179 protein-coding genes, 1 pseudogene and 1 riboswitch are annotated in these 187,967 nt (G+C 63.0%); of the genes and pseudogenes, 106 read left to right on the top strand and 74 right to left on the bottom strand.

Going from position 1 to position 187,967, the window contains the following annotated elements:
* From P3T21_RS23545 to P3T21_RS23505, 9 genes are all read left to right on the top strand, one after another.
* The coding region (locus P3T21_RS23545) for an amidase family protein (protein WP_429258358.1) at positions 1–132 on the top strand (132 nt) is incomplete at its 5' end.
* Positions 133–1,226: 1,094 nt separating this feature from the next.
* Positions 1,227–2,189, top strand: coding sequence for a glycosyltransferase family 2 protein (locus tag P3T21_RS23540; protein WP_429258352.1), 963 nt, complete (start codon positions 1,227–1,229; stop codon positions 2,187–2,189).
* A 50-nt stretch (positions 2,190–2,239) separates the two neighbouring features.
* Positions 2,240–2,926 carry a glycosyltransferase family 2 protein gene (locus P3T21_RS23535; RefSeq protein ID WP_429258351.1) on the top strand — a complete coding sequence of 229 codons (687 nt, stop codon included), beginning with the start codon at positions 2,240–2,242 and terminating at the stop codon, positions 2,924–2,926.
* An 85-nt stretch (positions 2,927–3,011) separates the two neighbouring features.
* Positions 3,012–5,171 (top strand): tetratricopeptide repeat protein, encoded by a 2,160-nt coding sequence (locus P3T21_RS23530; RefSeq protein ID WP_429258350.1) that lies wholly within the window; start codon positions 3,012–3,014, stop codon positions 5,169–5,171.
* Positions 5,168–7,018 carry a tetratricopeptide repeat protein gene (locus P3T21_RS23525; RefSeq protein WP_429258349.1) on the top strand — a complete coding sequence of 617 codons (1,851 nt, stop codon included), beginning with the start codon at positions 5,168–5,170 and terminating at the stop codon, positions 7,016–7,018. Before P3T21_RS23530 ends, P3T21_RS23525 begins: the two co-directional genes overlap by 4 nt.
* Entirely contained in the window at positions 7,015–7,956 is a 942-nt protein-coding gene (locus tag P3T21_RS23520) for a UDP-glucuronic acid decarboxylase family protein (protein WP_429258348.1), read from the top strand. The genes P3T21_RS23525 and P3T21_RS23520 overlap by 4 nt, the downstream gene beginning before the upstream one ends.
* Positions 7,953–9,167, top strand: a complete 1,215-nt coding sequence (locus P3T21_RS23515) for a class I SAM-dependent methyltransferase (protein ID WP_429258347.1) — start codon at positions 7,953–7,955, stop codon at positions 9,165–9,167. Before P3T21_RS23520 ends, P3T21_RS23515 begins: the two co-directional genes overlap by 4 nt.
* Positions 9,168–9,224: 57 nt before the next feature.
* On the top strand, positions 9,225–11,693 hold the full coding sequence (locus P3T21_RS23510; protein ID WP_429258346.1) for a tetratricopeptide repeat protein: 2,469 nt from the start codon (positions 9,225–9,227) through the stop codon (positions 11,691–11,693).
* Positions 11,694–11,699: 6 nt separating this feature from the next.
* Positions 11,700–14,186: a tetratricopeptide repeat protein gene (locus P3T21_RS23505; protein WP_429258345.1), complete on the top strand. Its 2,487-nt coding sequence runs from the start codon at positions 11,700–11,702 to the stop codon at positions 14,184–14,186.
* A 146-nt stretch (positions 14,187–14,332) separates the two neighbouring features.
* Here P3T21_RS23505 and fliT read toward each other — a convergent pair whose 3' ends face one another.
* The 3 genes from fliT to P3T21_RS23490 form a co-directional block, all read right to left on the bottom strand.
* A complete protein-coding gene (gene fliT / locus P3T21_RS23500) occupies positions 14,333–14,629 on the bottom strand; it encodes a flagellar protein FliT (RefSeq protein ID WP_429258344.1) in 297 nt (98 codons plus the stop codon).
* Between the two features lie 36 nt (positions 14,630–14,665).
* Entirely contained in the window at positions 14,666–16,093 is a 1,428-nt protein-coding gene (gene fliD, locus P3T21_RS23495) for a flagellar filament capping protein FliD (protein WP_429258343.1), read from the bottom strand.
* 173 nt (positions 16,094–16,266) lie between these two features.
* Complete coding sequence (locus tag P3T21_RS23490; RefSeq protein WP_429258342.1) at positions 16,267–17,085, bottom strand: flagellin domain-containing protein; 819 nt, start codon at positions 17,083–17,085, stop codon at positions 16,267–16,269.
* A 253-nt stretch (positions 17,086–17,338) separates the two neighbouring features.
* Here P3T21_RS23490 and P3T21_RS23485 point away from each other — a divergent pair, with 253 nt between their 5' ends.
* Complete coding sequence (locus P3T21_RS23485) at positions 17,339–18,283, top strand: aldo/keto reductase (RefSeq protein ID WP_429258341.1); 945 nt, start codon at positions 17,339–17,341, stop codon at positions 18,281–18,283.
* Between the two features lie 329 nt (positions 18,284–18,612).
* Positions 18,613–18,825 carry a 30S ribosomal protein S21 gene (rpsU, locus tag P3T21_RS23480; protein WP_074262890.1) on the top strand — a complete coding sequence of 71 codons (213 nt, stop codon included), beginning with the start codon at positions 18,613–18,615 and terminating at the stop codon, positions 18,823–18,825.
* Positions 18,826–19,005: 180 nt separating this feature from the next.
* On the opposite strand, the gene P3T21_RS23475 is transcribed toward rpsU, so the two are convergent.
* Entirely contained in the window at positions 19,006–19,431 is a 426-nt protein-coding gene (locus tag P3T21_RS23475; protein ID WP_429258340.1) for a hypothetical protein, read from the bottom strand.
* A gap of 295 nt (positions 19,432–19,726) precedes the next feature.
* The gene (locus P3T21_RS23470; RefSeq protein WP_429258339.1) at positions 19,727–20,323 is read right to left on the bottom strand and encodes a DNA-3-methyladenine glycosylase I; all 597 of its coding nucleotides are present in this window, start codon (positions 20,321–20,323) and stop codon (positions 19,727–19,729) included.
* Positions 20,324–20,481: 158 nt separating this feature from the next.
* Between P3T21_RS23470 and P3T21_RS23465 the strand changes: the two genes are divergently transcribed.
* Positions 20,482–21,402: a BadF/BadG/BcrA/BcrD ATPase family protein gene (locus P3T21_RS23465; protein WP_429258338.1), complete on the top strand. Its 921-nt coding sequence runs from the start codon at positions 20,482–20,484 to the stop codon at positions 21,400–21,402.
* A gap of 35 nt (positions 21,403–21,437) precedes the next feature.
* Complete coding sequence (locus P3T21_RS23460; protein ID WP_429258337.1) at positions 21,438–22,259, top strand: Cof-type HAD-IIB family hydrolase; 822 nt, start codon at positions 21,438–21,440, stop codon at positions 22,257–22,259.
* A gap of 249 nt (positions 22,260–22,508) precedes the next feature.
* Here the strand turns inward: P3T21_RS23460 and P3T21_RS23455 are convergent, their stop codons facing one another.
* Both P3T21_RS23455 and aqpZ read right to left on the bottom strand, forming a co-directional pair.
* Positions 22,509–22,847: a PXPV repeat protein gene (locus tag P3T21_RS23455; protein WP_429258336.1), complete on the bottom strand. Its 339-nt coding sequence runs from the start codon at positions 22,845–22,847 to the stop codon at positions 22,509–22,511.
* A 350-nt stretch (positions 22,848–23,197) separates the two neighbouring features.
* A complete protein-coding gene (aqpZ, locus tag P3T21_RS23450; protein ID WP_429258335.1) occupies positions 23,198–23,938 on the bottom strand; it encodes an aquaporin Z in 741 nt (246 codons plus the stop codon).
* 288 nt (positions 23,939–24,226) lie between these two features.
* Here aqpZ and P3T21_RS23445 point away from each other — a divergent pair, with 288 nt between their 5' ends.
* Positions 24,227–24,526 carry an H-NS histone family protein gene (locus tag P3T21_RS23445; RefSeq protein WP_429258334.1) on the top strand — a complete coding sequence of 100 codons (300 nt, stop codon included), beginning with the start codon at positions 24,227–24,229 and terminating at the stop codon, positions 24,524–24,526.
* A 204-nt stretch (positions 24,527–24,730) separates the two neighbouring features.
* On the opposite strand, the gene P3T21_RS23440 is transcribed toward P3T21_RS23445, so the two are convergent.
* Positions 24,731–25,795, bottom strand: coding sequence for a glycosyltransferase family 4 protein (locus tag P3T21_RS23440; RefSeq protein WP_429258333.1), 1,065 nt, complete (start codon positions 25,793–25,795; stop codon positions 24,731–24,733).
* Positions 25,796–26,423: 628 nt separating this feature from the next.
* On the opposite strand from P3T21_RS23440, the gene flhD reads away from it, so the two are divergent.
* The 34 genes from flhD to P3T21_RS23270 all read left to right on the top strand — a co-directional run bounded on the left by flhD (position 26,424) and on the right by P3T21_RS23270 (position 61,063).
* Positions 26,424–26,744, top strand: coding sequence for a flagellar transcriptional regulator FlhD (gene flhD, locus P3T21_RS23435; protein WP_429258332.1), 321 nt, complete (start codon positions 26,424–26,426; stop codon positions 26,742–26,744).
* A gap of 97 nt (positions 26,745–26,841) precedes the next feature.
* A complete protein-coding gene (gene flhC / locus P3T21_RS23430) occupies positions 26,842–27,405 on the top strand; it encodes a flagellar transcriptional regulator FlhC (RefSeq protein WP_429258331.1) in 564 nt (187 codons plus the stop codon).
* 159 nt (positions 27,406–27,564) lie between these two features.
* Positions 27,565–28,425, top strand: a complete 861-nt coding sequence (gene motA, locus P3T21_RS23425) for a flagellar motor stator protein MotA (protein WP_429258330.1) — start codon at positions 27,565–27,567, stop codon at positions 28,423–28,425.
* Positions 28,426–28,437: 12 nt separating this feature from the next.
* On the top strand, positions 28,438–29,451 hold the full coding sequence (gene motB / locus P3T21_RS23420) for a flagellar motor protein MotB (RefSeq protein WP_429258329.1): 1,014 nt from the start codon (positions 28,438–28,440) through the stop codon (positions 29,449–29,451).
* Positions 29,452–29,537: 86 nt separating this feature from the next.
* On the top strand, positions 29,538–29,915 hold the full coding sequence (locus P3T21_RS23415; RefSeq protein ID WP_429258328.1) for a response regulator: 378 nt from the start codon (positions 29,538–29,540) through the stop codon (positions 29,913–29,915).
* Between the two features lie 67 nt (positions 29,916–29,982).
* Positions 29,983–32,253, top strand: coding sequence for a chemotaxis protein CheA (cheA, locus tag P3T21_RS23410; RefSeq protein ID WP_429258327.1), 2,271 nt, complete (start codon positions 29,983–29,985; stop codon positions 32,251–32,253).
* Between the two features lie 33 nt (positions 32,254–32,286).
* Positions 32,287–32,814 carry a chemotaxis protein CheW gene (locus tag P3T21_RS23405; RefSeq protein WP_429258326.1) on the top strand — a complete coding sequence of 176 codons (528 nt, stop codon included), beginning with the start codon at positions 32,287–32,289 and terminating at the stop codon, positions 32,812–32,814.
* Between the two features lie 45 nt (positions 32,815–32,859).
* Complete coding sequence (locus tag P3T21_RS23400; protein ID WP_429258325.1) at positions 32,860–34,740, top strand: methyl-accepting chemotaxis protein; 1,881 nt, start codon at positions 32,860–32,862, stop codon at positions 34,738–34,740.
* A 16-nt stretch (positions 34,741–34,756) separates the two neighbouring features.
* Positions 34,757–35,710 carry a CheR family methyltransferase gene (locus P3T21_RS23395; RefSeq protein WP_429258324.1) on the top strand — a complete coding sequence of 318 codons (954 nt, stop codon included), beginning with the start codon at positions 34,757–34,759 and terminating at the stop codon, positions 35,708–35,710.
* Entirely contained in the window at positions 35,707–36,504 is a 798-nt protein-coding gene (gene cheD / locus P3T21_RS23390) for a chemoreceptor glutamine deamidase CheD (protein ID WP_429258323.1), read from the top strand. The genes P3T21_RS23395 and cheD overlap by 4 nt, the downstream gene beginning before the upstream one ends.
* Positions 36,505–36,509: 5 nt before the next feature.
* Positions 36,510–37,595 carry a protein-glutamate methylesterase/protein-glutamine glutaminase gene (locus P3T21_RS23385; RefSeq protein ID WP_429258322.1) on the top strand — a complete coding sequence of 362 codons (1,086 nt, stop codon included), beginning with the start codon at positions 36,510–36,512 and terminating at the stop codon, positions 37,593–37,595.
* A 70-nt stretch (positions 37,596–37,665) separates the two neighbouring features.
* Positions 37,666–38,061, top strand: coding sequence for a chemotaxis response regulator CheY (gene cheY, locus P3T21_RS23380; RefSeq protein ID WP_429258321.1), 396 nt, complete (start codon positions 37,666–37,668; stop codon positions 38,059–38,061).
* A gap of 2 nt (positions 38,062–38,063) precedes the next feature.
* A complete protein-coding gene (gene cheZ, locus P3T21_RS23375; RefSeq protein WP_429258320.1) occupies positions 38,064–38,780 on the top strand; it encodes a protein phosphatase CheZ in 717 nt (238 codons plus the stop codon).
* A gap of 220 nt (positions 38,781–39,000) precedes the next feature.
* Positions 39,001–39,549 (top strand): DUF2844 domain-containing protein, encoded by a 549-nt coding sequence (locus P3T21_RS23370; protein ID WP_429258319.1) that lies wholly within the window; start codon positions 39,001–39,003, stop codon positions 39,547–39,549.
* Between the two features lie 25 nt (positions 39,550–39,574).
* Positions 39,575–40,849 carry a DUF3443 domain-containing protein gene (locus P3T21_RS23365; RefSeq protein WP_429258318.1) on the top strand — a complete coding sequence of 425 codons (1,275 nt, stop codon included), beginning with the start codon at positions 39,575–39,577 and terminating at the stop codon, positions 40,847–40,849.
* 260 nt (positions 40,850–41,109) lie between these two features.
* On the top strand, positions 41,110–42,105 hold the full coding sequence (pseB, locus tag P3T21_RS23360; RefSeq protein WP_429258317.1) for a UDP-N-acetylglucosamine 4,6-dehydratase (inverting): 996 nt from the start codon (positions 41,110–41,112) through the stop codon (positions 42,103–42,105).
* Positions 42,102–43,268, top strand: a complete 1,167-nt coding sequence (pseC, locus tag P3T21_RS23355; protein ID WP_429258316.1) for a UDP-4-amino-4,6-dideoxy-N-acetyl-beta-L-altrosamine transaminase — start codon at positions 42,102–42,104, stop codon at positions 43,266–43,268. The genes pseB and pseC overlap by 4 nt, the downstream gene beginning before the upstream one ends.
* A complete protein-coding gene (locus P3T21_RS23350; RefSeq protein ID WP_429258315.1) occupies positions 43,265–44,338 on the top strand; it encodes an N-acetylneuraminate synthase family protein in 1,074 nt (357 codons plus the stop codon). Before pseC ends, P3T21_RS23350 begins: the two co-directional genes overlap by 4 nt.
* Positions 44,331–45,020: a cytidylyltransferase domain-containing protein gene (locus P3T21_RS23345; RefSeq protein ID WP_429258314.1), complete on the top strand. Its 690-nt coding sequence runs from the start codon at positions 44,331–44,333 to the stop codon at positions 45,018–45,020. Before P3T21_RS23350 ends, P3T21_RS23345 begins: the two co-directional genes overlap by 8 nt.
* Positions 45,020–46,063, top strand: coding sequence for a UDP-2,4-diacetamido-2,4,6-trideoxy-beta-L-altropyranose hydrolase (pseG, locus tag P3T21_RS23340; RefSeq protein WP_429258313.1), 1,044 nt, complete (start codon positions 45,020–45,022; stop codon positions 46,061–46,063). The genes P3T21_RS23345 and pseG overlap by 1 nt, the downstream gene beginning before the upstream one ends.
* A gap of 1 nt (position 46,064) precedes the next feature.
* A complete protein-coding gene (locus tag P3T21_RS23335) occupies positions 46,065–47,153 on the top strand; it encodes an N-acetylneuraminate synthase family protein (RefSeq protein ID WP_429258312.1) in 1,089 nt (362 codons plus the stop codon).
* Positions 47,140–47,622, top strand: coding sequence for an acyltransferase (locus P3T21_RS23330; protein ID WP_429258311.1), 483 nt, complete (start codon positions 47,140–47,142; stop codon positions 47,620–47,622). The genes P3T21_RS23335 and P3T21_RS23330 overlap by 14 nt, the downstream gene beginning before the upstream one ends.
* A complete protein-coding gene (locus tag P3T21_RS23325) occupies positions 47,622–48,323 on the top strand; it encodes a WbqC family protein (RefSeq protein WP_429258357.1) in 702 nt (233 codons plus the stop codon). Before P3T21_RS23330 ends, P3T21_RS23325 begins: the two co-directional genes overlap by 1 nt.
* A 77-nt stretch (positions 48,324–48,400) precedes the next feature.
* On the top strand, positions 48,401–48,982 hold the full coding sequence (locus P3T21_RS23320; protein ID WP_429258310.1) for a class I SAM-dependent methyltransferase: 582 nt from the start codon (positions 48,401–48,403) through the stop codon (positions 48,980–48,982).
* 7 nt (positions 48,983–48,989) lie between these two features.
* Positions 48,990–49,679 (top strand): PIG-L deacetylase family protein, encoded by a 690-nt coding sequence (locus tag P3T21_RS23315; RefSeq protein WP_429258309.1) that lies wholly within the window; start codon positions 48,990–48,992, stop codon positions 49,677–49,679.
* A 12-nt stretch (positions 49,680–49,691) separates the two neighbouring features.
* Complete coding sequence (locus P3T21_RS23310) at positions 49,692–50,948, top strand: class I SAM-dependent methyltransferase (protein WP_429258308.1); 1,257 nt, start codon at positions 49,692–49,694, stop codon at positions 50,946–50,948.
* Positions 50,945–52,966, top strand: a complete 2,022-nt coding sequence (locus tag P3T21_RS23305; RefSeq protein ID WP_429258307.1) for a class I SAM-dependent methyltransferase — start codon at positions 50,945–50,947, stop codon at positions 52,964–52,966. The genes P3T21_RS23310 and P3T21_RS23305 overlap by 4 nt, the downstream gene beginning before the upstream one ends.
* Before the next feature lie 209 nt (positions 52,967–53,175).
* On the top strand, positions 53,176–54,384 hold the full coding sequence (gene flhB, locus P3T21_RS23300; RefSeq protein WP_429258306.1) for a flagellar biosynthesis protein FlhB: 1,209 nt from the start codon (positions 53,176–53,178) through the stop codon (positions 54,382–54,384).
* Positions 54,381–56,483 carry a flagellar biosynthesis protein FlhA gene (flhA, locus tag P3T21_RS23295; protein ID WP_429258305.1) on the top strand — a complete coding sequence of 701 codons (2,103 nt, stop codon included), beginning with the start codon at positions 54,381–54,383 and terminating at the stop codon, positions 56,481–56,483. The genes flhB and flhA overlap by 4 nt, the downstream gene beginning before the upstream one ends.
* A gap of 144 nt (positions 56,484–56,627) precedes the next feature.
* Positions 56,628–58,706, top strand: a complete 2,079-nt coding sequence (gene flhF / locus P3T21_RS23290; RefSeq protein ID WP_429258304.1) for a flagellar biosynthesis protein FlhF — start codon at positions 56,628–56,630, stop codon at positions 58,704–58,706.
* Positions 58,699–59,568: a MinD/ParA family protein gene (locus P3T21_RS23285; RefSeq protein WP_429258303.1), complete on the top strand. Its 870-nt coding sequence runs from the start codon at positions 58,699–58,701 to the stop codon at positions 59,566–59,568. The genes flhF and P3T21_RS23285 overlap by 8 nt, the downstream gene beginning before the upstream one ends.
* Before the next feature lie 30 nt (positions 59,569–59,598).
* Positions 59,599–60,333: an RNA polymerase sigma factor FliA gene (locus P3T21_RS23280; RefSeq protein WP_429258302.1), complete on the top strand. Its 735-nt coding sequence runs from the start codon at positions 59,599–59,601 to the stop codon at positions 60,331–60,333.
* Positions 60,334–60,426: 93 nt separating this feature from the next.
* A complete protein-coding gene (locus P3T21_RS23275; protein WP_429258301.1) occupies positions 60,427–60,675 on the top strand; it encodes a DUF4160 domain-containing protein in 249 nt (82 codons plus the stop codon).
* On the top strand, positions 60,662–61,063 hold the full coding sequence (locus P3T21_RS23270; protein WP_429258300.1) for a DUF2442 domain-containing protein: 402 nt from the start codon (positions 60,662–60,664) through the stop codon (positions 61,061–61,063). Before P3T21_RS23275 ends, P3T21_RS23270 begins: the two co-directional genes overlap by 14 nt.
* A gap of 91 nt (positions 61,064–61,154) precedes the next feature.
* Here the strand turns inward: P3T21_RS23270 and P3T21_RS23265 are convergent, their stop codons facing one another.
* The 5 genes from P3T21_RS23265 to flgA all read right to left on the bottom strand — a co-directional run bounded on the left by P3T21_RS23265 (position 61,155) and on the right by flgA (position 64,627).
* Positions 61,155–61,385 (bottom strand): type II toxin-antitoxin system RelE/ParE family toxin, encoded by a 231-nt coding sequence (locus tag P3T21_RS23265; RefSeq protein ID WP_429258299.1) that lies wholly within the window; start codon positions 61,383–61,385, stop codon positions 61,155–61,157.
* Positions 61,382–61,858 carry a hypothetical protein gene (locus P3T21_RS23260; protein WP_429258298.1) on the bottom strand — a complete coding sequence of 159 codons (477 nt, stop codon included), beginning with the start codon at positions 61,856–61,858 and terminating at the stop codon, positions 61,382–61,384. The genes P3T21_RS23265 and P3T21_RS23260 overlap by 4 nt, the downstream gene beginning before the upstream one ends.
* A gap of 361 nt (positions 61,859–62,219) precedes the next feature.
* Complete coding sequence (locus P3T21_RS23255; protein WP_429258297.1) at positions 62,220–62,669, bottom strand: flagella synthesis protein FlgN; 450 nt, start codon at positions 62,667–62,669, stop codon at positions 62,220–62,222.
* 95 nt (positions 62,670–62,764) lie between these two features.
* Positions 62,765–63,124, bottom strand: coding sequence for a flagellar biosynthesis anti-sigma factor FlgM (gene flgM / locus P3T21_RS23250; RefSeq protein ID WP_429258296.1), 360 nt, complete (start codon positions 63,122–63,124; stop codon positions 62,765–62,767).
* 132 nt (positions 63,125–63,256) lie between these two features.
* Positions 63,257–64,627, bottom strand: coding sequence for a flagellar basal body P-ring formation chaperone FlgA (flgA, locus tag P3T21_RS23245; protein WP_429258295.1), 1,371 nt, complete (start codon positions 64,625–64,627; stop codon positions 63,257–63,259).
* A 236-nt stretch (positions 64,628–64,863) separates the two neighbouring features.
* On the opposite strand from flgA, the gene flgB reads away from it, so the two are divergent.
* From flgB to flgL, 12 genes are all read left to right on the top strand, one after another.
* Positions 64,864–65,355, top strand: a complete 492-nt coding sequence (gene flgB, locus P3T21_RS23240) for a flagellar basal body rod protein FlgB (protein WP_429258294.1) — start codon at positions 64,864–64,866, stop codon at positions 65,353–65,355.
* A gap of 139 nt (positions 65,356–65,494) precedes the next feature.
* Positions 65,495–65,923: a flagellar basal body rod protein FlgC gene (flgC, locus tag P3T21_RS23235; RefSeq protein WP_429258293.1), complete on the top strand. Its 429-nt coding sequence runs from the start codon at positions 65,495–65,497 to the stop codon at positions 65,921–65,923.
* Positions 65,924–65,934: 11 nt separating this feature from the next.
* A complete protein-coding gene (gene flgD / locus P3T21_RS23230; protein ID WP_429258292.1) occupies positions 65,935–66,645 on the top strand; it encodes a flagellar hook assembly protein FlgD in 711 nt (236 codons plus the stop codon).
* A gap of 33 nt (positions 66,646–66,678) precedes the next feature.
* Positions 66,679–68,184: a flagellar hook protein FlgE gene (locus P3T21_RS23225; RefSeq protein ID WP_429258291.1), complete on the top strand. Its 1,506-nt coding sequence runs from the start codon at positions 66,679–66,681 to the stop codon at positions 68,182–68,184.
* Between the two features lie 23 nt (positions 68,185–68,207).
* Complete coding sequence (flgF, locus tag P3T21_RS23220; RefSeq protein WP_429258290.1) at positions 68,208–68,966, top strand: flagellar basal-body rod protein FlgF; 759 nt, start codon at positions 68,208–68,210, stop codon at positions 68,964–68,966.
* A gap of 42 nt (positions 68,967–69,008) precedes the next feature.
* Positions 69,009–69,797 (top strand): flagellar basal-body rod protein FlgG, encoded by a 789-nt coding sequence (gene flgG, locus P3T21_RS23215; protein ID WP_429258289.1) that lies wholly within the window; start codon positions 69,009–69,011, stop codon positions 69,795–69,797.
* A gap of 41 nt (positions 69,798–69,838) precedes the next feature.
* Complete coding sequence (gene flgH / locus P3T21_RS23210) at positions 69,839–70,549, top strand: flagellar basal body L-ring protein FlgH (protein WP_429258356.1); 711 nt, start codon at positions 69,839–69,841, stop codon at positions 70,547–70,549.
* 2 nt (positions 70,550–70,551) lie between these two features.
* Positions 70,552–71,754 (top strand): flagellar basal body P-ring protein FlgI, encoded by a 1,203-nt coding sequence (locus P3T21_RS23205; RefSeq protein WP_429258288.1) that lies wholly within the window; start codon positions 70,552–70,554, stop codon positions 71,752–71,754.
* 9 nt (positions 71,755–71,763) lie between these two features.
* On the top strand, positions 71,764–72,693 hold the full coding sequence (gene flgJ / locus P3T21_RS23200) for a flagellar assembly peptidoglycan hydrolase FlgJ (protein ID WP_429258287.1): 930 nt from the start codon (positions 71,764–71,766) through the stop codon (positions 72,691–72,693).
* Positions 72,694–72,968: 275 nt separating this feature from the next.
* Positions 72,969–73,730, top strand: a complete 762-nt coding sequence (locus tag P3T21_RS23195; protein WP_429258286.1) for a flagellar brake protein — start codon at positions 72,969–72,971, stop codon at positions 73,728–73,730.
* A gap of 135 nt (positions 73,731–73,865) precedes the next feature.
* Positions 73,866–75,863: a flagellar hook-associated protein FlgK gene (gene flgK, locus P3T21_RS23190; RefSeq protein WP_429258285.1), complete on the top strand. Its 1,998-nt coding sequence runs from the start codon at positions 73,866–73,868 to the stop codon at positions 75,861–75,863.
* Between the two features lie 14 nt (positions 75,864–75,877).
* Positions 75,878–77,092, top strand: a complete 1,215-nt coding sequence (flgL, locus tag P3T21_RS23185; protein ID WP_429258284.1) for a flagellar hook-associated protein FlgL — start codon at positions 75,878–75,880, stop codon at positions 77,090–77,092.
* A gap of 86 nt (positions 77,093–77,178) precedes the next feature.
* On the opposite strand, the gene P3T21_RS23180 is transcribed toward flgL, so the two are convergent.
* Positions 77,179–77,856, bottom strand: a complete 678-nt coding sequence (locus P3T21_RS23180; RefSeq protein ID WP_429258283.1) for a DUF1120 domain-containing protein — start codon at positions 77,854–77,856, stop codon at positions 77,179–77,181.
* 270 nt (positions 77,857–78,126) lie between these two features.
* Between P3T21_RS23180 and P3T21_RS23175 the strand changes: the two genes are divergently transcribed.
* Positions 78,127–78,450, top strand: coding sequence for a hypothetical protein (locus P3T21_RS23175; RefSeq protein WP_429258282.1), 324 nt, complete (start codon positions 78,127–78,129; stop codon positions 78,448–78,450).
* 124 nt (positions 78,451–78,574) lie between these two features.
* On the opposite strand, the gene P3T21_RS23170 is transcribed toward P3T21_RS23175, so the two are convergent.
* The 4 genes from P3T21_RS23170 to P3T21_RS23155 all read right to left on the bottom strand — a co-directional run bounded on the left by P3T21_RS23170 (position 78,575) and on the right by P3T21_RS23155 (position 82,444).
* A complete protein-coding gene (locus P3T21_RS23170) occupies positions 78,575–79,237 on the bottom strand; it encodes a DUF1120 domain-containing protein (RefSeq protein ID WP_429258281.1) in 663 nt (220 codons plus the stop codon).
* A 324-nt stretch (positions 79,238–79,561) separates the two neighbouring features.
* On the bottom strand, positions 79,562–80,209 hold the full coding sequence (locus P3T21_RS23165) for a DUF1120 domain-containing protein (protein WP_429258280.1): 648 nt from the start codon (positions 80,207–80,209) through the stop codon (positions 79,562–79,564).
* Positions 80,210–80,819: 610 nt separating this feature from the next.
* The gene (locus P3T21_RS23160) at positions 80,820–81,482 is read right to left on the bottom strand and encodes a DUF1120 domain-containing protein (protein ID WP_429258279.1); all 663 of its coding nucleotides are present in this window, start codon (positions 81,480–81,482) and stop codon (positions 80,820–80,822) included.
* Between the two features lie 284 nt (positions 81,483–81,766).
* Complete coding sequence (locus P3T21_RS23155; protein ID WP_429258278.1) at positions 81,767–82,444, bottom strand: DUF1120 domain-containing protein; 678 nt, start codon at positions 82,442–82,444, stop codon at positions 81,767–81,769.
* Positions 82,445–82,739: 295 nt separating this feature from the next.
* Here P3T21_RS23155 and P3T21_RS23150 point away from each other — a divergent pair, with 295 nt between their 5' ends.
* The gene (locus tag P3T21_RS23150; RefSeq protein ID WP_429258277.1) at positions 82,740–84,659 is read left to right on the top strand and encodes an autotransporter outer membrane beta-barrel domain-containing protein; all 1,920 of its coding nucleotides are present in this window, start codon (positions 82,740–82,742) and stop codon (positions 84,657–84,659) included.
* On the top strand, positions 84,656–85,471 hold the full coding sequence (locus P3T21_RS23145) for an alpha/beta hydrolase (RefSeq protein ID WP_429258276.1): 816 nt from the start codon (positions 84,656–84,658) through the stop codon (positions 85,469–85,471). The genes P3T21_RS23150 and P3T21_RS23145 overlap by 4 nt, the downstream gene beginning before the upstream one ends.
* An 89-nt stretch (positions 85,472–85,560) precedes the next feature.
* Here P3T21_RS23145 and fliR read toward each other — a convergent pair whose 3' ends face one another.
* From fliR to fliF, 14 genes are all read right to left on the bottom strand, one after another.
* On the bottom strand, positions 85,561–86,343 hold the full coding sequence (gene fliR, locus P3T21_RS23140; protein WP_429258275.1) for a flagellar biosynthetic protein FliR: 783 nt from the start codon (positions 86,341–86,343) through the stop codon (positions 85,561–85,563).
* Between the two features lie 24 nt (positions 86,344–86,367).
* Positions 86,368–86,637, bottom strand: a complete 270-nt coding sequence (fliQ, locus tag P3T21_RS23135; RefSeq protein ID WP_429258274.1) for a flagellar biosynthesis protein FliQ — start codon at positions 86,635–86,637, stop codon at positions 86,368–86,370.
* A 25-nt stretch (positions 86,638–86,662) separates the two neighbouring features.
* Positions 86,663–87,496, bottom strand: a complete 834-nt coding sequence (fliP, locus tag P3T21_RS23130) for a flagellar type III secretion system pore protein FliP (RefSeq protein ID WP_429258273.1) — start codon at positions 87,494–87,496, stop codon at positions 86,663–86,665.
* Positions 87,497–88,114: a flagellar biosynthetic protein FliO gene (gene fliO / locus P3T21_RS23125; RefSeq protein WP_429258272.1), complete on the bottom strand. Its 618-nt coding sequence runs from the start codon at positions 88,112–88,114 to the stop codon at positions 87,497–87,499.
* Positions 88,111–88,593 carry a flagellar motor switch protein FliN gene (fliN, locus tag P3T21_RS23120; RefSeq protein ID WP_429258271.1) on the bottom strand — a complete coding sequence of 161 codons (483 nt, stop codon included), beginning with the start codon at positions 88,591–88,593 and terminating at the stop codon, positions 88,111–88,113. Before fliN ends, fliO begins: the two co-directional genes overlap by 4 nt.
* A complete protein-coding gene (gene fliM / locus P3T21_RS23115) occupies positions 88,586–89,584 on the bottom strand; it encodes a flagellar motor switch protein FliM (RefSeq protein WP_429258270.1) in 999 nt (332 codons plus the stop codon). Before fliM ends, fliN begins: the two co-directional genes overlap by 8 nt.
* 54 nt (positions 89,585–89,638) lie before the next feature.
* Positions 89,639–90,142 carry a flagellar basal body-associated protein FliL gene (gene fliL, locus P3T21_RS23110; protein ID WP_429258269.1) on the bottom strand — a complete coding sequence of 168 codons (504 nt, stop codon included), beginning with the start codon at positions 90,140–90,142 and terminating at the stop codon, positions 89,639–89,641.
* Positions 90,143–90,641: 499 nt separating this feature from the next.
* Positions 90,642–90,776 carry a hypothetical protein gene (locus P3T21_RS23105; RefSeq protein WP_429258268.1) on the bottom strand — a complete coding sequence of 45 codons (135 nt, stop codon included), beginning with the start codon at positions 90,774–90,776 and terminating at the stop codon, positions 90,642–90,644.
* Between the two features lie 326 nt (positions 90,777–91,102).
* Positions 91,103–92,707, bottom strand: a complete 1,605-nt coding sequence (locus P3T21_RS23100; protein ID WP_429258267.1) for a flagellar hook-length control protein FliK — start codon at positions 92,705–92,707, stop codon at positions 91,103–91,105.
* 40 nt (positions 92,708–92,747) lie between these two features.
* Entirely contained in the window at positions 92,748–93,197 is a 450-nt protein-coding gene (gene fliJ / locus P3T21_RS23095; RefSeq protein ID WP_429258266.1) for a flagellar export protein FliJ, read from the bottom strand.
* A gap of 11 nt (positions 93,198–93,208) precedes the next feature.
* On the bottom strand, positions 93,209–94,762 hold the full coding sequence (gene fliI, locus P3T21_RS23090; protein WP_429258265.1) for a flagellar protein export ATPase FliI: 1,554 nt from the start codon (positions 94,760–94,762) through the stop codon (positions 93,209–93,211).
* Positions 94,756–95,430, bottom strand: a complete 675-nt coding sequence (gene fliH, locus P3T21_RS23085; protein WP_429258264.1) for a flagellar assembly protein FliH — start codon at positions 95,428–95,430, stop codon at positions 94,756–94,758. Before fliH ends, fliI begins: the two co-directional genes overlap by 7 nt.
* Positions 95,417–96,412, bottom strand: coding sequence for a flagellar motor switch protein FliG (gene fliG, locus P3T21_RS23080; protein ID WP_429258263.1), 996 nt, complete (start codon positions 96,410–96,412; stop codon positions 95,417–95,419). The genes fliH and fliG overlap by 14 nt, the downstream gene beginning before the upstream one ends.
* Positions 96,402–98,183 (bottom strand): flagellar basal-body MS-ring/collar protein FliF, encoded by a 1,782-nt coding sequence (gene fliF / locus P3T21_RS23075; RefSeq protein WP_429258262.1) that lies wholly within the window; start codon positions 98,181–98,183, stop codon positions 96,402–96,404. Before fliF ends, fliG begins: the two co-directional genes overlap by 11 nt.
* A 236-nt stretch (positions 98,184–98,419) precedes the next feature.
* Between fliF and fliE the strand changes: the two genes are divergently transcribed.
* The 5 genes from fliE (at position 98,420) to P3T21_RS23050 (ending at position 101,570) form a co-directional block, all read left to right on the top strand.
* Entirely contained in the window at positions 98,420–98,755 is a 336-nt protein-coding gene (gene fliE / locus P3T21_RS23070; RefSeq protein ID WP_429258261.1) for a flagellar hook-basal body complex protein FliE, read from the top strand.
* Positions 98,756–98,895: 140 nt separating this feature from the next.
* Positions 98,896–99,330: a flagellar export chaperone FliS gene (fliS, locus tag P3T21_RS23065; protein WP_429258260.1), complete on the top strand. Its 435-nt coding sequence runs from the start codon at positions 98,896–98,898 to the stop codon at positions 99,328–99,330.
* A complete protein-coding gene (locus P3T21_RS23060; RefSeq protein WP_429258259.1) occupies positions 99,327–99,656 on the top strand; it encodes a flagellar protein FliT in 330 nt (109 codons plus the stop codon). Before fliS ends, P3T21_RS23060 begins: the two co-directional genes overlap by 4 nt.
* An 82-nt stretch (positions 99,657–99,738) precedes the next feature.
* On the top strand, positions 99,739–101,214 hold the full coding sequence (locus P3T21_RS23055; RefSeq protein WP_429258258.1) for a flagellar hook-length control protein FliK: 1,476 nt from the start codon (positions 99,739–99,741) through the stop codon (positions 101,212–101,214).
* Entirely contained in the window at positions 101,211–101,570 is a 360-nt protein-coding gene (locus tag P3T21_RS23050; RefSeq protein WP_429258257.1) for an EscU/YscU/HrcU family type III secretion system export apparatus switch protein, read from the top strand. The genes P3T21_RS23055 and P3T21_RS23050 overlap by 4 nt, the downstream gene beginning before the upstream one ends.
* On the opposite strand, the gene P3T21_RS23045 is transcribed toward P3T21_RS23050, so the two are convergent.
* Positions 101,567–102,985, bottom strand: a complete 1,419-nt coding sequence (locus tag P3T21_RS23045; RefSeq protein ID WP_429258256.1) for a coniferyl aldehyde dehydrogenase — start codon at positions 102,983–102,985, stop codon at positions 101,567–101,569. The genes P3T21_RS23050 and P3T21_RS23045 overlap by 4 nt on opposite strands.
* A 78-nt stretch (positions 102,986–103,063) precedes the next feature.
* A complete protein-coding gene (locus tag P3T21_RS23040) occupies positions 103,064–104,743 on the bottom strand; it encodes an isovaleryl-CoA dehydrogenase (protein ID WP_429258255.1) in 1,680 nt (559 codons plus the stop codon).
* A 306-nt stretch (positions 104,744–105,049) separates the two neighbouring features.
* On the opposite strand from P3T21_RS23040, the gene P3T21_RS23035 reads away from it, so the two are divergent.
* Positions 105,050–106,672, top strand: a complete 1,623-nt coding sequence (locus P3T21_RS23035; RefSeq protein WP_429258254.1) for a GMC family oxidoreductase — start codon at positions 105,050–105,052, stop codon at positions 106,670–106,672.
* A 27-nt stretch (positions 106,673–106,699) separates the two neighbouring features.
* On the opposite strand, the gene P3T21_RS23030 is transcribed toward P3T21_RS23035, so the two are convergent.
* Positions 106,700–107,644 carry a LysR substrate-binding domain-containing protein gene (locus P3T21_RS23030; RefSeq protein ID WP_429258253.1) on the bottom strand — a complete coding sequence of 315 codons (945 nt, stop codon included), beginning with the start codon at positions 107,642–107,644 and terminating at the stop codon, positions 106,700–106,702.
* A 113-nt stretch (positions 107,645–107,757) separates the two neighbouring features.
* Between P3T21_RS23030 and P3T21_RS23025 the strand changes: the two genes are divergently transcribed.
* The 11 genes from P3T21_RS23025 to P3T21_RS22975 all read left to right on the top strand — a co-directional run bounded on the left by P3T21_RS23025 (position 107,758) and on the right by P3T21_RS22975 (position 119,414).
* Positions 107,758–108,207: a CidA/LrgA family protein gene (locus P3T21_RS23025; RefSeq protein WP_429258252.1), complete on the top strand. Its 450-nt coding sequence runs from the start codon at positions 107,758–107,760 to the stop codon at positions 108,205–108,207.
* A 75-nt stretch (positions 108,208–108,282) separates the two neighbouring features.
* Complete coding sequence (locus tag P3T21_RS23020) at positions 108,283–109,005, top strand: LrgB family protein (RefSeq protein WP_429258251.1); 723 nt, start codon at positions 108,283–108,285, stop codon at positions 109,003–109,005.
* 151 nt (positions 109,006–109,156) lie between these two features.
* Positions 109,157–109,290: riboswitch (S-adenosyl-L-homocysteine riboswitch) on the top strand.
* A 32-nt stretch (positions 109,291–109,322) separates the two neighbouring features.
* A complete protein-coding gene (ahcY, locus tag P3T21_RS23015) occupies positions 109,323–110,744 on the top strand; it encodes an adenosylhomocysteinase (RefSeq protein WP_429258250.1) in 1,422 nt (473 codons plus the stop codon).
* A gap of 158 nt (positions 110,745–110,902) precedes the next feature.
* Entirely contained in the window at positions 110,903–111,256 is a 354-nt protein-coding gene (locus P3T21_RS23010) for a phage holin family protein (RefSeq protein WP_201649006.1), read from the top strand.
* Between the two features lie 47 nt (positions 111,257–111,303).
* The gene (gene metF / locus P3T21_RS23005) at positions 111,304–112,137 is read left to right on the top strand and encodes a methylenetetrahydrofolate reductase [NAD(P)H] (RefSeq protein WP_429258249.1); all 834 of its coding nucleotides are present in this window, start codon (positions 111,304–111,306) and stop codon (positions 112,135–112,137) included.
* Positions 112,138–112,466: 329 nt separating this feature from the next.
* Positions 112,467–114,098 (top strand): ABC transporter substrate-binding protein, encoded by a 1,632-nt coding sequence (locus P3T21_RS23000; protein ID WP_429258248.1) that lies wholly within the window; start codon positions 112,467–112,469, stop codon positions 114,096–114,098.
* Positions 114,099–114,236: 138 nt separating this feature from the next.
* Positions 114,237–115,247: an ABC transporter permease subunit gene (locus tag P3T21_RS22995; protein WP_429258247.1), complete on the top strand. Its 1,011-nt coding sequence runs from the start codon at positions 114,237–114,239 to the stop codon at positions 115,245–115,247.
* Positions 115,248–115,255: 8 nt separating this feature from the next.
* Entirely contained in the window at positions 115,256–116,173 is a 918-nt protein-coding gene (locus P3T21_RS22990) for an ABC transporter permease subunit (protein WP_429258246.1), read from the top strand.
* Position 116,174: 1 nt separating this feature from the next.
* Entirely contained in the window at positions 116,175–117,179 is a 1,005-nt protein-coding gene (locus P3T21_RS22985; protein WP_429258245.1) for an ABC transporter ATP-binding protein, read from the top strand.
* Complete coding sequence (locus tag P3T21_RS22980; RefSeq protein ID WP_429258244.1) at positions 117,176–118,201, top strand: peptide ABC transporter ATP-binding protein; 1,026 nt, start codon at positions 117,176–117,178, stop codon at positions 118,199–118,201. The genes P3T21_RS22985 and P3T21_RS22980 overlap by 4 nt, the downstream gene beginning before the upstream one ends.
* On the top strand, positions 118,194–119,414 hold the full coding sequence (locus P3T21_RS22975; protein WP_429258243.1) for a TraB/GumN family protein: 1,221 nt from the start codon (positions 118,194–118,196) through the stop codon (positions 119,412–119,414). Before P3T21_RS22980 ends, P3T21_RS22975 begins: the two co-directional genes overlap by 8 nt.
* A gap of 74 nt (positions 119,415–119,488) precedes the next feature.
* On the opposite strand, the gene P3T21_RS22970 is transcribed toward P3T21_RS22975, so the two are convergent.
* The 5 genes from P3T21_RS22970 to pxpB all read right to left on the bottom strand — a co-directional run bounded on the left by P3T21_RS22970 (position 119,489) and on the right by pxpB (position 124,006).
* The gene (locus P3T21_RS22970; protein WP_429258242.1) at positions 119,489–120,442 is read right to left on the bottom strand and encodes a DUF979 domain-containing protein; all 954 of its coding nucleotides are present in this window, start codon (positions 120,440–120,442) and stop codon (positions 119,489–119,491) included.
* Positions 120,439–121,194, bottom strand: a complete 756-nt coding sequence (locus P3T21_RS22965) for a DUF969 domain-containing protein (protein WP_429258241.1) — start codon at positions 121,192–121,194, stop codon at positions 120,439–120,441. Before P3T21_RS22965 ends, P3T21_RS22970 begins: the two co-directional genes overlap by 4 nt.
* A gap of 337 nt (positions 121,195–121,531) precedes the next feature.
* Positions 121,532–122,284 (bottom strand): 5-oxoprolinase subunit PxpA, encoded by a 753-nt coding sequence (gene pxpA, locus P3T21_RS22960; RefSeq protein WP_429258240.1) that lies wholly within the window; start codon positions 122,282–122,284, stop codon positions 121,532–121,534.
* A 10-nt stretch (positions 122,285–122,294) separates the two neighbouring features.
* Complete coding sequence (locus P3T21_RS22955) at positions 122,295–123,356, bottom strand: biotin-dependent carboxyltransferase family protein (RefSeq protein WP_429258239.1); 1,062 nt, start codon at positions 123,354–123,356, stop codon at positions 122,295–122,297.
* Positions 123,353–124,006 (bottom strand): 5-oxoprolinase subunit PxpB, encoded by a 654-nt coding sequence (gene pxpB, locus P3T21_RS22950; protein ID WP_429258238.1) that lies wholly within the window; start codon positions 124,004–124,006, stop codon positions 123,353–123,355. Before pxpB ends, P3T21_RS22955 begins: the two co-directional genes overlap by 4 nt.
* Positions 124,007–124,215: 209 nt before the next feature.
* On the opposite strand from pxpB, the gene P3T21_RS22945 reads away from it, so the two are divergent.
* Positions 124,216–124,728, top strand: coding sequence for a winged helix DNA-binding protein (locus P3T21_RS22945; RefSeq protein WP_429258237.1), 513 nt, complete (start codon positions 124,216–124,218; stop codon positions 124,726–124,728).
* A 13-nt stretch (positions 124,729–124,741) separates the two neighbouring features.
* Here P3T21_RS22945 and P3T21_RS22940 read toward each other — a convergent pair whose 3' ends face one another.
* Positions 124,742–125,341 (bottom strand): 5-formyltetrahydrofolate cyclo-ligase, encoded by a 600-nt coding sequence (locus P3T21_RS22940; RefSeq protein ID WP_429258236.1) that lies wholly within the window; start codon positions 125,339–125,341, stop codon positions 124,742–124,744.
* A 20-nt stretch (positions 125,342–125,361) separates the two neighbouring features.
* Here P3T21_RS22940 and P3T21_RS22935 point away from each other — a divergent pair, with 20 nt between their 5' ends.
* The 4 genes from P3T21_RS22935 (at position 125,362) to P3T21_RS22920 (ending at position 130,279) form a co-directional block, all read left to right on the top strand.
* Positions 125,362–127,329 carry a transglycosylase SLT domain-containing protein gene (locus P3T21_RS22935; protein WP_429258235.1) on the top strand — a complete coding sequence of 656 codons (1,968 nt, stop codon included), beginning with the start codon at positions 125,362–125,364 and terminating at the stop codon, positions 127,327–127,329.
* 84 nt (positions 127,330–127,413) lie between these two features.
* A complete protein-coding gene (locus P3T21_RS22930) occupies positions 127,414–128,367 on the top strand; it encodes a complex I NDUFA9 subunit family protein (RefSeq protein ID WP_429258234.1) in 954 nt (317 codons plus the stop codon).
* A gap of 26 nt (positions 128,368–128,393) precedes the next feature.
* A complete protein-coding gene (locus P3T21_RS22925; protein ID WP_429258233.1) occupies positions 128,394–129,041 on the top strand; it encodes a glutathione S-transferase family protein in 648 nt (215 codons plus the stop codon).
* Positions 129,038–130,279 (top strand): multifunctional CCA addition/repair protein, encoded by a 1,242-nt coding sequence (locus tag P3T21_RS22920; protein ID WP_429258232.1) that lies wholly within the window; start codon positions 129,038–129,040, stop codon positions 130,277–130,279. The genes P3T21_RS22925 and P3T21_RS22920 overlap by 4 nt, the downstream gene beginning before the upstream one ends.
* Positions 130,280–131,205: 926 nt before the next feature.
* Here the strand turns inward: P3T21_RS22920 and P3T21_RS22915 are convergent.
* Positions 131,206–131,400, bottom strand: a complete 195-nt coding sequence (locus P3T21_RS22915) for a DUF2905 domain-containing protein (protein ID WP_429258231.1) — start codon at positions 131,398–131,400, stop codon at positions 131,206–131,208.
* Positions 131,401–131,410: 10 nt separating this feature from the next.
* Positions 131,411–132,598 (bottom strand): class I SAM-dependent methyltransferase, encoded by a 1,188-nt coding sequence (locus P3T21_RS22910; RefSeq protein WP_429258230.1) that lies wholly within the window; start codon positions 132,596–132,598, stop codon positions 131,411–131,413.
* Between the two features lie 13 nt (positions 132,599–132,611).
* Here P3T21_RS22910 and P3T21_RS22905 point away from each other — a divergent pair, with 13 nt between their 5' ends.
* Positions 132,612–133,436, top strand: a complete 825-nt coding sequence (locus tag P3T21_RS22905) for an SDR family oxidoreductase (RefSeq protein WP_429258229.1) — start codon at positions 132,612–132,614, stop codon at positions 133,434–133,436.
* Positions 133,437–133,517: 81 nt separating this feature from the next.
* Complete coding sequence (locus P3T21_RS22900) at positions 133,518–133,913, top strand: dihydroneopterin aldolase (RefSeq protein WP_429258228.1); 396 nt, start codon at positions 133,518–133,520, stop codon at positions 133,911–133,913.
* On the opposite strand, the gene ttcA is transcribed toward P3T21_RS22900, so the two are convergent.
* Positions 133,910–134,848 (bottom strand): tRNA 2-thiocytidine(32) synthetase TtcA, encoded by a 939-nt coding sequence (gene ttcA / locus P3T21_RS22895; RefSeq protein ID WP_429258227.1) that lies wholly within the window; start codon positions 134,846–134,848, stop codon positions 133,910–133,912. The genes P3T21_RS22900 and ttcA overlap by 4 nt on opposite strands.
* A gap of 218 nt (positions 134,849–135,066) precedes the next feature.
* On the opposite strand from ttcA, the gene glmU reads away from it, so the two are divergent.
* Both glmU and glmS read left to right on the top strand, forming a co-directional pair.
* Complete coding sequence (gene glmU / locus P3T21_RS22890; protein ID WP_429258226.1) at positions 135,067–136,428, top strand: bifunctional UDP-N-acetylglucosamine diphosphorylase/glucosamine-1-phosphate N-acetyltransferase GlmU; 1,362 nt, start codon at positions 135,067–135,069, stop codon at positions 136,426–136,428.
* 71 nt (positions 136,429–136,499) lie between these two features.
* A complete protein-coding gene (gene glmS / locus P3T21_RS22885; protein ID WP_429258225.1) occupies positions 136,500–138,317 on the top strand; it encodes a glutamine--fructose-6-phosphate transaminase (isomerizing) in 1,818 nt (605 codons plus the stop codon).
* 112 nt (positions 138,318–138,429) lie between these two features.
* On the opposite strand, the gene P3T21_RS22880 is transcribed toward glmS, so the two are convergent.
* From P3T21_RS22880 to P3T21_RS22870, 3 genes are all read right to left on the bottom strand, one after another.
* Positions 138,430–138,702, bottom strand: coding sequence for a hypothetical protein (locus P3T21_RS22880; protein ID WP_429258224.1), 273 nt, complete (start codon positions 138,700–138,702; stop codon positions 138,430–138,432).
* 172 nt (positions 138,703–138,874) lie between these two features.
* The gene (locus P3T21_RS22875; protein ID WP_429258223.1) at positions 138,875–139,573 is read right to left on the bottom strand and encodes a glycine zipper 2TM domain-containing protein; all 699 of its coding nucleotides are present in this window, start codon (positions 139,571–139,573) and stop codon (positions 138,875–138,877) included.
* 128 nt (positions 139,574–139,701) lie between these two features.
* The gene (locus tag P3T21_RS22870; RefSeq protein WP_429258222.1) at positions 139,702–140,949 is read right to left on the bottom strand and encodes an MFS transporter; all 1,248 of its coding nucleotides are present in this window, start codon (positions 140,947–140,949) and stop codon (positions 139,702–139,704) included.
* A gap of 452 nt (positions 140,950–141,401) precedes the next feature.
* Between P3T21_RS22870 and P3T21_RS22865 the strand changes: the two genes are divergently transcribed.
* Complete coding sequence (locus P3T21_RS22865; protein ID WP_429258221.1) at positions 141,402–141,686, top strand: hypothetical protein; 285 nt, start codon at positions 141,402–141,404, stop codon at positions 141,684–141,686.
* 972 nt (positions 141,687–142,658) lie between these two features.
* Positions 142,659–142,910 (top strand): hypothetical protein, encoded by a 252-nt coding sequence (locus tag P3T21_RS22860; protein ID WP_429258220.1) that lies wholly within the window; start codon positions 142,659–142,661, stop codon positions 142,908–142,910.
* A 126-nt stretch (positions 142,911–143,036) separates the two neighbouring features.
* On the opposite strand, the gene P3T21_RS22855 is transcribed toward P3T21_RS22860, so the two are convergent.
* From P3T21_RS22855 to P3T21_RS22835, 5 genes are all read right to left on the bottom strand, one after another.
* Positions 143,037–144,749, bottom strand: a complete 1,713-nt coding sequence (locus tag P3T21_RS22855; RefSeq protein WP_429258219.1) for a tetratricopeptide repeat protein — start codon at positions 144,747–144,749, stop codon at positions 143,037–143,039.
* A 281-nt stretch (positions 144,750–145,030) separates the two neighbouring features.
* The gene (copC, locus tag P3T21_RS22850; protein WP_429258218.1) at positions 145,031–145,396 is read right to left on the bottom strand and encodes a copper homeostasis periplasmic binding protein CopC; all 366 of its coding nucleotides are present in this window, start codon (positions 145,394–145,396) and stop codon (positions 145,031–145,033) included.
* Positions 145,393–146,316 carry a hypothetical protein gene (locus tag P3T21_RS22845; RefSeq protein ID WP_429258217.1) on the bottom strand — a complete coding sequence of 308 codons (924 nt, stop codon included), beginning with the start codon at positions 146,314–146,316 and terminating at the stop codon, positions 145,393–145,395. Before P3T21_RS22845 ends, copC begins: the two co-directional genes overlap by 4 nt.
* Before the next feature lie 105 nt (positions 146,317–146,421).
* A complete protein-coding gene (locus P3T21_RS22840; protein ID WP_429258216.1) occupies positions 146,422–146,811 on the bottom strand; it encodes a DUF2946 domain-containing protein in 390 nt (129 codons plus the stop codon).
* A gap of 138 nt (positions 146,812–146,949) precedes the next feature.
* Positions 146,950–148,473: a DUF1254 domain-containing protein gene (locus P3T21_RS22835; protein WP_429258215.1), complete on the bottom strand. Its 1,524-nt coding sequence runs from the start codon at positions 148,471–148,473 to the stop codon at positions 146,950–146,952.
* 253 nt (positions 148,474–148,726) lie between these two features.
* Here P3T21_RS22835 and P3T21_RS22830 point away from each other — a divergent pair, with 253 nt between their 5' ends.
* Positions 148,727–149,407 (top strand): DUF2242 domain-containing protein, encoded by a 681-nt coding sequence (locus tag P3T21_RS22830; RefSeq protein WP_429258214.1) that lies wholly within the window; start codon positions 148,727–148,729, stop codon positions 149,405–149,407.
* A gap of 53 nt (positions 149,408–149,460) precedes the next feature.
* On the opposite strand, the gene P3T21_RS22825 is transcribed toward P3T21_RS22830, so the two are convergent.
* Positions 149,461–150,723 (bottom strand): NYN domain-containing protein, encoded by a 1,263-nt coding sequence (locus P3T21_RS22825; RefSeq protein WP_429258213.1) that lies wholly within the window; start codon positions 150,721–150,723, stop codon positions 149,461–149,463.
* A 378-nt stretch (positions 150,724–151,101) separates the two neighbouring features.
* On the opposite strand from P3T21_RS22825, the gene P3T21_RS22820 reads away from it, so the two are divergent.
* Entirely contained in the window at positions 151,102–152,799 is a 1,698-nt protein-coding gene (locus tag P3T21_RS22820) for a M30 family zinc metallopeptidase (RefSeq protein ID WP_429258212.1), read from the top strand.
* An 89-nt stretch (positions 152,800–152,888) separates the two neighbouring features.
* Complete coding sequence (locus P3T21_RS22815; protein ID WP_429258211.1) at positions 152,889–153,266, top strand: hypothetical protein; 378 nt, start codon at positions 152,889–152,891, stop codon at positions 153,264–153,266.
* A gap of 83 nt (positions 153,267–153,349) precedes the next feature.
* On the opposite strand, the gene P3T21_RS22810 is transcribed toward P3T21_RS22815, so the two are convergent.
* Positions 153,350–154,288, bottom strand: coding sequence for a DMT family transporter (locus P3T21_RS22810; RefSeq protein WP_429258355.1), 939 nt, complete (start codon positions 154,286–154,288; stop codon positions 153,350–153,352).
* Positions 154,289–154,683: 395 nt separating this feature from the next.
* On the opposite strand from P3T21_RS22810, the gene P3T21_RS22805 reads away from it, so the two are divergent.
* Entirely contained in the window at positions 154,684–154,890 is a 207-nt protein-coding gene (locus tag P3T21_RS22805; RefSeq protein WP_429258210.1) for a hypothetical protein, read from the top strand.
* Positions 154,891–155,034: 144 nt separating this feature from the next.
* On the opposite strand, the gene P3T21_RS22800 is transcribed toward P3T21_RS22805, so the two are convergent.
* Together P3T21_RS22800 and P3T21_RS22795 are read right to left on the bottom strand one after the other, a co-directional pair.
* Positions 155,035–155,319, bottom strand: coding sequence for a hypothetical protein (locus P3T21_RS22800; RefSeq protein ID WP_429258209.1), 285 nt, complete (start codon positions 155,317–155,319; stop codon positions 155,035–155,037).
* A gap of 114 nt (positions 155,320–155,433) precedes the next feature.
* On the bottom strand, positions 155,434–156,222 hold the full coding sequence (locus tag P3T21_RS22795; protein ID WP_429258208.1) for a Mut7-C RNAse domain-containing protein: 789 nt from the start codon (positions 156,220–156,222) through the stop codon (positions 155,434–155,436).
* Between the two features lie 56 nt (positions 156,223–156,278).
* Between P3T21_RS22795 and P3T21_RS22790 the strand changes: the two genes are divergently transcribed.
* The 3 genes from P3T21_RS22790 to P3T21_RS22780 all read left to right on the top strand — a co-directional run bounded on the left by P3T21_RS22790 (position 156,279) and on the right by P3T21_RS22780 (position 158,656).
* Positions 156,279–157,187: an NAD(P)-dependent oxidoreductase gene (locus P3T21_RS22790; RefSeq protein ID WP_429258354.1), complete on the top strand. Its 909-nt coding sequence runs from the start codon at positions 156,279–156,281 to the stop codon at positions 157,185–157,187.
* A 152-nt stretch (positions 157,188–157,339) separates the two neighbouring features.
* Positions 157,340–157,981, top strand: coding sequence for a LysE family translocator (locus tag P3T21_RS22785; protein ID WP_429258207.1), 642 nt, complete (start codon positions 157,340–157,342; stop codon positions 157,979–157,981).
* A gap of 309 nt (positions 157,982–158,290) precedes the next feature.
* On the top strand, positions 158,291–158,656 hold the full coding sequence (locus P3T21_RS22780; RefSeq protein WP_429258206.1) for a response regulator: 366 nt from the start codon (positions 158,291–158,293) through the stop codon (positions 158,654–158,656).
* 219 nt (positions 158,657–158,875) lie between these two features.
* Here P3T21_RS22780 and P3T21_RS22775 read toward each other — a convergent pair whose 3' ends face one another.
* The 6 genes from P3T21_RS22775 to P3T21_RS22750 form a co-directional block, all read right to left on the bottom strand.
* Positions 158,876–159,700: an OmpW/AlkL family protein gene (locus tag P3T21_RS22775; protein ID WP_429258205.1), complete on the bottom strand. Its 825-nt coding sequence runs from the start codon at positions 159,698–159,700 to the stop codon at positions 158,876–158,878.
* A gap of 164 nt (positions 159,701–159,864) precedes the next feature.
* The gene (locus tag P3T21_RS22770; RefSeq protein WP_429258204.1) at positions 159,865–161,112 is read right to left on the bottom strand and encodes a DUF2957 domain-containing protein; all 1,248 of its coding nucleotides are present in this window, start codon (positions 161,110–161,112) and stop codon (positions 159,865–159,867) included.
* A gap of 99 nt (positions 161,113–161,211) precedes the next feature.
* Positions 161,212–162,663, bottom strand: coding sequence for a DUF2957 domain-containing protein (locus P3T21_RS22765; protein ID WP_429258203.1), 1,452 nt, complete (start codon positions 162,661–162,663; stop codon positions 161,212–161,214).
* A gap of 493 nt (positions 162,664–163,156) precedes the next feature.
* The gene (gene argC / locus P3T21_RS22760; protein WP_429258202.1) at positions 163,157–164,104 is read right to left on the bottom strand and encodes an N-acetyl-gamma-glutamyl-phosphate reductase; all 948 of its coding nucleotides are present in this window, start codon (positions 164,102–164,104) and stop codon (positions 163,157–163,159) included.
* A gap of 292 nt (positions 164,105–164,396) precedes the next feature.
* Positions 164,397–164,972 carry a flavodoxin family protein gene (locus tag P3T21_RS22755; RefSeq protein WP_429258201.1) on the bottom strand — a complete coding sequence of 192 codons (576 nt, stop codon included), beginning with the start codon at positions 164,970–164,972 and terminating at the stop codon, positions 164,397–164,399.
* Positions 164,973–165,093: 121 nt separating this feature from the next.
* On the bottom strand, positions 165,094–165,696 hold the full coding sequence (locus P3T21_RS22750; RefSeq protein WP_429258200.1) for a YbhB/YbcL family Raf kinase inhibitor-like protein: 603 nt from the start codon (positions 165,694–165,696) through the stop codon (positions 165,094–165,096).
* A gap of 256 nt (positions 165,697–165,952) precedes the next feature.
* Here P3T21_RS22750 and P3T21_RS22745 point away from each other — a divergent pair, with 256 nt between their 5' ends.
* A complete protein-coding gene (locus P3T21_RS22745) occupies positions 165,953–166,633 on the top strand; it encodes a response regulator (RefSeq protein ID WP_429258199.1) in 681 nt (226 codons plus the stop codon).
* A 133-nt stretch (positions 166,634–166,766) separates the two neighbouring features.
* On the opposite strand, the gene P3T21_RS22740 is transcribed toward P3T21_RS22745, so the two are convergent.
* Complete coding sequence (locus P3T21_RS22740) at positions 166,767–167,453, bottom strand: orotate phosphoribosyltransferase (RefSeq protein ID WP_429258198.1); 687 nt, start codon at positions 167,451–167,453, stop codon at positions 166,767–166,769.
* A 340-nt stretch (positions 167,454–167,793) separates the two neighbouring features.
* Between P3T21_RS22740 and P3T21_RS22735 the strand changes: the two genes are divergently transcribed.
* Both P3T21_RS22735 and P3T21_RS22730 read left to right on the top strand, forming a co-directional pair.
* Positions 167,794–169,038 (top strand): MFS transporter, encoded by a 1,245-nt coding sequence (locus P3T21_RS22735; protein WP_429258197.1) that lies wholly within the window; start codon positions 167,794–167,796, stop codon positions 169,036–169,038.
* Positions 169,039–169,328: 290 nt separating this feature from the next.
* Positions 169,329–171,608: an NADP-dependent malic enzyme gene (locus P3T21_RS22730; protein WP_429258196.1), complete on the top strand. Its 2,280-nt coding sequence runs from the start codon at positions 169,329–169,331 to the stop codon at positions 171,606–171,608.
* 126 nt (positions 171,609–171,734) lie between these two features.
* Here P3T21_RS22730 and P3T21_RS22725 read toward each other — a convergent pair whose 3' ends face one another.
* Positions 171,735–175,361, bottom strand: a complete 3,627-nt coding sequence (locus P3T21_RS22725) for an indolepyruvate ferredoxin oxidoreductase family protein (RefSeq protein WP_429258195.1) — start codon at positions 175,359–175,361, stop codon at positions 171,735–171,737.
* A 354-nt stretch (positions 175,362–175,715) separates the two neighbouring features.
* On the opposite strand from P3T21_RS22725, the gene P3T21_RS22720 reads away from it, so the two are divergent.
* Positions 175,716–175,910, top strand: a complete 195-nt coding sequence (locus P3T21_RS22720) for a hypothetical protein (RefSeq protein ID WP_429258194.1) — start codon at positions 175,716–175,718, stop codon at positions 175,908–175,910.
* 146 nt (positions 175,911–176,056) lie between these two features.
* Here P3T21_RS22720 and hppD read toward each other — a convergent pair whose 3' ends face one another.
* Positions 176,057–177,154: a 4-hydroxyphenylpyruvate dioxygenase gene (gene hppD / locus P3T21_RS22715; protein WP_429258193.1), complete on the bottom strand. Its 1,098-nt coding sequence runs from the start codon at positions 177,152–177,154 to the stop codon at positions 176,057–176,059.
* Positions 177,155–177,305: 151 nt separating this feature from the next.
* On the opposite strand from hppD, the gene P3T21_RS22710 reads away from it, so the two are divergent.
* Positions 177,306–177,827 carry an Lrp/AsnC family transcriptional regulator gene (locus P3T21_RS22710; protein ID WP_429258192.1) on the top strand — a complete coding sequence of 174 codons (522 nt, stop codon included), beginning with the start codon at positions 177,306–177,308 and terminating at the stop codon, positions 177,825–177,827.
* A gap of 94 nt (positions 177,828–177,921) precedes the next feature.
* Here P3T21_RS22710 and P3T21_RS22705 read toward each other — a convergent pair whose 3' ends face one another.
* From P3T21_RS22705 to paaA, 8 genes and pseudogenes are all read right to left on the bottom strand, one after another.
* A complete protein-coding gene (locus tag P3T21_RS22705) occupies positions 177,922–178,590 on the bottom strand; it encodes a GNAT family N-acetyltransferase (RefSeq protein WP_429258191.1) in 669 nt (222 codons plus the stop codon).
* Positions 178,591–178,822: 232 nt separating this feature from the next.
* Complete coding sequence (locus P3T21_RS22700; protein WP_429258190.1) at positions 178,823–179,428, bottom strand: TetR/AcrR family transcriptional regulator; 606 nt, start codon at positions 179,426–179,428, stop codon at positions 178,823–178,825.
* 20 nt (positions 179,429–179,448) lie between these two features.
* Positions 179,449–179,745: pseudogene (locus P3T21_RS22695) on the bottom strand (DUF3658 domain-containing protein); the annotation flags it as partial.
* Positions 179,746–179,943: 198 nt separating this feature from the next.
* Entirely contained in the window at positions 179,944–181,032 is a 1,089-nt protein-coding gene (gene paaE / locus P3T21_RS22690) for a 1,2-phenylacetyl-CoA epoxidase subunit PaaE (RefSeq protein WP_429258189.1), read from the bottom strand.
* A 1-nt stretch (position 181,033) separates the two neighbouring features.
* A complete protein-coding gene (gene paaD, locus P3T21_RS22685) occupies positions 181,034–181,579 on the bottom strand; it encodes a 1,2-phenylacetyl-CoA epoxidase subunit PaaD (RefSeq protein WP_429258188.1) in 546 nt (181 codons plus the stop codon).
* Positions 181,580–181,607: 28 nt separating this feature from the next.
* A complete protein-coding gene (gene paaC / locus P3T21_RS22680; protein WP_429258187.1) occupies positions 181,608–182,411 on the bottom strand; it encodes a 1,2-phenylacetyl-CoA epoxidase subunit PaaC in 804 nt (267 codons plus the stop codon).
* An 8-nt stretch (positions 182,412–182,419) separates the two neighbouring features.
* Positions 182,420–182,704 (bottom strand): 1,2-phenylacetyl-CoA epoxidase subunit PaaB, encoded by a 285-nt coding sequence (paaB, locus tag P3T21_RS22675; RefSeq protein ID WP_429258353.1) that lies wholly within the window; start codon positions 182,702–182,704, stop codon positions 182,420–182,422.
* Between the two features lie 68 nt (positions 182,705–182,772).
* Positions 182,773–183,771 carry a 1,2-phenylacetyl-CoA epoxidase subunit PaaA gene (gene paaA / locus P3T21_RS22670; protein ID WP_429258186.1) on the bottom strand — a complete coding sequence of 333 codons (999 nt, stop codon included), beginning with the start codon at positions 183,769–183,771 and terminating at the stop codon, positions 182,773–182,775.
* 345 nt (positions 183,772–184,116) lie between these two features.
* Here paaA and P3T21_RS22665 point away from each other — a divergent pair, with 345 nt between their 5' ends.
* The 3 genes from P3T21_RS22665 (at position 184,117) to P3T21_RS22655 (ending at position 187,711) form a co-directional block, all read left to right on the top strand.
* Positions 184,117–184,413, top strand: coding sequence for a DUF2628 domain-containing protein (locus tag P3T21_RS22665; protein WP_429258185.1), 297 nt, complete (start codon positions 184,117–184,119; stop codon positions 184,411–184,413).
* Positions 184,414–184,557: 144 nt separating this feature from the next.
* A complete protein-coding gene (locus tag P3T21_RS22660) occupies positions 184,558–186,180 on the top strand; it encodes an NAD(P)/FAD-dependent oxidoreductase (RefSeq protein ID WP_429258184.1) in 1,623 nt (540 codons plus the stop codon).
* A 262-nt stretch (positions 186,181–186,442) separates the two neighbouring features.
* Positions 186,443–187,711 (top strand): SGNH/GDSL hydrolase family protein, encoded by a 1,269-nt coding sequence (locus P3T21_RS22655; RefSeq protein WP_429258183.1) that lies wholly within the window; start codon positions 186,443–186,445, stop codon positions 187,709–187,711.
* A gap of 53 nt (positions 187,712–187,764) precedes the next feature.
* Here the strand turns inward: P3T21_RS22655 and P3T21_RS22650 are convergent.
* The coding region (locus P3T21_RS22650; protein WP_429258182.1) for a hypothetical protein at positions 187,765–187,967 on the bottom strand (203 nt) is incomplete at its 5' end.

Genomic DNA, 187,967 nt, shown 5'->3' with positions numbered 1-187,967 from the left:
AACAATCCATGGGATCTCGAGCGTACACCGGGTGGTTCAAGCGGCGGTGAGTCGGCAGCGATTGCAGCCGGTATGTCACCGCTCGGGCTGGGTACGGCTGTATCCAAGCCAACGGACAACTTGTTGAGTTGATTGAAGGCGTCGAGCCAAACGGCTCCGTCTTCGCTCCCCAGTGCTTCAATTATTCCAAGCTCGTTCCCAGGGACCCTCAACTTTCTGGCGCCCTCGGTTGCTGCCGTCAACAATTGTTCCAACGTCGGGGAATCGGGCTGATTCTCGGGAAGTGACCCGTACCGCTCTGCCGCCAACGTTTCTGACAATAAAATGGGCTTGCAGATTCGGATTGCCTACCTTATGAGTAAGGGCGATCCGATCCTGCAACTCAAGTTCTAGCTTAGGCGGTCGCAGCAAACGCCACAGAAGCGGTCCAACAGAAAAAGCCAGCGCCACGAGCGCAACCGCGAAACTCCAAAATGTCCAGTTGAGGTAAAAAGGGCCTGCGGAAACTGCACTGGCAATCGTGGCAGATGCGGGCATTTTCCCTCCCGGAAGTGTGTTTGGTCTTTGTCCTCGCAGCAGCACTGTATCGCACCGGGACCGAATTTTGTCATAGTAATCGGTGACCCCTGCGCTGCCGCGCTCGCGCCCGGATTCCCCACATGCGGCCCTCCGAGATCGTTCGTTGAAGTCACCTGCACGATTGCAGTGAGCCTTGTGCTTGTCGTGTGCAGCTAAATTGCAGCTTGAGTGCCCCGGATCGACCTTAATTGACCTTGTCTAACCTTGGTTTTGCAGTTTGCGAGTTGCGCAAGGCATTGATCTATAAGGGATCGTGGTGCGCCGGCAAAACCCGAAGGCAGGGGTTGCCGGTTCGATCCCAGCCGGGCGCGCCGAAATTCTGCAGTATCGATCAAGGGCTCAGGCGGCGGCGTTTCCGCCTCGGCCCTTTTTTGTCGTCTGGCGCGAGCCGCCTTTCCCCGCGCGACCCGCCCGCCGCGACCCATGCGCCGCCCCCGCCGCCCCCAGCCAGAAAATAGCCCCTAAACCCGCCCTTGTTCCCCTGATTGAAGCGCCTCCCCAGGCGCTACGATCCAGCCATCGAAAGTCCGCGTTGCGCACGAAGCCGCGACGCCCACGACCACACGCGCCACTCCGGATATTCGCCGACAGCGCCGAATACGGAAGGCGCGTCAGCGGCTGGTCAATCACAGAAAGGATTCGCTTTAATGGCTACCGTCAGCATTCTGATCCCGGCGAAGCACGCCCAGTACCTTGCGCGCGCGCTGATCAGCGCGCAGCAGCAAACCTTCGAGGACGTCGAAATCCTCGTCGGCGACAGCACGCCCGGCGGCAGCCTGGAAGCGCTGGTCAACCGCATCGGCGATGCCCGGGTTCGGTATTTCCATCACGCCTTTCAGAACGATTCGGACAACGCCCGGCAACTGTGGCAACGCGCAAGCGGCAAATATGTGAAGTGGCTCTTTGACGACGACGTTTTGATGCCGGCCTCCGTCGAGGTGCTGCTCGCCGCGTTGCGCGAGCATCCGGAATCGGCGCTGGCGTTTCATGGCCGCGTGACCATCGATAGCAACGATCAGGTGATCCACGTCCCGCCCGCGCTGATCAATGACGGCGAGCGCGTGCTCCTCGACCGCGCCTTTCTCGCTGAACAGATGATCGCCCGTCAGCACAACTTCGTCGGCGAGCCGAGCAACATCATGCTGAACCGCGAACGCGTCGATATGACCGGGCTGTTCGACTATCGCTCGGTCGAGTTGCATTTTCTCGCCAACGTCGCGATGTACCTGAATCTGGCCGAACGCGCGCCGGTCGTGGCTGTCGGCGGCTATCTAAGCGCCTTCCGTCAACACGCCGCGCCGGCCTTCGGCCTGCCCGTCCCGAACGTCAACGCCGCCATCGTCGAATGGGAAATGCTGGTGCGTGGAGAGGCCGCGTCTGGCCATCTGACAGGCGATGCACTCGAAACAGCAAAGCAGCATCTGCAGGCGCTCTACGCCGGCCACGCGGGCACTGCGCCTGCGATCGGCGCGCTGCTCGGCAATCTGGGCGAACTGACCGAACGCCCGGCGCATGAACTCTTCGACTCTCCGCGCTTCCAGTCCGATCTCGCAGGCGCCCGCACGGCGTTTCTGTCCGCGACAGGAACGGCGCCCGCGTTCGCGTTCTGACCGCCCGCCGCGATGCGTTGCCTCAATACCAGAACAGATCCCGATATTTCATGAAGCCCATCCGACTCGTCTGCGCCACACGGCATTCGCGCGAGCAGTTCGCCACGGAGTCGGCCCTCGGTCGCTCACTGTCGATCTATCGACACGCGACCCCGCCCGAGTTCCTGCTCTACGAGAAAAACTCGTACGGCCTCTCGACCGTTTACAACTCCGCGATCGACCACGCGAAAGACAACCCGGCAATCCTCGTCTTCATTCACGACGACATTTCGCTGGTCGACTTCTACTGGGTCGAGCGCATTTACGAAGCCGCGGCGAAATTCGACATCGCCGGCCTCGCGGGCAATACGCGCCGCGTGCCGTACCAACCGGCGTGGGCGTTCGTCAACGCGCAGTTCCAGTGGGATGACCGGCAGTACCTGAGCGGCGTCGTCGGCCACGGGAAGGGTTTTCCGTGCGAGAACATCAGCGTATTCGGCCCGTCGGAACGCGAATGCAAGCTGCTCGACGGACTGATGCTGATCGCAGACAGCGAGCGGCTCCATGCCACCGGCGTGCGCTTCGACGAGCAGTTCATGTTCCATTTCTACGACATGGATTTCTGCCGTCAGGCGGAACTGAAGGGACTGACGATGGGGACGTATCCCATCAGCGTGGTCCACGAGAGTGGCGGCGCGTACGGCACACCGACGTGGCGCGAGGGTTACCAGCGCTATCTGCAGAAGTACCAGGACTAAGGCAGCGACACAGGTGGCCGGCGCATCCCCGATGACCGGTCCTTAAAGCGTGTCGATGCATCACGGCAATCAGTTTGAAAGCGCAATGAAAATAGCCGACGACGATCAGCGTGCCGACGATAACCGCGACCGGGATGCGCAGCACGCGCGTCACCCGGCGGCTGTCATCGCCGATGCGCCTTCAGCCGTTTCCGTCGATGCCATGTTGCAGGCGGCGTTGGCTCACCACAGCGCGGGACGCGCCGCTGAGGCGTCGGCGCTTTATCAGCGGATCCTGACGGCCAGGCCGGATCATGCCGATGCGCTGCATTTCGCCGGGCTCCTCGTCTGCGAGACAGGCGACATCACCGCTGGCATCGAACTGGTGAAGCAGTCGATCCGCCTGCATCCCAACGCGATCTACTACAACAACTTCGGCAACATGCTGACCCGACAGCGCAGATACGCCGACGCGATCGCGGCCTATCGCGAGGCGCTCGCGCTGAAGCCGGACTACGCCGAAGCCCACAACAATCTGGGCAACGCACTGCGCGAAGCGGGCGAGTACGCCGCCGCCGTCGACAGCTGCGCGAACGCGCTCGCACTCGCGCCCGACTACGTGGAAGCGTGGAACAACCTCGGCAACGCATTCAAGGATGACGGCAACGAAGACGCCGCGCTGAAGAGCTACACGAAGGCGCTCAGTCTTCGACCGGACTACGCCGAAGCACACAACAACCTTGGCAACGTCTACGAGAAGCAGAACCGGCTGGCTGAGGCGACGGCCTGCTATCGCAAGGCGCTCGCGCTGAAGCCCGATATCGCGACGATCCACAATAACCTGGGTAGCGTACTGCGGGACCAGTGCTATCTCGATGCCGCAGCAGACAGCTTTCGTCGCGCGTTCGCGCTCGATCCCGACCTGCATGCGGCGCGCAGCAATCTGTTGCTGCAACTCAATTTCACGTTGCAGGTGCCGATCGAGGCGCAGATCGATGAGGCGCGCCGTTTTGGCGAGCGCCTGACCGCACGCGCACGGCCGTTCACGCACCGCGCACCGTCAGCGATCGAAAACGGGCGGCGTCTGAGGGTCGGTTTTGTTTCCGGCGACCTCAAAACCCATCCGGTCGGCTTTTTCCTCGAAAGCGTCGTCGCGCAACTCGACGCGACGCAACTCGAACTCGTCGCCTACGCGACCGCGCGGGAAGAAGACGCGGTGACGGCCCGGCTCAAGCCTTATTTCAGCGCGTGGCATTCACTCGCGGATCTCACGGATGAAGCCTGCGCGCGCAGGATCCACGCGGATGGCATCGATATTCTGATCGACTTTTCGGGGCATACGACCCGCAACAGGCTGCCGGTGTTTGCGTGGAAACCTGCGCCCATTCAGGTGAGCTGGCTGGGCTACTTCGCGACGACGGGTCTGGCCGCGATCGACTATGTTCTCGGCGACCGGTACGTGTTGCCGGAGCGCGAGGCGTCGCATTTCGTCGAGCGTCCGTGGCGGCTTCCGGACAGCTTTCTCTGCTACACGCCACCGCGGGAAGTCGCGCTCGGCCCGCTGCCGATGACGACGAATGGCGTCGTGACATTCGGCAGCTTCAACCATCTCGTCAAGATCAATGATGACGTCGTCGCCCTGTGGGCGCGTGTGCTGCACGCGGTGCCGGGTTCGCGCCTGCTGATGAAGACGAAGCAGCTGGGTGATCCGTCCGTCCAGCACGCCACGTGTGCGCGGTTTGCCGCGCACGGCATCGACCCCGCACGGTTGACGCTGCAAAGCCAGTCGGCACACACCGACTATCTGGCCGTGTACAACAGCGTCGACATCGCGTTGAGTCCGTACCCCTATCCGGGCGGCACCACAACAGCTGAAGCGTTATGGATGGGCGTCCCGGTGCTCTGTCGCCGCGGTGACCGATTCCTTCCGCATATCGTCGAAAGCATTTTGCACACCGTCGGCATGCCGGACTGGATCGCTGCCGACGATGACGATTACGTCGCGAAAGCCGTCGCCTTTGCCGCCGCTCATGATCAGTTGAAGCACCTGAAAGCCGGTCTGCGCCCGCAACTTCTCGCCTCGCCGCTATGCGATGCGCCGCGTTTCGCGCGGAACCTCGAAGCAGCGTTCCGCGGCATGTGGTGCCAGTACATCGCCGACGCGCAGGCGCATTCGCTCGCCGCAGCAGGCACACCGTCCGCCGTCAATCCACATCGAAATTCACTTGAGAACGTCCCGAATCACGCGGGACGCATTGCCCCATGAACGACTCCGGTAATCAGGGCATGTCTGTGTCCGAAAGCGCACGCGCTTCAGGGCAACTCACGCCGACACCGCAGACGCTCGAACTCACACTCGCCGAGGCGCTCGCGCATTACCACGCGGATCGTCTGGCCGAAGCGGAGACACTCTATCGCCGGGTGCTCGCGCTCGATCCGGAGCACACCGACGCGATGCATCTGCTCGGCCTCGTCGCGAATCGTCAGGGTCAGTACGAGACGGCGTCCGAGCTGATCATGGCGGCGATCACACGCAAGCCGCTGGCGCTGTACTACTTCAACCTCGGCAACGTGATGCAGGGGAACAACCGGCCGGCTGCCGCAGCCGAGTGCTTTCGCCAGGCCATCGCGATGCAGCCGGATTACATCGAAGCGCACAACAATCTCGGCAACGCATTGCGAGCGCTGAAGAAACACGAAGCGGCGGTGCAGTCGTTCTGTCACGCGATCAATCTGGAGCCGGAGCACGCGCAGGCCTACAACAATCTCGCGAACACGCTGATGGAACTCGGCGAACTCGACGCGGCCATCGAAGCGTATCGCAGCGCAATCGCGCTGCGCCCGGATTTCGCCGGGCCGCGCAGCAACCTGCTGTTCGCGCTGAACTACCTTCCGGGCACGACGTCGCAGCAATACCTCGACGAAGCCCTTCGTTTCGCCGGGCAGATCTGCACGCAGGCAAAATCGTGGAAAGACTGGCTCGTCGAGCACGCGCCGCGCACGGCAAGTCCGCTGCGCGTCGGCATCGTGTCGGGCGATCTGAAGAAGCATCCGGTCGGCTACTTCCTGGAGAGTGTCGTGGCCGAACTCGATCCGTCGCGGATCGAGCTCATCGCGTATCCCACGCGCGCGCTGGAAGACGAACTGACCGCGCGTATCAAGCCGCGTTTCAGCGCGTGGACGAATCTTGCCGGCATGAGCGACGAAGCCGCCGCACAGCGCATCCGTAACGATCGCATCGACGTCCTCCTCGACGGGTCTGGTCATACGATCTACAACCGCCTGTCGCTGTTCGCGTGGAAGCCTGCGCCGGTGCAGGTGAGCTGGCCGGGCTTTTTTGCGAGTACGGGGCTGCAGACGATCGATTACGTCCTGGGCGACCGTCACGTGTTGCCGGTCGAAGAAGAATCGCATTTCGTCGAAAAGCCGTGGCGCCTGCCGGACAGCTATCTATGCTTCACGCCGCCGCAAGATGACGCGAAGGTCGGCCCACTGCCGATGCTGGCGAACGGCTACGTTACCTATGGCTGTTTTGGCCAGTTGACGAAAATCACCGACCACGTTGTTGCGCTGTGGGCGCGCCTGCTGCATGCGGTGCCCCATTCGCGGCTGTTCCTCAAGGCCGAGCAGCTCGACACCGCGCGCGTGCACGAGACCACGTTACTTCGTTTCGCTGCGCATCGCATCGATGCTTCGCGTCTGATCCTCGAAGGTCGGTCGCCGCGCGCCGGGTATCTGGCCGCCTATAACCGCGTCGATATTGCACTCAGCCCGTTCCCGTATCCCGGCGGCACGACGACCGCCGAAGCGCTGTGGATGGGCGTGCCGGTGCTGTGCCGTCGCGGAGACCGTTTCCTGTCGCACATCTGCGAGAGCTTCTTGCATTCGGCCGGTCTCGAAACATGGATTGCCGCCGGCGACGAAGATTATCTCGCGCGCGGCATCGCCTTTGCGGCTGACCCCGAAAGCCTCGGCGCGCTGCGTGCGGGCCTGCGTGAACAGTCCGTTGCGTCGCCCCTGTGCGATGCGCCGCGTTTTGCCCGGAATCTCGAGGCCGCCTTGCATGGCATGTGGGCGCAACACCTAACCGCTGTCATGGAGGTCGCAGAATGAATAACCAGTCCGCCCTGATTACAGGCGGCGCCGGCTTCGTCGGCTCGCATCTGTGCGATCGCCTGGTCGCGTCGGGCTATGACGTGATGTGCGTCGATAACTTTCACACGGGCAGCAAGCAGAACATCCAGCATCTGATCGGTCGCGTGAACTTCGAGCTGATCCGTCACGACGTATGGCTGCCGCTCTATGTGGAAGCGGACCGCGTGTTCAACATGGCGTGTCCGGCGAGCCCGGTGCACTACCAGAGCGATCCGGTCTCGACCGTGAAGACGGCCGTACTCGGCGCGATCAACATGCTCGGGCTCGCGAAGCGCTGCAACGCGCGCATCCTGCAGGCCTCGACAAGCGAAGTCTACGGCGACGCGCAGCAGCATCCGCAGCAGGAGAGCTACTGGGGCAACGTGAACCCGACCGGCCCGCGCGCCTGTTACGACGAAGGCAAGCGCTGCGCCGAAACGCTCTTTTTCGATTACCACCGCCAGCACGGCGTCGATATCCGCGTCGTGCGGATTTTCAACACGTATGGCCCGCGTATGCGTCCCGATGACGGAAGGGTTGTGTCGAACTTCATCATGCAGGCGCTGCGCGGCGACCCGATCACGCTGTACGGCGACGGCAGCCAGACGCGCTCGTTCTGCTATGTCGACGATCTCGTCGAAGGTCTGCTCCGGATGATGGATCAGGACGAGGAAGCGGGTCCGATCAATATCGGCAACCCGTCTGAAATCACGATCCGGGATCTCGCGGAAACGGTGCTGCGGCTGACCGGTTCGAAGAGCCGCATCGAGTATCGTCCGCTGCCGCAGGACGATCCCATTCAACGACGGCCCGACATCACGAAGGCACGCCAGCATCTCGACTGGCAACCTGGCGTCGGGCTGGAAGACGGTCTGAAAGAAACGATCGCGTACTTTAAAAACCTGGTGAAATCATGAGTCTTGATCTTGTGGGGACGACCTGTCCCGTTTGCGCCCACTCGGTCGCGGCGCGCTTCTTTCCGGCAGGCGATCAGACACTGGCGACGCTCGCGTGGCCCGCATCGGCCGAGGCCGCACGCGCCCTGCCGCGTCACGCGCAGGATTTCGTGCAATGCCCGTCGTGCTCGCATGTCTGGAACCACAAGTTCCACTACGACGCGATTCCGTATGAAAGCAACCCGAACCGCATGTTCAACAGCGGCGGCATCTGGAAGGGCCACCTCGCCGATACGCGCGACGTGCTGCTGGATCATCTGCCGGCGGCGCCGCTCGTCGTCGAGATCGGTTGTGGCGAAGGACACTTCGTGCGCGGTCTCGCGCAGGCGCGCGAAGCGGGTCGCTTTATCGGCTTCGATCCGAACGCAAGCCCGGAGACGGGGAAGGGCGTCGAGTTTCACGCGCGTCTGTTCGATCCGCTCGTCGACATGAACGCGTTCGCGCCGGATGCGGTCGTGATCCGTCACGTCCTGGAACATCTCACCGAACCGGCGAAGCTGATCGAGCAGCTCGCGTGGGGTGCGGCCACGCAAGGCGCGGAAGGCAAGGATTGCTGGCTGTTCGCCGAAGTGCCATGCATCGATCGAGTCTTCGAAACGAACCGTCTCGCCGATTTCTTCTACGAACATGTGTCGCATTTCACGACGGAATCGTTCCGCACGCTGATGTCGCGCGCGGGTGAGATCGTCGTGCTTGAACACGGCTACGACGGCGAAGTCGTCTACGCGCTCGTGAAGCTTGGCGTGCCGGCGCACGCGCGCGAGCGAGCCGAAGCCGCGACGCGCTTTGCCGCGCGCACGGTCGAGAGCCGCGAGACGATCGCACAGCAACTGTCTGGCCTCGCGGCATCGGGCAAGCGCGTCGCGATCTGGGGTGGCACAGGCAAGGCCGCGGCCTTCATTCACCAGTTCGGCGCGGATGCAGCGCGCTTTCCGCTTGTCGTGGATTCCGATCCGCACAAGGCGGGCACCTACGTGCCCGGCACCGGCCAGAAGATCGAGTTCCGCGATGTGCTGAAGACGGGCGGTGTCGACGTCATCGTGATCCCGACGCAATGGCGCGCGCGCGACATCATCGCGGAAATGTCGCGTGAAGGCATTGCGGCGCAGAGCGTGATGATCGAGCACAACGGCGCGCTGGTCGACTTCGGCGCGGAAGCGCATCCGTATTGATTGAACCTGGCGGCGCATGACCGCGTCGCCCTTCTCTGCTGTGACTGGCCCGGAATCATGCAAAACAATCCCTCACTTCTCGCGACAGCGCTTGCGCATCACCAGGCGGGCCAGCTGGGCGAGGCCCGGGCGCTCTATGCGCAGATTTTGCAGACCGAGCCGGGTAATCCGGACGCGCTGCACTTCCTGGGGTTGCTCGCATGCCAGCTCAGCCAGCATGACGCGGGCCTTGCGCTGATCGAACAGTCGATCGCGGCCCATCCGAACGCGATCTACTACAACAACTTCGGCAATATGCTGCGTGAGAAAGGTCGGCTTGCCGAAGCGATCCACGGTTATCGTCAGGCGGTTGCGCTCCAGCCGGACTACCCGGAGGCGCACAACAACCTGGGCAACGCGCTGCGCGAGGCGAAGCAGCCGGACGCTTCGATGCACAGCTGCACGCAGGCGATCGCACTGCGTCCCGGTTACGCCGAGGCGTACAACAACCTTGGCAACGCACTGCAGGACATGAGTGAACTCGACGCGGCCGCGGCAAGCTACAGCAAGGCCATCGAATTCCGCGCCGACTATGCTGAAGCCCATAACAATCTCGCCAACGTGCTGCGCGCGCAGGACAAACCGGATGAAGCGATCGCGAGCTATCGCACGGCGGTGGCGCTCAAGCCGGATCTGCGGATCGCGCATCACAGCCTGGGTCTGCTGCTGAAAGCGCGTGGCGAACCGGAGGAAGCGATCAGGAGCCTGCGCCACGCGCTGGATCCAACCGACGCAGACGCGCACAACAGCATCGGCACCGTATTGCGCGATATCGGCGATCTGGACGCTGCGCTCACGCACTTCGACACGGCGATCGCGCTGAAGCCCGACTTCGCGGAAGCGCATTGCAACCGCGGCAGCGTGCTGCGGCGCCAGAGCCGGTTCGAGGAATCGGCGAAAAGCTGCATTCGCGCGATCGAACTCGCGCCGACGCTCGCCGAGGCCTACAACAGTCTCGGCATCGCGTACTACGGTCTCGACAGGCTCGAAGCGGCGACGCTGAGCCACCAGCACGCGATCGAGCTCGACCCGAACAACGCGGACGCGTATCACAACCTCGGCGTCGTTCTTCTGAAGCACGACAAGCCTTACGAAGCGCTGGAATGCTGCCACAAGGCGCTTCAACTCGCCGAGGTCTCGGCGCCGATGTACATCAGTCTCGGCGACATCCTGCGGGCGCTTGGCGATCTCGACGGCGCTATCGATGCGTACCTGAAGGCGCTGCCGCTCGACCCCGATCCGGTCCAGACATACAACCGCCTGCTGTTCAGTCTGGCGGGCTCCGCGAAGTTCGACGCTGACGCGTACCTGAAGCACGCGCGCCGCTTCGGCGAACTGATGTCGATGGGCGTGAAGCCTTATCCGCACACACCGTCGCACGACGGCTCGCGACTGCGCGTCGGCATCGTGTCGGGCGACCTGCGCGCGCATCCGGCGGGCATTTTCCTTGAAAGCGTGTTCAGGTACGTGAACCCGGCGCGTGTGGACCTGATCGCTTACGCGACCTACACGCTCGAGGACGAAGTCACCGCGCGTCTCAAGCCGCACTTCAGCACATGGCGTGTGCTCGACGGACTGAAGACGGAAGAAGCGGCGCGCGTGATTCGCGACGATCGCATCGACGTGCTGGTCGACCTGTCGGGCCACACGGCTTACACAGGATTGCCGATTTTCGCGTGGAAGCCGGCGCCGGTTCAGGTGAGCTACCTCGGGTTTTTCGCGTCGACGGGGAGCGAATCGATCGACTACTTCCTCGGTGACCGCTACGTTCTCCCGCCAGGCGAAGAATCGCAATTCGTCGAGAAACCGTGGCGCCTGCCCGACAGCTATCTGTGCTTCACGCCGCCCGTCGATGACGTGAAGGTCGGCCCGCTGCCGATGCTGTCGAATGGCGGCGCCGTGACGTTCGGCTGCTTCGGCAAGCTGATGAAGGTCAGCGACGAAGTGGTCGCGCTGTGGTCGCGTCTGCTGCATGCGGTGCCGCAGTCGCGTCTCTTCCTGAAGTCGCACGGGCTCGATGCAAAGGGTGCGCAGATCACCACGCTCAAGCGGTTCGCGAAGCACGGTATCGATTCATCGCGGCTGATTCTTGAAGGCGCTTCCGCGCGCGCGGAATATCTGGCGACTTACAACCGCGTCGATATCGTGTTGAGTCCGTTTCCCTATCCAGGCGGCACGACAACCGCCGAGGGTTTGTGGATGGGCGTGCCGGTGCTTTGCATGAAGGGTGACCGGTTTCTCACGCACATCTGCGAAAGCCTGCTGCAGACAGCGGATCTTGCCGACTGGATCGCCGTCGACGAGGAAGACTATCTCGCCAAAGCCATCGCCTTCGCATCCGACCCGTCGAAGCTGGCCGCCATGCGCGCGAGCCTTCGCGAGCACGTGCTGGCGTCGCCCCTGTGTGACGCGCCGCGCTTCGCGAAGAATCTCGAAGACGCCTTTCACGGTATGTGGGCGCGCTATGTTGCAAGCGTCGGGGTATGACACGCCATGTTGATTGATCCTCTTATGCAGAACAATGCCTCATTACTCGCGACGGCGCTTGCGCATCACCAGGCGGGGGAACTGGCCGAAGCCCGGGCGCTCTATGCGCAGATTCTGCAGACCGAGCCGGCTAATCCGGACGCGCTGCATTTTCTGGGACTCCTCGCGTGCCAGCTAGGCCAGCACGACGCAGGCCTCGCGCTGATCGAGCAGTCGATCACGGCGCATCCGAATTCGATTTACTACAACAATTTCGGCAACATGCTGCGTGAGAAAGGTCGCGTTGCCGAAGCGATCGGCGGATACCAGCAGGCCGTCGCGCTATCGCCCGCATACGCCGAGGCCTGGAACAACCTGGGCAACGCGCTGCGTGAAGCAAAGCAGCCGGACGCGTCGATGCAAAGCTGCGCGCAGGCAATCGCGCTGCGTCCCGGTTACGCCGAGGCGTATAACAACCTCGGCAATGCGCTGCTCGACATGGGCGATCTCGACGCGGCCGCGGCGAGCTACAGCAAGGCGATCGGATTCCGCCCGGATTACGCCGAGGCGCACAACAACCTCGGCAACGTGCTGCGCGAGCAGGATAAACCCGATGAGGCGATCGCCAGTTTTCGCACGGCGGTAGCGCTCAAGCCTGATCTGCGGATGGCACATCAGAGTCTGGGTCTGATGCTCAGAGCGCGCGGCGAAATGGACGAGGCGGTCGCGAGCCTGCGCTGCGCGCTGGACCCACATGACGCATCGGCTCAAAACAGCTTCGGCGTTGTGCTGCACAACATCGGCAATCTGGATGCCGCACTGGTGCACTTCGACGCAGCGATTGCGCTGAAGCCCGACTTCGCAGAAGCACACTGCAATCGGGGCGACGTGTTGCGACGCCAGAACCGGTTCGAGGAATCGGTGGAGAGCTGCGTCCGGGCGATTGAACTTGAGCCGACGTTTGCCGGCGCGTACAACATTCTTGGCACGGCGTACTTCGGTCTGAAGAAGTTCGAGGCGGCAATACTGAGCCACCAGCACGCGACCGAAATTGACCCGAAGAACGCCGACGCGTTTCACAATCTCGCGTGGGCGCATTTCGCCTATGGACAACACGCCGAAGCGCTGGTGAACTCTCGCAAGGCGCTGTCGTTCGTGGACAACGACGCCCGGATGTTCCTCACGCTCGGCGATATCCTGCGGGCATTGAGCGATCTCGATGGTGGGCTCGCCGCCTATCGCAAGGCGCTCGAACTCGATCCCGATGTGGAGAGCACCTATCACGGGCTGATTTTCAGCGCATCAAGCTCCGGAGGTTGTTCCGCGGAGAAGCTCCTTGAGGATGCACGCCAGTACGGCCAGTGGGCGTCTGCGCGGGCGAAGCCTTATCGTCATTCCGTGCGGCGTGCGCATGGTCCGTTGCGCGTCGGGTTCGTTTCCGGTGATCTGATGGCTCACCCGGTCGCCGCTTTTCTCGAAAGCATCGTTGCGCAGGTCGACCCCGCGCGCGTCGAGTTGCTGGCGTACGCGACGCAACCGGCCGAGGACGACATGACGGCGCGCATGAAGCCGTACTTCGTCGCCTGGTGCGACGTGACAGGCATGACGGACGCGGCGATGGCGCAGCGGGTCCACGCGGACGGTGTCCATATCCTGCTCGACCTGTCCGGCCATACGTCGCACAACCGGCTCTCCGTCTTCGCGTGGAAACCTGCGCCGGTGCAGGCGACCTGGCTCGGTTTCTTCGCGACGACGGGCATCGAAGCCATCGACTACATTCTCGGCGACCGTTACGTGCTGCCCGTAGACGAGGAAAATCACTTTGTCGAAAAGCCCTGGCGGCTGCCGGACAGTTACCTCTGCCTCACGCCGCCGCAACCGGAGATCGCGATCGGTCCGCTCCCGATGGTCGCGAACGGTGCTGTGACGTTCGGCTGCCTGAACAACATCGGGAAGATCGGCGATCACGTGGTCGCGCTCTGGTCACGCGTGCTGCACGCGGTGCCCGATTCGCGTCTGTTGCTGAAGGCGCCGCAACTCGATCAGATGATTTTGCGCACCGGAATGACGGCGCGTTTCGCAAACCACGGCATTGCGGCCGAGCGTCTGATTCTGGTGGGACGCACGACACGCGACGCACATCTCGACACGTTCAATCTCGTCGATATCGCGCTCGATCCTTTCCCGTATCCGGGCGGAACGACGAGCGCCGAAGGGTTGTGGATGGGTGTGCCGGTGCTGACGCGGCGCGGCGACCGGTTTCTGTCCCATGTCGGGGAAAGCATTGTGAACGCGGCAGGTCTGCCGGATTGGGTTGCGAACGACGATGACGAATACGTGGCGAAGGCAACTGCGTTTGCCTCTGACCGCGAACGCTTAGGCGCATTGCGCGCCAGCCTGCGCGAGCGGGTTTTGGCATCGCCGCTGTGCGATGCACCGCGTTTCGCGCGCCATCTTGAAGATGCGTTCGAGGCAATGTGGGATACGTACGCCGCTAACGCGTCGGCTGCCTGACTGAAACCGGCACAGTCACGACGAAAAAAAAGCCGCATCGCTGCGGCTTTTTGAAACAACTCAAAGATCCCACATTTGTCATGTGATGTTGGTTGTATTCCCCCCGTTTTTATTCTTCGCGCCGTCCGGTCACGGCGGTTCCTGCTTTAAAGCATGCCGGTCGCGTGATACAGGCTGACCGATTCAATGCGCTGGATTGCCTCGCTGTGTTGCGTTGCGAGCCGGTCCCGTCCTGCTTTCGCCTGCTCGGTGACCGCGACGTCGATGCGCTGGATCGTACGGATCGTTTCCAGCGCCTGCGGCGTCTGCGTCGGGCTCAACGACATCAGGAGCGGAGAGCGTTCTTCAGCGAGCGCCGCCGCCCGCAACCAGTCACCCTCGGCGGCAGCGGCTTCGATTGCCTGGCTCAGGCCCAGTGCGCGGTCCAGCGAGTCGTCTGTCATACGGTCCATTCCTGATGTCAGCGCAGTTGCGCCGCCTTACTTGTTGCTCGCGAGCGTACCTGCGCTGCTCGAACCGCCGAAGAGCTGCGTGAGGTACTGCGTGTTGCTCTGCATTTGCGTCATCAGCGTGTTGAGCGCCGTGAACTGTGCGTTGTACTGGCTCGTCAGTGTGTTCTGATAATCCGTCAGCGCCGTCGCCTGGTCCGCCAGATTCTTCAGGTCGGAGTTCAGGCTTGCCGTGCGCTGATCGAGCGTGCCGCTCGACTGGACATACGTGTTGACGAAGGTATTCAGCGTCTGGCCGATGCCGTTCGTGGTGTTGAACAATGCTGCCACGGTGCTGCTGTTGCTTGTCAGCGCGGTCTGAAGCTTTGTCGAGTCGGCTACCAGCGTGCCGTCCGGCTGCAGATCAATACCGATCGCCGACAGGCTGTACGTGCTGCCACCCGTTGTCACGCCACTGCTGATCAGGGTACCCAGACCGTTGTTGATCTGGTTGAGCATTGCATCGCCGAGCAGCGGGCCAGCCTGGGACCCCGAAGCGGCGGTGGAATCGTATGACGAATAGCTCTTGGCCGTCGCGATGTAGTTGTTGTAGGCGCTAACGAAATTGGTGATCGCCGTCGTGGTCGATGCCGTATCGGCCGCGATCGTCACCGTTTGCGGCGTGCCGATGGCCGCGGCGGTCAGGTTCAGCGTGACGCCAGTCAGCGCGCCCGTGACGGTGTTGCTTGCGCTGGTAATGTTGTTTCCGTCGATGCTGAACTGTGCGTCCTGTCCAGCCGTCACCTGCGTGTAGCCCGTCGAATTCAGCTTTGAATTGAGGCTGCCGCCGGCGGTCACCGAGACGGTGTTGGCCGCGCCCGTTTGTGTCGACGACACGACCAGATGCTGGCCGTCCGCCGCCGTGATGACCGATGCGGTCACGCCCGGATTGGTGGCCGACGTGTTGATCGACGAAGCGATGTCTGAGAGCGACTGGCCCGACGTCACGTTCACCGACATCGTGCCGGTGCTGCCGAGTCCGATGGTCAGGGTGCCAGCGCCAATGGTGTCGCTGCTCGTGAAGGCCTGTGACGAAATCTTGTTGGCCGTCGCGATTTTCGTCACGTTGACCGTGTAGTTGCCCGCGGCTGCGCCGGTTGTCGTGGTCGCGGTGATCGCGCTGCTGCTGACGGTCGCGGTGAGCTTTGACAATGCGGTGCCGTCTGAAAGACCGCTCAGCGCGGTTTGCAGTGACGCAAGTGCGGATTTGATCGCGCCGACCGCGGACAGTTCGAGATTGTCGGTCGCCTTTTTGTTCGTGATCGTTACATTTTGACCTGCCGTTTTCGCGGTCACGAGAGCCGAGACAAGCGTGCTGACATCGAGTGTCGATTTGGTCGAGCCGCTGATGATGGACTGTGCCGCCGAAGCAAGCAGACTGCTTACGTCGGTTGAAGATGAGGACGCCGTCGTGGTCATGCGGATGCTCCGTTCGTCGATACGAAGAAAGTCAGGTCAAAAATGCTGCTATGTAGAAATGCGTTGTGGGAGGCATGCCTCCCACCGGTCCTGCCAGTATTCCTTGCGGGAGTCACGTACGGCTGCAACTCCCGCAATGCGGCGCCGTGTGGCACGCCGCGCTTCAATCAGTCTTACTGGAGAAGCTTGAGAACTTGCTGCGGCATCGAGTTCGCTTGAGCCAGCACCGAGATGCCTGCTTGTTGCAGCACTTGAGCCTTCGACAGGTTCGCCGTTTCCTCAGCGAAGTTCGCGTCGGTGATCTGCGAACGTGCAGCGGTCATGTTCGTCGCTTGCGTGTCCGTCGTCGTGATGGCGGCCGTCATCGTGTTTTGCGTTGCACCGAGCGTTGCCTGGAAGGTATTCACGCTTGCCAGTGCCGTGTCGATCAGGCCCATTGCCGTCTGTGCCAGCGCTGCCGTCGAAACGCTCAGGGCGCTCACGCCGAGACCCGTTGCGTTCCACACCGTGGCGCCGAACGACGCGGTGATCTGCTGACCAGCGAAAGCGCCGATCTGGAACGTCACATTGCCTGCGTTCGAGAGAACTGCCGTGCCGTTGAACGTCGTCTGGGTTGCGACGCGCGTGATTTCAGCGAGACGTGCCTGCACTTCCGAGTCCAGGTTGCTCAGTGCCTTCGAGTCCAGCGAGCCGTCGCCTGCTTCCACTGCCAGCTGGCGGATACGTTGCAGGTTGTTGACTGTCGATTGCAGCGCGCCGTTGGTGGTTTGCACCATCGACACCGCGTTGTTCGCGTTTGCTGCACCCTGGGTCAGCGCGTTGATCGACGCCGTTTGCGACGTTGCAATCGCGTTGCCCGCTGCATCGTCAGCAGCCGTGTTGATGCGCTTGCCCGACGACAGACGATTGATGGCTTGCGACAGAGCGCTTTGCGAGCCCGTCAGATTGTTCTGTGCCGTCAGCGAAAAAATGTTGGTGTTGATATTCAGCATTTGCTTCCTCGTTTGGAAAACGCCATGTGTTATTAGGCTGGTTCGGGTTCGGCGTAGCGCGTTTGACGAGTGGCGCTGCCCGCCTTTCCTGGTTGTCGGCGGCCCGGGAACAAAACTTTAGGGGGCTGGAGAGAAAAGAGGGAGGGAACGGAGCGGTTTACGGCCGCCCGAAAACTCGGAGAGTGGCTCCCTGTGCGGATCCGCGAGGCGGCGTATGCTTGTTGATCCAGATGCACTTGCCTACGGAGAAGTCATGCAAAAACGCCATATTGGGACGTCGCAGCTACAGGTGGTGCCGCTCGTTTTCGGCGGAAACGTGTTCGGCTGGTCCGCCGATGAGGCCACTTCGTTCTCGATTCTCGATGCTTTCGTCGACGCCGGGCTCGACTTCATCGATACCGCCGACGTCTACTCGGCCTGGGTCCCTGGGCACCGCGGCGGTGAGTCTGAGACCATCATTGGCAAGTGGCTGAAACAGGGCGGACGGCGCGACAAGGTCGTGCTCGCGACCAAGGTGGGCATGCTGGGCACGCGAAAAGGCCTGTCAGGCGGCAACATCCAGGCGGCAGTCGAAGATTCGCTGCGCCGCCTTCAAACTGATTACATCGACGTTTATTTTTCGCATCTTGACGACGCGGAGACGCCGCTCGCCGAGACGCTCGGCGCCTATCAACGGCTGATCGAGGCGGGCAAGGTGAGGGTGATCGGCGCGTCAAACTACAGTGGCGCACGCGTCGAGGAAGCGCTGACCATCGCGCAGCAGAACGGTTTGCCGAAGTATCAGCTGCTCCAGCCCGAGTACAACCTGTATGATCGCGCACCGTACGAAAGCGAAATCGAGCCGGTTGCGCTGGCGCACCGGCTGGGCGTCGTGACGTATTACAGCCTCGCGAGTGGCTTTCTGTCGGGCAAATACCGTTCGAAGGCGGATCTCGGGAAAAGCAGCGCCCGCGGCAGCCGGGTCGAAAAATACCTGGACGAACGCGGCCTGGGGATACTGAAGGCGCTCGACGAAGTCGCTGGCCGGCACGACAGCACGCCGGCTACGGTAGCGCTGGCGTGGCTGATTGCGCGTCCGGGCGTGACGGCGCCGATCGCGAGCGCAACATCGGTCGAACAGCTGAAAAGCCTTGTTGCGGCAGTCCGTTTGACGCTCAGCGACGCCGATATTCGTCGGCTGAACGACGCAAGTGCCTGAGCCGACTCGCTAAAGTGGTGGTGGGCACGAGTTTTTCCTGATATCATCGGGAGTGAATTGAGATCTTTGCCTGTTTCGTGGTCGATTTGTGGTTGAACGTCGGCGGTGAACCGGGCATCAGGCGCGGCGCTGCATGGTCCGTCTGCCCGCGTTCTCGCGGTGAACTCCCCACCTCTCTTTTCCGGCCTCCGTGGCCGCTTTGCCTCTCGTTTTCGTCCATGGTTTCGTTTGCCTGTTATTGGCCATGAATCGAAACGACCGGAGTGCCGGCGCGTGAGCGGGTTGCCGCTACGCAATTAACCGTATCAAGCGATTTAGTTAGGAATTACATGACGACGATTCTTCTGAAAGAAAACGAGCCGTTCGAAGTGGCGATCCGCCGCTTTCGTCGCGCAATCGAAAAGAATGGCCTGATCGCCGAGCTGCGTGAACGCCAATCGTACGAAAAGCCGACGACGGCACGTAAGCGCAAGAAGGCCGCTGCTGTGAAGCGCCTGCACAAGCGCCTGCGTAGCCAGCAACTGCCGAAAAAGCTGCACTAAGCACGCTTTTGCGCACGGCCAGACGGCGGCGTAGCTTCGAAAGAAGCGACGCCGCCGTTTTCATTTGGGCGGTGTGGGCTGGACAGGTGAAGCAGCAATCGGATGACCGCAGCGCGCGGATGTGCGCAGCGCGCGCGATAAACCCTGTTCCGGTCCGGTCTGATCCGCGGCGGCCTGACCTTATGCCGCGGTTTTGACGCGTTCGGCGGACAGCCCGAACTGCCTCGCAATCGAGACCAGACGCTCCTGCCATTCCCACGTGCCAAATACGTCATGCACGTTTTGCAGGCAGCTGAGCAATTCGACCGTGGTCGCGTCATAGATGTTGAGGCGCGCGCGCAGCAATGCCTTCTTGAGCGCGGAGACGCCTACGTCCATGTAGGCTGGCACGTCGCGTGGGTTCTTGCCGATGTAGCGGACAGGAACACCTTCCATCGCCGTCATATAGTCGCGCGGCTTGATGAAGTTGCCGACGGGACATCCGCCGCAGTTACCCCGATACGCGCCGCCGCCGTGTGGCAGTAGCGCCGCACGCCCCTGGCCGAACAGATGGCCGACGGCCTGGTCGAATATCTCCTGATGTGTCAGGAAGTTCAGGCTTTTCATGTGAATCTCCTCTGTGCAGCGCACAGCGGTCGTTTGTTATTTGAAGGTGTTACTGGTCCTGCACTTAAATATAACGACTGAAATCGGTAAAAATGTAGCGGATTGGTGCGGTAGCGCGCAATTTTGACATATCGCTTCGCTGCGCGCAGTGAAGCCGGGCGCTGCCCATGCTTCGCGGAACATGGTGAGTCGGCCTCCGTCGCGGGCGGTGGCGGGCGCGCGGAGTGCTCGTGCCCCAGTCGCAGAGAGCGTTGTGGGAACGCTGATAGCGCTTCCCGGGCGGGAAGCCCGCCTTCTATCCCGCCTTCCGGTTGCGCCCCTTTTTGCCAAGCGCGGCGCAGGTCGCCCGGCATTCGCATGTTCGCTCGTGGTCGTTCACCATGCCGACCGCCTGCATGAACGCATAGCAGATCGTCGTGCCGACGAACTTGCAGCCATACGCCTTGAGCCCCTTGCTGAGGGCGTCGGAAATATCCGTCGAAGCCGGTGCTTCCTTATACGTCGCCCAGTTGTTCTGGATCGGTGTCTGGTCGACGAATGACCACACGAAGTTTGCCAGCGAGCCATGCTCCGCCTGGATCTGCTGGACGGCACGCGCATTGGTGACCACGGACTCGAGCTTGCCCCGATGGCGGACGATGCTGGCGTCGAGCAGCAACGCCTCAATGTGTTTCGGCGTGAAGCGAGCCACCGCGTCGACGTCGAAATCCGCGAACGCGCGACGATATCCCGCCCGCTTGTTGAGGATTGTCGACCAGGAAAGGCCGGCCTGTGCGCCTTCCAGGACGAGCAGCTCGAACAGATGCCGGTCGTCACGCGACGGCACGCCCCATTCCGCGTCGTGATATTGCGCTAGTGCTTCCGTCGCTGCCCAGTTGCATCGTTGTGTCACTTTCTCACTCCCGCCTGTTTGAGTTGCCTGTCTTGCCCTTATGCCGCCCGGCAAGAATAGCTGAACGGGCGCGCGCCGCCACCTGGCCGAACGGCAGATTGCCGGATCGGATTGAACCCGATAGGCTCTGCACCATCCTTCTCATTCGACTGTATTCGATGACTCCAGCCCTTTTCCTGATCGGTATCGACGGCGGCGGTTCCGGCACCCGTCTTGTACTCGGCGATTTTCATGGTGTAGAACTCGCGCAGGCTGCAGCGGGCCCTTCTGGCCTTGGCCTTGGCGTCGCGCGCGCCTGGCAGGCTATCGAGGCGGGTTGTCGCGACGCATTCGCCAAGGCCGGCCTCGAACTTGACTGGTCACGGTGCGTTCTGGGATGCGGTCTGGCCGGCGTGAATAATCGCGACTGGCTCGCGGCGTTTCACGAGCACGCGCCACAACTGGCGGGACTTTCTGTTGAAAGCGATGCCTACACGACGCTCCTCGGCGCGCACGGTGGCGCGCATGGTGTCGTTGTCGCGCTCGGAACAGGCAGCGTGGCTGCTGCGGCCGACGGCGACGGACCGTGGCGCATTGCGAGCGGCTACGGCTTTCCATCCGGCGACGAGGCGAGCGGCGCCTGGCTTGGCTTGCATGCGATCGTCTACGCCCAGCAGGCGCTCGATGGGCGGGTGCCACATGATGGATTCGCGCAGGCGCTGCTCGCCCGGGTTGATGCGCAGGAGCGCGACAGTCTGATCGTCTGGCTTTGCGCGGCCAATCAGACTGCCTACGCGAGTCTTGCCCCAGTGGTGCTCCAGCATCGCGAGCATCCGTTTGCCGCGCGCCTGCTTGCCGAGGCCGGCACGGAGATCGCGAAGATGATCGACGCGCTCGATCCCAGCAGTGCATTGCCCGTTGCGCTGTGCGGCGGGTTGGGCGAGCCGTTGCAGCCGTACGTGCCTGCCTCGCATCGCGAGCGCCTTCGCACTCCCCTTGCCGATTCGGCGCACGGCGCATTGCAGCTCGCCCAGATCGAAGCTCGGCGGATTACCGCCGAAACGGGTGACGAGTCGAGTCGCGGGCCTTCAGGGCGCTAAAATACGAGCTTTGAAGCTGCGGCCCTGCCCACGACATGTACAAAGTCATTGCCACCGATCTCGACGGAACCCTGCTCAACAGCGATCACCAGGTTGACCCGTTCACTGTTTCCACGGTGCGCGCGCTCGAAGCGCAGGGGCTTCACTTCGTCATCGCGACGGGCCGTCATTATTCCGACGTGGCCGGTATTCGCGATGTGCTCGGCATCAAGCCCTATCTGGTGACATCGAACGGCGCGCGGGTGCATGCTCCGGACAACACACTGATGTACGCGCGCGATCTTTCGCCCGATATTGTCCGGCGCCTCATCGAGCCGCAGATTGTCGGCGAGCATGGGCGGGTGATCGTCAATCTGTTTGCCGATCAGGAATGGCTGATCGACCGCGATGCGCCTCATCTGCTGCGCTTTCATCAGGATTCAGGGTTTTCGTACGAGGTGATGGATCTGCGAGAGCACGACGGCAACGACATTGCGAAGGTGCTCTATATCGGCGATCCGGCCGATCTCGCGCAGGTCTCGGCGAATCTCGAACGCGAATTCGGCGAGGCGCTGTATTTCACCTACTCTCTGCCTGACTGTCTCGAGGTGATGGCTTCGAACGTATCGAAAGGCACGGCGCTGCGTGTGGTGCTGGAGTGCCTTGGAGTCGACCCGGCGCGCTGTGTCGCGTTCGGCGACAACATGAACGACATCGACCTGCTGGAAACAGCCGGCTATCCGTTCATGATGAACAACGCCAATCCGGACCTCATCACGCGCCTGCCGAATGTGCCACGCATCGGGAATAACTTCGAGGCGGGTGTCGCGCATCATCTGCGCAAACTTTTTGCGATCGACGATGAACTGACGTCATAAAAGACGATGCGGCGTTGCGAAGATCAACCCACCTCGCGAGTGGCCGGCTTCGTTAGCCGCATGAAGGCGATGGACTGGCGATCAACGTGCCGCACGCCACCTGCCTCGCGGCACCGAACACGGAATATCAGCTGAAGAGGTGACGCGCGAAATAACAACGCGTCACGTTCACCTGCCCGATGACCAACGACCGAAGTCCGCGGTCCGCACGAACTTCACGCACTTCGGTCACGGGCTTGCTGCGATCCATCAACCATGCCAGCCGTAGCCGCGGTCACCACGGGCGTCCCAGCCGCCACGATCGCCGTGGCCATGGTCGTCGTGGTCCCAGCGCTGCGGCCCGCGATCGCGGTCACGTTCGTGCCAGCCGCCGCGATCCCAGCCCGGACGGTCATACCCCGGACGGTCATACCCCGGACTGTCATACACTGGTTGAGGCGCGGCGTAGACCGGTGCCGGGCGCACATACACTGGAGCCGGGACGCCGAGCGAAAGTCCGATGCTCAGATCCGTGTGCGCCTGGGCGACGCCGCAGGTCCCGGCCGCAAGGCCCGCAGCAACAAGCAGATGAGTAACGATGCGCTTCATGTTGTTCTCCTGTCTCGCGACATGTTTGTCGCACGGGTTCAATCTACGCATCGCAGGACGATCGTGCTGCGACCAGATGTTACCGAGTGAAAGCATCGATTCAGCTGCGCGCGCGGGGCTTCAGCGCCGGTTCGCCGCATGAAAATCGCCCTGTGAAACCCGGCCGCAACGCCACAACCGGTGTGCGATGCGGCCATGCAGCGGTCGCGTCGGCTGGGCTGATCGAAAAATGCGGAAGCGTCGCGAGTGGCAGTAAGCCGTTCTTACACTTGTGGCATTCGTTAATATTTCGCGCCACCAGCCACGCCCCACCATCCCCGACCGCCATCGCCCACCGGCCAGTCTCTCGTCTAGCTCAACGCTTCCACATTCCGCGCCGCCTCACGCTCACGCGCGATGACCGGATAAACCAGACCGGCAATCACGGCACCCAGAACCGGTGCGATCCAGAAGAGCCACAACTGGTCGACCGCGCCGCCGCCCACGAACAGCGCCGGGCCCGTCGATCGTGCCGGATTGACTGACGTGTTCGTGACCGGAATCGAGATCAGATGGATAAGCGTCAGGCACAGGCCAATGGCGATCGGTGCGAAACCCGCCGGTGCACGCCTGTCGGTCGCGCCGAGAATCACAAACAGGAAGAAGTCGGTCATCACCACTTCGCAGATAAACGCCGCGAGCATCGAATAGTGGCCCGGCGAACGCGCGTCGTATCCGTTGCTGGCGAAGCCTCCCGCGACAAGATCGAAGCCCGGTTTGCCTGACGCAATCAGCGACAGCACGAACGCGCCGAGCACCGCCCCGATCACCTGCGCCACGATATACGGCACGAGATCGCGGGCCGGGAAACGGCCGGCGACCGTGAGGCCGATGCTCACGGCCGGGTTCAGATGGCATCCGGAAATATGGCCAATCGCATAGGCCATCGTCAGAACCGTGAGCCCGAAGGCGAGCGAAACGCCCACGTAGCCAATACCGAGACCCTGCTCGGGACCTGCGAGACTCGCGGCCAGGACGGCACTGCCGCACCCTCCGAGCACGAGCCAGAACGTGCCGAAGGTCTCGGCAGCGATGCGTCGCGACAAATGCATATGCGTATTCCTTTAAAGTTCGACAGCCATTGCGGCATCGCGAAATACGCAATGCGCGCTCAAGTGGCGGATTTTAGGCAAACGCACCAGACGCCGTTGTCAAGAATTGTCAATTCCGACGAAATGCCCGCGATTATTTCGCGATAAAGATCCACGCAATTTAACTTCGCTTGAGACTTAATAATTATCAGATGATTTCTCGATAAGCAGGTCTATTGCGCATTGCGAATTTCGTTATTTACAGCTAATCTCCGACCAAATGATTGCCGCGATAAGGGAGAGACCAGAATGTCATCACAATACGCAGACCTCAAGGTTCAGATAGCGCGGCTTCAGGCGCAGGCCGAAGAGGCGCGCCGCACGGAACTCGTCAACGTGATCGCCGAGATCCGTCACAAGATCGTCGAATATGGGCTTACCGCACAGGATCTGGGATTCGCCGCCGCCGCCCGGCGCGGCCGGCCGCCCAAAAAGGCGCCGCTGCCGCCGCGCTATCAGGATCCAAAAACAGGCAGTACCTGGAGTGGGCGCGGCAAGCCGCCAAAATGGATCGCGGGAAAGAACCGTGAGCGCTTTCTGATCGGGTAGTAATCGCCGCATCACATCGAAAGCTTTTTGAAGGAAATCGCGCTCACTAAACCATTGGTTGATACGTCTGTTCACGCCAATAAAAAAGCCGCCTTGAAAGGCGGCTTTTTGTCGATGCGGAAATGAACCGCCTGATTCGCGCTCTTCGCAAACGATTCACATAGACGATTCATCCCACATTAGCGTATCGACCGCTGATGCCGGTCAGCCAGCCGCCACCCTGCGCAGCATCGGCCGGCGCGTCGCTTCCAGAAGCGTCGTATATCCGTCGACATAATTCTGCGCCATCGTCTCAGCGCTGAAGCGGCGTTCGAACTGCGCGCGGATTTCGCTGCGCGACAACTCATCGATGCGTTGAAGCGCGGCGACTGCACCCTGCACGTCCTCGCAGACGTAGCCGGTCACGCCGTGGTCGATCACCTCGGGCACCGAGCCGCGGTTGAACGCGATCACCGGCGTGCCACACGCCATCGCCTCGATCATCACGAGACCAAACGGCTCCGACCAGTCGATCGGGAACAGCAGCGCCTTCGCACCCGAGAGGAACTCGGGCTTCTGCGCCTCGTTGATCTCACCGACGAATTCGACGTGCGCCTGCGACAGCAGCGGCTCGATCTCCGTCTTGAAGTATTCCTCGTCGGCCTTGTCCACCTTGGCGGCGATCTTCAGCGGCAGACCGCTTTGGGCAGCGATCCTGATGGCTGTATCGACGCGCTTCTCCGGGCAGATACGGCCGAGGAACGCCAGATATTCAGGCTTCTTGTGCGCCTGCGGTGTCAGCAGCTGCGCCGGCAGGCCGTGATAGATGGTGTTGAGCCAGTTCGCCTGCGGCAACGGCTGACGCTGCGAATCCGAGATCGAAACGACCGGCGCGTCCGAAAAGGCGTCGAACACCGGCTGAAGCTCCGGCAGATCGAGGCGGCCGTGCAGCGTCGTGACGAACGGTGTATCCATCGTCGAGAATAGCGGGAACGGCAGGTAGTCCAGGTGGAAGTGCAGCACGTCGAACTCGTCAGCGACGCGGCTTACCTGTTCCATCATGAGCATGTGCGGCGCCATCGCGTCGCGCACGGTCGGATCGAGGCGCAGCGCGCGCGGCCAGCATGCTTCGAGATTTGCCGAGGTGACCGAATCGCCGCTCGCGAACAACGTGACGTCGTGGCCAAGGTCCACCAGCGCCTCGGTGAGGTAAGAGACAACACGCTCGGTGCCACCGTAGAATTTCGGCGGGACAGCTTCGTAAAGCGGAGCGATTTGTGCGATTCGCATGCGGTTCTCCTTGTTCAGACGGCTTCGCACAACAGCGCTCGGGTGAGCGGGGCGAATGCCGGGTCGGACGGACTGCGTGGCGTCTTTGTGGCCGCCGCGCGAGGGCTGCCCGAGCCGATCGGGTTATCCCTAAGGGCCATTATCGGGATCGGCCACAGCAATTCGAGCTATTTTTCAAACGCTTAATGTTGTTACAGCGCGATACAAGCGCTGTTACGGTTTCCCCTGGGGTGCGGGAAACCCAATGCCGACAATGACTTCGGCAAGATGGAAAGTCATGTCGCAGGGCAGCAGAACAGGCCGCATACGATGCATGACGCACTGCATAACGCGCGGTAAATCAGCCTGTCATCGCGCCCAGTCCTTCCCGCGCGCCATTCGTTGCGCCAGAAAATTCCCGCCGCGCCCGCCAGAACCCTGATTGATACAGAGCGTGTAGGAAAAATTCCTACAGAAATAATGGACGTTTCTGTCACAACAACGGGCGGTCTGTCCGATTTCAGAACGCTTGTGCTTTCGCCACAATGATGTCAATGACCATAAACGGGCCGGTCGTGCGTTGTAGGCGCGCGCGATCGAGCAAACGTTTCCGCAACGGCCTGACCAGCCAGATCGAACCGGGGGAATCATGAGCGCCACTAGCGAAATGCTCAGTGAGATCAGAGAAGTAAACCTGTCCTACCTGCTGCTGGCCCAACGTCTTCTCCGCGAGGACAAACCCATGGGCATGTTCCGCATGGGCATCTCGGACCAGCTCGCCGACGTCCTCGCCAACCTGTCGCTTGCACAGACCGTCAAGCTGGCCGCTTCGAACCAGGTGCTTTGCCGCTTCCGGTTCGACGACCACGCAATTCTTTCGTCCCTCGCCGAAAAGGGCAAACAGGGCGTTGTCGCCCAGGCCCATTCTGCCATCCTGATGGCGAGCCAGCCGACCGAGCAGATCGGTTGACGCGTGCGTCGCTGTTATCAGAGGCCGGCCTTCAAGGCGCCGGCCTTCCCGGGGATCCGGCCGTCCCGGGCCGGCAAGGACGACAGAACGAGGGCGGATGGCAACTAAAAGCGTGATGACCGAAGTCAGGGAGATCACCCTGGCGATCGAACTGATCGAACTCGGTGCGCGGCTGCAGCTCCTCGAGGCGGAAACCAGCCTCTCGCGCGACCGGCTCATCAGGCTCTACAAGGAGCTCAAGGGCGCGTCGCCGCCCAAGGGCATGCTGCCTTTCTCGACCGACTGGTTCATGACCTGGCAGCCCAATATCCACTCATCGCTGTTCTTCAATATCTACCGGTTCATCAATCTGCAGGGCGGTTGCGACACGATCCAGTCGATCGTGAAAAGCTACCGGCTCTACATGGAGCACGTCCAGTTGCAGCAGGAGGAGGCCGTGCTGAGCCTCACGCGCGCGTGGACGCTGGTGCGTTTCTTCGACTCCGGCATGCTGCAGATGACGCCGTGTTCGCGCTGCCGCGGGCATTTTGTCGCACACGCGCACGATCCGCAGCACGGGTTCGTCTGCGGGCTGTGCCAGCCGCCGTCGCGGGCGGGCAAGACCAGAAAGGCCGCGGAGGCGAAAGCCCGTCCGGCCGACCCTTCGATTCTCGCCGCCTGAAGCGTCGTTGACGTGTCGCCGGCGCGTCACCGGCGCACATCCCCGAGCCCATCTGGTTTACACCGGGCGCGCGGGACCCTTTTCCCCCAAAGTTTTCTGTCTGCGTGCCGTAAACCAGTTTAACGACGGTCTCCGTCGCTTCTTTGTGAGGGCTCGGCAGTGTTGATTTTCGTGGGAACACTCGTAACGCTGTTGTCCGTCTTCGGCGGCTATGCGCTGGAAGGTGGCCATCTTGGCGCGCTGTTGCAGCCCGTCGAAGTGCTGATGATCGCGGGAGCGGGGCTTGGTGCGTTCATTCTCGGCAACGGGGTGAAGACGATCAAGGCCACGATTCGCGTGATACCGACGCTCTTCAAAGGCGCCAAATACAACAAGGACGTCTACATGGAGCTGATGGCGCTCCTGTACGTGCTGCTCGCGAAAGCGCGCAAGGAAGGCACGCTGACGCTCGAAGCCGATATCGACGATCCGCAGAAAAGCCCGATCTTCACACAGTACCCCAAGATCCTGGCGGATCCCCATATCGTCGAATTCCTCACCGACTACCTGCGTCTGATGGTGGGCGGCAACATGAACGCCTTCGAAATCGAAAGCCTCATGGACGAGGAAATCGAAACGCACCATCACGAAGGCGAGGCTCCGGCCCACGCGCTGATGAAGGTCGGCGATGCGATGCCGGCGTTCGGGATTGTCGCGGCGGTGATGGGCGTGGTGCACACGATGGCGTCCGCGGACAAGCCGCCAGCGATTCTCGGCGAGATGATCGCCCAGGCGCTGGTCGGCACCTTCCTCGGCATTCTGCTTTCGTACGGGCTCATCGGGCCGCTCGCGAGTCTCGCTGAACAGCGCGTGACCGAGTCGACCAAGATGTTCCAGTGCATCAAGGTGACGATTCTCGCCAGCCTGAATGGATATGCGCCGGCAATCGCCGTCGAGTTTGGCCGCAAGGTGCTCTTCTCGACCGAACGCCCGTCGTTCGTCGAACTGGAAGAACACGTGCGTCGCGTGAAGGCGAAGTAAGGCGACCCGGACATGGCCAACAAGGACAAGGACCGCGCTATCGTCGTCAAGCGCGCGGCGCCCAGGAAGACCGGCCATCACGGCGGCGCCTGGAAGCTCGCGTACGCCGACTTCATGACCGCGATGATGGCGTTCTTCCTGTTGATGTGGCTCTTGAGCTCCGCATCGACGGTGCAGCTGCGCGGGATCGCCGAGTACTTCAACCAGCCGCTCAGGGTGTCGCTGCTGGGCGGCGATCGCAGCGCAGAAGACTCGAGCATCCTGAAAGGCGGCGGCCGCGACATCTCCACCGACCAGCAGGGCATCACGCGCCAGAGCGACGGTTCAACGGCGCGCGCCGAGAAAACGGCCGCGCATAACGACGAAGAGTCGGTCAAGGAGATGCAGGGTTCGCTGGAACGTCGCGAGCAGGTTCGTCTGCACGACCTGCAGGTGAAACTGATGGCCGCGATTGAAGCCAATCCGGTGCTGCGCCAGTTCAAGCAGCAGATCCGCATCGATTCGACGCTGACGGGCCTGCGCATCGAGATCGTCGATTCGCAGAAGCGGCCGATGTTCGCCACCGCCCGGGACATTGTCGAGCCCTACATGCGCGACATCCTGCGCGAAATCGGCAAGACGCTGAACGACGTGCCGAACCGCATCGTCGTGCAGGGTCACACCGACGCCGTGCAGTACGCCGGCGGCGAGAAGGGCTACAGCAACTGGGAGCTGTCGGCGGACCGCGCGAATGCGTCGCGTCGCGAACTGATCTCAGGCGGCATGGATGAAGCAAAGGTGCTGCGCGTGCTCGGTCTCGCGTCGACGCAGAACCTGAACAAGGCCGATCCGCTCGACCCGGAAAACCGCCGGATCAGCATCATCGTGCTGAACAAGAAGTCAGAAGAAGCGTTGATGCGCGACGACACGACCACCACGACGCTTTCGTCGGATGCGGCGGGCTCCTCGAAGCAGCCGCTCTTGCAGAAGATTGCGCAGCCGGTGACGGTTGCACCCAGGACGGCGCCGGCAGCGGCGACGCAGTAACGAAGTAAAGGCGGTTGTCTGGCCCGCTTTCGCGCCGGGGCGGCGCGGCAGGCCGGACAGCCCACAAGAAGCGCAACGAGGTTTTCATGATCAGGCACATTCTGGCAATCGACGATTCGGCAGCGATGCGGGAGATTCTCTCCGCAACGCTGACGGCGGCCGGCTATCAGGTGACGCTCGCGGCCGACGGCGAAGCGGGGTTCGAGAACGCGCTGGCCATGCCGTTCGACCTCGTGCTGACGGACCAGCATATGCCGGGCCGTAGCGGCCTCGATCTGATTGCAGCGCTGCGCGGCAACCCGGCGTATCAGACAACGCCGATCCTTGTGCTGACGACCGAATCGGGCGATGCATTCAAGGCGGCGGCGCGCGACGCAGGCGCGACCGGCTGGATCGAAAAGCCGCTCGACCCCGACATGCTGACCGAGCTGGTCGCGGCGCTCGCCGTACCCAGCAACGTCTGAGCGGCGACGGACAAAGCGAAACAAGACACAGCCCAGCCCAGACAGGATCTCTCGCGGTGACCCAGGCATGACACTCGACATCACTCAGTTCTATCAGACGTTCTTCGACGAAGCGGACGAACTGCTCGCGCAGATGGAGCAGTTGCTGCTCAATCTCGACATCGGCCATCCGGATCCTGAAGACCTCGCGGCGATTTTCCGCGCGGCGCACTCGATCAAGGGCGGCGCGGCGACCTTCGGCTTTACCGCGCTCACCGAAACGACCCACATTCTCGAATCGCTGCTCGACCGCGCACGCAATAACGAACTCGTGCTGCGCAAGGACATGATCGACACGTTCCTCGAAACGAAGGACGTGCTGTCGGGCCAGCTCGCGGACTACCGCGCAAGCGCCGAGCCGGACGCGGCGATCGCGAAGGCGATCTGCGCGCGTCTCGAATACCTCTATAACGAAAGCCGCGGCGTGCTGCCGGCAGGCGCGACGCCGCCGGCCGCAGCGCCAGCAGCGGCTCCGGTCGAGGCGCCGGCGCCGGCACCGGTTGAAGCGCCGCAGGGCATGCGGCCGCCTGAGCATGTGGTCGACCAGGCCGTGCAGGAAGTGGGAGAAAAGACGGATAGCGCAGCAGCTGCTGCACCGGCCGCCGGCAATGCGGGCGGCCCGCATCTGAAGATTACGCTACGGGGCGTAGGTGAGAAGGACCAGGAACTGCTGACGGAAGAACTCGGCAACCTGGGGCATATCGTCGGACAGGTGAAGACAGGCGGCGACTTGACGCTGTGGCTCGAATCCGATGTGTCGTCCGACGACATCGTCGCTGTGTGCTGTTTCGTGATTGACGACAGTCAGATCGAAATCGGCCGCGGCGCAGCGCCGGTGGACGAGTCGCAGCAGGGCGAACCTGGAGCGCCCACGGCTGCAGCTCCGAATCCGGTGGACGCAGAAAGCACGGCAGACGGAGGCGCGGGGGCGCCGGCCGCCGCCGTGTCGAACGCGGCAGATGACGCGGAGCCGGCGGCAGCGGCGCCCGCGTTTGTGGCGCCCGCAGCAGCCGCCGTTGCACCGGCTGTTGCTGCGGCGCCGGCGCCGGCAGGCGGTACCGAAGCAGAACGCAAGGCAGCCGCCCGTCCGGCGGCGGCCAATGCCGCGGAAGGCAGTTCGATCCGCGTCGGCGTCGAAAAAGTAGACCAGCTGATCAACCTCGTCGGTGAACTGGTGATCACGCAGGCCATGCTGGCAGAGACCACCAGCACCTTCGATCCGGCGTTGCACGACCGTCTCTTCAACGGCATGGCGCAGCTCGAGCGCAACGCGCGCGATCTGCAGGAAGCGGTGATGTCGATCCGCATGATGCCGATGGATTACGTCTTCAGCCGCTTCCCGCGCCTCGTGCGCGATCTCGCGGCGAAGCTCGGCAAGGAAGTGGAACTCGTCACCTTCGGTCAGGCGACCGAACTCGACAAGAGCCTCATCGAACGCATCATCGATCCGCTGACCCACCTCGTGCGCAACAGTCTCGATCACGGTATCGAGACGGTGGAAGCGCGTCGTGCGGCGGGCAAGGATTCGACCGGTCAGCTGGTGCTGTCGGCTGCGCATCACGGCGGCAACATCGTGATCGAAGTCAGTGACGACGGCGCCGGCCTGCGTCGCGACAAGATCCTCGCGAAGGCCGCGAAGCAGGGCATGCAGGTCAGCGAAACCATGACCGACGAAGAGGTCTGGAACCTGATCTTCCTGCCGGGCTTCTCGACCGCCGAGCAGGTCACCGACGTCTCCGGCCGCGGCGTCGGCATGGATGTGGTGAAGCGGAACATCCAGTCGATGGGCGGTCACGTCGAGATCACGTCGCACGCGGGTAAAGGCAGCACGACACGGATTGTGTTGCCGCTCACGCTGGCGATTCTCGACGGCATGTCAGTGAAGGTGGGCAGCGAGATTTTCATCCTGCCGCTCAACTTCGTGATGGAGTCGCTCCAGCCGAAGGCCGAAGACATCTACAGCGTCGCCGCGGGCGAACGCGTGGTGCGCGTGCGTGGCGAATATTTGCCGCTCGTCGCGCTTCACGAAATATTTTCCGTCGACGAAGCGAAGGTCGACCCGACGCAGGGCATCGTCACGATCATGCAGACTGAAGGACGGCGCTTTGCGATGCTGATCGACGAACTGGTCGGCCAGCAGCAGGTCGTGGTGAAGAACCTCGAAACGAATTACCGCAAGGTGCACGGCATTTCCGCCGCGACCATTCTCGGCGACGGCAGTGTCGCGCTGATCGTGGACGTCGCGGCGCTGAACCGCGAAAACCGTGCAGCGCACGGTGCCCTGAACACCCTTTCTTAACCTATCAACTCACCCAACCGTTTGGGGGCTAACGTGGCAGAAGTCCAATCCATCAATTCGACCGTGAGCGGCGCGAACGGCCGCCGCGATGCAGGGCAGGCCGACGCCGGCGGGCAGGAATTCCTGGTCTTCACGCTCGGCGCGGAAGAATACGGCATCGACATCCTGAAAGTGCAGGAAATCCGCGGCTACGACAACGTCACGCGCATCGCGAACGCGCCCGAGTTCATCAAGGGCGTGATCAACCTGCGCGGCATCATCGTGCCGATCGTCGACATGCGCATCAAGTTTCACCTTGGCCGCGTCGAGTATGACCATCAGACCGTCGTGATCATCCTGAACGTCGCGCATCGCGTGGTCGGGATGGTGGTCGATGGCGTGTCGGACGTGCTGACGCTTGCGACCGACCAGATCATGCCCGCACCGGAATTCGGCGCGACGCTGACCACGGAGTATCTGACCGGCCTCGGCACGGTCGACGGCCGCATGCTGATCCTGATGGACATCGAAAAGCTGATGACCAGCCGGGAAATGGCACTGATCGAAGCGCTCGGCAAATAAGCGCTGCGGCGCTGATATGAAGACAGGTAAACGGGAGAAATGACGATGCTGGGCAAGTGGTCGATCCGCACCTCGCTGACAGCGGTGGGCGTCGTTCTGGTTGCGCTGACCGTGGTGGTCGGCGGACTTGGACTGGCGGCGCTGAACCGCGCGAGCCAGTCGCTTGACTCGATCGCGCGTGGCGATCTGGTCGCGATTCACGCGCTCGACGACGCGTCGGCGTTCATGTTGCGCTCGCGCATTACGCTTAACCGCTTCGACGCGGTGACGGCAGCCGGTAATACGGACGACGCGAAGAAGATCTTCGAGCGCGCGCAGGAACTGCTCAACAAGTCGAACGACGCGTGGCAGGCGTATCTCGCCGCACCGAAGAACGGCGTCGACGCAGCCCTGCTCGACGACCTGCTCGCCCGTCGCGCGGCCGTGATGCGCGACGGCGTGGATCCGGAATTCGCCGCGCTGCGCGCCGGCGACCTCGCCGGTTATCACGCCATTGCGGACATGAAGATCAGCCCGATGTTCGTCGCGTATGACAACGCGGCCGTGCCGGTCCTGAAGGCGCTGCAGCAGAGCGCCGTCGACGGCCAGGAAGCGTCGCAGGCGAACATCTCGACGATGACGGCGCTCATCATCGGCGTCACGGTGCTGGCGCTCGTGATGGTTGTGCTGATCCGCTTCGCACTGCGCGGCCTGATCGTGCAGCCGCTCAACGACGCGGTCGTTGCGTTCGAGCGCATTGCTTCGGGCGACCTGACGCAGCCGATCGAGGTGTTCAGCACCAATGAAATCGGCCGTCTCTTCAGCGCGATCAGGAACATGCAGGACAGCCTCGCGACGATGGTCAAGTCCGTGCACAGCAGCACCGGTTCGATCGACACCGGCGCGCGTGAAATCGCGATGGGCAACACCGATCTGTCGCAACGCACCGAGCAGCAGGCGGCTTCGCTGCAACAGACCGCATCGAGCATGGAGCAGCTGACCGGCACCGTGCGCCAGAACGCCGAGAACGCACGCCAGGCGAGCCAGCTGGCCGTCAACGCGTCGGATATCGCGACGCGCGGCGGCGACGTGGTGAGCCAGGTCGTCAGCACGATGCAGGACATCGCGACGAGTTCCAACAAGGTCGTCGACATCATCGGCGTGATCGAAGGCATCGCGTTCCAGACCAACATCCTCGCGCTGAACGCCGCCGTTGAAGCGGCCCGCGCCGGCGAGCAGGGCCGCGGCTTCGCGGTCGTCGCAGGTGAAGTGCGCAGCCTCGCGCAACGCAGCGCGAGCGCGGCGAAGGAAATCAAGGAGCTGATCGGCACGTCGGCCGACAAGGTTCAGAGCGGCTCGGTGCTGGTGGGCCGTGCCGGCACGACGATGGACGAGATCGTGCAGGCCGTGCGCCGCGTGACCGACATCATGGGCGAGATCAGTGCGGCTTCGGAAGAGCAGTCGACCGGCATCGAGCAGGTCAACCGCGCCGTCGTGCAGATGGACGAAGTGACGCAGCAGAACGCGGCGCTTGTCGAAGAAGCGGCAGCGGCGGCTGCATCGCTCGAAGAGCAGACGCGCCAGTTGCAGACCGTGGTCGGCGGCTGGCGGGTGACAGGCGGCATGCACGAACAGCAGCGCAGCAGCGTGACGCGACCGCAGCGCGCACGCGCGCCGGTGATGCCGTCGGCCGCGAAGCCTGCAACGCATGTGTCACCGGCGGCGGCCGTCGCGTCGGCCGCTCCGGCAGCCCGCGCAGCCAAAGCGCAGGCCCATGTCACCACGGCACCCGCAGCAGCACCGGCTGCGAAGCCGGAATCCGCGGCGCTACGTACCGAACCCGCAGTGAAGAAGAAATCCTCAGCAGGCGCGGTTGAACCGGCAGCGCGTCCGGCAGCGGCCGCGTCCAGTACAGCCGGCTCCGACGCCGACTGGGAAACGTTCTAGGAAATGGCGGTCAGGCATGATGGCAACGCGCGCAGAGCAGCGGTCCGAACGGGCCGACGCGGGTCGCTCCGGCGACCAGGCACGTGACTTCGAGTTCACGTCGGCGGATTTCGCCCGCATCCGCGAGCTGATCCACCGCAGCGCGGGCATTTCGCTGTCGGACCACAAGCGCGACATGGCGTACAGCCGCCTCGCGCGGCGCCTGCGCGCCCGCGGGCTCGAAAGCTTCAAGTCATATCTCGACATGCTCGAATCGGCAAACGATCCGGCCGAGTGGGAAGCGTTCACGAACGCGCTGACCACGAACCTCACGGCGTTCTTCCGTGAAGCGCATCACTTTCCGATCCTCGCCGACTTCGTGAAGAAGCGCAGTTCGCCGGTGTCGGTGTGGTGCTCGGCGGCTTCGACGGGTGAAGAGCCGTATTCGATCGCCATGACGCTGATCGAGGCGCTTGGCGACAGCGCGGCGCGTAGTGCCACTGTCCACGCCACCGACATCGACACGCAGGTGCTCGCGAAGGCCGAAGCCGGCATGTACCAGTTCGATCAGGTGAAGCACCTGTCGCCGGAACGGCTGAAGCGCTTCTTCCTGAGAGGCACCGGCGCGCATGCCGGCATGGTGAAGGTGCGTCCGGAAGTGCGCGCAATGGTCCGCTTCGAGCAGCTGAACCTGACCGACCGCGACTACGCATTGCGCTCGCCGTTCGACGCGATCTTCTGCCGCAACGTGATGATCTATTTTGACAAACCGACGCAGTCGCACGTGCTGTCGCGCTTCGAGCCGCTTGTGAAACCGGGCGGGCTGCTGTTTGCCGGCCACTCGGAAAACTTCACGTACGTGACGCAGGCATTCAGGCTGCGCGGCCAGACGGTCTACGAACTCACGCGCGATGTCAGTGGCGCGCGCGGCACCTCGCGTGCAGCGACGTCGCATGTTTCGACTTCGGCGATGGGTGAGGTAAGCGTATGAGCAGCACCCTGCCGATCGCGACCAATCACTACTTCGACAATCACTTCCAGCGTCCAGGCGTCAAGCTGCTGCCGAACGAGTTCTACACGACCGGCGACGACATGGTGCTCGTCACCGTGCTCGGCTCGTGCGTGGCGGCGTGCATCCAGGATCGCACAGCGGGCATCGGCGGCATGAACCACTTCATGCTCCCCGATGACGGCGCCGACGTCGTCCAGGCCGGGTCGGATTCGATGCGCTACGGCGCCTACGCGATGGAAGTGCTGATCAACGAACTCATCAAGGCCGGCGGCCGGCGCGAGCGCTTCGAAGCGAAGGTGTTCGGCGGCGCGGCTGTGCTCGCCGGCATGACGACGATGAACATCGGCGATCGCAACTCGGAATTCGTGCGTCGCTATCTGGCGCTGGAAAAAATCCGCATCACCGCCGAGGACCTGCAGGGCGGGCATCCGCGCAAGGTCGCGTTCATGCCGCGCACGGGCCAGGTGATGGTGAAGAAGCTGCGTCTGCAGCAGGATCAGGGGGTCACCGAGCGCGAGCAGGCGCTCGCCCGGCAGACCGCCGAAGCGCGCGCCGAACGGCTCGCGCGGGCCCGCGAGCGGGTCGAACTCTTTGCGTCGCCGGCTGGCAGGCCGCGCATCGAGCTGTTCGGCGCCAGTCCGGCAGCAAGCGCGACAGCAGGCGTGTCGACTGCCGCCGCGAGAGCCGCCGCGCCAACGAAGCCGCGCATCGAACTGTCTGGCGCGACGCGCCTGACTAACCAGAACAACGCCAGGACCGTAGAGGAGGCGTGACAGCCGTGCAGAAAATCAAGGTATTGTGTGTCGACGATTCAGCGCTGATCCGTAGCCTGATGACCGAAATTATCAACGCGCAGCCGGACATGACGGTCGTCGCGACCGCGCCGGATCCGCTCGTCGCGCGTGATCTCATCAAGCAGCACAACCCGGACGTCCTGACGCTCGACGTCGAAATGCCGCGCATGGATGGCCTCGACTTCCTCGAAAAGCTGATGCGCCTGCGGCCGATGCCCGTTGTGATGGTGTCGTCGCTGACGGAACGCGGCAACGAAATCACGCTGCGCGCGCTCGAACTCGGCGCAGTCGACTTCGTCACGAAGCCGAAGGTCGGCATTCGCGACGGCATGCTCGACTACGCCGAAAAGCTTGCCGACAAGGTTCGCGCCGCCGCCCGCGCCCGTGTGCGCCAGGCTGCGCCCGCGCCGCAACCGGGTGCGCATGCGCACGCACCGGCCGCGCCGGCGCCGCTCTTCAACAATCCGCTGCTGTCGACGGAAAAGCTGATCATCGTCGGCGCGTCGACGGGCGGCACCGAAGCGATCCGCGAAGTGCTCGTGCCGCTGCCGCCGGACGCACCCGCTGTGTTGATCGCGCAACACATGCCGCCGGGATTTACAAAATCTTTTGCGCAACGCCTCAATGGTTTATGTCGTATTACCGTTAAAGAAGCTGAGCACGGTGAACGTGTGCTGCCTGGCCACGCGTATATCGCGCCTGGCCACGCTCACCTCTTGCTGGCAAGGAGCGGTGCGAACTATATTGCGCATCTGTCTGACGAGCCGCCGGTGAACCGTCACCGGCCATCGGTCGATGTGTTGTTCCGCTCGGCGGCGCAGCATGCAGGCAAGAACGCCGTCGGCGTGATCCTGACCGGCATGGGGCGTGACGGCGCAGCGGGGTTGCTGGATATGAAAAAGGCGGGCGCTTACACGCTCGCGCAGGATGAGGCGAGCTGTATCGTGTTCGGGATGCCGCGCGAAGCCATCGCGATGGGCGCAGCGGACGAGATTGCATCGCTTTCCGAGATGAGCCGGCGCGTGATGGCCCGTCTTGCGTCGATGGGCGACCGCGTACAGCGGGTATGATGCCCGCCTGGAACTGAACGAACAGGCGGACGCTCGCCGCACCTTCTAAGACAAGGGAAAGGGAATTGAAATGGATAAGGGAATGAAAATTCTGGTGGTGGACGACTTTCCGACGATGCGCCGGATCGTTCGCAACCTGCTGAAGGAGCTGGGCTACTCGAACGTCGACGAGGCGGAAGATGGCGCAGTCGGCCTCTCGCGTCTGCGCAGCGGCCGTTACGACTTCGTGATTTCCGACTGGAACATGCCGAACCTCGACGGCCTCGCGATGCTGAAGGAAATTCGCGCCGACGCGAACCTGACGCACCTGCCGGTGCTGATGGTGACGGCGGAATCGAAGAAGGAAAACATCATCGCGGCGGCGCAGGCCGGTGCGAGCGGCTATGTGGTCAAGCCGTTCACGGCGGTGACGCTCGACGAGAAACTCAACAAGATTCTCGAGAAGATGGCGAAGACGGGGAACTGATTGTGAATGAGCCGACCGACGCGCAAGGCGCCGATACGCGGGACGACGGAAGCGACCTCGCAACCGACCGGATTCTCGCCCGCATCGGGCAACTGACGCGCAACCTGCGCGACTCGATGCGCGAGCTGGGGCTCGACAAGCATGTCGAGCGCGCGGCGGAAGCCGTGCCGGACGCGCGCGACCGTCTGAAGTACGTCGTGACGATGACGGAGCAGGCCGCCGAACGCGTCCTGACCGCCATCGAGATCGCGAAGCCGGTGCAGGAGCAGCTGCAGCGCGACGCGGGTGTCCTCGAGGCGCGCTGGGACGAGTGGTACGCCGCTCCCATAGAGCGCGAGGAAGTGCGCGCGCTGATGGGCGACACGCGCACGTTCCTGAAGAATCTGCCCGATTCGACCACGGCGACCAGCTCGCAGCTGCTCGAAATCATGCTCGCGCAGGATTTCCAGGATCTGACGGGCCAGGTCATCAAGAAGATCATGGACGTCGTGTACCTGATCGAGCAGCAGTTGCTCGGTGTGCTGGTCGAGAACATCGCACCGGAGCGGCGCGAACAGTTCGCGGCGACAGCCGCGGCGCTGGTGGCCTCCGAAGCCATGTCGCCGACCGGCAGCCCGGAAGGTCTGCTGAACGGGCCGCAGATCAACCCGGAAGGCAAGGCCGACGTCGTGCAGGATCAGGCGCAGGTCGACGATCTGCTGGCAAGCCTCGGGTTTTGATGCGAGCGCCGTCGCGCGGCATTCCGGCGGTCCCGGAATGCGCGCGGTTGATGTGGCGCTTCATTCCCTTCTGCCAGAACTGACTCTTTGAAAGGTTCCGCAGGCATACTACGACGACATGATGCCGGCGCGCGGTTCGCTGCGCGAACGGCTGGCCAGATCCAGAGCTGCCGGTTCGCGCCTTTGCGGACCACGCGGCCACTGTCAGGGAGAGCCTGAAATGTCGAAATCGAGTCGCCTCTCGCGCGCCGTTGCACTGGCGTCGCTCGGATTGTGCTGTACGTTGATCGTTGTCCGGTCCGCCCATGCGGGTCTCGGCGCCAGCCCGATGACGCCGCCCGCGGACGCTTCCACCTCTTCCCGCGTCGTGCAGGGCTCATCGGTCGTTGCGCGCTCTGCTTCTTCGGCCGCCTCTTCGGCGGCATCTTCCCCAGCTGCTTCGTCTCCGTCAGCCTCCTACACCGTCGTTGATACGACGTTCGGCAGCGGCACGGTCGTGCACGAGTACGTCTCGTCGGCGGGGACGGTGTTCGGTATCGCGTGGCAGGGGCCGCAGATGCCCGATCTCTCCGTGCTGCTCGGCAGCTATTTCCCGCAATACGTCGACGCCGTGAAGGCCGCGCGCGCAACCCTCGGCCGGCGCGGCGTGGCGTCGGTCAATCAGGACACGCTGGTCGTGCGCTCCGGGGGCCATATGGGCGCCTTCGCGGGTGTCGCCTGGCTGCCGAAGGCGCTGCCGGCAGGCGTCAGCGGCCAGGACATCCAGTGATCACTTGATGACCAGGAGACGAAGCGTGCAAATCACATCGAAGCTCAAGGGATGGATGCAGGTCGCAGCCGTGGCCATCGGGGTGTCGCTCGTGGCGGCATGCGGCGGGGGCGGCGGCGACAACGGCGGCAACTCGAGCAACGGCGGCATCAATTCGTTGCCGGCCGGCCCGACGCAGCAGCCGATCGCGGCGGGTGCGGCGAACACCGTCGCCATTACCGTCGATAAGGGCCTCAAGAACGTCATCAACATCGCCACTGTCAGCGTGAAGGTCTGCGCGCCGGGGAGCACGGCCAACTGCCAGGTCATCGATCACGTGCAGCTCGACACGGCCTCGTTCGGGCTGCGGATCGTGAGTTCGGTGCTCAATCCATCGCTGACGGCGGTGGGGGGCTTGCCGATAACAACCGTCAACGGCTCGCAGCAACTGGCCGAATGTAGGCACTTCGCCGATGGCTTCACGTGGGGCACCGTGCGTACTGCCGATGTCACCATCGGGCAGAAGCAGGCGTCCGGTCTGCCGATCCAGATCATTGGCGATTTGCCGGCTGCGGTGCCGTCGACCTGCAATGGCGTGCCCGAGAACACGGTCGACGATCTTCGCGTGAACGGCATCCTTGGCGTAGGCGTGATGCAGATCGACTGCGGCACCAACTGTTCCGACACGACGAAGGCGCCCGCTCCCGGCAATTACTACGGTTGCACCGGCAACACGTGCGCCCCAACCGTGGCGTTGAGCACGCAGCAGGTGACCAATCCGGTGCCGAAATTCAACGGCGACAACAACGGCGTGATCGTGCAGCTGCCGCCGGTGCCGAATACCGGTGCGGCTTCGGCACGGGGCACGCTTGTGTTCGGCATCAACACGCAGTCGAACAACTCACTGGGGGCGGCGCAAACCTTCCTCTCTGACGATGCTGGCGACCTGATTAGCAGCACGTTCAACGGTCAGCCGGCGAAAGCGCTGTTCGATACGGGTTCAAACGGCTACTTCTTCGACGACACGACGCTACAGGCCTGCGGCAGCAACCAGCCAGGCTTCTACTGCCCGCCGACCGCGCAGACGCGCCCGTTCACCGTGAAGGGCGCCGGCAGCGCGACGGCGAACATCAACATGAACGTCGTCAGCGCGGCGACGCTGGTCTCGAGCGGCAGTAACTTTGCCTTCAACGACGTGGCAGGTCAGGGCATCGGGGCAGGCGTGGTCGATCTCGGCCTTCCGTTCTTCTTCGGCCGCTACGTGTTCTACGGCATGGATCTGCGTTCAACCACCGGCCAGGCGCCGTTCATCGCGTTCTGATCCGGCGGGAAAAGGGGCGGCTCAGGCGGCGCGAGAGTCCGCGCACGCCCACCCGGAGCCGTCCCTTTCCCGCTGTCGTTGGTTAGAACGGAACCTTCCAGCGCCCGTGCCACAGCGCGCCCGTGCAGGTGGCTATCCCGCGAAATACCCCCCTTTCCCTAGCTTTATCCGTCGATCGTCGCTCGACGTCCGCGGGAATAATAGGTCCCATTGGGCAATACGCCCGCCAGGCAAATGCGGTAAGTCGAAGGGACCGAACAATGTTTGATAACAAGTCGATCTTCATTACGGGTGGAACGGGCTCGTTCGGCCAGAAATTCATCAGATCCCTGCTGGAGAACTACCGGCCGGCCCGGATCGTGGTGTTTTCACGCGACGAGCTGAAGCAGTTCGAAATGCAGCAGGTGTTCAACGCCCCCTGCATGCGTTACTTCCTGGGTGACGTGCGCGACGCGGCACGCATGAGTCAGGCGATGCGCGGCATCGACTATGTGATCCACGCAGCGGCCCTGAAGCAGGTTCCGGCCGCGGAATACAACCCGACGGAATGCATCCGCACAAACGTCAACGGCGCGGAAAACGTCATTAACGCGGCGATCGAGAACGGCGTCGAAAAGGTGATCGCGCTGTCGACAGACAAGGCCGCCAGCCCGATCAATCTGTACGGCGCGACCAAATTGCTGTCGGACAAGCTGTTCGTCGCGGCGAACAACCTGGTCGGCGGACATTGCACGCGTTTTGCTGTGGTGCGTTACGGCAACGTTGTTGGTTCGCGTGGCTCGGTTGTGCCGTTCTTCCGCAAACTGATCGCCGAGGGCGCGGACAGCCTCCCGATCACCGACCCGAGAATGACGCGGTTCTGGATCCCGTTGCACCATGGCGCCGACTTCGTCATGAAGAGTTTCGCGCGCATTCAGGGCGGCGAGTTGCTGGTGCCGAAGATTCCGTCGGTCCGGATCGTCGATCTGGCAACCTCGATGGCGCCGCTGCTGCCGCAGCGCATGGTCGGTATCCGTCCCGGCGAGAAGCTTCACGAGATGATGATCGCCCGTGACGACAGCATCAATACGCTGGAATTCGATGATCACTACGTGATCAAGCCGTCCATTCAGTTTGTCGTACAGACCGACTACGCGGTGAACGGCCTCGGCGAGAAAGGCAAGCCGGTTGCGGAAGGTTTCAAGTACACGTCCGACAACAACACGCGGTTCCTCGATGTCGACGAACTGATGAAACTCGATCGCCAGACGGCATGAGCGCAGCCATTCCCTACGGCCGTCAATCCATCGACGACGACGACATTGCCGCGGTCAACGTGGTGCTGCGCTCGGACTGGTTGACGCAAGGTCCCGCCATCGAGCACTTCGAAGCGCGCGTCGCGCAATATTGCGGCGCACGTTACGCGGTCGCGGTGTCGAACGCGACGGCGGCGCTTCACGTCGCCTGCCTCGCGCTCGATCTCGGGCCGGGTGATCTGCTGTGGACCTCACCGAACACGTTTGTGGCATCGGCGAACTGCGCGCTCTACTGCGGCGCGGACATCGATTTCGTCGATATCGATCCACGCACGCTGAATCTGTCCGTCGAGCATCTGGCGCACAAGCTCGAAGAAGCGCAACGCGCGGGCCGCCTGCCGAAAGTCGTGGTGCCGGTGCACTTTGCCGGGCAATCATGCTACATGGCCGCGCTGCACGAACTTTCGCAGCGCTACGGCTTCGCGCTCGTCGAAGACGCGTCGCACGCGATCGGCGGCCAGTACCGCGACAAGCCGGTGGGAAGCTGCACATATTCCGACGTCACCGTGTTCAGCTTCCATCCGGTCAAGATCGTCACCACCGCCGAAGGCGGGATGGTGCTGACTAACCGCGAGGATCTGTATCAGGCGTTGCTGCGCTTCCGCTCACACGGCATCACGCGCGACCCGGCGCAACTGCAGGGCGAAGTGGATGGCCCATGGAGCTACCAGCAGCTTGATCTCGGCTTCAACTATCGGATGACCGACATTCAGGCCGCGCTCGGCGCCAGCCAGATGAACCGGCTCGACGGGTTCGTCGCGCGCCGGCGCGAACTGGTGGGGCGCTATCGCGAGGCGCTTGCCGGATTGCCGCTCAGCCTGCCCGAAGACGCACCGGACGCCCGTCCGGCGTGGCATCTGCAGGTCGTCACACTGGACGACGCCAGCTGGCGCAAACCGGCCTTCAACGCGCTGCGCGCCCGAGGCGTGCAGGTCAACGTTCACTATCAGCCCGTATATCTGCAGCCGTTTTACCGTGCGCGGGGGTTCCAGCCTGGCTACTGCAGGAACGCCGAACATTACTACTACCGTGCGTTGACTTTGCCGCTGTTCCCCGCGATGCGGGATCAGGATTTTGAGAGGGTTGTCGACGCAGTCACCACGACATTGAGCGAGATTTCATGATGACCGTACACTTTGGAGAGCGCGTCGTCGGCGACGGCCAGCCTTGCTTCATCACCTACGAAGCTGGTCCGACGCACGACAGCCTCGCGTCGGCGAAGCGCCTCGTCAAACTGGCAGCGGACGCTGGTGCCGACGCTGTCAAATTCCAGATCTTCGATCCGGACCGCCTCGTCGCCGACAAGGCGATGACCTTCAGCTACGAAGTGCTGGTCGACCGCGCAACCGGAAAGACGGAGCCGGTCGAAGAATCGCTGTACGAGATTCTTCGGCGCCGGTGTCTGGCCGAGTCGGAATGGCGCGAGCTGAAGGCGTACAGCGATTCGCTGGGCCTCGCATTCTTCTCGACCGTTTCGTTCGAAGAAGACGTGCGCCTGCTCGAGAGCCTCGGCTGCGATTCGATCAAGATCGCGTCGGCCGACGTCAATCATTTCCCGCTGCTGCGTCAGGCGGCGGGCACGGGCATGTGTCTTCAGCTGGACACGGGCAACGCGAGTGTCGGCGAAGTGGAAGCCGCGATTGACGTGATCCGCGCCGAAGGCAACGAAAACATCATCATTCACCAGTGCCCGTCCGGCTATCCGGCGCGCCTGTCGAGCATCAACCTGAACGTCATTCCGACGCTCAAGCGCATGTTCCCGTACCCGGTCGCGTTTTCTGATCACACGCCGGGCTGGGACATGGACGTCGCCGCGCTTGCGCTCGGCGCGAACCTGCTCGAAAAGACGATCACCGAAGACCGCATGACGCGTAGCGTCGAGCACGTCTTCTCGCTCGAACCGCAGGACATGCGCGGCTTCGTGCAGGCGATCCGCGATGTCGAAATGGCGCTCGGCACGAACCGGCGCGTGATGCACGCGGAAGAACTCCAGAAGCGCAAGCGCATTCGCCGCAGCGTTCACCTTCAGGGTTCGGCGCAGGCAGGCCAGAAGCTGGGCGACATTGCAGTCGAGTTCCGCCGTCCTGGATTCGGCATCGGTCCTGACCGTTATGAAGAACTGCTCGAAACGACGCTGGTGCGCGACCTGCCCGCCGGCCACGTCTTGAGCCTCGACGACCTGAGCCATGGCTAGGCTTGCCCTGATCCCCGCGCGCGGCGGCTCGAAACGGCTGCCACGCAAGAACGTGCTGCCCTTCTTGGGCCGGCCGATAATTGCGTGGACGATTGAGGCGGCACAGCAGGCGGGCCTGTTCGACGACATCGTCGTGTCGACCGACGACGACGAGATCGCCGAAGTCGCACTGGCTTGCGGCGCGAAGCTGGACCGTCGCCGCGTCGATCTGGCCGGCGACGACGCGACGATCGTGCAGGTTGCACGCGACCTGCTGGCACGTCGCCGCGAAGCGGGTCACGACGACACGCAGATGTGCTGCCTGTATGCGACTGCGCCGCTGCGTAACGCGGCCGACATCCGCGCGACGATGGCGTTGCTTGCCGAACCCGATTGCAATTTCGCAATTGCGGCGACGGGCTTTACGCACTACCCGCATCAGGCGCTGAAACTCGCCGCCGACGGCCGCGTCGATCCGATGTGGCCAGCGTTGTGCAACCTGCGCAGCAGTGACGTGGGCACGCTGGTCGCGGGGAATGGCAGCACGTATGCCGTCGACGTCGCCGCGTTTCTCGCCCACGGCGAGTTCTACGGACCGGGCATGCGCGCGCATCTGATGCCGTTCACGCGCTCGGTCGACATCGATACGGCCGACGACTTCATGGTTGCGCAACGCCTCGCGCGCGAAATGAGTGGCATGTAATGCGTCGCGTACTTTTCCGTTGCGATAGCGGCGCGGCAACCGGCATGGGACACCTGATGCGGTCGCTTGCGCTGGCGCGCCAGTTCGCCGCCCGGGGCGCCGCGATCGCGTTTGTGTGTCGCGATCTTCCGGGCGCGCTGTTGACGCTACCGGAACAAACCGGCTACGCGCTTCACGTACTGGCGGGCGATGACGACGACGCTGAAGCCGACGCAGAGGAAACACGGGAGTTTGCAAGACGCTGGCAGGCGGATCTGGTTGTCGTCGATCACTACGGACTCGACGCCCGCTGGGAAGTCGCATTGCGACAAACAGTCGGCCGGCTGCTGGCAATCGACGATCTGGCCGACCGTCCACATGCATGCGACTGGTTGCTCGACCAGAACGATTGTTCGCCTTCGGCGCAGCGCTATGAGCGCTGGGTGCCGGAGGCGTGCCAGTTGCTGCTCGGACCGCGCTTCGCGCTCGTGCAGCCGGAATTTCGCGCGGCCCGCACGCGGTGTGCGCCGCGCGACGGCCAGTTGCGGCGCGTCGTGATGTTTTTCAGCGGCAGCGACGAAGGCAATGAAACGGCGAAGGCATTGCAGGGACTCGCGACCTTGGAAAACACTGGCTGGGAGGTCGACGTCGTAATCGGTGCGGCACACCCGGATCCGTCCGGAATCGAAGTGGCGTGCCAAAGCCTCGGCTGGGGGTTCCATCAGCAAACTCCGTACATGGCGGATCTGTTGTCGGTTGCCGATCTGAGTGTCGGCAGCGCGGGCAGCGCAAGCTGGGAGCGCTGCCTGCTGGGCGTGCCCGCGCTCGTGGTCGAGCTTGCCGACAACCAGCGCGAGGTGATTGCTGCACTGACGGAGCGCGGTTGCGCGCGCTCGCTCGGGAAGGCGCGAGACGTAACTGCAGACACCTACGCAGAAGGATTGCGCGCGCTCGATGCGGACGCACTGCGTTCGATGTCGCGGGCGGCATGGGGATGCGTCGATGGAAGAGGCGCAGCGCGCGTCGTCGACGCTGTCAATGAAACGATGGACAGGTGCGCATAACATGCAACGAGACATTGAGCTGTGCGGTCGCCTGATCGGCGTGGGATGTGAGCCGTTCACCATTGCTGAAGTGGGCATCAACCACAACGGTGAGCTCGAACGTGCGTTCCGGATGATTGAGGCCGCGAAGGCCGCCGGTGCGGACGCGGTCAAGTTCCAGACCTTCAAGGCTGTCGATTTTTGCGGTGATCCGAAGCAAACGTTCACGTATCAGTCGCAGGGCGTAGCGGTGACGGAATCGATGCTGTCGATGTTCCAACGCTACGAGTTCAGCCGCGAAAACTGGTTCAAGCTGAAAGCGCATTGCGACAAGGCTGGCATCACGTTCCTGTCGACGCCACAGAATCCTGCCGATCTCGATCTGTTGCTCGAGATCGGTGTACCGGCCGTCAAGATCGGCTCCGACGATTTCACCAATCTGCCGCTGATCCGCCGTTACGCGCAGACCGGTTTGCCGCTGATCCTGTCGTGTGGAATGAGCGACATCGGCGAAGTGCATCAGGCGCTCGAAGCGGCCGGCTGGTACGACGGCTATCCCGTCGTGCTGCTGCTGTGCACGTCGCAATATCCGACGCCGCCCGCCGACGTCAACATCCGCAAGCTCGCCACATTGCGCCAGGCTTTCGGCGGTCTGCAGGTCGGCTTTTCCGACCACACACAGGGGCCGCTTGCAGCATCGCTCGCGACCGCGCTCGGCGCGTGCGTCTTCGAAAAGCACTTCACGCTGGCGCAGGACCTGCCCGGTCCCGACCACTGGTTCTCCGAAGAACCCGCGGGGCTTGAACAATGGATCAACGGCATTCGCACCGCGCATGCGATGCTCGGCAGCCCGCTGGTGCGTCCGACACCCGCGGAACTCGACATGCGCGTGCTCGCACGCCGCAGTCTCGTCGTGTTGCGCGATGTCGCCGCGGGCGAAACGCTGACGGCGGACAACATCGGCGCGCGCCGGCCCGGCGGCGGCCTTGCGCCCGACATGCTGGCGCAGGTGGTGGGCATGACTGCACATCGGCCGCTGGCAGCCGGCCGCCGGCTCGAACTCGGCGACATGCAGCGCGAGATCAGGGAGACGGTCGATGAGCGCACCTGATTCCATACGCGTCGAAGCACTGCAGCAGCAGTTCACTGAGCTGACGACATTCAAGCCGAACCGGTTTCACCCGCTCGTGTGGATCAATGGCGAGCCGCGGATCGGCGAGGGCACGTTCATCGGTGCGATGTCGGAAGTCAACGCGAAGGGCGCGAATGTCGTCATCGGTCACGACTGCGATATCGCGTCGTTCGTTGCGATCAACTGCGCGGATTCACATCGCCGCTGTCTTGGGCTGTCAGACGAAATCGACCGCCGCGACATCCATATCGGCAATCACGTGTTTATCGGCTCGCACAGTGTCATCAAGGGCGGCGCGCGGCTGGGCGACTACTGCGTCGTGGCGGCCGGCACGGTTGTCGATGCCGGCGACATCCCGTCGTTCTCCCTTGTCACCGGCAACCCGATGCAAGTACGTGCGGGGTATTACCGCGCGCAGGTCGAAGCCACCGGCGGAGCGGAGGCGTGATGACGTGCAGCCTGTCCGCGCATCAGCCGGCGTATCTGCCGTGGCTGGGCTACTTCGCGAAGATCGCGCGCGCGGATATCTTCGTCTACCTGGACACGGTGCAGTTCGAGAAGAACAGCTTTACCAATCGCAATCGCATCAAGGGGCCGAACGGTCCGTTCTGGCTGACGGTGCCGGTGCGTCAGAAAGGTCATCTTGAAGGCACGCTGCAGACGCTGGAAATCGACGACAGCCTGGCGTGGCGCAAGAAGCATCTGAAGGCGATCGCGCTCAGCTATGCGAAGGCGCCTGGATTCGCGGAAAAGTTCGCGCGGCTGGAAGCGCTCTATGGCGGCGCACATGCATCGCTTGCGGACTTCTGCTGGTGGCAGCTGCAATTCTGGATTCAGGAGCTCGGACTCGGCGCCACGCAGCTGGTTCGCTCGAGCGAACTGCCCGTGTTATCGAAGAAATCGGATCTGGTTCTCGATCTGTGCCGGCATTTTGGCGCGAATCGCTATCTTTCGGGCAAGCTCGGACGCGACTATCTGAATGAATCCGCCTTTGCTTCACACGACATCGAAGTGATTTACCAGGACTACAGGTGCGAGCCGTATTCGCAGCTGCATGGCGAATTTGTGCCGGCACTCGGCATCGTCGATGTGTGGATGAATAGTCCGGTTCCATTGCTGGATTTTTTTCACGGAGTACACCCGCTGTGAGCTTTTCCTCTGCTTGGGAACGTGCGTTCAGTGAAGGCGGTCATGACAGCCGCTGGCCCTGGTCCGATCTCGTCAGCATGACTCGCCGTCACGCAAAGCATCTGAACAGCGCGAGCCGCATTCTCGAAGTGGGATGCGGCGTGGGCGCGAACATTCCGTTTCTGCTGTCGACAGGCGCACAGTACTTCGCGGTGGAAGGCAGCGAGACTGCGGCACACACAGTGCGTGAGCGGTTCCCGCAAATGGCGTCGCAGATCACGACCGGCGACTTCATCGCGAACATTCCTTTCGACGGGGCGTTCGACCTGATCGTCGACCGCGCGGCCATGACGCATAACGATGAAGCGTCGATCCGTCGTGGCATCGGCCGGCTCGCGTCGAAGCTGAAGCCGGGTGGCCTGTATATCGGCATCGACTGGTTTTCCACGTCACACACAGGGTTTCAGTCAGGTGTGCCGGCGGGTGACCGGTGGACGCGCGATCACATCGAATCGGGGCCTTTCGCGGGCGTCGGGCGCGTGCATTTCAGCGACGAGACGCATCTGCGTGAATTGTTTGAAGGCTGGGATTGGGTCGCGCTGGAAGAAAAGGTCGTGCGCGTGCTGCTGCCGCAACCGGGCGTGATCGCGTCATGGCATTGCGTGTTGAAAAAGCGGTGAGAGAGCGATGAAAAAACAGTCGATCCTCGTGGTGGCTGCTCATCCCGACGATGAAATCCTCGGCTGCGGCGGCACGATGGCCGCCCATGCCGCGCGCGGCGACGACGTGCACATTGCGATTCTCGCGCAGGGGCTGACGAGCCGCGGTCCGGCCGACGACGCGGCGTTCGCACGCCTGCACGACGCGGCCTCGGAGGCGCAGTCGATCGTCGGCGCAAAGACGCTGACGCTGTTCGATTTTCCGGATAACCGGCTCGACTGCGTCGCATTGCTGGACCTGGTGAAAGTGGTGGAAGAGCTGGTCGAGCGTTATCGGCCGTCGACGGTCTACACGCATTTCGCTGGCGATCTGAACATCGATCACCGGCGCACGCATGAGGCCGTGATGACGGCTTGTCGTCCGCTGCCGGGCCATTGTGTCGACCAGGTGCTGTGTTTCGAGGTGTCGTCGGCGACGGAATGGATGCCCGCGGGTGCGGCAGTGCCGTTCGTACCGAACGTGTTCGTCGGCATCGGACGAACCCTGGATGCAAAGCTGGCTGCGCTGAATGCGTATGCCGGAGAGATGAGGCCGTTCCCGCACGCACGCTCGCTGGAAGCTGTGCGGCACCTGGCCGGATGGCGCGGCGCTTCGGCCGGATTCGCGGCAGCCGAAGCGTTTGTGCTGGCCCGGCAGCGCGTTTCGATTGAATTCTGAATAAGGACAGTGATGAGCAACTCTGAGCAGGATCTGATCGCGTGGAAGACGGACGCGTGGAAAGACCCGGGCATGGTGGCGTGGTATTCGGACCGCATGATGGAGAATACGGGCACCAACCGGCTGAAGAACAAGGTTGAAGTGGCGCTGTGCGAGCACTATGTGAAAGGTGTGGACGTGCTGGATGTCGGCATCGGCACCGGGCGCGCTTCCCTGCCGCTTCTCTCGAAAGGGTTTCGGCTCGCCGGCACCGACAGCTCGCAGGCGATGCTCGACGAGTGTCGCCGGCTCGCGGGCGGTCAGCCGGTCGAACTGGTGCCGGGTGACGTGACGGCGCTACCGTTCGAAAGCGGCCGCTTCGACAGCCTTATTTCGCTGAACGTGATGACGCATTTTCCGCACGTGGAAAACGTGCTGAAAGAGTGGCAGCGTGTGGTGAAACCCGGCGGCCGGCTGATTTTCGACATCTACTCGTTGGACCATCTGAGCTTTTCGCGTGGTCAGAACGTGACGGTGGAATCGCTGATGAAGCAGGACGCCTCGGCGTTCAACATGCACTGGTCGAGCGACGAAGTGGTGGCGTCGGCGAATCGCCTCGGCATGCGAGTCGTTGCACTGGTGCCGTACGGCAGCGTGTTTAGTGGGGAATATCGTCATTGGCATTTTCCCAAGCCATTGCAGTCGACCAACTGGTGGCATCGCCAGCTGTCGTGGATCGGATCCGACGACGCGCTGCTGGATATGACGCTGTTTCTCGAGCAGGAATGGTTTGCGTGTCTGAACAACTTCACGACCGGCCGCTACATGGTCGTGCTGGAAAACGAGCGTGACGACGCGGCCAACCAGCGCTGGCAGGCGAACGACCTGATGTTGACCCGCTATCTCGCCAGCTCGCCGGTAAGGCTCGACGACCTCGCGTCGCGACTCAACCTGCCTGTCGACGTGTGGCGCGAGCGGTTCGACGCGCACCTTGACCGTCTGCGCAATCGCAAGGTCGCGTACTTCCTGCTGACGACGTTCCTTGGCCGCACCGATGCGATCAGCTGGGCCGATCTCGCGCCGCGCAACGGCCCCACGCTCCAGCGCTGGGTCGACGCGGAACAGCTCGATCGACAACTGCAGGGCTTCGTGCAGTCGTGGCATCAGAACCCGGCGCTCGCCAGACTGTGCGAGAGAGATTGCACCGGTCTTGGCGCCGGACTTGAATATCAACTGCAACGAAAGGTCGTGTCCCGGTTCGTGCAGGCAACAGGTGGACGTAGCGAATGAAAAAGACCGCCCTCATTTATTCCCTCTGGGAAAAGAACCTGTCGGTTCTCGAGCATTATCTGCAGGACCGCCCACGCGCGGTGATCGTGCCGGACTATCTGGCGAGCGCTGCGCTGCGCGACATCGTTGAGAAACGCGGTTCGACACTGCATCTACTGCCTACGGACAGCGCATCGGCCCGCACCGGTATGGCGGTCGCGCTCGTAAAGCGGTTCGCCGAAGGCCCCGCGAGTGTCGGTCTTGCGGAAGACCCCGTGTCGCGCGATGTGCTGCGGGACGTTGAAGAAGTGGTCGCCGTCGAACTGCCGGTGATCGAGGGCTGGCTTAATGTGCTGACCGTCCTCTCGCACGACTACGACATCGAAATCACCGTGCTCAACGAAGATGTCATGCGCGACGGCAAGACGCTGGCGTTGTGGTCGCGGGCGCACGAGATTCCAGTGCTGCAGGTGGCGCACGGCACGGGCATGGGCCGCGATTACATCGGCGAGCCGTGCCTCTCGGACCACATGGCGGTCGCCGGCCCGCGCAGTGCGCAGTACTTCGAGGATATCGGCATTCCCGCAGATCACATTCACGTCGTCGGCAATTCGCACTGGGAAATGCTACCGGTGCTGGTGGCCAACCGCGGCGAACTGCGCGCGCAACTCGCCGCGGCCTACAGCCTGCCGCTCGCTGCGCACTGGGTCGTCTGGGGCTCAACGTGGAACGCGCGGCTGAGCGCGCTCGACAACCGCGATGCCGCGACCCAGATGCACGAGGCCTGCAGTGCGCTCGCCGCGCTGCGCAAGTCGGCGACGACGGACGTCGTGCTTGTCTTCAAGGAGCGCGGCAACGGTGCGTCGGGAGATCGGGCAGGCGAGCAGTTCATGCAGATCGCCACGAGTTACGGCGTGGCCGACCACGTTCGCTATTCGGTCGATGAAGCGCGTTACTGGGCCGCAGCCGCTGACGTCGTCGTGTCGTACGAATCGAATTTCGCGATCGAAGCCCTGCTGTCGGACGTACCGGCGATCAACGTCGAGACCGACTTCGGCGCGGTGGCCGGCGGCAGCTTCGGCGCCCGCGACGGTGTGCTGTGCGTCGAGGCCGCGCAAGTGGCGCCGCTCGTTCAGCAACTGATGGGCGATGCGACGTTCCGTGCGGTCACGGCCAGCTTGGCCGCGCGGCGCAAGTCCTGGTATCACGAAGTGACAGCTGTCAGCGCTGCAGCACGAACAGCCGAACTGATCAGCCGCTGTGCTCGCAAGATCGCCAGCACGCAGCGCTACGTGTGGCAGGAATTTCTCGATGTCGAGCACGGCGACGTGGCCGCGGCCTACCACATGGGAGGTCGCGAGGACCTGGTCGCGCTGTACACGAACAACCCGTCTGTTGCGCTCGATATCGGCTGCGCGGGTGGGTCGACGGCCGCGCTGATCAAGCAGCGGTTTCCCCAAAGCCGGGTCTGGGGCGTCGAGGTGAACCGTGCCGCGGCGAACTTCGCCAAAGGCAAGATCGATCGGGTCCTTGTAGGCAAGTTCGAGGACTTCGACCTCGAAGCGGAAGGGATTGCGAAGGGCACGCTGGACGCCGTGCTGCTCGCGGATGTGCTGGAGCACATGTACAACCCGTGGGACGTGATGGTCACGCTGCGGCCCTACATGTCGCCTACCGGGCAGCTCGTGCTAAGCATCCCGAACGTGCGCAACCTGATGCTCATCGACGATCTGAGTAAGGGCAACTGGACGTACTCCGGTGCGGGCCTGCTGGACATCACGCATATCCGCTTCTTCACGCAGAACGAAGTGCTGAGATTCTGCACCGAGACTGGATACCGGGTCGTCACGTTCCGCAACGCCATTGACCGGCGCCTGGAAGGGTTCTGGAACACCCACGCAGCGTCGACGCCGACGTCGATCGAAACCGATCGTCTGACGCTGAAGAACGTCACGCGCGACGAGCTGCTCGAATTGTGCACGTTGCAGTTCTATGTCGTGCTGGAAAAAGATCCGGCGTGGGACAACGCCCGCCGGTAATGCATCGACAGGCTGGGCGGCGGCGTCCTCGCGGGCGCGGCCGCCGTCATGATTCCGGTGCGGCACGGGCGAAAGCCCTGCCGCCGCGTACCCATCCCGCGAAATACCGCCCTTTCCCCGGCCTTATCCGTCGATCGTCGCTCGACTTCTGCAGGAATAATCGCTCTCACTGAAAAAGGGCATGGTGCCCCGATCATCTGGAGAGCGCGTTGGCAGAGGATAGCGACCTCGAAAAAACCGAATCAGCCACTCCCCGGCGCATCGAAAAGGCGCGGGAAGAGGGGCAGGTTGCGCGTTCCCGGGAGCTTTCCACCTTTGCGCTGCTGTCGGCGGGTTTTTTCGGCACGTGGGCGATGTCCGGCTCGATCGGCGAGCGTATGCAGAACATGCTGCGGGCGGCCTTCACTTTCGACCACGCGACCGTTTTCGAAACACGCCGCATGCTGATCAGTGCGGGCGTCGCAGGTCGCGAAGGCCTGTCGGTGCTGTTCCCGATCCTCGCGCTGACGGGCGCCGCCGCATTGCTCTCGCCGCTCGCGCTCGGTGGCTGGCTGATCTCGACGAAATCCTGGGAGCCGAAGTTCAGCCGGCTCAACCCGATCACCGGTCTGGGCCGCATGTTTTCGATCAACGGCCCGATCCAGCTTGGCCTGTCGTTCGCGAAGACGCTGGTGGTCGGCGTCATCGGCGCAACGGCGATCATGAGTCATCGCGACGAAATCCTCGCGCTCGGGATGCAGCCGATGCACGAAGCGTTCGCCAACGCCGTTCATCTGATCGCCGTCTGCTGCGGGATGACCGTGGCCGGCATGGCGCTCGTCGCCGCCCTCGACGTGCCGTATCAGCTCTGGACGTACCACAAGAAGTTGCGCATGACGAAGGACGAAGTGAAACGCGAACACCGCGAAAACGAAGGCGATCCGCACGTGAAGGGCCGCATCCGCCAGCAGCAGCGCGCGATTGCGCGTCGCCGGATGATGTCGGAAGTGCCGAAGGCGGACGTCGTCGTGACCAACCCGACCCACTTCGCCGTCGCGCTGCAGTACACGGATGGCGAGATGCGCGCGCCGAAGGTCGTTGCGAAGGGCGTGAACCTCGTGGCCGCGCGCATCCGCGAGCTGGCCACCGAGAACAACGTGCCGCTGCTCGAAGCGCCGCCGCTCGCGCGGGCGCTGTACCACAACGTCGAACTGAATCGCGAAATTCCGGGCCCGCTGTACGGCGCGGTCGCAGAAGTGCTGGCGTGGGTCTACCAGCTCAAACGTTTCAAGGACGAAGGCGGCGAGGCGCCGGTCGCACCGACCGGGTTCGATGTGCCCGCCGACCTCGACAAGGGCGGCGTCGCGGACGGCGAAGCCGATCAGGAAGCCGCCGACGCGCTCGGCGATGAAAACGAAGGCAAGGGAGCCTCAGCATGAACGCACGCGTAGGGTTCCTTTCGCGACGGCCGGACGCATTGAGCGGCACCAACCTGCGCGCGCTCGCGGGTCCGGTGCTGATCGTCATGATTCTCGGCATGATGATCCTGCCGTTGCCGCCGTTCCTGCTGGATCTGCTGTTCACCTTCAACATCGCGCTTTCGGTGATGGTACTGCTCGTCAGCATGTACACGATGAAGCCGCTCGACTTCGCGGCCTTCCCGAGCGTGCTGCTGTTTTCGACGTTGCTGCGTCTTTCGCTGAACGTGGCGTCCACGCGGGTCGTGCTGCTCGAAGGCCACACCGGCCCGGACGCGGCCGGTCAGGTGATCGAGTCGTTCGGTCACTTCCTTGTGGGCGGCAACTTCGCGGTCGGTATCGTCGTCTTCATTATCCTGATGGTCATCAACTTCATGGTGATCACGAAGGGCGCGGGGCGGATCGCGGAAGTGTCCGCGCGTTTCACGCTCGACGCGATGCCCGGCAAGCAGATGGCGATCGACGCCGACCTGAACGCCGGCCTCATCAACGAAGAACAGGCCCGCAAGCGGCGCTCGGAAATCTCGCAGGAGGCCGAGTTCTACGGCTCGATGGACGGTGCGAGCAAGTTCGTGCGCGGCGATGCGATTGCCGGCCTGCTGATCATGGTGATCAACATCTTCGGCGGCCTGATTGTGGGCGTCGCGCAGCACGGCATGGACTTCGCATCGGCGGGCAAGGTCTACACGCTGCTGACGATCGGCGACGGCCTCGTCGCGCAGATCCCGTCGCTCGTGATCTCGACGGCGGCCGGTGTGATCGTGTCGCGCGTCGCGACCAACGAAGACATCGGCACGCAGCTGACGGGCCAGCTCTTCACGAACCCGCGCGTGCTGGTGATCACCGGCGCGATTCTCGTGCTGATGGGTTTGATCCCGGGCATGCCGCACTTCGCGTTTCTGCTGCTCGGCGGCGGCCTGATCCAGCTTGGCCGCACGATGAAAAAGCGCGCGTCGCAGAGCAAGACGGCCGCCGCGCTCGTGAACGTCGCGCCGGCCGCGCTCACGCCGTCCGAGGCCACCGAAGCCAGCTGGGACGACGTGACGATGATCGACACGCTCGGCCTCGAAGTCGGCTACCGGCTGATTCCGCTCGTCGACAAGAATTCCGACGGCGAACTGCTCAAGCGGATCAAGAGCATCCGCAAGAAGTTCGCTCAGGAAATTGGCTTTTTGCCGCCGGTGATTCACATCCGGGACAACCTCGAATTGAGGCCGAACGGCTACCGGATTGCGCTGAAGGGCGTCGAAGTGGGTGTTGGCGAGGCATATCCGGGCCAGTGGCTCGCGATCAATCCGGGCCAGGTGACGGCCGCGTTGCCGGGCACGCCGACGCAGGATCCCGCTTTCGGGCTGCCGGCCATCTGGATCGATACGAACCTGCGCGAACAGGCGCAGGTGTATGGCTACACGGTGGTCGATTCGAGCACGGTCGTCGCGACGCATCTGAATCACCTGGTCGTCACGCACGCGTCGGAACTGCTCGGCCGTCAGGAAGTGCAGTCGCTGATCGAGCGGATGCAGAAGGACACGCCATCGCTCGTCGACGATCTGGTGCCCAAAATCCTGCCGCTCACGACGCTGCAAAAGGTGCTGCAGAACCTGCTGGAAGAAGGCGTGCCGATCCGCGACCTGCGCACGATTCTCGAATCGCTTGCCGAACACGCGCCAAAGATCACGGATGCGCACGATCTCACCGCGGCAGTGCGTCTCGCGCTGGGTCGCGCGATCACGCAGCAGTGGTTCCCCGGCTCCGGCGACATGCAGGTGATGGGCCTCGACGCCAACCTCGAACGTGTGCTGTCACAGGCGCTTGCGACCGGCGCGAATCCGGGCCTCGAGCCAGGTCTCGCGCATACGCTCCTGACGGAAGTACAGAAGGCGATGACGCGTCAGCAGCATCTGGGCCTCGCGCCGGTGCTGCTCGTGCAGCATTCGCTGCGTGCGATGCTCGCGCGCTTCCTGCGCCGCAGTCTGCCCCAGTTGAAGGTGCTGTCTTACGCGGAAGTGCCCGATACGCGGCATGTGCGTGTCGCGAATGTGATCGGCGCGCAGGGTTGATTCCCCATGCCGCGCACCTAATGCGCGAATTGCCTGCCTTTCCCGGTCTTTATCCACCGATGGCCGCTGGACTTATTTCGCAATAATCGCTCTCAATGGGAAGCGGTATGTTGCCGGTCCGTAAAGCTCATCGGGGAGTCAAGCTTGAACATTCGTAAATTTGTCGGCGCAACGAGTCGTGACGCGCTGCGTCTCGTTCGTGAAGCACTGGGCTCCGATGCAGTCGTGTTGTCGAATCGCACCATTGAAGACGGCACCGTCGAAATCGTCGCGCTCGCCGATAGCGATCTGGCCGCAATTTCGCCTGCGCAGCAGGGTGCCGATGGCGCCGGTTTCGGGCCGACGTTCGGTGGTGGTAACAGTGGTAACGGCAATATCGGCAGTGGACTGAATAGTGGCAATGGAAATACTGGCGCGAGCACGGGCTTCGGCGCAGGTAGCCCGGCAGGCACGAACGCAGGCTTGGGCAGCGGCTTCGGCGCGAACAGCAACGTAACGATGAGCACGGGCTTCGGCGGTGCGCCGGCCGCGCGTTCGGCGGCATCGATGCCGTCGATGTCGGTCAATCCGTACGCCAGCGGCATGCCTGATGTTTTCTCGTCTGTGTTCGGCGCGAGCCCGGAAGCCGGCTCTGGCACGGAGCGCGCGGCAACGGGCAGCACCGAAGCGGAATTGCACGAAACCAGCACGTCGACAGGCAACACGGGCGCCGCAGCATCCAGCCCGCGTACATCCGATGACGCGCGCGTCGAGATCCGTTCCGAAGCGCGGAGCGAAAGCCGTCTGGATGGGCGTGCGGAGGGGCGTTTGCAAGGCCGTCCGGACAACCGGATCGAAGTGCGCTCCGATGCGCCCACCCCGCTGCCCGCCATGACACCGCCGCCGGCTATCGCCGAGACGCCGGCGCGTCAACGCTCGATGGTCGAAACGAATCCCTGGCTGATCGATCATGCCCGCCGTATCGCGGCGCAGGATGTCGTGCACACGGCGAAGCCGGTGATGACACCGGCCGCCGCCATGGCGCGCGGTCTGGGCACGCCGGTCGAAATCCCGGCGACGATCGACGATCCGGCGACGCCCGAATGGGCGCGCGAAGCGGCCGAACTCGCCGCTCGCCGCGCCGCGCAGCGCGTGGCCCCGGCCGTGCAGGCCGACGTCAAGGGCGCGGCGAACCCGCTTGCCGGCTTGCCCGCCAGCGCCGCTGCTGCCGTCACCGAGGGCATCAAGGCGCGCATGGAGCAGATCGTCAACGAGACGGTCATGAACGAACTCGCGTCGATGCGCGGCATGATGGAAGAGCAGTTCACCGGCCTTCTGTGGGCCGACCATCAGCGCCGCAGCCCGACGCACGCAGCACTGACCAAGCACCTGTTCGCCGCGGGTTTCTCCGCGCAACTGGTGAAGATGATGGTCGAGAACCTGCCGCGGGTCGACAGCATGGAAGCCGGCATGGAGTGGGTTCACTCGGTGCTCGGCTCGAACCTGCCGGTGATGGAAAACGAAGACGCGCTGATGGAGCGCGGCGGCGTGTTCGCGCTGATGGGCCCGACGGGCGTCGGCAAGACGACCACGACCGCAAAGCTCGCCGCGCGCTGCGTGATGCGCTTCGGCGCGAGCAAGGTCGCGCTGCTGACGACCGACAGCTACCGGATTGGCGGCCACGAACAGCTGCGCATTTTCGGCAAGATCCTCGGCGTCTCCGTGCATGCCGTGAAAGACGGCGCGGACCTGCAACTCGCGCTCACCGAACTGCGCAACAAGCACATCGTCCTGATCGACACGATCGGCATGAGCCAGCGCGACCGTTCGGTGTCGGACCAGATCGCCATGCTGTGCGGAACGGGCCAGCCGGTGCAGCGTTTGCTGCTGCTGAACGCGACAAGCCACGGCGACACGCTCAATGAAGTCGTCCAGGCGTATCAGAGATCGCCGGATAACCAGGCGCTCGCCGGCTGCATCCTGACCAAGCTCGACGAGGCGACCAACCTCGGCAGCGTGCTGGACACGGTGATCCGCTACAAGCTGCCGGTGCACTACGTGTCGACCGGCCAGAAGGTGCCGGAGAACCTCTACGTCGCCACGAAGAAATTCCTGATCAAGAGTGCGTTCTGCATTCCGCGCGACGGCTCGCCGTTCGTGCCGCACGACGACGATATTCCGGCGCTGCTGTCGGCGCTGTCGGCGCGTTCGACGGCCGATCTGCACGAGGTTCGCTTTGGATAAGTTTGTGCTCGATCAGGCGGAAGGCTTGCGACGTCTGCTCAGCCGGTCCGGTTCGCGCGTGGTGGCGGTAACGGGCGGTTCGCCCGGTGTGGGATGCACGACCACGGTCGTGAACCTCGCGGCCGCGCTGTCCGAACTGGGCAGGGATGTGCTGGTGATCGACGAGCGCTTTGGCAAGAACTCGGTGAACGGGATGCTCGGCGGTGTGCGCGGCGCGGGCAACTTTACGGCGGTCGTGCGCGGCGAGATGGCGCTGACAGAAGCCGTCGGCCGGCACGCGCTTGGGTTTGGCGTGCTGGTCGCATCGCGTGGCAATCGTGAAGGCTGCACGCCGGAACAGCTTGCCGTACTGCTCACAGGACCGGCCGACGTCGTGCTGATCGACGCGGAACTCGATCGCGATGGCGCACTTTCGGCGCTTGCGATGCAGGCGAACGACGTGGTGATCGTCACGCGCATCGACGCGCAGGCGATCACCGACGCGTACGCGTGCATGAAGCGTTTGCATTTCGCGCACGCGATCCCGCAGTTTCGCGTGCTCGTGAATCACGTTCAGAGCGCGGCGGACGCGCGCATCGCGTTCGAGAATCTGGCGGGCGTGGCGGGGCGGTATCTGACGGTTGCGCTGGAAGAAGCCGGTTGCATCACGGCCGATGTGCGGATGGCACGGGCCATGGCGTTGTCGCGGTGTGTCGTCGATGCGTTTCCGTCGACACCGGCTGCGCGCGACTACCGGCATGTCGCTGCCGAACTGCAGTACTGGCCGATGCGGCCAGCGATGTCGTCACGGACGCCCGGTGTGGCCTCCGCGACAGTAACAGCGGCGAAACAGGCCGACCAACCGTCTGCGCAGCACGCCTGAGAGGCGGAGCGCGGAGACAAGGGGAGCACGATGTACAACGCTCAGGGAAAGATCTCCCAGGCCGATGTCCTGGCAAAGTACGCACCGCTGGTGCGGCGCCTTGGCCTGCAGCTCGTCGCCAAGATGCCGGCGAGCGTCGATCTCGACGACCTGATTCAGGCCGGCATGATCGGCCTGCTGGATGCGGCGAGCCGGTACAAGGAAGATCAGGGCGCGCAGTTCGAAACCTACGCGAGCCAACGGATTCGCGGCGCGATGCTCGATGAGCTGCGCAGCAACGACTGGCTCCCGCGCAGCCTGCGCCGCACGTCGCGCGAAGTGGAAACGGCGGTGCACAAGGTCGAACAGAATCTGGGCCGGTCGGCGAGCGAAACTGAGATCGCCGATCACCTGAACATGCCGCTCGACGAATATCAGTCGATGCTGCAGGACCTGCACGGCAGCCAGCTGATCTACTACGAAGACTTCGACCGTTCCGCCGATGACGAGCCGTTCCTCGACCGTTACTGCGTCGACCATTCGGACCCGCTGTCGGCGCTGCTCGACGACAGCCTGCGCTCGGCGCTGGTGGAAGCGATCGACCGGTTGCCCGAACGCGAAAAACTGCTGATGTCGCTGTACTACGAACGCGGACTGAACCTGCGCGAGATCGGCGCGGTGATGGAAGTCAGCGAATCGCGCGTGTGCCAGCTGCATAGCCAGGCGGTTGCGCGGCTGCGGACGCGTCTGCGTGAGATGGCGTGGGCGGCGGCGGAGGCGGGTTGACAGGCTGAACAGATGACGCCTCCCTTGTCGTGACGCAACGTCCCGGAAGCGTCTTCTGGTAGAAAACCCATCGGTTGGGTTTATAATCAACCCATGCCAACAGTTCTCCGCGCGCAGGGTTGTCGTGTTGTTATCTATCCATCGGACCACCGGCCGGCTCACGTTCACGTGATCGGCGCGGATGGCGAAGCGGTTTTCGTGCTCAACTGTCCAGCCGGGCCGCTGTCGCTGCGCGAAGTCGAAGGGCTGACGATCCAGCAGGTGCGCAAGCTCGCCCGTGTGCTGGACCCGGAAATTCGCGCGCTATGCGCGGCCTGGAGAGAGATACATGGAAATCACTAAAGAAGCATTCAAGGAAGCGAAAGCCGCCGGCGAGGCGCGCGGTCCACGTGTCGTCTCGGCGCGCTATCGCCGTTCGAGCGAAAAGCTCGAAATTGAATTTGCCAACGGCGTCACGCTGGCTGTGCCGGTTCGCCTGATCCAGGGGCTGGACGGCGCGTGCGCAGCGGATCTGTCGAAGATTGAAATTACGCCGCTCGGCACGGGGCTGCACTGGCCGCGACTCGATGTGGATGTCTATGCGCGCGCCTTGTTCGAAGGTGTGTACGGCTCGCAGAACTGGATGCGGGATGCGGCCCGGCGTGCCGGTTCGAGCACGTCAGAGGCAAAAGCCGCGGCGGCCCGGGAGAACGGCAGGAAAGGCGGGCGCCCGCGTAAGGCTGCTGCATAACGTCTTGCGTGGCCGGCGTGCAGCCGCCCGCCACGCAACCCTCATTCCGCGGTAGCCCCTCGCTGCCGCACATGCCGCATTCGCAGCACATCTACGCTCTCCTGTTCATCGTTGATGCAATAGACGATGACGTAGTTCGCCGCGACCACGATGTGCCGGCGACGCGACCTTCGCGGTACAGCCGCGGATGCGTCGCCAGCAAGTCAGCCTTGTTACGCACGAGCGCGCCGAATTCCTGGGCGGCGACGGGATTGCCGGTGGCGATGAAATCAATGATGTCGAGCAACTGCTCCAGTGCACGTGGCCGCCAGATCACCCTCATAGGCCAGCTTTCCGTTTGCCGGTTTTGACATACGCCGAAAGACGCGCCTCCAGCTGGGCCATCGCATCGGCGTGATCGATGCCGTGCTGCGACGGATCGCGGATTTCAGCGAGGCCCGCCTCGACATCGGCGATGAAGGCTGCGTGTTCAGCGGCGGCTTCGTGCTTCGCTTTCATGTCGGCTGCTGAATCGGGACGGTTCCAGCTCCGACGCGGCGCGTCAGGATTCCAATCGCCCAGTGCGAAACGGCCTTCGGCAACGCCGAGTTCCCACAGCACCTTCAATGCTCCCACCGGATCGCGAAACACGCGGCGCTGCCGACCGTTCGACGTCACCAGTTCAGCGAGCCCGCGCTCCCGCGTCTCGAACTCGAGGTAGAACCCGCCTTCTTCCGCGCGTAGAACGGCGGACACGACACCGCCGGATTTCACGGCGGCAGAGGCCTGGGCAAGATCAAAAGTGGCGAGGTTCATGAGCACTCCGGGACGATCGTCGGTGAAAATTCGATCGATGGAGTGTAGCATTGAGGGCCACGGAATGCAGCTATTCGTGGCAGTAATTGCAGTTCTAAGTGCGGTTTCCAATTTCAGCGATCTCCCGGAAGAATGCGCGTGGCCTTTGCGCGTAGCAAAGGACCATCACGCGGGACAGTTCACCGATATTTGAAACGAAGCGACGCACAAGCGACACCTGGCCGGATGGCCAGTGCAGGCGGGAGATCACGAGGAAAGAGGGTTTTGCGCCCGGAAACCGGCAGCACGAAGCTGCCGGCTAGCGCAAACGAGGCAAAACGAGGCAAAACCAGAAAGCAGGCGACAGAATGCCAGGCGCCGCTCAAAGCCCGCTGGTCGACGGAATCCGTCCGTCCGGGCCGTAAAACCCGACGCGCTCGGTGCCAACCGCAACATTGAGCGCCGTCAGCGCGCGCTGGTTGTATTCCATCCGCGTGCGGATCAGGGCGCCATTCGTGGTGTTGAAGCGTCGCGCGCGCTCGGCGGCCTTTTGCAGCAGCGACCATTGCGCTGCCAGCCGCGCGTCACCGCCCGCCGCCAGCTCCATACCCTGCCAGCCGGCCGGATAGCCGAGTTCCGCCAGCTGCGCGTCGCGCAATTGCTCCAGCGTGGAGAGTTTTCCGACGAGTTCGGTTTTCTTTTCGACGATCGGCGGCAGCGTTTCAAGCGGCTCGATCGCCGTGAGTGCCTTCTCTTCGAGGGCGAGGACGGAGGCGAAGGCTTCGACGGTCGAATATTCGTCGATGACAGTGGAAAGCAGGGCGTCTTTCATCACAACTCGCTAAACACGCCGGCCCGCGCCTTGCACGCGGACCCAGTTTGACAAATGCCGCCCGGCTAGAGGCGCACCATGCACCGGTGCGTCAATCAGTTGCCGGCCGACGGGCTCTTCTTTTGCAGCAGGTTGCGTGCCGTTTCCAGCACGCCGTCAGCGATCTTGCCGGTATCGATCTTCAGCGTGCCGTCCTTGATCGCCTGGCGGATCGATTCGACACTGGCCGTATCGATGTCAGCCGAGCCGGATGCGGCGAGGCTATGCAGATGCGCCGACAGTCCCGACAGACTGACGCTCGCGTCGCCCGAAGACGCATTGCCTGCCGTCTGCGCTGCTGCGCCAGCCGCGGTCGCGCCCGAACTGGCCGGCGCGGCGTCGCTGCCTTGCTGCGTACGCTGCAGACTGTCTTTCAACGTCTGCAGACTTGAATTGGATGTGGAATCGACTTTCACGATTGGCTTCCTGAACGATTTGAATCTAATAACGGCATTCACGAATCGAAACTTTAGCTCAATCGTACCGCCTGCTCCCCCTCTGTTCCCCGCCGCTAACGCCCGAAAACCGGGCATTCCGGCCCCGAAATCCTAAAGCTGGATCTCGACGGTTCCACCGTCTTTCACAATGCCCTGGATCACCTGGCCGCCAGCCGTTTTGACCCGAACCGGCTGGCCTGGCGCGGCGTTGTTCATCGCGCTGCCTTCCGCCGAAATCGCAAAACCCTGACCCTGCGCGACGACCTTCACGGTCTGGCCGATGGTCACCGATGACGCGCTCTTCAGCATGTCCAGACGAAGCGGCAAGCCAGCCGCGACGCGCATCGTCGTCGCCGAGCCGACGGCCTGCGACGGGTCCGTCACAACTGACTGCGGCAGCATCGTCAGATCGCCTTCGCGGGCGACGAGATCGGCGGCGCTCAGCGTTTCGCCGGGGTTCATCGCGCGCGAGGCGACGTAATAGTTCGCGTGCACCGTGATGCGCGCCTGCATGTACATCGTCCACGGGCGCTCGCCCGCGCAGCGCACGCCGACGGTCGTGCGGCCCCAGAGACGCGTGCCGGTCGGCATGAAGGGTTCGAAGGTCGTGCAGGCGGCGAGTCCGCGCGGGAAGACCTGCGCGACCGTGATCTCGACCTTGCCCGGCAGGCCGACGACCTGTTGCTGGAGGAACGCGAGCGCGGCGCGGCGGACCGCTTCGCCGTCCTGCTGTCCAGCGGGGACCGGTTGCGAAGGTTGCGCGGGCTGAACGGCTTGCAGCGCGGCAGCCTGCACCTGGGGTCTGGCCTGCGTCTGCGGTTGTGAAGCGGCGCCGCCCGCACCCGCACCACGCGTCGCTACATAGCCATTTACCGCACGCGTATTGCCTGCAGAGACGCCGAGTTGAGGCGGTTCACCACGCGAAGCGAGACTGTCGAAGCCGGCCGAAGCAGCGCCGACCGGCGGATTCACGGCAACGGGTTGCACAGGCGCAGTCGCCCGCACGGCCGGCTGCGAAGGCGTGACGACAACCGGCATCGCCTGGCGCGCGGCCGGTTGCATGCTGACGCGCATCACGCCCTGAGGCTGGGCGGGCGTAGCAGCAGGCCCTTCACCCGCGCCGGGAACCAGGATCGCGCCATCCGCTTTGGCGGCATTGGCGAACCGGTCGATGTTGTTGCGATCGTTCGATGGCGTGAAACCGCCGGGCGTCTGCATTCCACCCGCCGCAGCACGCGGTGCAACAGGCGCCGGTGCATTCACCCGCTCGGCCATCGCGGCAAGCGCGCCGGGATTCGTCTCTGCGGGCCCCGCGATCACGATCGGCCCGCTGGACTCTTCGGCAGACGCGCCGCAAGGCAACGCCACGCCAGCCATGCCGGAAGCCAGCACCACCCACGCCGCCCACGCCGCCAGCGTCCGCGCGGCGCCCGCACCAGCGCGACGCGCGGTACGCGGGAGATCGGAAGCGGACAGGGCCATGGTGTTTCTCCATCGAATGCATCAGTACGAATCGCATTCTAGAGAGCGCCGATCTCAGGCAAACGTTGAATAGAGGCCGGCTTCCCCGGTTATTCGTCCGATTGCCGGTTGCGCCCGCCCCCTAATATCCATCACATGCAAAAAGGCCTTCATGGTCGCCATCAACGTTCGCCGCGCCTCGCGCAACGCGCACATCGGCCGATCAGGAAGCCCCGGACCGTCATGGGGAAAGATCAATGCTGGACAAACTCGATGCCGAATTCGCTTTTGGCCGTCAGGCGCTCGATGTGCGCGCCTATCGGCAGGAGCTGCTGTCTTCGAATATCGCCAACGCCGACACGCCCGGCTACAAGGCACGTGATGTCGACTTCTCGTCGTCGCTGGCTGGCGCGCTGAAGAAGAGCGCCGGCGCCGTTCAGGGCGCATCCAATACGTCGCCGCTCGCGATGACGCAACCCGCGGGCGTGACGAGCGGCATGTCGATGGTCTCGACCGCGCCGGGACATCTGCCGGGCAAGCAGAGCCTGCAGGCAACCGGCGGCCCCACCGACGACTTCGGCACGGTCGCGTATCGCATTCCGACGCAACCGTCGCTCGACGGCAATACCGTCGACCTCGACGCCGAGCGCGTGCATTTCGCCGACAACTCGCTGCACTACGAGTCCGGCATGACAGTGCTGTCGCAACAGATCAAGACCATGCTCTCGGCGATCACGTCGGGCACGTAAGCAAGGCACGCACAGCACATGCAGCACATGCAGTACGCAGGAACAGCACGCAACCCGCATCACCGCATTTGAGTACCGCTGGAAACCACACGCTACGGGATTAATAGCCGGACACACCGGCAAGAGAGGTCGAGAAGCCATGCCTTCCCTGATGAATATTTTCAACGTCGCCGGTTCGGCGATGTCCGCGCAGTCGCAGCGGCTCAACGTCACGGCGTCGAACCTTGCGAACGCGGACAGCACGACCGGCCCTGACGGCCAGCCGTACAAGGCCAAGCAGGTCGTGTTCGGCGTGAGCCCGATCGGCGGCAGCGCGCGCACGCGCTCCGGCCAGCAGATCGGCGGCGTCCAGGTGACGGGCGTCGTCGACGACCCGACGCCGATGAAAACGTCGTACGAGCCAGGCAATCCGGCTGCGAACGCCGACGGTTACGTTACGCTGCCGAACGTCGACCCGGTGCAGGAAATGGTCAACATGATCTCGGCCTCGCGCTCGTATCAGGCCAACGTCGAAACACTGAATACCGCGAAGCAGCTGATGCTGAAAACGCTAACGATCGGAACCTGAGGAGCATTTCCTTGACGACCAACACCACTATTGGCAACAACGGCGCGGGCGTATCGCAGACGCTGCTCGATACGATGAACGGCACGAGCAGCAGTTCTTCGAGCTCGTCTTCGAGTGCCACGAGCGGGACCGCGCTGCAGAACACGTTCCTGCAGCTGCTCATCGCGCAGATGAAGAATCAGGACCCGACGAACCCGATGGACAGCTCGCAGATGACTTCGCAGCTCGCCCAGATCAACACGGTGACGGGCATCAGCCAGCTGAATACGTCGCTGACGTCGCTTGCGTCACAGCTGACCGCCGGCCAGCAGACGCAGGCCGCGAACCTGATCGGTACGACGGTGCTGGCCCCGGGCAACACGTTCACGGTTGCGAGCGGCAAGGCGACCGGCTTCGGCGTCACGCTCGCGAACGATGCGTCCGACCTGCAGATTACCGTCAAGAACAAGGCCGGCACGATCGTCAACACGATCGACCTCGGCAAGCAGTCGGCAGGCACGGTCCCGGTCGGCTGGACGCCGGTCGACGCGGCGGGCAACGCGCTGCCGGACGGCACCTACACGATCACCGCAAACGGCACGGTCGGCGGCAAGGCTGCGACCGCGACGACGTTGTCCGCCGGCACCGTTCAAGGCGTGATCAAGCAAACGGACGGCACGGCAGGTCTCGTGCTGTCGACGGGCAGCACGGTCGGCCTGTCGTCGATCGCCGCCATCATCTAACTGCGTCCAGATACTTCAGATACGGAGAATGTCATGGGTTACCAGCAAGGTTTAAGTGGTCTGGCTGGCGCATCGAGCGACCTCGATGTGATCGGCAACAACATCGCTAACGCGAACACAGTCGGCTTCAAGCAGGGTTCGGCACAGTTCGCCGACATGTACGCCAATTCGGTAGCCACCGCAGTGAATACGCAGATCGGTATCGGCTCGCGTCTCGCTTCGGTGCAGCAACAGTTTTCGCAAGGCACGATCAACACGACGAACCAGGCGCTCGACGTCGCGATCAACGGCAATGGTTTCTTCCAGATGTCGAACAACGGCTCGCTGACGTATTCGCGTAACGGCGTGTTCCAGCTCGACAAGAACGGCTTCATCATCAACGCAGACGGCCTGAAGCTGATGGGCTACGCGGCCAACGCGAACGGCGTCATCAACTCGGCAAACACCGTGCCGCTGAAGGTGCCGACCGCGAACATCGCGCCGACCGAGACGACAACGATCACGGCCGGCCTGAACCTGAACGCGCAGGACCCGCTGATTCTCGGCACGCCTTCTGTGACGCCTGGCGGCGCTTATGCGGCGACCGGCACCGCAGCAATCACCAGCAACGTAGCCGGCACGAACGCCAACACCTATGCGGTCACGTTCAACGCCACGGGGACGGCGTACACCGTGTCCGTCAATGGGGGCGCGCCGTCAGCGGCCATAGCCTACACGGCGGGCACAGCGATCACGCTCGGCACCGGCGAAACGCTGACGCTTTCAGGCGGCGCGCTGGCAGGCGGCGAGGTCTATACCGTGGCGCCGACCGCCAAGCCGTTCAACCAGACCGACAACACCACATACAGCTACCCGACTTCGGTGCCGGTGTACGACTCGCTGGGCGGCGCGCAGCAGGTCGACATGTATTTCGTGAAGACGGCCGCAGGCTCGTGGGATGTGTACGCGGGCGTCTCGACCGGTACGGCGACCAAGATCGGCACGGCGAAGTTCGACACGTCGGGCAACCTGCTGAGCACGACCGACGCCGCCGGCGTCGCGACCGCCACGCCGCTCGCATTCGATTTCAAGATCCCGACCACCGACGGTTCGGCCACGCCGCAAAGCCTGCAACTGCGCATCGGCGGCACGACGCAGTTCGGCAGCAAGGACGGCACGAATGCGCTCGACCAGAACGGTTTCGCCGCCGGCACGCTGACGAACTTCACGATCGGCACCGACGGCACGCTGACGGGTAACTACTCGAACGGCCAGACGGCAGCACTCGGTCAGGTCGTGCTCGCGAACTTCGCGAACCAGAACGGTCTCGTGAACCTCGGCAACAACCAGTACGAAGCGACGGCCGCTTCGGGCGTCGCGCAGATCTCGACGCCGGGCAGCACGAACCACGGCACGCTGCAGGGCGGCGCGGTGGAAAACTCGAACGTCAATCTGACGAGCGAGCTGGTGAACCTGATCACGGCGCAGCGCAACTACCAGGCGAACGCGCAGACGATCAAGACCCAGCAGGCTGTCGATAACACGCTCATGAACCTGTAAGCGCAGCACGCACCGACACCATCATGGACCGGCTCATATACACCGCGATGTCGGGCGCCACGCAGGCGCTCGAACAGCAGGCTCTGGTCGCGAACAACCTCGCGAACACGTCGACAACGGGTTTTCGCGCGCAACTCGCGACTTTCCGGGCCGTGCCGATGGCGTTCGGCGACGGCAGCGCCGTCAACAACGATACGACGCGCACCTTCGTGCTGTCGTCGACGCCGGGCGCGGACTACACGCCCGGCCCGATCCAGCAGACCGGCAACCCGCTCGACGTCGCCATCCAGGGACCGGGCTGGCTGTCGGTGCTGACGGCCGACGGCAACGAGGCGTACACGCGCGCCGGGAACCTGCACGTCGACCAGAACGGTCAGATCGTGACGGCGAACAACCTGCCGGTGGTGGGCAACGGCGGCCCGCTGTCGGTGCCACCGGACTCGCAGGTGACGATCGGTAAGGACGGCACGATCTCCGCGCTGATCCCGGGCGATCCGCCGACGTCGATTGCGATCATCGACCAGCTGAAGCTGGTGAACCCGGCGCCGGGCACGATGACGCGCGGCGACGACGGCCTCTTTCGCACCAGCGACGGCAACCCTGCCGACGCCGACCCGAATGTGATCGTCACGGCAGGCGCGCTCGAAGGCAGCAACGTGAACCCGGTCGCGGCGATGGTCTCGATGATCACCAACGCGCGTCAGTTCCAGATGCAGACGAAGATGATCGAGTCCGCCGACCAGAATGAACAGTCGGCCAACAAGCTGCTCGACTTCAGTTAATACGGACTGCAGGCACGCCTGCACTCAGGGAGAAGAATCACCGTGAACCGCTCACTCTATATCGCCGCAACCGGCATGAATGCGCAGCAGGCGCAGATGGACACGATCTCGAACAACCTCGCGAACGTCAGCACGAATGGCTTCAAGGGCTCGCGCGCCGTGTTCGAGGATCTGCTGTATCAAACCACCCGCCAGCCGGGCGCGAACTCGACGCAACAGACCGAACTGCCGTCGGGTCTTCAGGTCGGCACGGGCGTGCAGCAGGTCGCCACGGAGCGTCTGTACACGCAGGGCAACCTGCAGCAGACCGGCAATTCGAAGGACGTCGCGATCAACGGCCAGGGCTTCTTCCAGGTCCTGATGCCGGACGGCACGAACGCCTACACGCGTGACGGCTCGTTCCAGACGAACGCGCAGGGTCAGCTCGTGACGTCGAGCGGCTATCAGGTCATTCCGGCCATCACGATTCCGCAGAACGCGACCTCGCTCACGATCGGTAGCGACGGCGTGGTGTCGATCACGCAGGCCGGTTCCAGCACGAGCACGCAGATCGGCTCGATGCAGATCGCCACGTTCATCAACCCGACCGGCCTCGATGCGAAGGGCGAAAACCTGTTCGCGGAAACGTCGTCATCGGGTGCGCCGATCGTGTCGCAACCGGGCCTGAACGGCGCGGGCTCGCTGAATCAGGGCTATGTGGAAGCGTCGAACGTGAACGTCGTGCAGGAACTGGTCAACATGATCCAGACCCAGCGCGCGTACGAAATCAACAGCAAGGCCGTGACGACGTCCGACCAGATGCTGCAGACCTTGAGCCAGATGCCGGTCTGACCGATCGGTACATGACAGGGTTAAAAGAGACGGTAATCACGATGTCGCACTTCATCCGTATCCCGGCAATCACGCGTGGCGCGCGCAGCGGCCTGCTGCTCGCGCTCGCCTGCACGTTCGCGGCCGCCCTCGGCGGCTGCGGGCTCGTGCCGACGCAGCCGATCATCCAGCAGCCGATGACGGCCACGCCGCCGGTCCCGCCGGTGCTGCAGTCGCCCGGCTCGATCTTCAACCCGGGCTATGCGGGCCGGCCGCTTTTCGAAGACCAGCGGCCGCGTAATGTCGGCGACATCCTGACCATCGTGATCGCGGAAAACATCAACGCGACGAAGTCATCGGGCGCGAATGCGAACCGTGACGGCACGACGAAATTCGGCGTGCCGACGGCCGGCTTCCTCGGCGGCTTTTTCGGCAAGCTGAACCTCGACGCAAGCGGCGACAACACGTTCAAGGCAGCGGGCGGCGCGAATGCGTCGAACACGTTCAACGGCACGATCACGGTGACCGTGACGAGCGTGCTGCCGAACGGCAACCTGAACGTGAGCGGCGAAAAGCAGATGCTGATCAACCAGGGTAACGAGTTCGTGCGCTTTTCGGGTGTCGTCAATCCGAACACGATCTCCGGCCTCAATGCGGTGTACTCGACCCAGGTCGCCGACGCGAAGATCGAATACTCCGCGAAGGGCTATATCAACGAGGCCCAGAACATGGGCTGGCTGCAACGCTTCTTCCTTAATCTCGCGCCGTGGTGATCATGAGCCCCGCACTTTTCAGCCGCGCCGGCTCGGCCCGTCATTCACGCCTCGGCAACGTCTGCCGTGCGCTGGCGCTGTTCGCGCTGGCGTGCGTGGCGCTGCCGGTCACCGCCCCCGTGGCGCATGCCGAACGTCTGAAGGACCTCGTGCAGATTCAGGGCGTGCGCGACAACCCGCTGATCGGCTATGGCCTTGTCGTCGGTCTCGACGGCACGGGCGACCAGACGACGCAAACGCCGTTCACGACGCAGACGCTCGCGAACATGCTCGCGAACCTCGGCATCGCGATCAACAACCAGTCGGCGGGCCAGAATACGGGCGGCTCGTCGTCACTGACCAGCATGCAGTTGAAGAACGTCGCCGCCGTGATGGTGACCGCGACGCTGCCGCCTTTCGCACGTCCCGGCGAAGCGATCGACGTCACGGTGTCGTCGCTCGGTAACGCGAAGAGTCTGCGCGGCGGCACGCTGCTGCTCACGCCGTTGAAGGGCGCGGACGGCGCAGTGTATGCGCTCGCCCAGGGCAACATGGCCGTGGGCGGCGCAGGCGCCAGCGCGAACGGCAGCAAGGTACAGGTCAACCAGCTCGCGGCAGGCCGCATCACGGGCGGCGCGATCATCGAGCGCGCGGTGCAGACGACGATTTCGCAGTCGGGCACGATGCAGCTCGAACTCAACGACATGGATTACGACACGACGCAGCGCATCACCGCGGCCGTGAACAATGCGTTCGGTTTCGGCACGGCTGTCGCGCTCGATGGCCGCACGATCCAGCTGCGTGCTCCGGCCGATCCGGCGCAGCAGGTGCAGTTCATGGCGCAGTTGCAGAACCTCGACGTGAAGCCGGCGCAGGCCGCCGCGAAGGTGATCCTGAACGCGCGCACCGGCTCGATCGTGATGAACCAGATGGTGACGCTGCAGAACTGCGCGGTCGCGCACGGCAATCTGTCGGTGATCGTCAATACGCAGCCGGTGGTCAGCCAGCCGGGCGCGTTCTCGAATGGCCAGACCGTGGTCGCGCAGCAGTCGCAGATCCAGCTCAAGCAGGATAACGGCGCGATCAAGCTCCTCAGCGCAGGCGCGAACCTCGCTGAAGTTGTGAAGGCGCTCAACGCGCTCGGCGCCACGCCCGCGGATCTGATGTCGATCCTGCAGGCGATGAAGGCCGCCGGTTCGCTGCGCGCTGAACTCGAAATCATCTAAGGAACTGCGATGAATTCAGATCCTACAAGCGCTGCAAACGACCTGTCGCAGCGCTTCGCGCTCGACGTGCAGGGTTTCGACGCCATGCGCGCACAGGCAAAAAGCTCGCCGCAGGAAGCGATGAAGTCGGCGGCGAAGCAGTTCGACGCCGTGTTCACGCAAATGATGTTGAAGAGCATGCGCGACGCGACGCCGTCCGACGGCCCGTTCGATTCGCACGATACGGCCACCTTCACGTCGATGATGGACCAGCAGCTCGCGCAGCAGATGTCGAACAAGGGCATCGGCGTGGCGGATGCGATGCTCAAGCAGTTGATGCGCAATTCCGGCATGCAGGTGGGCGACGCGAACGCGGGCAACAACGCCGCGCTCAACGCACTCGCGAAGGCTTACGCGAATCCGGCGAACAACGGCGCGCTGCAATCCGGCCGCGGTTATTCGGCGAACAGCGCCTTGACGCCGCCGATGAAGGGCGATGGCAGCTCGCCGAAGGTCGACGCGTTCGTCGATCGTCTTGCCGCATCGGCGCAGGCTGCGAGCGAGGCGACCGGCATTCCGGCGCGTTTCATCATCGGCCAGGCCGCGCTCGAATCGGGCTGGGGCAAGAACGAGATCAAGAAGCTGGACGGCTCGACCAGCCACAACGTCTTCGGCATCAAGGCGACGAAAGACTGGACGGGCAAGACGGTCTCGACGGTCACGACCGAATACGTCGACGGCAAGCCGCGACGTGTGGTCGAAAAATTCCGCGCCTACGATTCGTACGAAGAGGCGATGACCGACTACGCGAGCATGCTGAAGTCGAATCCGCGTTACGCGCAGGTGCTCAATACCTCGCACGATGCAAATGGATTTGCGACCGGCATGCAGCGCGCCGGCTACGCGACCGACCCGCATTACGCGAAAAAGCTCATTTCGATCATGCAGAAGATGGGTTGATGCAGGTTTGCGGCAGTAGCGAACGGATCCGTTCACGCCACTCCGCGCCGGCTTCCCGCGCCAGCACGGATTAAATGTTTGCCGAAAAAAATTAACGACGACGCCCTAAACTTTGGGTCGGCGCTGCCGCTAATCAGATAGACCCGATACCGGAAAGGAATGATAGCGTTCCGGTTGAACGCGTGTTTAAAGGCGACGGACGATGGCTCGCTGAAAAAGAAGCCGCCATTTCCGCCCGACAGACGCGCCCGCAAGAACAGGCAAACGGCAAGAACATGGATACCAACCAGTCGAACGGCGACAACAGCCAGGCGGAAGACGCCGGAAGCGGCCACGATTTCGGCCGCAGGAACCCGCTGGAAATCGGCGTTCAGCTACGCAATCTCGTCACCCGCGGCGACTTTCTGACCGTGCAGTACAAGGGCGGACAGCTCGTCACGAAGATCCTCGATGTGGATGTGCGCGCCCGGACTTTCACGTTCGACTGGGGCGGGCTTCCCGAACAGAACGCGGGTTTGCTCGCCGCGCCGCGCGGCCGTTTTCACGCGTCGCCGGATGGCGTGCGCGTCGAGTTTTCGACCCCCACGCCGCGTGAGACGGAGTTTGAAGGCCGTCCCGCGTTCGTCGCCGAATTCCCGGAAGTGCTCTTCTACGTGCAGCGTCGCGAGTATTTCCGTGTCGACGCGCCGGTGCTCAATCCGTACGTCTGTAAAGGCAAGTTCGAGGACGGCAGTCCCTTCCGCTTCGAAGTGCACGACCTGTCGCTCGGCGGTGTCGGCACGCGCACGACCGATGAGCGCGTCGCCGAACTGCCGATGGGCGCGATGTTTCCCGATTGCGAGCTGATTCTCGGCGCGCTCGGCACGCTGCATCTCGATCTCGAACTCGTCTCCCATCGCGCGATGACGCAGCCGAACGGCGCGGTGCGCTATCAACTCGGCTTCCGTTTCGTCACGCTGCCGGGCAATGCGGAAAACACACTTCAACGGCTCATCACACAGCTCGAAATGAAGCGGCGCTCGCTGGTGCGCGCGTAAAAAGCAGAGACGCGCGGCCAGCGCGAAAACCGCGTCGCGCGACGCAAGTGGCCCTCAATCTTTTCGCTGGCGGGCCGATATACATGATGTTCAGTCAACTCGGCGGCGCATCAGCGTCGCCTCTCAGGATGACGCATGTCCAGTAACCTTTTCAGCATCGGCCTCAGCGGACTCAACGCAGCCCAATGGGGGCTGACGACGACCGGCCAGAACATCAGCAACCAGGCGACGCCCGGCTATTCGATCGAACGTCCTGTCTACTCGGAAACGAGCGGACAGTACACCGGCTCCGGCTATCTGCCGCAGGGTGTGTCGACGACGACCGTCCAGCGCCAGTGGAGCCAGTATCTGGCGAGCGAGTTGAACAACGCGCAGTCGAGTTCCGGTTCGCTGTCGACGTACTACAACATGATCTCGCAGTTGAACAACCTGGTCGGCAGCCCGACCGCCGGTATTTCGACTGCGATCACGAGCTACTTCACCGGTCTGCAGAACGTCGCCAACAACGCATCCGATAACGCGATGCGTCAGAGCGCGATGAGCAACGCGCAGTCGCTCGCTGACCAGATCAACGCGACCGGCCAGCAGTACGACCAGTTGCGCACGAGCGTGAACACGCAGCTCACCGATACCGTCGCGCAGGTCAACACCTACACCGCGCAGATCGCGGCGCTGAATGGACAGATCGCCGCGCAGAGCACGTCGGGCCAGCCGCCGAACCAGCTGCTCGACCAGCGTGACCTCGCCGTGTCGAACCTGTCGCAGCTCGTCGGCGTGCAGGTCGTGCAGAACAGCAGCGGTTACAGCGTGTTCATGGGCAACGGCCAGCCGCTCGTGATGAGCGACAAGAGCTTCAATCTGAAAACGCAGGGGTCGACGGGTGATCCGACGGAGCTGTCGGTAGCGTACGCTGGCCTCGCGGGCGCGAACCCTGCGCCGACGCCGCAGGTCCTGTCGGATTCGGCGAACGTCGGCGGCCAGCTGGGCGGCCTGCTCACGTTCCGCAGCCAGTCGCTGGATCCGGCCGAAGCACAACTCGGCGCGATCGCGACGAGCTTCGCCGCGCAGGTGAATGCGCAAAACGCGCTCGGTATCGACCTCTCCGGCAACAAGGGCGGCGCGCTCTTCACGGTCGGCTCGCCGACCGTCTACGCAAACTCGAAGAACACCAGCGCGGCCACGCTGAGCGCATCGTTCGCGAACGCAGCGCAGCCGACGACCAGCGACTACACGCTGGCCTTCGACGGCACGAACTACACGCTGACGGACACGGCAACGGGCAGCGTCGTAGGCCAGGCGACCAGCCTGGCAGCGCCGATCGGCGGCCTGCAGTTCTCAGCAACCGGCGCGATGAACGCCGGCGACAAGTTCACCGTCGAGCCGACGCGCGGCGCGCTGAACAACTTCGCGTTGACAACTTCGACCGGCTCGGTGATCGCGGCGTCGGCACCGGTGCTGGCATCGGCGACAACGGGGAACAGCGGAACCGGCCAGATCACCCAGGGTTCGGTGACGGCGGGCTACACGCTGCCGACGTCGACCACCACGCTGACGTACAACTCGGGCACCGGCCAGCTGACCGGCTTCCCGGTGGGCTCGGTCGTCACGATAGGCGGTACGCCGCCGACGACAGTCACCATCGCCACGGCAGCCACGGGCGTGCCGTACAACCCCGCGACGGGCGCGACGCTGACGATCAACGCAGGCGTGCCACCTGTGCCGGCTGCCGGCTGGATGAATGGCGTGACGGTGACGCTGAGCGGCACGCCTTCGAACAACGACACGTTCACGATCGCCGCAAACACGGGCGGCGGCAAGGACGGCCGTAATGCGCAGTTGCTGTCGGCGCTTGTCACGGCCCAGCAGTTGAACGGCGGCACGGTGACGCTGACGAACGCCTACGCGAACTACGTCAACAACGTCGGTAACCAGACGAACCAGGTGCAGACGTCGAGCAAGGCACAGGCCTCGCTCGTCACGCAGATCACGACCGCGCAGCAGGCGGTCTCGGGTGTGAACATCAACGAGGAAGCTGCGAACCTGCTGCAGTACCAGCAGGCGTATCAGGCGAACAGCAAGGTCATCCAGACCGCCAATACGCTGTTCCAGACCATCCTCGGTATTTTCAATTGAGGCGTTGAACGCATATGCGCATTTCTACGACCCAGTATTTCGGCATGAACGTCCAGACGATGGACGACCAGCAAAGCCAGCTCACGCAGCTGTATCAGCAACTGTCGAGCGGCGTGAGCCTTTCGACGCCGTCGGACAATCCGGTCGGCGCAGCGCAGGCCGTGCAGCTGAGCATGCAGGGCGCGACGCTGTCGCAGTACTCGAGCAACCAGAACACCGCGCTTTCATCGTTGCAGGCGGAAGATTCGACGCTCGGTACGGTCAACACTATCCTGACGAACATCAACACACTGCTCGTGCGCGCCGGCGACGGTTCGCTGAACGACGGTAACCGCAGCGCACTCGCGACCCAGTTGCAGGGCCTGCGTGGCCAGCTGCTCTCGCAGGCGAATGCCACGGACGGCTCGGGCAACTTCCTGTTCTCGGGTTACCAGACGACGGCGCAGCCGTTCGGCACGAGCGCGAGCGGCGCTGTGCAGTACAACGGCGATAGTGGTGTGCAGAACGTGCAGGTAACGAGTACGCGTCAGATCGCGACGGGGGACAACGGACAGCAGGTGTTCCTCGGCGTTGCGCCGGTCGGCACGAATTCGATTCCGGCGGGCAATCCGGCCAACACGGGCACGGGCACCATTGGCGCGGTCAGCACGGGTAATGCGGCAAGCCCGACCAACGCGGACAAGTACACCATCAACTTCACGAGCCCGACCACCTACACGGTGACGGACGTGACGGCCGCGACCACGACCGCGCCGCAGCCCTACACATCGGGCACGGCGATCACGCTGGGTGGACAGAGCGTCGCGATTTCGGGTGCACCGGCCACGGGCGATTCGTTCTCGGTGACGCCGGCGACGCAGGCGGGCACGGACGTGTTCGCAAACATCGACGCGATGGTGACGGCGCTGCAGACGCCGGTGACCCCGGGCGCGGGCACGGCGAACCTGAACAATGCACTTGCGACGGGCATGAGCAAGCTGGCGAACACGCTGAACAACGTGATCACGGTTCAGGCTTCGGTGGGTGGGCGGGAAAATGAAGTGCAGGCGTTGCAGACGGTCACGCAGAGCAACAGCCTGCAGACGCAAAGCAATCTGGCGGACCTGACGCAGACGAACCTGACGCAGGTGATCAGCAAGTACACGATGACACAGTTCTCGCTGCAGGCGGCGCAGCAGGGTTTTTCGATGATCCAGAAGATGTCGCTGTTCAATTACATCGGGAATTGATGTAGCGGGTTTTGTGGTGCAGATGTGAGAGCGGCCCGGGTCTGTGAAGACCCGGGCCGTTCGTCTTTTACGTTGCTGCCAGCCGATTACAGATAGACCAGCGAGAACGTGGCCAGACCGTCGATAGGCACTTCGGTGTTCAGCGGCGGCATATCGGCCGTCTTGTTCAGGGCGAGGTCGATCTCAAGCGGTTGCGAGATCGTTGTGAACGCCGCGGGGACGGTCTGACCGGTGGCCGCCCAGGAGTGGGTTCGGAGACCGGGTTGAATCATGGTGCCGTACGGATGGAAAAACGCCGACCAGGTTGCGCCACCATCTTGGGAGTAAATACCGTCAGCAGACTGGCCATCTGCGGTAATGCCCGTTTTCAGGAACCCGACGTTATATGCGCCGACAGTTTTCCCGCCAACCGAACCAACGCCCAAAACCTGGCTCGGTGCCGTAGAGAGGGGGAGCACCGAACTTGCCGAGCCGCTTGTGCCGCTACGGTTATCAACTGTCGTGATGCCTACTGCGACCGGTGCATCGCAAGTCACGGTAAGCGTTGCGTTTTTCGCCGGCAACAACGTAGCTGCGGTTGCGCTGAGCGAAGAAGCCGGGATGCGACCAAAGTCGACGACACCGCCGCCCGAAATCGTCGGCGTGCACGATGCCGGCACGATCGTACCGATGACCTTAAGGTCAACCGAATCAGCGGCGAACGCGCCAATCGAAGTTGCGGCCAGCAATGCGGCCAGAAGGGTGTTTTTCGAAGCGAGTTTCATATTTAGCTCTTCAAGTTTAATGAGGAAGAAGAACCCGACTGGTTGTGTTTGCGCCGAATCCTTGAGTTGGATTCTGACCGCTCCCCGCGCTTCGCTGAATCGCCATTTCTTTAAATGCAGGTTGCGTAGTCACAAGTTCGCACCAGACAAGAGACAGACCAATTGGCGGTTCATCGAAGTATCGAGCCTTGGCAAACGTCACTTCGGCGACTCATTCCGGTAACGTCGGCCACCAAGACATTCGCAAACCTCGATGCGGCGGTTGCGGCATTGCCGACGCCAGTGACGGGCGCAGCGGGCACGGCGAACCTGAACAATGCGATGGCGGCGGCAATGTGCAAGCTCGCGAACACGTTGAACAACGTGATCACGGTTCAGGCTTCGGTGAGTGGACGGGAGAATGAAGTGCAGGCGTTGCAGACGGTCACGCAGAGCAACAGCCTGCAGACGCAAAGCAACCTGGCGGATTTGACGCAGACGAACCTGACGCAGGTGATCAGCAAATACACGATGACGCAGTTCTCGCTGCAGGCGGCGCAGCAGGGTTTTTCGATGATCCAGAAGATGTCGCTGTTTAACTATATCGGGAATTGATGTAGCGGGTATTGTGGTGCGGATGTGAGAGCGGCCCGGGTCTGTGAAGACCCGGGCCGCTCTCTTTTGCGCATGTTGCCGAAGAGGCAACCGGAGAAGCGATCTCCGTTTTACATCGTAGCGCTTACAGGTAGACCATCGAGATGGTAGCCAGGCCGTCGATGGGCACGTCACCCGTAATCGGCAGGGCGCTGCGCTTGTTGATACCGATCACGGCCTGCAGGTCGGTCGTCATGGTCGAGAAGGCCTTCGGTGCGCCGGTTGCGTCCGACGCCGTGGCGATCTTCGTGCCATTCAGATGACGGTTGGCATCAGTTGCAAGCGCCCACGTCGTGCCGTTGTCGACCGAAACAGCACCGCTGCCCGCGACGCTGTCAGCCGTCGGGTCGCTGAACGCGAGCGTGTAGGTGCCGACGTTGCTGGTGCCGACCGTACCCAGACCGAAGCCGTCCGTGTCCGTCAGACCGGAGACGAGCGAAGCGGCGAGACCCGGCACGACGCTGCTTGCGCGGCCGTCAACGAGTTTCATTGCAACGCGTGCCGGCTGGTCGCAGGAGATCGTCAGCGTGCTGGTCTTGGTGGTGAGGTTGGTGAAGGCGTTAGCCGCGATGATGCCGCCGCTGATCGTGCCGAGGTCGATGATGCCGTCACCAGCGAGCGTGGGCGTGCACGACGGCGGCGTGATGGTGCCGATCACATGCAGGTCAACGGAAGTGCCGGCGAAGGTGCCAGCAGAAGCAGCGGCCAGAAGCGCTGCCAGCAGGGTGTTTTTCGAAACGAGTTTCATAAAAAGCTCTTTCAAGGTTGGTGAGACGGTGAAGAACCCGTCTGTCTGAGCAGACCGTGTTCTTGAGTCAAATTCCGCGGGTGTGAATCGATTCGTTGAATCGCAGTTTCTTTAAATGTCCGACATCAGCTACGTCGGTAGGCAATGTCGACCGGTATCGGTGGCGCGCCAGAAATGCGTCGCAACCCAGAAAGACGCGAACGCAGTAACCAGTGCCTCGCACCGACGAACTACGCACATGCCTTGAAAAGAGCGATGCGACCATCATCCGGTTCATTGCAAGTCGGCATGCCCTTTCGTGACCGTGGCTCCATCCCGGCTCTATTACAGGTATACGAGCGAGAACGTCGCGAGACCGTCGAGGAGAACTTGCTGCTTCAAATCCGGCAGATCGACTCTTTTGTTGATCACTGCCGTTACATCGTATTGGTTCACGCTATGTATATAAGCTCCCGGCGCCGTCGAGGAAGTCGACGGTGCAATCGATTGAATGCGAGAGCCGTCTGCTTTCATCAATCCGTCTGAGGCGTTGTTGCCCGCGACCCATGTGACGCCGTTATCGTCGGACCTGATGCGGGCGACGGGGTTGCCGTCGGCGCTCGGATTGAAGTATTGCTTCAAGATATACGCCCCAACCTGTTTGCCGCCAGACGAGCCCAGACCGAAGCCGTTCGAGTCAGTCGCATTACTTCCCGCGACTGCGGCGGCACCCGGGGCAGCGGTTCCCGCGCGCCCGTCGAGCGCACGGATGGCTACCTTGGTGGCTGCATCGCAGGTAATGGACAGTTGCACGGATTTGGTACCGAGATTAGTAAAACCGGTATTGCTAATCGTGCTTACGGGGATGTTGCCGTAATCGACGGTGCCGCCGCCAGAGAGTGTCGGCGTGCACGACGGCGGCACGATCGTACCGACGATCTTCAGATCGACCGAGTCAGCAGCGAAGGCACCGCACGAAGCAGCGGCCAGCATGGCGGCCAGCAGTGTGTTCTTTGAAACGAGTTTCATGATGTACGTTTTCAGATGAGTTAAGAAAAGAAGAACCCGGTCGACCCGTGTTAGTGCCGTGTCCTTAGGTTGAATTCTGCGTCGTGGGGCGGAATTTCTGAATCGTAGTTTCCTGAAATCTCACACAACGCTTAAGCTTCCGGGCGCTCGAATTCACCGCGATTGAAACCCGCATCTGCATTCGGATAAGTAAAGAGGTGGCGCCAGAAATTCGGATAGGGCAATGAGCGGAGGTGCTGGAATCTGAGCCGGGTAAAGTGCTGGCAAAGGAAGCCAGAAGATGACACAGAGAATCGGCGCACGCACTCAGCGGTGTTCAAGGCAAAAGCGGCACTGGCAGCTGTACGGGGTGAACGCACGCTTGCCGAATCGGAGCCGCCGTTCGATGTACATCCGACAGATCACGGAATGGAAGCGGCTGATCGCGTTGCAGAGAAGCGCTGTTGACCGGCGCAGCGATCGTGTTTCTTCAAGACGTAAAAGCGGCCCGGGTCTGAAGACGCGGGCCGATTTCTTTTACGCATGTTGCCGCAGAGGCAACCGGAGAAGCGATCTCCGTTTTACGTCGTAGCGCTTACAGGTAGACCATCGAGATGGTTGCCAGGCCGTCGATGGGCACGTCACCCGTGATTGGCAGGGCGCTGCGCTTGTTGATACCGATCACGGCTTGCAGGTCGGTCGTCATGGTCGTGAAGGCCTTCGGTACACCCGTTGCATCCGACGCCGTGGCGATCTTCGTGCCGTTCAGGTGACGGTTGGCGTCGGTTGCGAGCGCCCACGTCGTGCCGTTGTCCACCGAGACAGCACCGCTGCCCGCGACGCTGTCAGCCGTCGGGTCGCTGAACGCGAGCGTGTAGGTGCCGACGTTGCTCGTGCCGACCGTACCCAGACCGAAGCCGTCCGTGTCCGTCAGACCGGAGACGAGCGAAGCGGCGAGACCCGGCACGACGCTGGTTGCGCGGCCGTCAACGAGTTTCATCGCAACGCGTGCCGGCTGGTCGCAGGAGATCGTCAGCGTGCTCGTCTTGGTGGTGAGGTTGGTGAAGGCGTTAGCAGCGATGAGGCCGCCGCTGACCTGACCGAGGTCGATGATGCCGCCACCAGCGAGGGTGGGCGTGCACGACGCTGGGGTGATCGTGCCAATCACTTTCAGGTCGACCGTGTCAGCTGCGAACGCGCTGCACGAGGCTGCAGCCAGCAATGCTGCGAGGAGTGTGGATTTCGAAACGAGTTTCATGGATAGCTCTTTCAAGGTTGGTGAGGAATGAAGAACTCGACTGGTGATTTCGCGCCGTGTCCTTGAATGAATTCTGATGGATGGGTCTTGATTGTTGAATCGTAGATTCTTTAAATGCGTCGGTACGCAAGGTTGGATGCTGCAAAAGCGCCGCATAGACCACAGCTAACAATGCAGGCGATATGGGACATCGCCATCCAAACGCGATCGTTGTCGTGCGGTGAATGTGAAAACGGCCCGGTCTGTTCAGGACTCGAGCCGTCTTTCATGATATCGCCAGTCAATTACAGGTACACCAGCGAAAACGTGGCCATGCCGTCGAGCGGCACTGCCTGGTTGAGAGCGGGCAGATTAGCTGCCTTATTGATTGTCGCCAACACGTTGAAGGTCTGGCTCACGGTCGTGTAGGCGGTCGGCGTCAACGCCGGTCCCCACGACTGAATGCGAGAGCCATCTGCCTTCATCAACGTGTCAATAACCTGACCGGTTCTGACCCAGGTAGACCCGCCATCATCGGAGCGCATGTGTTGGACAACTGTGCCATCGCCAGACTGAGTGTTCGTCACGCCAAGGATGTACGTACCTACGTTCTTTCCACCGACAGCACCCAGCCCAAATCCCATCGAATCGGGAAACACGTAACCGTCGGAATAAAGGGCGCCCCCTGCAACCGCAGTACCTGCGCGGCCATCGATTGCCTTGATGGCCAACAGCGTGGGCGAATCGCAAGTGACGCTCAAGGTCATGGACTTCGACCCGATCTTGTTGAAGCTGGTCTGGCTAAGGGACGCGGCGGGGATATTGCCGAAGTCGACGACACCGCCGCCGGTCAATGCCGGCGTGCACGACGGCGGCACGATCGTACCGACGATCTTCAGATCGACCGAGTCAGCAGCGAAGGCGCTAACCGAAGCAGCGGCCAGCATGGCGGCCAGCAGTGTGTTCTTTGAAACGAATTTCATGATGTACGTTTTCAGATAAGTTAAGAAAAGAAGAACCCGGTCGACTCGTGTTAGTGCCGTGTCCTTGGGTCGAATTCTGCGTCGTCGGACGGGATTTCTGAATCGTAGTTTCCTGAAATCTCACGTGACGCTTAAGCTTTTGTGCGCTTGAATTCGCCGCCATTGAAACCCGCATCTGCATCCGGATAAATAGTAAAACTACGATTTATTCGAGCGCCCGTTTTGTCCACAATTCGCGTTCCGCGCGTGCCTTCCGTCTTGAGCAGGCATCAGCGCTCAACCGGAATGGACTCCTATGTTTGCTCTCCCTCGCAGGCGCGCCCCCCTGGCGATCGCTGTCTCACTGCTTGCAGCCGGTACATCGGCCCATGCATATGTTCTCGTGCCGAGCGGCACAAGAGTCGTCACCGCACAGACGACACCCGACGACTACGAACTGCAAAACGCAGCAACACTGCAGATGCAATCTGGCGCGATCCTGAACGGTGTCCGCACGGGCTACACCGGCAGCGGCGCACAGGTCTTCATGGACGCAGGCACGCAAATCGCCACGCACGGCCTGCTGGTGAACAGCGGCACAGTCGATGTCGCAGCAGCAACTACGCCCGGCGTGCAAACGATCATCCGCAACAATGGTGAGGCGTCCGACCTGGGTGACGCTGTGCGGCTGAAAAACGGCAGCACCGGCACGTTTCGAAACGTACTGATCGAAAGCACCGCTGGAACCAGCTACGCGGGTTTGCAGGCAGAAACGAACTCCGCCGTCACCGTTATCGACGGCACAATTAACAGCGCAGGCTGGGGTGTCCTGGCGGGAACGGGCGCAACGATCGATCTGCAACGCGTGACTGTCAACGCAGGTGCGAACAACGCCGCATTCATCAGCGCTGGTGCGAAGGTAACCGCGACCGACAGTCGCATCACCGGGCCAAAGGGCGTGGAGGTGCGTCAGCAGAATGCGTCGTTCATCGGCCATAACACTGCGATCGTTGCCACGGCCGGCGTAGGCGTCAACATGGTGGGCGACGCGTCCCTCGTGCTGGATGGCGGCTCTTCTGTCCAGGGCTCGACGCATGGCATTACCGCGGCACTCATTCCAGGCGCGCCGACCGGCAACAACACGATAAGCCTGACCGATACGTCTGTTAGTGGTGCAAATGGCTCGGCAATCTTCGCTTCATCCGCGAGCCATACTGACATCACGGTTGCTGGCGCCAGCACGCTGCAAGGCTCGGACGGCAACGTGCTGCACGTTGGACCGGGCAGCACGGCGAACTTCAATGTCATCGCCGCCAATCTGCAAGGCAATGTTCTCGCCGACGACCGCAACAGTACCAACGTCTCACTCACCGACCACGCGTCGCTCACGGGCAACCTGATTCGCGTCGGCGATGTGTCGGTCAGTAATGGCGCTGCGTGGAATCTCACGCAGAGCAACACGATCCGCAGCCTCAACCTGAACGGCGGTACGGTGGTGCTCGACAATGGCGTCGATAAAACGCTCACTATCGCGGGCAATCTGAGTGGACAGGGAACGTTCGCTATCCACACGGATCTCGGCGCGGTCCACGGTGATTTGATCGACGTTCAGGGCACGGCATCTGGTGAACACCAATTGCAGGTGCGCAACACCGGTCGCGAGCCTGATGCGCCTGGCGGGAAACTCAAGGTAGTGCAGACAGCAGGCGGTCCAGCCACGTTCTCGCTCCAGGGCGACAAGGTCGATGCGGGCGTTTATGAATACCGACTCGCCCAGCAGGGTAGCGACTGGTATCTCCAGAACACGCCTGGCGCGACGCCGGTTAATCCTGATGCACCGGTTGTGCCGGACAACCCTTCAGACACCACGCCGACCGACACGACTGGCAACACGCCGGCACCTGTCATCACTGCGTCCGCAGCGACGATTCTGGGCCTGTTCACGGCACCGGCAACCATAGCGTACGAGCAAATGGAAGTGCTCCGCACGCGCATGGGTGAACTGCGTCGGGATGAACATGCCAACGGCGCGTGGGCGCGCGGCTACGGGCTCGCGTTACCGCGTGTCGAGCGCCGCCGGTCAGCCGCAGCCGTGCGTCGAACAATTCTCAACACCATGAAAGAAATCCGCTTTATGCCTGCTGTACTTTCCATCGTGGATATCCGTTGCCGCTTTGCGAGCGTGCGGCGTGATCCGCTTTTCGTTACGCCACCTGATCCTGTGAGCGCGCCATGACCACGAGAACAGGAGCGCTGCTGATCCATGGTCTTGGTGGGACGGAATATGATCTCGGCGGTTTGAAAAGGACGCTCGGCAAGGCCGGCATCGACGCACACGCGATCCTGCTGCCGGGCCACGGCGAGACGCCCGAGCGCCTCGCGACAATCCGCGCCGAAGACTGGCTGGGTGCTGCGCTTGAACGCTATGAAGAACTCGCGGCGCAATACGACGAGTTTCATGTCATCGGCATGTGCATGGGTGCGTTGCTGAGCATCGCGCTGTGCGATGCCGTTACACACACGAAAGGCCGGCTGGTTCTGCTCTCGCCGCCGGTTCATATCGACGGATGGAAAATTCCCTGGTATGGCGCGATACGCCATCTGTTCTATCGCATTCCAGGACTCGCGCGCCGCATGAAAGTGCGTGAAGCCGAACCGTTCGGTATCAAGAATCCGTTGATGCGTGGGATCGTTCGCTCGCGTATGGAACGCGGCCACAATCTTCACTATCGATGGGTGCCGCTCGCATCGCTGAGACAGGTCGACCGGCTGCGACGCCAGGTTAAACGCTGCGCGGACAGGATCGCGTGTCCGACCGTAATCGCTCACGCGCGCGCGGATGAGCTCACGAGCCTGCGCTCAGCGACCTTCCTCGAAAGCAGGATCGCCGACGCGCGCACCGTGGTGCTCGAGAACAGTTATCACATAATCTGTATCGACAACGACAGTCATCTCGTCGAGCAAACGGTGCTGAAGTTTCTCGGGCTGCCGGCGCAGGCGCCGGGCCGTTTCTCGCGCAGGTTGCTGGAACGCGCCCGCGCGGCATGACGTAAGGACACGGCGCCGGTGGAATATGAAAACGCCGGCGTACCAATCGCCATAGAAGTAAAAGGTCGCGTTCGCAACACGCGCGACCGCTATCTGAATCCTGCCGCCACCCGCCCCATCTGTTCAATACCGCTGTCGAACAGCCGCGAGAAATACGGAATCATGTTCGGCAGCATCAACTGCACGAGCAGCAGCCCGACTAACATTGTCAGCGGCAGGCCGACCTGGAACACGCCGATCTGCGGTGCTGCACGGTTAAGAATGCCGAGCGCCAGGTTGGCAATCAATAGCGCCGTCACGACCGGCATCGCCAGTAGCAATCCCGAAGTCAGCACCACGCTGCCGTAGCCCGCCAGCGCGCGCCAGCCGCTCGCAGCCAGCAAGTTGGCCGACACCGGAATTGACTGGAATGTTGCGATGAGCGCGCTCACCATCTGCAGATGACCATCGAAGGCGAGGAACGTCAGCATCGCGATCGTCCACATAAAGCGCGACAGCACCGCGCTCGAACCGTTCGCGTGCACGTCGAAGAAGGTTGCAAAACCGAGCCCCATGCTGAGCCCGATAATGTCGCCGGTTGCCTCGACCGCGGCGAACACGATCTGCATCGTGAAGCCAAGCGCAAGACCGATCAGGAACTGGTTGACGATGATCCAGACGCCTTCCGCCGAAAACACAGTCGCCTGCGGCAGCGCGCCGAGCGTCGGCGCGACGATGATCGTCACGAAGCCGGCGAGTCCCACTTTCACACGCACGGGCACCGACTTGTCACCGAATGCGGGCGCGGCCGCAACCAGCGCGAGAATTCGCACGAACGGCCAGAGGAATGCAGTAAGCCACGCGTTCAACTGGGCGTAGGTGACGGAGAACATTGCGGGAAATGCAGCCGGAAAGCGTCAGCTGGCGAGCGACGGAATGCTCGTGAGCATATGACGCATGTAGTCGAGCATCGTTGTCAGCATCCACGGGCCGGCGACGACCAGCGTGACCAGAATCGCGACCAGCTTCGGAATGAACGACAACGTGGTTTCGTTGATCTGCGTCGCGGCCTGGAACAGGCTGACAAGGAGACCAACGACGAGCGCCACGAGCAGCAGCGGCGTGGCCAGCACCATCGAAACGTACATCGCCTGGTGCGCGAGTGTGGTGACTGTTTCTGGCGTCATGGCCGGTCTCCTTCCTGTGCGCCGCTCAGACGAAGCTCTGCGCGAGCGAGCCGAGCAGCAGCTGCCAGCCGTCGACGAGCACGAACAGCATCAGCTTGAACGGCAGCGAGATCGTCGCGGGCGAGATCATCATCATACCCATCGACATCAGCACGCTCGCCACCACTATATCGATGATGAGGAACGGGATGAAGATCGAGAAGCCGATCTGGAAGCCGGTTTTCAGCTCGCTCGTGATGAACGACGGCACGAGCAGCGACAGCGGCACGTCTTCCGGCCCTTGCATCGGCGCGGCGTGCGAAATGCGTGCGAAGAGCGCGAGATCGCCTTCACGCGTCTGGCGCAGCATGAATGTCTTGAACGGCAGAACACCACGCGACACGGCCTGATCCATCTGCAGCGTGCCGTCGGAGAACGGCTTGTAGCCGTCGGTGTAGGCCTTGTCGAGTACCGGCGACATCACGAACAGCGTCAGGAACAGCGCAAGGCCGACCAGCACCTGGTTGGGCGGCGTCGACTGCGTGCCGAGCGCCTGGCGCAGCAGCGAGAGGACGATGATGATGCGCGTGAAGCTCGTCATCATCAGCACCATCGCCGGCAGGAACGTCAGCATCGTGAGCAGCAGCATCGTCTGCACGCTCAGCGAGTACGTCGTGCCGCCGTTCGGGCCGGGGCTGGTGTTGAATGCGGGAAGGCCGGCTGCCTGCGCGAACGACAGTGTTGGCAGTGCGAGCAGCAGCAGTGCCGGCAGCGCGAGCGGTGCGACGCGTTTCAGCGCATTGCGCAAGGCGTCAGTTTTTGCAGGGGCGTGGCGGGTCGGCGCGCAGACATCCTGCGCTTCACGATGATTGAACTGCATTTACTGTTCTCCGCTGACGCTTCGCTGGAAACGTTTGCCTGCTTCCTGTTTCAGCGCGTCGCGAAAGCGTTGTCCGAAGGAGCCGGGGAGGGTGCCAGGCGCAGCGGGTGCGCCGTGAGTAACGAGGTCTGAACCCGCTGAACCAGCCTGCATCGTATGCAGCAACCGGACGTTACCCGGCGCGGTGCCGAGCACGAGCCACGTATCGCCGATCTCGACAACCGCGACACGCTCCTTGCCGCCAAGCGATGCGCCGCCGATCGTCTTCACGAGTCCGCCGCGTTGCGACGGTTGAAGGCCGAGGCGTCGCGCGAGCCACGCACAGCCGAATACCAGCGCGATCACCACCGCCAGACCAACAACCGTTTGCAGCACAGCGCCGATGCCCAGCGACGGCACTGCCGAACCCGCTCCTACGCTCGATGCGATTTTCGCGGCGTTGTTGACCGCGTTCATATCGGCGGCGTGAGCGCGTGTAGCGTGGAAAGCCGCGCCCGACATCAGCGCTACCCAGGCGCAGGCAGCCGCGCGGGATGCCATCAGCGAGGCAAACCGGGCGCGCGCATCGAGCGGCAAGCCGCCCTTTGCGAACGCGGCCCGGCGGGTGAGACGTTTCATCGGTTCAGCTTCCGGATACGCTCGGACGGCGTGATGATGTCGGTCAGACGGATACCGAACTTGTCGTTCACGACGACCACTTCGCCCTGCGCGATCAGGCAGCCGTTGACGAGCACATCCATCGGTTCGCCGGCGAGGCCGTCGAGTTCAACGACCGAGCCCTGCGCGAGTTGCAGCAGGTTGCGGATCGCGATTTTCGTGCGGCCGAGTTCGACGGTCATCTGGACAGGAATGTCCAGGATCATGTCGATGTCGTTACGTGTCGTTGTCGGTTCTACTTTCGACAGCGGCTGGAACACGCCGGCTGCAGCCGGCGCCGGTTCCGGGTTGTTGTTCTGCTCGGCGAGCGCGCTTGCCCAGTCGTCCATTGCAATTTCGTCTTCTTCGGCTGTGACTTCAGCTGCTGCCGCGGCTGCTGCGGCCAGTTGCGGCTCGCCGGCGGGCAGTTCTTTCTCCGGCGTGGGGTTCAGCTCACTCATATCCACCTTCCTTCATCGTGTCGGCTGCGCTGATCATTTTCTGGACCCGCAACGCGTACTGACCATTGAAAATTCCGTAGCCGCATTCCATCACCGGCACGCCATCGACTTTTGCCGTGAGGTTTTCGGGGATGTTGACCGGCAGCACGTCGCCCTTGCGCATATTCAGGATCTGTTCGAACGTCACCGGAATACTGGCGAGGTTGGCTGTCAGTTCCACTTCTGCGGTCTGAACCTGTTGCGACAGCACGCGCACCCAGCGGCGGTCGATATCCATCGCTTCGCCCTGGATCGGCGACGACAGCGTGTCGCGGATCGGTTCGATCATCGAGTACGGCATGCAGATGTGCAGCGTGCCGCCCGTCGAACCGAACTCGATCGAGAACTGCGTGACGATGACGATTTCGTTCGGCGTCGCGACGTTGGCGAACTGCGTGTGCATTTCCGAGCGCACGAATTCGAACTGCAGCGGGCGCACGTTCCGCCACGAAGCCGTGTAGTGCTCGAACACGAGGTTGAGCAGCTTGCCGATGATGCGTTGCTCGGTCTGCGTGAAATCCCGGCCTTCGACGCGCGTATGGAAACGGCCATCGCCGCCGAACAGGTTATCGACGACGAAGAACACCAGATTCGGATCGAACACGAACAGCGACGTGCCGCGCAGCGGCTTCACGTGGACGAGGTTCAGGTTCGTCGGGATTGGCAGATTGCGGGTGAATTCGCTGTACTTCTGCACCTTCACCGGGCCGACGGAGATTTCCGCCGTGCGCCGCATGAAGTTGAAAATGCCGACGCGCAGGAGACGTGCGAAGCGGTCATTGATGATTTCGAGGCCGGGCATCCGGCCGCGAACGATACGTTCCTGCGTTGCGATGTTGTACGAGCGGACGCCGGTACGTTCCGCGGAATCGGATTCCGAATCGGATTCACCGGTGACGCCCTTGAGGAGGGCATCGACCTCCTCCTGGGACATGAACTCTTCGTGGCCCATCCTATTCCTCGTGCGTCCCGTGACGGTTATTGGTGGCAGCTACGCGAGAGCGCGTCACTGCACGACGAATTCGGTGAACAGCACGTCGGAGACGTGTGCGGGCTGGCCGCCGGTTTCGGTCGGCTGTTCGATCAGCGTTTCGAGTTCTTTGGCGAGCGCGTGTTTGCCATCGAGGGTCTGGAGTTCTTCCGGATGCTTGTTCGACAGTGCGAGCAGAACGCGGCTGCGGATTTCCGGCAGGTGTTCGGTGAGGTGTTCCTTCGTGGCCTCGTCGGCGAGCTTGAGCGTCAGACCGATGCGCAGGAAGTGCTGCTGGCCGTCATCCGATTGCAGGTTCACGGTGAGCGCTTCGAGCGGGAAGAACACGGGAGCGGGCGTCAGTGCCGGAGCGGCGGACGACGTCGGCGCCGGGGCGCGCTTCGACATGAAGAACCAGGTGGCCGCACCGGCGGCGCCGGCCGCGACCAGTACGATCAGCAGGATCACGAGGATGCGCTTGATGAGGCCCGGAGAGGCCGGCTGCGCGATAGCTTGCTGGTTTGCGGTCGTGGTTGCCATGGGGTTTCAGATTGCCTCAATGCTGTAGGTTGGATTTTCGGGTTTCTTCCAGGCTTGCGATGGGTCGAAAAGAAGGAGGAATCGGGGTTAGCTCAGGTCTTTGCCCGTTCGGGCTTTTTCAGGTTTTCTCTGTGTGGGGTTTTGTTTTTTTCCAGGATCTGACTTGGGTTCGGTCGTTCCTTGCCTTTGGTTTTTTTGTTGGCCTTTCCTTGTGGCCATGTCGGTCTATTGGCGTCGCCCCTGTGCGGGGCGGCACCTACTTTTCTTTGTCCTTGCCAAAGAAAAGTAGGCAAAAGAAAGGCGCCGAAAACTCAGTTCTTCCGGGCTGTGTGACACACGGGGAACGGCACCCCATGAGGTGTCGCCCCCACATTTCACCCGGCATCGGCCCGCGCACGATCGGATCCCTCGCACAGCACACTTCGTGACAAAGGACTCATCCACCCGGCTCCGCGTTGCGTCGCCGAGCGGCATAACCTTCACGTCACGTTACATCACGTCACGTCACCGACGGCATAGCTCCCACGTAGCCGCTTGCGTACGTGCGGTCCTGACCGACTCCGCCGCCGACCGCTTGCGCCGTCATCGCTGCGCCGCGCTGCGCGCGTGCGGCGAAGTGAGCTAACGCAACCATGCTGCGGTCTGGCGAACCCATCCGCGACGCACGCAGTGCGGAGTGGGGTGGATGAGTGCCTTGTCACGGGCGGTACTGTGCGGGAGACGTTCTCGTGCGCGGACCTATATCGTTTCTGTGCGGGGGCGACACTTCATGGGGTGCCATTCCCCGGCAGCGACACACCCTGGAACGGACGAGTTTTCGGCGCCTTTCTTTTGCCTACTTTTCTTTGGCAAGGACAAAGAAAAGTAGGTGCCGCCCCGCACAGGGGCAACGCCAATAGACCGACATGAAAACAAGGAAAGGCCAAAAAAAACAAACCAGAAAAACGAAAAAACGAAAAATCAGGCAAACGTATCCACAAGCCCAACAGTCCGCCGAACAGGCACCGCAGCAACAGAACTCTCAGACCCACCCTCCCCGCCGGAGGCAAAAGCCCCACCAGACGAAGAACCACCCCGCCCGCCGCCCGAGGCGCCACTCCCCTCTTGCCCAGTCTGCCGCGCAAACCCATCACTCACGCTGGCGCTACCAAGCCCAATCCCCCCTTGCTCCATAGCCTCGCGCAATTTAGGAAGCGCAGCTTCCACCGCCTCCCGCACCTGCTGATGCGGTGAAACAAACAACGCATGTGCATGGTTATCGGCAACCTGCAGCACGACCTGAAGCGGTCCCAGGTCACGCGGGTTGAGCGTGAGCTCCGCCGTCTGCTGGTGTGCATTCGACAGAAACACCACCTTCTGCCCCAACGCCTCTTCCCAGTCAGGCGTGCCGACCTGCGGCGCCAGCGCCGTGCTCGCCGCAGCAACCGCAGCCGGATTCGACGTCTGTGCCACCGCGCTCGATGCCGCCGCAGCCGTCGCCGCCTGCGTCGCCGCAAGGCTCGCGCTCGCCGCATCAGCGGTGCTCTTCAACGCGGCAAAGCTGTCCGGCGCGCTGCCCGTGCTCGCAGCCGCCAGTGCGTCAGCAGCACTGCGCGCAGCCAGCGTGTCCGTCGTCGCTGTCGTCGCGGCGTTCGCCACCGTCGGCTTCGCGCCGTCACCCTTCGCGCCCTTTCCGTCGGCAAACGATGCGCCCGCCGCGAGACCCTTGCCCGCACCCACGCCGCGTGCGCCCAGGCCCGCATCGGCGCCTGTACCCGCGCCCGCTGTGGACGCATTCGATGCACCCGCAGTCGCCGTTGCCGGCGTCGCGACCGCACCCTGGCCGTTCGACAGCGCAGCAAGCGCCGCCTGCAATGCATCCTGGACCGACTTCGGATCGAGCGACGCCAGCTTCTTGCCGATGGTCACGGCGCTCGTCGCCAGCGTGCTGGTCGCGGCAGTCGTCGCCGCTGCGGTGACGTCGGCCGGGAGGGCGTCGGCAGCCTTCGTTGCCGCCGTGTCCATCGCGGCGCTTGCCTGCGCCTGAGCGCCAGCCGCCGCCGCTGCTGCAGCCGCCGCTGCCGCAGCCGCAGCCGCTACGGCAGTTGCGGCCGGCGTCGTCGGTGCGTTCGCGTTTGCTTGCGGCTTCGTGTTCGCGTCGATGGTCTTGCCGGTGCCGTCGCCAGCAGCGGTCTGCGCGCTGGTGCCCGTCGACGCGTCCGTTCTGGTCGTGCTGTCCGTACCCTGCTTGCCGTTCGTTGCGCTCGCGCTCGTGTCTTTCGATGCATCGGCCGGCGTCGACGCGTCATGCACGCTCGAAGTGGCCGACGAAGACGAAGCAGAAGACGGCGAAGACGACGACGCGGAAGACGACGAATCCGAAGAAGACGATGACGACGACTGTGACTGCGACGAAGACTGCGGCTGGCTAACTGGCGCCTTCGCCGCATTGTTCTGCGAGTCGATGCTCTGCTGCAGCGTCTGCGCGAACGGCAGCGCGCTGCCGCCCGATGCCGTGGACGATCCGCCCGACGTCCCGCCATTGGTCGCGCCGATCAGCGAATTGATGAGTGAGAGTGGCGACATGCGTGATCCTGTGTGTTCGTGTCAGTCAGGCGCGGTGGCGTCAGACGCCTTCTACGCGCATCCGGAGAATGCGTGCTGCGTGTTCGTCGGCGTCACGCTGCTCGCGACGCGCGGTCTGCGTCGCTTCGGCAGCATCGCCGCGCGCCTTCAGTACTTCATAAGAGCCCAGCTTCTGCTTCTGACGCTGCCATTCCGGCTTCGCCGCCTCGACGCGCGCTGTCGCGGCGGCAAGCAGCCCGCGCTGCTGCTGGATCGCGGCGTCGAGCGTGTCGATGAATGCCTGGAAATTGCGCATGTTGCCGGCAGGCATGCCAGATTGCGCCGTCGTTGTGAAACGCCGGTGATATTCGTCGCGATACTGCACGAGCGAATCCAGCTGTGCCTCGATCTCGCCGCGCTCGCGCTGCACACGTCCGAGGCGTTGTGCGGCGGTGTCGACGTCGTCCTGCGCGAGGCCAATCAGCGTCTTGATCGGAAAGTGTTTTGACATCGCCGGTCTCCCTATTCGAACAGTGCGTCGAGCATCGCGAGGCTTGGCTCGAAGCCGGCACTCTCGCGGTAACCCTGTTGCAGGAACGCTTCCATGCGCGGATACAGCGCAATCGCACGATCGAGCACCTGGTCACGCCCGCTCGAATAAGCGCCGACATTGATCAGATCGCGGTTGCGCTGGTAGCGCGACAGCATCTGCTTGAAAAGACGTGTCCGGTCGAGATGCGCGTCGTCGATCAGCGCGGTCATCGCACGGCTGATGGACGCTTCGATATCGATCGCCGGATAGTGGCCGGATTCTGCAAGCTGACGCGACAGCACGATGTGGCCGTCGAGAATCGCGCGCGCGGAATCGGCGATCGGATCCTGCTGGTCGTCACCTTCGGTCAGCACGGTATAGAACGCGGTAATCGAGCCGCCGCCTGCCGGACCGTTGCCCGTGCGCTCGACGAGCGCCGGCAGCTTCGCAAACACGGAAGGCGGATAACCCTTGGTCGCCGGCGGTTCGCCAACGGCCAGCGCGATCTCGCGCTGTGCCATCGCGAAACGCGTCAGCGAATCCATCAGCAGCAGCACGTGCTTGCCCTGATCGCGGAAATATTCAGCGAGTGAGGTCGCGTACGCCGCGCCCTGCATCCGCAAGAGCGGCGAAACGTCGGCGGGCGCCGCCACGACAACGGAACGCGCGCGGCCTTCGTCGCCGAGAATCTGTTCGATGAATTCCTTCACTTCGCGGCCGCGTTCGCCGATCAGGCCGATCACGATCACTTCGGCGCTCGTGTAGCGCGCCATCTGGCCGAGCAGCACCGATTTACCGACGCCCGAGCCTGCGAAGAGCCCCATCCGCTGGCCACGTCCGACGGTCAGCAGCGAATTGATCGCGCGCACGCCGACGTCGAGCACCTTATGGATCGGCTCGCGATGCAGCGGGTTGATCGACGGCGCAGACAGCGGCGCGTCGTTCACCGCGCCGATCGGGCCGAGACTGTCGAGCGGACGGCCCGACGCATCGACCACGCGACCAAGCAGTTCCCAGCCGACCGGCAGACGCTTCGCGCCAGCCATCGGATCGGCGATCGGCGCGCTTTCGAGCGGATAGACGCGTGCACCGGGCAGCAGACCGTGGACTTCGGTGGTCGGCATCAGGAACAGCTTGTCGCCCGCAAAGCCGACGACTTCCGCTTCGGCAAACGCGATCGGGCTGCCGGCCGGCAGTTCGATCATCACTTCGGAGCCCACCGACAGACGCAGGCCGACCGCTTCGAGCACCAGCCCGGCGGCGCGCGTGAGGCGACCGCAGGCGCGCAGCGGCCGGGCGATCGCGTTGCGCGTGCGCAGGCCATCGAGTTGCGCGCGCCACGACTGGAAATGGACATTCTGTTCGAGCGCCGGATCCGGTACGAAAGCCGGCGCCGCTTCACGGGATTTGCGGCCCGTTGCGGTTGCCGCCGCAGCGGCCGCGGCCGGTTTAGCCTCGGGCGCGCCGAACGACGCCAGCGCGAGTTCACGCTCGAGCGGCGTCAGGTCGCTGGATTCGATTTCGGCGAGCGTCGGCTTCACCATGTGCTCACCTTGCCAAGAGCAGCCGCGACGCGTTCCCAGCGGGTGCCGATGCCGGCATCCACTTCGCCCGTGCTGGCGTGCGCGCGGCAGCCGCCGCGCTCCACCGAAGGATCGGTGCGCACGGTCCAGCCGCGCGCCTGAAGTTCTTCGAGCAGATAGGCTTCGACAACCGGCAGATCCGACGGGCTGACGATCAGGCTCGGCGCGCCGACCAGCGCGGGCTCCGTCGCCAGCACTTCGCGGGCGGCGGCGATCAGCGCGGTCGGATCGTGCTGCACGTGCTGGCGGACGACCTGCTGCGCGATGTCGAGCGCGAGCGCGACGAGCGTGTCGGCGATTTCGCCCCGTGCGCCGCCCAGTGCGGCGGAGAACGTATCAGCGATGGCCGCAAGCCGCGCCGCTTCGGCGTGCGACTCGACACGGCCCTGTTCAAGACCCTGCGCGTAACCCTGGTCGTAGCCGGCCTGATAGCCGAGCGCCTGTCCGGCCACGTGGCCGGACGCGACGCCGTGTGCATGCGCGGCGTCGCGCAGGCGCTGGAGTTCGGCTTCGAAGGCGCCGTCGTCGACCGGCTCCGGTTCCGGCACCGGGTCGAACGAGGCCATCTCCCAGCGCTGGTAGGCCGAGAGGCTTTCCTTGCGCACGGAGTCCTGATCAGACATAAGCATCTTCCGCCTTGCCGCCGATCGCGATCTGGCCGCTTTCCGCCAGGCTGCGCACGATCTGCAGGATGCGGCGTTGCTGCGTCTCGACTTCCGAGACGCGCACCGGGCCGCGTGCATCGAGGTCTTCCGCGAGCAGTTCCGCGGCGCGTTGCGACATGTTCGACAGGAACTTCTGGCGCAGCGCAGGCGGCGCGCCCTTGAGCGAGATGATGAGCGCTTCGGACTCGACTTCCTTGAGCAGCAGCTGGATCGCGCGGTCTTCGAGCTCGAGCAGATTTTCGAAGACGAACATCTGGTCGATGATCTTCTGGGCGAGTTCCGCGTCGTATTGCCGAACGTTCTCGATGACCCCTTCTTCATGGTTGCTCGACATGAAGTTGAGAATTTCCGCCGCCGTGCGGATGCCGCCCATCGGGCTGCGCTTCAGGTTATCGCTGCCGGACAGGAGGCCGGTCAGCACGTCGTCGAGTTCGCGCAGCGCCGTCGGCTGGATGCCGTCGAGCGTCGCGATCCGCAGCAGCACGTCGTTACGCAGACGTTCCGTAAAGCACGCGACGATTTCCGACGCCTGATCGCGGTCCAGGTGGACGAGGATCGTCGCGATGATCTGCGGATGCTCGTTCTTGATGAGTTCGGCGACTGCAGCCGAATCCATCCATTTGAGACCTTCGATGCCGCTCGTGTCGCTGCCCTGCAGGATCCGGTCGATGATCGCGCCGGCCTTGTCGTCGCCGAGCGCCTTCGTCAGCACCGAGCGGATGTAGTCGCTCGAATCGAGCGACATACCCGTGTGCTGCTCGGCTTCCTTGATGAACTCGTGCAACACTTCGTCGATCTGTTCGCGTGTGATGTTCTTCAGCGACGCCATCGCGACGCCGATCTTTTGCACCTCGCGCGGTCCGAGGAACTTGAATACCTGCGCAGCCTCTTCCTCGCCGATCGACATCAGCAGGAGGGCGCTCTTCACTACGCCTTCAGCGCTCATCGGACACCCAGCTCTTGACAACAGTCGCTACGATCTTCGGATCCTGGCGCGCGATATTGCGCGCGAATTCCAGGTTCCGTTCATATTTGTGCTTCTCGCTTTCGAACGAGAGCAGGTCGTTTTCCGAGTCATCCGCGGCGGCCGCCTTTTCCAGCGATGGCAGGCCGTCGAGCAGCACCGGTTCATCCGGCGAAGGCAACGCGGCGACGACCGGCTCAGGCGGCGGGAACGCGCGGCGCATCGCCGGGCGCACCATCACGAAGTACAGGAACAGCGCCACGAGACCAATGCCTGCGTACGTTGCGATCTGCTTCGCCAGCGCGATCATCTCCGGCGTGCGCCACCACGGCAGGTTCGCGTTCGGGTCGATTTCGGTCGAGAACGCGCTGTTGACGACGTTCACCGAGTCGCCGCGCTTCGCGTCGTAGCCCATCGCGTCCTTCACCAGCTGGTTGACCTGATCGAGCTTGTCGGCGGTCAGCGGCTGCATCGTGACGTGGCCCTTCGCGTCGACGGTGCGCAGATAGTTGACCACCACCGCCACCGACAGACGCTTCACGCCGCCCATCGGCTGCTCGTAGTGGCGCACCGTCTTGTCGAGCTCGTAGTTGGTCGTCGAATCCTTGCGGTCGCTGAGCGGCGTCGTGCTCACGCCGCTCGCGCCGTTCGCGCTCGCCGTGATCGGTGCGGAAGCCGGCTGCGGCGGCTGGTTCGACAGCGCGCCCGGCACGCCCGACGCGCCACCCTGCGTCATTTCCGTTGCCGTGCTCGACTGCTGGCTGCGCACGGCCGCCTGCTGCGGATTGCCGTTCGGGCCGTAGTTCTCGGACGTCTGCTCGACCTTCGAGAAATCGACGTCGGCGCTGACCTGCGAGTGCGCGTTGCCGGAGCCGAACAGCGGAGCGAGGATCGCGTCGATGCGCTGCTGCGTGTTGCGCTCGATCTGCTGGACAAATTTGAGCTGCGTCGCGTCGAGGCCGGTGCCGGAAGCGGGCTGCGTCAGCAGGTTGCCGTCCTGGTCGACGATCGTCACGTTGCGCACCGGCATGTCCGGCACCGCCGACGAAACCATATGCGTGATCGCCACGACCTGGCCTTCGTCGAGCATGCGGCCCGGATACAGGTTGACGAGCACGGAGGCCGACGGCGCTTCGTGATCGCGTACGAACACGGAAGGCTTCGGAATCGCCAGATGCACGCGCGACGACTTCACCGACGAGATCGATTCGATCGTCTGCTGGAGTTCGCCTTCGAGCGAGCGCTGGTAGTTGATCTGCTCGGCGAACTGGCTGATGCCGAATTTCTGGTTGTCCATCAGCTCGAAGCCCACCGAGCCCGCTTTCGGCAGACCTTGCGACGCGAGCCGCAGGCGCATTTCATGGACCTGATCGGCCGGCACGAGGATCGCGCCGCCGGTTTCGCTGAACTTGTACGGGATGTTCGCGGTCTGGAGCGCATTGATGATCGCGCCGCCGTCGCGGTCCGACAGGTTGCTGTAGAGCACCTTGTAGTCCGGCGCCCTTGACCAGAGCACGAGGCCCGCGACGATGGCCACCAGCAGCGCGACCGCGAAGATCAGCGGCGCACGCGGGTTGCCGCGCATCTGCGTGAGCGACGACGGGAACGACGACAGACGCTGCGAAAAATTGCCGCCGAGGCCGCCACCGAGGTCCGCTGCGCCTGCCTGGCCGGCACCGGCTGCGCCGGCCTGTGCGCCAGCGAGGCCCATGCGGGCGTCGGGGGTGATCAAAGAGTTGGCTGACGAATCCATGCGTCGGGTATCTCCGGGATGCCTTGAGTCCTGCTCCGGCCCGCCGCGTCGGGCTTGACGGGCGCAGGGGCAGAGACTTTCACGTTAGGGATTATCCCCACCCGGGTGCAACCTGATTGGTCGAATAGAGCCGGGTTTTCCCCCTACTTTCAAGTCTTTCGAAAAAGGGCCGCTGCTATGCTTCACTCCAGATCGGCACGCCTTGGCACGCCGATTTTCCTTCTTCTGGAGACAACATGACTTTGCCCGTGAGCCCGCTTTTGTCGGCGCTACAGCAGATGCAGTCGATGGCCGCGCAGGCCGCCGGCGGCGCCGCCCCGGTCGCATCGGAGTCCGGCGCAGCCACGACCGGCAACTTCGCTTCGGCGCTGAAAGCGTCGATCGACAAGATCAGCCGCGACCAGCAAACCTCGATCGGCGAGGCGCATGCCTTCGAAATCGGCGCGCCCAACGTATCGCTAAACGATGTGATGGTCGACATGCAGAAGGCCAATGTGGGCTTCCAGTTCGGCCTGCAGGTCCGCAACAAGCTGGTCTCGGCCTACAACGAGATCATGCAGACGGCGGTCTGAGCCCCGGCCGCTCCCCTGTGGGCTAAAGCTTTCCTCTCGTAATCCGATAACCCGGATACAGGGATGACGGATCGCGGGCGGTGACGCCTCGCGACAATCCGCCCGATATCCGCAATCAGCATCACACAGGAGGAGCGCCGATGTTTTCCCAAGGACACGCTGGAGCCAATGCCTATGCGCGCGTCGGCGTCGAAACAGGGGTGATGGGCGCCAGTCCGCATCGTCTGATCGTGATGCTGTACCAGGGCGCGCGTCAGGCGATTGCGCAGGCGCGCATGCACCTGCAGCAGGGCAACATCCAGGCGCGGGGGGAAGCGATCGGCAAGGCGATCGAGATCATCGGCAGCGGATTGCAGCAGTCGCTCAATCTTGAAGCCGGTGGCGAGATCGCGGAGCGGCTCGACGGGCTGTACACCTACATGGCGCGCCGCTTGCTGGACGCCAACATTAAGCAGAGCGAAGCCATGCTCGTCGAAGTCGACGGATTGCTGGCCACGCTCGAAGAAGCCTGGATCGGGATTGCCCCGGAGATCGCGCGGATGGCGACACAGTCGTCCGCTGAAACCACGAGATGACATCGAACGCAGAATATTTCGCCCGCTACGAGGCGATCGCAGCGATTTCCGACCGGATGTTGATGGCAGCGCGCCACGCGCTCTGGAATGACCTCGTGGTGTTGCAGGGTGAATATCGTCAACTCGTTGACGGGCTGAAGCACGCAGAAGACGGTGTGAAGCTCGACGATGCCGAACGCGCACGCAAATACGAGTTGATCCGCCGCATCCTCGCCGACGACGCCGCGATCCGCGATCTCGCGAATCCGCGCATGGCGAAGCTGTCGGCGCTGTTCGCTGCGACACGTCCGGCCAGCGTGCTGAAGGAACTTTACCAGGCGCGCTGAGCGCGTTTTTATCGACCCGCACGGTCGTCGGGGCGCATCGCCACCGATGACCACGCGCCACAAGCGCGCGAGAGGAATCGGCATGAACGGAATCGACACGGCTGTGGCTTCGCTGCTGGCAAGCCGCGTCGACAGCCTCCTCTCGGTCGGCCCGAGAGCCGACGTCGCGACTTCGCAGGCGGGCGCCTCCGCGCTCACCGTCGATACGCCGGTTACGCCCGGCGGCGCGTTGCCCGCCGCACCCACCACACCACAAGCTTCCGCGCAGACGGCGCTGTCCGCCGTCGCGCTCACGCTCGACGCAATCGCGCGCTCGGGCGGCGATGCGACGCCCGCTGTCGTCGGCCAGACGCCTGTGTGGGCCGCTGCGCCAGCGCTCGATGTCGCGTTTGAAGGCATGCCGTTGCCGTTGTTCGATACGCCGGCTTCGGCTTCGGGTTCGGGTTCGGGTTCGGCAGCCGGGTCGGCTTCGGCACCGGCTGCGGCGGGTGGCAACGCTGCCGCTAACGCCGCAACGGGCGCCGCTGCGGCGAGCGTGGTTGCATCGCCGTTGCCGGTCGCAGCGCTGGCGGCGGCGCTCCAGCGCACGGTCGCCGAAAGTGGGTTGTTCTATGAATCGCATCTGGCGCAGTGGCTTTCGGGGCAGCGCACGCCCGCGTCGCTCGCCAGTGAACCGCAAAACCGGCTAGCCGACGCGACCGCTCAACTGCCGCTCGACTGGACCGGAGACGCCGATGCGTCCGCGCAGCCGTGGGCGTCGGGCGCACCTCTTCAGGGTCGCGCGGTGGGGGCGCTGAGCCAGAATCCGCTGTCCGGCGGCAACCAGGCTATGTTGCGTGGCGCGGCCGACGGCCCGGCGCCGCAGGCCGCACGGTTCGTCGCGCGCGAAATTGCCGCTGACGACGCGTTCCCGACCTCGACGCAGTCGCTGCGGTCGCTGCTGCATACATCCCCGAGCGACGCGTCCGGTGCGAATGCGGCCAATACGCCGCAGCAGCTGGCCGCGTCGATCCATCCCGCGACGATTCCGCTCGTGCGCCAGCAGCTCGATCTGCTCGCAACGGGCCAGTTTCGCTGGACTGGCGAAGCGTGGCCGGGCGCGCGGCTCGACTGGACGATCGAACAGGACGGCGACGAATGGCATCGCGGCGGTGGCGGCGCGGAGGGCGACGAGCCGTATCCGTGGCGCACGCGGCTGACCCTGTCGCTGCCGTCGCTCGGCACCGTCGACGCCGACCTGACGTTGAACGGCACCCAGTTGATGGTGCGGGTGCAGGCGAGCCCCGGCGGCGCCGCGAGGCTTGCCGCGCAGGGCGAGATGTTCCGTCAGCGGCTGGCGGCGGCCGGGATCGATCTGAGCGCGCTGTCGATTCGCGAGATCGGTGGCGCGGCGGCCGGCGGCGTGAATGGCGCGGCAGCCAGCGCGGCGCAGGCGACGAGCGCGTATGCGCGCTCGGCCGCAGCAGCGGGCGAAGAAGCCAGTGCGGCGGCGCGGGCAGCCGCCTCGGCACACGCGGCTACGCCGTCGAATGCCGGTTACGACTGGGATCTGTCATGAGCCGCACGCATCGCAAGAGCGCGGCGGCGCTGGTCTATGACGCGAACGGTGGCGATCCGTCGCCGCGCGTGATCGCGAAGGGCTACGGTCTCGTCGCCGACATGATCGTGCAGCGCGCAAAGGAAGCCGGCCTGTACGTGCACGAAGCGCCGGAAATGGTGTCGCTGCTGATGCAGGTCGACATCGACGCGCGCATTCCGCCGCAGCTGTATCAGGCGGTGGCGGAACTGCTCGCGTGGCTGCACCGGCTGGAAAGCGGCGCCGCCGATGACGCGCCCGGCACCGCCGTCGAACCGCTGGCTGCTTATGCCTCGGCCCAGACGGGAAGCCGCAACGGCGGACCGTCTTCGCGCTAGAACCGCATCATCAACTTGATCAGCGCGTTGAAGACCCTGCCGTAAGGCGGCGCGACGAGCGCACGCGCATTCAGGCGTCCCTGCTGCAACACCGGCTTCATCTTCGAAAAGGTCACGAAGCCTTCGTAGCCGTGATACGCGCCCATCCCGCTTGCACCGACGCCGCCGAACGGCAGGCTCTCGCACGCCAGATGCATCAGCGTTTCGTTGATCGCCATGCCGCCCGCGATCGTTTCGTGCGTGACGCGTTCGATCGTGGCGGCATCGTCGTCGTAGAGATAGAGCGATAGAGGCCGCGGACGCGCGTTGATGTACGCGATGGCGTCGTCGAGCGTGTCGTACGGAACGACGGGCAGTAGCGGCCCGAAAATCTCCTCCTGCATCAGCGCCGATTCATCGGGCGCATTCGTCACCGCGACGAGCGGAAAGCGGCGCGAGGTCGCGTCGCCTGGCGTGTCGGTGAGTTCATGCAACTGCGCACCGGCCGCCGCTGCTTCATCGGCGAGCCGCTGCAGTCGCTCGAAATGGCGCGCTGAGATGATCGACGTGTAATCGCGGTTGCGCGCGAAATCGGGGTACAGCTTCGACATCTGCACGCGGGCGCGGTCGATGAACGCCTGCTCGCGGCCGCGCGGCACCAGCACGTAGTCCGGCGCGACGCAGGTCTGACCGGCGTTGAGCGTCTTTCCGGTGACGAGGCTGTCCACCGCATAGTCGAAGCGCGCATGCGGCCCGACGATCGCCGGCGACTTGCCGCCGAGTTCGAGCGTGACGGGCGTGAGGTTGTCGGCGGCGGCGCGCATCACGTGTCGGCCGACCTGCGTCGAACCGGTGAACAGCAGATGATCGAACGGCTGCGCGCTGAACGCGGCGGCAAATGCAGCGTCGCCGTTCACGACGGCAACCTGGTCGCGCGGAAACGTCTGCGCGACCAGCTGTTCGAAGAGCGCCGACGTGCGCGGCGTCAGTTCCGACATCTTGATGATCGCGCGGTTGCCGGCGGTCAGCGCGCTGATGAGCGGGCCGGCCGCCAGCAGCACCGGATAGTTCCACGGCGCAATGATGCCGACGACGCCTAGCGGTTGCGGCACCACCTTCACGCGCGCGGGCAGCAGCCATTTGTTCGTACTGCGCCGCTGCGATTTCATCCAGCGTTTGCCGTGCCGCAGCGCGCCATCGATCTCACCTTTCACGAGCAGGAATTCCGCGAGCAGCACTTCCTCTTTCGCGCGATTGCCGAAGTCGGCGTTCATCGCTTCGGCGAGCGCGTCGCGGTTGTCGAGCAGCATCGTACGCAGCGACTTCAGATGCGCGGCGCGCGTTTCCCACGACGGATACGGCGCGCGCAGGTAAGCATGCCGCTGTTCGCGCAGCAGCGCTTCGAGCGCCGCGACGTCAGGCAGATCGTTTTTCATGGTGTCTCTCCCTCGATGCCTTTGAGGCGGTCCGGGTGTGGCCGTCTTTTTGTTTGATTTGAAACGGGTTGACGAGGATCACGCCGGGAATGCGCGCTCGATGATCGCCGCGTGATCGAATGCAGCAGGCAAGGTGCCGTAGACGCGCCCGCTGTCGCCGCAACCCTGGGCGAGACGCGTGGCGATGAACGCGTCGGCGATGGCTGCGGGCGCGTGCTGCACGAGCAGCGTCGCCTGCGCGGTGAGCACGATCTGCTGCGCGATGCGGCGTGCGCTGGCTTCGCGCCGGTCGGGCGCGGTGCCGAGCGTTGCTGAAAGGTTGTCGAGCGCCTTGCCGAGCGCAGGACTGGCTTGCTGCGCCGTCGCGCGCCATGTAGCGAGCAAGGCCTGCGCTGCGTCGGGCTCGCGTTCCATCGCGCGCAGCACGTCGAGGCACATCACGTTGCCGGATCCTTCCCAGATCGAATTGACCGGCGCTTCGCGATAGAAACGCGCCATCGGGCCTTCTTCGACGTAACCATTGCCGCCCCAGACTTCCATCGCCTCGCCGGTGAATTCGAGCGCACGCTTGCAGACCCAGAACTTGGATGCGGGCGTGACGATGCGTCGCCAGGCGCGCTCTTCGGGTGTGTTGCTCGTGTCTTCGAATGCGCGCGCGAGGCGCATGAACAGGACCGTGGCCGCTTCCGATTCGAGCGCGAGATCGGCAAGGACATTGCGCATCAACGGCTGGTCGACGAGATGTTTGCCGAACGCGCTGCGATGTCGCGCATGATGGATCGCCTGCACGAGCGCCGCGCGCATCAACGCGGCGCTGCCGATGACGCAGTCGAGCCGCGTGTAGTTCGCCATTTCGATGATGGTCGGCACGCCACGTCCTTCGTCGCCGATCATGATGCCGTGCGCATCGAAGAATTCGACTTCGCTGCTCACGTTCGATCTGTTGCCGAGCTTGTCTTTCAGACGCTGGATCTGGACGGCATTCTTGCTGCCGTCAGGTGCGAAACGCGGCACGAAGAAGCACGACAGGCCTTCGTGAACGTCGGTGCGTGCGAGCACGAGATGCGCGTCGCACTGCGGCGCCGAGAAGAACCATTTGTGTCCGACGAGCCGGTACGCGGCGCCGCGACCGCCGCCGCCCTCGGTTGCGAACGCGCGCGTCTGGTTGCTGCGCACGTCCGAGCCGCCCTGTTTCTCGGTCATGCCCATGCCGATCATCATCGACTTCTTCTGCGTGAGCGGCAGGTCGCGCGGGTCGTGCTCGCGCGTGTACAGCTTGTCGCGCAGTGTGTCGAACAGCGCGGGTTCGCGTTGTAGCACGGGAATGCTGGCGAACGTCATCGTTAGCGGGCAGAGCGAGCCGGATTCGAGTTGCGCGTGCAGAAAGTAGCCGGCGCAGCGCGCAACCATCGCACCTTTCTGCGGATCGGAAAACGGCAGCGCGTGCAGCCCTTCGCGACGCAAGAGCGCGAGCAGGCTGTGCCACGCCGGATGAAACTCCAGCGCGTCAATGCGTTCGCCGCGCGGCGAGTGAGTGAAGAGTTCAGGCGTGTGACGGTTCGCGAGTTCGGCGAGCGCGAGGACATCGGGTGCGGAAAGCGCTGCGCCATGACGCTGCAACGCCTCACGATGCCACGCCGCGCCTTCGCGGTCGACGGCGGCCGTCAGCGCGGCGTCGCTTGCGAAGAGGTTGTAGTCTGCGAGTGGCGGGACCTGATTGGTCACGTCATGGGTCTTGCCGAGGCTGCGCAGTTCCATCTGCTGTCTCCGTTCACCGGATGCATGTCCGGGTCTGTTTCCGGGTCTACGTTTTATTGACGCGTGCTGCGCTACGTGGCGAGCGGCGACGCATTCTGTGCGGTGTCTGAATGCTGCGCCGCCGTGATGATGAATGCCGACAGCAGCTTTTCATCATAGGGGCGCGGGTGGTGTTTCGTTTAGAGGGATCGCTCTGACGCGATCGCGCCGTCCGTCCGGCAGGCTCCCTACAATGCGCAGAAACACGCGCAGACAAGTGTGCACGAGACAGGCGCCGCGGGCAACGCGGCCCACCAGGAGGAGCGGATGCAATACGACTACATCATCGTTGGTGCGGGCTCTGGCGGCTGCGCGCTGGCGAGCCGGCTTGCAGACAGCTGTCCCGACGCGTCGATCGCGCTGATCGAGGCCGGCCCTCACACGAAACGCAATCTCTTCGTCAACATGCCGGTCGGCGTCGCCGCCCTCGTGCCGTTCAGGCTGAAAACCAACTACGGCTACGAGACGACCCCTCAGCCGGGCCTCGGCGGCCGGTGCGGATATCAGCCGCGCGGACGCGGCTTCGGCGGATCGAGCGCGATCAACGCGATGATCTACACGCGCGGCCATCCGCTCGATTACGACGACTGGGCGCAGATGGGCTGCGACGGCTGGTCGTGGCCGGATGTGCTGCCGTACTTCCGGCGCGCCGAAGGCAACGAACGCGGCGCCGACGCGCTGCACGGCGCAGACGGTCCGCTCACCGTCTCCGATCTGCGCTTTCGCAACCGGTTCTCAGAGCGCTTCGTGCGCGCCGCAGTCGAAGCGGGCTTCCGGCAGAACGACGACTTCAACGGACCGGACCAGGAAGGCGTCGGCTTCTATCAGGTGACGCAGCGCGACGGCCGCCGCTGCAGCGTCGCGCGTGCTTACGTCTATGACAGGCCGCGCGCGAATCTGCACACGATCGCGGATGCGACCGTGCTGCGCGTCGTCTTCGAGGGCAAGCGGGCGGTGGGCGTCGAAGTGGCGCGCGACGGGCAGACCGAAGTGCTCGACGCGCGTGCGGAAGTCGTGCTCGCAGCCGGCGCGTTCAACTCGCCGCAACTGTTGATGTGCTCGGGCGTCGGGCCGGCGGTGCATCTGCAGTCGATGGGTGTGCCGGTGGTTCACGATGCGCCGGACGTCGGCCAGAACCTGATCGATCACATCGATTTCACGATCAACAAACGCACGCGCTCGATCGAACCAACGGGAATCTCGCTACGCGGCATCGCGCGAATGGGGCCGCAGTTCGTGGACTTCATGCGTCACGGCAAGGGCATGCTGTCGAGCAACGTCGCGGAGGCGGGCGGTTTCATCAAAAGCCGGCCGACGCTCGATCGCCCGGATCTGCAACTGCATTTCTGCGCGGCGCTCGTCGACGATCACAACCGGCACATGCATTGGGGACACGGCTATTCGCTGCACGCGTGCGTGCTGCGTCCGCATAGCCGCGGGAGCGTCACACTCGCGAGCGGCGACGCGCGCGTCGCGCCGGTGATCGATCCGCGCTTTTTCAGCGATTCGCGTGATCTCGATCTGCTGGTGGAAGGCGTGCGCGTCTCGCGGCGCATTCTCGATGCGCCTTCGCTTGCGCTGTGCGGTGGCAGGGAGCTTTACACGCATCCCGGACATAACGAGGCGCAACTTCGCGCGACGATTATCGAGCATGCCGACACGATCTATCACCCGGTCGGAACTTGCCGGATGGGCGGCGATGCGCGCTCGGTCGTCGATCCGCAGCTGCGCGTGCGCGGCGTGACGGGTCTGCGGGTGGTGGATGCTTCGGTGATGCCGACGCTGATCGGCGGCAACACGAATTCGCCGACGGTGATGATCGGCGAGCGGGCGGCGGAGTTTATGGCAGCGGCGCGGCGGGGGATGGAAATAGCGGCGGTTGCGGCGTGATGTGGCGCGCCGGACGCGCCCGGCGCCTCACCCCGAAGCCGGAATCCCCGTAATCCCCGGCGTCGGCGCATGCATGAAATCGTCGCCGTTCGGGCCGGGCAGCGTCTCGCGCGCGACTTCAAGCCACGCCCGCGCCGCGTGCGACAGATAGCCGTTGCGCCGCCAGCCGATCGCCATGTCCCACGGAATCGCCGGTTCGACGACGGGCCGGCAGTTGAACTGCGTCGAATCGAGCCGCCGGCAATACGGCTCGGGCAGTAATGCAATGCCGACGCCGGCCAGCACCAGCGCCGCCATGAAATCCCAGTGCCCGCTGCGTCCGACGATCGTCGGCGAGAAACCCGCCTCGCGGCACGCGTTCAGCACCACGTCATTGAGCGCGAGACTTTCACCGTAAAACACGAAGGGCTCCGACGCGAGATCGGCGAGCGGCACCTGCTGCACATCGTCCCAGCGCGAGCCGCGGCGCGCGACCAGCCACAGCATCTGACGCGTGACCGGCAGTACCTCGATCATCTCCGGATCCACCGGCAGCAGCACGCCGCCCATTTCGAGCTCACCCGAAATCAGCGCGGCTTCGATCGCGCGCGAACCCTGTTCGAACAGTTTCAGCTCGATCTTCGGATAGCGCTGCCGGAACGCGGCGATCGCGGGTGTGAAGAGCGAGCCGCCCATCGGCGGAATGCCGATCGTCAGCTCACCGCTGCCGAGCGTGCCGAGGTCATTCAGCTCGGCCTGCAGTTGCGCGTGCGCGGCGAGCACATCCTGGCCGCGCTGATAGACGATACGGCCGGCATCGGTGAGCACCATCTGGCGGCCGTCGCGCAGCAGAAGCGGCGAGCCGATCTCGTCTTCCAGCGACTTCACCATCTTGCTGATCGTCGGCTGCGTGACGAACATCTGCTCGGCCGCGACGGTGAAGCTCTGCTGCCTGACCACCTCAACGAAGTAACGGAGCGCGCGCAATTCCACGTTTTGGGACTCCTGATTCCAGATTGGAATGAAGTGGATGATGTTAAGTCATTATATTTATGAAGACGTGAACCCTATACTGACTTTCACTCAGAAGTCACCCAGGGATTGCCATGATAACGACACGTCTTTCCACGCAAGCAGCCCCCGCCGGCGTGCTGCGCGTCGCCCGGATCGCCGTGCAAAGCGCCGTGCTGGCTGCCGTATGGTATGTCGCCGATTTCATCGTGCGCCATCTTGGTTTGCCCGTGCCGGGTGGCGTGGTCGGCCTCGTCGCGATGCTGGCGCTGCTCTTTTCCGGCGGTATACCGACGAACTGGATCAAGTCCGGCGCCGACTGGCTGCTGTCCGACATGCTGCTGTTCTTCATTCCGGCGGCCGTCGCGGCCGTTCAGTACGGCGGTCTCTTTAAGGAAGACGGCTGGCGTCTGGCGCTTGTCGTCGTGGCGGGCACGTTGATGGTGATGGTGGCCGTTGCGTTTGCCGTCGAACAGGCTGCACGGCTCGAACGCCGTCTCGCGCTGCGCCGCGTGCGGGTGACGCGCCTCGCCGCGCGCGCCTGATCCGGCGCCGCACTTTTACATCGCCAATCCAGCCAATCCAGCCGATACAGCCCGCCCAGCCGCGAAGCCCATCCCATGAACGCCTTCTACTCATCCCTGTTCGCAGACGACGCCGCGCGGCTCATCGCCGCCGGCTGCTTCGTGATGACGGTGGCGCTCTACTTCGCGTCGAAGTATCTCTACGCACGTTTCAAAAGCCCGTGGCTGACGCCGCTCGTCGCCGTGCCGGTCGTGCTGGCCGTGATCGTGCTGGTCGCGCACATCCCGTATCCGGTCTACTTTCAGGACACGCGCTGGCTGATGTGGCTGCTCGGCCCGGCGACCGTCGCGTTCGCGGTGCCGATCTATGAATATCGCGATCTGCTGAAGCGTCACTGGATTTCGCTCACCGTCGGTGTGACGGTCGGGATCATCGTCGCGGTCGGCGGGTCGCTTGCGCTCGCGAAGCTCCTGCATCTGTCCCCGGAACTGCAGCGCAGCCTGATGACGCGTTCCGTCTCGACGCCGTTTGCACTCGCCGTCTCCGACAAGATCGGCGCCCCGAAAGACCTGACCGCGCTCTTCGTGATCGCGACGGGCGTCTGCGGCATGCTGTTCGGTGAAATCGTGCTGGCGCTCGTGCCGCTGCGCACGCGGCTCGCGCGCGGCGCGCTGTTCGGTGCGGCGGCCCACGGCGTGGGCACGGCGAAGGCGCGCGAACTCGGCAGCGAAGAGGGCGTGGTCGCCAGCCTGACGATGATGATCGCGGGCGTCGTCATGGTGCTGCTCGCGCCGGCATTGGGCTTTCTGCCGTTCTGACATGACCTCCGTGATAACGGAGCGACCGAGTACTTCATTGCCTGCGAAACCGCGAACACATCGTTCGAAGGCGCGACGGCGCAAGAAGCGCCCACATTCGGGCGCATTTCGTTGATCCCTAACCCATCTCGATTTGCTACAATCGCCGTTCGTCTCCGAGGAGCGTTGCGACGGGTACCGCGAATCTGCATTCGCGTGCTGCCCGCCAGGCTCGGAGGCTTCAATCGGACGGCTAGAATGCGCCTCGCGCTTTTTACCCACCGCATCGAACCGCGCTCACGTCAAATTTCTAGTCAATTTTTAGAAAGGAGGGCGTGATGAACGCCGCAGTTTACGATTCCAAAGATTCAAAAGATTACATCGTTGCCGACATGTCGCTGGCCGACTGGGGCCGCAAGGAACTCGACATCGCCGAAACGGAGATGCCGGGCCTCGTGCAGACGCGTGAAGAGTACAAGGCGTCGCAGCCGCTGAAGGGCGCGCGTATCGCTGGTTCGCTGCACATGACGATCCAGACGGGCGTGCTGATCGAAACGCTGACCGCGCTCGGCGCGGACGTGCGCTGGGCATCGTGCAACATCTTCTCGACGCAGGATCACGCTGCTGCAGCCATCGCCAAGGGCGGCACGCCGGTGTTCGCGTACAAGGGCGAATCGCTCGACGAATACTGGGAATACTCGCACCGCATCTTCGAATGGCCGAACGGCGAATTCGCGAACATGATCCTCGACGACGGCGGCGACGCGACGTTGCTGCTGATCCTCGGTTCGAAGGCTGAAAAGGACCGCTCGGTGATCTCGACGCCGACCAACGAAGAAGAAACCGCGCTGTACAAGTCGATCGCCGCGCACCTGGATGTGGATCCGACGTGGTATTCGAAGCGCCTCGTTCACATCAAGGGCGTCACCGAAGAAACGACGACCGGCGTGCACCGTCTGTATCAGATGGAAAAGGAAGGCCGTCTGCCGTTCCCGGCGATCAACGTCAACGATTCGGTCACGAAGTCGAAGTTCGACAACCTGTATGGCTGCCGTGAGTCGCTCGTCGACGGCATCAAGCGCGCAACCGACGTGATGATCGCGGGCAAGATCGCGGTTGTCGCAGGTTACGGCGATGTGGGCAAGGGCTGCGCGCAATCGCTGCGTGGTCTGGGCGCAACCGTGTGGGTCACGGAAATCGATCCGATCTGCGCACTGCAGGCGGCGATGGAAGGCTATCGCGTCGTGACGATGGAATACGCTGCCGACAAGGCCGATATCTTCGTGACGGCGACCGGCAACTTCCACGTGATCGGCCACGACCACATGAAGGCGATGCGTCACAACGCGATCGTCTGCAACATCGGTCACTTCGATTCGGAAATCGACGTGGCGTCGACGCGCCAGTACCAGTGGGACAACATCAAGCCGCAGGTCGACCACATCATTTTCCCGGACGGCAAGCGCGTGATCCTGCTGGCTGAAGGCCGTCTCGTGAACCTCGGCTGCGCGACGGGTCACCCGTCGTTCGTGATGTCGAACTCGTTCACGAACCAGACGCTCGCCCAGATCGAACTGTTCACTGAAGGCAACAAGTACGAAAACAAGGTGTACGTGCTGCCGAAACAGCTCGACGAAAAGGTTGCACGTCTGCATCTGGCGCGCATCGGTGCGAACCTGACCGTGCTGTCGGACGATCAGGCTGGCTACATCGGCGTCGACAAGAACGGTCCGTTCAAGCCGAACCACTACCGCTATTAATAATGCGGTCGCCGTCGCCCGCATTCAAAAATCGGGCGACGGCGTCGTTCATCATGCTTCAACGTATGTGAACGCGGGCAGCGCGGCGCAGATCCTGCGCCGCGCTGCGTCCGCTCACGCGGCCCCACTGCGGACTTCCCGCCCACAAGGAGCTCTACATGACTGTGCTGCTGACCTGGCTCGTTAATGCGCTTGCCCTCCTGATCATCACGTACATCGTGCCGTCGATTCACATCCGCAGTTTCGGCACTGCACTGATCGTCGCGCTGGTGCTCGGGCTCATCAACGCAGTGCTCCGGCCGGTGCTGATCCTGCTCACGTTGCCTGTCACGATTCTCACGCTCGGGCTCTTCATTCTGGTGGTCAATGCGCTGTGCTTCTGGCTGTGCGCGTCGCTGCTGAAGGGTTTCGAAGTGTCGGGTTTCTGGTCGGCGTTCTTCGGCTCGATCCTGTACAGCATTGTGTCGTGGCTGCTGTCCGCGCTCATTTTCGGCAATCGCAGCTTCGGCTGACGCCTCGCCACCCTGCACGCTGCCCACAGGGGCAACTCTGGTGACTCATGAACCCGATCGAACTCTCATTCGAATTCTTCCCGCCTAAAACGCAGGAAGGCGTCGACAAGCTGCGCGCCACGCGTGCGCAGCTCGCGCCGCTCAAGCCCAAGTTCGTGTCCTGCACGTTCGGCGCGGGCGGCTCGACGCAGCAAGGCACGCTCGATACCGTGCTCGACATCGCGAAGGACGGCATCGAAGCCGCGCCGCACCTGTCGTGCATCGGATCGTCGAAGGAAAGCCTGCGCGCGATTCTCAATGAATACCGCTCGCACGGCATCCGTCATATCGTCGCGCTGCGCGGCGACCTGCCTTCGGGCATGGGCTCAGTCGGCGAACTGCGTTACGCGTCGGAACTGGTGGCGTTCATTCGCGCCGAAACCGGCGACTGGTTCAATATCGAAGTCGCGGCGTATCCGGAATATCACCCGCAATCGCGCTCGCCGAATGCCGATCTGGAAAACTTCGCGCGCAAGGTGAAGGCCGGCGCGAATTCCGCGATCACGCAGTATTTCTTCAACGCGGATGCTTACTTCCGCTTCGTCGACGATGCGAGGAAGCTCGGCGTCGAGGTGCCGATCGTGCCGGGCATCATGCCGATCACGAACTTCTCGCAGCTGATGCGTTTCTCCGAGATGTGCGGCGCTGAAGTGCCGCGCTGGGTGGCGCGGCGCCTCGAAAGCTTCGGCGACGATCGTGACTCGATCCGCGCGTTTGGTCTCGATGTGGTGACGAACCTGTGCCAGCGGCTCGTCGACGCGAATGTGCCGGGTTTGCACTTCTATACGCTGAACGGCGCGGCGGCCACGAAGGCCATCTGCGAGCGGCTCAACGCGCGATAAGGCCTTAAAAGGCATTAAAAGACGTTAATGCGCTCAGGTTCAGTAAGGAACACCCCATCTTCACGCATGCGAACGCGCCAACGGGTTTAAGATCGACCCGTTTGGCTCTGCGCAACGCTGGACTATCGGCCAGAAATAGAACAATCAGGGGCGACTTTTGTGAAATCGTTCTGTAAGCCGATGGGTGCTGCGCCTGCCGCATCGCAGCAACTTGCGTCAAGTATGTTTCCGATCGTGAACACGGGGATTTTCCTCCGCTTGTTCGGGTTAGCAAAGGTCAGTAATATCGCGCTACGCCGGCGGGAGCCGGTTCCGAACCTGGAGGAAACATGAAGCAAAACAATCTGTTGCGCGCCGCGCGTCTGACCACGCTCGTCGCCGCTGCAGCGGCGTCGATGGTGGCGGCCAATATTGCGGGCGCTGCCGAGATTCCGAACAAGACGCTCGTTTACTGCTCAGAAGGCAGTCCCGCGGGCTTCGATCCGGCCCAGTACACCACGGGCGTCGATTTCACAGCGAATACGTTCACCGTCTACAACCGTCTCGTCGAATTCGAACGCGGCGGCACGAAAGTCGAACCCGGCCTCGCCGAAAAGTGGGATGTCTCGGCTGACGGCAAAACCTACACGTTCCATCTGCGTCATGGCGTGAAGTTCCAGACCACGTCGTACTTCAAGCCGACGCGCGAATTCAACGCGGACGACGTCGTGTTCACGTTCCAGCGCATGCTGGACACGAACCAGCCGTTCCGTAAGGCTTACCCGGTCCAGTTCCCGTACTTCACGGACATGGGCCTCGACAAGCTGATCGACAAGGTCGAAAAGGTCGATCCGTACACCGTCAAGTTCACGCTGAAGGAAGTCAACGCACCGTTCATCCAGAATCTGGCGATGGAATATGCGTCGATCCTGTCGGGTGAGTATGCCGATGCGCTGCTGAAGGACGGCAAGGCCGCCGACATCAACCAGAAGCCGGTTGGCACGGGCCCGTTCATTTTCCGCAGCTATACGAAAGACGCGACGATCCGTTTCGACGGCAATCCGGACTACTGGAAGCCGGGCGCGGTCAAGATTTCGAAGCTGATCTTCTCGATCACGCCGGACGCCGGCGTGCGCGTGCAGAAGCTGAAGCGCGACGAATGCCAGGTGATGAGCTATCCGCGTCCGGCCGACATCGCGCCGCTGAAGGCGGAAGCGAACATCTCGATGCCGTCGCAAGCTGGCTTCAATCTCGGCTACCTCGCGTACAACGTGTCGCACAAGCCGGTCGACAAGGTCGAAGTGCGTCAGGCGCTCGACATGGCGATCAACAAGAAGGCGATCGTCGAATCCGTGTACCAGGGCGCAGGTCAGTCGGCAACGAACCCGATGCCGCCGACGCAATGGTCGTACGACAAGAACCTGAAGTCGCAGACGTACGATACGGAGAAGGCGAAGGCGATGCTGGCGAAGGCCGGCTACCCGAACGGCTTCGACATCACGCTGTGGGCAATGCCGGTGCAACGTCCGTACAACCCGAACGGCAAGCTGATGGCGGAAATGATCCAGGCCGACTGGGCGAAGATCGGCGTGAAGGCGAAGATCGTCACGTATGAATGGGGCGAGTACATCAAGCGCGCCCACGCAGGCGAAGACGACACGATGCTGATCGGCTGGACCGGCGACAACGGCGATCCGGACAACTGGCTCGGCACGCTGCTCGGCTGCGACGCAGTGAATGGCAACAACTTCTCGAAGTGGTGCGACAAGCCGTTCAACGATCTGGTGCAGAAGGGCCGCGAAACGTCTGACGTAGCGGGTCGTACGAAGGCGTACGTCGAAGCTCAGCAGATTTTCGCGCAGCAGCTGCCGTTCTCGCCGATCGCGCACTCGACGGTGTATCAACCGGTCAGCAAGAAGGTTGAAGACATGCGCATCGAGCCGCTGGGCTATGCGCGCTTCGACGGCGTGAGCGTGAAGTAAGACTGGGGTACCAGGTTTTCCGCAAGTTCAAAAAAACAGGAAAACTGGTCGAAAATATACCGGCGACCGGGGTCACGAGCCCTCGTCGCCGGTTGCATTTTTTCTGTTCATCAAGCATCAAGTACATAGGGACGAACCATGTTCCGATTCGTTTTGCGCCGCATCGGCATGGTGATACCGACTTTCATCGGCATCACCATTCTGGCGTTCGCGCTGATTCACCTGATCCCCGGCGACCCGATCGAAGTCATGATGGGCGAACGCGGGGTCGATCCGGCGATGCACGCTGCCGCGATGCACCGCCTCGGGCTCGATGAGCCGCTTCCCATGCAGTACATCCACTACGTCGGCCGCGCGTTGCATGGCAACCTCGGCATGTCGATCATCACCAACACGAGCGTGATGGAGGAATTCCTCGCGCGCTTCCCGGCAACGGTTGAACTGTCGATCTGCGCGATGCTGTTTGCGCTGATCGTTGGTCTGCCAGCGGGCGTGTTCGCGGCGCTCAAACGCGGCACGGTGGTCGATCACGGCGTGATGGGCACCGCGCTCACCGGCTACTCGATGCCGATCTTCTGGTGGGGGCTGATTCTCATCATGTTCTTCTCGGCCGATCTCGGCTGGACGCCGGTTGCTGGCCGTATCGCGGTGGAATACGACATTCCGCGCGTCACCGGCTTGCTGCTGATCGATGCGCTGCTCTCCACCGACCAAGGCGCGTTCCGCTCGGCCGTGAGCCATCTGATCCTGCCGTCGATCGTGCTCGGCACGATTCCGCTCGCGGTCGTCGCGCGGATGACGCGTTCGTCGATGCTAGAAGTGCTGCGCGAAGACTACATCCGCACCGCACGGGCGAAGGGTCTCGCACCCGGACGCGTGATCGTCGTGCATGCGCTGCGTAACGCGCTGATTCCGGTGGTGACCGTGATCGGCCTGCAGGTCGGCACGCTGCTCGCGGGCGCGGTGCTGACCGAGACGTTGTTCTCGTGGCCCGGCATCGGCAAATGGCTCATCGATGCAATCAGCCGGCGCGACTATCCGGTCGTGCAGGGCGGCATCCTGATGATCGCCACGTTAGTGATCTTCGTGAATCTGATCGTCGATCTGTTGTACGGCGTGTTGAATCCACGCATTCGCCATACGAGGTAAAGAGAGCGATGGCAGACATACAAAATACCGTCCCCACGGCGGTTACCCCCGCAGGCGGCCGCGCACTAGCCGCCCGCGAATTCTGGGCCAACTTCTCGCGCAATCGCGGCGCCGTTGTCGCGGGCATCATCGTGCTGACGTTGATCTTCATCGCGATTTTCGCGCCTCTGATCGCGCCGCACAGCCCGATCGAGCAGTATCGCGATTCGGTGAAGATTCCGCCCGCGTGGCTTGAAGGCGGCAACTGGAAGTTCATCCTCGGCACCGACGAAGCCGGCCGCGACATCCTCTCGCGTCTGATGTACGGCGCGCGGCTGTCGTTCTGGATCGGCTTTGTTTCGGTGGTGCTCGCGCTGATTCCGGGCGTCGTGCTCGGGCTTGTCGCCGCGTTCTTCGACAAGTGGGCCGACACGCCGATCATGCGCATCATGGATGTGCTGCTCGCGCTGCCGTCACTGCTGCTCGCAGTCGCCGTGGTCGCGATCATCGGTCCGGGCCTCATCAACACGATGCTCGCGATTGCGATCGTCGCGTTGCCGGGTTACGTGCGTCTGACGCGCGCGTCGGCGCAGGGTGAGTTGCAGAAGGAATACGTGACGGCTTCGCGCGTCGCGGGTGCGGGCACGCTGCGTCTGATGTTCTCGCAGGTGCTGCCGAACTGCACCGCACCGCTGATCGTGCAGGCGACGCTCGGTTTTTCGTCGGCGATTCTCGATGCCGCCGCGCTCGGTTTTCTCGGCCTCGGCGTGCAACCGCCTTCGGCGGAGTGGGGCGCGATGCTCGCTTCGGCGCGTGATTATATCGACAGCGCATGGTGGATCGTCACGATGCCCGGTCTTTCCATCCTGGTTTCGGTGCTCGCAATCAACCTGCTCGGCGACGGGCTGCGCGATGCGCTCGATCCCAAACTGAAACGGATGGCATGACATGAACAATCTTCTAACCATCCGCAATCTCGCAGTGAACTTCAGCGGCGCGCCCGCTGTCGACCGTATCAACCTGGATGTGAAGCCAGGCGAAGTGGTCGGCGTGGTCGGTGAATCGGGTTCCGGCAAGAGCGTGACGATGATGGCGCTGATGGGTCTCATCGACGCGCCGGGCAAGGTCACCGCGGACGAAATCACATTCGACGGCAAGGATCTGCTGAAGGCATCGGCGAGCGCACGCCGGAAGATCATCGGCAAGGACATCGCGATGGTCTTTCAGGACGCGCTGACGAGCCTGAACCCGAGCTACACCGTCGGCTATCAGATCAAGGAAGTGCTGAAGCTGCACGAAGGTCTGCGCGGCGATGCGTTGCATAAGCGCGCGCTGGAACTGCTCGACCAGGTCGGCATTCCAGACGCGAAGAACCGCATCACGTCCTTTCCCCACCAGATGTCGGGCGGGATGAACCAGCGTGTGATGATCGCGATGGCGGTCGCATGCAATCCGAAGCTCCTGATCGCCGACGAGCCGACCACCGCGCTCGACGTCACGATCCAGGCGCAGATCATGGAACTGCTCGTGAAGCTGCAGAAGGAACGCGGCATGGCGCTCGTGCTGATTTCGCACGATCTGGCCGTGGTGTCGGAAGTCGCGCAGCGCGTGGCAGTGATGTATGCAGGCGAAGTCATCGAGACGAACAAGGTGCCCGATATCTTCGCCGCGCCGCATCATCCGTACACGGAAGCGTTGCTGGCGGCGATTCCCGAGCACAACGTCGGCGCGGTGCGGCTCGCTGCATTGCCGGGCATGGTGCCGGGTCGCGACGACCGGCCGCGTGGGTGCCTGTTCGGACCGCGCTGCAAATACGTCGTCGACGATTGCATGAAGGCGCGGCCGGCGCTCGCGCCGTTGCCGGATCACAGCGAGGCGACGCAGGTGCGCTGTATCAAGCCGCTGAACCTGACCGGCGACGCCAACATTCACACACGCGGAGGCGCACGATGAACGCAGTACCCGAAACGCGCCACCCGCGACCGGCTGGCCCGGCCAGCGACAAAGTGCTGATCGCCGACCAGCTCGCGCGGCACTACGCGGTGAAGCGCGGCATGTTCGGCCACGGTACGGTGAAGGCGCTGAACGGCGTGTCGTTCTCGCTCGAACGCGGCAAGACGCTGGCCGTGGTCGGTGAATCCGGTTGTGGCAAGTCGACGCTCGCGCGTCAGCTGACGATGATCGAAGCGCCGACGTCCGGCCGTCTGTTGATCGACGGTGAGGACGTCGCCGGCGCGGATCACGCGAAGATCGCCGCATTGCGGCGGCGCGTGCAGATGGTGTTCCAGAATCCGTTTGCTTCGCTGAATCCGCGCAAGACCGTCGAGCAGACGCTCGGCGAGCCGCTCGCGATCAACACGCAGCTAACGGCGAGCGAACGCGCGGGCCGCATCGCGCAGATGATGCGCACCGTCGGCCTGCGGCCTGAACATGCGAAGCGGTATCCGCATATGTTCTCCGGCGGTCAGCGTCAGCGTGTCGCGATTGCGCGCGCGATGATTCTTGATCCGCAGATCGTCGTCGCAGATGAACCCGTGTCGGCGCTCGACGTGTCGATCCAGGCGCAGATCCTGAACCTGTTCATGGACCTTCAGGCAGAGTTCAAGACGAGCTACGTGTTCATCTCGCACAACCTGTCGGTGGTCGAGCACATCGCGGATGACGTGATGGTGATGTACTTCGGCGGTGTCGCTGAGCTCGGCGACAAGAAGACGGTGTTCTCACGACCGCGGCATCCGTACACACGGGCGCTGATGTCGGCGACACCATCGATCTTCGAAGCCGACCGGCGCATCCAGATCAAGCTGCAGGGCGAAATGCCGTCGCCGCTCAATCCGCCGTCGGGCTGCACGTTCCATCAGCGCTGCCCGTATGCGATCGACCGGTGCCGGACCGAAGAGCCGAAGCTGCGTGAAGTGGATGGCCGTCAGGTGTCGTGTCATCGGGCTGAGGAGGTAGGGGAGGCGGATGCCTGATCCGTTGGCGGCGCGTGGTGCTGCGCGCCGCCTGCGTGAAGGCGGCCGTAGTGTTGCCTTCGCGTTTTCCCTCACATCTATCCTGGTAGATGCGCTGCGTGGCTCGATGTCCGACGGTTTCACCCGCGTCCTGAAACAGCATGGGCGGACGGGGTTGCCGGGATGGGCCGCGCTTGCCGTCGTGCTGTGTCTGTCTTTCTCGTCGGTGTCGCCCGAGGTGCATGCCGCCGGGGTTTCGGCGAATACGCCGGTGCAGGCCGGGCGTCCGGTGCCCGTTCCGGCCGCGCCTTCGGCTCCCTCTGCGCCGCCGCGCGCAACCTTGCCCGGTTTCAATCCGCCGCCGTCGAGCAATTCCGCAAGCGGCGCGGTGCGTCTGGAGCCAGCGCGCATGCCGTTCTATGTCGCGACGCGCGGCACGACGACCCTCTATCTGCTTGGCACGCTGCACGTCGGCGATCCTGCCGACTATCCGCCGAATCAGCCCTTTCGCAAGCCGATTCTCGCCGCGCTCGCCGCATCGCCGACGCTCGCGCTCGAACTGTCGCCCGACGATCTGCTCGAGTCGCAGGACGATGTGTCGAAGTTCGGCATCTGCGCGCGCGAATGTTTGCCGCGCCTGTTGCCGGAGCCGTTGTGGCGCAGGCTCGCGCTGCGTCTGCGCAGCAATCCGGCAGCGCTCGAAGAGATCAAGAAGATGCGTCCGTGGCTCGCGGCGCTGCTGGTCGAAACCTACGATTCACTGAGCGCCGGCCTGCAGACCGAGTACGGCACCGAAGCGCAGTTGCAGAACGTGTATCTGAAGACACGCGGAAAGCTGGTCGGGCTGGAAACGCTGTCGGAACAGATGCGCGCGTTCACCGGGCTCACGCTAGCGCAGCAGCGCGAAATGCTTGCGCAGGACCTGGTGCAGACGCCCGAAGAAAACGTCGCCGATGTGCAGACGTTGCACCGGCTGTGGCGCGTCGGCGATGCCGATGCGATCGCGGCGTGGGATACCGCGAAGTCGGAGAAACTGGCGCGCGATCAGCGCCTGTCGGCCTCGATCGACAACAAGATCGTGTACGAGCGGAACCGGCGTTTCGTCTCGCGGATGGTTGCGATTGCCGCGCCGAACAAACCGGTGTTTGTCGCGATCGGCGCGCTGCATCTCGGCGGACCGAAGGGCGTGCTGGCGTTGCTGCGCCAGCGCGGGTTCATCGTCGACGCGAATTGAGCGTAGCGTCGATTGTGAAAGCGCCCGTCCGTCGCATGCGATCACTGCACAACGAACAGGCGCTATATCAAGCCTTAAAGAAACATCAGGACGTTCAGCAGGAAGATGTTCACGACCAGCAGCGTCAACGCGGTTGGCACCTGCACCTTGATCACCGCGTTCTTATCCGGCAATTCGAGGAGCGCGGCCGGCACCATGTTGAAGTTCGCGGCCATCGGCGTCATCAGCGTGCCGCAGTAGCCTGAGAACATCCCGATCGCGACCATCACGGCCGGATTGCCGTGGAATACGCCAACCAGAATCGGCACGCCCACGCCGCCCGTCATCACCGGGAACGCGGCGAAGCCGTTGCCCATCACCATCGTGAACAGCGCCATGCCGATGCAGTACACGGCCACCGCGACGAGCCGGTAGTCGAGATTCACGTACGCGATGGTCAGATGCGCGACGGCCTTGCCGACGCCCGCGTCCGAGAACACGAGCCCGAGCATGCCGAGCATCTGCGGCAGCACGGCGGCCCACGAAAGCGCGTCGACGAGCCGGCGCGTTTCCTTCATCGACTGGCCGACGGTGTCGCGCGTCATCACGCACGCAACGGCCAGCGCGATCACACAGCCAATACCGAAGCCGATCAGCGTAACGTTCTTCAGTTCGACAAGCGGCATGCCGCCGACGCTGAAATACTTCGCCGTGAGCGTGACGATCACGGTCACGACCGGAATCGTCAGCGCCGGAACGAACAGCTTGTTGCCGAGGCGCCGTGCACTTGCGAGCCGCGTTTCTTCGGAGAGCACTTTCGGCTTCGCCCCCGTGACGCCGCCGAAACCGGCAATCAGCGCCATCGCGATCACCAGCACGCCGACCACTTCCGGCGGAAGCCGGTCGCCGACGAGGAAGATCAGCGCGTAGAGGATCCAGAAGCCGCCAGCCGTGAAGCGGCGCGGATGCTCCCGATCCGAAATGATCATGCCGCCGACGATCAGCAGCACGATCCCGAGCAGCCAGAACAGATAGTTGATGGTGATCATGCGTTGTCTCCCGAAGCCGTCTGGGATTGCGACTGTGTCTGTTTGCCGGCGCCTGTCGCAGCCGTGCCGCGCAGTTCGCGTTCGAGCTTGCGATCGAGCAGCCACAGCCGGAAGCCGTGAACGATGAACGCGCAGGTCGCGGTTGGAATACCCCAAACAGCGACATGCATCGGTTCGACGACGATGCCCGCTTCCTTCAGGAAGGTGACCATCAGCACGATCGCGCCGAACGCGACGAAGATGTCTTCGCCGAAGAACAGGCCGACGTTGTCCGTCGCGGCCGAATACGCGCGCAGGCGGTAGCGGACCGCATCGCTCAACTTGCCGAAGCGGCTTTCGGTTGCGCCTTCGGCCATCGGCGCGAGGAGCGGACGCACCATCTGCGGATGGCCGCCGAGGCCGGTCAGGCCGACGGCCGCCGTCAGTTCTCGCACCAGCAGATAGACGATGAGGAGACGCCCCGCGGTCGCCGCCTTGATGCCGGCGATCCAGATCTGCGCACGTTCGCGCAGGCCGTGCCGTTCGAGCAGCCCGATCACCGCAAGCGGCAGCAGGATGATGAGCGGAATGTTGCGGGTCTTGATGAAGCCGGTGCCGATCGCCGCGAGGATTTTCTCAGGCGGGAAATGCGCGGCGAGGGCGGTGGCGATTGCGGCGGCCGCCACGATCAGCATCGGATTGAAGCGCAATACAAACCCGATGATGATGACGGCTACGCCAATGAGCGGCCATAAACTGACTGTTGTCTGCATCTGGATCTCCAAACTGGGTTCTCTATGTGGTTGAACCCGGATGCCGCTGGTGGCGGCTCATATTGGGCGGCGCGCCGGGCGTGCCGTGCGCCGTCCTGCCCTGCGCGGCTCTTGCTGGCCGCGTCGACTGCGTCGTTGTTGCTGCGTTGCTGCATTTCGGGTGCTTCGGGTGCATCTACCGCGACTGCTCAGGGTGTTGCGCCCGCAGCGACTTCTGCTGCGGGTGATACGGGTCATGCGTGTGTTGCGACTTCTGCTCTATCTGGCAAACGCCCCGCGTGAAGCGGGGCGTCGATGTCGTCGGGTCTTTCGGGTGATGGCTGCGCCGTCTGTCCTGTCAGACGCGCACGCTGGTGGCCGCGTGCACGCTGATGCCGGCATCGGCGAGCGCGGCCCGGATGCGCTGCGCGAAAGCCAGCGCGTGCGGACCGTCGCCATGCAGACAGATCGTCTGTGCGTTGAGCGGCACCCACTGACCGTCCACTGCCTGTACGCGCTGCTCGCGCACCATGGCCAGCGTGCGTGCGAGCACGACCTCTTCGTCATCGAGCAAGGCGCCTGGCTCCTTGCGCGGCACAAGCGAACCGTCCGCGCGATAACCGCGGTCGGCGAACACCTCTTCGATGGCGGTCAGTCCCGCTTCACGCGCCGCGCTCACCAGTCCGCTGTTCGCCAGCGCAAACACGGCCACCGAAGGATCGAAGTCATGCACCGCCGAAACGATCGCATCGGCGATTTTCGGGTCGCGCGCGGCCTGGTTGTAGAGCGCGCCGTGCGGCTTCACGTGCGCGATGCGCCCACCTTCCGCCTGTGCAATCGCCGACAGCGCGCCGAGCTGGTACAGCACGCCCGCGTAGATATCGCCGACCGGCAGGTCCATCTCCTTGCGACCGAAGTTCTCCGGATCGTTGAAGCTCGGATGCGCGCCGATCGACACGCCTTTCTGCACCGCCCAGCGTACGCAGTCGCGCATCGCGGTCGCGCCGCCGGCATGCCAGCCGCACGCGATGTTGGCCGAGCTGACGAGATCGAGCAGCGCCTCGTCGGAACCGCATCCTTCGCCGAGGTCGGCGTTCAAATCAATTTCCATGGTGTTTCTCCTACTGGTCCTGCAATGCCGCCAGCGCCGGCTGGCGCGCGCAGCGTTCTTCATGCATCGCGATCGCGGCATCGATCTGCCGCAGATAGGCGCGTTCTTCGAGCAGCGCCTGACGCGCTTCTACAGGTGTTGCCGGCACAAAGCGAACCGATGCGTTGAGCCGCACCTGCGCGAGCTTCCACATGTCGGCCTGGATCACCGCGCCGATCTTCGGATAGCCGCCTGTTGTCTGCGCGTCGCCCATCAGGACGATCGGCTGGCCGTTCGGCGGCACCTGGATCGTGCCCGGCAGCACCGCGTGCGACAGCAGATCGGTCTTCCGTTTGCGCGCGAGTTCCGCGCCGGCAAGGCGATAGCCCATCCGGTTGCTGTTCGGCGTGACGAGCCACTCGTCGGCCCAGAAGCGGGTGTGCGCGTCGGTTGTGAAGCTGTCGTATTCGGGACCGGGCAGCACGCGGATGGGCACGGCCCACGGCACATTCGACGGATGACGCCCGCGCCGCAGCGGTTCATGAACCAGCACGAACTTGCACCAGGCGGGCGCTTTCACGCCGAATTCCGGCGCGTCCGGACTGAACCACGAACCGGGGCGCGCGACGGGCGCGCCGACAGGGAGACGGTCGCCATCACGCAGCGCGCGTCCGCCGAGTCCGCCAAAGCCGCCGCTGAGATCGGTGCTGCGCGAACCCAGCATCGGCAGGACGTCGATGCCGCCGGCCACGGCGACGTAACCGCGCATGCCGCGCCTCGCCGCGTTGAGCGTGAGTGCCTGGCCGGCCTGCACGGGCAGGCTCCACCACGAATACACCGGCTTGCCGTCGAGCGTCGCGCTGAACTCGGTGCCGGTGATCGCGATGCGTGTGGCGCGCGGAAAGCGCAGCACAGTCGGGCCGAAGGTGATTTCGAGGCCGGCCGCATCCGGCCGGTTACCGACGAGCCGGTTGCCGACTTCGAGCGACAGGCGATCGAGCGCGCCGCCCATCGCGACGCCGAGATGCCGGTAGCCGTGGCGCCCAAGATCCTGGACGGTGGTCAACAGACCTGCGTGGATGACATCGATCATGCGTCGATCCCCGCAATCGTGAAGCGCACGCGGTCGCCCGGCTGCAGCAGGGTGGGCGGCGTGCGCGTGGGGTCGAAGAGCGGCAGTTCAGTGTGGCCAATCAGCTGCCAGCCGCCCGGCGACGCGGCCGGATAAATACCGGTTTGCGCGCCGCCGATGCCGACCGTGCCAGCCGGGACTTCGAGTCGCGGCTCCGCGCGTCGCGGCGTGTGCAGCTTCTCTTCAAGGCCGCCCATGTAGGCAAAGCCCGGCTGGAAGCCGAGGAAGAACACGACGTACTCGCCCGCGGCGTGACGCTTCACCACTTCGTCTGTCGACAATCCCGTATGTTTCGCGACGACCTTGAGATCCGGACCCGCCTTGCCGCCGTACGTGACCGGGATTTCGACCTCGCGACCAGCATCCGCTGCCTTACCGGTGGCGTCCCACGCGGCGCGCAGCATTTCCGTGAGCGCGTCGCGATCGGCTTCCAGCGGGTTGATGACCAGCGTCAGATTGTTCATGCCCGGCACGACTTCGAGCACGTGTGGCCAGCCGCGCGCGGCCTGCGCGGCCGCCCAGACGCGCTGCTGGCAGGCGAGCGTCGCCGGTGGCGGAGATTCGCAGACGAGCGCGTTATCGCCCAACGGATAGATGCGTGGCTGATTCATGAATGACTTGGTTTGAGTCGAAAACCCGACCCGCCGTGCGCCACATGCCAGATTCGTCCGACGAGAACTGGCGATGTACCGCACGTTGGGTAGGCTACATTCTCAATAAGTTATCTACAATTTATCAATAAGCGTTTGTGCCAGGCTCACATTTCCAGGACGGCGTCGTACACTTCCGGCACCTTCCCAACATGTATAGAGATTGCCTCATGTCGCGTCATCCCACCAAGATCGTCTCCTCGGAACACCTCGTTTCTGAAACGAGCGCGGAGCTATCCGAGCTGGAATATGCGCTGATCATGGCAGGCAACGCGTTCAACCGCTGGATGGTGCGCTGCATGTCGGCAGCGGGCGACAAGGACATGACCGCCATCGAGGTGTCGCTGCTGCACCACGTGAGCCATCGCGAGCGTCGCAAGAAACTGGCCGACATCTGCTTCGTGCTGAACATCGAAGATACGCACGTCGCGACCTATGCGCTGAAGAAGCTCGTAGCTAGAGGGTATGTAAAAAGCGAAAAGACCGGCAAGGAAGTGTTTTTCGAAGCGACGGAAGCCGGCCGCGAGCTATGCCTCAAATATCGCGAAGTCCGCGAGAACTGCCTGATCGAGACGTTGAAGGACAGCGGTCTCACGAACGAGCAGATCGGCGAGGCGGCGCAGTTGATGCGCAACGCATCCGGCCTGTACGATACAGCAGCGCGCGCGGCGGCTTCGCTTTAACGCGCGCGCAATATCAGTCTGTCCGCTTTGGGTAACAGGCGAGCTCGGTGATGATCGCGTCGAGCGGAATGTCGTGCGCCTCGCGCGGCAGTGCGTCCATGCGGCAGGCTTCGTATGCGATGCCCACTGTCACCGGCTTTATCGCGCTGGGCCAGGTGGTCAGCGTGCGGTCGTAATAGCCGCCGCCGTAGCCGAGCCGGAAGGCGTCCTCGTCGAAACCCACGCAGGGAATCAACAGCAGATCGGGGATCACGTCACGTCCCGAGTCGGGCTCCGGAATCCGGTGATGGCCGGTTTTCATCGCCGTGTCCGGCGTCCACGCGTGAAATGCCAGCGGCGAATACACGCTATGAATGACCGGCAATCCTGCCTCGCGTCCTGTATCGGCGGCGAGCCATTCGGCGATCGCTTCGCGTGCATCGAATTCACCGGCGAGCGGCCAGTAGAACCCCACGCGAGCCGGCGCATAACGCTGCAGCACATGAAGCACCTGATGCTTTAACGCCGCCGCGTGCGCGGGCTCGCGAGCCGCATCGAGACGGGCTTTGAGCAGTGTTGCGCGCAGTTCCTTTTTCGATTTCGCGTCGGGGTTGCATGCTATGCTTGGCTTCAATTCTCGCTCCAGAAACAACGATGTCAAAACGCCTCTTTCGAGTATATCGCGCGGCCGGTTCTGCGCTGGCTGCCGCGGCACTCGTTGCGTGCGGCACGGCTTCTGCCGTCCGGCCTGTCACCATCACCCAGCTCACGCCTGACGATCAGACCTTCATCCAGCTTCGCGAGGCTGCGCGCAATAACGATGCGCCGCGCGCCGCGCAGCTGGCGAGCATGATTCCGGACTATCCGGCGCCGTCGTATCTCGAGTACTTCCAGTTGAAGCCGCAACTCTTCGACGGCTCGGGTCACGCGCGCATCGACGCGCCTGATGAACCGGTGCTGTCGTTCCTGCAGAAGTATGACGGCCAGGCGATCGCCGACCGTCTGCGCAACGACTATCTGGTTGTGCTCGGCGCGCGTCACGACTGGCGCAATTTCGATCAGCAATATGCGCGCTTCGTGTTGAACGACGATACGCAGGTGAAGTGCTATGCGCTCGAATCGCGCGCGGCACGCGGCGAAAATGTCGCCGAAGCGGCGCGCGCGCTGCTCGTCGATCCGAAGCAGTACGGCGACGGCTGCGTCGATCTGATCACGACGCTCGCGATCAACCAGCAGTTCTCGAACGATGACGTGTGGCAGCAGATCCGCGTCGCGTACGAGCAGAACTACACGAACACGGGCGCGAAGCTTGTCGATGCGCTCGGCAACCAGCGCCCTGATCCGGTGCTGTTCGATCAGGCGGCAAGTACGCCGCCGCTCCTGCTCGCGCGTGGCGTCGGCCCGGATTCGCAGTCGCATCAACTGGCGCTGCTCGCAATCACGCGTATGGCGCGCAACGATCCGGCGATGGCGGCTTCGACGTTTGCTTCGGTGGCGCCGTCGCTCACCACGCCCGAGCGCGCGATCGGCTGGGGCACGATTGCTTACCAGGCGGCCTCGAAGCAGATGCCTGCTGCGATCGACTGGTACCGGCTGTCGGCGAATGCGCCGCTGTCAAACCCGGCGTACGAGTGGCGCACGCGCATGGCGCTGCTCGTCGGCGACTGGACGATGGTGCGCTGGTCGATCGAGCAGATGCCGCCGTCGCTGCGCACGCAATCGTCGTGGGTTTACTGGCACGCGCGCGCGGTGAAGCAGAACGGCGACCCGGTCACGGCGAACCAGGAATTCGAACAGATTGCGCAGGACTATAACTTCTACGGCCAGCTCGCCGCCGAAGAACTCGGCCAGAAGATCACGGTGCCGCCCAAAACCACCGTCAGCGATGCAGAAGTCGGGCAGGCGGGCGCCACACCGGGCTTCGCGCTCGCGCAGCGTTTTTACGCGCTGAACCTGCGGCTCGAAGGCAATCGCGAATGGAACTGGCCGCTGCGTGCGATGACCGACCGTCAGCTGATCGCGACGGCCGAGTACGCGCGACGTATCGAGCTGTATGACCGCGCCGTCAATACGGCGGACCGCACGAAGACCGAACACGACTTCTCGCTGCGTTACCTGTCGCCGTTCCGCGATATCGTCGAGCGCGATGCGCAGTCCACGGGTCTCGACGTCGAATGGGCGTATGGGCTGATCCGTCAGGAATCGCGCTTCATCATGAATGCGCGTTCGGAAGTGGGCGCAAGCGGCTTGATGCAGTTGATGCCGGGCACCGCGCAACTGGTCGCGAAGAAGATCGGTCTGGGTACGATTTCGCGCGCGCAGATGAACGATATCGACACGAACATCCTGCTGGGCACCAACTATCTGTCGATGATCTACAATCAGTTCGACGGCTCCGCGGTCCTTGCGACGGCGGGTTACAACGCCGGTCCGGGACGTCCGCGCGCGTGGAAGCAGAACTTGCCGCGGGGCGTCGAGGGCGCGATTTTCGCGGAATCGATCCCGTTCCAGGAAACCCGCGACTACGTGAAGAATGTGTTGTCCAACACGGTCTACTATGCGGCACTGTTCGAAGGCCGTCCGCAATCGCTGAAAGTGCGTCTGGGCTATATCGCACCATAAAACGCCAGCGCCACGCCGCCGCGCTTCGCAGCGCGGCGGCCGCCTCACCAGCCGTTGCTGCGGCTTCCACCCAGGGAGTCGAAAATGCGCCATCAAGCCATCGCGATTATCGGCGGGTCCGGATTTATCGGCAGCCACCTCGTCAACGCGCTCGTCGAGCTCGGCAAGGACGTGCGCATCGCCACACGCCGACGGCACAATGCCCGTCATCTGACGCTGTTGCCCATCGATGTGCTCGAAGTCGACGTGTTCGACCCGGTGCAACTCGCCAGTTTCCTGGAAAATGCCGACGCGGTGATCAACCTGGTCGGCACCTTGCACGCGCGTCGCGCCAATCCGTACGGCCCCGAGTTCGCGAAAGCGCACGTCGAACTGCCGACGAAAATCGTGGCCGCCTGCGAAGGCAAGGGCGTGCATCGCCTGATCCATGTGAGCGCGATTGGCGCGGACCCGAAAGGGCCGAGCATGTATCTGCGCTCGAAGGGCGACGGCGAGAAAGCCGTGCGTCAGTCGACGCTGGCGGCCACTATTTTCAGGCCATCTGTCGTGTTCGGGCCGGAGGACGCGTTTCTGAACCAGTTTGCGTTCCTGCAGCGCGTCTTCCCGATCATTCCGCTCGCGATGCCCGATGCGAAGTTCCAGCCGGTGTTCGTCGGCGACGTCGCGAAGGCGATTTCGAACGTGCTCGATCTCGATGCCGCGAGCGGTCGTACGTACGAACTGGGCGGTCCGACCGTGTACACGCTGGAGCAGCTGGTGAAATTATGCGGCGACGTGATTGGCCGTCATGCGCGCATCATCCGACTGCCGGAGGCGCTTGCGCGGCTGCAGGCGATGACGTTCGAAATGGCGCCCGGCGAGCCGATCATTACGCGCGACAATCTCGATTCGATGAAAGTGGACAGCGTGCTGAGCGGACCGCTTGCGCCTGAACTCGGCATCGAGCCTGCGAGCATCGAGACCATCGCCCCGGTGTATCTGACGGGCGCATCGATGCGTTCGCGCTTCAATACGTTCCGCGCTAACGCGGGGCGGTAACGCTTCTCTTTTTCTGATGGGCAAGCATGAAACTCGTTATTGGCGACAAGAACTATTCATCGTGGTCGATGCGTCCGTGGCTGGTGCTGAAGCATTTCGGCATTCCATTCGAGGAGCGCACGATCGAATTGCAGGAGGTGGATTCGAAGACGTCGATCCTCGCGCTTTCTCCGTCGGGCAAGGTGCCGTGCCTGATCACCGATGACAACGTGCCCGTGTGGGACTCGCTTGCCATCTGCGAGACGCTCGCCGACCAGTTTCCGCAACACGCGATGTGGCCGCGCGACGCGGCGGCGCGGGCGCAGGCGCGCAGCGTGAGTGCCGAGATGCATTCGGGTTTCGGCGCGCTGCGTTCGGCGATGTGGATGAATATCCGCGCGTCGTTTCCCGGCAAGGGATCGACGCCGGAGGCGCTGGCCGACGTGGCGCGCGTCGACGCGTTGTGGTGCGACTGCATCGAGAAGCATGGCGGGCCGTTCCTGTTCGGCGAGTTCAGCATCGCGGATGCGATGTACGCGCCGGTGGTGATGCGCTTCAACACGTGGCAACCGCCGCTTTCCGAGGTTGCGGCCACGTACGCGCGCCGCGTGACGGAGCAGCCGGACGTACGTGCGTGGATCGACGATGCGCTGCGCGAGACGCATCGCGTGCCGTACTACGACGCCTGCGCATGAATATCTACGCGGTGGGTGGCGCGATCCGCGACGAACTGCTGGGCGTCCCGGTGAAGGACCGCGACTACGTGGTGGTCGGCGCAACGCCGGAGCAGATGGTGGCGCAGGGTTATCGACCCGTCGGCAAGGATTTCCCGGTGTTCCTGCATCCGCTGACGCACGAGGAATATGCGCTCGCGCGCACGGAGCGGAAGACGGCGGCGGGCTATCACGGTTTCCAGTTTTACTACGCGCCTGACGTCACGCTCGAAGAGGATCTTGCGCGGCGTGATCTGACCATTAACGCGATGGCGCGCGAAGTGCGTCCAGATGGCGAACTGACCGGTCCGGTGATCGACCCGTTCAACGGGCAGGCGGACGTGCGGGATCGCGTGTTCCGTCATGTCAGCGATGCGTTTCTTGAAGACCCCGTGCGGATTTTGCGGATTGCGCGGTTTGCGGCGCGCTTTGCCGACTTCACGGTGGCGCCGGAGACGATGGCGCTGATGAAGAAGATGGTTGCTGCCGGCGAAGTGGATGCGCTTGTGCCTGAGCGCGTGTGGCAGGAGGTGTCGCGCGGATTGATGGAGCAGAAGCCTTCGCGGATGATCGGGTTACTGCGGGAATGTGGTGCGCTCGCGCGCGTGTTGCCGGAGATCGATGGGTTGTTTGGTGTGCCGCAGCGGGCGGATTATCACCCTGAAGTCGACACGGGCGTGCATGTGATGATGGTGCTGGATCACGCTGCGACGCAGGGGTATGCATTGACGGTGCGGTTCGCTGCGTTGACGCACGATCTTGGCAAGGCGACGACGCCCGAGGATGTGTTGCCCCGGCATATTGGGCACGAAGGGCGCAGTGTCGATTTGCTGAAGCCTTTGTGTGAGCGGTTGCGGGTGCCGAATGAGTGTCGTGATCTGGCGGTGCTCGTGGCGCGGGAGCATGGGAACATTCATCGTGTGATGGAGACTGGCGCCGCCGGGTTGGTGCGGTTGTTCGAGCGATGTGATGCGTTGAGGAAACCTGCGCGGTTTGCTGAAGCGTTGCAGGCGTGCGAGGCGGATGCTCGCGGGCGGTTGGGGTTTGAAGCGCGGGCGTATCCGCAGGCTGAGAGATTGCGGATCGCGCTTGTGGCTGCGCGGGCTGTGGATGGAGGGGCTGTGGCTGGCCGGTTTGCTGACCGGCCTTCTCTGATTAAGGATGCTGTTCAGCAGGAGCGGGTTCGGGCGGTTGCGTTTGCTCTTGGGGAAAGTGTTTAGTTGGGGTTGGGCTTTTCTTGTGTTCGTGTCGGTCTATTGGCGTCGCCCGATCCTCGGTGATCTTGCGGTGTTGCCTTTCCTTGTATTCATGTCGGTCTATTAGCGTCGCCCCTGTGCGGGGCGGCACCTACTTTTCTTTGTCCTTGCCAAAGAAAAGTAGGCAAAAGAAAGGCGCCGAAAACTCGTCCGTTCCGGGGTGTGTCGCTGCCGGGGAATGGCACCCCATGAAGTGTCGCCCCCGTGCTTCACACGGCATGGGTCCGCGCACGATCTGATCCCCCGCACAGTACCGTTCGTGACAAAGCATTCATTCACCCGGCTCCGCGCTACGCGCATCGCCGTGAGATACAACCTGCCTGCACCTGCACCTGCACCTGCACGCGTCAGAGAGGTATGTGCCGCAGTCTATTGATTGCTTTTAATGAATCTAGTTGTGGCTCAAACGTGCAGAGCCACGTGGCGAACCCATCCGCGACGCACGCAGTGCGGAGTGGGGTGGATGAGTGCCTTGTCACGGGCGGTACTGTGCGGGAGACGTTCTCGTGCGCGGACCTATATATTGTTTCTGTGCGGGGGTGACACTTCATGGGGTGCCATTCCCCGGCAGCGACACACCCCGGAACGGACGAGTTTTCGGCGCCTTTCTTTTGCCTACTTTTCTTTGGCAAGGACAAAGAAAAGTAGGTGCCGCCCCGCACAGGGGCGACGCCAATAGACCGACATGAACACAAGGAAAGGCCAAAAAAAACCCAAAACCGCGCCATAAGAAGCGCCTGTGGGCAAGTAGGTGCCGCCCCGCACAGGGGCAACGCCAATAGACCGACACGAATACAAGGAAAGGCCAAAAAAAAGCGCTCACCAAAAAACGAAGCGCCTGCTGGCAAAGAAAAAAACCTGCCGCCCCGCCAAAGGGGCAAAACCAGCCCCTAAAGCAACCGCACAACAACCGCCAAAACCAAACTCAAAACAAGAGTAGACATAAAAGGAAACGGATACTCTTTCCCGCGAACGCGGAGGGTAATATCTCCTGGCAATCTCCCAACACCAACCTTCCTGAGCCAAGGCCAGCACCGCGACAACACCGCGACAGCAATAAAAGTAGTGAGCAGCCAGCGGATCATGGCAACGCGCTCAAAGCGAATGTGACCGGTCGCCGCGCGCAAACGCGGCAATCCCATCCTCGATGCCGCGCGAAAACGCGATCACCTTGAACAGCTCGCCCATCTCAGCCTCAGAGAGCAGCTTCTGCACCGCATTCGCCGCAGGCAGATACCGCATCACGTCAGAAGGATCGAGATCGGCAAGCGCATCGGTGATGCCGGCATTCATCAGAAACCGCGCCTGCGACGTATACCCAAGCAGATCCGCACCCGCATCGACACCCGCTTCGGCAACACCCGTAAACTCGACGTGCGCCGTAATGTCCTGCAACCCCGGATACAAAAACGGATCGCCATGCGCGCGATGCCGGTAGTGACACATCAACGTCCCCTGCGCGCGCTGCGCATGGTAATACTCGTGACGCGGAAAACCATAGTCGATAAAGAACGCCGCGCCACGCTCAAGCATCGTGCAGATCGTTCGCGTAAAAGCAAACGCAGCCTGGTGCGTCTCAACGACATAATCGCCTTCCACTTCAAGCGAATCCAGAAGCACCATGTCGGAAGTCGTGCCAACCGGCCGGTCTTCAAAGGCCAAAGCATCGTCGCGCCACGTCACGCCTCGCTCGTGCCACGCGCCGTTCGCGCGCGCAAAGAGTCGCACAGGCATCGCGTCCAGTACTTCGTTGCCAATCACGACGCCTTCGAAATGTTCGGGCAACGCATCCAGCCAGCGCACGCGCGCAGCAAGCGCAGGTGCATCGGCTTCGATCGTCGCGCGCTGACGCTCACGCAGTTCACCCGACAGATCGACAATCGAATACGTATCGAATGGCACTTCCTGTGCCGCGAGTTCGTTCAGCAGCCCCGCGGCAAGTTTCCCTGTGCCCGCGCCAAACTCCATCACGTCGCGCGTACCGCTTGCCGCCAGCGCTTCCGCCACCGGGCGCGCAAGCGTCGCAGCGAAAAGCGGTGACAGTTCGGGTGCCGTGACGAAATCGCTGCCGTCCTCCGCATGACGTCCAAACTTCATCGCGCCGCCACTGTAATAGCCGAGGCCCGGCGCGTATAGCGCGCGTTCCATGTAGCGGTCGAACGGTAACCAGCCGCTGTTCGCGTCGATCTCGGCGCGGATCTGCGCCACCAGCGCTTCCGACTGCGCAAGCGCGGCGGGGCCGGGAGCAGGTAAACTATCGGGTTCGTGAGCTTTCGGATTCATCCGCATATTGTAAATGACCGACTCTTTCCGTACTTCCCCCGCCGAGAGCACCCAAAGCGCGCCCGCGCGCGTCGTGCTGGTTACCGGCGCTGCCCGCAGGATCGGCCGCGCGCTCGCGATCGGCTTCGCGGCCAGAGGCTGGGACGTGGCCGTGCATTTCGGCGCATCCCGTGAGGAAGCCGATGAGGTGGTCGAAGAAATCGTCGCGCTCGGACGTCGCGCGGTCGCGCTGCACGCGGATCTCGCCATCGAGGCACAGGTCGAGAGGCTCGTGCCGGATTGCATCGCGGCACTCGGGGGGCTCGCCTGCGTGATCAACAATGCGTCGCTTTTCGCGGAAGATACGGCGAGGGACGTCGGCTACGAGCGTCTGCTGAACCTCGCGGCGATCAATCTGGGCGCGCCACTCGTGCTGGCGCGCATGTTGTACGAGGCGACGCCAGAAGCCGCGCTTGGTGACGAATCGCTGCGTGGCGTCGTCATCAACGTGCTGGATCAAAAGCTGTACAACATGAATCCGGACTATCTTTCATACACGGTGTTGAAAGCCGCGCTGCAGGCGGCAACCGTCGCGCAGGCGCAGTCGCTCGCGCCGAAATTGCGCGTGGTGGGGCTCGCGCCGGGGCTCACGCTTCAATCCGCCGATCAGACGTCGCAAAGTTTCGCCGAAGCGCATCAGGTGACGCCGCTTGGCCGCGCGTCGCGGCCCGAGGATCTTGTCGCCGCTGCGCTGTATCTCGCGGATGCTCGGGGTGTGACCGGAACGACGCTGGTTGTCGACGGCGGCCAGCACCTCGTGCCGCTGCCGCGCGACGTAATGTTTTTGACGGGCGCCTGAACGCACGCGGCGGCTGCTTCAGCCGCGCTGCACGAAGCGCTCCTTGCGTGTCCGCACGCTTCTTTCGACACTGGAACGATCATGCTTGACGCTCTCTCGCATCCCCGGCTCGCCGACTGTCGCCGGCTCTTTCTGCGCAACTACGAAGTGCATATCAACATCGGTGTGCATGACTTCGAGAAGCGTGGCGAGCAGCGCGTCGTGATCAACGTCGAACTGTACGTGCCGCTCGCGCTGTCGACGCCGGTAGCGGACAAGCTCAGCGAAGTGGTCGACTACGATTTCATGCGCTCGACCATCGCGCGTCGCGTCGAACAGGGCCACATTCATCTGCAGGAAACGTTGTGCGATGACGTCGTGAAGACGATGCTCGCGCATCCGCACGTGCGCGCAGCACGCGTATCGACGGAAAAGCCGGATGTCTATCCGGACTGCGACGCCGTAGGCGTCGAAGTCTTTCGGATCAAGGAAGATTAAGCGTCGGCGGTGTTGCCCGCGGCAGCAGGAGCGGCCGCGGCGCGACGCGCAGGGCGCACGAACTCGATGCGGTTCTCGCTGGAATGCGAGAAGACGAGCGCGGTCTGCGCGTATGACGTATCACCGAAGAGCGATGCTTCGTCGATTTTCGCGAGACCCGGCGCCAGTGCGCGGAAGTCGAACAGGCTGGTGTCGGCGAGATGCGACGGCACGACATCCGACAGCGCGCGGAACACGTTGTCGACGCGGCCCGGCGTATCCCGTTCCCATTGCGTCAGCATGTCCTTCACCTTCTTGCGCTGAAGATTTTCCTGCGAGCCGCACAGGTCGCACGGAATGATCGGATATTCCATCGCGCGCGCGTAGGTCGCGATGTCTGATTCCTTGCAGTACGCGAGCGGACGGATCACGATGTGCGCGCCGTCGTCGGTGGCGAGCTTCGGCGGCATCGCCTTCATCTTTCCACCAAAGAACAGGTTCAGAAAGAACGTCTCGACGATGTCGTCACGATGATGGCCCAGCGCGATCTTGTTCGCGCCCAGTTCCTTTGCCGTTCTGTAGATCACCCCGCGACGCAGGCGCGAGCACAGCGAACACGTCGTCTTGCCTTCCGGGACCTTCTCCTTGACGATCGAATGCGTGTCGGCCTCGACGATCCGGTACTTGACGCCGATCGACTCAAAATACTGCGGCAGGATTTCTTCCGGAAAGCCGGGATGCTTCTGGTCGAGATTCATCGCGATGATCTCGAAGTTCACCGGCGCGCGCTTTTGCAGCGCGAGCAGGACGGAGAGCATCGTGTAAGAGTCCTTGCCACCGCTCATGCACGTCAGGATTTTGTCCCCGTCTTCGATCATGTTGAAGTCAGCGATCGCTTTGCCGACCTGCGACTGCAGTCGGGTTTCGAGACGGAAAAAATTGTTTGAGGCTTTCATGGCAGGCACGGAACAGAGTGAAGATTGCCGGGAGCGGCGCGCGGAACGTAGAAAACAGACGTCGAAATGCGGGGCCGGGCAGAGCCCCAGATGATACATCCAAATACAAATCAAGGACTTGGACGGAAAAGCGGACGGAAGCTGTAGTGAGCGCGTCTTCGATAGTGGGACGCGCGTGCTAACATTGAAGGCTTCCAACTCGACCCCTCGTCGGCGCCATGAATATTGTCATTTTGGCGGCAGGCACCGGTAAGCGTATGCGTTCCGCGCTGCCGAAGGTGCTGCATCCTCTGGCCGGCCGGCCGCTTCTGTCTCATGTCATCGACACCGCGCGCACGCTTGATCCGACCCGACTCGTCGTCGTGATCGGCCACGGCGCGGAAGCTGTTCGCAGTGCCGTCGCTGCGCCCGATGTGCAGTTCGCCGTGCAGGAGCAGCAGCTTGGCACCGGTCACGCGGTGCAACAGGCGCTGCCGCTGCTGGATGCCTCGGTGCCGACGCTCGTGCTGTATGGCGACGTGCCGCTTACGCGCACAAGCACGCTTAAACGTCTGACCGACCGCGCGGGCCTCGGCGGCTATGGCGTGCTCACGGTCACGCTCGACGATCCCGCAGGCTACGGCCGCATCGTGCGCGACGTGAACGGCAAGGTGCAACGCATCGTCGAGCAGAAAGATGCGACGCCCGAGCAGCAGAAGATCGCCGAGATCAACACCGGCATCATCGTCACGCCGACGCAGCAACTCGCAGGCTGGCTCGCTTCGCTGAAGAACGACAACGCGCAGGGCGAGTACTACCTTACCGACGTCGTCGAACTCGCGATCGAAGCCGGTCTCGACGTCGTCACGGCGCAGCCGGACGAAGCGTGGGAAACGCTCGGCGTCAACAGCAAGCAGCAGCTTGCCGGGCTCGAACGCATTCACCAGCACAACGTCGCGGAAGCGCTGCTGGTGGCGGGCGTCACGCTGGCCGATCCGGCGCGTATCGATGTGCGCGGCACGCTTGAATGCGGCCGCGATGTCTCGATCGACGTGAACTGCGTGTTCGAAGGCACCGTGAAACTGGCCGACAACGTGACGATCGCAGCGAACTGCGTGATCCGTAACGCGACGATTGGCGCGGGCACGCGCGTCGATGCGTTCACGCATATCGAAGGCGCTGAAGTGGGCGAGAAGGTTGTGCTCGGCCCGTACGCGCGGCTGCGCCCAGGCGCGACGCTGAAGGACGAATCGCACGTCGGCAACTTTGTCGAAGTGAAGAACGCAGTGCTCGGCCACGGCTCGAAGGCGAATCACCTCACGTACATCGGCGACGCCGATATCGGCGCGCGCGTGAACATCGGCGCGGGCACGATCACGTGCAACTACGATGGCGCGAACAAGTCGCGCACGATCATCGAAGACGATGTGTTCGTCGGCTCGGACACGCAACTCGTCGCGCCGGTGCGCGTCGGGCGTGGCGTGACGATTGCGGCAGGCACGACAGTATGGAAGGACGTCGAGGAGAATCTCCTCGTGCTGAACGAGAAAACGCAGGTCGGCAAGACCGGCTACGTTCGCCCAGTCAAAAAGAAAAGCTGACGGGAAGCGCCGTGTTTTCGCGTGCGTTTCTGCATGGCACGGCACCCAACCCTGCAAAGGAATAGATACTTATGTGCGGCATTGTCGGCGCGGTTGCGCAACGTAACATCGTCCCGGTTCTGATCGAAGGACTGCGACGCCTCGAATATCGCGGCTACGATTCCTGTGGCGTCGCCGTGCTGGCGGGCGGCGAGCCGCATCGCGCGCGCAGCGTGGCGCGCGTCGCCGATCTCGACGCGCAGGTGCGCGAGACGCATCTCGAAGGCGTCACGGGCATCGCGCACACGCGCTGGGCGACGCATGGCGCGCCCGTCACGAACAACGCGCATCCGATCTTCTCGCGCAACGCGCTGGCGCTCGTGCACAACGGCATCATCGAGAACTACGAGTCGCTGCGTGAAACGCTGCGCGGCAAGGGCTACGAGTTCGTCTCGCAGACCGACACCGAAGTGATCGCGCATCTGATCCACAGCCTGTATCGCGGCGATCTGTTCGCAGCGGTGCGCGAAGCCGTGCAGCAGTTGCATGGCGCTTACGCGATCGCGGTCGAGCACAAGGACCAGCCGAACACGGTGGTCGGCGCGCGTCAGGGCTCGCCGCTTGTTGTCGGTCTCGGCGATGGCGAGAACTTCCTCGCTTCCGATGCCCTCGCGCTTGCCGGCAGCACTGAACGCTTCATCTTTCTCGAAGAAGGCGATGTCTGCGAACTGACGCTCGAACGCGTGCGGATCGCCGATCGCGACGGCAACGACGTGCAGCGCGAAGTGCGCACGGTCGCGGCATATGGCGGCGCGGTCGAACTCGGACCGTATCGTCACTTCATGCAGAAGGAAATTTTCGAGCAGCCGCGCGCGATCAGCGACACGATTCCGCAAGCCGATTCATTCGATGCATCCCTGTTTGGCGACGCAGCGGCCCGGGCGTTTGGCGAGATCGACAGCCTGCTGATTCTTGCCTGCGGCACGAGCTACTACTCGGGGCTGACCGCGAAGTACTGGCTCGAATCAATTGCGAAGATTCCGACGCAGGTCGAAATTGCGAGCGAATATCGCTATCGCGATTCGGTGCCCAATCCGAAGTCGCTGGTGGTGGTGATCTCGCAGTCGGGTGAGACAGCCGATACATTGGCTGCGCTCAAGCATGCGCAGTCGCTCGGGCACAAGCACACGCTCTCGGTGTGCAACGTGGGAACGAGCGCGATGGTACGGCTCACCGAACTGTCATTCCTGACGCATGCAGGAACCGAGATTGGCGTGGCATCGACGAAGGCATTCACGACGCAGCTCGTCGCGCTGTTCGTGCTGGCCGCGACGCTCGGCAAATTGCGCGGGCATGTCGACGCTTCGCTCGAAGCGGAATACGTGCGCCAGTTGCGCCACCTGCCGGCTGCGCTTAACAGCGTGCTGGCGCTGGAACCGCAGATCATCGCGTGGTCGGAAGATTTTTCGCGCAAGGAAAACGCGTTGTTCCTCGGGCGCGGTCTGCATTACCCGATCGCTCTGGAAGGCGCGCTGAAGCTCAAGGAAATCTCGTACATCCACGCCGAAGCGTATCCGGCGGGTGAACTCAAGCACGGGCCGCTTGCGCTGGTCACTGAAGCGATGCCGGTCGTGACGGTTGCGCCGAACGATGCGCTGCTTGAGAAGCTCAAGTCGAACATGCAGGAAGTGCGCGCGCGTGGCGGTGAGCTGTATGTGTTCGCCGATGCCGATACGCGCATCGTCAGCGAAGATGGCCTTCACGTGATCCGCATGCCGGAGCACTATGGGTTGCTCTCGCCGATCCTGCATGTGGTGCCGCTGCAGCTGCTGGCGTATCACACGGCGTGTTCGCGCGGCACTGACGTCGACAAGCCGCGCAACCTGGCTAAATCCGTGACGGTTGAGTGAGCGCGCGGGCGTAGCTCACGATCTGCGCCAGACAACAGTTGCGTGTCCCTGCGGACACGCTTCAGTCACGCATCAGGATGATCCCTTTCGACGATAGCGTGGCATCCGCAACTCAGTCATCGTCGTCGCCGTGGTGACGATGCTTCCAGCCACGATGCCGGTCATCGTCGTGCCAGCGGCGCTCGTCGCCATATCCATAACCGTAATAGGCGGGAGCAGGCGCATAGACGACAGGCGGAGGCGCCTCATAGACGACGGCCGGCTGCTCCAGATACACAGGCGCTGGCACGCCAAGGAAGACGCCGACGTCTACATGGGCCATGGCGGCGCTGGAAGCACACGCGGTGAAGAGGCCTGCTGCGAATAAAAGAGTAGCGCGTTTCATGCTGTTTTTCTCCAGGCCCGTTCGCCTCAGGCGGTCGCCGGGCAGTGACGGATGACGTGGATTGTAGGGTGACCCGAGGTCCGCATATACAGCGCCATTGTCACTTGTGTAACCACAGGTAACGTATGCAGCCGCAAGCCTGTCCCCGGACGGGGACAGGCGTGTCATGCCGTCAAGCCGCGCTCAGGGAATCGCCAGAAACGCGAACACGTTCGCCAACCTGAACGTCCGGCTGCGTCGTATAGCTGAAGTTCCGATAGCTGCCATCCTGCATGCGCACCTGTACCTGCCAGGTGGTCTGCTTGCGCACGGCGTGCTCGATGCCGTTGCCGGCCACGCCGCCGCCCACGGCTCCTGCGATGGTCGCAAGAACACGGCCACGTCCACCGCCAATCTGATTCCCAATCAGGCCGCCTGCTACCGCGCCACCCACTGCGCCGAGGCCCGTTGTCGGCTCCGGGGCCTGGACGGTGTTGATGGCGACCACCTCACCCGCATAGGGATCGGCCGCGACCGGCCTCGGCGCGGCGGATTCCGAAGACGCCTGATAACCCTGATTGTTCGCGTACGCTGGCGATTGCGGAACAGGCGCGCTGTGCGTGTGATGGACGCGTGGTCGAGCAGGTGCAGCTTCCTGTGCCTGACCTTGCGCGATATTCGATTGCGGAGTCGCGAGCGGAGCGCTGGCCATCGGCGCGATCGCCGGCACCACGAGCGGCGCGGGTGCTGGAACGGCGTGTGAAGTCGGCAGAATGCCGGTCATCGCTGCGATTCCGGTTGCACTCGCGAGGATGACCGCCACTGCCGCGCCAGCGACCAAAGGGTGAATGCGACCGCGCTGCGGGTTGCTGGAGGTAAGGTTCGTGTTCATTGCGGACTCCGCTGGTAGTTGCCTGCAATAACGCTGCGGCAGCGAAGGCGGTGTACTCAACCGGAGCGATCCTTTGTAACCATTTGTACCGCGTCGGCCTTCCGCGCGTCGACCTGGCGGCGGAACGGCTACTCCGGGGTCGCCCGGCACGGGATCGACGCTGCGTCAGGGCGCTTTTCGCGTGCACCAAAACTGGCGAGTGCGACCAACCCTAGCAGCGCTAGTCCACTACCGAAGAGGAAGTCAGCCTGCATGCCGACGTGGTCGACGATTACACCGCCGATTAACGAGCCGGACGCGATGGCAACCTGGATGATGCTCACAAACAGTGCAGAGCCTGCTTCCGGCGAGTCCGGCGTGGCGCGTTGAATCCAGACGCTGAAACACAGCGGAAGCGCGCCAAAGGCGACGCCCCACGCAAGTACGACGGCCGCGACACCCGACTCCGAATGTTGCAGGAGAGGCAGCGACAGAAGAGCGAACATCAGGAGGGAGATCATCGCGCCGACCGACATTTTCAGACTGCGCACCACCGTCGATGAAATAGCGAAATTCGAGAAAAATCCGATGATGCCGAACCCGAGCAGCAGCCAGGTGATGCTGGACATGCTGAGATCCGCATTTCGCAGCAGGAACGGCGTGATGTACGTGTAAGAGGAAAAGTGCGCGCCGAAGACAAGCGCAACCATCAGCATGCTTCTGCGTGGATGCGGCCGGCGCAGCAAGCCCACCAGATCACTCGTCCGCAATGCAGCCGTCGACGGCAAGGACGGCACGAGAAAGAACTGGGCGACAAGCGCAATGGCGACGAGTACGCCCGTCGCCATGAACGAAGCCCGCCATGATGCAAAGCTGGCGATAAATGTTCCTAGCGGCACACCAATCACCGTTGCACACGTCACGCCCGTCAGTATCGTCGCCATTGCCTTTGCAGAATCCCGGGGCGCCACCAGTCGTCCAGACGCAGCTGTCGCCAGGGTCCAGAAACCACCGAGTGCCGCGCCCAGCAGTGCACGTCCCAGCAGCATCACTGGAAAACTGGGCGCAAAGGCGGAGATCAGATTGGACGCGAGCAGCAGCGTTGTCAGCAACAGGAAAACACGTCGGCGGTCCATGAGTCCCGCCACCAGCATCAGGCCCGGAGCAGAGATGGCTGCAATAACGCCTGGGACGGTCACCATCAAACCCGCCGTACCAGGCGAAACGCCCAGTTCCTTCGCGACGCGCGGCAACAGGCCCACCGGCAAAAACTCGGTTGTCACAAATGCAAAAGCGCCTATGGCAACGGCCACGACAGCCAGCCACGAACGCAGAGACGACGAAGTGCCGTCATCCGGCGAGGCATTGCCTGCCGGCAAGTTGTCTTCAATATGCATAGTATTGTTTGCGGGAAACTAAACGACGATTGGGATTGGACTGGATTTGCAGGGCTAATCGCGTCCAAAGCATCCAGTCGAGATCACGATGCGGTGCCGGTACGAAGCATCACCAGACGCACGCCTAAGCGGGACACCATAGCATCGTATTAATTCGCTCGCAGACGGACTAAAAAAATCACACCCGGGCGCATGGGTGTTGCCAATACGTTCTGTCGGCCCTGTTCTCGCCGTATTTTCCGTTTTTGAATCCACGTGCCGATGTCTGCCGTATATGCAGTCAGGGCAGCGCAATCGGGCGTTGCCTGTTCGGGTGTCGCGCGCGTGAAGCGGTCGCTGCCCCATCTGCCCGAGCAACTGCTTGCGCTTTGCCGCTACGCAAACAGTCAGCCTTTAGCGGTGCCTGAAACCTCGACGCTGTTATGCACACGCCGGGTTCGCCGGAGATGATCATGGAAAAAGTTACGCTGAAAGTTGTGCTGGCTTGCGCCGCTATCGTCTCACTCAGCGCCGCAACCGCGACGTTTGCACAGGGAGGCGGGAATGGAAACGGCGGAACTGGCGGCGGAGGCGCGCACGGCGCCGCCACAGCAGGGAGGACCTACCACAGTGAGCCTGTCACGAGCCTCTGGAACCCGGAACCGGGCAGGATGATGAAGCACACGGGCATGCCCGAGACCGGCATGCCCGGCATGCCGCCGGACAGCGGTGCCATGCAGGCAAAACCCGTGCAGTAACGTCGATCTGGGGGCGAGGCGCCGGGCGTCACCTAATCTGATTGACGTCAGAAAAATCCCGCCGGACGCGACCGTCGTGCCGCAATTCGCCAAACTGGCCGACGAATGTGCTTCGTTTCGCGCAATTGAATTTCCGTCGCCGCGCCTAAACTTGTTTCCATGGAGCACGTCATTGCGCCATCGAAGCGGTCCCCTCCGCGTCGTGTTGAACCGTACCGTTGATAGCAATTCAGGCATGTGTAGTCGAGGCTGGAGATTGTGAAGTCCGCAGTCAGTCGAAGTCGCAGCAGAAGTAACGCAGTTGACTCACTATTCGATGCAAGCAGTCGGGGTTTGCAGCAAGCTGTAAGTGAAGGACCACGTTTTGATCCAGTAGAAAAAGCAGGTGCAGGAGAAGTAACAGCAGCGTTGTTGTGATGAGAGTATGTCGGCGAGCCTCCACGCGCTTGCGCGAGTCTCCATCCTGTCGAGCCCTGTCTCCCCACGGAGCAGGGCTTTTTTTCGTTCCGAAAACCGACAGCAACAAGCATGTGTTCGTGCATGGCCAACACCTCGAAACAGGGACGTGCTGCATTCGCGTCCGGGGAGAAGCGGCATGTCAGGATGACATCCGACTGCATTTTCGGCGCTCCGTGTCAGGCAGGAATGAGCGCGCGGCCTGCACAGGAAATCGTGTTGGCTGAGGCGCGCGTATTCGTTCAATTGCCGGTCTGCAAGACCGTCTCTTTCTTGAGGTAGAGGTGGACCCGTCTTTCCGATCGCGGCATGACCAGGCGCCGCAAGCGTGCATCCGTTCCTGCTGACAAAACCTTCCCGTCGCGCGTCTACCCGATGCGCCGCGCGAAATCAGAAAGAGGAAGCCGCGTCTGTCACCACCCTGTGTTCCGTTCGATCGCGTTCGCGTTCGCATCAAGCGGAACGTTTGCGGTTTGGTGCGTCCGGTGTGACGCCCGCTTGTGCAAGGAGATGGAGATGAAAGTGACCGTACTGATCGTGGGTGGACTGCTTTGCGCGGCATCGTGGCAGGCAAATGCCGCCGATGCCGATGCTTCAGCCGCACCCGCAGCGCAACCCGCCGCAGCGGTTGTCGACGCGCAAGGTCCGCAGCCTGGCGGGGGGACGATGTCGGGTGGGCCTGCTTCGACGCAGAACCAGAAGCGCCAGCAGTCCGACCCGAACAGCGACGCGGCTCGCCTGCAGGACATTTTCAAGGGTGGAAGTTGAGCTTGACGTGTTGTGTCCTTAATCCGATCCCGAAAAAATCAGTCGTGCAGACAGGTGCGCCCTCGAATTTATAATGGGGTACGGTGCCGCCGCGCGTGACCTTCGCGTCGCGTGCGGCTCGCTTGTCTACCCCCGTTGCGTCGCGATTCTGCGAATCGCGCCGGACGGATGCTTTTCTTCCGCCTTCACCGACGGCGCGGCACTTTCTTTCGCTTCGACGTAGCGGTCGCCTGTGCCATATGAATGCGGCACGCGCGCGCGGCCAGGCAGGGCGAGTTCCGGATTGCTGCATACGCGCGCCTGTTCGCTGGCGCCCGACACCGCGGCCTGACTGAGCGAGGCCTGATGAAGCGCCACCGGTCGAACCGGCGCATCGCTGCAACCCCACGATTCGAGCAGCGACGGCGCCATGCCCGTCTGGCATTGCCGGCGCGCTTTCGTGATCCGGTCACTGACGTTGACGTACGTGTCGTCGTGCAGCGCAGTGAGCCGCTGATACGCACGGCCGGCTGAATCGATGTTCAGTGCAACGGCGATCCGATACGCGTCACGCGCTTCGCTATCCATCTGTTCGAGCGAACCCGGATGCAGTTCCATCGTGTACACCTCGGAAGCCGAAACCGGCAGCCTCAACGCATCGCCGCGGTTGACCCACGCTTCCTGATAACCGGGACTCTGTTTGATCGCCGTCTTCAGTTCGTCGAGCGCGGCCTCGCGATAGCCGCCTGCCGGCATCGCTTCGTCGTCGACCGTACTGCCGGAGCGCGCTAATGCCACGTACGCACGGGCGAGGGCATTGTGCGCGGGCGCGTAGTCCGGTTTTCCATCGATCGCCTTGTTCAGCACTTCGGTTGCCTGCCGGTAGCAGCCCATATCGTTCAGCGCGACGCCCCAGTTGTAGTACGCCCACGCTCGCGCACCGCGCCACTTCCATTGCTGCTGACCTTCTTCGACGATACGGCGCGCGTAGCGGATCGTGCCGTCGTAGTGATGTTCGTAGGTCTCGAGCTTCGACAGGGCGAGCAATGCCCACGCTGCGTTTTTCTCGTAAGCGTGGGTGTTTTCGGCGCTGCCACCCGCAGCGAGACTTTCGAACAGCTCGTGCATAGGCCGGAAGTCGCACGTGAACTGCCCTTCGAGGCAGCGGTCCTGCTCGACCGCCGTCAGATATTCGGCATAGAGCAGCGGACTCTGATGTTTGAGGATCGCGATAGCGGCCTGTTTGAACGCATTGCTGAGCGCGGTCGCTTCACCGTTGCCTTCGCTTTTCAGGGCAGCGCGCTGTTTGTTGCTGTTGCGCTCCTTGCCGTGCGGCGTGCTTTCGGGTGTGCTGGAACCGTTTAGCAAAAGGATGTGACCGTCCGGGTCCCGCAGTGTGAGCATCAGCGTGAATCGTTCGGGCGTGCCGATCACACTGCCGTATAGGGACGAGTCGCGCTTCAGCAGCGCTCTCGCAAATTCGATCACGGGACGCACGGAAAAGCCGGTACCGGGCACAGTAAAGTCAGGCAGCTTGAATTCCGTCAGGACCTGTTCAGTGTCCGTCGCGGGCGTGACGCCTTGCGCTTTTTCGCGCAGGCCGCTGATGGTGTCGACCAGCATGTGCTGCAGCATCACGTCGGTGTAGCCGCGCTCCAGGAATGTGTCGGGGATCTGGATCGGCTCGACGATCGTCATCGGATCGAGCAGGTAGCCGCACCATCTGATTGCCTGCGGAACCAGGAAGTACGCGCACGTCGCGACGATCAGACCGACCACCACCGAGTACAGCACCCGTCCGTAGACGAACCTGGCCAACGCGAGCAGCCAGCTTCCGGGTGGGGATTCAAAGAAGGTCATGATGGGTCTCCTGGGGGCGCCGATGTGAACCGATGCCTGCCGTGATGCGGAGGTTGTTGCGGTGGGCGCGACATCTTTAAGGCATCGTCCGTGCCAGTTGTCGCGAAGCCCTGATGCATAAGGCATGGGGAGAAAACGAGAGACGCGCGAATCTCACAATGGTCGGAAGATTCGCAACGGTTTGATCAGATCAGTTGGGTTGCGGCCACCACTGGCGGGCGCACACGTCCTGTCGCGCGCGGTGCGCGACAGGACGGTCCTGCTTCAGGATTACCGGCCTGCTATTTGACGGTGAAAGTGTAGTGGCCCTGCGTGCGATGCCCGTCGCTGGCGACGGCCACCCACGCTACCGTGTACGCGCCCGGCGTCACATTCGCGAGCGTCACTTTCATCCGCTTCGGATCGCCGGCATCGACGGCCGATTTGCCGTCGGCGACCGGTTTGCCCTTGCTATCGGTGACGGTGATCGAACTGAACGCTGGCTCGAGCGCTTCGCTGAACTCGATCGATACCTCGTGCGGTGCGCTGTCGACGGTGGCGCCCGCCGCCGGCGTCTGGAGTTTCGGAAACGCGTGTGCATGAGCAACCTGCGCGAATAGAAGCGCGAGGGCGGCAAGTGCGCCGCGAGCAAAGAGAGAAGTTTTCATGGATGGATCAGGGGTTTGCCAACAGAGTTCGGGAAGATGTCGTCGAGATAAAAGTGAGCCTGGAGCAACACGCCGGTATGCCGGCCGGACGCACGGTTCACGGGAATCTGCGCCTCGATGCCGAGTTGCCCCCAGCCGTTGAGCCAGATAAGGCCGGGATTCACCGTGCCCGTTGTATGACCGGAACATGGGCCGGCTGTACACGTATTCATGGGCAACTCAACCACAGGAATCAGATTGCTGAACGGCTCGCCCAAGCCGATATTTTTCACCGACGATTGCAGGTACGGAATGCTGTATTGCAACGTGAAGCCCCAGTCGAGGGAGTTTGGCGCGGAAGCGTTCGTCGTCAGATTGGGCGCGATTTCACCCGTGATGGCAAGCGGGCGCAGATAGCTGAGACTCGTGGGCAGATCGCCGAAGCCCTTGCCGAAAAACACCGCCGGAGAAATCGTCGAGAACGAATCGCTCACGACTTTCGCGCCCGTGCCACCGAGACCCGCCTTAACGCCCACCGACACCATGAACTCGTGCGGTGCGTTGACGTACGCAAGATACTTCAGCCCGACTTCGAGATTGTCGAAGCCTTTGGCCGAGCCGTCGGGACCGTTCCGGTTGATGTAGGCGCTGCCAATGCTGAACGCCAGATTTGACGTGATCAGCTTGTCCCATTCGAACGAGACGGTATTGATGTTGATATCGTCGCCGTTGTCATTCGGCGATTTGATGTGGCCGTACTCCAGGTTGATTTCGTCGCTGACGCCCGGATCGTCGACGGCCATCGTCGCGGGAAAAACGCGGTCGCCGGCAATCGCGTGCGCGCCGGCCACGGCGGGGCAGAGCAGCGCGCACGCGAGTGCAACCGGAACGGCTGAAGCAACGCGGGCCAACCGGGCCTCGCGTGTAGAAGAAATGCGCATGAGTTCATCCTCGATGTCGGTTCAAGGCAGCGCGGTCGCCGCGTCCGGAACGGACGTGCGACTGCGCCGCGATGCACAAGGTGCATCGCTACCAGGTGGCTCGAATCAGGACAAAACGGGTGGTGCGCGTGGCTGCGCCGACGTAAGGGGCGCAACGCGGCGGAGGCTCTCGAAACGTGTGACGCTTCGATGCTGGAACACCCAGACGGTGCCCGCGAACACAGTCTCGGCGCTGGGCAGCGCGGGCGCATGTGCGAAGAGATTGCAGTAACCGCACGCCTGCAGATGTGACAGCGTGATGTGCGGGGAAGAGTGGTCGCCTGTGAGATTGTCCGCCGGGTCCGACGCGCCTTGCGCGGAGCAGTAGACGGACAGCAGCGCGTCGACGCGCCCGTTCGTTTGTAGCGCCTGCGAGATGGTCGGCGCAAGCGTCGCCATCAGGATTGCCAACAATCCGAGGATACTGCCAATCTTCTGCAGTCTGCGGCGCAGCATGGTTGACCGGAACGGGCGTGGATGTCGGCGAATTATGCCACTGCTTTCAGCGCGGATACGGTTATTTGCACGCGGTCATCCGACAGCGGCGGATGACCGCGACGGCCGCGTCAGCGGCCTGCCTGAGGCGCTGGATGTTCAAGACGTCTGCTTGATGTCTTCGAGCTTCCAGCTCTTGTCGAACCACGGTGCGAGCGGACCATACAACCGGAAAATCGTGAACCAGCTCTTGCCGGGAATGGTTTGAATCCAGTTGCCTTCCTTACCTGCCGGCGCCTTGGGTCCGAAATACAGATCGACGGAGCCGTCCGCGTTTTTCACCAGTCCCTTCTCGCTCGACAGACTCGGGAACTGCTGGTCCGTCTGCAGCATCGAGCGGGTCTGCGTGTCGTACAGCACGACCGACCAGAAGTTCTTCACCGGCACATTCGGCGGAACGTGCAACGTGTAGTCTTTCGCGCCGTCGAACGGCTTGCCGTTTGCATCGAAATTGCCAGCGGCGTACTGCGAGCCGATGCCCGGCATCGCGATGGCCATCGCGGGTGTGTCGACGGTCGCGGCATAGAAGAACATCGTGCGGGCGTCGAAGTTGCGCGCGCCGCCATTCAGCCATTCATAGCTGCCGCCGACGAATGGGGTGTTCCAGTGGCGGTCCGGATAGATGAGCACGGCCTTGTCGCGATTGGAGAAGTCGATCGCGCGCGCCGTGGCGTTGCCGACCGCGACGGCGTCGGTGAGGATTTTCGTCATGCGTGCGTCGGGCTTGAACGGCTGGCCTTTCACGATGCCGATCGACGCGAAGAGACCCGTCATGTCAGGACCGTAGACGCCGGCCGGCTCTTCCTGGATGATCTCGTTCACTTCGTCATAGAACTTGATGGTGTTGGCGTGCACCGTATTCATGACCTTGCCCGACATGTCGACGAACTTCGTCGCGGGAGGCGTGCTCGCCTGTGACAGCGGATAGACGCGCAGATGGGCCTTCAGACTCGCGACGCCCGGACGCGGGTCGCCGTTCTTCATGAAGGCGCGGCCGAACAGCAGATTGCCGAACGTCGGCGACTTCACGATGATGTAGCCGCTTTTCGGCAAGTCGCCTTTGTAGCCGGGCGGCACGAACAGATACTTGCCGCCTTTGCCCTTGTCGGGGCCGGCGTTGCCGAGGTCCGTGACATAGCGGAACCAGAAATCGTCGACGACGCCGAGAATGTTCGGCGGGGTTTCGACCACGACGGGGCCGTCCTTCAGGTCCATCCAGTTCCAGAAGTACACCGTCTCGGTATTCGCCGTCAGGAACAGCGACTTCGAATCCATCAGCGATTCGAAGATGCCGATCGTGCTGCCTGTAGCGCCCACTTCCCGCAAGCCTGCCCGAAGCGCGACCAGCGATGCGCCCGGAATGCCGTTGAGAAACGCTTCGACGCCGCGGGTGAAGTCGAGGTTGTCGTAGACCTTCTGCGCGGTTTCGGGTGTCGGGACGCCGTCAGTGAAGCTGAGCTGGCCGATGCGTGTATCGACCTTGTCCGGCGTGGTGATTTCGGGCGGGATGGGGGTGGTCATCTTCAGCGCGGGCGGAGCAGCCAGCGCCGGTACGAATGTCGACGCGCACATCGCGGTCAGACAGGAAGCAACGCTGCGTTTAATCATCATCTTCTTGTTCACGAAATCTCCACGCGGGTGTGTGAATCCCGTCAGAATCAACGGGTTAATAAGCACATTGCCGGCACTATTATTACCTGCTCGATCGTGGTGCATATCCCAAAAAGTCTTTAACGCAGACAGATATACGATTTCTGGTGTCGCGAGGGATGTCGGACATTGTAATGAACGGTTTCCGTATGTTTTCCTTCGCGCTTGACGGGCGCATCTACAATGCATGCCATTCGACGTCACGTCATTCCGATTTAATCCGATCATGCATGATCTGTTTTCCAGAACCACCGTCGCTGCGCTCTCGCTGTTCGCACTCGCTTCGATCGCCGGCTGCTCGACTGCGCCCCAGCCGAAATTCCAGCAGGAGCTGTTCGACACCGGCGTAAGCCCTTACGCGCGCAATTTCAACGCGAGCAGCACGGACACCTGTGAGGCGGCGCGTCGTGCGCTTTTGAGTCAAGGTTATATGACGACCATGACGCGCAGCGACACGATCGACGGCACAAAGAATTTCCAGCCGAACGGCGATTCGCATGTTGTCGTGGAATTTCACGTCGTCTGCACGCCGGGCGACGAGGCGAGCGATACGAGCATCGCGTATGTGAACGCAGTGCAAAACGGCTTCACGCTGAAGAAGAGCGATACGTCGGCGAGCGTGGGCTTGAGTGTGCTCGGTTCGCTATCGCTGCCGATCCGCTCGAACAGCGACGCAATGGTGAAGATTTCGAGTGAGACGATTCCGTCGGGCAAGTTCTACGACCGTTTCTTCGCGCTCGTCGATCACTACCTGCACACGGTTGTGCGCACGTCGCCGGTGGTGCCGGATACGGTTGTCACTCGCGAAATTCCGCCGGATCCGGCGGTCAACGTGGCGGGGCAGGCGGCCGCGCCGCTGCCGGCGAGCGACGGCCTCGCGCCGGTTCTGGCGCCGCTCACGCCCTGATCGCATGACCGGACCGCGCGGCCGGATGATCCGGCGCGCGGGTTATTTAGCGGTTATTCCTCCGCTGCCGCGGCCTTGCGCGGACGACGCGCCCGCGGCGCTGTTTTGCGCGCGGTTTTCTTTGCTTTCGGCGCGGGTTCGTCGGGTTGCGCGGAGTGCTCCGGTTGCGCTTCCGGCCCGGACGACAGCGGGATATCCACCGGCGTGTCAGGCGCGCTGGGTGCATGGGCCGCCTCTGCAACCTCGGCCGATTTCGCTTTCTTCGCTGATGTTTTCCGGCTTCCGCGTCCCTTGCGACGTGCTGCGGCCGGCTCGGCGGGTGCCGCCGGTTCTGTCACGGCTTCCGTCGAGACGGACATATCGGAGGCGGCGAACACGTCTGGTGTAACAGGCAGCTCAACGTCGGCGACTGCGACCGGTTCCGGCGCGGCCTGCCTGCGGGCGCCGCGTTTCGAGCGGGCCTGACGCGGATTCACCGGCTCGCTGCGCGCCGCGCCGCTATTGCCGCGAAACACGAAGGTGCCCGATTTTTCATCGCGGCCCACTTCGAAGAGGCCACGCGCCTGCGCTTCTTCGAGCAGATTGCCGAACGCGCGAAAGCCGTAGTACGACTCGCTGAAATCCGGCTTGCGTCGCTTGATCGCATCCTTCAACGCAGAAGCCCACACCTTGCCGCTGTCGCCGCGTTCAGTGACGAGCGCATCGAAAGTCTGCACGGCGATCTCGATCGCTTCGCTACGACGCGATTCGATATCTTCGCGACGGTGCTTCTCTTTGTCGGTCGAACGTTCCGCGACGGGCTGCGCTTCTTTTGAGCGCTTCGCCGCGGCGCGCTGGCTTTCGCGGGCGAGGTCGTCGTAGAAAATGAACTCGTCGCAATTGGCGATCAGCAGATCGGAGGTCGACTGCTTCACGCCTACGCCGATCACCTGCTTCGCGTTTTCGCGCAGCTTGGAGACGAGCGGCGAAAAGTCGGAGTCGCCGCTGATGATGACGAACGTGTTGACGTGCGACTTCGTATAGCAGAGATCGAGTGCATCGACGACGAGCCGGATGTCGGCGGAGTTCTTGCCTGACTGACGCACGTGCGGAATTTCGATCAGTTCGAAGTTCGCCTCATGCATCGCCGATTTGAAACCCTTGTAGCGTTCCCAGTCGCAATACGCTTTCTTGACGACGATGCTGCCTTTTAGCAGCAGACGTTCGAGCACGAGCTTGATGTCGAACTTTTCGAATTTTGCGTCGCGCACGCCGAGCGCGACGTTCTCGAAGTCGCAGAAGAGCGCCATGCTAGGCGTGTCACTGGATGAAGTCATGTGATTGTTCTCCCGTTGGTCGGGCTGGTGCAGGAATAACCCGCAGCATAACGGTCTTTTGAACCGGTGCCCCGCGCGGCGATATCGGACAGTGCGCGGACCGCGTTGCGGTTGGCCCTGATGAACACCGAAAGGCTTTATTCACGGGCTGGAATGCGCGCGGACCACGCCTTCATTTGAACCTCTGCCTTTTAAAGTTTCACCCCGGTTTGCCGATATCTAATCGAGGCCCGGGTGCGGATGCCCGTTAATCGGCACAGTACCGAAACCGGTGTCATTAAACGGCCGTTCGATTCAGGCGGCCGTTTTTTATTTGTGTTCTTGCGGTGAAACGGAGTCCCGCAAAGACTGACTGATACAGGGAAGGAGTTACGTCGTATGCGCGCATCGCGCCTGAAATCGATTGCGGGGCACGCCGCCGCGCTTATGTTGTTCGCAAGCCTTGCAGCGTGCGGCGGCGGTGGAGGTGGCGACAGCGCCCCCGCGGCCGGAACCGGTGCGCCGGTCAACGTCCCTTCAGGATCCGTCCAGGCACTCCAGCCGGCATGCACGGGCTGCTCGGCCGTCGATGCGTCGACGTATTCCGGTAGCGGCACGGGCGTCTGGCAGGCCGACAACATCGGCACGTCTCCGACGAATGTGCCGCTGTCGATCAACGGTCTGCGCGGCCAGAAGGTGACGCTCGTATTCACGAACGAAAGTTCGGCAAATCAGACGATGCCAGGTATTGCGCTGACACAGAGCATGACGGTCGCGCATTCGCTGCTGCAATCGGAAAGCGCAGCCAGCGCTCAAGGTGAAGACCCGACGCTCGCCGCGATCCGCCAGTTCAACTACAAGGGCTGGGCCGATCTCGCCAGCGCGGCGAAGTCGCAGGCCGTGATGCGTTCGCAGGTTGCCGTGCCGTCGAGCCCGTCGGCGTCTTATAGCGTCAACGCGCAGCGCGATTTCTACTATTCGGACCTTTCGCTGCGCCACACCACGCTGGAAGAGCAGGCCACGACGCAGGACGGCACCACCATCAACCTGTGGGTGGAGAACACCGAACTCGGCACGACGCAGATGACGCCTGCGCTGATCCACACGCTGCTCATGAGTTACGCCCAGCCTGGCGGAATCTACGACATGGTGACGGGCGTCGGCGGGAAACTGTATGGGCCGAATTCGCAGACTGTGCTGATCGACGGCACGAACCAGCCGATCGATCTCGTCGTGCTCAACTTCAATCACGACGGCAAGGCGTTCGGCACCATCGGCTACTTCTGGGGATTGAACGACTTCAAGAAAGGCACCGGCCAGAGCGCGTACAGCAACGAATCGATTTCGCTGTACCTGGATTCGGAGACGCTGTATCTGGGTGGCGCGTCTGGCTTTCAGCAGATGCTGACGACCATGGCGCACGAAAGCACGCACATGCAGAACTTCTACCGCCGCGCGGTGCTGATGGGCTCGCAGTACGCGTTCGAACCGTGGCTCGAAGAAATGTCGGCGATGATGATGGAGGACTGGACGAGCTTCAACATCGACCCGACGCATGCATTCAACGCGATCCGCGATGTGCGCTTCTACGACTTCATGACGTACAACAATCACGGCAGTTATAACTGTGGACTGACCAACTGGACGCCGTTCGCGACCGACTGCGAAAGCTATTCGGTGTCGGGCTCGTTTGGCGGCTTCCTGAACCGTCAGCTGGGCCTTGCGTTCTACAAGGCGCTCCTGACCAACAAGGGCCAGACAGATTCGCTCGCCATTCTGAACGACGTGATCAACCAGATCCGCCCGGGTTCGAGCGTGCAGCAGGAACTGCGTCATTTCTCGGCGGCGGCAGAGGGCTTGATCCCGGCGACCACGAACGTGGCGCAATATGCGTTTCCGGCTCGATCGGAAGGCGGCTTCACGCTGCCTGCGATCGACCCGACTTCGTCGGAGTATCCGCGTGCATTGCCGGCGGCGGTGCCGGCCGTGCTGATGAGTCTCGGCAGCTTCCCGGTGGTGCGTCCGGCCGTGACGGGCACCTACACCGAAACAGTGCGCGTGCCACCCGGGACGACGCTGTCGGTGATCATCGACTGATGTCGAAAAAATGTGCTTGAATCAGGCTGCTTCCAGTGGGAGCAGCCTTTTTTTGTGTCTGGTTTGCCAGTGATGCGAGGTGCGGTTCGATGTTCAGCATGAAGTCCAGTCACACGATGCTTCACGGGTTCAAACGGCTTTTCGCGCTTGCGTTGCCGCTTGTGATGAGTGCGGCATGTGCGAGCGGTGTGAGTGGCGTGAGTGGCGTGAGTGGCGTGAGCCTGGGCGGCCCGGTTGAGCTGTCGGGCAAGCTCGTATTGCGCGGCAACGATCCGTTTGTCTACCCGGTCGTCTACGACGCGCGTGGCGTGTGGGAACTGCAGGGTGTACCGAAGGCGCAGGCTTCCGCGTTGCAAAACCAGCAGGTGAGCGTGCGCGGCACCGTGACACGTCTCGACCCGGGCGGCTTCCAGTTGCCGGCGGTGCAGGTCAAGTCGCTGGAGCAAAAGGGCGCGCCGGCAAACTGACCCGCGACCTTACGCGCCTGAATCCGTGCCCGAAGTCACGCCTGATTCTGTGTCTGAAATCGCGTGGCTGGACCCGCATTGCTTCAACCCTGACCAGGCGACGACGCAGCCTGCCGCCGGCCTTCCCACGCCGGCATGACCTGACACACAATCAGTCCCGCCAGCATCAGCACGCACCCGACGAGCGCGCGGCCGGGCAACGTTTCGCCCAGCACCAGCCAGCCCGCGAGCGCGGCGAACACGCCTTCCATGCTGAAGATCACGGCCGCGTGCGCTGGCGCCGCATCCTTCTGAGCGACCACCTGAATCGTGTACGCGACGCCGACCGACAGCGCGCCGCCATAGAGGATCGTCGGCGCGGCGCGCACGATATCGGCGAGCCTGAGCGGCTCGCACGCAAGCCCGATCGCAAGGCACACCACGCCGCAGGTGACAAACTGCACGAGCGCGAGCATCAGCGGATCGTGGCGGCGCGCGAAGCGTCCCACCAGCATCACCTGCGCCGCGATCACGAATGCGCCGGCAAGCTGATACCAGTCGCCATAGAGGATGGAAAATTGCTCGTTGACGCTCAGAAAATACATGCCGATCGCCGCCAGCAACGCGCCAAGCCACGTGCCGATCGCTGTTTCATGACGCGCGAGCACCCCCATCAGCGGCACGATAACGACGTACAGCGAGCTGATAAAACCGGCGTTCGCGACCTTCGTGTACTGCAGCCCGATCTGCTGCATCGAGATCGCAACCGACAGCAGCAGCCCGAGTACCGCGCCCGATGCGAGCAGTTCGCGTGAAACCGTCCTCGTTGTCACAGCCGACGCGGTGCGCACCCGCGACTTCCGCAGATACAGCAGCAGGCTGAACACCACGGTCGCGCCGAGAAGAAAGCGCAGGCCGGTGAACAGGAAAGGCCCGATCACGTCGAGGCTGAGCCGTTGCGCGACGAAGGCGGAGCCCCAGATGAGGGCGGCGACCAGCATCAGCAGGTTCGCGCGAAGGTGTTTGCGGCTGTCGGGATTCAAAACGGACACACTCTCTGATTTCAGAGCGCACATGATACGCGGACGCGCGAAACTGCCCGGCGTCGAGCGGTTATCGTCAGATCATTCGGGTCAAACGCGCGGGTCAAACGCGCCTTCCCGGCGGCCGGAAAGCGGCATGAAAGCCGGTCAGGGACCAGGGCCAGGATCCGGTCCAGGCGTGGTCCTGGATGGGGCTGTGGAGCGGTGAAAGCCGAAAGAAAGAAACGTGTCTCCCGGAAAATACATATCGGCTTTTATGAGATGACAAACCGCCTACGCTAAGTGATACTCCCCGCGGGGAGCCGCCTGGCGACGCCGTCACCGAGTGCGCTTTACCGCGTCGTACTTATTCATTCACATTGATCAAGTCGGTCAGGTTTGGGGAAAACAACATTATGAAGAAGATCATCGCCTCGCTCGTCGCAGCCTCGTTCGCACTCGTGTCGTTTCAGGCTTTCGCTCAAGACGCATCCGCACCGGCCGCTGCCAGCGCAGCCAAGCCGAAGCACTCGCACAAGCAGTTGAAGACGCACGGCAAGCGCGCCAAGGTTTCGGAAGCCGCATCGGCTGCCGGCACGAACGACAAGGGCGCACCGCAGTAAGCTGCCCCGTTCGGAGGGACTGGCCCAGCGGGCCGCTCCGTCAGCGAAAAGCAGAAAGGCCAGGGTTTTTGCCCTGGCCTTTCTGTTTGCGCGGCGGCTTTTGAAGCGGACCCTGTCTCGCCGTGTTGAGCGGCTGCCGGACGCCTATTTTGCGTCGCCCGCGAGGCCGCGCTGCAGCACGTCGGTCAGGAGGCCGGTCATGCCTTCCGGATGCGTCGCGGCGCGTTCCTTCAACTGCGCGACGAGATCCGCGTTCAGCTTGCACGCGAACGGCACGAGGCCCTGTTCCTGATCGAGCTTGCGCTGCGTGCGGCGATCGAGCGCCGGCTGCGCCGCGGGCTTGCCAAAGCGCTCAGCCGACGACTTCTTCAGATCGTTGGCCAGCTTGAGCGCCTTGTTCTTCTCAAGGTCGAATTTTTTCATTGCCATGCGGGATGTCCCTGCGGAATAGGTGAATGTGAATGATCCCGCATTGTACGCACCCGCGAGGTGCGCCATCGGTGCGCGGTTCAATGCGGGCGCATCGAGGCACTTCAAGGCAGGTTATGCCCGGGTCTTCACGCGGTCTGGCGGCATGCCGGGCGCGTCGTCGCGCCGGCCTGCGAGGCTGTCCATCAGCGAGCGCATGCGCTGCCAGTGCGTGCCTTCCCAGAACACGCGGCGGCAGACGTCGCAGGTAACGAATCGCACATGCCGCTCCAGTACGCCTTCCGGCGCACGTCCGACGACGTCCTCCTTCGCGATGCGCCGCAGCGGCGCATTGCACGCCAGACAAAGCCGGAACGGCTGCGCGCTGCCCGCCAGATCGAGCCGGTCAAAGATCTCGCGCAGCTGCACCTTCGGCTTCAGCGCGCGCACGTAGCAACCGTGCGTGATCGTGCGACGCTTCAGCAGTTCGCGGTCGCGCGTGAGCACGATGCGGTGGTCGCTCGCGGCGATGGCCTCGATGTCTTCGTCGGGATAGTGGTTGTCGTACAGCGTATCGAAGCCCGCGAGACGCAGCAGTTGCGCGAGGCCGCCGAGATGCGCATCGGCGACGAAACGCATCACGCGTAACGGCCGCTCGCGCACGCGCAGAAGCGGCTGGATATCGAGCGACTCGAACTTCGGATAGACGGCGACGCGATCGCCGTCCTCGAGCGGATGGTCGAAGCCGACCGATTCACCATTCACGAGGATCAGTTCGACTTCGGTGTGCGGCACGCCGATCGCTTCGATCATGTGCTTGGCGGTGGCATTGCGCGCGCACTCGCAACTGAACGTGCATCGCCTCAAAGGACGCGCGATGAAGTCGTTCAGCTCCTCGTAGAACCGGAATGTCGCCGTGACCATGTCGCCAGTATCGCACTGTGTCGCCTGCGGTGTGCGGATGCATCTGTCACGCGGGTGTGGTCTACTTCCGGTTCGTTAGAAGGAGGAGGTCCAGCATGAACATCGGATTTATCGGTCTCGGCGAGATGGGCGTCGCGATGGTCGCAAACATTCTGAAAGCCGGGCACACCGTGCGCGTGTGGAACCGTTCGCCGGAACGGGCGCAGGCGCTGGCGGCTGCCGGCGCGCAGGTCGTCGCCACGCCGGCGGAAGCCTTCGCGGGCGACGCGGTGTTCTCGATGCTCGCTGACGACGCCGCGCTGCGCGAGGTGGTCGATAGCCAGCTGTTGGAGCATGCGCCGCGCGGGCTGATCCACGTCAACATGGCGACGATTTCCGTCGCGCTCGCCGAGTCGCTCGCGCATGCGCACGCGGAGCGCGGGTTGAACTACGTCGCGGCGCCTGTACTGGGCCGGCCAGACGTCGCGGCCGCGGGCAAGCTCACCATCGTCGCGGCCGGCCCCGCCGAAGCGATCGATCTCGTGCAGCCCGTGTTCGATGCGATCGGCCAGAAGACATGGCGCATCGGTTCGCTGCCGCAACAGGCGAACGTGATGAAGCTGGCCGTGAATTTCATGCTGGCATCGGCCGTCGAGACGCTCGGTGAGGCGTCGGCGCTGCTCACCGGCCATGGTGTCGCGACTCAGGATTTTCTCGACGTGATCACGAACAGCATTTTCCCCGGACCGGTTTATCAGGGCTACGGGAAGATGATCGCGGAACAGCGGTACGAGCCGGCGCTCTTCAAGGCGCGCCTCGGGCTGAAAGACGTACGGCTTGCGCTGGCGGCTGCCGATACGGTGTCGACGGCGCTGCCGGTCGCGAGCGTCGTGCGCGACAGCCTGCTCGACGCCGTCGCGCACGGTGAGGGCGAGATGGACTTCGCGGTGCTCGGCAAGGTGTCGGCGCGTCGCGCCGGGCGGTGAAGTTCGCCACGGCCGGTGTGCAGTGTTGCGGTGTTGCGGTGTTGCGGTGTGCGGCCCGGGCCTGTGCTTGTCCGGATGGCTAACGCTGCGTCGCGGCTCGTGCGGACAGGCATAATGGTCGTCCATTTCGATTTCCTACGTTGGCATCTGTCATGAGTTTGCATACCTGGTGGCTGTTCGCCGCCACCGTTTTTGTCATTTCAGCCATTCCCGGGCCGAACATGCTCCTCGTCATGACGCACGGCGCGCAGCACGGCCTGCGCCGTTCGGGCGCGACGATGGCGGGCTGTCTGTCGGCGCTGGTGCTGATGCTGTCAGTCTCGGCGGCTGGTCTCGGCGTATTCCTCGAAGCATGGCCGACGATGTTCAACGCGCTGCGTCTGATCGGCGCGACGTATCTGGTATGGCTTGGCATCAAGGCATGGCGCGCGCCCGTCGACGAAGCCGCTGCCGCGAATGCCGATGTGCTTGCGGCGAAGCCGGAGCGTCCGCGCGCCGCGTGGTTGATGTTCCGCAATGGCTTCCTGGTCGCGAGCAGCAATCCGAAGGCGATCCTGTTCGCCGCTGCATTGCTGCCGCAGTTCATCGACGCGAGCCGTCCGACGCTGCCGCAATTCGGTGTGCTGGTCGCAACGTTCGCGGTGATCGAAGTGAGCTGGTATCTCGTGTACGCGGGGTTCGGCACGCGCATCGGCGCGAAGTTGAAGAGCCGTAACGTTGCGCGGGCGTTTAACCGGCTGACCGGTGGCGTGTTCGTCGGCTTTGGGGCAATGATGGCGCTGGTCCGACACTGAGCCGCGCGGCATGGAATGCACGAAACGCCGGGGTCCGCCCCGGCTTTTTTTGTCCGTACGCGTCCCGGAGTACGCGTTGCGCCGCGCCACCGAGGTAATACATGCGGCGTGGGTTTTGTGCAGTGCGCAATAAGTCGCCCGATCTGCAAAAAAATGAAATTTACGCGCGGATATGCGGATCAAAGCACATAGACGTTGCTGTTACTGTGGGACGCTCGTCTTCGCGTACCACATAGTGGGCGCAACGCGCCGCGGTGCCTCGCGATACGTCGCAATACGTCGAAAAACAGAATCTGTCCGGAGACAGCCATGTGTGGCCGTATCCTGCTTGCCGATCACGATAACGACGCGCTGACCTGTCTCGTCAATCTGCTCGAAGGCATGGGCTTTGAGACGGCGGCTGCCCACTCCCGCGAAGAGCTGTTGCAGACGGTTCCGCATTTCCAGCCCAATGTCGTAATCGTGGACTGCGCAATACCCGGCGTGGACCGGCACGGAATGGCGCGTGTGCTGCGCGCCCGCAATCCCGGACATACGATGCTGCTGATCGCGCTCACCGGCTGGGGCCAGCCGGAGCAGGGCGATGCGCTCCTCGCGGCAGGCTATGACGTCCATCTGGTCAAGCCCGTCGGCCTGGATCAACTACGCTTTATCCTTTCGATGATCGATGCCTGATCGGTGCCCGAATGTCGCGCGCACGCAACGAAGAGTGATCGCTCTAGTTTTCATGTTGCGCTGCACCAAGTGCTTTGCTATATTTACTCCTGTCTCCTCCATGTCTCCTCTGATATGGATTCAGCCCGCCCCAGTTGGTGGGCTTTTTTTTGCCTGAAATTCCGTCGCACCGCGCGCGCGTTGACGTCGCGTCGTAACGCACGCGGTTCGGGAACCCGGTCAGAACCTGTAAGACAACGCCACGAACGTGATGATCGGGTCGGCCTTCAACTCCGCTTTCGATACACCCAGTTCCGTACCGTCAGCCGCCTTGATGATGACCGACGAGGTCGTTTTCAGCGGGATATAGGTGACGGACGCTGTCAAACCCCAGTGATCGGTGATGCTGTACATCGCGCCCACGTTGAACACGGGCTGCCACGACGAAGATGCCTTCCCTTCGACCGTCGTCCTGCCCGGCTTGCCCGCGCCCGCGGCCAGCACCGCGCCGAGATTGTTCTGCGTGGACGTGACGAAGTTGTTGCTCAGCTGGATGTCCGAGAACCAGTTGTACGACACGCCGAGCCCGATGTATGGCCTGAACTTCGCCGTCGCCGACGCGAAGTAATACTGGAAGATCACCGCCGGGCTCCACTGACGCACGCTTTTCACGATCGGGTTCGACGACGGGTCGCCGAGATCCTGGATGCCGAGCGCGCCGGCTGGCCCCGGTGGCTTGATCATGCCGTGGCCGTAGATCTTGAACGTCGGCGGAATGCCGGCCACCGAGGTCACCGCCAGGTGATCGGTGAAGAAATGGCTGATGACAAGGCCGGCGGTGTCGGCGTTGCTGGTCGACAGGCTGGTGCCTGCCGACGTGAACGAGCTCGGTAGCCTGAGCGGCGTATTGATCGGCGTCGGCGCGACGTGGGTAGTGAGCGGCGTGCTCGAATCCTGTGGCATCACGTGAAACCAGCCGAGTGACACGACGTTGTCGCCCGCATGCTGCGCGTGAGCGCTCAGCGACGCTCCCGCGGCCAGCGCCGCGATAATGATTTTTCTCATTCTGTTCCTCCTGATGCGGGCGCTCCTGCTGCGCCGCGCGGCGAGATGCTGCGCTCGCCGGCCTGCCGCGTCCTCGTCGGACGCCGGCTGCGGCGCCACCGGAGTGGGCCGCGGCCGGCAAGCGGTCGCCTCGTTACGTTTTTGCCTGACCGGTGCTTCCGCCGTTACTGGACGAAGGCGCCGATGGTGAAGTACGGCGATTGAGGCGCCGACAGGTCCAGGTAACCGAACACGCCACCCGTGAAGATGAACTTGCCCGTAGACGCACTCCCTGCCGCTGCGCCCGTATGGAGCGACGTCACGACACCGGGAATGCCTTGCGTGTAGTTGAGATCGAGGGCGGTCGCGAGAGACGCCTGCGAGGGCTGGAACGGATCGAGCAGCGTCGCCTGTGCGCCGGCCAGCGCGGTGGTGCGATAGTCGAACTGGCTGTCGACACCGATGTACTCGCCGTCCTGTGAACCTTGTGTGATCACCGATTGCGGCGAGAGGATCGAGATGCCGGATTCGTCGTCGGCGACCGGGCCCGTGATGCCGGTCTGCGGATCGAGACCGGCCTTCGAGCTGGCCGCGCCGGTACGCACGAGAATCGGGACGTTCTGGCCGCGCAGTTTGCCGACGATCATGAAGCCCCTGGCGACCGGCGAGAGCGCGAGCGTCGGTTTGGCCTGACCGAGGAATTTGTCTGTTTCGAACGCGCCGCTGCCGTCCGCCGACTGCACGAGGTTCGTGCCCGGCTGCTGGCATTTGCCGGCGTTGATGCCCGTGTTGTCGCACTCGGTCCAGGTGCCGTCGGCGTTGATCGTGATCTTCGAGTCGACGGTGACCGGCGCGAAGCTTTGCGACGGAATCTGATGGTAGCCGAGCTGGTTATACGTGCCCGCGACGTTCGCGATGTTCGTTTCAATCGACGAAAAACCGATGAACGGGTAGTAAGGGAACGTCGTATCGGGCACGGCGCCCTGACCGAGAATGCCGTCGAACTGGATTTCCGCGCCGGGAATCGTGCCGCCCGCGACGCCTTCGCCCACGAAAATGCGCGCCGGCCGGTTCGGATCGAGGCTCGCGCCGTTCAGGCGGAACGCGCACTGATTGAGCTTCTGGGTCGGCAGCAGCGTTTCCATCGTCAGCGTGCCGTTCGCAGACTGGCCCTTACGGGTCGGCGAGACCGTGCCTCTGACTTGCGGAATCGGCGATTCGAGATAGTTGATCTGCCACGTCATTTTCGTGGTGTCGAGTTGGAGCTTGACCAGTTCGCCATCGCCGCCGCCGCCAGTGAAGACGGTGCTGTAGTCGAGCGATGCCGGGCAGAGCCGGACCGGCGCGGGTGCCGGCGGATCGCCGCCGCCGCTGCCGCACGCGCCGAGCATCGGCGCGGCGAGAGCCAGCGTCGCGAGGATTTTCCAGTTCATACAGCGCCTCCTTGAGGTTCTAGTTGTGGATGGCCGGCTCCCAGTCCAGCCATCTCCTGCTTTAGTGCGTCACGGTGGTGCGTGGTCCCGTTCGCCGCGTTATTTGCTGATCTGTGCGCCGATGCCGAAGTAGGGGACGCTGGAGTTGTCGGTGCCGGTTGTCGAGTTGACGTTCGCCGAACTTTTCGTCACGCCGCCGTTCTCCGCACCGTTGACGAAGACCGCGTACAGCCCGCCAGCGCCGATCATGTTGCCGCCGTTGCCGCTCGCGTCCTGCACGGTCAAGAGACCCGGATGCTGCTGCGTATAGCTGATGCCGACGCCGTCTTCAGATGCCTGCGTCGACGGATTGATGAAGGCGCCCACCTGGCCTTGCAGCAAGGTCGCGGTGTACTTGAAGTTGGAGTCCGCGCCGACGTAGCCACCGTCGATCCCGCCCGACTGGATCTGTGTGGCGGGCGCCAGCATGCCGATGCCGGATTCGTCGTCGAGTGCGGGCGGCAGGTTCAGGCTCACGACGCCGGTACGCACCACGAGCGGAATCACCTGGCCGTTGACCTTGCCGAGGATCATATTGGCGCTTGCGCTGCGCGGGAACGTGAAGACGCCTGCGATCGTCGGAGCGGGCAGCAACTGTGGCGCGTCGGCACTCGTAAAGTACGAGCCGTTCGGGTTGGCCGCCCACTGGCCGCCGGTCGAGACGCAGGCAGGGTTGCTCGAACCCGATGGCACGGAGCAGTGACCGGCGCCGTCGAACGATTCCTGGCCCGTCGTCGCGATCGTCGTGTAGTTGTTCGACGGGCGCAGATGGTAGAGCAGCGCGTTGTAGTCGCCCTTCAGATCGGCGAGATTTGTATCGACGTTCGCGAAGGCCAGGAACGGATAGAAGTCGAAATTGCGCCCCGGCACCGGAAACAGGCTGGGACCGGACGGCAGGGTGATCGGCAAGCCGAGCGCGGCGAACAGCGGATTCAGGTTCAACGGATCGATACCGCCGTACTGGATGGATGCGCCGGGGATACCGCCGCCGGCAACGCCCTGGCCGACGAGGATCATCGGCGGATTGGCCTTGTTGAAGGTTGAGGCGGTCGAGTACGTCGAGCCGTCCGAGGCCGTCCCGCCTGTCGGGACCAGGATGAACGCGCAGCGCGTCTGTTCGGCCGTGGGCAACGCGCCTGCGGGAGGATGCATCACGGAACCGTTGAGCTGTACGCCTTTGCGCGTCGTCGTGACCTGACCGGCGGAGGTCGGCACTGGCGATTCCAGGAATTTCAGCGAGTACGTCATCGCCGTCGCATCGATGTTCAGCTGGACGACCTCACCACTCCCGGCACCGCCCAGATAGGTGCTTTTGACGATATCCGCATCCGCGGGACACAGCGGCGCCGGACCGGCGCCCTGGGTCGGCGGACCTTGCACGCCACAGCTTGCGCCAGCACATTGCGCTGAATTGATCGCACCGGGATCGTCGGCTTTTCCGCCGCCGCATGCGGCAAGCAATGGCGCAGTAATCATGGCCAGAGCCACGCCTTTATAAATGGCATGTGACATGCTGCTGTCTCCCTTCGTTTAATTTGCGTTGTAATTTCGCTGCGCGTTTATACGCTGTCAATTGATAGAACCGTCTAAAAAAGGCGATTCAAACAGCGCGCAAATGGCCCGTCGTGCACCACAGCACGATTCACGAGGCTTTTAAACAAAACAGATTTTTTTGCTGCGGATGCGGCGCTGTTGTTTCCCAGCAAGCCCTTGTTGGGCAGGCGTTTGGGCAAAATGCGCCTATCTTCATCGAACGACCGTTCGTGAAAAAATCGGGAAATTCCCTATGCGGTAAAGTATGCCTTCCTGCGCGCGGCCGGCATTAATTTCCGATCATTTCCCGTGAACTGGATTATCAGTTTCGGAGTAATTCGGGAAATTACTGATTAATGTAATTTTGTTTAACACCGAATCTGCCAGGCAAATAAAAAAGCCGGCTTTAATGAAAGCCGGCTTTAAACTGTTTGTATGGGCCGGGCGGTGATACCGCCCACGATTTGCGAAATCAGCGTTTCAGGCCGCGCTCTTCGTCGGCGCCGATGGCGAGGTTCATACACTGGATCGCTGCACCTGACGCACCCTTACCGAGATTGTCGAGGCGGGCCACCGTCACGAAACGTTCTTCGCTGCCGAACACGAACAGGTCGACGCGATTGGTGTCGTTGTTCGCCTGCACGTCGAAGAAACCGCTGTCGAGGTTGTCATCGGCGTTGAACGGCGCGACGCGCACGAACGCTTCGCCTGCGTAGTACTCGGAGAACAGCGCCTGCACATCCTGCGGCGTGGCCTTGCGCGCCAGTTGCGACGGCGAGAAGTACGTCGTGACGGCGAGACCCTTATAGAAATTGCCGACGATCGGCGTGAACACCGGCGCGGACTTCAGGCCCGTATGCGCGGCCATTTCCGGCAGATGCTTGTGCGTGAGTCCCAGCGCATACGGACGCGGGCTCGCGAGCTTCGCGTCGCCGCCGGCTTCGTAGTCCGCGATCATTTTCTTGCCGCCGCCGCTGTAGCCGGTGATCGAATAGCTGTGCGCCGCGAAATCCGGCGTCACAAGGCCGGCCTGGACGAGCGGGCGCATGGCCAGCACGAACGCCGATGCGTGGCAGCCCGGCACGGCAATCCGCTTCGCCGAGCGCAGGCGCTCGCGCTGCGAGCGGGCCAGCTCCGGCAGGCCGTACGCCCAGTCGGCGCTGGTGCGGAAGGCGGTGCTCGCGTCGATCAGCACAGTGCGATCGTTGTCGACGAGCGAAGCCGATTCGCGCGACGCCACGTCCGGCAGGCACAGGAACGTCACATCCGAAGCATTGATGAGACGACGGCGCTCGTCGAGATCCTTGCGCTTCGCTTCTTCGATGCGCAGGATTTCCACATCGGCGCGCTGCGACAGGTATTCAAAAATCTTCAGGCCGGTCGTGCCTTCCTGTCCGTCGACAAAAACTTTCGTGCTCATCTTGATCTCACTGGCTTGCGGGTGCGGGGAAACGCGGACGCCACGCGGCGCCGGAACGCCATTTTAAGACCGTATGGCGGCGCGCGTGCGGAAAGCGTCGGCGAAAAAAGACGGTGCGCCACGTAAATGACGCTGGAATGACGGCGTTGAAGCGCAGATGCAAGGCGTTGAAGGCGGATTGCGCGGGACGGCGGTGTTTCACACCGCCCGCGTACCCAGCAGCAACTGCTCCGAACAACCTCGCCCCGGATCCGCGCCCGTCGCCTTCTCGCCGCGCGTCGCGGCAAACGGCTCAACCCTGCCGGTTGCCGCTCCAGCGCGCCGTGACGGCCGCTACCCGTGCGCCAAACACTTTCGCGGTGTCGAGATCGCCTTGCGGCGGCGCTTCTTCGGGGGAGGCATCAGCCGGCGATTGCGTCAGCAGCCCGGAGAATCCGCCGACGTAGTTCAGGTCGTTGCGTGTCGCGGCTTTCGTGTTCGACGGCATGATCCCCACGCCTGCCCAGATCATGCTGTGCTGCATCGCGAGCGAGATGAAGTACTGGATCGTCGAAAACTTGTCGCCGTTCATCGTCGCCGAGTTCGTGAAACCCGCGGCGATCTTGTCCTTCCAGCTTTGTATGAGCCACGGCTTCGAACTGGCATCGGCGAATTTCTTGAAGTCGGCGGACGCCCCGCCCATGTAGGTCGGCGCGCCGAAGATGATGCCATCGGCCGCGTCGAGCTCGGCCCAGCCCGCTTCGTCGAGGTCGCCGACGGCGATCAGCTTTGCGTCCGCGCCGGCGTCGAGCGTGCCGGCGAGCACCGCTTCGGCAACCTTCTTTGTATGGCCATAGCCGCTGTGATACACGATGACGATTTTCGACATGAGCAATCTCCGATGCAGGTTGGGCGAAGCGCGGACAATCGGCGGTGCGGGCGCGCCGGTTGTCGCATTGCATCAAGTTTAGTCGCGGCGTGCTCCTGGGGGAGGCGGCCAGCCTGCCGCCCTATCGTCCGTACGTCACCACCATCCGCGCCGACCCCAGTGTCGCGGTACCGATCTCATGCTCGAACATCAGTGCCGGACGACCCTGTGCGATCCGTAGACTCGATGTGTTGAGCGCGTAGATCGTCACGACATAATGATGCGGTTTGCCGGCCGGTGGACACGGACCGCCGTAGCCCTCGGTATCGAAATCATTGCGCGCCTCGACGGCGCCCAGTTTTTGCAGATAACCGGAAGCGCTCGCGTTCTCAGGCAACTGGTTGACACTCGACGGAATGCCGGCGACTGCCCAGTGCCACCAGCCGCGGCCGGGCACGTCAGGATCGATGATGGTGACGGCGAAGCTGCGCGTGCCGGCTGGTGCGTCGTGCCATGACAGTTGCGGCGAGCGGTTGCCGCCCTTGCAGTCGTCCTGATCGAAGACCTGAGCGACGTCGACGGGGCTGCCTGCATGAAGACTCGTACTCGAGAGCCCGAACGTACCCTGCGCCAGCGCGCGCGGACCCTGGGCGGCGACCAGCGCCAGGCTGGATATTGCCAGCGCGAGAGAGGGCAGATGAAAACGGAGCGAAGCAGGCGATACCACGAGGCAACGCGAACGCATTTACCGGTTCTCCTGTCAGGGTCGTGACGCGGCCATCGTCACGAGGATTATTGTCCCTATTTTGCGCTCCGGCGTCGATTGTGGCCCGGTGAGGTGTTTGTTTGAGACGATTCCCTTCCCTGAAAGGGCCGTCGCGCAAGGAAATCGGCTATATTCGGATCAATTGCGAAGTGGTCGGGACCGCAGGCAAGATTAACAAATCTAGAATACGTTAAATGACCGAAGCATCGTCATTTGGCTTTCGTCGAGGGAGCGCATGCAGGAGAACATCAGAGTCGTGGTGGCCGACGACCACCCGGTCATTCTGTTCGGTGCCGAGAACGCGTTGCTCAAATTCCCGGGGATCGAGGTCGTTGCGCGAGCAAAGCAATCCACTGAACTGATCCACATTCTCCAGACCATCCCCTGCGACGTGCTGGTGACCGATCTCGCCATGCCGGGCGGCCAGTACGGCGACGGCCTGCCGCTCATCAGCTATCTGCGCCGTAATTTCCCGACGCTCGCCATCGTCGTGCTGACGATGCTCGAAAATGCCGCGTTGCTCAAACGTCTGAGCGATCTGGGCGTCGAATCGGTCGTCAACAAGTCGGACGATCTGAGCCACATCGGGCTCGCCGTGCAACACGTCAACCGCAAGATGGAATATATGAGCCCGTCGGTGCGCGCGGCGCTCGATACATTGCGCATGAATTCCGGTGGCAAGACCAGCGAAGTGATCCTCTCGCGGCGGGAACTCGAGGTGGTGCGGCTGTTTGTGTCCGGCATGACGATCAAGGAAATTTCCGAACAGCTGAGCCGGAGCATCAAGACCATCAGCACCCAGAAGAACACGGCGATGCGCAAGCTTGGCCTCGAGCGCGATTCGGAACTGTTCCAGTACGCGCAGAGCAATGGCTTGCTGAACCTGTCTTCGTACACACCGGGGGATGCGGGCTGAGTTTGCGTCCGTGCTATTGATCTGTAGCGCATAAAAAAACCGCCGGTCTTTCGGACAGGCGGTTTTTTTACTAGCCGGGATCGGCGCGGCTGATGCTCCAGCCTCCGGCCTCGGCCTGCCAGAGGCTTAATGCTTACTGCGGTGAAGCCGTCGCGCCACCATGTGCTGCCGACCATTCGGCCGGCGCGTGCAGAAATTTCTCGACTTCGTCGAGCGTCTTCGTTTCGAAGTAGCCCGCTTGCTTCGCGACGCGCAGCACGTCCCACCACGTGGCGAGTGCGTGCAGATCGACGTCGATGTCTTTCAGCACCGACACGCTTTCCTTGAAGATGTTGTAGTGGAACAGCACGAAGCAGTGGTTCACCTGCGCGCCGGCCGTGCGCAGCGCGTTGATGAAGTTGATCTTGCTGCGGCTGTCGGTGGTCAGGTCTTCGACCAGCAGGACGCGCTGGCCTTCGGTCAGCAGACCTTCGATCTGCGCGTTACGGCCGAAACCCTTCGGCTTCTTGCGCACGTATTGCATCGGCACCATCAGGCGGTCGGATAGCCACGCCGCAAACGGGATGCCAGCGGTTTCGCCACCGGCGACGGCGTCGATCTGCTCGTAGCCGACGTCGCGCAGGATCGTGGCTTCAGCCATTTCCATCAGGCCGCGACGCACGCGCGGATACGAGATCAGCTTGCGGCAGTCGATATAGACCGGGCTCGCCCAGCCGGACGTGAAAATGTACGGTTTTTCCGCGTTGAAGTGCACGGCCTGCACTTCGAGCAGCATCTTGGCGGTCGTGTCGGAGATCGTCTGGCGATCGAAGCCTGTCATGGGCGGATCCTTGGGTGTCAACGGGGAGGGCGGGCGCGGGGCCCGGTGGCGTAGCAAGCGCGGCATTTCGCAACGCGACGGGCGGAGCGTCATGGACGGCTCGTGGCTGATCGCAGGCGAAATACGCGGCCGGGCAGTTGATCGGCCGGTTTGCTACACGCGTAGCCCGCTATTTTACCCGATCGGGACCGTTCCGAGGAGCCCTGTGACGCTGGAATTGCCGCGCAACCGGCCTGCGCGGCGCGTGACTGCACTTGATTGCCGGCTTTTTGGCCAGGTTGTGACGGCAGAGGCGCCCCTTTACACTCACGCGACTTTCCAGTGCGTTTCCGCCGGCCCCATGAATACCGTTCCTTCCTCCTCCGCTTCCGTTACGTCCGACCGCCGTGGCTACGCGGCCCGCGCGCTGATCGCATCGGTGCTCGGCTACGCAATGGATGGATTCGACCTGCTGATTCTCGGTTTCATGCTGCCGGTGATCGCACTCGACCTTCATCTGTCGTCGGCGCAGGCCGGGTCGCTCGTCACGTGGACGCTGATCGGCGCGGTCGCGGGCGGTGTCATTTTCGGCGTGCTCAGCGACTACTTCGGCCGCGTGCGGATGCTGACGTGGACGATCCTGATCTTTGCCGTCTTCACGGGAATGTGCGCGCTTGCGCAGGGCTATCCCGACCTGCTCGCGTACCGGACGATCGCCGGCATCGGCCTTGGCGGCGAGTTCGGCATCGGCATGACGCTCGTCGCAGAAGCGTGGCCGGCGTCGCAACGGGCGCGCGTGTCGTCGTATGTCGGGCTCGGATGGCAACTCGGTGTGCTGGCCGCGGCGCTGCTGACGCCGCTTCTGCTGCCCATTATCGGCTGGCGCGGCATGTTCGCGGTCGGTCTGCTGCCGGCGGTCGTGTCGTTCGTCGTGCGCAGGCACGTCGAAGAGCCGGTGTTGTTCAGCCAGCATGCTGAACGCGCCAGCCGCCATGAGCGGCGCCGGTTGCCGCTGAAACTGCTGGTGGCGGACGCGCGCTCGATGCGCGTGAGTCTCGGCGTCACCATCCTGTGTTCGGTGCAGAACTTCGGTTACTACGGCCTGATGATCTGGCTGCCCAGTTATCTCTCGAAGACGTTCGGCTACTCGCTGACGAAATCGGGTTTGTGGACGGCGGCAACCGTGATCGGCATGGGTTGCGGCATCTGGCTGTTCGGCGTGGCCGCCGACCGCTTCGGCCGCAAGCCTGCGTTCCTGTTCTATCAGGCGGGCGCCGTGGTGATGGTGTTCGTCTATGCGCATCTGTCGACGCCATTCGCGTTGCTGATCGGCGGCGCGGTGATGGGCGTGTTCGTCAACGGAATGATCGGCGGCTATGGTGCGCTGATCTCGGAACTGTATCCGACCGAAGCGCGCGCCACGGCGCAAAACGTTCTGTTCAATATCGGGCGTGCGGTGGGCGGTTTCGGGCCCGTCGTGGTGGGCGCGCTGGCGGCACGGTTTTCGTTCGGCGCGGCGCTTGGCCTGCTCGCGTCGATCTATCTGCTCGACATTGTCGCGACGTTGTTTCTGATTCCGGAGCGACGCGGCGCGTTGCTCGAATAAGCTGCGTTTTCGCGCTCGAAGACGCCACGCGGCATGCTGCGTCGCAGCATGCGTCAGCCTTGTTTCGTGCCCTGTCTGCCGCTGTAAACCCGACGTGTAATGGTGGATGCGGGGTGTACACTGGTCGACCCGCCAAACGTTCCGCATCGTCTTGCCCAACGCCCAGGTTCGACGCCGCGCCTAACCGGTGCAGGCGAAAACCGCCGCAGTCGATTACCCATTCGATATGCGCAGGCGACGTCCACGATGCAGCGTGTCGGGCCCATTACTAACGTCTCGCAGGCCAGAAAATGGACGAACAACTTAAGCAAAGCGCTCTCGCGTATCACCAGAATCCGAAACCCGGCAAGATTTCGGTCACGCCGACCAAACCGCTGTCGAACCAGCTCGATCTATCGCTCGCGTATTCACCGGGCGTCGCCGCAGCCTGCATGGCGATCTTCGAAGAGCCGCTCGACGCGCAGAAGTACACGTCACGCGGCAACCTCGTCGGCGTGATCACGAACGGCACGGCTGTGCTCGGTCTCGGCAATATCGGACCGCTCGCCGCAAAGCCGGTCATGGAAGGCAAAGGCTGTCTCTTCAAGAAATTCGCCGGCATCGATGTGTTCGACATCGAACTCAGCGAGTCCGATCCGGACAAGCTCGTCGAAGCGATCGCGATGCTCGAACCCACGCTGGGCGGCATCAACCTCGAAGACATCAAGGCGCCGGAGTGCTTCTACATCGAGAAGAAGCTGCGCGAGCGCATGAAGATTCCGGTCTTCCACGACGACCAGCACGGCACCGCGATCATCGCTTCGGCGGCGATCCTGAACGGCCTGAAAGTGGTCGGCAAGAAGCTCGACGAAGTGAAGTTCGTATGTTCGGGCGCGGGCGCTGCGGCCATTGCGTGCCTGGATCTGCTCGTGAACCTCGGGCTGTCGAAGCAGCACGTTCTGGTGGTCGATTCGAAGGGCGTGATCTACGAAGGTCGCGGCAATCTGGATCCGTCGAAGGAACGTTACGCAGCGCATACCGAAGACCGCACGCTGGCCGACGCGATCCGCGGCGCCGACGTGTTCCTCGGCTGCTCGAGCGCGGGCGTGCTGAAGCCGGAAATGGTCAAGGAGATGGGCACGCAGCCGCTGATTCTCGCGCTCGCGAACCCTGACCCGGAAATCCGTCCGGAAGACGCGAAGAAGGTGCGCCCGGACTGCATCATCGCGACGGGCCGTTCGGACTATCCGAACCAGGTCAACAACGTGCTGTGCTTCCCGTTCATCTTCCGTGGCGCGCTGGATGTCGGCGCAACGACCATCACCGAGGAAATGAAGCTCGCTTGCGTGCGCGCGATTGCTGAACTGGCCGAAGAAACCGACCAGGGCGATGAAGTCGCGAAGGCGTACGAAGGCCACTCGCTCGAATTCGGTCCGGAGTATCTGATTCCGAAGCCGTTCGACCCGCGTCTCATCATCAAGATCGCGCCGGCCGTGGCGCAGGCGGCGATGGATTCGGGCGTCGCGACCCGTCCGATCAAGGACATGGACGCGTACCGCGAAGAACTCGGCACGACGGTGTATCGCACGGGCATGGTGATGCGTCCGGTGTTCGCTGCGGCGAAATCGCAGCCGGCGCGCGTTGTGTTCGCGGAAGGTGAAGACGAGCGCGTGCTGCGCGCCGCGCAGTTCGTGCTGCTGGAGAAAATCGCGAGGCCGATCCTGGTGGGACGCCCGGCGGTGATCGACATGCGTCTGAAGAAGATGGGCTCGAAGCTCAAGTGCGGCGAAGACTTCGAGATCGTCAATCCGGAAGACGACCCGCGTTACCAGCAGTGCTGGCAGGCGTATCACGAGATCGGCGCGCGAGAAGGCATCACGCCGGACGTCGCGAAGGCCGCGATGCGCAAGTTCAATACGCTGATCGGCTCGATCCTCGTGCGCCTCGGCGAAGCGGACGGCATGATCTGCGGGATGATCGGCCAGTACCACACGCATCTGAACTTCGTCGAGCAGGTGCTGGGCAAGGCGGAGAACGTGCAGAACTTCGCGGCGATGAACCTGCTGATGCTGCCAGGCCGCAATCTGTTTATCTGCGACACGTACGTGAACGAAACACCCACCGCGGAACAGCTCGCCGACATGACGATGCTGGCGGCGCGCGAGATCGAGAAATTCGGCATCACGCCGAAGGTCGCGTTGCTGTCGAATTCGAATTTCGGCAGCGCGCCGTCTTCGTCGTCCGCGCGGATGGCGGCGGCACGCAAGCTGATCACTGAACGTGCGCCCACGCTCGAAATCGACGGCGAAATGCACGGTGACGCGGCGCTGTCGGAAGCGGTGCGCAAGGCCGCGTTCCCGGGCACCACGCTGAGCGGCGAGGCAAACCTGCTGATCATGCCGAACGTCGAAGCGGCGAATATCGCGTACAACCTGTTGAAGATGGTCGGCGGCGAAGGCGTGACGGTCGGGCCGTTCCTGCTCGGCGCGGAAAAACCGGTGCATATCCTGACGCCGGCGGCGACCGTGCGCCGGATCATCAATATGACGGCGGTGGCTTCGGCGAACGCACGGGTGCGCTCGGGTGGTTGATGTGAGTGAGTGACCGGGATGCGAGGCGCTCGTCGCCCGGTAAAAAAACGGCTGTCCTTCAAGGGCAGCCGTTTTCCGCTTGTCTCACCGCGCGAACACAGAAGATTCGTGCGCGGCGAGGTGCGTTCATGCTGCGTGCTGTGCACCTCCAGCTTCTGATGAGCGCCAGCGAGCCAGCAGATCGTTCCACTTCACGCGCACGCCCTTCAGGTTGTTCTCCTTCACGTGTCCGTAACCGCGGATGCCGTCCGGCAGATTTGCCAGTTCGACAGCCAGCGCGCGCTTCTCAGCGGTCAGGCCGTTGCAAAGCTCACGCACCAGCGCCCCGTACTCACCGATCAGTTCACGTTCCGTGCGACGTTCCTCCGTCTTGCCAAACGGATCGAGCGCCGTGCCGCGCAGGAACTTCATTTTCGCGAGTACGTGCATCGCCTTGAACACCCACGGGCCGTACTTCTTCTTGATGAGATGGCCGTGTGCGTCCTTCTTCGAGAACGCCGGCGGCGCGAGGTACAGATTCAGCTTCCAGTCGCCTTCGAAACTCGCCTTCAGCTTTTCGACGAACGCCGGATCGGCATACAACCGCGCGACTTCGTATTCGTCCTTGTACGCCATCAGCTTGTGCAGGTTCTTCGCGACCGCTTCGGTCAGCGGGAACTGACCGTCGCCGGTATCGAGCGATGCTTCCACTGCGCGCACGTCCGCCACCAGCTTCCGGTAACGCGTCGCGTACGCATCGTTTTGATACGCGGAGAGGTAAGTCGCGCGCCTGTCGATCAGCGTATCGAGCGCCTTCGGTGTGTAGAGCGTGATGATCTTGCCGCCCGTCGCCGGTTCGTCTGTCGCGCCTGCACTCGTGCCTGCCTCGCCTCGAGCCTGCGACTTCACCAGCTTGCGCACGCCAGCCAGATCATGCGCCGCGCGACGACCCCATTCGAATGCCGACAGATTCTTCTCGACCTGCACCGCGTTCAGCTCGATCGCGCGTTTCAGCGACTGATGCGTCAACGGCACCCAGCCGCGCTGCCACGCGTAACCCAGCACGAACGGATTCGTATAGATCGCATCGCCCAGCAACGCGACCGCGAAGTGATTCGCATCGACGGCGTCGACACCGTCGTCGCCCGCTGCCGCGCGTACGTCAGCTTCCGAGCTTGTACCCGGGAAACGCCAGTTCGGGTTCTTGATGAACTCGGCGGTTGGCGTCGCGGCGCTGTTCAACACGACGCGCGTCTGGCCTTCCTGCATCCGCGACATGCATTCGTCGCTCGCCGTGACGATCGCGTCGCAACCGATCACGAGGCTCGCTTCGCCCATAGCGATGCGTGTCGCGTGGATGTCGGCCGGGTTGTTCGCGATCTGGACGTGGCTCATCACGGCGCCGCCCTTCTGCGCGAGGCCGGTGACGTCGAGCACCGTCACGCCCTTGTTTTCCAGATGCGCGGCCATGCCGAGCAGCGCGCCGATCGTCACGACGCCCGTGCCGCCGACGCCCGTCACCAGCACGCCATACGGCTTTCCGATCGCGGGGACATCAGGCTCCGGCACCGGCGGCATCGCGTCTTTGTCCATGCCGGAGGCTGCCTTCGGCTTGCGCAACTGCCCACCTTCCACCGAGACAAAGCTCGGGCAGAAGCCGTTCAGACACGAGAAGTCCTTGTTGCAGGTCGACTGGTTGATCTGGCGCTTCGTGCCGTATTCGGTTTCCAGCGGTTCGACCGACAGACAGTTCGACTTCACCGAGCAGTCGCCGCAGCCTTCGCACACGGCCTCGTTGATCACGACACGTTTCGCCGGATCAGGATATGTGCCGCGTTTCCGGCGGCGACGCTTTTCAGTGGCGCACGTCTGGTCGTAGATCAGGATCGACGTGCCCGAGATTTCGCGCAGTTCGCGCTGCACTTCGTCGAGCTGGTCGCGGTGGTGAATCGTGACGCCAGGCGCGAGCTGTTGTTTCGCGCCGTCATACTTTTCCGGCTCGTCGGTGACGATGACGATTTTCGTCGCGCCTTCGGCCGCGAGTTGATGCGTGATCTGCGGCACGGTCAGCACGCCGTCGACTGGCTGGCCGCCGGTCATTGCGACCGCATCGTTATAAAGAATCTTGTAGGTGATGTTCGCCTTCGACGCGATCGCCGCGCGAATCGCGAGCAGCCCGGAGTGGAAGTACGTGCCGTCGCCGAGATTCGCGAATACGTGCTTGTCGTTCGTGAACGGCGCCTGGCCGACCCATGCGACGCCTTCGCCGCCCATCTGGCTGAACGTGCTCGTGCTGCGGTCCATCCAGACGGTCATGTAGTGGCAGCCGATGCCGGCCATCGCGCGCGAGCCTTCCGGCACGTTCGTCGACGTGTTGTGCGGGCAGCCCGAGCAGAACCACGGCTTGCGCTCCACTTCGACGCGCGGCTTCGCCAGCGCGCGTTCCTTCGCTTCGATCACGGCGATGCGCATCGCAATACGGGCGCGGACGTCGGACGGCAGGTCGAACTTGTCGAGCCGCGTCGCGATCGCCTTCGCGATGATTGCTGGCGACAGCTCATAGTGCGCGGGCAGCAGCCAGTTGCCCATCGGCACCGACCATTCGCCGCCGGCGCCGTCCTTCTCGTCGAACTTGCCGTACACGCGCGGACGCTGCGCGTCCGGCCAGTTGTACAGTTCTTCCTTGATCGCGTATTCGAGGATCTGCCGCTTTTCCTCGACCACCAGAATTTCTTCGAGGCCGCGCGCGAACGAATGTGCGCCTTGCGCTTCGAGTGGCCACACGCAGCCGACCTTGTACAGACGGATACCGATGCGCGAACAGGTTTCGTCGTCGAGACCGAGATCGGTCAGCGCCTGACGCACGTCGAGATACGCCTTGCCGCCGGTGATGATGCCGAAGCGCGCCTGCTGCGAATCGATCTCGATGCGATCCAGTTTGTTCGCACGTACGTAGGCGAGGGCGGCGTACCACTTGTAGTCGAGCAGACGTGCTTCCTGCACGAGCGGCGGATCCGGCCAGCGGATGTTCAGGCCACCGTCGGGCATCACGAAGTCGGTCGGCAGCACGATCTGTGTGCGGTGCGGATCGATATCGACTGAAGCAGACGACTCGACCACATCGGTCACGCACTTAAGCGCAACCCACAGACCGGAGTAGCGGCTCATTGCCCAGCCGTGCAGGCCGAAGTCGAGATATTCCTGCACATTCGACGGAAACAGCACCGGAATGCCGCACGCCTTGAAGATGTGTTCGGACTGGTGCGCGAGCGTCGAGGATTTCGCGGCGTGATCGTCGCCGGCGAGTACAAGTACGCCGCCATGTGGCGACGAGCCGGCGGAGTTCGCGTGCTTGAAGACGTCGCTGGTGCGGTCGACGCCCGGGCCCTTGCCGTACCACATCGAAAATACGCCATCGTATTTCGCGCTCGGGTACAGGTTGACCTGCTGTGAACCCCAGACGGCGGTGGCGGCCAGGTCTTCATTGACGCCCGGCTGGAACACGATCTGGTGCGCGGCGAGATGCTGCTTCGCCTTCCACAACGACAGGTCGAGTCCGCCCAGCGGAGAGCCGCGATAACCGGAGATAAAGCCGGCGGTATTGAGCCCGGCGGCCTTGTCACGTTCCTGCTGCAGCATCGGCAGACGGACCAGCGCCTGGATGCCGCTCATGTACGCGCGGCCGCGTTCGAGCGTGTACTTGTCGTCGAGCGTGACGGAAGATAGCGCGGCTTCGAGTCTGGCTCGTTGTCCGGCGTCTAGCGGGGCATTCATTATGTGTACTCCTCCACCCAGTTTGGGATCACCAAAACTTCTGCGCCTCCGCATCTTGTGAATGCTTCAGCCAGGGTCGCCATATTGACGGCTTTTTTGCGATGGTAGCACTGGTACAAACCCGCCGCAGATAGGCCAGATGGCCATGCTGGCGGTCGGTTGCGCGGTGAATGTGACACCTGTGTGAGCACGTTCGTAACGTTTGATCTCGTGCTGTAACAGGCTGTAAAAGCTGCCCGATTCGCTGGAACCGGGCAGCCGATGCGTGTCTAATAGCCCACTTGTTCAATGTTTGACACGCTCTGCATACGCTTGAGCTTGAGGACGGACAGGCAGTCAGAAAAAGGAGTACGCATGATTTCACGCAACATTCAGACCTTTATGATGCTCTCCGCAGCATTCTTTGCCATGAGCGCGCCGGCTCGCCCGAACAGCGCCAGCACACTGGCAACCGCGGTCGGTCGCACCGCCATGGTTGCATCCGCGTCCCGCGAAGCAGATCAGCCTCAAGCGTCCGGCCAGGCCGGACAGTTCGACCGGCGGTTCTGACCGCTCAGGCCGCTGACGCGGCGCGCGACATCTATCCAGTTCCTGCTGTCGCCTCCATACGGCGGTAGCGCAAACGAAAGAAGGGCGAGGATCCACCTCAGGATCCTCGCCCTTTTTGTTTCGCAGCCTTCTTCGGACGCTGGCGATCAAGCCTTGTCCTGCACCACGCCACGGCGAATCTGATCGAGTTCGATTGATTCGAACAGCGCCTTGAAGTTGCCTTCACCGAAGCCCTGATTGCCCTTGCGCTGGATGATCTCGAAGAAGATCGGCCCGATCTGGTTCTCCGTGAAGATCTGCAGCAGCAGATCTTCTGGTGCACCGTCGATCAGAATCTTGCGCTTGCGCAGTTCGTCGAGCGGCTCGCCGTGATTAGGAACGCGGCGATCGACGAGTTCGTAATATGTGTCGATCGTATCGAGCAGCGCGATCTTCGCGTCGCGCAGGCCGTCGACCGTCGTGTAGATGTCGGCGCTGCCGAGCGCAATGTGCTGGATGCCTTCGCCATGATATGCGTCGAGGTATTCCTGAATCTGGCCGGCCGTTTCCGAGCCTTCCTCGTTGATCGGAATACGGATCTTCCCGCATGGCGAGGTCATCGCCTTCGACTTCACGCCGGTCACCTTGCCTTCGATATCGAAGTAACGCACTTCGCGGAAGTTGAAGAGCCGCTCGTAGAACTCCGCCCATTCCTGCATGCGACCGCGATGCACGTTGTGAGTCAGGTGATCGATGTACGTGAGACCGTGGCCCACCGGGTTCGGGTTCGCGCCTTCAATCGGCACGAAGTCGACGTCATAGATACTGATGTCGCCGATGCTGTGCGGTTCGGCGCCATTCTTGCCGCGCCAGCGGTCGACGAAATAGATCAGCGAGTCGCCGATACCCTTGATGGCCGGAATGTTGAGTTCCATCGGGCCGGTCTTGTTGTCGAAACCCCAGGCGCCGCGTTCGAGCGCGTGCTGGTACGCCTTCGCTGCGTCCTGCACGCGAAACGCGATTGCGCAGATCGACGGGCCATGCAGACGCGCGAAGCGCTGAGCGAACGAATCCGGCTCGGCATTGACGATGAAGTTGATGTCACCTTGACGATACAGCGTCACGTCCTTGTGACGATGCCGCGCGATGGCGGTGAAGCCCATCTGCTCGAACAGCTTGCCGAGTGCCTTCGTGTCCGGCGCGGTGTATTCGATGAATTCGAAGCCGTCGGTGCCGACGGGGTTCTCCCAGGTTGGAACCTGCATGTCTGTCTCCTGAATCGCGGGGAAGCGCGTTTTCCATGAACGAATGAGAGTCAGTGTATCGGCGTGAGGGCGACGAAAACTTGCGAACTTAATCGCTGGTCGATACGCTGACGCCATTTATTGCCTCATCAGACCGAGCGGGCGGCAGAAAATGGCTAAATTCGAGATGGATGCGATCGACCGGCGAATACTCGCGATCCTGCAGGAGAATGGCCGGCTGTCGAACCAGGAAATCGCGGAGCGGGTGAACCTGTCGCCGAGCCCATGCCTGAGGCGGATCCGGCGTCTGGAGGAAAGCGGCGTGATCCGCGGCTACGTCGCGTTGCTCGACGCGCAGCAACTTGGGCTCGATCTGCTGGCGTACGTCAACGTGCGGCTGGAAAAGCGCGGCAGTCCGCTGCCGGGCGCGCGCGGTGAAAGCACAACGACGGCGCGCCCCGGCGCGACGCACGCCGACCTGTTCCGCGCGGCGGTGCAGACCTGGCCGGAAGTCGTGGCGTGTCACGCGATGACGGGCGAAATGGATTACCTGCTGCGCGTGCAGGTCGAAGACATGGCCCATTTCTCGCGTTTTGTGCAGGACCAGCTGCTGCGCCATCCGTCGGTGATCGACGTGAAGTCGAGTTTTTCGCTCGAGAAGTTCAAGGAGACGACGGCGCTGCCGATTCGTTGAACGTGCGGGCACCACCCCGGCACGCATCCGGCGCGCATGCAAAAAGAGCGTCCCTAAGGGACGCCCTCTCGATGCTTGCCTTTACGACGCGGGATTACGCAGCCGCGGCATCCGGCATGAACGATTCAAAAATCTTCGAAGCGTTACGAGCCTGACGCTTGATCGCGTAATCGAAGACCGCAGCCTGTTCCTGCAGCATCTCAGTGATGATGCTCGACTGGTCGGCGGGCCTGAGCGTCAGATACGCGTCGGCTTCGCCGTATGCGTATTCGATCTTCATGCCGGACTTCTTCGCGATGTGCATCATCGTTGAATTGCGCGACAGGCAGTGCATGTAGAGCATCGTGACGTGCGTGTTGCGGCTGCGGATCGCGGCGCGTTCGAACAGCTTCGTGCCGATGCCTTCGCCGCGCGCGCTTTCCAGCACCGACACGCCGAATTCGGCCGTGCGCCTGTCGCCTTCAGCAGGCAGATAGGCCAGGTGGCCGACGCCGGTCAGCTGGAGCTGTGCGTCGAACACACCGAAAACGGTATCGCGCTTGAAGTCGATCGTGCGGACGTAGTTTTCGATGACATGATCCGGCACGATCTGACCGAAGCGCAGCAGGCGATCGTCCGCGTCAAGCGCGAGAAAGTGCGCGAGCAGCTTTTCGCGATCGATCACGGTGAGTTCCCGAACCAGAGCTGGGGCGCGGCCGGTCATCTGCAGCGGACGATCGGATGTCACGATCGGCTCGTTGGCGCGCGTAGTGGTCTGGGTCATGGTGGTTCTCCTTTTCGTGTGGCGGCATTGATGCGCCGCAAAACGAATTCTAGCGGAAACGCCTGTCCGTCACTAGGGAAAACCCGTATCTGGATTCGAGGAGTCGTTCTATATGAACGCCTGTCTCTGTTTATATATTTGATTTATAAGTGTATTTTTGTGTGGCGACAAACGGACAATGAAGTGCCCCTTTTTATGAGGCGCCTAGGTCTTCATGGTGCAGCGCGAAAAATCACTCGCTCGCGCGCAATCCATGGTCGATCACGCTGACCACCTGTTCCGCGAATTCTGGATACCCCATCCGGCCGTCCGGCTTGAGCCACGTGAAGGTCCAGTTGATCATGCCAAACACCATCATCGTGAGCGCCGTCTGGTTTTCGCGGGTCGCTCGCTCCGGATAGGCGCGCGACAACTGTCGCGCGAACGCTGCGACCACATCGCGCTGACGGTTCAGGATGATCTCGCGCTGCGCATCGACCAGATATTTGACGTCATTCAGCAGCGCGACGTGCCGGCTGTGCGACGTCTCGTATTCAGCGAGAAACGCGCGGATCAGTTCGGCGAACGTCTCGCGCTCGCTCAGGCCGCGTCGCTGGCTCGCGCCTTCGACTTCCGCGATGATCAGCATCAGCCGCTTCGTGTACCGGTCGAGCAGATCGAACAGGATCGCTTCCTTGCTCTCGTAGTAATGGTACAGGCGCGCTTTCGACGTGCCGCTCGCGGCGGCAAGGTCGGCCATCGAAGTGCTCGGGTAACTTGTCTGCGCGAACTTTCCAGCGGCCAGTTCGAGGATCTGGTCGCGTTGCGTGTCGTGGTCTGGGGCTCGGGTGCGGGCCATGGTCTCGTGTTTGTTATTAGTTAGACGGTGGAAAGAGTAGCAGGACGGGATGTCCGGATGAGGCAAAGTTCGAGCGTACGCCACGCTGTCGCATCGCCGCGCAGTTGCACACGGCCGGCCGCGGCCAGTTCACGGAAGCGCCACAGCGCAATCCGGTCGCTGACCAGGAAGCCCATGTCGGCCGTCATCAGTTCCGCAGCGATTCGAGAGGCGGGTTGCCAGCCTTCGCTGGCGTGTTCGAGGATGACGGCGTCCAGTTCGGCGAACGTGCCGCTCGCGAATGTGTTGTCACGCCATCGACGCGTCTCGCCGTTTGTGAAGTGGATCGTGCTCATCGGCAAGGCGTGGGCGGCTCGGTGTGTCGGCGTAAGGGAAGACGAAAATCGGCGAAAAAGGGGCCGCTCGCCGATCGGGAACGCGTCCTGATCGCGAGCGGCCCCTAGTGTAAGCGGATCGCGAATGCGCCGAAAGCGTCCGACTTCGATGTCGGCCGGTGGTAGCTGGCGAAAGACCGTCTACCGCTCGTCGTAACTGACGACCACCCGGTCGCTCACCGGATGACACTGGCACGTGAGCACGAAACCGTCGTCGATCTCGTGTTGTTCGAGCGTGTAGTTCTTTTCCATCTTCACTTCGCCTTCGAGCACCTTCGCCCGGCACGTGCAGCAGACGCCGCCCTTGCACGCGTACGGCAGCGCAAGCCCGGCGCGCAGGCCGACATCGAGCACGCTCACGCCCTGATACGGCAGACGCAGCTTGCGCCGCTTCCCGTCGAGCACGATCTCGAGGTCGGCGGCGGGTGTGTCTTCGGTGATTTCGACCGGTGGCACGCCCGCCTGCGGCAGCGGCGAGCCAAAGCGCTCGACGTGCACGTTCGCCGCCGGCACGCCCGCAGCCTTCAAGGCAGCTTCAGCGGCGTCCATCATCGGGCCGGGGCCGCAGATGAACGCCTCGTCAATTGCGTCTGCCGGCACCAGCGTCTCGAGAAACGCCGCGCACTTTTGCTGATCGAGCACGCCGTTGAACAGCTCGACGTCCTGCAGATCGTCCGACAGCACGTGATACAGGATGAACCGGTTCATGAAGCGGTTCTTCAGATCTTCGAGTTCCTCGGCGAACATGATCTGATCGACGCTGCGGTTGCCGTACACCAGCGTGAACGTGCTGCGCGGCTCGACTTCGAGCGTTGTCTTGATGATCGCGAGCACCGGCGTGATACCCGAGCCGCCTGAAAACGCGACGTATTGCTGGCCCTGATCCGCGTTCAGGTGGGTGAAGAAGCGGCCGTCGGGCGTCATGACGTCGATCGTGTGGCCGGGTTGCAGCGTGTCGAACGCGAAGTTCGAGAACCGGCCGCCGCGCACGCGCTTGATGCCAATGCGCAGTTCGCCGTCGCGATCATAATCGGTCACGCCGACGCAGATCGAATATGAGCGGCGCGTTTCCTCACCGTCGATATGCGTTTTCAGCGTGACAAACTGGCCCTGCGTGAAGCGGAACTGCTCGCGCAGATCGACAGGGACTTCGAAGGCGACGGAAACCGCGTCGGCGGTTTCGGGCCGCACTTCCCGGATGCGCAGCGAATGAAATTGCGGGGTGGCCATATCAGTACGGTTTGAAGTAGTCGAAGGGTTCGCGGCAGTCGATGCAGCGGTACAGGGCCTTGCAGGCCGTCGAGCCGAACTGCGCGAGGCGTTCCGTGTGCGCGGAGCCGCAGCGCGGGCACGCAGGCGCGGCAAGCGGCTTCGGCACGAAGCGGAGCACTTTCTCGCGCGGCGCGGCTGCGGCTTCGCCGCCGCAATTACCGGTCGGCGGCGCGATGCCGTAGGCGCGCAGCTTTTCACGGGCGCCGGCGGTTATCCAGTCGGTGGTCCAGGCCGGCGCGAGCACGGTCGCAATCCGGTGCGGCGTGAGTCCCGCAGCATCCAGAGCAAGACCGACGTCCCCGGCAATCTGCGACATCGCGGGGCAACCCGAGTAGGTCGGCGTGATGACGACTTCGAGCACGCCGTCGGCCGCGTGGCGCACGTCGCGCAGAATGCCCAGCTCGCGGATCGAGACGACCGGAATTTCCGGATCGGGGACGGCTTCGAGCACGGCCCACGCGTGTTCCAGCGTGGCGTCGGGGCGGGCGGCGAGTGTCGCGGTCATCGGCTTGCTCCGTTTAGCTTGTCGAGGATTACCAGGTCGCGCCTGGATGCTGGCGCGCGATGCTCTGCATTTCGGCCAGCACGTAACCCATGTGCTCGGAATGCTCGCCATGCTTGCCGGTCGTGATGTGTTTCACCGGTTCGGGCAGGGTGAGCGTGGCTTCATCGAGCGCTTCGCGGACGTCTTCGAGCCACGCCACTTCGAGATCGGCCGTCTTCGGGCCGATGCCTGCGGCAGCGATCGCATTTTCGACGTCGTCCGCGCTGAAAAATTCGCGGGTGTACGGCAGCAGGTAGTCGAGCGCGTTCTGTGCGCGGCGATGCGATTCGTCGGTGCCGTCGCCGAAGCGGATCAGCCATTCGCGTGCGTGATGCATGTGATATCGCGTTTCCTTGATTGACTTCGCGGCGATCGCAGCGAGCTGTTCGTCCGTCGACGCGGTGAGCGCTGTCCAGAGATGCGCCATCAGCGAAGCAAACAGGAAATTGCGCACGATCGTGACCGCGTAATCCTTTTCCGCGTGGGCGGTGCCGGAGAGTGGCCCATAGTGTGGCAACTCGGCGAGCGTGTAGTTCGCAAACTCGCGTTCGGCACGGAAGTACGCGTAGTCGTCTTCGGTGCGCGCGTTGCCGGTGAGCGTCTTTTCCAGTTCGGCGGCGTGCTGGTACAGCAGGCGCGCCTGGCCGATCAGGTCGAGGCTCATGTTGGCAAGCGCGATGTCTTCTTCGAGAATCGGGCCGTGTCCGGTCCACTCGGCGTTGCGCTGACCAAGGATCAGCGCGGTGTCCGCGAGGCGCAGCACGTACTGGAGGTGTTGGGGTGTAGTGGACATGACCGCGCTTACATGTGGTTGACTTCGTCGGGGAGCGTGAAGAACGTCGGGTGGCGATAGATCTTGTCGCCAGCCGGATCGAACAGCTCCGCCTTGTCTTCCGGCGCGGACGCCGTAATTGCCGACGACGGCACCACCCAGATGCTCACGCCTTCCTGGCGGCGCGTGTAGACGTCGCGCGCCATGCGCAGCGCCATTGATGCGTCCGACGCGTGCAGACTGCCGCAATGCTTGTGGTCGAGTCCCTGCTTGCTGCGCACGAACACTTCCCAGATGGGCCATTCCCTGTTCACTGACTTGTCCATTGTCGATCTCCTGAATCTTTGTCCGTTCGATGCAGATGCCGATGCACGGGCCGCGCTCAGGCGGCGTGCGGCCGGGCGCGCTGGCGCTGTTTTTCGGCGTGGGCGAGGGCGGCTTCGCGCACCCACGCGCCATCGTTATGTGCTTTCACGCGGGTGGCGAGCCGCTCCTTGTTGCACGGGCCGTCGCCGTTGACGACGCGCCAGAATTCGTCCCAGTCGATCGTGCCGTAGTCGTAGTGGCCGCGTTCCTCGTTCCATTTCAGGTCTGCGTCCGGCAGCGTGACGCCGAGCAGCTTCGCCTGGTCGACGGTGGCGTCGACGAATTTCTGACGCAGGTCGTCGTTCGAAATGCGCTTGATGCCCCACTTGAACGACTGGCCGCTGTGGATGGAATCCTTATCGCTCGGGCCGAACATCATCAGCACCGGCCACCACCAGCGGTTCACCGCCTGCTGGACGAGTTCGCGCTGCGCTTCGGTGCCCTTCATCATCGACAGCAGTGCGTCGAAACCCTGGCGCTGATGAAACGACTCTTCCTTGCAGATGCGGATCATCGCGCGGGCGTACGGGCCATATGTGCAGCGGCACAGCGGAATCTGGTTCATGATCGCCGCACCGTCGACCAGCCAGCCGATTACGCCGACATCCGCCCACGTGGGCGTCGGATAGTTGAAAATGCTCGAATATTTCGCCTTGCCGCTGTGCAGCGCGTCGACCAGCTGGTCGCGCGAGACGCCCATTGTTTCGGCAGCGCTATATAGATAGAGGCCGTGGCCGGCTTCGTCCTGCACCTTGGCCAGCAGAATGGCCTTGCGCTTCAGGCTCGGCGCGCGCGTGATCCAGTTGCCTTCGGGCAGCATGCCGACGATCTCCGAATGCGCGTGCTGCGAGATCTGGCGCACGAGCGTCTTGCGGTACGCGTCGGGCATCCAGTCCTGCGCCTCGATCTTGCCGTCGGCTTCCATCACGACGTCGAAGCGGGCTTGCTCGGGCGAACTGGCGGCGGCGTCGATCGGCGCGACGTTGCCGGGAATATCGAGGGATTGCGTGTACATGGTCTTAACGCTCTCGTCCGGAGTTGGGCATGATCGGCAGTATAAACCAACCGACCGGTCGGTTAATGATTTTTTTAAGATTGATTTTGGGGTAGTGTCGGTTGCCACCCAGTTCGAGTGGGTTGGCAGCAAGGTCGAGCGGGGCGTAGTCGGGCTGATTTCGGCAGCCACTTTCGCTTGTGGCTGACATCCGCAGGCGCAGTTCACCAGAGCCGTACGCCAATGCACGCGAAGGTCAATAGCGGCTCATCGTTTCGCCGTTAGGTGGCGACCGACAGGTAGTTTCGGGAATCCGCAGACCGCTGCAGCGGCGGCGTCGTTTAACCCCAGCATAGAAAAGACGAGATGGCAGAGCGAATCTATATGCAGCACCGAAGCACGGACGAAACGGTCGCCGTCGCCACGGGATTCAGCTGGCCGGCATGCCTGCTCGGTCCGTTTTGGGCCTTGATGAGACGGCTATGGCTCGTCGCGCTGCTGATGCTGGCCGTTGACCTGCTGCTTACGGTTATTGGACTCGCAGGCATGACGGCCGACCTGATCAGCCTTGTTCTGTCGGTGGCGTTCGCCGTTTACTGTGGCGTGAACGGCAACAAATGGCATCGCCAGGCGCTTGAGCGCAAGGGGTTTGTCGTCTTGTGACGACACGCGTGGGAATGGCGAAAGCCAGGGCCGACGCGACGCGCGGCCAGCCGCCCGTTCCCCGGTTCTCGCCCCGCGTCACGGCATAACCTATAAAATTACGGATTGGCCGCGATTCCGCGGCTTCCCGCATTCCCGGTTCCCATGCTACGTCTCAGCGAAATCAAACTCCCGCTCGATCACGCCGAAAGCGATCTCGACGCCGCCGTGCTCACGCGTCTCGCCGATCTCGGCGTCAAGAAGGACGGACTCGTCCGCTACACCGTATTTCGCCGCGCCCATGACGCCCGCAAGCGCAGCGATATCAAGCTGACGTATATCGTCGACGTCGAAGTGAAGGACGAAGCAGCGGCGGTAAGCCGTCTCGCCGGTCAGCCGCATTGCGGCGTGACGCCGGACATGTCGTATCACTTTGTCGCGAAAGCGCCCGCAGGCGGTACTGCGCTGCGCCCGGTCGTTATCGGAATGGGGCCGTGCGGTCTGTTCGCCGGACTGATCCTCGCGCAGATGGGTTTTCGCCCGATCATTCTTGAGCGAGGCAAGGCCGTGCGCGAGCGCACCAAGGACACCTTCGGCCTGTGGCGCAAGAGTGTGCTGAATCCGGAGTCGAACGTTCAGTTCGGAGAAGGTGGGGCCGGTACATTCTCCGACGGCAAGCTGTACAGCCAGATCAAGGATCCGAAGCATTACGGCCGCAAGGTACTCGACGAGTTCGTCAAGGCAGGCGCGCCGGAAGACATCCTCTATCTGAGCAGGCCGCATATCGGCACGTTCCGCCTCGTCAGCATGGTGGAAAAAATGCGCGCGTCGATTCACGAACTCGGCGGCGAGGTGCGCTTCGAGACGCGCGTCGACGACATCGAGATCGATCAGGGCAAGGTGCGCGCACTGGTGCTGTCGAACGGCGAAACGTTGCGCTGTGATCACGTGGTCCTCGCCGTCGGCCATAGCGCCCGCGATACGTTCCAGATGCTGCACGATCGCGGCGTTTATATCGAAGCGAAGCCGTTTTCGCTGGGTTTCCGGATCGAGCATCCGCAAGGCCTGATCGACCGGAGCCGTTTCGGTAAATTTGCCGGACACAAGGAACTTGGCGCGGCGGATTACAAGGTGGTCCATCACGCGGGCAACGGACGGGCGGTGTACAGCTTCTGCATGTGTCCCGGGGGTACGGTGGTTGCGGCGACCTCCGAGCCGGGGCGTGTCGTGACGAACGGCATGAGCCAGTACTCGCGCGCCGAACGCAACGCGAACGCGGGGATTGTCGTCGGCATTACGCCGGACGATTACCCGGGCGGCCCGCTCGCAGGCATTGCCTTCCAGCGCAAGTGGGAGGAGCGGGCGTTCGAACTCGGGGGCAGCAACTACTGCGCGCCGGGTCAGCTGGTCGGCGATTTCATCGCGGGGCGGCCATCGACGTCGCTCGGCTCCGTCGTGCCCTCGTACAAGCCGGGCGTGCATCCGACCGATCTGAGCACGGCGCTGCCCGACTACGTCATCGAAGCCATCCGCGAAGCGCTCCCGCAGCTCGACAAAAAGATCGCCGGTTTCGCGATGCACGACGCAGTGCTGACTGGCGTCGAGACGCGTACGTCGTCGCCGATCCGCGTGCGACGCAAGGACGACTATCAAAGCATCAATATTGAGGGCCTGTACCCGGCGGGAGAGGGCGCAGGGTACGCGGGTGGCATCTATTCCGCCGCCATCGACGGCATCGAAGTGGCAGAGGCGCTGGCGTTGAACATGGTGTCGACGCAAACGGCGTAATCGCGGTCAGGCGCGCGGGCGCTGAGGTTTTTCAGCCTGGCGCGTGGCCAGCAGCGCCGCTGGGCGTGTGGGTCGACGCCGTGCCGCTGATGACCCGGCATGGTTGCCTTGTGCGCAATACCAGAACCACCAGCGATGCCAGGCGTGCCGTCCGCGCTGGAACGCGCGCTGTGGCGTCAATCCCGCGAGATCATCGGATCCGGGCGTCGTAACGTCTCGATCGTGCACAATGGCGCCTTGTTCCAACCGACCGATCATCCGAATGAGCCCTCGTACGCTGGCCGCTGTTTGCGGTGTAGTTCTGCTCTCACAGCTTTCAGCCCCTTCTGCCGTGTTCGCTGCAGACGTCCCCGATCACTGGACCATCGCATGGGCGACCGCGCTCCAGCCGATCCCCCAGCGAGCCGACCTGCCGCCGCTGTATCGCGCGCCTGATATTGCGGGTCGCACGGTGCGCCAGATCATTTATCCGACGTTGTCAGGAAAGGCTGTCCGGCTGCACGTGAGCAATAAATACGGCATCGCGCCCCTTGTCATTGACGATCTCCGCCTCGCCCGCTCGGCCGGCGGCGCGGCCGCGCAAAGTAGCGACGAAGTTCGGGTGACGTTCGGCGGGAAAAACTCGGTGTCTGTGCCGGCCGGCGGCGCGGTCGAGAGTGATCCAGCTGCCATCAGTATCGCCAGTGACGAACCGTACGTTGTCAGTTCGTTTATGGGGCCGGGGCAGCGTCTCGTCGCGTGGCATCGCGTCTCGAGCCAGGTCAGCTACGTTTCGGCGCCCGGCAACCACGCGGGCGACGCGACAGGTGACGCTTTCCGCCAGCGGTTCACGCAATTCGCGTGGGTGACCGGACTGTCGGTCGACGCCCCGGCGTCCGGCGCGATCGCTGCCATCGGCGATTCCATCACCGACGGCATGCGTTCGAGCCTCAACCAGAACCGCCGCTGGCCCGATGCATTGGCGCGCCGGTTCGCCCGCGAGGGCGACCGGTCGACAGCCGTCGTGAACCTGGGCATCAGCGGGAACCGTCTTTTAAGCGACTCGCCATGTTACGGCGACGCACTCGTCAAACGTTTCGACCGGGACGTGCTCGAACGGCCGGGTGTGAAAGCCGCGATCCTCTTGATCGGCATCAACGACATTAATTTCGCCGGAATGCCGCCGCGCACCGGCCTCGACTGCGATTTCCCGCACACACAGGTGACGGCGAGCGACCTGATCGGCGGCTTCCAGCGCGTCATTGCTGCTGCGCATCGCCGCGGCATCCGCATTTTCGGCGCCACACTGACGCCGGCATCACTGCCGCCGCAGCGGGAAGCGATCCGCACGACGGTGAACCAGTGGATCCGGACGAGCCACGCGTTCGACGGCGTGATCGACTTTGACGCAGCGTTGCGGGATCCCGCGCAGCCAGATCGTCTGCAACGAACCTACGACAGTGGCGACCGCATCCATCCCAGCGATGCGGGATATGCCGCCATGGCTGATGCAGTTCCGCTCGACGCGGTAGCGAATTCGGCCTGGAAATGAGTCGCGGAAAAAGATTTGCGTCATCCCCTTGTCATACGGCCGATGTTCGCCTACTATTCGCCTCCTCGTTTGCGAACGAGCGCCGCTGCAGAAACCAGCGGCCGTAGCGTCAACAAGGTTTTAAGCGAAAGCAAAAAATAATGTTGACGAAACGAAAAAGATTCTTCATAATCTCGTTTCTCTGCTGCTGATGCAGCGACGCAGAACGAAGCGGTGCCGGAGTGGTTGCGAAGTGACGCAGCGCGGTGCGGTTTCG

This window comes from Paraburkholderia sp. GAS334, assembly GCF_050436625.1.
Taxonomy (GTDB): domain Bacteria; phylum Pseudomonadota; class Gammaproteobacteria; order Burkholderiales; family Burkholderiaceae; genus Paraburkholderia.
The sequence above is the reverse complement of the archived record's forward strand: the minus strand, read 5'-3'. Positions and strand labels throughout refer to the sequence as shown.

Coding starts and splice junctions, on each gene's coding strand:
- P3T21_RS23540 (WP_429258352.1), top strand. CDS start 1,227: ATGGCTACCGTCAGCATTCTGATCCCGGCGAAGCACGCCCAGTACCTT.
- P3T21_RS23535 (WP_429258351.1), top strand. CDS start 2,240: ATGAAGCCCATCCGACTCGTCTGCGCCACACGGCATTCGCGCGAGCAG.
- P3T21_RS23530 (WP_429258350.1), top strand. CDS start 3,012: ATGAAAATAGCCGACGACGATCAGCGTGCCGACGATAACCGCGACCGG.
- P3T21_RS23525 (WP_429258349.1), top strand. CDS start 5,168: ATGAACGACTCCGGTAATCAGGGCATGTCTGTGTCCGAAAGCGCACGC.
- P3T21_RS23520 (WP_429258348.1), top strand. CDS start 7,015: ATGAATAACCAGTCCGCCCTGATTACAGGCGGCGCCGGCTTCGTCGGC.
- P3T21_RS23515 (WP_429258347.1), top strand. CDS start 7,953: ATGAGTCTTGATCTTGTGGGGACGACCTGTCCCGTTTGCGCCCACTCG.
- P3T21_RS23510 (WP_429258346.1), top strand. CDS start 9,225: ATGCAAAACAATCCCTCACTTCTCGCGACAGCGCTTGCGCATCACCAG.
- P3T21_RS23505 (WP_429258345.1), top strand. CDS start 11,700: ATGTTGATTGATCCTCTTATGCAGAACAATGCCTCATTACTCGCGACG.
- fliT (WP_429258344.1), bottom strand. CDS start 14,629: ATGACAGACGACTCGCTGGACCGCGCACTGGGCCTGAGCCAGGCAATC.
- fliD (WP_429258343.1), bottom strand. CDS start 16,093: ATGACCACGACGGCGTCCTCATCTTCAACCGACGTAAGCAGTCTGCTT.
- P3T21_RS23490 (WP_429258342.1), bottom strand. CDS start 17,085: ATGCTGAATATCAACACCAACATTTTTTCGCTGACGGCACAGAACAAT.
- P3T21_RS23485 (WP_429258341.1), top strand. CDS start 17,339: ATGCAAAAACGCCATATTGGGACGTCGCAGCTACAGGTGGTGCCGCTC.
- rpsU (WP_074262890.1), top strand. CDS start 18,613: ATGACGACGATTCTTCTGAAAGAAAACGAGCCGTTCGAAGTGGCGATC.
- P3T21_RS23475 (WP_429258340.1), bottom strand. CDS start 19,431: ATGAAAAGCCTGAACTTCCTGACACATCAGGAGATATTCGACCAGGCC.
- P3T21_RS23465 (WP_429258338.1), top strand. CDS start 20,482: ATGACTCCAGCCCTTTTCCTGATCGGTATCGACGGCGGCGGTTCCGGC.
- P3T21_RS23460 (WP_429258337.1), top strand. CDS start 21,438: ATGTACAAAGTCATTGCCACCGATCTCGACGGAACCCTGCTCAACAGC.
- P3T21_RS23455 (WP_429258336.1), bottom strand. CDS start 22,847: ATGAAGCGCATCGTTACTCATCTGCTTGTTGCTGCGGGCCTTGCGGCC.
- aqpZ (WP_429258335.1), bottom strand. CDS start 23,938: ATGCATTTGTCGCGACGCATCGCTGCCGAGACCTTCGGCACGTTCTGG.
- P3T21_RS23445 (WP_429258334.1), top strand. CDS start 24,227: ATGTCATCACAATACGCAGACCTCAAGGTTCAGATAGCGCGGCTTCAG.
- P3T21_RS23440 (WP_429258333.1), bottom strand. CDS start 25,795: ATGCGAATCGCACAAATCGCTCCGCTTTACGAAGCTGTCCCGCCGAAA.
- flhD (WP_429258332.1), top strand. CDS start 26,424: ATGAGCGCCACTAGCGAAATGCTCAGTGAGATCAGAGAAGTAAACCTG.
- flhC (WP_429258331.1), top strand. CDS start 26,842: ATGGCAACTAAAAGCGTGATGACCGAAGTCAGGGAGATCACCCTGGCG.
- motB (WP_429258329.1), top strand. CDS start 28,438: ATGGCCAACAAGGACAAGGACCGCGCTATCGTCGTCAAGCGCGCGGCG.
- P3T21_RS23415 (WP_429258328.1), top strand. CDS start 29,538: ATGATCAGGCACATTCTGGCAATCGACGATTCGGCAGCGATGCGGGAG.
- cheA (WP_429258327.1), top strand. CDS start 29,983: ATGACACTCGACATCACTCAGTTCTATCAGACGTTCTTCGACGAAGCG.
- P3T21_RS23400 (WP_429258325.1), top strand. CDS start 32,860: ATGCTGGGCAAGTGGTCGATCCGCACCTCGCTGACAGCGGTGGGCGTC.
- P3T21_RS23395 (WP_429258324.1), top strand. CDS start 34,757: ATGATGGCAACGCGCGCAGAGCAGCGGTCCGAACGGGCCGACGCGGGT.
- cheD (WP_429258323.1), top strand. CDS start 35,707: ATGAGCAGCACCCTGCCGATCGCGACCAATCACTACTTCGACAATCAC.
- cheY (WP_429258321.1), top strand. CDS start 37,666: ATGGATAAGGGAATGAAAATTCTGGTGGTGGACGACTTTCCGACGATG.
- P3T21_RS23370 (WP_429258319.1), top strand. CDS start 39,001: ATGTCGAAATCGAGTCGCCTCTCGCGCGCCGTTGCACTGGCGTCGCTC.
- pseB (WP_429258317.1), top strand. CDS start 41,110: ATGTTTGATAACAAGTCGATCTTCATTACGGGTGGAACGGGCTCGTTC.
- pseC (WP_429258316.1), top strand. CDS start 42,102: ATGAGCGCAGCCATTCCCTACGGCCGTCAATCCATCGACGACGACGAC.
- P3T21_RS23350 (WP_429258315.1), top strand. CDS start 43,265: ATGATGACCGTACACTTTGGAGAGCGCGTCGTCGGCGACGGCCAGCCT.
- P3T21_RS23345 (WP_429258314.1), top strand. CDS start 44,331: ATGGCTAGGCTTGCCCTGATCCCCGCGCGCGGCGGCTCGAAACGGCTG.
- pseG (WP_429258313.1), top strand. CDS start 45,020: ATGCGTCGCGTACTTTTCCGTTGCGATAGCGGCGCGGCAACCGGCATG.
- P3T21_RS23335 (WP_429258312.1), top strand. CDS start 46,065: ATGCAACGAGACATTGAGCTGTGCGGTCGCCTGATCGGCGTGGGATGT.
- P3T21_RS23330 (WP_429258311.1), top strand. CDS start 47,140: ATGAGCGCACCTGATTCCATACGCGTCGAAGCACTGCAGCAGCAGTTC.
- P3T21_RS23325 (WP_429258357.1), top strand. CDS start 47,622: ATGACGTGCAGCCTGTCCGCGCATCAGCCGGCGTATCTGCCGTGGCTG.
- P3T21_RS23320 (WP_429258310.1), top strand. CDS start 48,401: ATGACTCGCCGTCACGCAAAGCATCTGAACAGCGCGAGCCGCATTCTC.
- P3T21_RS23315 (WP_429258309.1), top strand. CDS start 48,990: ATGAAAAAACAGTCGATCCTCGTGGTGGCTGCTCATCCCGACGATGAA.
- P3T21_RS23310 (WP_429258308.1), top strand. CDS start 49,692: ATGAGCAACTCTGAGCAGGATCTGATCGCGTGGAAGACGGACGCGTGG.
- P3T21_RS23305 (WP_429258307.1), top strand. CDS start 50,945: ATGAAAAAGACCGCCCTCATTTATTCCCTCTGGGAAAAGAACCTGTCG.
- flhA (WP_429258305.1), top strand. CDS start 54,381: ATGAACGCACGCGTAGGGTTCCTTTCGCGACGGCCGGACGCATTGAGC.
- P3T21_RS23280 (WP_429258302.1), top strand. CDS start 59,599: ATGTACAACGCTCAGGGAAAGATCTCCCAGGCCGATGTCCTGGCAAAG.
- P3T21_RS23275 (WP_429258301.1), top strand. CDS start 60,427: ATGCCAACAGTTCTCCGCGCGCAGGGTTGTCGTGTTGTTATCTATCCA.
- P3T21_RS23270 (WP_429258300.1), top strand. CDS start 60,662: ATGGAAATCACTAAAGAAGCATTCAAGGAAGCGAAAGCCGCCGGCGAG.
- P3T21_RS23265 (WP_429258299.1), bottom strand. CDS start 61,385: ATGAGGGTGATCTGGCGGCCACGTGCACTGGAGCAGTTGCTCGACATC.
- P3T21_RS23260 (WP_429258298.1), bottom strand. CDS start 61,858: ATGAACCTCGCCACTTTTGATCTTGCCCAGGCCTCTGCCGCCGTGAAA.
- P3T21_RS23255 (WP_429258297.1), bottom strand. CDS start 62,669: ATGAAAGACGCCCTGCTTTCCACTGTCATCGACGAATATTCGACCGTC.
- flgA (WP_429258295.1), bottom strand. CDS start 64,627: ATGGCCCTGTCCGCTTCCGATCTCCCGCGTACCGCGCGTCGCGCTGGT.
- flgB (WP_429258294.1), top strand. CDS start 64,864: ATGCTGGACAAACTCGATGCCGAATTCGCTTTTGGCCGTCAGGCGCTC.
- flgC (WP_429258293.1), top strand. CDS start 65,495: ATGCCTTCCCTGATGAATATTTTCAACGTCGCCGGTTCGGCGATGTCC.
- P3T21_RS23225 (WP_429258291.1), top strand. CDS start 66,679: ATGGGTTACCAGCAAGGTTTAAGTGGTCTGGCTGGCGCATCGAGCGAC.
- flgF (WP_429258290.1), top strand. CDS start 68,208: ATGGACCGGCTCATATACACCGCGATGTCGGGCGCCACGCAGGCGCTC.
- flgH (WP_429258356.1), top strand. CDS start 69,839: ATGTCGCACTTCATCCGTATCCCGGCAATCACGCGTGGCGCGCGCAGC.
- P3T21_RS23205 (WP_429258288.1), top strand. CDS start 70,552: ATGAGCCCCGCACTTTTCAGCCGCGCCGGCTCGGCCCGTCATTCACGC.
- flgJ (WP_429258287.1), top strand. CDS start 71,764: ATGAATTCAGATCCTACAAGCGCTGCAAACGACCTGTCGCAGCGCTTC.
- P3T21_RS23195 (WP_429258286.1), top strand. CDS start 72,969: ATGGATACCAACCAGTCGAACGGCGACAACAGCCAGGCGGAAGACGCC.
- flgK (WP_429258285.1), top strand. CDS start 73,866: ATGTCCAGTAACCTTTTCAGCATCGGCCTCAGCGGACTCAACGCAGCC.
- flgL (WP_429258284.1), top strand. CDS start 75,878: ATGCGCATTTCTACGACCCAGTATTTCGGCATGAACGTCCAGACGATG.
- P3T21_RS23180 (WP_429258283.1), bottom strand. CDS start 77,856: ATGAAACTCGCTTCGAAAAACACCCTTCTGGCCGCATTGCTGGCCGCA.
- P3T21_RS23170 (WP_429258281.1), bottom strand. CDS start 79,237: ATGAAACTCGTTTCGAAAAACACCCTGCTGGCAGCGCTTCTGGCCGCT.
- P3T21_RS23165 (WP_429258280.1), bottom strand. CDS start 80,209: ATGCTGGCCGCTGCTTCGTGCGGTGCCTTCGCTGCTGACTCGGTCGAT.
- P3T21_RS23160 (WP_429258279.1), bottom strand. CDS start 81,482: ATGAAACTCGTTTCGAAATCCACACTCCTCGCAGCATTGCTGGCTGCA.
- P3T21_RS23155 (WP_429258278.1), bottom strand. CDS start 82,444: ATGAAATTCGTTTCAAAGAACACACTGCTGGCCGCCATGCTGGCCGCT.
- P3T21_RS23150 (WP_429258277.1), top strand. CDS start 82,740: ATGTTTGCTCTCCCTCGCAGGCGCGCCCCCCTGGCGATCGCTGTCTCA.
- P3T21_RS23145 (WP_429258276.1), top strand. CDS start 84,656: ATGACCACGAGAACAGGAGCGCTGCTGATCCATGGTCTTGGTGGGACG.
- fliR (WP_429258275.1), bottom strand. CDS start 86,343: ATGTTCTCCGTCACCTACGCCCAGTTGAACGCGTGGCTTACTGCATTC.
- fliQ (WP_429258274.1), bottom strand. CDS start 86,637: ATGACGCCAGAAACAGTCACCACACTCGCGCACCAGGCGATGTACGTT.
- fliP (WP_429258273.1), bottom strand. CDS start 87,496: ATGCAGTTCAATCATCGTGAAGCGCAGGATGTCTGCGCGCCGACCCGC.
- fliO (WP_429258272.1), bottom strand. CDS start 88,114: ATGAAACGTCTCACCCGCCGGGCCGCGTTCGCAAAGGGCGGCTTGCCG.
- fliN (WP_429258271.1), bottom strand. CDS start 88,593: ATGAGTGAGCTGAACCCCACGCCGGAGAAAGAACTGCCCGCCGGCGAG.
- fliM (WP_429258270.1), bottom strand. CDS start 89,584: ATGGGCCACGAAGAGTTCATGTCCCAGGAGGAGGTCGATGCCCTCCTC.
- fliL (WP_429258269.1), bottom strand. CDS start 90,142: ATGGCAACCACGACCGCAAACCAGCAAGCTATCGCGCAGCCGGCCTCT.
- P3T21_RS23105 (WP_429258268.1), bottom strand. CDS start 90,776: ATGGTTGCGTTAGCTCACTTCGCCGCACGCGCGCAGCGCGGCGCAGCG.
- P3T21_RS23100 (WP_429258267.1), bottom strand. CDS start 92,707: ATGTCGCCACTCTCACTCATCAATTCGCTGATCGGCGCGACCAATGGC.
- fliJ (WP_429258266.1), bottom strand. CDS start 93,197: ATGTCAAAACACTTTCCGATCAAGACGCTGATTGGCCTCGCGCAGGAC.
- fliI (WP_429258265.1), bottom strand. CDS start 94,762: ATGGTGAAGCCGACGCTCGCCGAAATCGAATCCAGCGACCTGACGCCG.
- fliH (WP_429258264.1), bottom strand. CDS start 95,430: ATGCTTATGTCTGATCAGGACTCCGTGCGCAAGGAAAGCCTCTCGGCC.
- fliG (WP_429258263.1), bottom strand. CDS start 96,412: ATGAGCGCTGAAGGCGTAGTGAAGAGCGCCCTCCTGCTGATGTCGATC.
- fliF (WP_429258262.1), bottom strand. CDS start 98,183: ATGGATTCGTCAGCCAACTCTTTGATCACCCCCGACGCCCGCATGGGC.
- fliE (WP_429258261.1), top strand. CDS start 98,420: ATGACTTTGCCCGTGAGCCCGCTTTTGTCGGCGCTACAGCAGATGCAG.
- fliS (WP_429258260.1), top strand. CDS start 98,896: ATGTTTTCCCAAGGACACGCTGGAGCCAATGCCTATGCGCGCGTCGGC.
- P3T21_RS23060 (WP_429258259.1), top strand. CDS start 99,327: ATGACATCGAACGCAGAATATTTCGCCCGCTACGAGGCGATCGCAGCG.
- P3T21_RS23055 (WP_429258258.1), top strand. CDS start 99,739: ATGAACGGAATCGACACGGCTGTGGCTTCGCTGCTGGCAAGCCGCGTC.
- P3T21_RS23050 (WP_429258257.1), top strand. CDS start 101,211: ATGAGCCGCACGCATCGCAAGAGCGCGGCGGCGCTGGTCTATGACGCG.
- P3T21_RS23045 (WP_429258256.1), bottom strand. CDS start 102,985: ATGAAAAACGATCTGCCTGACGTCGCGGCGCTCGAAGCGCTGCTGCGC.
- P3T21_RS23040 (WP_429258255.1), bottom strand. CDS start 104,743: ATGGAACTGCGCAGCCTCGGCAAGACCCATGACGTGACCAATCAGGTC.
- P3T21_RS23035 (WP_429258254.1), top strand. CDS start 105,050: ATGCAATACGACTACATCATCGTTGGTGCGGGCTCTGGCGGCTGCGCG.
- P3T21_RS23025 (WP_429258252.1), top strand. CDS start 107,758: ATGATAACGACACGTCTTTCCACGCAAGCAGCCCCCGCCGGCGTGCTG.
- P3T21_RS23020 (WP_429258251.1), top strand. CDS start 108,283: ATGAACGCCTTCTACTCATCCCTGTTCGCAGACGACGCCGCGCGGCTC.
- ahcY (WP_429258250.1), top strand. CDS start 109,323: ATGAACGCCGCAGTTTACGATTCCAAAGATTCAAAAGATTACATCGTT.
- P3T21_RS23010 (WP_201649006.1), top strand. CDS start 110,903: ATGACTGTGCTGCTGACCTGGCTCGTTAATGCGCTTGCCCTCCTGATC.
- metF (WP_429258249.1), top strand. CDS start 111,304: ATGAACCCGATCGAACTCTCATTCGAATTCTTCCCGCCTAAAACGCAG.
- P3T21_RS23000 (WP_429258248.1), top strand. CDS start 112,467: ATGAAGCAAAACAATCTGTTGCGCGCCGCGCGTCTGACCACGCTCGTC.
- P3T21_RS22995 (WP_429258247.1), top strand. CDS start 114,237: ATGTTCCGATTCGTTTTGCGCCGCATCGGCATGGTGATACCGACTTTC.
- P3T21_RS22990 (WP_429258246.1), top strand. CDS start 115,256: ATGGCAGACATACAAAATACCGTCCCCACGGCGGTTACCCCCGCAGGC.
- P3T21_RS22985 (WP_429258245.1), top strand. CDS start 116,175: ATGAACAATCTTCTAACCATCCGCAATCTCGCAGTGAACTTCAGCGGC.
- P3T21_RS22980 (WP_429258244.1), top strand. CDS start 117,176: ATGAACGCAGTACCCGAAACGCGCCACCCGCGACCGGCTGGCCCGGCC.
- P3T21_RS22975 (WP_429258243.1), top strand. CDS start 118,194: ATGCCTGATCCGTTGGCGGCGCGTGGTGCTGCGCGCCGCCTGCGTGAA.
- P3T21_RS22970 (WP_429258242.1), bottom strand. CDS start 120,442: ATGATCACCATCAACTATCTGTTCTGGCTGCTCGGGATCGTGCTGCTG.
- P3T21_RS22965 (WP_429258241.1), bottom strand. CDS start 121,194: ATGCAGACAACAGTCAGTTTATGGCCGCTCATTGGCGTAGCCGTCATC.
- pxpA (WP_429258240.1), bottom strand. CDS start 122,284: ATGGAAATTGATTTGAACGCCGACCTCGGCGAAGGATGCGGTTCCGAC.
- P3T21_RS22955 (WP_429258239.1), bottom strand. CDS start 123,356: ATGATCGATGTCATCCACGCAGGTCTGTTGACCACCGTCCAGGATCTT.
- pxpB (WP_429258238.1), bottom strand. CDS start 124,006: ATGAATCAGCCACGCATCTATCCGTTGGGCGATAACGCGCTCGTCTGC.
- P3T21_RS22945 (WP_429258237.1), top strand. CDS start 124,216: ATGTCGCGTCATCCCACCAAGATCGTCTCCTCGGAACACCTCGTTTCT.
- P3T21_RS22935 (WP_429258235.1), top strand. CDS start 125,362: ATGTCAAAACGCCTCTTTCGAGTATATCGCGCGGCCGGTTCTGCGCTG.
- P3T21_RS22930 (WP_429258234.1), top strand. CDS start 127,414: ATGCGCCATCAAGCCATCGCGATTATCGGCGGGTCCGGATTTATCGGC.
- P3T21_RS22925 (WP_429258233.1), top strand. CDS start 128,394: ATGAAACTCGTTATTGGCGACAAGAACTATTCATCGTGGTCGATGCGT.
- P3T21_RS22920 (WP_429258232.1), top strand. CDS start 129,038: ATGAATATCTACGCGGTGGGTGGCGCGATCCGCGACGAACTGCTGGGC.
- P3T21_RS22915 (WP_429258231.1), bottom strand. CDS start 131,400: ATGATCCGCTGGCTGCTCACTACTTTTATTGCTGTCGCGGTGTTGTCG.
- P3T21_RS22910 (WP_429258230.1), bottom strand. CDS start 132,598: ATGAATCCGAAAGCTCACGAACCCGATAGTTTACCTGCTCCCGGCCCC.
- P3T21_RS22905 (WP_429258229.1), top strand. CDS start 132,612: ATGACCGACTCTTTCCGTACTTCCCCCGCCGAGAGCACCCAAAGCGCG.
- P3T21_RS22900 (WP_429258228.1), top strand. CDS start 133,518: ATGCTTGACGCTCTCTCGCATCCCCGGCTCGCCGACTGTCGCCGGCTC.
- ttcA (WP_429258227.1), bottom strand. CDS start 134,848: ATGAAAGCCTCAAACAATTTTTTCCGTCTCGAAACCCGACTGCAGTCG.
- glmU (WP_429258226.1), top strand. CDS start 135,067: ATGAATATTGTCATTTTGGCGGCAGGCACCGGTAAGCGTATGCGTTCC.
- glmS (WP_429258225.1), top strand. CDS start 136,500: ATGTGCGGCATTGTCGGCGCGGTTGCGCAACGTAACATCGTCCCGGTT.
- P3T21_RS22880 (WP_429258224.1), bottom strand. CDS start 138,702: ATGAAACGCGCTACTCTTTTATTCGCAGCAGGCCTCTTCACCGCGTGT.
- P3T21_RS22875 (WP_429258223.1), bottom strand. CDS start 139,573: ATGAACACGAACCTTACCTCCAGCAACCCGCAGCGCGGTCGCATTCAC.
- P3T21_RS22870 (WP_429258222.1), bottom strand. CDS start 140,949: ATGCATATTGAAGACAACTTGCCGGCAGGCAATGCCTCGCCGGATGAC.
- P3T21_RS22865 (WP_429258221.1), top strand. CDS start 141,402: ATGGAAAAAGTTACGCTGAAAGTTGTGCTGGCTTGCGCCGCTATCGTC.
- P3T21_RS22860 (WP_429258220.1), top strand. CDS start 142,659: ATGAAAGTGACCGTACTGATCGTGGGTGGACTGCTTTGCGCGGCATCG.
- P3T21_RS22855 (WP_429258219.1), bottom strand. CDS start 144,749: ATGACCTTCTTTGAATCCCCACCCGGAAGCTGGCTGCTCGCGTTGGCC.
- copC (WP_429258218.1), bottom strand. CDS start 145,396: ATGAAAACTTCTCTCTTTGCTCGCGGCGCACTTGCCGCCCTCGCGCTT.
- P3T21_RS22845 (WP_429258217.1), bottom strand. CDS start 146,316: ATGCGCATTTCTTCTACACGCGAGGCCCGGTTGGCCCGCGTTGCTTCA.
- P3T21_RS22840 (WP_429258216.1), bottom strand. CDS start 146,811: ATGCTGCGCCGCAGACTGCAGAAGATTGGCAGTATCCTCGGATTGTTG.
- P3T21_RS22830 (WP_429258214.1), top strand. CDS start 148,727: ATGCATGATCTGTTTTCCAGAACCACCGTCGCTGCGCTCTCGCTGTTC.
- P3T21_RS22825 (WP_429258213.1), bottom strand. CDS start 150,723: ATGACTTCATCCAGTGACACGCCTAGCATGGCGCTCTTCTGCGACTTC.
- P3T21_RS22820 (WP_429258212.1), top strand. CDS start 151,102: ATGCGCGCATCGCGCCTGAAATCGATTGCGGGGCACGCCGCCGCGCTT.
- P3T21_RS22815 (WP_429258211.1), top strand. CDS start 152,889: ATGTTCAGCATGAAGTCCAGTCACACGATGCTTCACGGGTTCAAACGG.
- P3T21_RS22805 (WP_429258210.1), top strand. CDS start 154,684: ATGAAGAAGATCATCGCCTCGCTCGTCGCAGCCTCGTTCGCACTCGTG.
- P3T21_RS22800 (WP_429258209.1), bottom strand. CDS start 155,319: ATGGCAATGAAAAAATTCGACCTTGAGAAGAACAAGGCGCTCAAGCTG.
- P3T21_RS22795 (WP_429258208.1), bottom strand. CDS start 156,222: ATGGTCACGGCGACATTCCGGTTCTACGAGGAGCTGAACGACTTCATC.
- P3T21_RS22785 (WP_429258207.1), top strand. CDS start 157,340: ATGAGTTTGCATACCTGGTGGCTGTTCGCCGCCACCGTTTTTGTCATT.
- P3T21_RS22780 (WP_429258206.1), top strand. CDS start 158,291: ATGTGTGGCCGTATCCTGCTTGCCGATCACGATAACGACGCGCTGACC.
- P3T21_RS22775 (WP_429258205.1), bottom strand. CDS start 159,700: ATGAGAAAAATCATTATCGCGGCGCTGGCCGCGGGAGCGTCGCTGAGC.
- P3T21_RS22770 (WP_429258204.1), bottom strand. CDS start 161,112: ATGAACTGGAAAATCCTCGCGACGCTGGCTCTCGCCGCGCCGATGCTC.
- P3T21_RS22765 (WP_429258203.1), bottom strand. CDS start 162,663: ATGTCACATGCCATTTATAAAGGCGTGGCTCTGGCCATGATTACTGCG.
- argC (WP_429258202.1), bottom strand. CDS start 164,104: ATGAGCACGAAAGTTTTTGTCGACGGACAGGAAGGCACGACCGGCCTG.
- P3T21_RS22755 (WP_429258201.1), bottom strand. CDS start 164,972: ATGTCGAAAATCGTCATCGTGTATCACAGCGGCTATGGCCATACAAAG.
- P3T21_RS22750 (WP_429258200.1), bottom strand. CDS start 165,696: ATGCGTTCGCGTTGCCTCGTGGTATCGCCTGCTTCGCTCCGTTTTCAT.
- P3T21_RS22745 (WP_429258199.1), top strand. CDS start 165,953: ATGCAGGAGAACATCAGAGTCGTGGTGGCCGACGACCACCCGGTCATT.
- P3T21_RS22740 (WP_429258198.1), bottom strand. CDS start 167,453: ATGACAGGCTTCGATCGCCAGACGATCTCCGACACGACCGCCAAGATG.
- P3T21_RS22735 (WP_429258197.1), top strand. CDS start 167,794: ATGAATACCGTTCCTTCCTCCTCCGCTTCCGTTACGTCCGACCGCCGT.
- P3T21_RS22730 (WP_429258196.1), top strand. CDS start 169,329: ATGGACGAACAACTTAAGCAAAGCGCTCTCGCGTATCACCAGAATCCG.
- P3T21_RS22725 (WP_429258195.1), bottom strand. CDS start 175,361: ATGAATGCCCCGCTAGACGCCGGACAACGAGCCAGACTCGAAGCCGCG.
- P3T21_RS22720 (WP_429258194.1), top strand. CDS start 175,716: ATGATTTCACGCAACATTCAGACCTTTATGATGCTCTCCGCAGCATTC.
- hppD (WP_429258193.1), bottom strand. CDS start 177,154: ATGCAGGTTCCAACCTGGGAGAACCCCGTCGGCACCGACGGCTTCGAA.
- P3T21_RS22710 (WP_429258192.1), top strand. CDS start 177,306: ATGGCTAAATTCGAGATGGATGCGATCGACCGGCGAATACTCGCGATC.
- P3T21_RS22705 (WP_429258191.1), bottom strand. CDS start 178,590: ATGACCCAGACCACTACGCGCGCCAACGAGCCGATCGTGACATCCGAT.
- P3T21_RS22700 (WP_429258190.1), bottom strand. CDS start 179,428: ATGGCCCGCACCCGAGCCCCAGACCACGACACGCAACGCGACCAGATC.
- paaE (WP_429258189.1), bottom strand. CDS start 181,032: ATGGCCACCCCGCAATTTCATTCGCTGCGCATCCGGGAAGTGCGGCCC.
- paaD (WP_429258188.1), bottom strand. CDS start 181,579: ATGACCGCGACACTCGCCGCCCGCCCCGACGCCACGCTGGAACACGCG.
- paaC (WP_429258187.1), bottom strand. CDS start 182,411: ATGTCCACTACACCCCAACACCTCCAGTACGTGCTGCGCCTCGCGGAC.
- paaA (WP_429258186.1), bottom strand. CDS start 183,771: ATGTACACGCAATCCCTCGATATTCCCGGCAACGTCGCGCCGATCGAC.
- P3T21_RS22665 (WP_429258185.1), top strand. CDS start 184,117: ATGGCAGAGCGAATCTATATGCAGCACCGAAGCACGGACGAAACGGTC.
- P3T21_RS22660 (WP_429258184.1), top strand. CDS start 184,558: ATGCTACGTCTCAGCGAAATCAAACTCCCGCTCGATCACGCCGAAAGC.
- P3T21_RS22655 (WP_429258183.1), top strand. CDS start 186,443: ATGAGCCCTCGTACGCTGGCCGCTGTTTGCGGTGTAGTTCTGCTCTCA.